The following is a 230,686-nucleotide window of genomic DNA, read 5'->3' on the forward strand; positions in this document are numbered from 1 at the left end:
GTGAAAAAGACCGCCGCGAAGAAAACTGCAGCCAAAAAGACGGCGGCGAAGAAGAGTGCGGTGAAGAAGAAGAAATAGTTTGGTTACCAGTTGCCGGTTTCCGGCTGACCGGTTTTGTGAGTTTTAAATTTGACTGACAGACCTTCGAAGGAGTGTCTGATTATCAAAACTACCCCGAACCGGTAACAGGCAACTGGCAACTTTTTCACTTTAAATTCCTAACTTCACTTCATGAGCATGGATGTGAAGAAAAAGCTTGTAGTCCTCAGCGGTGCCGGCATCAGTGCGGAGAGTGGTGTGCCCACCTTCCGCGATTCGGATGGTCTTTGGGAAGGTTATAATGTGATGGAAGTGGCCACTCCTGAAGGCTGGCAAAAAGATCCTGCGTTGGTGCTGGAATTCTATAATCAGCGACGGAAAAGAGCCCGCGAAGTGAAACCCAACCGCGGTCATGAGGTGCTGGCCGAGCTCGAAGATCATTTCAATGTTACCGTTGTAACCCAGAATATCGATGACCTGCATGAGCGCGCAGGTTCTACCAACGTCATTCACCTTCATGGAAGCCTGTTCGAATCGCGCAGCTGCGCCGATGAATCATTGGTATATGCTATTGATGGATGGGAGCTGAAGCTTGGAGACCTGTGTGAGAAGGGCTCACAGCTGCGTCCCAACATTGTATGGTTTGGTGAGATGGTTCCGCTGATGGAGGTTGCTGCCATGCATGCGGCGCAAGCCGATATCTTCATCGTGGTGGGTACTTCCCTGGTTGTTTATCCCGCAGCAGGCCTCATTCATTATGTGCCGCACGATACACTAAAATACGTTGTAGATCCCAAGCTGCCCGACATCGGCAACATGCCCTTTTTGAAAATGTTCGCGGAGAAAGCGAGCACGGGAATGGAGAAGGTGAAAGCGGAGCTTTTAAGTTTAAGGTTTAAAGTTTAAGGTTTAAAGTTCCGGTCTCTGAAAAACTTTAAACTTTAAATTTGAAACTTGAAACTTGAAACTTCAAACTGCTGCCTCACTTTGTTAAGTTGTTCAGAAACTCCCTGATCTCCTTCGTGTCGTAGTTCGCCGCACCGACCTCCTTGCTTTTAATCCTGCCTTCTTTGTCTATGATAAACGTTGTTGGAATGGAAGGAACTCTTAGCTGCCGGGGGAGGGATTTGTGTGGCGTATAGACGGGAAACGTATGCTGCTCGTCTTCGATGTAGCGGGTCACTTTCTTGTGGTGTTCTTCCGCGTCGAGCGAGAGCATGATGAACACGATCTTGTCGTGATCTACGGCATCATAGAGGCGCTGGATGGAAGGCATCTCCACGCGGCATGGTCCGCACCACGTTGCCCACAGGTTGATGAAGATGACTTTGCCCTTGAACTCATTCACATCCACCAGGTTGCCTTTCAGGTCTTTGATGGTGAAGTTGTAATCGAAGGCAGGCGCGGATCTCTCTGTCTGCACAGGATCAAAGTCCATGGCGCCTGTTTTCATCAGGGCCGACTGGGTGAGAAAAGAAATGCCTGCCAGCATCCCGGTATACCGTAAGATCAGCAGCAGGGCGATACCAGCCAGCCAGGGTTTGAGTGGCCCGAAAAAGGCCTTCAGCCGTTGAATTTTAATGGATTTGTTCATTTTGCGCTGGTTTCTTGTTTTCGTGCCGCTCAATTCACACGATTTTAACTAATTTCGGAGGATAATTTGTTCAAAAAACATGACAAAACTTAGCTTCCTGAAGATCACTATGCTGTTGCTGCTGGTGCAGACGGCATACGGCCAAAAAGTTAAGTATAAGGACATTTTCGCGTTGCTGAGCATCAAGCAATATGAACAAGCCGAACCTTTTCTGAAGCGGTATCTGAAGGAAAACGACGACAATCCCAATGCCTTCCTGTACATGGGCATCATCTTCCAGGAGAAGGCTTCCAAGAACGACATCCTCAAACAGACATCCCTGGCAGTGGCCAACATGGATTCTGCCAACCTGTTCTACGACAAAGCTTACAAGACGATAGACGACCGCGAGGTGCGGCGCAACAAGGAATATTATCAGGCCTACAACCGCCGTGACCTCCGCACAGGCGAGTTCGGTGTGAAGCTCTCCGACATCCAGTTCGACATCGAAAAAAGAATAGAAGGGCAGAAGGAGCGCATCGATAAAGTGAAGATGGTGAAATTCTATTTTTCACTGGCCGATACGTTGTACCAGAGGTCGAATGCCCTGTACCGGTCGATGCAACGCGCCTATCCTGGCGAACGTCAGCTTTACCTGAGAGCTGATGAGACCACGGTCAAAGGTTTGCAGGTGCTGGCAATGCGCTTCGACTCCAGCTTCAGGGCGTTTGAGCAATACAAAGCCAGCTCGGCCACCCTCGGCAAAACGGGTTACAATCAGACGGTATCGCTGGCGGAGATCGACGATTTTTCAAAAGACGGAACATCGCTTGCCGATCCCTACCAGGAGGAGGTAAAGCTGTGGGACTATAAAAAATTCGCCGACAAGGCGCGTGCCGTCATCGAGAAGGAAATACTGCCGATGCGCGAGCACCTCGTTTCGTACGACATCGAGATCAACAAGCTCCGGGACAAGCTGAACGCAGACTCCGTCTCAGTGCGGAGCGACCTCACCAAGCTCATCGACAGGCTACTCTATGATCAATTGAAGAAATACGATCCGGAGCCGTTGCCCATGGAAGTTTTCAGCCTGAAGACCGCCGACCTCGAGTACCGTTCGGCGCTGCTGGAGAACAAGGCATTGAAAGACACTTCCGATGTGCACCTGAAACTGCGGCTGATCAACAACGAGCTGCGTCTGCTGGGCAAGCTCGACAGCGTGGCCGGAAAACTTTCGCCGGAAGGCATCACACAGAAGGCGCCCGATTACCAGCACTTCATTACCAGCACGTTCAGCAGCACCGATGTGCTGAAGAGTTATGTGAGATCGTTGAAGGAATTTGCGGAACGTGAGAAACGTAAAAAAGATAATGAGCTGCAGGCGCGGATGAAAGCGCTCGACTGGATCGTTGACGGTGCTGACTCCATACCCTTGAAACAACAGGTGCTGGCCAAGGTGTACAAGCCGCTCTTCACGGCAGATGAAAAGTATACCCTGGGACTTCGCCTGAAAGATTCCACCAACGCCGATGGTTATTTCTATACCATCACGGCTGCGCGAAAACCCGAGGTGAAGGTGTTGTTCCCGGTTGACAAGTCATCGTTCAAAGAAAGAAAGCTGCCTGTAACGAAGGGGCTGACGTATTCCGATGCAACGGGCCAGATCTACTTTGTGCTGCTCTATTCTGAAAAGGTAAACAAAGACAAGTATCCCGCCACCCTGGCCAAGATCTACCGCTCAGACGGACTGGCCTGGAGCAACAACTACCAGCTGCCCTTCATTCCGAAAGAGATCCAGCTAAAACAGGAGACAGGAGAGGTGACGATCAAAAACGACACCCAGGTGACGGTGATCGATAAGAATGGGAAAGTGGTGAAGTAGTTTAAAGTTAAAAGTTTAAGGTTTAAAGTTGTGTGCGAATCACATTACTGTGGGAAACCTCAACTTGAAACTTCAAACTTTAAATTTTAAACTTTTCCAACTACTGGCCTACCAGTTTCTTCCAGTCCTGGAAGCGCATGTCGATGCGGCTCTTGATCTTTTCGTAGTTTTCCCAGCTATCGGTAACGTGATAGATAGAAGGCAGGGTTTTGACAAGGATCTCGTCGTAATCACCGCGGTATAACCCGCCGCCGTAATAGTAATACGTGAACATGTTGCCGCTCTTGCTGAAGAGTTCGTAACCCAGGTATCCGTCCCAGATCTCGCTGAGGATGGTACATGAAATTTCCCTGCGTCTGAACCTGAAGATCTGGTTGGAAGCTTCGTCTTCAAAGTATTCGGAATACAATCCGGCGTCGATGATCCACCCAAGGTACATGCCGATATGCACATAAGCTTGCTCTATGGGTAATGAATCGGGAAAGTTTCCAAGAAAGTGACTCTTGGCGTTGTCGTAAATGGTTTTCTGAATATCGGCTTTCTTTTCCATAGAACAAGTATAGTAGTTTAATCGAAAGTTTGAAACGTTTAAAGTCAAAAGTTTCGCGACTAAAGTTTGTAATTTCTGGTTAAAAGGTACAAGGCTGTTGGTTACCTGAATGCAGGTTCACGCGTAAATGCATTTCCCGCAAAGTCGCGGAGAAGCGCAAAGCACGCGAAGGTTTTCCTTTTTGAAACCCGTTATCCTGAGAGTGACGGATCCCCGGATCGTTAAGCCACCATTCGGGGATGGCGATGAAATAAAACACCGTTTTAACGCATTCGCATTCAACAATTCTTAGCGGCCTCTGCGCTCCTTTGCGCCCCTTTGCGTGAACGGTATTCTAGTAGAAGAAAAGATAACCTGCGAAGATGCCGCCGAGCACGCCGAAGAGATCGGCGATGAGGCCTCCGGTGACAGCGTACCGGGTCTTGCGGATGTTCACTGAGCCGAAGTAGAGGGCAAGCACATAGAAAGTTGTCTCCGCACATCCCCGGAAGATGCTGGCCATGTTGGCAACAAAAGAATCGGGGCCTCCGAAGGCAGGGTCTTGCGATACCGTGATCATCATCGCCCGCGCGCTTTGTCCACTCAGTGGTTTCAGAAAGGCCACGGGCAACGCATCCACAAAATCAGTATTGACCTGGAAGGCGGCGAGCAGTGAGCGGAAGCCGTCTGTAAGATAGGTCAGCGCACCCGAGCTCTGAAATACACCGATGCCCACGAGAATAGCTACCAGGAAAGGAATGATCTTGATCGACGTTGCAAATCCTTCTTTCGCACCTTCGATGAATGTTTCGAAGATGGGCACTTTGCGATAAAGCGCCATCGACAGGAAAGTGATGATCAGCGTGAGAATGAAAATGCTTGTGAACAGCAGCGACTGGACCTGCAGCTGCTCTTTGTTGAGCGATGAGAAATACCATACCACCAGGCCTATGAACCCGATGATGCCGCCGAGGTATGCCAGCACTACCGGATGAAGCAGGTTGATGCGCTGCCGGATGCTCACGTAGATCAGTCCCGCGAGGGTAGAGCAGAACGTGGCGATCAGGGTAGGAATGAAGATGCTGGTGGGATTCGCGGAGCCCATGGTAACGCGGTCTGCGATGATGGACAGTGGAATAATGGATAACCCCGAAGCATTCAGCACCAGGAACATGATCTGCGCATTGGAGGCCGTGTCTTTATCAGGGTTGATCTCCTGGAGATCGTTCATGGCTTTCAAGCCCAGCGGGGTGGCGGCGTTATCGAGGCCGATCATATTGGCGCTGAAGTTCATGATGATAGAGCCGGTAGCCGGGTGGTTACGCGGGATCTCGGGGAACAGCCTGCTGAAGAAAGGACCGACCAGCCGTGACAATACCGGAATGATGCCGCCGCGTTCTCCCACTTTCATCAACCCGAGCCACAAGGTCATGACACCGGTTAACCCGATGGAAATCTCGAATCCTACCTTGGCCTTTTCGAACGTAGCCTGGAGCATGGCGGGGAAAACACCCATGTCCTGAAAGAAGATCAGCTTGACCAATGAAACGACAAATGCAATGAAGAAGAATGCAACCCAGATATAGTTTAACGCCATGAGATTCGTTTCGGATTAGTGTGCAAGAAACATTTAAACGAAGCGCAGTACAAGATAAGGAATCGGGCGATTCTGCAACATGTAAGAAAGGACTTCTTTATCCTGTTTTCAAACCAGCAGTTTTAAGTACGATCCCGATAACTATCGGGAACGAAGGTACGAGGTACGATGCCGGGAACGGGGCTCTCCGTACCTCGTACATTTAGATGCAACAGAATAGCGAGAATGCGGCGCTGTTACAGGTTGATTAAGCTGAGCGTATGACACGCAACAACACCGGCTGTTTCGGTTCTTAAGCGGCTGTCGCCAAGGTTCACTTTCCGGTAGCCCAAGGCTAAGGCAGCTTCGAGCTCTTCTTTAGAGAAGTCTCCTTCGGGCCCGATAAGCACAAGATAGTGCTGGCCAGGCGTTGCTTCATCTTTCAGGTGCCGGGGATTGGAGGCATCCACGTAAGCGATGAAACGTTGTGTGGCCGGATGGTTGTTGATGAGATCGTGAAAAGCGACGATGCCACTTACTTCCGGCAGGGTGGCCTTGATGGACTGCTTCATGGCGCTGATGGCAACTTTTTTCAGGCGCTCGGTTTTGATGAAGCTTCTCTCAGAGTTTTGACAATCCATCAGGGTAATGTGATCGACGCCGATCTCCACTGACTTCTCTACGAACCACTCGATGCGGTCTGCATTCTTGGTAGGGGCAATGGCGATGTGCACCGAGAAGCCCTTCTCTTTTTCTTTCGATTGGTGTTTGATGGTGAAGGTACATTGCCGCGGGTCGTCTTTGACGATGATGGCATCGTAGAAGCTGCCTTTTCCGTCGGTGATGTGGATGAGCTCGCCCTGGCGTTTTCGCAGCACCTTGATGCAGTGCCTCGATTCTTCTTCGTCGAGGTGGTGAATATTTTCACCGATCAGGGGCTGGTAGAAGAGGTTCACACGTCAGGCGTCTTGCTGCAGTTTTGCCACCAGGCTGATGTATTCTTTCATGGCCTGCTCTTTGGTTTTGCCTTTCAGCTCAGCCCAGGCATCGTATTTGGCAATGGCCTTGAAGTCGAAGCCACCGGGCCTGTCGCCTGAAACATCGCCTTCGGTTCCCTGTTTGTACAGGCCATAGAGTTGAAGAAGCGTTTCATTGTCGGGGCGTTTTGGCAGCTCTTTAGAACGGGTAACAGCTTGCTCGAATTCCTGCTGAAGCATGTGGGTTGAAAGTTTCAGGTTTAAAGTTTAAAGTCAGGGGGGTGCTCCGAACTTTAAACTTTAAACTTTGAATTTAAACTTGGAACTTGGTTAACGTTTTTTGATCTCGGTATAAGGTCTCAGCTTGTGGCCAGTGTAGATCTGGCGCGGCCTTCCGATAGGTTCTTTGTTTTCGCGCATCTCTTTCCATTGTGCGATCCAGCCCGGCATACGGCCCATGGCGAACATCACCGTGAACATATCCACGGGAATTCCCAGCGCACGGTAAATGATGCCTGAATAGAAGTCTACGTTCGGGTAAAGTTTCCTTTCAATGAAGTAAGAGTCTTTCAGCGCGGCTTCCTCCAGCTTTTTGGCGATCTCCAGCACCGGGTCATTCACTCCCAGCTTGTTCAATACGTCGTCAGCTGCCTTCTTGATGATCTTGGCGCGCGGATCGAAATTCTTGTACACACGGTGACCGAAGCCCATCAGGCGGAAACCGCTGTTCTTGTCCTTTGCTTTGGCGATCCATTTGTCGGTATCTCCGCCGTCGTTCTTGATGTTCTCCAGCATAACGATCACTTCCTGGTTGGCGCCGCCGTGAAGGGGTCCCCACAGGGCGTTGATGCCCGCTGATATAGAAGAATAAATGCTTGCCTTAGATGATCCCACGATGCGCACGGTAGAGGTGGAGCAGTTCTGCTCATGGTCAGCGTGCAGGATGAGGAGCTTGTCCAATGCCTGCGCTACCACCGGGTCAACTTCATATTGCTCGGCAGGCAGGGCGAACATCATCTTGAGGAAACGTGAGCAGTAGTCGAGGGAGTTATCAGGATAGTTCACGGGATGTCCTACGGCGTTCTTGTAAGCCCATGCTGCAAACGTCGGCATCTTGGCCAGTGAGCGCACGATGCTCAGGTATACACCATCGGTAGACCTGTTGGGGTCCAGCGACTCAGGATAGAAAGCGGTCTGTGAGCAGAACATTGAAGCCAGCACGCCCATGGGGTGCGATGTTGACGGGAAACCGTCGAGGATCTTTTTGGTATCCTCGTGCACCAGCGTATGGGTTTTGATATCGTATGTGAACTTGTCGAGCTGCGGCTGTGTGGGAAGCTCACCGAAGATCAGCAGGTAAGCCACCTCCAGGAAAGTAGATTTTTCAGCCAGCTCCTCTATCGAATAACCTCTGTATCGTAAGATCCCGTTGTCTCCATCCAGGAATGTTATGGCGCTTTTGGTGGCTCCGGTATTTTTGTATCCCAGGTCAAGGGTGATTACCTTGGCTTTTTCCAGAAGGTCGCTGATATCAACGCCAATTTCACCCTCTGAGCCTACAACGACCGGGAGCGTGTAGGACTTGCCATCAATAATCAATTCTGCAGTTTTGGACATGTTTAAAGTGTTTATAGCAAAGGTTTTAAATATAGGGTAGAATTATGTTTTGGGAAAAGAATGCACTAAAAATTAATCTAAATTAAAGGTTGGCCACAAGCGCCGTCAGGGGCCTGTAACCGGATATCAGTCTTATTCTAATTATTTCCTAAGATCAGCGGCATTCCGTCCTTGCCCGAGCCCACCACAACAACCTTCGCGTTGGGGGATTTAGACAGCTCGAGGGTTGCTTCAATACCCCTCATTTTCAACAGCTTATCGCTTAAGCTGCTATTCACGATATTATTGGCCCTGGCTTCACCTTCTGCGGCTATACGTTTGCGCTCAGCTTCGCTCTTCTCTTTGTCGAGCCTGAACTGGTAAGCCAGCGCTTCCTGCTGTTGCTGAAGCTTGTTCTCGATGGCAATGCGGATCTGGTCTGGCAGGTGGATGGAACGGATCAGCAAAGCCACCATATCGACATTGTTCGCCAGCAGGATCTTTTCCGATTCAGATTTTATCGTGGCTTCCACCTCGGCGCGTTTTGTCGAGTAGATCTCTTCGGCGGTGTAACGGCCCATCACCTGGCGCACGGTTGAACGCACCTCGGGTACCACCAGCACATTGACGTAAGCCAGGTTGAACTTTTCATAGATGTATCCGATCTTATCAGCGATGGGTTTGAACCGCACGGTGACGTCAACCTTGATCGACAGACCACTTTTATCCAGCACATCCATGTTCTCGTCCTGCGATGTTTCCTGAACATCATAAACGAATACATCGTTCCAGGGTGACTTCATGTGAACACCTGGCTGGATCACATCGTCTTTGTCGAGACCTTGCCCGAACTTGTAAAAGACCACGGCGCGCTGCGTGGCGTTGATCGTGTAAAAAATGCTCGATGAAATGCCCATCAATACGAAAAGAGCGATCACGCCCAGGATAATGAAGGGTAACAGTCTTCGGTTGTTCATACGGGGTTATTTGTTAGTGGTATTTGATTCGTGTTCTGAGGGGGCGGCACCGGGGGTTCCAGGAATCAAAACTACAAATAAAAACTCCCCGTGCTACGACCGGAGCAACTAAGTTTAAGAGTCGACGGTCCACGGACCACAGCCCACCGCAGAGTCGGGTTGGTTTTACAGCGCCAGGTCATGGACAAGTAGCTCAGGAGAGGCGTAGCCAATCACTGATTTAGACTCTGCATGGCCGTGGACCGTCGACTGTGGACCGTGGACTCATCTCTTCAAACGATTCCAAATAAGCCGAATTATTTGGCCGTTCCGTTCAGAAACTGCAACTTATACCTTATTTTGAGATGCTTAATCCCGCACATGCTAAGGCTATTTTTTGTACTTGCACTTTTTTATGTTCAAGCCTTACCGGTTTTTGGGCAAGCGAATCCTGTTGACAGTTTATCGAAAGCACTGGAAGACACACGCAACAAACGAGAGCGTGTGGATATCCTGAACGAGCTGTCGTTTCGCACCAACAATACTGAGCCGGCGAAGAGTCTTGACTATGCTACCAGGGCCTACCAGGAGGCGTACGAGATCAAATATTCACGTGGTATACAGGCTGCGTTGTCTCTTCAGGGATATTACTATTACCAGAAGGGCGAGCACACCCAAGCGCTTGAGTACCTGAGGCGATCATCGGCGGTGACACCCGCGGACTACGAGTTCCAGGCTTATAACCTCATCATTACGGGTAACGTGTTCCGTGCCACGGCAACCTATGACTCCGCACGGCAATGTTACCAGCGCAGCATATCCCTGCTGAACGGCAAGAATGCCCCGCGGTACCTGGCCATCGGTTACAAGAACCTGGGCAAGCTCTGTGTGCTGGAGTGGAAGTTGTCAGAAGCGCGGGAAGCGCTTCAGCGGGCGCTGCAGGTCTACGAAAGTATGAACAACCGGTACGGCATCGCCGATACCTGGTTTGCGTTGTCCGACGTCAGCAAGAACGAAGCGAAGTTTGCCGAAGCACGGGAATATGTGAACAAGGGTTGCCAGTATGCCACGGAGCTGAACAACGATTACCTGAAGATCTATTGCCTCAGCAACGAAGCTGATGTTCATTACAAGTTGGGCGATTACACCCGGGCGCTCAAGATCTTTTTCGAGGCGCTGGAGCTGCTCAAAGCGCGGGATCTGCCCATGATGGAAGCCGACCTCTATTCGAGCGTTGGCGATGCGTACGAGGCCCTGGGGCAGAACGACATGGCGCTGAAGTACTTCCTCGAGGCCCTGAAGATCACAGAGCGTACCGGCATGCGGCACGAGACCGGCAAGCTCTACAGCAACATGGCCTGGATCTACAAGAACCAGATGAATTTTCGCCTGGCTCACGACTACATCCGCAGGTCGCTGGAGCTCAGGAAGGCGATCGGCGACGCGCATGGCATCTCCAACTGTTACAATGTGCTGGGCGTGATCTACATGCAGGAGAAGAAATACAAGGAGTCCACCGTTGCCCTGGAGCAGGCCCTCGAGATCAGGAAACGGATCGGGCACCGTGAAGGTGTGTCGGCCTCGCTGTTCAACATCGCCATTGTCTACGAAGAGCAGAAGCAATACCAGAAGGCGCTGGCCGTCCAGACAGAAGCGCTGACGTTAGACGAGGCCATCGGCAACAAGTTCAGCCTGGGCATCTCCTACAATGGCATGGGCAACCTGCTGATCAAGCTGCGCAATTTTCCGGCGGCAGCACAATCGCTGAAACAGGCCGGGAAGCTGGCGCTGGAGACCGGTTCCAGAACGCTGCTGATGAACAATAATTTTTACTGGTCGCAGTATTTCGAAGCCACGAAGGACCCTGCGCGTGCCCTGCAGTACTACAAAAAATTCGCTTCCCTCAACGACAGCATTTACAACGATATGAGTGCCCAGAAGCTCGCTGAGCTGCAGGCACTGTACCAGATCGAAAAGAAAGACCAGGAGATCAAATCGCTGAACCTTCAGCGGCAGCGGCATGAGAACGAGATCGAGCTTCAGCGCTCGCAACTCAATCAGCAGAGCATCATCATCATTTCAGCGATCTGCGGCATCGTTACCCTTTCGCTGCTGGCCATTGTGGTGTACCGTTACAACCGTCGCCTGACAAAGGCGCACCGTGAGATCACCGAGCAGAAAGAAGAGATCCAGTCGCAGTCTGAAGAGCTGATCGAGGCCAACCAGACCATTGCCGAGATCAACAGGAAACTGGAGGAAAAGATCGAAACGCGCACCGTGGAGCTCAGCCAGGCCTACAAAGAGCTGGATACGTTCTTCTACCGGTCTTCTCACGATTTTAGGAGACCCCTCACCACCTTCCTGGGGCTTTCTGAAGTGGCGAAGATCACCGTGAAAGACAGCAACGCCCTGGAGCTGTTCGACAAGGTGAAGGAGACGGCCACCAACCTGGACAAGATGCTGGTGAAGCTTCAGTCGATCAGTGACGTGGGATCCCAGCAGCTCGTTTACAAGGAAGTGATGATCAAAGAGATCTTCGATACGGTATGCGATGGATTCAGGAGTGAGCTGCAGCGCAAGAACATCCGGGTGAGCTCCGAGATCAGGCTGACGGATAAGTTCATCTCTTATCCGGCCATGATCAGGATCATCATCGAGAACCTCGTGGAGAACGCCATTCACTTCAGCGGTACCGACAGCCCCTTCATCAAGCTCAGGGCATCACAAACGCGCGATTACATTACCATCGATCTGCAGGATAACGGACAGGGTATTGCGAAAGAATACCAGGACCAGGTCTTCGATATGTATTACAGGGCCAATGAACGATCCAAAGGCAATGGCCTCGGATTGTATATCGTAAAGAAGGCGGTGGAAAAACTGGATGGTTCCATCTCGCTTTCCAGCATCCCGTTGATAGGGTCTACGTTCACGATTATGTTGCCCATGGCGTACGAAGCGAGGAAGTTCAAGGTTTAAAGTTTCAAGTTTAAGGTTTCAAGTTTCAAGTTTCAAGTTATGTGCCCGATGCATAATTGTTAACACCGAACCCAACTTTAAACTTTGAATTTTAAACTTTAAACTGAAATCACCTTCGCATTCTCCGGATCCCAGTGGATGATCTTTTTCTCAAAGACGCTTTTGTTGCTGGCCAGTGCCGGGCCTGCCGCGCGCATGCTGAACCAGGCATCTTCTTTAACGGGCACATTCTCGCGAATGCCTTTATAAAAATTGGCGTGGTGCGCGATATTGTCACTGTATCCTTGCGGGGCTTTGAACTCGGTTTCGGGCTGCAGCATTTCGGCAGTGATCGGCGGGTGATTGGCCTTGTACCACTTCTCGTACTCCTTCTGCTGCGCTTCGGTGAATGTTGTAAATGAATCCCATCCGCCGTAGCCAGGGTATTTGGGTGTCTTGCTGCGCTGCAGCTTTACGGCGCTTCCGCTCAGCGTGATCACACCATCGGAGCCTACCAGCCTCAGGCGTGAGTCGCCGCCACTTCCGCTGACAAAGTTCACGCGCATTTGCAGGTTGAACGCCGGGTGTTTGTCGGTAGCCGGGTAATCGTATAAGCCGCAGATGATGTCAGGAACATCACGACCATCTTTCCAATAGCGGAGGCCTCCTGTGGAATAGATCCGGTTGGGACCTTTGGAGCTGGTTACGGTGTGCAAGCCTGAGAACAGGTGCACGAAGAGGTCGCCGGCGATACCGGTGCCATAGTCCTGGTAGTTCCTCCAGCGGAAGAAGCGTACCGGGTCGTAGGCAACTTTGGGGGCATCTCCGAGAAAGGCCTCCCAGTCAACGGCCCCGGGTGTCTTTGCGTCTGTGGGAATGGAATATTGCCACGCGCCGTTGCCGCCCTGCCGGTCGTTCCAGGTTTCCACCAGGATGAGGTCGCCGATGGCACCCGATTCAAAGATCTCGCGCGCCTTGTCGGTCACGATGGAGCTCACCCGCTGGCTTCCGACCTGAAAAACCTTGCCGGTCTTTTTCTGGGTGGCGATCACATCGGCGCCTTCTTCGAGCTTGTGCACCATGGGTTTCTCACAGTACACATGTTTGCCCTTGTTCATGGCGTCAATGGAAATACGGTCGTGCCAGTGATCCGAGGTGGCAATGATCACGGCGTCTATGTCTTTGCGGTCGAGGATCTCCTTGTAGTTCCGGGTGGTGAAGATATCTTTGCCGTACAGCTCTTTTGTTCTCTCAAGCCTGCCGTTGTAAAGGTCGCAGGCGGCCACGAGCTTCACGCCGGGGATCTGTACGGAAGTTTCCAGGTTGTTGAACCCCATGATGCCCATGCCGATCACAGCGATGTTCACCTGGTCGTTGGGGCCGTATGTCTTGGTGCTGAGGGGTTCAGGCCGAAGGGTCACCGTGTTGCGGGGAGAGGCCAGCAGGGAAGGAGCGGCGCCGGTGATCACTGCAGTTCCTAATGCTTTCTTAATAAAGCTTCTCCGTGATTTTTCGTTGTGTTTAGACATAGGTGTAATTTCTGATTAACAATCGATCTTTTTTCATTGAAAAAGACCTTTGGAAGTTACGATATTTGATCAGAAAGCAAAACTTCATTTATTCCATCAGCATGTTCAGTTTTCAATTGTTAAAAAAGAAAAGCTTCGGCATCGACCTGGGCAATAACAATACGCAGGTCAGCGATCACGAGCGGATCCTGGTAGATCAGCCCTCGTACATTGTACTTGACAGATCGCGCAGTGCCGTGAAAGCTGTGGGGAATGAAGCGTACGATATGTTTGAAAAGACACATCAGCTGCTGAAGCCCGTCAGGCCGCTGAAGGGTGGTGTGATCGCCGATCACACTTCGGCTACCAAGATGATCTCCGCGCTGATGGAGCAGGCCTATGGCAGCAAGTCGCTCCTGAGCGGTTACGAGCACATCATTTCCGGTGTACCTTTTGCCACGACTAACGTCGAAAAGAGAGCGTTGCGCGCAGCGCTCGAGCAGTTCAACGCCAGCGCCATACACCTGCTTTACGAACCCCTGGCAGCCGCCATCGGCATGGGCCTCAACATCGAGGAGCCCAACGGCAAGATGGTGGTTGATATCGGTGGCGGCATCACGGAGATCGTGGTGGTGTCACTTTCCGGCATCGCGTCTTTTCAGTCGGTGAAGGTTGCCGGAGATACGATGGATGAAGAGATCCAGTTGTACTTCAGGAGAAACTACAACATGGCCATCGGGTTGAAGACCGCCGAACAGATCAAGATCCAGGTGGGTGCTGTGCAGGAGCAGATCCGCGAAGTTCCCGAGCCCATGATGGTACGGGGTAAGGATATGCTGCGTGGCATCCCGGTAACCCGGCAGATCACACACGCCGAGGTGGCCACCATCCTGGATAAGTCGATCAGCGCCATCGAGCTGAGCATCTTACAAACCCTGGAGAAGTGCCCGCCTGAGTTGGCTGGTGACATCTACGGGAACGGTGTTTACCTCACGGGTGGTAATGCCCTTTTAAGGGGATTGAAAGACCGCCTGGAGAAAAAGATCAGGTTAACAGTCCACATCGATAAAACACCGCTCCACGCCGTGAGCAAGGGCGTTGCTACAGCCCTTCGTGATATCAGGAAGTATAAGCCGGTGCTGATCGATTGAAATCGACCCGAACTTCTTCGGAGGATCAACCCTTCAAAAGTTCTTCAAGTGCCTCGCTATTCGATTAAGAGTGTACCACCTGAAAAGCTTTTGAAGGGGTTGTCCCAAAAAAAAAGCGATGTTCTCACATCGCTTTTTTTTATCTATCAAAGTAAAGCTGTTACATCATAGAACCGCTGCCGGAGTTTTCGTTGTTGGTATCGTTGTTGTTCCCGGAAGGCTCGCTGTTGCCGAACAGAGAGGGCTGAGCTGTAGGAGCTGCAGGAGCGGGAGCGGGTGCCGGAGCAGGTGCAGGCTTAGGCGTTGAAACTGCTTTCTTCTTAGGGGCTGACTTGCGGGGAGCAGCCTTCTTGGGAGCAGATTTTTTAGGAGCAGCCTTCTTAGCTACTTTCTTGGCAGACTTCTTAGCCGCCTTTTTAGGGGCTTTCTTCGCAGCCTTTTTCGCAGCTTTCTTAGCTGATTTTTTTGCAGCTTTCTTGGCTGCTTTTTTGGGTGCTTTCTTCGCAGCCTTCTTTGCTTTTTTTGCCATAGCTCAAAATGGTTTTAAGGTTAATCAGAATTGGTTTGGTGTACTTGGTTACTGAACTGGTTTAGTTTACGCATTAAATTTAAATAACTGGATGATTAGAGCAAACAGTTACACTACTTTATAGCATATAACTGATAGTAAGTTTAACCATTGACGACGGAGAAAGCAAGTTGCAGCAATACTTTTTCACTCTGGAGTCGATGAGCATGCACGTGATGTGAGTGGTGTTTGCACGTGAAGGTAGTCGTGAAAGAGGAGGAAGAAGTTGACAGTTAACAAGTGAACAGTTGACAACAGGCGGTGTTTGTCCGGTCATCATTTCAATTGAAACGATGCTGAAGTCATTGACACCACACGTTGTCAACTGCCCATTGACCCATTGTCAACTGCGCGCGGGCATGCGCGTCAGGCTATGCGTAGAGTGCCAGTTTTTGCTCCGCAACCTTCTCATTATCAATGTATTCATCGTAGCTCATCAACCGGTCGATAAACCCGTTGGGAGTGATCTCGATGATGCGGTTGGCCACGGTCTGGGTGAACTCATGATCGTGAGAAGTGAACAACACAGAGCCGGGAAAATCTTTCAAAGCGTTGTTGAAGGCCGTGATCGACTCCAGGTCAAGGTGGTTGGTAGGCTCGTCGAGGATCAGCAGGTTGGCACCCGCCAGCATCACCCGCGAGATCATGCAACGCACCTTCTCACCACCGGAGAGCACGTTGGCTTTTTTGAAAACCTCCTCGCCGGAGAACAACATCTTGCCGAGGAACCCCCGGACATATACTTCATCCTTGTTGCCTTCTTCCGCATATTGTCTCAGCCAGTCGATGAGGTTGTCGTCTGTTTGGAAATAAGCTTCGTTGTTGGAGGGCAGGTATGCAGGCGTAATGGTCTGTCCGAACCTGAACTCACCTTTAGTAGCCTTCAGCTCACCGGCCAGGACCCTGAACAGTGAAGTGATGGCCAGGCCGTCTTTGCTCAGGAAGGCGATCTTGTCGCCCTTGTTCACGAAGAAATCGAGGTTGCTGAACAGCGTGGATCCGCCCGTAGAATAGCTGAGGTTCTCCACCTGCAGGATCTGGTCTCCGGCAGTACGTTTCTGCTGGAAGATGATGGCGGGGTATCTTCTGTTGGAAGGCTGGATATCGTCGACGTTGATCTTCTCGAGCAGCTTTCTCCGGCTGGTAGCCTGACGTGATTTCGAGGCATTGGCGCTGAAGCGGGCAATGAACTCCTGCAGCTCTTTCTTCTTTTCCTCGGCCTTCTTATTGGCTGCCGAACGTTGTGAAAGCGCAAGCTGGCTCGACTGATACCAGAACGTATAGTTACCAGTGTAGAGCTTCACCGCCTTGAAGTCGATATCCACGATATGGGTACACACGGTGTCCAGGAAGTGCCTGTCGTGCGATACAACGATCACAGTGTTCTTGAACTCGAGCAGGAAGTCTTCGAGCCAGGTGATGGTCTGGAGGTCAAGGTCGTTGGTAGGTTCGTCGAGGATGAGGATGTCGGGGTTTCCATAGATGGCCTGCGCCAGCAGCACCCTTACCTTCTGGCTGCCGCTCAACTCTTTGGTGAGCTTGTAATGATCTTCTTCAGGAATGCCAAGGCCGCTCAGCAGGGCCGCGGCGTCTGACTGGGCGTTCCAGCCGTTCATCTCTGCAAACTCTGCTTCCAGCTCGGAGGCCCTGATGCCATCTTCTTCCGAGAAGTCGGGCTTTGCATAAATGGCATCTTTCTCCTGCATGAGGCTCCACAGCTTGTTGTGGCCCATGATCACAGCATCCAGCACGGGGATCTCATCAAAGGCATAGTGGTTCTGACGGAGCACCGCCATCCGCTTGCCGGGCTCTATCGTTACGTTACCGCCCGTAGGGTCTATATCGCCCGCCAGTATTTTCAAAAAAGTCGATTTCCCTGCCCCGTTAGCGCCAATGACGCCATAGCAGTTTCCCCCCGTGAACTTGATGTTCACCTGATCAAAAAGTACCCGTTTACCGAACTGGAGCGATAAGTTATTTGCTGCAATCATGATGTTGTGAAAAGATCAAGCCGCAAAGGTAAGGAAAAAATAGATATGAGACTTGAGATATGAGATATGAGAATCGGTTGCAAGCTATTTCCTGCTCTTAGGCTTTTGCTTGTTGTCCGTCAGCAGCGCCACTACCGCCTTATCTGGACCGAGGTTCAGCATCTGCTGCTGGATCCAGGGGGAGCGCCGGCGTACTGCTGCTGACAATGGTTTGATGGTGTACTTTTTAGGATTGGGCAGGCAGGCTGCGATCTGTGCGGCCTCCGTACGGTTGAGCTTTTTGGCCGACTTCTTAAAGTTCTGGCGTGCTGCCGCTTCAGCCCCGAATACACCTTTGCCCATCTCCGCCACATTGAGGTATACTTCGAGGATGCGTTTTTTGCCCCAGAGCTTTTCGATCATGAAGGTGAAGTACACTTCCAGGCCTTTTCTGAACCACGACCTGCCGTTCCAGAGAAATACGTTCTTGGCTACCTGCTGGCTGATGGTGGAGGCACCCCGCACACGTTTGGGTTTTCGCTGGTTGTGCTTGAGGGCCTTTTCAATGCTGTTCCAGTCGAAGCCGTTATGCTCGATGAACAACTGGTCTTCCGAAGCGATCACTGCCAGCTTCATATCGGGCGAGATCTCGTTCCAGTCCACGTAATCCCTTTTCAGGCCGTTGCCACTGACCCAGTTGCTGAGCTGTGTGAACGTGATAGGAGGGAACACCCATTTCAGCACGATGATATAAACCAGTTGGGCGATAAAGAGGATAATGAAGATCCTTTTGGCCTTCTTCCACACATTTTTCACGAAGCTCATAACCTTTAAATCTAATCAGAAATTTGAAATCTGGGATCCGCCATCGAAATTTCCGGTATGAAGTATCCTGTTCTTGTTCTCGTCATTTGCCTGTGGGCCTCCGGAGTGGTGGCCCAGTCCGGGGCGCTCGTATTCCAATCTGATTTTGGTCTCAAAGACGGCGCTGTGGGTGCCATGAAAGGTGTTGCCTATGGTGTATCCAAAGAGCTCGACATCTTCGACATCACCCACGAGATCCCAGCCTACAACATCTGGGAGGCCGCCTATCGCCTCAACCAGACCGCACCCTACTGGCCGCAGGGCACTGTGTTCGTTTCGGTGGTCGACCCTGGCGTGGGCTCGGAGCGGAAGTCGATCGTGCTCAAAACAAAAACAGGGCACTACTTCGTTACCCCTGACAACGGCACGCTTACCCTCATCAGCGAAACCCTGGGCATCGAAGCGGTGAGGGAGATCGATGAACGCAAGAACAGGCTGAAGAACTCACAGCAGTCGTACACCTTTCATGGCCGCGACGTTTATGCTTACACCGGCGCGCGACTGGCGGCAGGCGTCATTCGCTTCGATGAAGTAGGGGCGCCGCTGAACTCAGACATCATCCGGCTCGCCTATCAGAAACCGGTGTTCACCAACGGAACCATCGCCGGCAACATCGATATCCTCGATATTCAATACGGCAACGTATGGACCAACATCGACCAGCAAACTTTTGCCAGGCTCAACGCCAAACATGGTGACCAGCTTCACATCCGCATCACCGAGAACGGCCGACAGGTCTTCGAAGGCAATGTTATCTATGGCGCTACCTTCGCCGCCGTACCCGAAGGAGCACCCGTTGCGTATCTTAACAGTCTTCTGAACCTCGCGCTGGGTATTAACCAGGGAAGTTTCGCAGCGAAGCACGGCGTTGGAAGTGGGGAGGGGTGGAAAATAGAAGTAAAGCGGTGATCAGTGATCAGTAATCAGTAATCAGTAATCAGGTAATACCGATGACCAATTGCCGAATACTGTTTACCGATTACCGGCTATTTTCATCAGCCGATCCGGATAATCCGTAATGATCCCATCTACGCCGATGGAAATCAGACTCTGCATCTCTTCAGTGGTGTTCACCGTCCAGGGGATCAGTCTCATCTTGTGCTGCTTGCATTCCTGTTTCATCTGGGGGGTTACCAGCTTGTATTGCGGGCTGTAGATGTCAGGATAAAATCCCAGTTCGGTGATGTTTTGGGCCGGTGTTTTTTTGGCGTCTCCGGTTAAAAAGCCGATGGTCACGCCGGGATAATCCTGATGTACTACCTGCAAAGGTCTTACGTCGAACGACTGGATGTAAAAACGATTGCCGATGTTTTTCTGCTTCACGATGTCCATGACCGCATCGACCAGCACTTTGGGTTTGGCGTTGTAGATACTGTCGTATTTCACGGAGGTTTTCAGTTCGATGTTGTAGATGGTGCCAGGCAGCTTATGACTTTTGGTGTATTGCTCAACGGAGTCGATCAGCTCTGCGAACGTGGGGATGTAGGTGCGGATCTTCTTTTGCTGCGGATAGGCTGCGTAAGGTTTGGAGCCTACGTCGAACTTCCGGACCTCGGCATAATCCATATGGTGAACGATGTACTTGCGGGCGTCGGCCTCGGGGATCTCCTGGCCTTCAGCCGTGAGCGAGAACTCGCGGTTGATGTAGGGATCGTGGGTGACGATCACCTGGCCGTCGCGGGTGGTATAGATGTCTACTTCGATGATGTTGGCTCCTTCGGCGATGGCGCGGATCATGGATGGAATTGTATTCTCCGGCATCAGGCCCCGTGTGCCGCGATGACCTTCCCTGGCAAACTTCGGAAGCGGCGCGCCCTTCCAGCTTTTTTTCTTCTGTGCGGCACAATCCGCAAACACAAACAGCACTGCGCATAAGCTCACGGTAAGGAATGTCAAATGTTTTTTCATCTCTATCATAGTTGCAATATACTTCGTTAGTCTTCTCTAACGATTATGGTAATGTTATCAATGGCCGCGGTAGGCACGCTTTCAAGTGCAGGGTTTAAGTACGAGGTACGAAATACGAGGTACGGACTCCTGGCTCCTTACTCCTGGCTCCTGGCTTCTTTTTTATTTCAGTATCGAATACAACAACGCTGCCAGCACTGCCCCGATCACAGGACCGATCACGGGGATCCAGGCATAACCCCAGTTGCTGCTGCCCTTTCCGGGAATGGGGAGAAGGCTGTGAACGATGCGGGGACCGAGGTCGCGCGCCGGGTTGATGGCATAACCTGTGGTTCCGCCCAGCGACAAGCCGATGGCCCATACCAGGAACGTTACCGGTATCGCGCCGAGAGACCCCAGTCCTACAGGAGTTTTGTCTGATCCGAGCTCCGCGCCTGTAAAGTAAAAGATCACAAAGATGAGCACGAAGGTGCCGATGATCTCGCTGATCAGGTTGGAGGTGGTGTTCCGGATGGCAGGTGCCGTGCCGAAGGCGGCGAATTTCAGGTCGGGATCGGAAGAGGAGGCGAAATGGTCCTTGTAGATCCCCCACACCAGGAATGCACCGAGCATGGCGCCGATGAACTGCGCGAGGATGAAGAGAGGCACGTCAGCCCAGTTGAACTTGCCGGCCACCGCCAGACCCAACGTCACGGCCGGGTTGAGGTGTGCTCCGCTGTAAGGTGCTGCGATCACCACGCCGGTGAATACCGCCAGCGCCCAAGCCGTTGTGATCACGATCCATCCGCCACTGTTCCCCTTCGTTTTGGGAAGCACAACGTTGGCCACCACTCCATTGCCCAGTAGGATCAGGAACATCGTGCCGATGATTTCTGCTGTGAATGCATTCATGCTATTAAGGTTTAGTCTGGTTTCTTGATATCAAATTGACAATTGACAAAAGGCAATTGACAATATGTGAGGTAAAATGTCAAGCGTTTTTTTAAATCGATTGAAAAAGCCTAGTCTTATTTATCCGAACCGTTGTCAACTGTTTTATTGTCAATTGTCAACTATTCACACAAAGCCTGGCAGCACGCACCGCCCTGTTCCATCCGTCAAGTCTTTCGGTAGTATCGCCGATGGCAGCTGGCTCGAAGCTCCGGTTGATCTTCCATTGTACGCTGATCTCTTCAATGCTTCCCCAGAAACCTGTGGCGAGCCCGGCCAGGTACGCTGCACCGATGGCGGTGATCTCCGTCACTTCCGGGCGGATCACTTTTGTATTCAGGAGGTCCGACTGGAATTGCATGAGCAGGTCATTGGCAGTGGCGCCGCCGTCTACACGAAGCTCACGTACGGGCAACTTCGAGTCGGCTTCCATCGCTTTCAGCACGTCCATGGTCTGGAAGGCGATGCTCTCCAGCGCGGCGCGGGCAAGGTGGGCAGCGGTGGTGCCGCGGGTGATGCCGATGATGGTTCCCCGTGCATGCTGATCCCAATGCGGCGCACCAAGACCTGTAAAAGCGGGAACGAGGTACACGCCGTCAGTGCCCGACACCTTCCTGGCCAGCGGTTCTATCTCTGACGACGACCTGATGATGCCAAGCCCGTCTCTCAGCCATTGCACTACGGCCCCTGCAATGAAAATGCTGCCTTCCAGCGCATATTGTACCTTTCCGTTGATCTGCCACGCCACCGTTGTCACCAGGTTGTTGCCCGAGATGATCGGTTTATCGCCGATGTTCATCAGCATGAAGCAACCCGTGCCATAGGTGTTCTTGACCATGCCAGTAGTGGTGCACATCTGACCGAACAGCGCAGCCTGCTGATCTCCCGCGATGCCCGCGATCGGGATCCTGGCGGCCAGCACATTGCCGGAGGTGGTGCCATAAACTTCGCTCGATGATTTTACTTCGGGCAACATGCTGCGGGGGATGGTAAAGAGCTTCAGCAGCTCATCGTCCCACTGCAGGGTGTTGATGTTGAAGAGCATCGTGCGTGAAGCATTGGTGACGTCTGTAACATGCACAGCGCCGGAGGTCAGCTTCCACACCAGCCACGAATCGATGGTGCCAAAAGCGAGCCTGCCCGCATTGGCTTTCTCCCGGGCACCCGCCACGTTGTCGAGGATCCATTTGATCTTGGTGGCTGAGAAATAAGCATCGGTCATCAGCCCGGTCTTTTGCCGGATCATTTTTTCCAGCCCCTGCTGTTTCAGCTCATCGCAGTACGCGGAGGTACGCCTGTCCTGCCACACAATGGCGTGATGAACGGGTTCGCCAGTCTGCCTGTCCCACACCACGGTGGTCTCGCGTTGGTTGGTGATGCCAATGGCCTGGATGTCGGCAGAGGTAAGGCCGGCTTTCAGGATGGCCTCGGTGGCTACGGCGATCTGGGTAGACCATATTTCCCGGGCATCGTGCTCCACCCATCCCGGTTGCGGGTAATGCTGGGTAAACTCGCGCTGAGCCATGGAAACGATGCTGCCCTGTTTATTGAAAACGATTGCTCTCGAGCTCGTAGTGCCCTGATCGAGGGCCAGGATGTAACGGTTCATTTATATAGCGTTGGATAGATAGGAATGGTTCTGATTCTCTTCCCCGGTCCGTGACGACCTCTGTGACGTGAGGATGTACTGCGCGGCCAGCATGCCGAAGGCTTCCACCTGTGCCTGTTCCCAGGCTTCATTACGGCCGAGTTCCTGTGCGAGCAGCGATGCCGTTGCAGTGGCCATCTCCTGCGCGGCAGCGGCGTTGAGGAACAGGATGCGGAGCCTGCGGGCAAGCACATCTTCAACGGTGCGGGCCATCTCGTACCGGGCTGCCCAGATCACCTGCGCTTTGGTGTAAGGGAAGTCAGGATGCAGTTTTTCCGCATAGGCAGGTACTTCCTTCATCAGCTCGCGGAGCTGCGCTTCATCAGCGCCGTACACCCCCAGGCTGTTGTCTTTCGGTGTTGCCGTGTAGCCATGGATATGCAGGGTGCGTGTGACACAGGGGGCCAAGTGCAGGGTGCCGACACTGACCGCCTTGTTGATCACCTCTTCTGCCATCTTCCGGTAGGTGGTCCACTTTCCGCCAGTAATGGTGATCAATCCCGACTCAGAGACCATCAGCTTATGATCGCGCGAGATCTCTTTGGTGCTGCTGGTATTTTTTTCGGGATAGGCGAGGGGACGCAGCCCTGCGAACACACTGAGCACGTCTGACTTCCGGGGAATGCGGTCGAGGTATTTTCCGGCGGTGGATAGGATAAAATTGATCTCCGCATCGAGTGCCCGGGGTTCGGGAGAGTGTTCATCCAGTGGCGTATCCGTTGTTCCTACCAGCACGTGGTTGTGCCACGGTACGGCAAACAGCACACGTCCGTCTGAGGTTTGCGGGATCATGAGGGCATGGTCGCTGTTGAGGAACGACCTGTCGAGCACCACATGCACACCCTGGCTCGGGCGGACCAGTGGCTTTCGCGAAGGAGTGTCGAGGCGCAGGATGTCGTCTACAAACACGCCCGTGGCATTGATCACTGCTTTTGCTCTGATCCTGTATTCTTTGCCCTGCTCGAGCTCGGTGGCCACCACGCCGTTCACTTTTCCATTCGCATCTTTGGTCAGCCCCGTCACTTTCATGTAGTTCAGCAGGATGCCGTCATGCTCCAGGCTCGTGGTAGCCAGGTCTATCGCCAGGCGTGCATCGTCGAACTGTCCGTCAAAGTATTCGATACCGCCCTTCAATCCTTTTTCATTGATCTCGGGCATGGCTTTGATCACGTCTTCCGTTGAAAGATATTTTGACCTGCCGAAGCTGTAGCGCCCTGCCATCCAATCGTAAATAGTAAGGCCGATAAAATACTTCAGCAACGCAAACCAGCTATAGCAGGGAATGATGAAAGACTGTGCCTTCACCAGGTGCGGCGCATTCTCACGCAGCAGTCCACGTTCGCGCAAAGCATCGTAGACGAGGCTGATGTTTCCCTGTGCCAGGTATCGCACGCCACCGTGCACGAGCTTGGTGCTGCGGCTCGAGGTTCCCTTGGCAAAGTCGGCCTGCTCCAGCAACAGCGTTTTATAACCGCGCGAGGCGGCATCTACTGCTGCGCCCAGGCCCGTCGCGCCGCCACCCACAATCAACACATCCCACAGGGCTTCCTGCGCTACCTCGTGCAGCAGGCCGGCGCGTTTCACTGGCTTTTTATTATTGGAGAGCATCAGCTGTAATTATCGGTAAAATAGATATAAATCGAAGTTAAACGCAATTATATGAAATTATTCGAAAGTATTCGAAATTTTCAGCGACCTTTGAACGGTTTTAAAGGCCTTTTGCAGATAGGCGCTTTACACTTAAATTGACGGGTTTTCAACTATAAGCGACCAGCTCATGAGCAATGCTGAAAGGCATCAGTATATTCTGAACGCACTCCAGGGACAGGGCTACCTCAACGTGGTGGACCTTTGCAAGCAACTGAACGTTTCATCGGTGACCATCCGCAAAGACCTCAAGTTGCTGGAGGAGAAGAGCTTGTTGTTCCGGACCCACGGCGGTGCCACCATCAACAACCCTTATACGATCGACAGGCCCGTTAACGAGAAGGAGAAATTCCAATCGGCCGAAAAAATGAAGATCGGTGAGGCTGCGGCTGCGCTGGTAGAGAACAACGACTCGATCATCATCGCTTCAGGCACTACGGTGCTGGCCATGGCACGCAGCATTCAGCCCAAAGACAACCTGACGGTGATCACGTCGGCGCTCAACGTGGCGCTGGCGCTGATGCGGCCTCCGAATATCGAGATCCTGCAACTCGGTGGCATGCTGCGCAAAAGCTCGTCATCGGTGACCGGCGCCTATGCTGAAAATATCCTGGCTGATTTCTTTTGCAGTAAATTCTTCCTGGGTGTGGATGGCATCGACCTCGAGTTTGGGCTCACCACCACCAATGCAATGGAAGCCCACCTGAACCAGAAAATGATCAAGGTCTCGCAGAAGACCATCCTGCTGGTAGACTCCACCAAATTCGGCAAACGCGGCTTCGGCCGGATCTGCGGGTTGGATGAAATTGACCAGATCATTACCGATAGCGGGATATCGGATAATACGGTGAAGACTCTGGAGAGCCTTGGGGTTAAAGTTACGGTGGTTTAACTAGAAGCCAGGAGCCAGAAGTAAGAAGGCCTTCGAAATGAAAACACGTATTAATTGAATGCGTTTGTGTATTCTGAACTCCTGTTAGTCTATCTATAAATTAAAAACGATTGTAGCTTTTGTCTTAAAGTGGTAACTCAGTTACCGTAACCCCTCCTGACTCCTGGCTTCCTGACTTCTGACTCCTAGCCTTTACTCCTTGTCTATATAGTACTCAATATTTTCCTTCGTCACAATATCAAGCGGTAAGTACTTAACCGAGTCTACGGCCCGTTTCAGGGCGAGGTGGTGGGTGAGCTGGTAAATGCCCCAGTATCCCTGGCCTTTTGAATTCTGGTTGATGAGAAACCGGATGATTCCCTTGTTCACATAATCGATGTTTTCAGGCAGCAGGTCATAACCGATGAGGTTGATGCCGGTGATGTCTTTCTGCTCGAGGTAGGTGGCTACCGTATAGGCTTTTGATGACGTGATGTAGATGCTTTTCAGGTCAGGGTGAGAGGCCATGAGGCTATCGAGACCGTAGTGAAACCCTGAGAGGTCCGCACGGTTGAGCTCGGCGCGGATGATGTTGTATTGTGACAGCCCGTTCTGTTTGAAGTAGTCGTTGAAGCCCTGCTCTTTGCGGATGAGGTGGGCAGAGTTGCTGATGTCCTCGTCGATGTGGGCGAGCAGGATGGTGCCTGATGTGCCTTGCCCGTAATGTGCCAGCTTGCCAGCGAGCATACCGCTCTGGTAAGAATCCTGTCCGATATAGCTCAGCGGGTTATAATCCGATAATTGTGTGTTGAACAGTACAAAAGGAATGGATCTTGCGCTCCAGTCCTGGAAAAAGGGAAGGGCCTCGCGGTAGTAGATCGGCGCTACCAGGATGCCATCAGGATTGGCTTCGCTGACCTGGGAAGCTTTGTCGAGAAAGGAGTCTACATTATAAGGATCGAAGATATACTGCTCAACGGCAATACCGTATTGTTTCAGATCGCTTTCAGCTTTTTCCACACCCCGTCGCGGCGCATCCCAATAGAAGTCGACAGACGCATCAGGGATCAGCGCAGCCAGCCTGTAGAGGCGGTTCGTACCAAGTACCCTGGCGCTGAGATTCGGCTCATACTTCAGTTCCTTGACAATGCCCAGGATCTTGGTGCGTGCCTCATCCGAAACACGACCCCGGTTGTGAAGCACACGGTCTACGGTGCCGGGTGATACCCCAGCTTTTTCCGCAATGTCTTTGATGCGAACAATCTTGTTTTTCAAACGATATAGGTCTCAGGGGTACAAGATACTGGTTGTTAGGACAAAAAGGAATGCAAACGAAACATTTTGAAGATTTTTATTTTAAGCCAGAGTGTGCGCAAACACTTATTAAAATTTGAATAATTTGATATTATTGTTGAATTAATTTTTGCGTGTACGCCCACCTTTTATCAAATCTGCTTTGATTTTATAAATCCGTTTAACGAAGTTTGGTTTCATAATATTTCGATTTCGCTGCTTTTGACCCGAGTGAGCGTAATCAGTTGAAATAAATACAAACCGTTAAAAACCTTGCATTGGCAATCAAAGGCATCCGATATCACAAAACTGTTTCAGCAGCGCGCCTAATATGCGCCGCTTTTATGAAGCCATTTTTTAACCGTACGGTCCTGCTTCTTGCACTCACATTCTTCGGTTCCGGCCTCCTGGCTCAACATCGTTCTTCTATGGCCGATCGTACGCTGGCCATCATCCCCAGGCCACAAAGCGTGTCCATCTCAGAGGGTGCGTTCACGATCTCGTCCACTACAACGATCCAGGTAGACGCGTCGAATCCCGAAATGAAACGTCTTGGCAACCTGCTGGCCGCCCGCCTGCAGACCGTTACCGGATATCCCATCCGTGTTATCAATAAAGGAGCAGGCGAAACCACCAATACCATTATTCTCAGTACCACGCACGCGCCCGACTCGCTTGGAAAAGAAGGCTACTGGCTGAAAATCGATAAGCAACGTGCAACGCTTAATGCTACGCACACCTCGGGCATCTTTTACGGGCTGCAGACCATCGCGCAGCTGTTGCCATCCTCATCACAAAAGAAGGTTTCGCTGCCTGCTGTGGAGATCATCGACAAGCCGCGCCACACCTGGAGGGGTATGATGCTGGATGCGGGGCGTTACTTCTTTCCGGTGGAAGATGTGAAAAAGATGATCGATTACATGGTGATGTATAAGCTGAACACCTTTCAGTGGCACCTGACGGAAGACCAGGGATGGCGCATCGAGATCAAAAAGTACCCTGAGCTCACGAGCACCAGTGCCTGGCGTGATGCCAGCATTGTGGGACACCTGAATGATCAACCCCGCCAGTACGATGGAAAAAAACACGGCGGATATTACACGCAAGAGCAGGTGCGCGAGATCATCGCCTATGCGGCAGCGCGTTACATCACAGTTATTCCCGAGATCGAGATGCCTGGCCACTCCGTTGCAGCGCTCGCCGCCTACCCGGAGCTGTCGTGCACGGGCGGTCCTTTCAAAGTATCGCAGAACTGGGGTGTACACGAAGATGTTTACTGCGCCGGTAATGAGCAGACCTTCACTTTTTTACAGGATGTACTTTCAGAAGTTGCCGACCTGTTTCCCAGCGCGCTGATCCATATCGGTGGAGACGAGTGTCCTAAAGTACGTTGGAAATCCTGTGCGAAATGCCAGGCCCGCATCAGCCAGGAGAACCTGAAAGACGAGCATGGATTGCAGAGCTACTTCATCAAACGCATCGAGAACTTTCTGCTCACGAAGAATAAAAACATCATTGGCTGGGATGAGATCCTGGAAGGAGGCCTCGCCCCGAATGCCATGGTGATGTCGTGGCGTGGTATCATTGGCGGCATCACGGCAGCCAAGCAGCATCATGGTGTGGTGATGACGCCGCGCAATCCTGCATATACAGACTACTATCAGGGCGATCCCGCCAACGAGCCGCTCACCATCGGTGGCATGAATGCGCTGCGCGATGTTTATGCGTATGATCCGGTGCCGGCGGGACTTACGAAGGAAGAGTCGAAATACATACTTGGATCGCAGGCCAATGTGTGGACGGAATACATCGCCGATCTCAACCGCGCGGAATACATGATGATGCCCCGCCTGGCAGCCCTGGCCGAGGTGGTGTGGACGGAACCACGTAACAAGAGCTTCGATGACTTTGCAAAACGTATGCAGGTGGAGTATCAGCGTTACAAGGCCGCAGGGATCAACCATTCGCTGAGCGCTTACCAGGTGCGTTATAACATAGTGCCCGATGCTTCTTCTGTTACTGTTTCATTGTACAACGATGTGGCAGGAGCGGAGATCCGCTATACTACTGATGGCACTGAGCCTGGTTCCAGGTCAACACGCTATTCTGCGGCCCTTACTACACAGAAACCACTGATCCTGAAGGCAGCCTCTTTTGTGAACGGTAAACAGGTGGGAGCGACCACCACACGTTCGATCGTGCTCAACAAAGCTTCGGGTAAAAACATCACGTTCGATACCAACCCTGATCGTAGACCAGTGGCGGGCAACAAAGCGCTGGTGAACAACCTCACGGGAAGTGCGAATTTCCGCGACGGCGAATGGACGGGTTACTACGGTAAGGAGATGGTGGTCACCATCGATCTCGGCGAGCCAGTGAATGTAAAAGGGATCCGCGCCTCGTTCATGCATAATCCTGACGCGCTCGCATTTGTGCCCGCAATATTATCCTACATGGTATCCGCCGACGGGAAAAATTATACCACGGTAGAAACAAAAATATTGAAGACGCAGCCTTCAGAAAAAGGCTCGCAGGCGTTTCCTGTTTCCGTCGATGAAAAACAGGTGCGGTATATCCGGGTATCGGCACAGCCACAGGTAAACGCCGGTGGAAAAACATGGATGTATGCCGATGAGATCGTAATCGATAATTAAGTCAAATAAATGGATTCACTAAAACTAACTATGCTATGGAGTTAAATTTACTGTTCAATTGGAAAAAGCTGATGGCGGCGGGATGCTGTTGCCTTGCGCTGCTGCTGGTCTTTACCGACAGCGTTGCCCAGGAGAGGATCCTGTCGGGAAAGGTCTTGTCGTCTGACGACAACGCTACTGTTCCCGGGGTATCGGTGCTGGTAAAGGGAACTTCTTCCGGTACGGTGACCGATGCTGATGGTAATTTCAGCATCCGTGTTTCAGAAGGTGCCGTGCTGCAGTTCTCGTACATCGGATATGCAAAGAAAGAAGTAACGGTAACCGCCGAGACCCAGGTCACGGTGATGCTCGATCCGGATATCAGCATGCTCGACGAAGTGGTGGTGGTAGGTTATGGCGAGCAAAAAAGAGCCAACCTCACTGCGGCGGTGTCTACACTTGACATGAGCGTGAAGCAGAACACACCTACTACCAACGCCAGCCAGGCCCTGCATGGTGTTCCCGGTCTCTGGGTGAACCAGGCGGGTGGCAAACCCGGACAGGACAATGCTTCCATCCGCATCAGGGGCCTCGGTACCACGAACAGCAGCGCTCCCCTGGTGCTGGTGAACGGTATCGAGTACGATATGAATGAGATCAACCCTAACGACATCGAGACCATTACGGTGCTGAAAGACGCGTCGGCAGCCATCTACGGTTCACGTGCCGCGAACGGTGTGATCCTCGTGACCTTAAAATCAGGCAAGAAGGAATCGTCTGAAGTGACTTACAGCTTCTCACACGGCATTCAGCAAACTACTTTCCTGCCGGACGTGGTATGGGACCCGATCCAGTATATGGAATTGAGGAACCAGGCTCTGATCAACCAGGGCCAGGCCATCACTTATACACAGGCACAGATCGACGAGTATCGCGCTGGCATGGCTACCGATCCGATGATCTACCCGAACATCAACTGGTTCGACTACCTGCTGAAAGACGGATACCTGCAACAGCACAACCTGCGGTTCTCAGGTGGCAATGAGAAAACAACGTACAGCCTGTCGCTCGGGTACATGGACCAGGATGGTGTGTTCCTCGAGGCCAATCACGCTAACCGTTATTCCCTGAATCTCAACGTAAGCTCACAGGTCAGCGAAAAGCTGAAAGTAGGCGCGAACCTGGTTGGTAACTACCGCAAGTACACCGAGCCTTCGTATGGTACAAGCTATTACATGAACCGCTTCATGCGGGTGCTTCCGATCTTCACACCTTATCATCCTGACGGAAGGTACGGCAGCGTTGTATTTGCCACGCCTGGAAGGAACACCATCGAGAACCCGCTCATGCTGCTGAAGGAAGGAAGCAACGTGCATGCCGTTCAGCGCGTGTTCACCAAGATCTTCGCCGATTATCAGCTGCCCTTCAACCTGATGTACAGTGTGAACTTCGGTGTTGACAAGACCGACGGATCGGCCCGCCAGTTCATTCCGCTCATCTCGACCTTCAATCCTAAAACGGGTGTACAGAACGTTTACAACAATAACCCGTATTCGTACAACTACAACGACAACAACATGAACTATACGTTCTACCAGACCCTGACCTGGGATAAGTTGTTTGCGGATAAGCACAGCGTTACGGCCATGATCGGTCAGAGCTACCAGAACTATGACGACAGCTACTTCAGCGGCAAGATGGAAGGTTATTTCGATAACACGCTTACCGACCTGAACGCGGGTGCCACAAACCCTGCGGCTACAGGCGCGGTTACCAATGAAAAGATCGCCTCGTACTTCGGCCGCGTGAATTACGGCTTCAATGAAAAATACCTGTTGGAGGCCATGTTCCGTATCGACGGTTCTTCAAGGTTTGCACCTGGCAACCGCTGGGGTTTCTTCCCGGCAGTATCCGCCGCATGGCGTATGGACCAGGAGGCATTCCTGCAGGATGTATCGTTCATCAGTGCACTGAAGCTCCGCGCTTCATGGGGACAGCTTGGAAACCTTGACCGCGATGCCGCGTTGCACCGCTACCTGAACACGGTGAACCTTGGACAGGATTATACTTTTGGCAACACCGTTGTTCCCGGCGCTGCCGTGACTACCTACAATGACCCCAGCATTACCTGGGAGACCACCACCACCTACAATGCGGGTGTTGACTTCGAAGGTGCCAATGGCCTGATCGGCGTGACACTCGATGTGTTCAAGAAACGTACGGAAGATATCCTTCGTGGCGTGGCCATTCCTTCTCAGGTGGGTAACCTTGGCGCTCCCCAGCGCAATATCGGCACGGTAGATAATACCGGTTACGAGCTCACACTGTCGCACCGTCGCGATATCAACGACTTCCGTTATTCGGTTTCAGCATCCGTAGCGTATGTGAAGAACGAGATCGTAGACCTCAATGGCGAGCAGGTGATCAGCGGTCCGAGGATCCTGAAAGAAGGATACCCGATAGACGCTTATTACATATACCATGCTGAAGGGATCTACCAGACTGACGATGAAGTTGCCGGCAGTGTGAAGCTCAGCAACAATGTGAAACCCGGATACCTCAAGTACACAAACTACGACGGCGACAACACCATTGATGGCGACGACCGCATCGTTACCGGAAGCTCCATTCCCAAGTATAACTACAGCTTCAACATTAATGTTGGATACAAGCGGTTCAACCTCACCACTTTCTTCCAGGGCGTGCAGGGCATTAACATCCTGCCGACCGCCAACTTCATGATCCCGTTCAACAATGGCGCGGGTGTTACGAAAGAGTGGGCTACCGATTCATGGACACCCGAGAATACCGGTGCAAGGCTTCCGATCCTCACGACCAGCACAGCAACGGAAAACTTCGTGTCGTCTACTTTCTGGCTGCGCGATGCTTCTTACCTGCGTCTGAAGAACATTCAGCTGAAGTACGACTTCCCTGAGCAATGGATCTCCAAACTTTCGCTGCGCAAACTTTCGGTGTTTGCCAACGGCGAGAACCTGATCACGTTCACCAAGTTCGACCAGTTCGATCCTGAGAAGAGCATCAAGAACGACAACCTGTACGAGTATCCTTCCTTGAAGACCTACAGCTTCGGTATCAACGCAACATTCTAACACGAGATCACAATGAAAAAAACGATATATACATTCATGCTCGGTGCCCTGCTGATGGTGGGCTGCTCCGACGAATCACTGAATACAAGACCCAATGACCGTTATACGGAAGAGAGCTTCTGGACTTCCGAGAAGAACGCCACGGCCGGCCTTACGGGATGTTATGCCGTGCTGCGCAACGATGGGATCTACGGAGGTGAGGCCACGCCGCTGCTGGAAGAAACAGCGACACCCAACACTTACAACTATAACGACAGGATGGGCTTTGACGTGATCGCGAGCGGCACGCAAACCCCCAGCAATTCAACGATCATTACCAACCGTTGGAATCATGCTTATTCTGGCATCGGCCGCTGCAATGCGCTGCTGGCCAACATCGACAATGTGCCGATGGACAATGCGCTGAAAGAGCGTATGAAAGGCGAGGCAAAGTTTCTGCGCGCGTTGTACTACTCTTTGCTGGCTACTTATTATATGGATGCACCGCTGATCCTGAACGAACCGAACATCGATCAGGCTCTGCTGCCGAGAACACCGCATGCAGAGATCATGGCCCAGGTGGTGCAAGACCTGAATGAGGCGGCAGATGTACTTCCTGTCAAATACACCGCCACCACCGACATCGGAAGGGCAACAAAAGGTGCCGCCCTTGCCTTGAAAGCACGTGTGCTGTTATTTGAAGCGAGCCCGTTGGTCAACACCAGCGGCGACCTCGCCAAATGGCAGGCAGCAGCCAATGCAGCCAAGGCGGTGATGGATCTCACTGCAGCGGGTTACGGCCTGTTCAACAACTATCGTCAATTGTTCCTTCCCGCCAATGAAGGCAAGCAGGAAACGATTTTCGATGTGCAGTTCAAGATCCCCGAGCTCGGAAGCTCCTTTGATGTGGTGGGCAGCCAGTTCAATGACAATGCCCCCGTACAGGACCTGATCGAAGCTTATGAAATGAGCGACGGTCTTCCGCAATCAGTGTCACCGTTGTATAACCCTGCCACGCCTTACGCCAACCGTGATCCGAGGTTTTACCAGACCATCGTTTTTCCTGGTGATGTTTTCCAGGGGGCGACCGTTACAACATCACGTTTCCAGATCACCGGTTACGCTATCAAGAAATATACCGTGTACGATGCTGCTGCTGCAACACAGGTTGCCGGCGGTCGTTCAGAGACCAATTACATGGTGCTTCGTTATGCCGATGTGCTGCTGATGTATGCTGAAGCGCAGAACGAAGCTGTAGGTCCCGATGCTTCTGTGTACAGCGCCATCAACAGCGTGCGCCAGCGTGCAGGACTTAACCCGTACCAGGTGCCTGCCGGAAAAACGAAAGATGAGATGCGTGAGATCATCCGCCATGAAAGAAGGATAGAATTTGCAGGTGAAGGTTACTATTACAACGATATCAGAAGATGGAAGACTGCTGAAACGGTGATGAACACGAAGATCTACAATTCCGCTAACTCGGCAGTGGATACCCGTGTCTTCAACGCCGCGCGTGATTACTGGTGGCCCGTGCCGCAGGTGCAGCGCGACCGCAACCCGAACCTGAGCCAGAACGATCAGTACGGCGGGTAATGAATAGTCGTCAGACCACTGCCGGCGCGTGGGCCTGAGCGCAGTGGTCCGACGACTACGACTAAACGATAAAAAGATATGCTATTCGGATTTTTTATGCTGAAGAAATTATTGTACGCAACCATGCTGTCTGCATGTCTCGGGTGTGGCGATGATCCGGCGGCTGTGCCATCAACGAAGCCGGATACCGACAAAGATCCCGATCCACCGGCGTCGGTTGCCGAATGTAAAAAATGCATCGTGCTCGCGGAGCAAAGCGATAGCCGGATCGTCATCGCCGATGTGGACTCCAGGACCATTATCTGGGATTGGAAACCCGCCAACGGTGTCAAAGCCGATCACGTGAAGTGGTTCAGCAACATCAGCGACGCCAAACCGGTGTACAATGGTAAGTACATTCTTGCAACCGCATCGGGTGGTGGTGTGGCACTGGTACGCATTGCCGACAAAAAAACCATGTTCTACGCCTATGCGGGAGGGAACACCCATTCGGCCGAGATGCTGCCCGATGGCAACATTGTGAGCGCCAGCAGCACAGGCAATTTTATGACGCTCTTCAAGGTTGATACCGTGAGCTTTCCGGAGAATGTATTCAGCAGGAACATCACCATCGAGTTCGGGCACAACGTGGTGTGGGATCATCAGAACCAACGCCTGTGGACAGCGGCGATGGCCAGGATGAAAGTGTTTACCTACAATTTCAGCTGTGGAAGCCCTGACCTGACACTGGTGGAGACAATCGACCTGCCCGGCACCGAAGCGCATGACCTCTTCCCGGTTTACGACGAGCGCGCCTTGTGGTTCACCAACACCACGAACGTGTATAAGTTCGACGTGGCAACAAAGACTGTAAAACAGGCCAACGTGCTCCAGCCGAACATAAAAAGTGTTTCATCCGCTCCGGGCCTGCCCACCATCGTGATCAAGCCCAAAGAGCAATGGTGGACCGACGAGGTGATCGACGCCAACGGCAACTCGATATTTTATCAGAAAGGCCTGAAGATCTACAAAGCCCGGTGGCTGGTGGACAACCGTTTTAGTTATCCGGAGAATAATGTAATCAAACAGTGTAAATAGATGTGAGATTTGAGACATGAGATTTGAGACGAGGAACATGCGCCCCGACAGGTGCCGGGTCTCATGTCTCACATCTCATATCTAGATATTGGGTTAGGGAGCAAAGGGCGGCTGTGGAGGCTGCCCTCCCTTTTTTTAGGGTAGATATCACATTTGAGACATGCGATTTGAGATAAATACCGGTGGGTAGCGGGTCTCATATCTAACATCTCATGTCTCATTTCTATTTTTTTTAATAATTTAAGGCCAGACAGAGCCCATCTGGTAAATTATTAAAGGTGTACGGAAAGTTGAATGCGAATTCTGATGAGGAATTGGTCCGGCTATTACAGCAGCATGATGAGCGGGCTTTTAAACTGATCTTCGACCGTTATTACAGGCCGTTGACGTTGTTTGCCATGAAATATGTGGGCGAGGTGGAAGAAGCCAAGGAGATCACACAGGAGTTCTTTATCCGCCTCTGGTCCCGGCAATCGCTGCTGGAGATACAATTCTCACTGAAGACCTATCTGTACCGTGGTGTGCGCAACGCATGCCTGAATTACCTGGAAACAAATAAAGTAGCACAGCAGCGACTGCAAGATTACCGCAGCCCCGAGCGCACTGCCGATAACGCGCTGGAGCACATGATGGCAGCAGAACAGGAAGCGCTTCTAATGAACGCCATCGACAACCTCCCGGAAAAGTGCCGGCAGATCTTCTTTCTCAGCCGCACCGAAAAGCTCAGCAACCAGGCCATCGCCACCAAGCTCGGTGTATCGGTGAAGACCGTAGAAGCCCAGATCACCATAGCCCTGAAACGTTTGCGGGAGATATTGATCTCCGTACTCTGGTTTGTTGCTGCGAGCCTGTGATGGCTTCGAATGGAATCGTTACCAGTTGCCAGTTGCCAGTTCGGGTAGAATAATCTTTACTTTCGTGTTTCAATTCATTATCGATGACATATCTCGTCGAGTCAAGACCGCTCCAAACTGGCAACCGGTAACCGGCAACTGGCAACCCATTCTCCCGCCTGCAAAAAAAAACTGCGCTTCGTTTAAGGGTGCCCCCCCGGTTTCCTGTCTGGAAGATGTTTTAGTCAACAAGCCCAGGAATTTTCTATGCAGAAACTCTACTTTGCGCTGCGCCGTGGTTTTGAGCGGTGCCAATATTTCAGTCTTCAAAAGCCGCTCCGGTGGTGGATGTGGATCGTGCTGCCCCTGATAATCACCGCGGCGCTTCCCGTACGTGCACAGCAGGCAACTTTTTTTGAAGATTTCGAGAATGTTCCGAAAGGGGAGATGCCCGAAGGATGGACTTTTTACCAGCATGGCGGCACCGATCCCACCTCGCGTTGGAAAGCCATTCAGTATTTGGGATTCGGAACACGTTTCCTTTCCAGCCTCTCCGAATTTGGCACCGGAGAAAAAGACGAGGACTGGGCCATCACACCGCCCATCCCGATCGCTGACGGAGACCACCTGATCTTCGACGGCTCGCAGGATACCTGGACAAGCTTCGGCGACATGTACTATGTCTTCATCTCAACCACCACGGCTGATGCTCCCGACGCCTTCGAAGATACACTGGCCACGTACACCGAAGATGAATTTCCCAAGAACTGGCAGACGCTGAAGCTCGACCTTTCCGCTTATGCAGGACAAACCATTTACATCGCCTTCGTACACGTGACCACCCACGTATCGGAGAGTGAGTTCGATATCTCTGACTCGTTCGGGCTCGATAACCTCTGGGTCCGTCCGCTACAAGATGCCAAACTTCACGAAGCGCTGGTAGCCAACGAGTATCCAACGCCCATGGCGGTGAGCATGACCCCTGAGCTTCCTTTCATGTACATGAACGTGCGCGTGATCGGCGACCAGGGTACGGTGAACATCAGCTCGCTTGATTTTACATCGCAGGGTACCCTCGACCCGGCGCAGATAACGGAAGCCACCCTTTACTATACGTGGGACCGATCACTGATCGCGATCAGCGACCCCTCTGGTTACATTGTTTACGGAACAGCTGCAAACGTTGATGGAAAGTTTTCATTCGATGGAGATCTCGATCTGCCTGTGGGCAATAACTATTTCTGGCTCACCTTTACGGTGAATCCCAGCTACACGCCCACTTATCCATATCCCGAAGTTGACGTAACTTTTGATGGCGTGACCATCGACGGTACAAGGTCCGGGACTACAGTCAATGGTTTTGCAGCCACCCGCCGCGTGGTGCCTTCGATCCCGCAGAACGATAATTTTTCTGACGCTATCGAGATCACCACGTCTTCGGGACGTTATGGCGCTTCCAACGTACTGGCCATGCCACAACCCACCATTGAAACACTGGCGTATTGTGCACCCGGTGGTGTGGAAGACGGCTCGAACTCCATCTGGTGGCATTTCAAGGCACCGCGTGACGGATGGATCACCGCCGATCTTTCCGCCTGCGCTTTCAACACCATTCTCGTATTCTACAACAAGAAATATGATCAGGTGGCTTGCAACGATAACATCGACGAAACGGAGGGCATCCTCCAATCGAAGATCTCGGAATACCCGGTGGCCAAAGGTGAAGACATCTATATCCGCGTGACGGGTTATGGCGATCCGTTCGCAGGCCCGCAGAACGCCGCCAGTGGTGTGGTGATTCTCGATTTTACCTTTACGGTTCCCCTGGGCATTGAGAACAACGCCGGAGAAGACAACCTTTCCATTCCTTATCCCAATCCTGCCAAAGACAACGCTTCGTTTACGGTGACCCGTCGTGATGCCGGGGAAGTAACGTTGCAGGTGCGCGACCTCATGGGAAGGCTTGTGCTGACCGAACGTTTTGATGTTGCTTCGGGCGAAGCGCAGACCGTTACCCTCGATGTGGCTGCACTTCCTGCGGGCACCTATGTGGTGAGCTTCGAAGATAACGGAAGAACCAGCACGCAGAAGCTGATCATCGCACGATAAAGACCTTTAAGTTATACTATGGAAAAGCACAGTCCTGACGACCGCAAATGGCACCTCGCCGCAAAAGCACTCACCGACAGCCTTACGCCTGAAGAGCAGGCCGAATGGGAAGCGCTGAAAGACGACGGTTTGTTCCAGGAAGATTTTGCCCGGGTGAAGTTGTATTGGGAAAGGCTCCAGGCATTGCCTTACCGGCAGATCGATGTGGAGAACGACTGGAAGATCGTGATGGAGAAAGCGCGGCTGGACCAGGAAGAGCCTGTTTCACAAGGCAGGCCGTGGCTTCGTTACGCAGCGGCCATCAGCGTGTTTCTGATCGCGTCTGTGCTGCTCTGGAGAAGTATGCGGGGAAATTTTTCAAAGAATGACAAGCCATTTCTCACCACCATTGTTGCACCGACGGGTTCCAAAACACTGGTGACGTTGCCCGACAGCTCTACGGTGTGGCTGAATGCAGGCAGCAAAGTATCGTTCAACAACAGCTTCGGTACAGACAACCGTGACATCGCGCTGGAAGGAGAGGCCTTCTTCGATGTGATCAGGAACAAGGTGCCGTTCAACGTGCACACAGACCAGTTCGACATCGCCGTGCTGGGAACAGCCTTCAATATAAAAGCTTACAAAGACGATGACAAGGCTACGGCCACACTGGTTCGCGGATCGCTGAAAGTAAAACGCGCCAACCTCTCGGGAACCAAGGATGAGATCCTATTGGCACCCAATGACAGGCTCACCTTGTACAAAGGTGCGGCGGCGCCATCAAAGGCCAGCTTTACCGTGAAGGTAGATCAGAAGATCAACGCCGAACGCGAAACGTCCTGGAAAGACGGATGGCTCTCGATAGAGGGTGAATCGCTGAATGAATTTGCCGTGAAGCTGGAACGCCTTTACGATATTAAAATAGTGTTCAGTGAAGAGTCGCTGAAGGATTACCGTTTCACAGGACGCATCCGGCAGCTGAGCCTGGAGCAGGTGCTGAAAGCCCTTTCCCTGACCTCGCCCGTGCAGTTCAGCATCGACGAAAAAACAGTGACGCTCAGCGAGAACGAACAAATGAAATCGAAATACCGGTCCCTGCAAATGCCCTAACCTGAAACCTTAAACTTTAAAACTTTAAACCTGAAACTTTAAACTTTAACCCCGAACGGATGACCTGACACTACCACCACCCGGCATATAAATAAAAAGGATCAAAAGATGCTGCCACATCTCCTGATCCCGAGGACTTGAAAACAGTCTGCTCCCTGGCCGAAAGCGAGGGCTCACACTCTCTTTGTTCACAAATCCATCTTAAGTCTATGAAAAAAAACAGATACGGCCAAGCAATGACTCGGTCAGTATTGATTAAAACAGCACTGGTTATGAAAATCTGGCTTTTACTGATGATCCCGCTGGGTGTGGCGATGGCGGAAACGGCCCATTCACAGAACCTGAGCCTCGATCTGAAAGACGTTACGGTGCGGGAAGCCCTCCATTCCATTGAGAAGGAGAGCGCTTACTCCTTCTTTTATAACGATTCTTTCAGGGATCTCGATAAAAAGATCTCCATCTCCGTGAAGAACGAACCGGTGGGCCGTGTGCTGGATCTGTTGCTGGGATCGACGGGCCTCACTTATAAATTCCTTGAAGGGAACCTGATCGTGATCGCACCAAGGCATGCGAACGAGAATATCGTGGTCTCCGGCCGTGTGTTAACTTCCGATCAGCAGCCCCTGCCCGGTGTCAGTGTTTCTATCAAGGGGTCAACCACGGGCACTATCACCAATGCAGATGGCGTTTACACCCTCGAAGCGCCGGCGGATGGTATCCTCGTTTTTTCATACATCGGTTATAGATCTGTGGAGGTGCCGGTCAACAACCAGCTGAAGCTCGATGTGACCATGGAGGAAGACCTGACCAACCTAGACGCCGTGACCGTAGTGTCTACTGGCTACCAGGAAGTGGATCAAAGACTTTTCACAGGATCGGTGGTGAAGCTCTCGGCCGAGGAAGTGAAAACCGACGGCGCGATGGATGTGAGCCGCATGCTGCAGGGCAGGGCCGCGGGAGTATCTGTACAAAACGTATCCGGTACATTCGGTGCCGCACCTAAGATCCGGATCCGTGGCGCAACCTCCATCACCGGCGATAACAAGCCGCTCTGGGTGATCGACGGTGTGGTGCTGGAAGACGTGGTGAACGTGTCGGCGGAACAGCTTACCACCGGCGATCCGAACACACTCATCGGCTCTTCTGTGGCAGGACTCAATGCCGATGATATCGAAAGCATCACCGTGCTGAAAGATGCTTCCGCTACGTCGCTGTACGGCGCCCGTGCAAAAGATGGTGTTATCGTGATCAAGACAAAAAAGGGACGTGTAGGCAAACCGCTGATCACCTACACAGGAAACTTTTCAACCTACCTCAAGCCCTCCTACGATCATTACAATATTCTCAACTCTGCTGACCAGATGTCGGTGTATGCCGAAATGGAACGCAAAGGCCTGCTCAACCACTCCGATATTTCCAGGAGCCCGAACGGTGGTGTGTACAAAAAAATGTATGACATCATCAACGAGAAATACAATGTGAACGACGGCGGGTTCGATATTCCCAACATCGCCTCTGAAAAACGTGCGTTCCTGCAAAGGTATGCGCTGGCCAATACCGACTGGTTCAACGAGCTGTTCCGCAATTCGTTTGTGCAGGAACATGCGCTGGGCGTGTCGTCAGGAACGGAGAACTCGCAGCTATACTTTTCTACCAGCTATTACAATGACAATGGATGGACCATCGCTGACAATGTGAAACGATACACCGCCAATGCGCGCGGCACCTTCAACCTTTCTGACAAGGTAACCCTGGGCGTTATCACCACGGGCTCTGTACGCGATCAGCGCGTGCCTGGTACCATCTCACGGCAGACTGATGCCGTGACAGGAAGCTTCAACCGCGACTTTGATATCAACCCCTTCAGCTATGCGCTGAATACCAGCCGCGTGCTTACACCTTATGATGAGAACGGAAACCTCGAATACTTCACGCGCAACTATGCTCCCTTCAACATCATCAACGAAGTGGATAAGAACTACATTGACCTGAACATGCTCGACTTTAAGCTGCAGGGCGAGCTCGGATACAAGATCACACCCGAGCTTCGTTACGATTTTGTAGGTGCCGTACGTTATGTAAAAACTACTACGGAACATAATGTGCAGGAGGGCTCGAACATGGCTGAAGCCTACAGGGCCGCCAACTCGCAGGTAGTGCGCCAGGGCAACAAGTTCCTCTATTATAATCCTGATTATCCGAATGCCGACCCGGTGATCGTGCTGCCGCAGGGCGGGTTCTACAACCGGACTGATGATGAGATGAAGAGCTACTACTTCAAGAATCAGATCGGCTGGAATCATCTGTTCAACTCCATCCACAGCGTGAACCTCGTGGCAGGGCAGGAGATCAGGCAGGTAGACCGCCAGAACGCATTCAACAACGGCTTCGGCTACCAGTTCAGCAAAGGCGGTGTGGCGTATACCGACTACCGCATCATCAAACAATTGCTGGAAGGTAACTTCAACTACTTCGGCATGGGCAAAACGTTCGAGCGTTACGCCAGCTTCTTTGCGGGTGGTACATATTCGTTCAGGGGTAAGTACGTGTTCAATGGCACGCTTCGTATGGACGGCTCCAACCGCCTCGGCGAGTCGAATACGGCCCGCTGGCTTCCCACCTGGAACACAAGCGTTGCCTGGAATGTGGACACCGAAAGATTTATGGAAGGTATCACGGCGTTCGATTACCTGACCGTACGCGGCGGTTACGGTCTCACGGCAAACGCAGGTAACGCCACCAACTCGTCTGTGGTATACCGCAGCGGAACCACCCGCAGACCCTACCTCAACGAAAGCGAATCACAAATTGGCATAGAAAGCCTGGAGAACTCAGACCTCACCTGGGAGAAACAGTATGAAGCCAACGTAGGGGTTAACATGGGACTCTTCAGAATGCTTACCGTAACGGCTGATTTCTACCACCGCAATCACTTCGATCTCATCAGCATCATCAAAACCTCCGGCATAGGGGGGGAATCATACAAAGCGGTGAACTATGCCGACATGAGATCGCGTGGCGTTGACCTTTCCGTAAGCGCTCCGGTATTCGACCGCGGCCACTGGGGCTGGAACACCACATTCATCTTCAGTCACAACAAAAGCGAGATCACCAACCTGAAAAATCAGCCGCGCATCATTGACCTGGTGTTCCCTGACGGCGGTGCCCTGGAAGGTTATCCCGTGCGGGGATTGTTCTCGATCGACTACCAGGGACTTAATCCCAACACCGGCATTCCGGAGTTCATCAACCAGGATGGCGTGAAAAGCTCCAACGTTTTTCTCCAGAGCCTGTCCGTGGATCACCTGCGTTATGAAGGCTCCATCGACCCTACGATCACCGGTGGATTCTCGAACAACTTCAGGTACAAAAATATTTCGCTGAATGTTTTCCTCACCTACCAGACCGGTAACAAGATCAGGCTCAACCCTGCGTTCAGAAGCGCTTATACCGACCTGGATGCCATGCCGCGTGAGTTCCTCGACCGTTGGGTGCTTCCCGGAGACGAGCAGTACACCAATGTGCCTTCCATCGCCGATGCGCTTACGCTGGCAGGGCTTGGCGCGGTGTATCCGTACAACACTTATAACTATTCGTCAGCACGGGTGGCCGATGGTTCGTTCATCCGCCTGCGGACCATTGCGCTGGTCTACAACCTGCCGGCGCGTGTGTTGTCATCAACCGGTCTGAAGAACGCCTCCGTAAGTCTCACAGGCACCAACCTCTGGCTCCTGTATGCCGACAAACGGTTATACGGGCAGGACCCCGAGTTTATGACGTCCGGTGGTGTAGCCATGCCGGTAGCGCGGCAGATCACGGCATCGGTGAAGCTTGGTTTTTAGTTTGAAAATATATTTGTCATGAAAAAATATATAACCTTTTTACTGTCGGCTTTCCTCATGGTGGGATGTGACGATTTCCTGTCAGAAACGCCCGACAACAGGGCCTCGCTCGATACGAAGCAGAAAGTGGCCGAGCTCCTGGTAACGGCTTACCCGGAGGCCAACTACATTACCTTCTGCGAAGCCATGTCTGATAACGTGGAAGACAACCCCAGCGCCACCAAAGACGCCCGCAATGCGGATCCGTTTTTCTGGCGCGATGGCACCTCAACAGAACAGGATTCACCCGAGTTCTACTGGAATGGCTGCTATTCTGCCATTGCCGCCGCCAACCATGCGCTGGAGTTCATTGCATCGGCAAACGATCCTGAGTCGTATAACGATCAGAAAGGGGAGGCCCTCGTGGCACGCGCATATTCACACTTCATGCTGGTGAATCTCTTTGCGCATACTTACGATGCAAATACGGCAGATCTTTATCCCGGCATTCCGTACGTAACAGAACCCGAGACGGTGTCATTCAAAACCTATGAGCGGGGTACTGTAAAGTCAGTGTACGACAACATTGAAAACGACCTGACGGAAGGCCTTGCGCTGCTGAACGATCGCGCCTACGAGCATCCCACCGCTTCCGGCGTGGCGAGCTATCACTTTACGAAGGCAGCGGGTCATGCTTTCGCTACACGCTTTTATCTTTTCAAAAAGGATTATCAGAAGGTGCTGGAACATGCAGAACAGGCGCTTCCTTCAAATGATATCCTGAATTACATCCGCCCCTGGAATACCACGTACCGTACCTACTCGGCCACCGAGCTTGCCGTTGCGTACACCAACTCGTCAGAGGCATCGAACCTGCTGTTGTGCGAAACGTTGTCTGACTGGGCCACGTCATTCAATGGCGTACAGTACGCTACCGGCGCCGGCAAGTATCAGGAGATATTTCCCAATCCTACGGGTGGCCTATATGCCTTCTCCACGTTTTATACTTCGCGGGGTGTTTACTTCGTGAACAAGTTCCGCCCGCATTTTGTGCGCACGGGTGTTAATGCAAACACAGGCTTCAACTACACCATTATCCCGCTCTTTACGGCGGAAGAGGTGCTGCTGAGCCGTGCCGAAGCTTACGCCATGCTGAACGAGTTTCACAAAGCCATGGCCGATATCAACCTCTGGGCCAGCACCCGTATTACCGATTACAACCGCGATGCGCATGCCATTACCTACAATCGCCTGTATAATTTTTACAGGATCAACATCAACCAGCAGGCTATCGTGGCTGCGATCCTGGATTTCAGGCGCGTGGAGTTCCTGCACGAAGGCCTGCGGTGGTTCGACATTCTCCGGCACAAGCTGCCGGTGAAGCATACAACTTTCGGCGGCGAAGTGGTGGAGCTGAAACCCGACGATCCGCGCAGGGTGTTGCAGATCCCCCGGGAAGCCGTCTCCATGGGAGGCCTGCAACCCAATCCCCGCTAATGACACATTGAAAAACGTACCGTATGATGACGTATAAGAAATTCTTTTTATTCATGGCGGTGATGGCCCTTGCGCCCATGGCCTGTGAAGATCCTTACAACGACAATGTGGATGCTTCACAAACCGATTATGTGAACAACGATAACCAACGCCCGCCCTCGGCGCTGGATACCTGGCTGCAGAACAATTTCACAGCCCCCTACAACATCGAGGTGAAATACCGCTGGGATGCTTCGGAGCTCGATCTTTTCCGGGCCGTGGTGCCGCCGTCTGTCAGCAAAGTGCAGGGCGTGATGGAAGTGGTGAAGAAAGTGTGGATCGATACCTACACCAAACTTGCCGGCGAAGCTTTTATCAAACGTTATGCGCCGAAACAATTCGTGCTCGTAGGCAGCGCCAGTTACAATTTCGATGGCTCTGTGCTGCTGGGTACGGCGGAAGGCGGACGAAAGGTGGTGCTTTACGTGGTGAACGATTTCGATTCGTCAGAAGAGTATGCCGTAAAAGAGATGATGCACACCATCGAGCACGAGTTCGCGCACATCCTGCATCAGAACATATCCTATCCTTCCGATTTCAAGGAGATCACCCCCGGCGATTACACCGCCAACTGGAACATCACTTCGCTGAGCCAGGCCCGTGCACGGGGATTCATCACCAGCTATGCCATGGCGTCTCCTGACGAAGACTTTGTGGAGATGGTAGCGATGATGCTGGTGGAAGGAAAAGAAGGATATGAGGCCATTCTCACCTGCGAGACCAGCGCACAGTCGCTGGCGCTCATCCGCAAAAAGGAAAAGATGGTGGTGCAATACTTCAAGGATGCCTATAACATCGACTTCTACGCGTTGCAGGAGGAAGTGCAAAAAGCCATTCGCGCCATCGTGCCTGACGATGGGGGAGGAGAAGTGGTGCCGCCCCTGTTCGATGCGTGGGGCTTCGATAAAGAGAACACCACAGTACGTTTCGACCTCACCGTACTGAACGAGCCTGCCGATTTTGTGGCGCGTTACAATTACGATAACAGTGTGCTGCAACGTGAAGGCCTGTCGCTGGATCACAGCTTCAAACTGTTCTTCTCCGGCGAAGAGGAGATCACGCTGCGCCTTTACTATTATACAAACACTGGTGACCGTGAGAACTTTGAAGCCAACCTGTACATGCTTCCGCAGCGGAATGCCAACGGTACGGTTACGCTGCTGCCCATGGGTGCCGATGACAATGGCTACTACCTGTTAGACGGACTGCGGGCTACTGGCCTGGCGTCCTTCTTCGTCAACAGGCCGCTCACCATCAACTGGACCACGGCCTGCTCGGGTGAAAGGTATGTTGGATTCTATCCGGCGGCGGCCCCTGAGAAGTTCTGCTTTGGCATATTAGGTAACTAACCACAAAACATCACGACATGATCAAACGCATGTATATAAGATCACTGAACATCGTTGCCACCGCAGGGCTGTTGCTGCTGCTTTCATGCGACAACGGCTACGACCCGGTATTCGATGAGAGCGCCGACCGGAGGATCAGTGCCGCATTAAAAGAATACGATGCCCTGCTCACCAGCGCACCGTTTGGCTGGAAGGCAACGCTTCGCACGGGCGCCGGTCTCAATTTTTTCTATCACTTCACGTTCAACAATGATGGCACTGTTTCCATGATCTCGGACTTCAACGAGACCACGGCTGGTGGCGCGGGCTCCGGCACCTGGACCCTGAAAGCCTTGCAGCGCCCCACACTGAGCTTTGATACCTATTCGTATATCCATCTTCCGGCAGATCCTGATGGCGATGTCAACGGAGGCGCCAATGGCGAAGGACTGATCTCCGACTTCGAGTTTGCGTTTGCCAGAACTTCGGGCGATACGTTATACCTGGAAGGTGTGCAGAAGAATTCGCGCATCGCTTTCTTCAGGGCCACAGAACAGGATGCTGCCCTGCTGCGCGGTGGGGAGATGAAGAACATGCTTCACTATATCAGCACCAAAGAAGGCCTGCAGTTCACACTTCCCGACAACAGAACGGCAACCATTGCTTTCAGCGCTGACGCAAGGATCATGGGCGTACAATATCTTTCAGCGGATGGCACCCGCGTGGAAGCCTTCCGCTCCCCCTTTGTTTTTACAACGACGGGCATTTCGCTGACCACGCCTTTTACCGTGGCGGGCAACAGCATTCAGAGCTTTTTGTGGGATCGTGAAAACGGGATCTATACGGTGCAGCAGGGAAGCGCTGCAACGGAGATCCGCGAAGTTAACGAAGTGCACATCTTTGAACCCTCCGTTCCGCTGTGGCAGTCGATCGGTACAACCTATCCTGGTATCCAGGTTCCGGCAGGATCGAATACGTATTCTTTACCAGGGCAGTCGGATGACTTTCTCCAGGCATACCAGCAGACTGCGGACCTGCTGCTCAACGGCCAGTACAGGCTCAGGCTGAACGAGATCAACTATATCTTCGACAGGGATAAGAAGACCATGACCGTAGAAATGTATGTCACTCAGAATGCAACACGTTTCCTTTGCGGATACCGATACACCTATAAAATGAGCGACGATGGTGCCCTGACCTTCACCTACAACGGGGCAAACGAGAATGGATCGCGGGTGTTGCTTGACGTGTACAGCCTGCTGGGTTACTTTGATACGGACACCTTCCGGTTGAAATACATCGGGGGCGGTTTCGATCTTGTGGGAGGTTTCTTCAGCGATGAGAATCCCGGGTTCACGTTTTCAGGATACGTTATCAGAAAGAATTAAAAAAGCCAATTTAGTTAGGTTAATGAAGCCTGTCGGTGGCGAAAGCTGCCGGCAGGTGTTCATTCCATAAATAAAAATACTATGAAATCAAACATTGGAAAGATCACATCTTTTTTGGCGTTCGTTTCCATGGCGGCGCTCATTTTTAACTGCAGCGATGATGATCATGAAGAACCCGTGGCAGCGCAGCACGTGAAGAAGCTTGCGGGCGAGTGGAAGGCCGAAACCGTAACGTTTGACGGAGCGGTTCAGGAAGGATATGCTGATTTTACATTGCGCGTCACGGCATCGGGTGAAAAAGCGCTTTACGTTGTTACCGGAAGTCCCGAGCGCACACCCTGGCTGTTATCAGGAACCCTGACGCCAGATAAAGACAATCCCGAAGAGCAACTGGTGCGTGAGGATGAAGTGAATATCCCATATACCGTCTCGTCTACGGAGCTGATCATGGAGTTTGCTTACATCGATGTAACCACAGGCGGACGTTCAAAGTCCGTGGAAGGTGATTGGAAGTTTACCTTCAGGAAGAAATGATGGAGATAAGGGCGGGGTACCTTCAACTTTGCAGGAAAAAAGGATCTTCCCCCGGCCCTTCCCTTTCATACACTAAACAACTAACTAGCTATAGGCCAGATTAAGGCATGCGAATGCTTGACAAGCATAGGTTTAGGTTAATGAGTTACGCCTTTGCTCACAGCCTGTAGTCAGTGATTGTGGTTCAAATATAAAAGGTATTTTCTAAAACTCTATAGGATTTATAGAGTTTTATTTATGATTCTTTTTCTATCATAAGTCGTCTGACCACTGACGACCGCGCGTGGCAGAGCGCAGTGGTCTGACGACTAGACCATCGATCAGAATATTGGTTCAGTGGGCGCTGCTGTGGACTGTGGACTGTCGACCGTGGACTATCTGCTGACACAAATTACTTCCGCTACATCAGGATATACGCCTGCAATAACTGCAGCGGCCTGTGACTTTTCTTTTGCGGTTTGGTCGAGCGCTGCCTTAAGACCTTGCGCCAGTTTTTCCGCAGGACCTACGCCCCAGTAATGTAAGAAGAAGATCCTCGGTTCTTCATGTACCATGTGATTGTGGACTGCCACCACCTCGATACCATTCTCAATCAGCGCCTTGATCACGGGTCCGACCTCGTTTTCGAGCATGGCGAAATCGCCGGCCACGGCAGCCCTATCCGGTGTACCTTGCCAGGCTGCCCACGTATTGAAGCCCAGGAAAGAGCTCACTGCCGCATTGTGGTCTTTGAGGTCTACATCGGGCCGGCCGATGGTATGCTTGTAGACGCCCCGTGCCATTTCGCCTTTGCTTCCGAGAATATTGTCCAGGCGTTGTGTGTCCAATGTGTTCTGAACTTCGTCTTTGTTGCCGTCAGCGGGATTGCCGCCCCTTACTTCCTTCACTTTGTCGAGCACTGCTTTTACACCCTGGGCGAGTTGTTCGGCTGTTCCCATGCCACCGATGTGCATGTACATCACATGCGGTTTGTCGCGTACAAAGTGATTGTGGATGGCGGTCACGGTCAATCCCTGCCTGATCACTTCTTCCTGCACAGGTTTCAGATCCGTTTCGGTCACAATGATATCGCCCATCACCATGGCACCCTCAGGCGCGGCCGTGAACGCAGCCCAGCTTCCCAGACCCATCGGTGGAATGATCCTGAAACTATCTACCACCACGTTAAGATCATTCTGCGGAACGGTGACCTTGTATTCGCCGTTCTTCTCGGTGCCTTTCAGTCCCAGGGCAGCTTCGATCTTCGCGACATCCAGCGGCTCAGTTTTTTCCGTGGAAGAGGTTTTATCTGAAGGTGGCGTGGAGCATTGTGTGAGACTTACAACAAGGACGATGAAAATGCTGTTGAATTGGCGGAACATGGATCTCATAATTAAATGTTTGCTGATGGTTTATTGTTTAACGTCGGATTTGATCTTCTGAATGATCCTCTCGGTGTTGATCAATATGGAATCCCTGGCAACGGGATATCCTGCTTCGAAGGAAGGAACGTTCCAGGTCTCCAGGTATTTGGGCCGGCCCAGGGGCGCGGGTAATGCACAAAAGGCTACCACATAGTCGGCATACCTGATATCATCGGCGGACAACTTTTGAGGAGCATCCGTTTTTTTGGCAAAACCATCTTGCACAAGCAGCTGATTGATCTTTGCCGGGATGGCCTTATCGGGATTGGTGCCGCGTGAAATAACACGCACATTCAATCCCTGTTCTTTTGCAGCCCTGTTAAAATGAGAAGCCGCCATTACGCTTTTTGCCGACCCGTGCTCACAGACAAACAGCACGGTCTTTTGTTTTGGCTGTGCCCATACAAAACATGTGATGAACAGCAGACCGGTCATCGCGAAAGCAAATTTTAAAAAGAATGTTTTGATACCAGTATTCATGCGTATCGATGTTTAAGTGATACTAATCTATGCAATTTATCATTGAGGATTCCAGGTGTGCTTTTCTTCGCTGACATATTTCGCCCAGCTGTATAATGCGTCGTAGATCTTCATGCCGATGGCGAGCATCTCATGATCGTTCTTGTAGTTATAAGACAGACCGGCAGAAATAGCCCAGAGGCCCGCTGCCTGCGGTGCCAGGTTGAACGAAGCGGTATCAGCGCCCCGAACGATCTCGGCGATCTGTAAAACGGCCGGGTCCTTGATGTGGTGCTGTTTAACGATGTGGTCAAAGGTGCAATGATCTCCTTCGTGCGTATACGTGGCACCGGGCAGATCATATGGAATGGCGTTCAGCTCTTTTGCTTTCTCGAATACCTTGTCTTTCGGTACATAAATAAACTCGGCTTCGTCGTCAACGAAGTTTTTGATCAACCACGGACAAGCGATCCGGTCGATCTTCGGACGTTCACGGGTTATCCATTTCATGGTAGTTGTATTTGTGTGTTTAAATCATGGGTTTGGCTGAGTCCATAGTCCATGGTCGATAGTCCACGGCAGAACGGTGTTATGTTCATGTTGAGAATTACACCTCATGCTATGGACCATGGACCATCGACTATGGACTCTTCTATACCGATGCATCATAGAACAACCTTCAAAATAATGCCGACCAGCGCAGCGATGAGGATCACGTACGGCTCCTGCAGCTTTTTAAATCGGAACAGGATCGCAGCGGTGGCGAGGGCGATCACCAGCGTTGGAATATCGGTGAGTGTACGTTTGCCAAGCACCACCACGGCTCCGGCAATGGCACCGATGGCAGCCGCCGTAATGCCATCGACAAATGCTTTGATAGCGGGATGTTTTCCATACCGTTTGAAGTATGGAGCAGGAATGACGGTAAACAGGTAGCAGGGCAGGAAGGTAGCCAGTGCCGCCACCACAGCACCCCAGAAGCCCGCCACGAGGTAGCCGATGAAACCTACCGTGATCACTACGGGGCCGGGTGTGATCATGGCCACCGCCACAGCGTCAACAAACTCCTGCTCATTCAGCCAGGCGTATTCCTTCACCACGCCGCCATACAGGAACGGGACGATGGCCAATCCGCTGCCGAATACAAAAGCGCCCGCCTTGGCAAAAAACCAGGCGATCTGCCAGAGCCTTCCCTCCAATGATGTTTGTACCTGCAGCAGTATCACCGGAAACCAGCTGTTGGTGGAAAACCTCAGCCACGAAGGTGATGCTTTTACAAACCACACCACCACACCACCCAATAGGATCAGCCAGATGATCTCTTCTTCAAACCAAAATGTTGTAATCGCCAGCACGGCAAAGATGATCCACAACAGCAGGTCTTTGCCGATGCTTTTTGTAGTGAGCTTGTAGCTGCTGATGGTAATGATCCCGATCACTGCCGCGCCAACGCCATAAAATACGGCTTGCATCCAGGGCAGTCCGCCGTATTCAACATAGGCCCACCCGATGGCGAGCACCATGAAGAAAGATGGCAGCACGAAGGCTGTGCCGGCAAGAGTAGCGCCCAGTATGCCATAGTGAACGTAGCCCAGGTAGATGCCGAGCTGTGCCGCCAGCGGGCCGGGTGCGAGCTGGCTGAGGGCAAGTCCTTCGCGGTAGTCGTCTTCCGTGATCCACTGGCGGGTTTCCACGAGGTCGCGGTGCATGTAGCCCACCAGCGCCACGGGGCCTCCGAAGCCCAAAGCGCCAAGTTTGAGAAAATACAGGCAGAGATCTTTTAAAGTGTATGCAGGTTTCATTTGTGTTTGCATTGGCCTTTGTGGCCCGTTCCGTCGATAAACACACCCAAGGTATCAGATCCACAAACCCTTGTCTAGAATGAAATTTACTATTGGGATAGTTTTTACTTTTTAAGCACAGATTTTCGATAAGCAGCGGGACTCTTTCCGGTATGAAGCTTGAAGATACGGCTGAAATGACTCTGATCCGAAAAGCCGGTGAGGTAGGCGATCTCAGAAAGCTGATACTTCGCATCTTTCAACAGCTCGATCGACTTCTCGATGCGCAGCTTGCGGATATAATCACCGAAAGAAAGGTTGTCGAAATATTTGGCGAACTCTCGCGAGAGGTAGGCGGGATGAACGTTCAGGCTTTCTGAGATCTCCTTCAGGTTCAGCGTCAGGTTGGTGTCGATCTGATCCTGGATGATCTCCTTCAGCTCCCGGGCCCAGCCGGGTATTTTTCCCTGTTTTTTCTCTTTCAGGAATTTGTTGTAAACGTCCAGCAGCATGTGCTCGAACGGATTTTGCGTGTGTTTTTCATGCTGCAGCAGTTTTGCCCAGGTATACAACGAATCGTAGATCATCATTCCTTTCTCCAGCAGCTCGTGATCGTCTTTGATGTTGTGCGCGAGGCCCGCGGAGATGGCCCACAAGCCGGAAGACTGGCTCGCAAGATCGTGCCGGTCGGTGTCGGCGCCCCTGACGATCGCTGACAACGTTTTGATGGCGGGATCCTTGATCTTGTGTTTCCGCACAATGTAATCGAACGTGCACTCATCGCCATAGTGTGTATATTCAACTTCCGGGATATCGAAGGGAATGGCATCGAGCTCCTTCGCTTTTTTCTTCACTTCCTCGAACGGCACATAAAAGAACTGGGCTTCGTTGTCAACAAACCTCCTGATCAGCCACGGGCAGGCGATCCGGTCGATCTTAGGACGTTCGCGGGTTATCCATTTCATAGCGTTGTGTATAATGCAAGTTAAGATAAAGAGTCCACAGTCCACGGACCACAGACCACGGTTACTGATCCGTCACTTACGCTCACGCCGCGCTATCATCGTCCAGGACGACGGTCTTCGAGGGGCACTGCCGTGGACTGTGGACTGTCGACCGTGGACGATTCGCCGTTCACTAATTTCCCGATGAGCCTGACAACTTTCCAAAAAATCTCCTACCTTTTCGGCAATGGAACAGGAAGTGCTGGCCATACTGAAAGATATCCGTGAGTTTGCCAAGGTGCCAGCGCATCAGCTGCAGTGGCTTGTGGACCACGGGAACATTACGACTTACTCCGATGGCGAAAAAGTGTTTCGCAAGGGAGATGCCATCGATAACCTGAGGATCGTGCTGCACGGGGAGGTCGGTTTTTACATGGAACAGGCAGGAAGCCTGCGTTATGTAGACGTGATCATTCCCGGGGAGATCACCGGCCTGCTCCCGTATTCCCGCCTCAAAAATTCCCCCGCTGAAGGCATCGCCAGGGGTGAAGTCACCATTTTTAACCTGCATCGCGAGCATTTTAAGGAGATGATCAGCAGCCATTACGAGCTGACGGAGTCACTGGTGCATTGTATGACCGACCGGGTGCGGGACTTCACCAAGCAGCAACAGCAGAACGACAAGATGATGGCACTGGGAAAATTGTCAGCAGGCCTGGCCCATGAGCTGAACAATCCGTCGGCGGCAGTGATCCGCGGCGCCCATGAGCTGAAGAAGCACCTGGCCAACCTGCCGGAGCGTTTCAAAGGTGTGATCCGCATCCGTACTACCGAGGAGATCGTGGACTGGGTCAATGACCTGGTATTCGGAAAGATCGCCGCGGCAGGACAACAAACGTTTTCAATGAGCGAACGGATGGATCAGGAAGATGCGCTGCTCGACTGGCTTGAGCAGAACAACATTCCCGATGCCGATGAGCTTATCGAAAGTTTTGCCGATTTTAATGTGACCACTGCAGACCTGGAGGATCTTAAGAAAAGGCTGAGGCCTGATGATTGTCCCGCCGTGATCCACTGGCTGAACCAGGTGATGATCACCGAGCGCCTGGTGAACGAGATCGCAGAAGCCTCCAAACGTATCAATACGCTGGTGACTTCCGTAAAAAGTTATACGCACATGGACCAGAACCCGGAAAAGGTCCGGGCGGACATCCATGAAGGCATCCGCACCACGCTCACCATGCTGAACCACAAGATCAAACGCAATAACGTGACGCTGATGCAGAAATTTCAGCAGGACCTTCCCAAACCGATGATCCTGGTGAGTGCGATGAACCAGGTGTGGACCAACCTGATCGACAATGCTATCGATGCCATGGAAGGAAGGGAGGGCAGTGTGCTGGAGATCAGAACGGAGAAAGACCGGGAGTTCATTCTTGTTTATATTACTGACAACGGACCGGGAATTCCCGCGGCCCTCCAGGATAAAATATTCGATCCCTTCTTTACGACCAAACCGATAGGGAAGGGCACCGGCCTTGGCCTCGAAGTTGTGCGCCAGATCATCCGCCAGCACAACGGGGAGGTTACTGTGGCTTCGGAACCGGGGAAGACGACGTTTAGAGTGTGTTTCCCGGAAGTGAGTTAGGTTAAAGTTTTCAGGTTTAAAGTTTAAGGTTTAAAGTTAAAAGTTGGGCGGTAGCTTTGTGCTTCGATTAGCTTAACACTATTGAGATCGTAGCACCATAACTTTAAACTTGAAACTTTGAACTTGAAATTTGCCCCGCGATCGCTAATGGAGACTGAATTAAACATACCTTCGAACGAAGATGAAAAAACCCATCCTACTGGCCATTGATGACGATGCACAAGTGTTGAGAGCTGTGGTGCGCGATCTGAGGAGTGTTTATGGAAAGGATTACAGGATCCTGAGCTCGGCTTCTGCGAAGGAGGCGCTGGATACCCTGAAAGACCTGAAGAATAAAAATGAAACGGTGGCGCTGTTCCTGTCTGACCAGCGGATGCCCGAGATGCTGGGGGTGGAATTTCTCAAGCAGGCCCGAACACTTTACCCTGAAGCGAAGCGTGTGCTGCTCACTGCGTATTCTGATACCGAGGCTGCCATCCGGGCCATCAACGATGTGCAGCTCGACTATTACCTGATGAAACCGTGGGACCCGCCCGAAGAGAAACTTTACCCCGTGCTCAACGATCAGCTCGACGAATGGCAGAACTATCACAAGCCTGTGTTCCAGGGCATCCGGGTGCTGGGCTTTCAGTGGTCGCCCAAGTCGCACGTGATCAAGGATTTCCTGTCGGGCAACATGATCCCTTACCAGTGGCTCGACATCGAGGCTTCGAAAGAGGCCCGGGAGCTGGCAACGCTGAACAGCATCGCGCATAAAGATCTGCCGGCGGTGTTCTTTGAAGACGGGTCGTTCATGCTCAACCCCGGGCTGAAACCTTTGGGCGAACGTACCGGCATGAGGGCTACGGCGTCAAAGACCATGTACGATGTGGCCATCATCGGCGCAGGTCCCTCAGGACTGGCGGCGGCGGTTTATGGTGCGTCTGAAGGATTGAACACGGCGCTGATCGAAAAGCGTGCGCCGGGTGGTCAGGCTGGCACCAGCTCACGCATCGAAAATTACCTGGGCTTCCCCAATGGCCTGAGCGGGGCCGAGCTTTCGCGCAGGGCTATCTCACAGGCTACACGTTTTGGCGTTGAGTTCCTGTCGCCGTTGGAAGTGGTAGACATCACGTTACAGGATAAATACAAGATCATCACGTTGAGCGATGGCAACACCATCAACGCGCGCAGTGTGATCATCACTACCGGTGTCGACTACCGTACGCTGGAAGCGGAAGATGTAGAACGTTTTACAGGCTCCGGCATCTATTACGGTGCCGCTACTACCGAGGCCCATGCGTGCCGCGAGAAGGATATTTATGTTGTGGGCGGCGGAAACTCGGCAGGCCAGGCGGCGATGTATCTCTCCGCGTTCGCCAACCATGTTTTTATGGTGATCCGCAAGAAGGATCTTTCGTCCACTATGTCGCAGTACCTCATCGATCAGATCAGGAGCACGCCCAACATCCACCTTATTCCCGAATCGTTCATCGGTAAAGTGTATGGCAATGAGCGGCTGGAGGAGATCTGCATCCAGGATATCAATTCAGGCACGCAACGCCAGGTGAAGGCCTCAGCGCTCTTTATCTTTATCGGCGCAAGGCCCGTGACGGATTGGATCAAGTCAGGCGTTATCAAGGATGAAAAATGTTTCATTGAAACAGGCCGCGACCTGGTGAAATACGAGGAGTTCAAAAAGAACTGGAAGTTGCATCGCGAACCCTTCCTGCTCGAAACCTCCAGCCCGGGGATCTTCGCTGCCGGCGATGTACGGTCAGGCGCCATGAACAGGGTGGCCTCCGCGGTAGGAGAAGGAGCGATGGCGATTAAATTCGTGCATGAATACTTAGCGGAGAATTGAAAGTTTAATGTTTCATGTTCAAAGTTTCAAGTTGAGAGTACTCCTCCCTTTGCCTAACTTTAAACCTTAAACTTTAAACTTTAAACTTCGAAGACCATGGAAGACCTTGCCTGCATTCACCTCCGCGAGTGGACGGAAGTAAAGAAACCGAAAGAGCATGTCTGCGCCGAATGTGTCAAGACCGGCTCGCGATGGGTGCACCTTCGCACCTGCCAGACCTGCGGTGTCACCCTGTGCTGCGATTCATCTCCGAACAAACACGCCACCAAACATGCCCATGAATCGGGCCACCCCGTAGCCATCTCCGCCCAGAAAGGCGAGCGTTGGGCGTGGTGTTATGTGGATGAGCAGATGCTGGAATACTAAAGTTTAAAGTTTCAGGTTTTAAGTTTCAAGTTTCAAGTTGAGTGTGCTCCTCACTTTGACTAACTTTAAACTTCGAATTTTAAACTTTAAACTTTAAACTAACCTCATGATCATCTACGAGCCCAATAAGAACTGGTTCCGTGATATATGGAACCTTACCACGAGCTGGACCATCCGGAAGATCATTAATGGTGTGCTGCTGGTAGGCGTGCTGGCCACGGTGATATGTTCGGTGTTCTATCATTTCGATATTGTTCCGTTGCTGAACTCCAGCATCTTCTCCCTGCTCGGCATTGTGCTTAGTATTCTGCTGGTCTTCCGTACCACCACGGCCTACGATCGCTGGTGGGAGGGACGCAAGCAATGGGGTGACCTGGTGAACAACACCCGCACGCTGGCGGTGATCCTGCATGCTTGTCTGCCAAAAACCGATGACGCCAGCCGGATGTATTTTGCGCGGCAGATCTCGAATTTCTGCATCGCGCTGCGCGATCACCTGCGGAAAGGTGTGAAACGCGAAGAGCTCATCGATGTGCCGGCGGAAGAAGGAGAGGCGCTCGGGCGTGTGCAGCATGTGCCCAATTACATCGCGTACCTCATCTATGACCGCATGCAGACCATTTACAAGGCAGGTGCCCTGACCGAGGCGGATATGATCAACCTGAAACCACATCACCAGTCACTTTTCGATGTGCTCGGCGCCTGCGAGCGGATCAAGAAGACCCCGATTCCCTTCAGCTACTCCGTGTATATCAAGGTGTTCATTTCGCTTTACGGTCTGATGCTCCCGTTCGGCCTTTATAAGGACTTCGGATTTTATACCATTCCGCTGACCATGTTCATTTTCTTTGCTATGATCGGCCTGGAGCTGATGGCGCAGGAGATCGAAGACCCGTTCGGCCTCGATTGTAACGACCTTCCGACCGGCGACATCGCCCTCACCATCCGCAAGAACGTGTTCGAGATCCTGGAAAACCGATCTGTAAAGGAGACTACCTCGGGTGGTATTTACAGTAAAGTGTTTTAAATGGTTGCCAGTTGCCAGTTACCGGATGGCCGGTTTAGTGGTGTAGTATCGAAGACTGGATTACTAATCGGAGACTATGCCGAGAAAGCTGAAACCTATCTCAACCGGAAACTGGCAACCGGTAACCGGCAACCAAACCGGCATTACTTTATTCCGTCACTAGTGAGGAAATACCATATTTCCTTTATACTTTACGCCACTTTTAAACGCAATCAAGCATACCTTATATTAATTTTTCCGGCGTTTCAGCCTTTCTTTTTCTGACAAACATATCATTGACACTCATTGGCACAACCAGTTACTAGTTTTCGGACGGAAACGCATGGAAGGCAATACATCAAATAAACACTCATAATTTAAAAATGGAAATCGAATCAGGAGCAGAATGTCTGCTCGATGGAAAGACAAAAGTTGTTGTGATCAGACCGCTCAACCGGTCGAAAACCGTTTTTAGCGTTCAGCTTCCCGAGAAGGGGATCGACACTGTAGACCGGAGCCGCCTCACACCTCTGGCGGCAGCAGAAGTTTCGGCAACGCCTCAAAGCGTGCCCGGACTGGCCCTTAAATAGGCATCACCATGGATCAGCGGCGCAGGTGTGCCGGGATCACGAGCTTCGCGAGCAGTTCAAATAGCAATTCCACGATCAGCGCGAGTGTTGCCGCCGGCAGCGCTCCCTGAAGGATGAGCCGTGTATTGTTCAGCGCCAGGCCTGTGACGATGAATTCTCCCAACCCGCCTGCCCCGATAAAAGCGGCAAGCGTGGCAGTGCCGATACTGATCACGGCGGCAACCCGGATCCCTGAAATGACCAGCGGGAGGGCGAGCGGAAACTCCACATACCTCAGCTTTTGCAGGCGGCTCATACCGAGACTGTCAGCAACCTTTTTAAGCACTGGGTCCACCGATTGAAGACCGGTTACCGTATTGCGGATAATAGGCAGCAGCGCATAAAGGAACAGCGCCACCACGGCCGGCAAGGTGCCGATACCCAACAGCGGGATCATTACGGCGAGCAGCGCGATCGATGGTATGGTTTGCAGCAGCCCCGTCAGGTACAGCGCCGCACCCGCCAGGCGCGGATTCCAGTAAATGATCACCCCCAGCGGTATCGACAAAAAGATCGCGGCGATAATAGCAATACAGGTAATGCCGATGTGCTCTGCCGTTTTCAGGATGATCTCTTTAGAGCTGCTTCTGGCTCCCGTGGCCTGGGTGATCAGGTGTTGCTGTTTCAGAAAATCGCTGGCTACGGTTGCAAAATCCTTTTCCCCATACAAGACGGCGGCATTCATCGCCTGCATCTTGGATTCATTCAATGTGGCTGTAAGCTGCGCGATCACCTGCCGCGCTTTTTCAGGAAGCCGGTCACTGTAAAGCGATACCGCTTCATATGCTGGAAAGAAATTGAGGTCGTCCTTGAGCAAGACCAGGTCATACTTCGTGATCTCTCCATCGGTGGAGTATGCATCGGTGACATCGATCCTTTTCTGTTCCAGCGCCTGGTAGGCAAGTCCATGCTCGAGCCCCGTAGGTTGCTGCAACAGGCCATACGCTTTTGAAAGGTTGCCCCACCCATCTTCACGTTTCAGGAACTCGTAGCTCAGCCCGATGTTCAGGTTGTTATTTTTGATAAGATCCGATATGGAGGATATCGACCGCGCTTCGGCGAGCTCCTTCGTGACCACAAGCGCATACGTATTATTAAAACCGTATGGATCCGATAAAGAGAGGCCGAAACGGGTGCGCATTTGTTCGCGGATAGCGTTCACCGTTATAGGCCCTTTCAGTTTGAGGATCTCAGAAGCGATGGTGCCCGTGTATTCCGGATAAATGTCGATCTCACCTTTTTCAAGCGCCGCGAAGCAGACCATCGTTCCGCCGAGGTTGTAGTGGCGATCAACCTCATAACCATTGGCTTCGAGCAGCTGCGCGATGATCTCGCTGAGGATATAACCTTCGTTAAAATGTTTGGCGCCAACGTGGATCTTCTGAGCAGCACAAGCAGAAGAGATCAGGAGCAGGAACAGGGTAATGAGTCTCATGCCAGGGAAGCTTCAAAGAGTTGTTTTACCACCGCTGTCGCGGGATGTTGTAGCACAGTTTCCGCCGCACCGTATTGTTCAATGCTGCCACGGTCGATCACCAGGATGCGGTCGGCCAGTTTTTTGGCTTCACGCATATCATGGGTCACAAACAGAATAGTGCGCGGTGCTTCACGCTGCAGCTTGATGATCTCCTGCTGGATCTCGAGCCGGGTCACCGAATCCAGTGCGCTTAGCGGTTCGTCCATGAGCAGCACGGGCGGATCGAGGAATAATGCCCTGCAAAGCCCCACCCGTTGTTGTTCGCCACCGGAAAGCTCGTAAGGATATTTGCCTTTGTACGACAGGGGAAGATCAACGAGCGTCATCAGCTTGTTTACCTGCGCTGCTGTTTTTGCCTTATTGTAACCGATGATCCTTGCGCTGATGCTGATGTTCTGCTCAACCGTAAGATGAGGAAAGAGTCCGTTGCCCTGGATCACATACCCGAGCTTTTGCCGCAGCACATTCGCCTTGTCTTCCTGGTAGGAGTCTCCAAAGAGGGTCACGCTTCCGGAGGCTGGCTTCACAAGCCCGTTGATCACCTGGAGCAGCGTTGATTTTCCGCTGCCACTTTTTCCAAGGATGGCCGTGCATTGATTCTCCGCGAACGACACCGAAAGATCGCGCAAAGCCTGCCGTCCATCGTAGAAATGATTGATGTTTTCCAGTACAATGGGGTTCATGGACCACGTTTGCTGCAATTTATGGAATATTTGGTTAGTCATGGTATAGTCGTCAGACCACTGCGCGCCAGCCCGCGCCTCGGTCAGTGGTCCGACGACTCCCCCGGAAAACCGCTGCCGTGGACCGTCGACTGTGGACCGTGGACTCTTCTTACAGGACACTGCATGGTAGTTATCATAACCGATTTTTATTTATTTTCCTGAAATTGATAAGGCATATGCGATACCCTGTGATCACACTAGTCCTCTTTCTTATCCTCACGCTCCCGGCATGCAGTATACAGTTTCCGCCGCAGACAACCGGTGCGCATGATCAGGATACCCTTGCATTTAATTTCCGCACACCCCCGCAGCAGTACGGCATCCGTTGCTGGTGGTGGTGGTTGAATGGCAATGTAACACGCGAGGCCATCACCAGAGACCTTGAAGAGATGAAGGCCAAGGGCTTCAGTGGTGCGTGCATCGTAGACGCGGGAGGGCAGAATCAGCAGGGCAATGGCGATGTGCCCGAGGGGCCGATGTTCGGCAGTGCCGCGTGGCGAGCGCTCTATCTGCACGCTGTAAAAGAGTCCGGCCGTCTCGGGCTTGTGCTGAGCCTGGGCATCCAGAGCGGATGGAATCTCGGTGGGCCTGACATCACACCCGAGGAAGCCACGAAACACCTTACCTGGTCGGAGATCACGGTGAAAGGCCCGTCTGATCTTAATCTTGGTCAGACGCTTCCCTTGCCACCCATTCGTGATAATTTTTATCGCGATATCGTCGCGGTGGCCTTTCCGAAGAAGAACATCGCACCAACGCGGCCACCCATCGCTGACCTTTCGCTGAAAGCAGCTTTCGTTGAAGGCAACCGCTCGGGCTACTTTACGGAGAAACTGCTCGAAGATGCTCCAGCGTCGGCTGGCGAAGAAGATGCGCTGCTGAAAGATGTTGTTGTGCTCAGCAAGAAGCCAGACAGCACGGGCCGCATTCGGTGGCAGGTTCCGGCAGGTGAATGGACCATCATGCGTTTCGGTTACACCACCAGTGATGCCCATGTCTCTACGTCAAGTGGCAAATGGCAGGGAAGGGTGATCGATTACATGAACCCGAAATATTTCAACCGTTATTGGGAGACCCATGTGGAGCCCTTGCTCAATGCTATCGGACCCATGGCCGGCAAAACACTTCGTTATCTGCAAACCGATAGCTGGGAGCTGGGGGGCATCAATTGGTCTGACCGCTTCTCCGAAGAGTTTCAGTCACGCAGAGGCTATGCGCCTCAGGCATACCTTCCGGTGATCGCCGGCCGGATCATCCAGAGTCGCGAGGTGAGCAATGCTTTTTTGGCCGACTTCCGCAAGACCATCGGCGACTGTATCGCGGAAAACCATTACAAGGTTTTTGCCGAACGTGCCCGTAAGTATGGCATGGGCATCCAGCCTGAGTCCGCCGGCCCTCACACAGCCCCGATCGATGGACTGAAGAATTACGGCTACAGCGAAATGATGATGAGTGAATTCTGGTCGCCTTCGCCACACCGCTCGAGGCAGGAAGACCGCTTCTTTGTGAAGCAGGCATCGAGCGCGGCGCAGATCTATAACAAACGGCTCGTGGGAGCGGAGGCGTTCACCACCATCGGCAGGCACTGGAACGATGTGCCCTGGGCTACCATGAAACCTCCGTTCGACCGTGAAGTATGCTCGGGACTGAACCTCGTATTCCTGCATACGTTCACCTGCTCTCCGAAAGAGATGGGCAAGCCTGGCCAGGAATATTTTGCGGGCACACACATCAACCCCAACATCACCTGGTGGAATGAATCAGGCGCCGTGTTCGATTATTTTAAACGATGCCAGTACCTGATGCAGCAAGGTAATATTGTCACCGATGTGCTTTATTATTACGGCGATCATGTTCCCAACATCGGGCATCTCAAGGCTGCGGACCCTGCCGGTGTTTTGCCTGGTTATGATTACGACCTGATCAATGAAGACAGGCTCATGACGCTCAGTGTTAGGAATGGCCAGGTCATGTTACCACACAGTATCGCTTACAAGGTGCTGGTGCTGCCCAACACGGGCACGCTTTCGCTGGCTGCGCTGAATAAGATCCGCGACCTGGTGAAAGACGGTGCCACCGTTGTGGGCACCAAACCGTCGCGGATGCTGAGCCTCTCCGGGCTTCCGAACAGTGCAGAGACATTTTCGACTCTGACAAATGAGCTGTGGGGTCAGACACCCGGCGCAGCAGGAGAGAAACAAATTGGTAAAGGGCGTGTGATCTGGGGACGTGGCGTAAGAGAGGTGCTGCTGCAGCAAGGCGTACAACCCGACCTGGAGGCACAAGGCATTTCAAAGGAGGTGTACGACTACATTCACCGCAGGTTGAACGGAACGGAGGTATACTTCATCAGCAACCAGGATCAGGCTGCTATGTCAGGTGATTTTTCTTTCCGCATCACCGGTAAGCAGCCTGAATTGTGGAACGCCGTTACCGGTGAAGTGAAAGATGCAAAAGCGTTTCACCAGGAGGGAGGAAGGACCATCGTTCCGTTGCAGCTCGAACCGTACGGCTCTGTGTTCGTTGTTTTCCGGAAGACGATTACTATGAATAGCAAAGGACCGGAGAAGGACAATAACATAAATTACCAGATGATGAAGCAGATTTTCGGTCCGTGGAAGGTTACGTTTGATACCACCCAGGGAGTTCCCGCTGCACTGGAGTTTCCGGCACTGGTAAGCTGGACCACGCGTACGGAAAAGGATCTGCGTTATTATTCGGGGAAAGCGGGCTACGCAACCACGTTCGATTTTCCGGACCTCGCCAAAGGAGAACGTTACGTTATCACACTCGGCAATGTTCAGGATGTTGGCATCGCCCGCGTTACATTGAACGGCCAGGCGTTGGGCATCACCTGGACACCACTGTTCAGGATCGAGGTCACCACTGCGCTCAGAGAAAAAGGTAACAAGCTTGTGGTTGAGGTAATCAACTCATGGCGTAACCGATTGGTAGGTGATCGCGAGCTCCCCGCAGAAAAACGTTTCACAAAGACGAACATCACCATCAAACCCGAATGGCAGCTTCTCGATGCCGGATTATTAGGACCGGTGGAGGTTAGCAAGATCGTGCCTTGATCGGGAGCGTGTCTTACGTGCCAGAAATTGCATCACTCTCGATCTGGATTACCTGCGGCACGTGAAATACCCGCACGGTCCACGGACCACGGTAGAGCGGTCAAAGCTAATCGTAGAATGGTCTTGTCATTTACACTGCACGGCTGTGGACGGTCGACTGTCGACTGTGGACCGGCGCCGCGCACACTATTCGTGCCCGGTCTTCACGTCAAAGGCAGAGGAGATCACAAACTGCCCTACACGTTTTCCTTGTGCAGCGCCCTGCTCACAGGCATCGCGAAAATGGATGCCTCCGTACAGGCGAGAGACGGCCGCCTCGTTTGCTGCCTGGTAGAAGGATTTGAATTTCCTTTCCGGGATGCCGAAGTAAACTTCAGAGGTGTCTGTGAAACCGAAATTATCGCCGAGCAGGTAAGTCAACACCACTGATACAGCGGACGATACAACGCTGTGACCACTGGTATACTCAGGGAAAGGAGGCGTTTGTAGCAAAGGGCGCCATGAAGAGTCTATCAGCTTGTTGATGGCCGTCTCCGGGCGGATCCGGTGGCTGTTGTACTTCTCCTGCCAGCAGCTGATGAAAGCATCGTGCAGCGTAAGGGCTACCAGCGTGTGCACCAGGATGGCCGAGTCAAGGGCGAGGTTCGCCTGCTTGCACGCGATACCGGTGATGCCCATCCAGTGGCCACCGGGTGAGATCTTTTTAAGACCAATGGCCATGTGGCCCGAATAGGTCACGGCAAATGGATTGCAGTCCCAGAAGCTGGCGATGGCCCTTTGTTCCGGGGTAATGTTCTTAACCGTTGTGTATACTTCCTTCATCTGCCGGTAAAATGCGCTCGTGGAATCTTTGCTATAGGGCATAGGAGCAAGGGGCGCGAACTGTGCTGCCGAGTCGAGGAAGAAAGCCCTTACCGTGCTCCACCGCGGCTCTACCGCACCCATATATTCGGGTGGTGTGGGGTACCAATGGCCTTCATCCTTCATGGGCCTGTACCGCGCGTAGGCGCTGAGCTTGTTGTAGTCGTCTGCGCGGGCATATTGCACTACCTGCCTGGCAATCTCCTGCGCATAGGCAATGTGTTGCGGCATGTTTTTGGCCGTGATCTTGCGCCCATCCCTGAAATGTTTTATTAACGCCTGCTGTTTTTCTTCCAGCATCGGTCCCGAAGGCATCAGCATGCGGCCCACTTCCAGCATGGCGTAATTGGCGCAGAAAGAAAGGTTGAGGTTGCTGCCGGCCGGAGGTGTGTTGATGGCCGGGTTCACATTCAGCTTTGTGTTCAGATCGGCAAGCCTGCCTCCCGAAGAGAGTGACAGCGCCGTTTCATAAGCCCCCAACATCGCGTAAGCATAGAACCTGCTTGCGGCCGGAGGGTTTGCCACATCGTGCAGCATCACCTCTGACAAATGAAAAACGTTATCGGCCAGCAGCTGAAGCTCCTGCTTCCGGTCTTCTTTCTGTGAATATCCCAGGACTGGTGCAAGCAGAATAAACGTGAAGACAATATTTTTGACCGATCTCATTTTCCGTTCAGTTTATAAGTTTGAATACCTACGTTGTTGATGCCCGTCAGCAGGTAGGCTTCCCCGTTGACACTGATCATTTCCATGGACTTCATATCGCCTGTGGTGCTTAAACCGGACCTCGGTTGTGGTACGTAGGTGAAATTCCCTTTTCCGTCGCCTTCCAGCAACTGGCCGAAGTTGGCGTCGATCACGCCCATCCTGATCCGTATCGAGCTCTGGTTTCCACCCAGCAGCAGGTCCATGTTGCCATCCTTGTTGTAGTCAACCAGGGTCATGGCATACAGCGGAGCGAACTGTGCCGGTGATGGGAGCGGACGTGGTACAAACTTACCCTGCTTGTTTTCAAGGTAAACACTTTCGAGCATGGTGGCTGTCAGCGTCTGCGCGGTTTTCAGATCGGCAGCAGAAAAGACGTTGTTGAGCTGGGCGTCGGCATAGGAAGCGTAGCTGGTGAACTTGCTTCTCATGCTGTAGATCTGGTCGAGCAGCTCATCGCGGCTGGCAAACGGGTACGACTTTCCCTGAATGTAATGACACAGCATCGGATCGATGGAACCATTGTTATCGAAATCTTTATACACGAGCGTGATGGGTTCTGTTGTGCTGGCGCGAAGCTGGGTATTCAATCCAAGGTTACCGGCTACCAGGTCCATATCACCATCGTGGTCGAAGTCATGGGCCATGAGCTTGGTCCACATTCCCGCGAGCGGCGCTTCGAAAAATTGATCGCTGGCCCGCTCGAGCTTTTTTCCTTTCTGGTTCAGGAACACCTCGATCGCCATAAATTCTCCGGCAACGACCAGGTCATCCCAGCCATCTGCGTTCAGGTCTGTCCACAGGGCGTCGGTCACCATTCCGGGACGCACCAGGTCACCAGCCATGGCAGCGGTGATGTTCTCAAAACGACCGCCGTTGTTTCGCAGCAGAAAACTTTCGGGTGTAACAGGATATTTGCCGGGGATCACACGCCCGCCCACGAACAGATCGAGATCGCCATCATGGTCAAAGTCACTTGCGCTCACGCACGACTTGCTGACGGGCATCGGTGGCAGCGCATCCGCCGTAAGGGTAAATTTTCCCGTACCATCGTTGAGGTAGAGCCTGTCCAGAAGCGCCTTGTCGTTTTCTTTGTAGTCATTGTATCCACCGCTGGCCACGTACAGGTCGGAGTCGCGGTCTCCATCCGCATCAAAGAAAATTGCATCGGCGTCGGTATGCTGTTTATTAAAAGGGGGAGATGCTGATTCGTCGAAGTGGCCGGTGTTGTTCTGGATAAAGACCTTCCCGGGGTTGTCCTGCGTTCCCCCAGCAAAAACATCCGTTCTTCCGTCGCCGTTGACATCGCCGGTAGCCATCACGGGTCCGCAGGGTGTGAGCATCATCGTGAGCAGGGGTTGTCTTTTAAAATCGTTGAAACCTGCTTCCGCATGAGCGTAATTCACCAGGGTTTCCGTTTTTGTGAATACCGTTTTCCTCGGCGCTGAATTTTCTGCTATCGCATTACTTTTTGTAGCAGTACCCTCGCTGACCTTCAGCACCTGATCTGCTTTGATATCCTTCATCACTGTTTCTGTTCCCGAAGGCCAGGTGATGCGAAGCGAATCAACCTTGCCGGCTTCGCCCAGGCCCACGTGCAGGCGATCGCCCACCGACGACTGAAATCCACGCGCGGGAATGTGTTCGAGGTACTGAACTTTTCCTTTGCTGTAAAGCGTTACCCTGGCACCGATGGCCCGCGTATTCTTTCCCGAACCGGTCAGCATCAGCTGGAGATAATGCTGCGAAGGGTTGCGCTCACGACTCTGGTTCCTGAAGACATCAGCGTTTGTATTCTGATTGCTGACGACAAGGTCGAGATCTCCGTCGTTGTCCAGGTCGGCGTACGTTGCGCCGTTTGAAAAATTAGGCGTTGCAAATCCCCACTCCGTGCTTTTGTCGGTGAACGTCAGATCGCCATTGTTCCTGTACATGTAGTCATGCACGGGTGTGGACGTCATGGTGCTCACGAGGTGAAATGTATCGGCTTTCTCTCTCGCTTTGGCTTTCTGAAAGTAGTAATCGCCTTTGTATTTGAGGAAGTCGCGGTTGGTATAATCGCGATAGTAGCCGTTGGTGACGAACAGGTCTTTCCATCCGTCGTTGTCGTAGTCTGCAAACAAGGGTGCCCAGCTCCAGTCGGTTTTTGAGATACCGGCGTACTGGCCGATCTCGCTGTAGGTTCCGTCGCCATTGTTCAGGTGCAGCATGTTGCGCATGTTCTGAAAATAGAAACCGTTGAGCACCATCACGGCGTTGTACTCATAGTTGTCAGGACCGTACAAAAGCTTTTGCCGTTTGTTGTCTTCCGGCAGCATGTCTACGGTGAAGATGTCGGGCCATCCGTCGTTGTTGATGTCACTTACATCGCAGCCCATGGAAAAGTAGGAGATGTGCTGCATGTATTCCGTCATGCGGTCGGTGAAGGTGCCGTCGCGGTTGTTGATGTACACGTAGTCAGGCTCCACGTAGTCATTGCATACATACATGTCGAGCCATCCGTCTTTGTTGATGTCGGCTACGGTGATGCCGAGCCCGAACCCGAGCGGGTTGCCTTTAATGCCCGCCGCGGCGCTGATGTCGGTGAAGTGGCCGTTGTCGTTCCTGAACAATTTGTGGCCGGCGTACGGGTGCCTGGTGTTCTTCACCTGGGCGAATTCAAATTCACGGATCACGGTCACGTTGTGGTTGAGCAGGTACATATCGAGATCGCCGTCGCGGTCGAAATCGAAGAACGACGCGTGTGTCGTGTGTCCGGGATCGTCCAATCCATAAGCTGCGCCTTGTTCTGTGAAGGTCAGATCACCATTGTTGATGAAGAGCTTGTTCTTTCTTTTTTCTGGATCGCCCTTACCGGAATAGCATACATAGATGTCCAGAAATCCGTCAGCATTGACATCGGCCATGGTCACGCCGGTCTTCCATCCGGAAGCACAGCTGACACCTGCCGGGGTGGCGATCTCCCTGAACTTGAAATTGCCCAGGTTGAGATACAGCGCATTGGGTTTCATGTTGCCTGTGAAGTACAGGTCTTCGAGGCCATCGTTGTTGATGTCACCGGAGGCAACACCGCCGCCATTATAAAAATATTCATAGGTAAGCACATTCGACGTGGGGCTTTCGTCGAGCTTGTTCTTAAAGGTCACACCTGTTTTCTGCGGCGCCAGCTTTTCAAAAAGGGGCTGGGCAATTACGCTGCAAAAGAAAAGCAGTGTGGCCAAACATGTGAGTAATGTTCTTTTCATGAAAAGAGATAATGGTGGAGTCTCGAGGGCTGTTACAAACTGCAAGATAAAAGATAAAAGAAAAAGCCCCTGAATATCTCAAGGGCTTTTTATTTTTCACTGGCTCACATGACACGGAGCACACGGCTGCATTTCGCAACTCATAGCTCACGCCTCACGGCTATGTCCATCAGTTTCCGCCATCCCACCATACTTTTGTGGTAGGAAGATCGGGCATGGTAGCACCGGTAAGATAGTTAGGGTTGCCCGCTACTTCGTGGCTCGGCAATCTCAACTTAACCGGTATGGTTCCTCCGGTAACATTGCCCGGGTAATTGGTTGGGGTCAATGCCGGGAATCCCGTTCTTCTCCAATCTGACCACGCATCCCACCAGTTCATGAACTTGCTCAGCCAAAGCTGCGTGCCGATGGCGTCAAGCTTAGCAGTGAGCGTACCGGCAACAGGATAGGGACGTGCGGCCAGGTAAGCGGTTACAGCAGCATCGCTTACCGCCAGCGTAGCATCGAAAGGTGTATACATCTGCATGGCAGCTTTTACGCCAGCTGCATAATGTGCTGCTGCCGTAGCTGCAGACACGCCGCCGATACCTCGTTCACCAGCTTCCGCCAGGAGGAATTCTACTTCGGCGTAGTTCATCAGCATATAGGGATCAGCGTCATCCAGCAGCTTGTCATTCATCTGAGAGAATGTTTCGGCCACTACAACACCGGTCTTGCCTTCCATGGCATCGATCATGGTTTGGTCCAGACCATTGGGCAAGCCGCGTTGCGCGAGGGGATCGGTATTGCCATTGAAGCCTTCACTGAAGATGAACAGCCTCGGATCGTCGTCAACGGTGCTGCCTGCGTTGGGTCCCTTGAGGGCATCGATCAGCGATTTGCTCAGCGTGGTGGGCTGTCCGCCGTCACCTGCAGAAAATGCTCTCGATATGCCGTTCTGGTTGGTCCACTCGTTCGGACCATCGTTCATCGGGATCCAGACGTTGTCGTCATTGGTGGTGAATACACCGCCGGCCACTGCTTTGGCAACGTACGTGTTGGCCATCGGCAGTGCCACATTGGAAACGCGCATCGCCAGCCGCAGCATCAGCGAGTAGCCGAACTTCTTCCACTTGGCGATATCGCCGTCATAGATAAGGTCTGCTTCTGCAAAAGCCACATCATCGCGGTTGGTGCTCACCAGCGGTTGCATGGCCGCGGTGGCTTCGTCGAGCTCCTTCAGCAGGTCGGTGTAGATCTCCTGTTGCGTGTTGTAGGTAGGGAAGAACACCTTCTCTATTCCTTTCAGGGCTTCGTTGTACGGAATGTTACCGTAGTAGTCGGTAAGCCTGTGAAAGTTGAACACACGCAGAATGCGGGCAGCCTGCCGGATGTTATTGTTGCCTTCGTCATATCCGCCGGGACCAGTTTGTTTGATGATCTCCGCGAGGTTCTTCAGCTGATCGCCGTAGATGAACTCCCAGGGAGCGGCATATGATTCCACATTGTCAAAATATTTATCACCGGGCGAAATGCCACCGGTAGCTGTTGACAATTGTTGTATCGCATAACCGGCGAAACCGATGTTGGTACGCCAGTCAATATACCGGTTGTCACCCGATGAACCTCCCGAAGCAGAACCCAGCTCTGCCGTGGTGAAGAGGATCGGCATCGGAATGGTGTTCAATGCCTGCGGGTTTACGTTGAGATCATGCAGTGCATCCGTGTCACAGCCTGTCAGCGGAGAAGCTGCGATCAATGCTGCGAGGATAGTTTTATTGATCAATTTCATCTTATGCATATTTAGTAGTTAGAACCCAAGACCCAGGTTAAATCCATAGCTCCGCGTAGACGGGAAACCGAAGTATTCCAGGCCTTGCGCTCCGGCGTTGGCCGAGTAATTCGATTCAGGGTCAACATTGTCGATGTTCTTGTGCAGGATGGCAAGGTTCCGTCCCACGAAAGAGATCGTTATTTTCTGGAACGGTGTTTTGCTCAGCAACGTGCGCGGCAGGCTGTAGCCCAGGGTAAGCTGTCTCAGCTTGACGTAAGAAGCATCATAGAGGAACATGGTGGAAATAGCGGTGCTCTCACCACCGACCGAATTCCAGTACAGACGGGCTTCGTCGGGTGTCAGATCCCTGTCGATCGGGGTCTCGTTGTTGTCGGTCACGCCCTTCACATGCAGCGGTGTTTCTCCCGGACGTCCGATGATGGATTGCTTGTGCAGACCCCACTGGGTGAGGCGGTCGTTGCTGCCGGAGAAAATGTCGCCGCCGAACTTGAAGTCGATCAGGAAGCTCAGGTTGATTCCCTTATACGTGAGCGAGTTTGTCAAACCACCTGTTAAGTCGGGAACCCCATTGCCGATCGGAACATAATCAGCCGAAGCCAAAGGTCTTCCATCTGTCAGGTACATCGGCTGGCCGGCAGGAGATTTTTGCTGAACACGGCCGGTGATCATACCGAAAGGCTCGCCGACAATGTGTTTGATGAACACGTTCCTGGTCCGGGGCTCTTCAAGGATGAGCTCTTTCACACCGGGTAAAAGTGTGACTACTTTGTTCTTGTTCCTGGCCAGGTTCAGGGAGATATCCCAGGTCAGAGCCCCTCTTACAGGTGTGCCGGTGAGCAGCACTTCTATACCCTTGTTCTGAAGCTCGCCTACGTTCACGTCAGTGGTCCCGAATCCCGACGCTCTCGAAATGGTCGCGCGCAGGATGTCGTCCGAGGTCTTCTGAGAGTAGAACGTGAGGTCTATGCCGATCCTGTTGTCCAGGAACCGCGCATCGATCCCGAATTCGATCTCCGTTGACAGGGTGGGCTTAAGGTCAGGGTTAGGAATGTTGGCGTTGTTCTGCGATATCGCAGTGAATGATCCCATGGTACGGGGTATGCCATCGAAACCTGCGTGTGGATTGCCATTCAGGGAGTAGGTCAGGTTGGTATTGTAAGGAAGGATGGTAGCGATACCCACTTGTGCCCACGATGCCCTCACTTTGCCGAAGCTCAGCCACGAAGGCATCGAGCTAAAGGCATCCGAGAAAACAAAGCTGGCGCCAACAGATGGATAGGTCACGTTGTTGGTTGCCGGGTTCAGTACCGAGAACCAGTCTTCCCTTGCCGTAGCCGTTAAGAACAGGTAGCTGTTGTAGCTGATCTCTGCTGATGCGAACAGGGAGTTGATGCCCTGGCCTCTATAATCATAGGTGTAATTCCGCTGCTTGGCATTGTTGATGAAGGGCTGGAACGGAACGTTGAACCCGTTGCCGTTAACCTGGAGCCGTTCATTGCTGCGGGTCATTTTGTTTCCGCCGACAAAGGCATTGACACCGATCTTGTTGAAGGTCTTGTTGAAGCCCAGCGTCCATTCCTGGTTGATCTCGCGCACGCGGTCTTCACCTTCGTTCAAAGCGCCGCCGAGCTGATAGCCTACACCCTCAGGGGTCAGCTGTGTGCTTCTGCGTACGAACCAGTCCATACCGATGCGGCCCTGAGCGTAGAGCCAGCTTGTGAAGTCGTACCGGATCTGACCCGACGTGATGATGCGGTCTCTTTCGTCGTCATTGACATGCTGATAGGCAGCCCACCAGGGATTTTGTCCCCAGTTGTTGGCGGCAGGCAGCAATTCCTGTCCTTCAAATTTGGGATCTTCTCCCTGACCGTAGACCTGCAGGATGGCGGGATCAACACCGGCCGGAATGGCACCGGGTTTGTTCGGGTCGCCGATGAGGTCATCGACATTGATGTTTGCCGGCCGTCTCCAGATGGCCTGAATGGCGTTGCCCGGAGAGTCGGATACTGTGGGACGGTTGTGTGTCTCCTCATTGGAGTAGATCACCTTGGCCACTACAGTCACTTTGTTTCCAAGCTTCGCGCTGGTGTTGAGACTCACGTTGAGCCTGTCGTAACCTGAGTTGGGAACCACTGCATCGCTCCGCAGATCAGAAACGCCGAAGCGGAAAGTTTGCTTGTCGCTACCACCGGTTACGGCCAGGCTATTGGTCCAGGCGGTACCCGTTTTGTAGAAGCGGTCCCAGTTGTCGCCGGCATTGACATAAGGTCGCATCACGCCGTCGATACCCATGTAGTTGAGGCTGGGATCGAATTTAGGTCCCCAGGCATTTTCACTCCAGTTGAACGCATCCTGAACGGTAGTAGGCCTTAAGGGCACACCACCCTGGTAAGCGCCTGTGCCATATGAGGTCTGCAGGTCGCTGAGGTTGTTCACGGTTTCAGCAACGAAGTTGGAGTTCAGCTCGATGCCGAGTCCTTTTCTATTAGTACCTTTTTTTGTAGTGATGCTGATCACACCGTTTCCACCCCTGGAACCGTAGAGGGCGGCAGCGTTGGCGCCTTTCAGTACGGTGATGGATTCGATGTCATCGGGGTTGATGCTGGAGAGGCCGTCGCCCTGGTCCTGACCGCCCCATAGGCCAGCCTGACCGTTGTTATCGCCGAAGCTGGAGTTGTCCATGGGGATACCATCCACCACATACAACGGCTGGCTCTGGCCGCCCAGTGATTTGTTTCCGCGGATGATCACCCGCGAAGATCCGGCAGGTCCTGAAGCCATTTTGCTCACGTTAACGCCGGCCACCCTTCCTGAGAGTGATGCGCCGAGGTTGTTCTCGCGGGCTTGTGTAAAGTTGTCGCCATTTACCTGCGTGGCTGAATACTGCAACGCCCTGGTACTTCTTTCGATACCGAGCGCGGTAACTACCACTTCGTTCAATTCGGTAACGTCTTCTGATAGGGTAACATCGATCGAGGTGCGTGTTCCTATTTCAACTTCTTGTGTGGAGAAGCCGATAAAGGAGAATACCAGCGTGGTGGCACCCTCGTTCAGGTTGATGTTGTAACGGCCTTCTGTGTCGGATGTAGTACCTGTAGATGTGCCTTTGACGATCACATTGACACCCGGGAGTGGAGATCCTTGCGTGTCTTTGATTGTACCTGATAATGTTCGCTGCTGCGCAAAGGCTGTGGAGCTGCCAAGCGCCAGGAACAATACCAATAGTAAAATCGGGTATTGTTGTTTCATAAAAAAGAATGGGTTAGGGGTAAAATAACATAGGTTAATTCGCTGTGTGCGAAAATCCACAACCGGCAGCCTGGTGCCCGCGGGATCAGGTGGAGTCAGTAGTTTTCTTTATGCATATAAGGTTTTTTCAGTTTAGGGTTAACGCGTCATTAAAAGCGTATTATCGAATGTACCGAATTTACTGCGAGATTAGAAATGGATCGTGTGATTTTTTCTTCGAAATTGCTGTGTGTGTTCGATAACACACCTGTTATTAACCGTGAATTCCGTGCGCATTTTTGCACATCACGTGGCCTTCTGGGAGTGTAACATCAGGCATTCCGGAACAGGATCGGCGCATACATTTTTTAGAAGGCGGAATAACATTTCCGGCGGGTGTACAGGGCAGGTGCGCACCATGCGTATATCCCCACGTTGTGAGGTTGAGTCCACGGTCCACTGTGCGACAGTCCACGGCCGTACCGTGCTGTATTTACTTTTCACAGTCTTTAATAGAAATAAATAACTGTAAACTCTGTAGGATTAAAACCTAACGGCGCTGACAGTGGACTGTGGACCGTCGACTGTGGACTCGTAACCAACTTTAACCCTCAAACTTTAAACTTCAAATTTTGAACTTTAAACTTCCACGCGTATCTATGAGGTCCCGATAAACATTACGCGATGAAATTCCACCTTATTAGAAAGACATTAAGATTGGCACTGGTAACATGCCTTTTGATTTCCACAGCGTCGCTTTACGCGCAGCAGGCCCGGTTGCACACCACCAACCACCACGCGTGGCTGATGTACTTTGGCAACCATAAATTCTCTGAACGCTTCGGGCTCCATGCAGAAGTGCAGTGGAGAAGACACGACCTGTTTGCCGAAAGCCAGCAGCTTCTGCTTCGCACCGGACTCGATTATTATTTAAAGAACGGCGCAAGACTCACCGTGGGTTACGCATTTGTAGAGACTTATCCCTATGGCGACTTTGCCGTGGCCAATGCCTTTCCCGAGCACCGCATCTGGCAACAGCTGGCTACTACTCAGACGTTGGGGAAAGTAAGGCTGGCACATCGTTACAGGATCGAGCAGCGGATGATCGGCAATTCCGCTACCGGCGAGTTCGAGAATGGCAGGTTTGAGCACCGCTTCCGGTACATGGCCAAAGCCTCTGTGAACCTTACGGGAGGTGAGCACCCCGTATTTGCGGCGGTGTACGATGAGATCTTTATCAACGCGGGGAAAGATGTGGCATACAATATCTTCGATCAGAACCGCGCTTATGCGGCCCTCGGCTATACATTCTCACCCACCTGGAAATTGGAAGTAGGATATCTGTATCAGCTGGTGCAGCTCCGCAGCCTCGATACAACTGCCGGAACCCGGAACAGGATCGAAGATAATCACACGTTTCAGGTGGGAGTGTATTCTACTATTGGCTTTGTGAAATAGTTGACAGTTGACAACAGGACAGTTGACAAAGAGTAGTGTGCGTTTTGCAGGATGTGCTCTGAGCCGGTAGCCTGACTCATGATGCAGACTCAAAATGTTGTCAATTGCTCTTTTGTCAATTGTCAACTTCTCACTCCAGTTTCAAAACACCAAACGAAGACGCGATGTGAAAATCCGGTGTTTCCGATTGTGGCTTGATCCAGCTGATCCACTTGAACGTTGCTTCTTCTCCTGCCAGAGCAACGCAGTCTGCTCTGTACAGTCCCGCCTGCAGTGTGTTGTTCTTTAATAACCCGAGCGATGTCAACGACTGTTTGCTGATGGCCAGCTCGATGCTATAACCCTGTCTGGTAAGATGTGTCTTCACGATCAGCCCTCCCGCCGGCCAGCTCCACTGGAAGTCGAACTTCCGGTAATGCTCTCCTATATAATCCAGGACTCTGCCTGAAGGATCTATCTCGAGGCAGTAATACGGCGTGAGCTGGTCGTCGATCTTGAAAAATATTTCGGCGCGGTCAGACGATATCACCTCTTTTTTTTCGTGCTTGTTTGTGTAGATGTTTACGTTGTTGTCCTGCACTTCAAATAAGCAATACAACCAGTGCTCGTTGTGCAGCGCTTTGAAAGACGTGGGAGAGGGTTGTTGCCCGTCTTCCCATGGATAGCTGAAGTCAGACAGCACACTGGCGCCAGCCCACTGCGGCGCATCACCTTTTCCAGTGATGGCAATATCTTTCGAAGTTCTTTTTACGTGGTAGGTCCTGGTATTTTCCTTTGGATAGAAGACTCCTGCTGTCATGAATAAGATAAAAACTGAAAGATAATTCATAAGTACCGGTTATTTATGAACAGCTGCTTGGTTTTTCTCAAAATACAAAATGCGGTTCACGCAAAGATCCGCAAAGAAGACGCAAAGTGCGCGAAGGAGCGTCTCGTTTCGCCGTCATCCTGAATGGAGGCTTGAGCGTAGGAAGGTGCGAATGAAGGATCCCCATTTGATGGGCTTCAGAACACGTGAACCTGCATTTATTTCTTGACCGCAGCACTTAGGACCTCCTTCAATCTTTTGGCAACGATACGCTCTTCTCCGGGGATCATCATCCAGGTGGTCATGTCGACCGACTCAGCACCGCCCACTGTCTCGATGGAAGGATGACCGTTGCGCAGCTGGTTCCTCACCTCGTCAGGTGTAGCCTGGATCTTGCCGGCATCCCATCTGATCCGGATAGAAGGTACGTGGTTGGCGATCTCGGGAACATGCATTTCCGTTTTCACGCCAGGCACGGAAACGGCTGCATCGTTGATCAATTTAACCTGCTTTTCCCACAAGGCCCAATCCTGCTGATGGTCTTTGGCAAGATAGATCTCCAGCGCCACCAGCATGCCCAGCACTTCTTCCTTGTTCACCTTCATTCCCCGGCCGATCGAATTGCCATTGGGTGGCGCATTTTTCCGGGCGGCGCTGATGAGATCCTTTTTACCCAGCAGCAGTCCCGCGCTCTGAGGTCCGCGAAGGCCCTTTCCACCGGAGAAGCAAACCAGGTCGAATCCCATCTTCGTGTACTTCCAGAGGTTCTCCACCGGAGGTACATCGGCAGCACAGTCGTTGAACGTAGGAACGCCGTATCGCCGGCCGATGGCAACAAACTCTTCGTCCCTGATTTTTCCTACGGGATTGTTGTTGTTATAGAACCACATCATGGCGGTTTGTGCATTGATGGCAGCTTCCATCTCGCCCTTCGTTTCCACCTCGATCAGCTTGATGCCGCAGTTGCGGATGGCATGATCGTAGCCCACGCGGTGTGACTTCTGGATGATGACCTCAGACTTCATTCCTGTAAGATCGTTGGGGATCCGCTCCACTTTCTGTGGGTCTCCACCGGTAAGCACTGCAGCGGTGCCGAGTGTGATGGCGGAAGCAGCGCCTGATGTGACCATGGCGGCCTCGCATTTCAACAGTTCGGCTATACGCTCGCCAACCCTGTCTTGCAGCTCTTCCAGCTTGACGAACTGCAGCGCTGCATAGTTGATGGCCTTGATCACTTCCGGGTGAGGCAGCGACGCCGTCAGGGCTGTGTAGGTGCCCGCAGCATTGATAAATGTGCGGACACCCAGCTCCTTGAAGTAGTCGCGTTCAAAATCACGGGCCTGCTCCGGCATGGCAAGCGCGTGGCCTGCAATGCCTCCCGCCAGCGGCAGTGTGACCAGGCCTTTCAGCAAGTCTCTTCTTCTGGCCATAGGTGATCTATTTTAATACGGCGATGCAGTCGATCTCCACCAGCGAGTCACCCGGAATTCCGCCGGCAGCAGCGATGGTTGTGCGCACAGGAGGTTTCTTTCCGAACCTGCCGCGGAACACTTCGTTCATGGCCTTGTAGTCCTTCAGGTCGTTCAGGTATACATTCGCCTTCACCACGTGCTCCATGGACGATCCAGCCTTCTCCAGTTCTTTCTGCAATTCATCCAGCACGTGTTTGGTGTGGGCCTTGATATCACCTTCAAAGTGTGCGCCCTTGCCCGCAATGAACACAAAACCATTGTGCACAATAGCGCTGGAGAAAAGCGGGATCTCCTGGTCCATCACAACCGTTCCCGTTACTTCCTTTTCAGCGCTCGTTCCGGCTTTCGCAACCCCGGCCCCGAATAATCCGGCAAGCCCGAGACTGATCTTTTTGAATAGTGATCTTCTGTTTGTTTTCATTGGTTGAGTATTTAGTTTAATAGATTCATGCTTGAAAAGTCCATGGTCCATAGTCGATAGTCCATGGTTAGAGCAGTGCCCGGTAGCCAGGCGGAGCTTCGTGCAGCGCCCCCGGAAACCCAAAGCCGTACCGGCTATGGACTATGGACCATGGTCTATGGACTCCCTCTCCAAACGTACTTCGTCAGCCGTAATCGCACCAGCCTTGTTTCCGAAGCTCGTACGAATATACGTCAACACATTCGCGATCTCGCTGTCGCTGAGAAAGCTGTGCTGTGGCATCGTGTTGTCGAAAGGTTCGCCGTTCACCTCGATGCGTCCGGTGAGGCCTTGCAGCACGATGTTGATCAACCGTTTTTTGTCACCGGTCACCCACTGGGTATGCGCAAGGGGAGGGAACCGCCCCGACGCGCCCAGGCCGTTGTTCTGGTGACAGCTTCCGCAGTAGACGTTATAGATCTTTTCTCCACCTGCTACTACACCTTTGTCGAGGTTGTCGTCTGAAATATGGGGCCTTCTAATATGAGCGGCTGATTTACGCTGTTCCATCTTTGCCAGTTGCGTCTGCCCAAAGTCATCTTTTTTGCCTGTATACAGGATCCGCCAGATCTTTCCTTTTTCGGTATCAGCAATGTATAGAGATCCATCCGGTCCCATGGCGATGCCCATTGGCCTGTAGACGGCATCGCTGACGTTCACTACGGGATCCGCGCCGGCAAAACCATCGGCAAAAACTTCCCACGGACCGGAGGGAACACCATTGGCAAACGGAACAAAGGCCACGAAGTATCCGGCCTGCGGGTAGGGCGCGCGGTTGGTAGAGCCGTGAAACGCGATGAAGGCACCGCCCTTATAACGGTCGGGGTACTGACTGCCGTGATAAAAGAGCAGGTCATTTGGAGCCCAGTGCCCGGGAAACCCGATCAGGGGTTTTTCGAACCCTTCGCATCGTGTAGTAATGTTTCCATCGCCACCGTATTCGGGGGCCAGCACTTTTTTCTCCTGGATCTGGTCATAGTAGCAATAGGGCCATCCCGCATCAGTACCTTCCCTGATCCGCAGAAATTCTTCGGAAGGAAGCTCCGCGCTTTGCCAGGGCGAAAACCGGTTCGCCCAGAGCCGCAGCAGGTCGTCGCGGCCGTGCATCACAGCATACAGGTTTCCGTCATCCGTGTTCCAGTCCATGGCCACAATGCTGCGCAGGCCCGTGGCGAATTTAAAACCATCTTTCTGAGTCTGGCCCGTCTTGCCGGCATCGAAGCGCCAGATGCCGCCGTGGTCTTCCAGCATGGGGCAGGGATCTATTCCCGGGGAGTTAGGTGTTCTGTTCAGCTCCTGGCATGCATTGGAAGGCGCACCGAAGGGCACGTACATGTTGCCCTTGTCATCGAATGAAAGCGGTTTGGCAATGTGCTCATGGCGACCGTGCGCGTGATCGTCTGTGAGGATCACCTCAATGGGAGAGTCGGGGATCAGCTGGCCGGGGGTGAGCTTGTACCGGTATACCACCAGTTGTGAGCTGAAGTAAAGGTAGCCATTGTAGATCCGCATCGCCGTGCCATACGTGCCGTCATCGGGATAATCGCCGAAAGGCTGAATGATGTCTGCTTTGCCATCGCCCGTGGTATCGCGTAAAGCAACGTTGCCGCCCTCTTTGGCGAAACGTGATTTTACATAGATGTCGCCGTTGTCACTGACAGCAATATGCCTGGCCCGGCTTTTCAGGCTATCCACCACGACCAGCGCCACAAACTGATCGGGCAACAGCAATCCACCGTTGTCAGCATCTCCCGCCGGAAGATCGCTCTCAACCTTGCACCCGATGAGGGCATACAGGATGAGCACCGGCAACACATGCCTGCAGTGGGAAAAGTACAGCCATGACGTTGCCATCAGCCTGCGAGGGGTTTCCGCTTCATGGCGTGTTAGCGCTTTATGGTCTGGCATGCTCATTATTGTAACGGGTGATCTACCCGGAAATACTTTCACTTAAGGCTCTTGCCCGACAACCCGTTCAGGTCCCACACCACCTCGCCGTTCAGCACCGTCATCTGGCAGGTGAGCTTTTGATCGCCACTGATCCTGAAGCCCTGCGAGTCAAGGTAACCGAAGTTGCCTTTGTCGAGGCTCAGCAAGGCAATGTCTGCGGGCGATCCTACACTGAGATTTCCCAGCTCCTTGTGATTGATGACCTGCGCGGGTGTCCACGTTGATGCCCTGACCACTTCATCCAGCGAAAGCCCGATGTTCAGCAGCTTCGACATCACGTTGAGCATGTCTTTCATACCTGCGTTCATACTTCCTACGTGCAGGTCGGTGCTGATGGAGTTGGGTTTCAGTCCCTGTTTGATGGCCGGTATCGCCTGGTCGAACAGGAAGCTTGTAGCACCATGGCCAACATCGAGGATCACGCCACGTTTCTGCGCCTGGAAAGCGAAAGGCTGCACCTTCCCGTTCTCCACCAATGGCATTCTTCCTTTCACTTGTGCATAGCAATGGGTGAGGATATCGCCGGGCCGGAGCTTGTGATTCAGCAGGGTGTCCATGGAAAGGGGAGGGTCACCTCCACCGAAGTCGATCATCACGGGGATGCCTGCAAGCTCGCCGGCCTTCACCGCGCGTTCCGTGGGCGCCCATTCATGACCTGAGTAGTGGGCAAGCTTGATGCCGATAATATATTGAGCGTTCTGTTTGGCAACCATCGCTGTGAGCTTGGCATCCATGTCTGCAAGATTCTGCTCATAGGCGCCGCCGCGCATGCCCGAGCCCACAATGTTCAGGAAAGCGAATACCCTTGTTTTGGAGTGATCGATCGTCTGGGTTTTGAACTGTGTAAAATTGCGCCACCCCGACCCTCCCGCATCGGCCACCGTGGTAACGCCTGCCCTGAACGTAAATCCGTCAGGAGGCAGCGCTGTAAAGCTGTTGCTCAGGTATGCGTTCTCGGTACCGAAAAAGTAATGACCATGAATATCGATGATGCCCGGTGTGGCATAGAGACCCGTGGCATCGATCGTTCGTTTAGCCTCTTTGTTAATAGCAGGAGCAACTTCAGCGATCTTGCCTTCACGGATCGCAATATCCATCACGGCATTGATATTATTCTTTGGATCGATCACACGGGCTCCCTTGATCAGCAAATCCATTGGCTGACTGTATGTGACCAGGATTGACTGGATGAACAGGATGAACAGGATTTTAACCATGATTGACCAGGATTAATATGATTAGCAGGATTGACAGGATTTGAAGGGTGATACTTGGATCAGGTCATCGAAATCTTGCACTATCTTATAAGCCTGTAAATCCTTAAATCCTGTAAATCATAGTGACGATACGATAAATTGCGGACAAGATCAAGGGGAAATATGTGTGTGTTAGCGCACACAGGAGGTTGCCAGTTACCGGTTGCCAGTTGCCAGTTACCGGCTCTCGCGTTGATTTACGTTGCTCCTCGTGCGGACCTCCCCTGCGCGGAAATTTTCTTCACGTTCACACTCCCCGCGCGGAACCCAAACCTCGCGCGGAAGTTTCTTCCGTGCGCTTTAAACCTTAGATCGTAGCCATCCCTCGCCGGGGAACTTAGTTCCCCCAACCAACACCCTGAACGGCAGCCAAAAAAAGGAGAACATTTTCATTCCTTACTGCAACTCTTATCGCATTTCACCGTTTCAAAAATTAATCAAATGATTAAAAATATTGTTTAAATCAGTTTATTGTAGTTAGTTTACTACTGGAATAAAAAACAAACATGGCAAAAGCTAAAAAGGGTAAGGAAGCGGCGCTGGATTTGACAACCGAGGAAAAGATCAAAAACGCGGCCCTCAAGGTCTTTACGAAAAAAGGTTTTGCAGCGGCCCGTACCCGCGATATCAGTGAAGAAGCTGGTATCAACCTGGCATTGCTCAATTATTACTTCCGCAGCAAAGAGAAGTTGTTCGAGCTGGTGATGACGGAGACGCTCCGCGGCTTTATCAAAGGAATGCTGGAGATACTGAATGATACTGAGACCTCCATCGAAGAGAAAGTAGAGATCTTTGTTACCCGGTATAGCGAATTGCTCATGCAGCAGCCCGACCTTCCTTTGTTCATATTTCATGAGCTGAAAATGAATCCCGAGCAGCTGGCGTCCAAGTTGGGTGGCGAGGGGTTGTTCAAGTCTTATTTCATCAAGCAGGTGAAGGAGGCAATGGACAATGGAAAGCTGCCACGCATGCATCCACTTCATTTTATCATGAATATGGTTGGCCTTACGGTGTTTCCGTTCATCGGCGCGCCATTGCTCCGGCACCTTTCAGGCGTGGATGCCAAAACATTCAACGGACTGGTAGAAGAACGCAAAACGTTGATCCCGAAATGGATCAAGATGATGATGAAAGGAAAATAGTCCACGGTCCATAGTCTATGGTCCATGGCCGGGTAGAGTAGGGATCGAAGCTTCGGCATCGGTCGAGCGGTTATTCGACCCGTATCATTTACTCGGTCCTGCTATGGACTATGGACCATCGACTATGGACTTTATTAAGTCTAATTTTTTTACACTACATTTAATCAAATGATTAAAACACAATTTTAAATAATACGATAATCTGTAAACCATGAAGCGTATAGTGTTTCTTTTCTTTCACGTGCTGATCGTCCCGTATGCCTTTGCGCAGGAGCGGCTTACGATCGGGGAATGTTACGAGCGTGCCGAAAGCAATTATCCCCTGATCAGGCAAAGGGAGCTGATAGCGAAAAGCAAGGCGTATTCCATCGAGAACGCATCCAAGGGTGCGCTGCCCCAGATCATGATCGGAGGGCAGGCAACCTATCAATCGGATGTAACACAGGTGCCCCTGTCGATGCCGGGTATGGAGATCGAAACGCTGAGCAAAGACCAGTACAAGTTGTTCGGCGAGATCTCACAGACCTTGTACAACGGTGGTGTTGTGAGGCAGCAAAAGCAGCTGGAAGAAGTCAACGGCAGGGTAGAGGAGCAGAAGCTCGAAGTGGAGCTGTATCAGCTGAAGAACCGCATCAATGAATTGTTCTTCGGCACCTTGCTGATCCGTGAGCAGATCATACAAAGCGAGCTGGTGAAACAGGATATCGCCTCAGGACTAAAGAAGATCGAGGCATCCATCGCCAACGGCACAGCGCTGAAGAGCGCCGGTGATGTGCTCAGGGCGGAGCTGCTGAAAACAGACCAGCGCATCATCGAGCTGCAGGCTGCCGGCGAAGCGTACCGTGAGATGCTCGGCTTGTTCATCAATCAGCAGGTAAGCGAAGATGCGATCCTTGAAAAACCTCAGTCCGAAACACCTTCACAGGAGATCAACCGTCCCGAGCTGACCCTGTATACACTGCAACAGCAAAACATCGATGTGAGCCGGGCACTGTTGTCGGCCAGGAAGCGACCTAAAATAGAATTGTTCGTGCAGGGTGGATACGGAAGGCCCGCGCTCAACATGCTGAGGAACGACTTCGACACGTATTACATCGGCGGTGTCAGGTTCAGCTGGATGTTGTCGGGTTTCTACACTTTTGAAAAAGAGAAACAGATCCTCGACCTGCGCCGGCAATCGCTGGACGCACAAAAGGAAACGTTCCTGTTCAACACGCGGCTCACGCTCGGCCAGCAGGATACGGAGGTCACCAAGCTCCAGCGCCTCATCGCCGTAGACCGTGACATCATTACGCTCAGAACGCAGGTGAAGCAAACCGCTTCCGTACAGCTCGAGCAGGGCACGATCACTTCCACCGACTATGTCAGAGAAGTGAATGCAGAAGACCAGGCCCGGCAGAACCTGGTGCTTCACGAAACGCAGCTGCTCGTGGCCAGCGCCAAACATCAGTTCACTTCAGGCAATTAAATCTTATAATCATTCATACAATGAAAAATATCGTCAGATCTCTAAGCATGGCCCTGGTGTTGCTGGCCTGCAGTGATAACGAAAACACTTATGACGCGTCGGGCACATTTGAAGCGGAGGAGGTGATCGTATCTTCCGAGGTTTCGGGCGCCATTCGTCAGCTCGATGCCGAGGAGGGCACGAATGTGCGGGCAGGAGATCAGCTGGGATGGATCGACAGCACACAGCTCTACCTGAAAAAGAAACAGCTGGAAGCGCAGATCAGGGCGGTGTTGTCCAAACGTCCCCACATCGCTACGCAGCTCGCCTCCTTACAAGAGCAGCTGAGGGCGGCGGAACGGGAGCAGCAGCGCGTACAGAACCTCTTCAAGGCGGAAGCCGCCACCCAAAAACAGCTTGACGATGTGAACGCGCAGGTGGACGTGATCCGCAGGCAGATCGATGCCCAACGTTCTTCCCTCGACATCTCGTCGCAAGGACTGGTGAGCGAAACCGGGCCCCTGTATGTTCAGGTGGAGCAACTGGAGGATCAGCTGCAAAAATCGAAGATCATCAATCCTCTCACGGGAACGGTACTGACACGGTACGCGGAAGCACACGAGGTGGTCTCTCCCGGCAAGCCGTTGTACAAAGTGGCCGACATCAGCTACCTCGACCTGCGTGCCTATGTTACGGGAAATCAGCTGGCCACGCTGAAGCTGAACCAGAAGGTTAAAGTGCTGGTGGACGATGGGCAAGGAGGATACAGGACCTATGAAGGTTCGATCACGTGGATCAGCAGCAAGGCGGAGTTCACCCCCAAGACCATCCAGACGAAAGAGGAGCGTGCCGACCTCGTGTATGCTATCAAGGCGCGAGTGAAGAACGACGGCTACCTGAAGATCGGCATGTACGGTGAAGTAAAATTCTGATGGCCATGGTATTGTTGCAAGACCTTTCCAAATCGTACGACAAGGGAAACGTGAAAGCGGTGGAAGCGGTGTCGCTGGAGGTGCCACAGGGTGAGCTGTTCGGGCTGATCGGACCTGATGGCGCGGGTAAGACCACCTTGTTCCGCATGCTCACCACGCTGCTGCTACCGGACGGAGGCCGCGCTACTGTTAACAACCTCGACATCGTAAAAGATTACAAGGCCATCAGGAGCCAGGTGGGATACATGCCGGGCAAGTTCTCGCTGTACCAGGACCTCACCGTGGAAGAGAACCTGAATTTCTTCGCCACGCTCTTCGGCACAACCATAGAAGAGAACTATCACCTGATCAAAGATATTTACCAGCAGATCGAGCCGTTCAAGAACAGGCGGGCAGGGAAGCTCTCCGGCGGCATGAAGCAGAAGCTTGCCTTGAGCTGTGCGCTGATCCACAAGCCGACGGTGCTTTTCCTGGACGAGCCTACAACGGGCGTGGACCCGGTTTCCCGGAAGGAATTTTGGGAAATGCTGAAGCGGTTGAAGGCGCAGGGGATCACCATCCTGGTATCGACGCCCTACATGGATGAAGCCACGTTGTGCGACAGGATCGCGTTGATGCAAGGCGGAAAGATCCTGGCCATCGATACACCCGATGCCATTGTACAGCAATATCCCGAGAAGCTTTACGGTGTACGTGCGGCAGCGATGCAGAAGCTCCTGCTCGACCTGCGGGCTTACCCGAATACGCTGAGCTGTTTTACGTTCGGTGAATATTTTCACCTTTCGTTCAAAGACGATCATGCGGGCGCTGCAGAGGACCTTGAGCGTTACCTGGAATCGAAAGGCCATGAACGCATCGGCATCGGCGAGGTGACACCTACCATCGAAGATTGTTTCATACGATTATTAAAGCAGTGATATGGAGGCGGTCATTAAAACAGATAAGCTCACCAAACGCTTCGGCGATTTTATTGCCACGAACAACATTACGTTCGAGGTGTATGCCGGAGAGATCTTCGGTTTTCTCGGGGCCAACGGGGCGGGTAAGACCACAGCCATGCGCATGCTTACCGGGTTGTCAACACCGTCGTCCGGAAGTGCGACCGTTGCAGGTTTCGATGTGTACCGGGAAACGGAACGCATCAAGAAGAACATCGGGTACATGAGTCAGAAGTTCTCCCTGTATGAAGACCTTACGGTAATGGAGAACATCCGGTTCTTCGGCGGCATCTATGGATTATCAGACAAGGCCATCAAAGAAAAGAGCGACATGCTGGTGGAGCAGCTGGGGCTCGCCTCCGAGAAGAAAAAGCTGGTGGGCGCTCTGCCCCTGGGCTGGAAACAGAAGTTGTCATTCTCCGTTGCCGTGCTGCACGACCCGAAGATCGTTTTCCTCGACGAGCCTACCGGTGGCGTTGATCCGCTCACCCGCAGGCAGTTCTGGGACCTGATCTATGCGGCTACATCGCGGGGTGTTACTGTGTTTGTAACAACGCACTACATGGACGAAGCCGAATATTGCAACCGGATCTCCATCATGGTGGATGGCAGCATCAAAGCGCTGGACACACCCTATAACCTGAAAAGGGAGTTTGGCGTGGGATCGATGGATGAAGTGTTTTACAAGCTTGCGAGAGAAGCAAGGCGTAGCGCTGATTAGTAGTAGGCGATAGGCAATTGGCAATAGGCAATCGTACCTCGTACCTGAAACCAACTGTTAACAAAAAAATAAAAATGAGACAGTTTCTCACATTCATAAAAAAAGAGTTCTCCCACGTTCTCCGCGACCGGAAGACGCTGCTGATCTTGTTTGGTCTGCCGGTGGTACAGATCATTATCTTTGGGTTTGCGCTCTCTAACGAAGTTAAGAATGCGAAGATCGTGGTGGTGGATTATGCGAAAGACGATGTCTCGCGCCAGATCATGAACAAGATCGAAGCCAGCAGGTACTTCGAGCTTGAAAAGAGATCGCTCGCGCACCATGAGGTCGAAGCAGGTTTTAAAGAAGGGCAGATCAAGCTGGCGGTGGTATTCCCCGCGAACTTTGGCGCGGACCTGCTGCACTTCAACCGGGCGCAGCTGCAGGTGATCGCCGACGCCTCCGACCCGAACCTCGCCAACACGCTGACGAATTACCTTTCCACCATTGTGATGGATTACCAGCTTGCGCTGAATGAGAATCAGGCGGTGCCCCTGCAGATCGGTACAGAGGTGAGGATGCTGTATAACCCACAGCTGAAGGGCGCTCATAATTTTGTGCCCGGTGTGATGGCGCTGGTGCTGATGCTCGTGTGTGTGATGATGACCTCCATCTCCATTGTGCGAGAAAAAGAATTGGGAACCATGGAGATCCTCCTGGTTTCTCCTTTCAAGCCCGTGCTGGTGATCTTGTCCAAGGCCGTTCCTTACCTGATCCTTTCGCTGGTGAATGTCGCGTCCATCCTGCTGCTGAGTGTTTTTGTGCTGGACCTTCCCGTAAAGGGCAGTGTGCTGCTGCTGTTTGCCGAGAGCACACTTTTTATCATCACATCACTTTCGCTCGGGCTGCTCATCTCCGTACGGGCACAGACACAACAGACGGCCATGCTCATCTCTATGATGGGTATGCTGCTGCCGACGTTGCTGTTCAGCGGTTTTATGTTCCCCATCGAGAACATGCCCAAGGTGTTGCAGTATATTTCAAATGCAGTGCCGGCCAAGTGGTACTACATCATCGTGAAGTCTATTATGATCAAGGGCTTGAGCCTTTCGGCGATCTGGAAAGAAACCCTGATCCTCTTCGGCATCACCATGTTCTTTTTAATGGTTAGTCTTAAGAACTTCAAAATCAGGCTCGCATGAGAACGATCAGATTTTTACTGGAAAAAGAATTCCGCCAGATCTTCCGTAACAAGACACTGGTGGCCATGATCATGGTGGTGCCGGTGGTGCAGCTGCTGATCCTTCCGCTGGCAGCCAATTACGAGGTGAAGAACATCAACATCTCCATCGTCAATCACGATAATTCCGATTATGCGCGCCACCTGATCACCCGCATCACTGCCTCAGGCTACTTCAGGCTCACCAGTCTGAACACAACTTTTGACGAAGCGCTTGCGCACATTGAATCAGACGAAGCTGACCTGATCCTGAAGATCCCGCGCAACTTCGAGAAGAACCTGGTGCGTGAGAACAAACAAAAGCTCTTTGTTGCCGTCAATGCCATCAACGGTGTGAAAGCGAACCTCGGCGGCGCATACCTGGCTACGATCATCCGCGACTTTAACCAGGATCTTATGCTGGAGTGGTTTCAGCCTTCGCGCACCAGTCAGCAACCGGTGATCGCTGTAACGCCCACCAACTGGTATAACCCGTACCTGAACTATCGCCTGTTCATGGTGCCTGGCATCCTGGCCATCCTCGTAACGATGATCGGTGGATACCTGTCGGCATTGAACATCGTAAAAGAAAAGGAGGTAGGCACGATCGAGCAGATCAACGTAACGCCCATCCGCAAACACCATTTCATCGTCGGCAAGCTGATCCCGTTCTGGGTGCTGGGCATGGTGGTGTTCACGCTGGGGCTGCTGGTAGGCTGGCTCGCCTATGGCATCACACCGGAAGGAAACCTGGGATTGCTCTACGGATTTCTGGCGCTGTACCTGCTGGCGGTGCTGGGCCTTGGCCTGCTGATCTCCACATACACAGACACTCAGCAGCAGGCGATGTTCATCGCGTTCTTCTTCATGATGATCTTCATCCTCATGAGTGGCCTCTTCACGTCCATCGACAGCATGCCATCCTGGGCCAAAGTGATCAGCCGTCTCAACCCCGTCAGCTATTTTATCGACGTAATGCGCATGGTTGTGTTGAAAGGTAGTGGATTGGCTGACATCATTCCACACATGGGTGCAGTATTCGTATTCGCTATTGTGTTTAATACGTGGGCGATTGTGAACTATCGGAAAACATCGTAAAGAGTCACCGTTGGATCGAAAGCCCCAAGGGGGCGCAATATCAATAGCCCACGGTGAAGCCGTTGGTTATTGAAAGTAGCGAGAGAAATGGGCCACGTTCGATCGTTGATTCGTGAGGTATTCGATCATGGCACATAGCGGCAACACCATGATCAAAAAGCGTGCATTACGTGCCAAAGCTTGCATCGCCTGATCCAGATTTCCTGTGGCACTTGAAATCCCAAATGCACAATAGCCAGGGGTTTCAACCCCTGGCTATTGATATTAAGGCCCTTCAGGCCTTTAGTCGATTTGTATTCTTAACGCCTATTAGTTCTCGGTTGCTATTGAAAGGAAGTACGATCCGCTGAAGTTCAAGCTGTACGTCCGTGACTGTCGACGGTGGACCGTGGACCATCTACCATCTACCCGAACAAAAACTCCACATCTTCCCTTGAAAGACTCTTCACAAACCCCGCATCTTCCTGGATCAGGTCGTCGGCGAGCATTTTCTTTCTTTCCTGGAGCTGGAGGATCTTTTCTTCTACGGTGTCTTTGCAGATCATCTTGTAGGCAAACACCTTGCGGGTCTGGCCAATGCGGTGGGCACGGTCGATGGCCTGTTGTTCCGCAGCAGGGTTCCACCACGGATCGACAAGGTAAACATAATCCGCCACCGTGAGGTTGAGCCCCACACCACCTGCTTTCAGCGAGATGAGGAAAGCTTTTATACTTTCATCTTCCTGGAACCGGGTAACTTCTTCTTTCCGGTTGGGGAGTGATGTGCTTCCGTCGAGGTAGCAGTGACTGATGCCCGCTTCTTCGAACTCTGCTTTGATCAGCTGAAGCATTTCCGTGAACTGGGAGAATATGAGCAGCTTGTGGTTGCCCGCGTTCTCCTGCACTTCACGGACAAGCTCTTCGATCTTCACCGAGCTCTTCATTTCATTGGCAGTGTCTTTCAGCAGCGCCGGGTGGTCGCAGATCTGTCGCAACCGAAGCAGACCTTCCAGTACGTATACGCCTGATTTGCCGATACCCTGTTCGTCGATCTTTTTGAGCAGTGAATTCCGGTAGCCATCGCGGTAGTGGTTGTACAGCTTGCGTTGTTCCGCATCCATGGTACACCACAATACCGTCACGGTCTTGTCAGGCAGGTCTTTGGCCACCTGTTCTTTCGTTCGCCGGAGGGTGAAGGGATGGATGAGCTTTTTCAGATGCAGTGTTTTTTCCTTGCTGCCGAATTTATCGATGGGCTGAGCAAACTCGCGATTGAAGAACTCACGCGAGCCAAGCAGCCCGGGGTTCAGGAAGTTGAACTGCGCGAACAGGTCAGAAGTATTGTTCTGCACCGGCGTACCGCTGAGGATCACCCTATTCACGGCGCGCAGCTGCTGAACAGCTTTTGTTACGCGGGCGTCAGGGTTCTTGATGGCCTGGCTTTCGTCGAGAATAATGTATTGCCAGAGAAAATTATTAAGTTCTTCAAGATCGTTGCGCACCACGCCGTAAGTAGTGAGCACCACATCATAATCGTTAAAGTGGGCTTCACTGAACTGGCGCTGTAATCCGTAATGGATGTAGAATTTCAGCGTAGGACAGAACTTCTGGATCTCGTTCTCCCAGTTGAAGATCAGCGACGTAGGGCACACCACCAGCTGTGTGCTTCCCGGGTACTTCTCTTTCAGGTATTGAAGGAAGGAGATCGTTTGAAGTGTTTTGCCAAGGCCCATGTCATCGGCAAGGCACCCGCCCCAGCCGAGCTCGTCGAGTGCCTGCAGCCAATGGAATCCCGATTGCTGGTAAGGCCTGAGCGATGCCTTGATCTCGGAAGAGAGCGGCACTTTTTCGATCGAGTCGAACTGCAGCAGCTTGTGCTTGCGCGCTTCAATGTCCTGCTGTACGGTGTTGCCGTCGATCTTATCGAGGATGTCTTCCAGCAGTGTATAGTGCAGCTTGCTTACCCGCAGCGTTCCGTTCTCTTCCGTACCGGTTCTCAGCAACAGGCTGTACTGGCTGATCCATTCTTCGGGGATGTGCCCGAGTGTGCCATCTTCCAGCATGATGGTGTCCTGCTTGTTCAGGATGGCGTGGCGTATTTCCTTCAGAGAGACGGTGTGCTCTCCCCATTGGATGGTCACCTTCAGATCGAACCAGTCAACGTTGTTGCTGGCCGTGATCGTAAAGCGGGGGACGTGCGTGGTGTAGCGGAATTTTTTCAGCTCGTGCAATCCATGTACGGCATATCCCTGGTCAGCCACTTTACGCATCATGGTGATGAACCAGCCCTTCTTCATCACGTCGGCAAACGGAAGGTAATAATACTGGTTGTTGCGTTGTGTGTTGAACGACGAATGCAGGGTGCGCAGGTATTCGTACAGTTTCTGCTCGTGATCCTTGTTACGCCGGATGATGCTCACCTTATCTTTTGTCTCCATCACGTGGTTGCGCTCTTCACTGTAATCGAGCACAACATCATCGCTATAGGCAAACTGCGGGCGTAACATCAGGTTGCTTTCGTTGAGCTCAGTAAGGAACACCCTCGGCTGTGCTTCGGGGCTTACCAGCTCGATGTTGAGCTTGTCGCTGATGGAGATCTCGTATTTGTCGAGCCACGGCGTCACGTATTTGTTGATCACCTCTTTCTTCACTGTGAGCGGGAAGGTGAGGGGGCCGTTCTTGAAGAGGTCGATCAGTGTCAGCGCTTCCTTATCGGGTGGCAGGTATAAGGTGCCGTCTTTTTCAAACATGAATCCGCCCCAGAGGTTCAGGTCTGATTCCTGCCCGTCGAGCTTCAGGATCATTTTGATGCTGATGAGCTGCCCGCTGCGTTCAACTTTGAAGCTGAAGTTGGCGGGTTGCTGTCCCAGCTTCACGGTTTGTTGCTGGTAGTTGTTGAAGCGGCCTGCCTTGAGCACAAACAGGTCGGGCCACTGGCTCAGCGCTGGCCATAACTTGTGCAGCAGCTCGATGTAGTGCCGGCGCAGGTTCACCAGCTCTCTTGCGGATACGTGCGCCCAGGTGCCTGAATGATTCCGGATGAAGCGGTTGCCGGTGCGGGTCATCCATTGCAGCAGCTGGTTGTCAGAGAACTCCATGAGATCGTCATAGAGTTGATTGTCCAGCGAGTGGAGCAGCGCGAGGCCTTTTTCCACCTGCAGCGAGATGCGCTTGTATTCCGTTTTGCCGTTCACGGGGTAGATGAGCACGGGCTCGAGGTCAAACCGTGTCGACTTGCCTGAAACGAAGTTGAATAAAAATCCTATTCTGTAATTGAGGTCGAATCCGGCGGGTAAAGCCGGCCGCTCAGCTTTTTTGGGCTCTGGTTTTGGTTCGTCGAATAACATTAGATGAATGTTCGTAGTGGTATGACGATCAGTTAATTGCGGGCGCAGACTTCAATAAAGGCCTGACGCATAATGTGTTCATAGAACGATATGATCGTTGTTAAGGAGTGAGTTTTACCATTCATTCGCCGCAAATATAACTGTGCACGGCTTGCTGCCGCGGACTGCAAATAAATAAAAAAATGCTGATCTTGAATTGCCAGGGATGACATCCTTTTAAAGGATATCATCCCTAATTTTAACTCCAGCACCAGTAGCATAACTGCTTTGGTATAAAAGACTTATGACGAAATTAGTGCGTTTTTCTTTGCTCCTGGCATGCCTTGGTTCGTGCGATGCGCCGCCCGAAAAATCGACAGAAACCTTCCCGCTTCAGGCTGACTTTACCGAACAAGGATGGATCGTATATGAGGGCCGCATTCCCCTGGATGAAAAGCGGAACCTGTACATGGAAATTTTTATGCGGCCTGGAAACGAAGCCGGCGAGGGCGACTACCGCTTAACGGAGACCATCGAGGAGGAAACCTCGGTTTACAAGCTGCCGCCTTTCGCTGGACAATATTCTACCTTCCATGGCGCCCGTCCGGAAGACCTGATCGTACGCTTTCACAATTCGGCACAGCTGGAAGAAGTGAAACGGGTTTACTACGATCCGCTGGTGAAAAAGATCAAGGAGCGAAGCCTGCGCAAAACCGACCTCACGTTTCAACGCCAGGGCGATGATGCGCTGATCATGCTCTACCAGAATTCGGAGCCTGTGAGCCTGGAGGCCCGGTATGTTTTGGCGAAGCGCACATCGCGGCTTTTTACGGTGGAAGGTTATTTTGAACATGCCGGCGACAGCTCACTGTTCCTTGAAATGAATACCGAAGAACGCTGGCCTGTCTCTAAGCTCGGAGCTTACGATCTGGCCATCCGTCAGTATCACCTGCTGGCCAGGGAAAAATCGGAAGGCATCTATTTGAAAGGTATCGCTTATTCTATACATCAGGCAGACCGGGAAGGAAAGCCGGTGGATGCGCTGGTATTGAAGAAGGTTATCCAGATGACATCGGCGCCGTTAGAGGAAGTTAATTGAATAGGACAACGACAATTTGCGACGGAGCAGATCATGCAGGATGAACAAACGGCATCCTGCGCAATGAGACATCTACTATAGGGGATGGAACAGCGCTTATACGCAATGAGGTATTTGCTGTAAGCGAAGCCGTAAAAACAATAGACTACACGATAAAGAAAAAAAGATCTGTAGCATTTCCTTAAGGAAATGGAGTAAAGTCAATAGAAAATGGCTTTTCTTCTTAAGAACATGATATTTTTCGTTAAGGGAATGTGGTATTTCCTTAAGAAAAAAACGTATTGCTTACGGGGAATGAAACAAAGTCAATAGGATCTGTGGCATTTCCTTAAGAAAAAAAGATAAATCCAATAGGAAATGAAGTAAAGTCTTAAGGAAACTTCCCGCCTTCTTAAGGAGATGCCTCGCCAATTTAAAACCCTTTGAGGGGTTTTAAACCCTCAAAGGGATGTTACTGACCGCCCTAACAATGGAAATGCTCAGTTGAACCAAATGACCGGATTTCGGATCGGGAGATTACGAACGACCTCAACCACCTCGGGTTTATGATCCAGATTCTTCCAGGTCGAATACCAGTCATCTTTGCCGAAAGCCTGCGCACCGAATAATAAAAATGGTTGTGCTACAGGCCAGTTCTCCCAATACATCACATCTTTCCCATAAGGCCATGATGATTTATCACGAATAAAGGGATATAAAAAGTCCAGGCCCTTGCGGATCGATCTTCCATCGGCTGTTTGAAAATTCCACAAATCGTTTTTGGCGTCTGATAAAATGTGGCACACCATGGCCATCGCATCCAGGTTGAAGATAGAATAGCCATAGGGCTTAGTTCTGTTGATCTCGAGTGGAAAGCTCCCGTCTTCTTTCATCTGATTGGGAAGCAATACGGTCTTATAACGATCGCGGCAAAAGGTGAGCAATTCCTGGTTGCCTGTTAGTGTTGCATAGCTCGCTACCTGCATAACCCAGCACGTGCTGTGATTATTCTTCGTGTTCATTTCATCTTTGCCATACTGATGAGATGTCAGCCAGGTAAGATAATCTGTAAACCATTTTTTAGTTCCTTCAATGACAGCAGCATCTGTGCTTTTTGCATGTTCCAGTTTCTTAACACCCTGTGCCACTTCCATGAGGTGAATGGTATCAATAATTCCATAACCCCTGCCGGTAACCCGTCCCTTGATCGCCTGCGCAAACTCCATGCTTGGATTCATACGGGTGTCTGCGTTGATAAACCACGCTTTCAAATGAAGCATCGCATGCTTTACATACTTCTCTTTCCCCGTAAGAATGTATGCCGATGCAAGCGATCCGATAATCCTGCTAAAACGGATCATGGCAAACCTATGATCAGTAAAGATGCCCGGGTTCGTCACACCATCGCGGTTCACATAAGGGCCGTCAGGATTCAGCGAATCGGGCCAGAAATAATCGGCTTCAGAAAAGAAATCATGTTTCGTACCCGCACTTCTCGGTGAAGTACTTGCCGTAACCGTAACCGGTTTCTGTTTCAAGGCCCAATCTGCTTCACTCAGAACTTGCTTGCGCAAAACTTCAGCAACCTTGCTTCGATAGTCCTGTGCTACCAGTTCCTGAGCGTTGATAATTACGGCAATAACGATGAGCAGGTATTTAATTCGCATAGTGGTCACGATTAATGGAGTGTCGGCTTCGAAAGTTTCCCGCAGATTACGCTGATTTTCGCAGAGTCATCTATGGAAAAAATCTGCGTTCATCTGCGAAATCTGCGGGAATTGCATTTGATGAAAAAAGGCGACCAGCTCACCAAACCAGTCGCCTAACCTTAATTAAAACTCTACCCCTCATTTCTTCTTCTTCATGCGGTCATACCGGAGCAACGCTTCGATATAATAGTAATCCGCATAAATGATTGGCACATCTATTTCAGATTTGGCAGGTTTATGCCCTACACTGTGTTTCAGAATAAAATTATTATTGCTTCCCACCTCAGCCAGGTACGCCGGACTACTTAAGCTTGTCAGCATCTCTTCCGCAGCTTTCACATACTTGCTTCCATTCTTTACATATCCACTCAGTTCCAGCAGACCCGAAGCAGCGATGGCGGCCGCGGATGCATCACGTTCTTCATTCGGAATATTAGGAGCATTGAAATCCCAGTAGGGAACTTTGTCTTTCGGAAGATTGGGATGATTCCAAAAGAACTCGGCGATCTTTACGGCCTGGTCGAGGTATCGTTTGTCTTTTGTTTCACGGTACATCACCGTATATCCATAAAGGCCCCAAGCTTGTCCGCGCGCCCAGGCCGATTCGTCAGCATAACCCTGGGCCGTTACTTTCTCGATCACTTTTCCCGTCGTTGTGTCGTAGTCGACAACGTGATAGCTGCTGTTGTCGGCACGGAAATGATTTTTCATGGTAGTGTTGGCGTGCGTTACCGCGATCTTATAGAAGCTGGAGTCACCCGTTACCTTCGTTGCCCAGAATAAAAATTCAAGGTTCATCATGTTGTCAATGATCACGGGGAATTTCCACTTGCCATGATTCCACGATCTTATGACACCCGCTTTTTTGTTGAAGCGCGTGCTCAGAGACTTTGCACCCTGGATCAAAATTTCTTTATAGGCAGGATCGTTCGTTAATCGGAAACCATTCCCAAACGAGCAATAGAGCATGAAACCCAGGTCATGGGTGCGTGTGTTGTATTTTTCCTTTTCAAGGCCATTCGTCCAGCGCCTGGCTTCCTGTTCCCATTTTTTATCTTTTGTAAGATCGTACATGTACCAAAGGTTTCCGGCATAGAAGGCGCTCGTCCAGTCATTGGAAGCCACGGTCTTCAGTTTTCCATCCGGTGCCGTAGTGCGCGGAAACCGTAAAGTATCCGTAAGGGAAGACGTGCTATTGCGCAAATGGCTTTCGATCACCTTGAAGTTTTTTGCAATGTCCAGTTTAGCCTTGGCGGCGAAAGCAAGAAGCGCGATGGAGCAAACTGCGATTATAAGTAATTTACGATTCATGATTAAACCAGGATTAACAGGATTATAGGATTAACAGGATTAATTACAAAGGGCCGCAATAGATCGAACAACTGATTAAATTCATTTCCATCGGTCTAAAGACCTGATCTTTGTTTTTATTTTTTTAACCTCAGGTATCAGCCTCACGGTAAATGTCTCGGCGTGATTGGCAGGCACAGTAACCTCAAAACCTACGAACGTTGTTCCCGGGTTGGGCGCATCGTATGTTGTTGTGGGTTGTGAGCTCCAGGTTTTCAGTTCAACTTTTGCCCGGCTGTCGACATGCAGGGTGAGCTGCTTTCCGTCTTTCTTCAAAAAGACAGTGTTCTTATTTACGATCTCAACATCCGCGGCGGTGAGCATCGTCCAGCGTATTGTAGTGGGCTTGTCCAGCGTTGTCAGCTCGTCACGTATCACAACATAGCCATCGTCTACAATACCAACGCCCCTGGTTATACGCTTTAACTGATCTTCATAGACTGTAGACAGATCGGAGATCGCGTATCTGAATCGGGGATTATCGGAATAACGGTCGATCTTTGCATACCCCTTCACGAGCTGCAGTTTGCCATCCACCGTTAATGTATTGTGTGCAAAATTATTCATCCGGAAAATGGACCAACGCTGAGCATCCTGTGTACGGCCGAAGACCTGGATACCTTTTGATTCGAGCGATTCATACTCCTGCGAACCAAGATCAGAGGCCCATCGCACGCCGCCCCATTCCATAATAAAGGAACCGATGTCCATGTGCGCGTGATTCACGGAAGGTGATCCTGCCTTGAATCCAAGATAGATGGCATTGGGATCGGTCCACGATGTACGCATCAGTGCAACAGGACTTGGTCCCTGGCCCACCCAAACGTTTGACGCCGGGGCGTTTATTTTGTTCAATGGAATATCTTTTCCCCAGATGATGGCACCGGGAAGCAGTCTTTCCCAGGCAAGTGACCGGTAGTCTGATCTGTCAAGGAATTTCTTCTCGACCCACAAAAGTGAAGGATCCTGATTTCGTTGTGCGAACCAGAACATGGCGGGGCTCAGGTTGGTGCCCGTGCCACAATCGCCCCAGTTATAACTGGCACCGGTAGGACCCGTCATGTTTTCCAGGAAGGAACCTGTTTTCAAAAAACCAGGACTTTGCAACAATCCAAAATCGGAACCGAATGCTTTTTCGATGGCACTCAGGAACATGACGTTGAACGAGGTGCCATAATTCCAATAGCTGTAACCTTCCGGGTAGGCGCCGTCCGGTTTGTAATCGCCCATGGGCAATGAAATGGTGTTCAGTGCACGCTCGATGATCAGTTTCGAAGTGTCGGGATGATCTTCCGCCACGGCCAACGCTCCGTAGGTCATACCTGCGTTGCACACCTGGTTCCAGTTGTGGGTTGCTGTCAGAAACCAATTGTATCTCGAATCGAAGGACGGCTCCAATCCTTTTTGGAGGATCGCTTCACGAATAATCTTTTTTGCCCCGGGAGAAAGCTTGTCGAACAACCAATCGTACCCGATGGACATGCCCATGGTCATTTCAGCAACATCAAGGAAGTGAGACGGATTCCAGTCACTGAACTGGCTTACAGCAAGCATTTCTTTTTCGGCCCGAAGCAAATATTTTTCTGCGCCCGTCATCCGGTAAGCATAAGAGAGGTAAAACAGTCTTCTAACACATTCTCTGCCCTTGCTGAGCAACCGCCTTCCGATGAGCTTACGCTCCAGCGTGGGTAATCCGATGATGGTGTCACTTGCACGAAGGATCGCTTCATGCATTTTTCGCCAGACCGGATTATCAGCAACGGATCTTTCAATGGCCTGTTCTTCTCCTTTCACCAAAAGGATGCGCGGATGTGCCGGCCATTTTTCCAGCGGGGGTACCGTTATTGGCTGCGCGTTGCCGGTGACCGAGATCACGCCCGCAAAAAACAACAAGAGAACTAGAGCCTTTCTCATGAAAAAAGGGATTAGGGATCGAATACATTTTACCATAGTCTTCAGCACTTTTCGTCAATAATAATAAACTGTCAATCCCTAATCCTTACCACTCTTAAAACATCTTCAGCCTTTTAATGCTGATCCGCATATTTTTTGAGCCATCGTTCACAGCGTTGATATAGACATAAGCCCTGTACTGGCGATCTGCCGTCTCAACCCACACACCGGCCTCACCCTTCAGGTTGATGGCAAAATTGGTGGCGGTAGAAGTATCGAGCTTCTCAAAATCGAGGTCGTCGATAAAGATACCGTATTGTAACCTTGCCAGCTGCTGATCACGGAGGTTAAGCGTCTTGATGATCTTCGTATCCTTGTTTACACCTGCAGGAAGCGTCACACCCGGAAGGTAGACCGGATCAGCCGCAGGCGCTACCAACGCGTGTTTAAAGGTCAGGGCAGGGGCAGGAGCGGGTTGCTGAACCAACGCACGATACAGGTACACGAGATCAATTTTGTCGGGAATCGCGGCTGCCTGTGCGGCTGTGTAGGTGGCCATATCAGCAATGGAAATGTACATTTCCGTATTGTCTGTCACGGTACTGTCGAGCACCATGTCCATAGCCGAAATGGTGTAGGGGCCCATCTTCATTGACACGGTTCTTCCATTGCTGTCAGTGGCTGAAAATGTAAAGGTCACTTTCTGGCCTTTTGCCTCTTGCGGAATTTTATAAAAATAACGCAGCGTTACAGCGAAGGTATCGCGTGTCAGGGTGACCTTGGTCAGGTTACCTTCTGTTGAAGACGGATCTGCAACCTGAACGGCCTTGTCATTTCCACCACCATCGGTTGAGTAGGCGCGGTGTTCAAGGAACGTGCCGTTTGTGATCACAGGTTCAACCACGCCGGGGATAGAAGCCTCCACCTGGGCGGATACGATCTTTCCCATGTCTTTCGGAAGTGCCATGGCATAGGCGAACTCCAGCCGGTTGTTTACAAGGTTCGGCCCCAACGATCGTTTGATGCAGTCGTTTTGAAATTCACGCTTTGCCTGAGGAACCTCATAGGCATCATCCTCGCAGGCAACTGCAAAGATCAAGAGCAGGAGAAATCCTGGTAACTGATATATATGTTTTAATTTCATGATTAAGTCCGGTTAGTGATTATTGTTGAACAGTCACGTAGATGGTATACTCCTTGCGCACCCTTCGATTGCCCGATATAACGGCATACGTTTTAGGATTTGACAGATCAGAGAAGTCAACCTTGCCCGTGATCTTGGGATCGAGTTTTGCGTCGGTCACCAGCGTAAACTGGGGATACAGGTTTTTCAGGTCTGTGCCCAAAGCAACCTCTACATTAATGGTCAGCGCGGTAGTGTCAATAACTACATTCCTTGTCGAAGGGATTGCGGGTGTTGTTGACGTTGCCGGAATGGCCGTGGTTGAGGTCACCACACTTACAAAGTCAGTTCCCAGCAGCTCAAAATTGCTGACGTAGCACGAGCCTCTGCCCGTGATCAGCAATCCATCTTCGTCGATGGGATAATCATGCGAGCAGCGAACCATGCTCACCAGGGTAAGCAGGCCCAGGAGGGAAGCGACAATTTTATTATTGATATATTTTTTCATAGCGCTATTCATTTGAAAGATCATCTTATAACCAGGGGGTATTTTGTGTCAGGTTCGGATTTTTGTCACGCTCGCCCGGAGGAATTCTGAAGATGTAACACTGCTGATAGGTAAGGGGCGTTGCATTTCTGAAGTACACCATGGAGTTGGCATTTTTGGTGTCCCTGGTGTCTGTTCCTACGTTCGTACCGGTAGGATCCCATGCGCGCTCGATGGCTCTCCACCTGCGCAGGTCAAATGAACGTTGACCTTCAGCCACCAGCTCTACGATGCGCTCCTGCTCGATGGCAGCAAAGAAAGAAGCATAATCCGCAGTCTTGGCGCCAGCCAGGGGAGGAAGGTTTCCGCGGAAACGAACTTTGTTGACGAGGGCAATAGCGTCACCCTGCGGACCGCTCACTTCATTGGTTGCTTCTGCATACATGAGGTATACATCGGCGAGACGAATTACTGGCCAGCTGAAATCACCATCGGATCTGTCTTGTCCGGCATAGTTGCGGATGAACTTACGGAAAAGGTACCCGGTCTGGTTGTTATCCGCATTCACGGTAACATAGTTGGCGGTGGCCGAGTTGATCTTGATCGTCTGCCCGTTGTTTCCATAAATGAAAGGTGACATGCCGGTGGATTTAAGACTGGCAGATCCCAGGATCATTTCGAAGTTCCACATCATGGTAGCTTTCATCCGGTAATCGCGGTTAGCGTAGCTCTGCGGATTCAGCGCATGATTGGGCGTTGACGGAGGAAGGATGGTGTTATTGGCATCCGATCCGGGTGCTGGGTTACCTTTGATCAGGGGTGTAGCGAAATCACCCGTAGTGACTGACTGATACCTGTCTGCAAGCGCAAAGCGTGGCTTGGTGCCTCCCTGTGCGAACTGGTTTGTACGCGTACCGAAGTCGCGCATCAATTCTTCGCCCTGACCGGTTCCTGTAGTTCCGTGATTGAAGGACATGATAAACTCTGTGTTGCTCACGTCATTGCTCGCGGCAGGTTGGAACAGGTAGAAGTAGTTGGGCAGAATATCAGCTTTACCCAGCGCATCAATTTGTCCGGGGTCGCCACCACGATACAAGGTTAATCCGAAGTCATTGATAACTTTCCTGAAATCGTCCGCCGCCGCGGTATAGGCTGCTGTTGCCTCGCTTGAAGAAGGTGTAAAGGTGCTGAGCTCGGGCCAGCCGAATTTATTCCAGCTGCCCCAGAACAATTGTACTTTACCTCTTAAGGCAAGCGCAGCGGGTTTTGAGCCACGGCCCGCAGCTGGTTTCTTCTCAGGCAGCTTATCGTATGCATACGTCAGATCCTCCAGTATTTTACCTTTTATGGTAGCGATGGGCGTGCGGGACATGAGCGCAAAAACTGCGTTGTTCTCACCGATCCCGGTAGGTACGTTCTCAAAATAAGGAACATCGCCCCACATGGAAATAAGACGGAAGTACACCAGGGCACGCAACAGGCGCGCTTCTCCTATGATCGATTCGAGATTTGCCACCGAGCTTGCGGGTACGGTCGGCAGCATCTTTTCAACATTCACAACAACATAGTTGGTGCGGATCACGGCGCCGTACAGATACCTGAAATAGGTGTCAAAGTTGGAGCCATAGCCAGATGGGTTATAGCTGCCACCGTTGTATGGGTTGGTACTCGCGGTAGCATTAAAATTGTGATAGACGAATTCACCCTGACCATCGAAATAATAATCTCTGTCAAAGCATTGACGAACGGCTGAATAGGCACCCATCAGTGCAGTAGTAGCATCGCCTTCTGAACGCCAGAACTGATCTGCGCTCAAAGCGTTTGCTGACGGCTGATCTAGCAGATCGCTACAGGCGGTAGGCAACAATGTCAGCGCCATGAACGCCAGCGCGGCCATTATCTGTGAAATCTTGGTAGTATTATTTTTAGTAATCATAAATAGCCGAGTTTAAATACCGAGGTTGATACCGATGTTGTACGATTTGACGAGGGGATAAGCATCACGACCGGCGCTGGTTTTTTCAGGATCGAGTCCGCGATACTTGGTGATCGTGAACAAGTTCTCTGCTGAAGCGTAAATGCGGAGTGAACTTGCCTTGATCCGCTCGAGAATGCTGGCCGGTATTTTATATCCGATCTGGATATTCTTAAAGCGCAGGTAGTTCATATTGTCCAGCCAGAACGTTGTCTGTTGGGTATTGTTACTGCCACCCAGGCGCGGCCAGGCACCATCACGATTTTCAACTGTCCATGGATTGCTCCAGTGCTCCGGTGTGAAAGCATAACGTTTATTGTTCGGGTTAACGGTGTTGTAGATCGTCAGCCAGAAATCTTTCCGTCCGCGGGCACCTTGTAACAATACGTTCACATCAAATCCTTTCCACGAAACACTGGCGTTGATACCGTAATTGGTTGTAGGCCTGTCGCGGGCAATGCGGGGATAAGCTTTTCTGTCGTTGTCGTCAATGCGGCCATCTCCGTTCAGGTCTTTGCGCAGGATGTCGCCAGGAGAGGCCCCTTGCGGTGTGGCGTTATAAACATCCTGCCAGGTCTGTGCAACGCCAGCGTCCACGTAAGAGTATACATAGTTGTAAGGCATATTCAGGAACACAGTGTTTCCGTTGTTGGTCGCACCACGCCCCAGGTATCCGCTCCACTGCTCAATGTAGTTCGCATTGTACGACCCGTTAGCGGTGATGGAATAAGAGATATTGTCACCGAAATTATCTCTCCAACCGAGGGTCAATTCAACACCACGGTTGCGCAGATCTCCGATATTTTGCTTGGGTGCCTCGTACGCGCCGCTCAGGAGCATAGACAACGATGTATTCAAAAGCATTCCGGTTGTGAGACGATCGTAATAATCGAATTCGGCTGTCAACCGGTTGTCAATAAAACCTAATTCAAGACCAATGTCCATTACCCGTGTAGCCTCCCACGTAAGATCCAGGTTGAGCAGTTTTGCGTCAACAAGACCTTTTGCGATCGCTGCCGGGTCACTCATATAATGTCCGGCTGACAGGGTCTGCTGCTGTTGCGTGCGGCCCACACCACTGATGTTACCCAACGAGCCGTAAGACGCTCTCAGCTTTCCATTTGAAAGCCAGGGGAGACCTGACATGAAGCTCTCTTCGTTGAAACGCCATCCCGCAGAGATCGCAGGGAAGAATCCATATTGGTTGCCGGGACGGAACTTGGACGACCCGTCATAGCGGGCGCTTATTTCCAAAAGGTATTTGTCAAAGGCAGAATAGTTGATACGGCCAATGAACGAGCGAAGGCCTTCTGTGCTGGAGTTACCACCTACAGTCATGGTGCCCAGTGCGGCATCGAGCTCGTGAAGAGAAGGATGAAGCCTGTCGAGCCTTGAGCTGAATTGTGAGCGATCATACCAGTATTCCTCACTGTAAACAAACATGGCGCCGAGCTTATGACTCACGCCCAGATCAGTGGTATAGTTGAGGCGACCGTTCAGCTGGGTTTTAAAACCGGTGTTGGTAGTGTTGGAAATGCCGGCATTGTCACCAACATAGATCCTTGTACCAAAAGCCTGCGTCTGAAAATTGTAAGCCTTGTTCGGAATGTCCGCGCTGTAGCTGAACTGGTTATAATAGTTCATGTTGTAATCAACGCGGGCGGTGAGTCCTTTCACGGGAGTCCAGTCAATATAAATGTTGGGGTTTACCTCCTGGCGCTTCCGGTGATTCTGACGGTTTACGTATTGCGTGTACGGGTTGTATGCCGAAGCATCTTCACCATATGCCATGGCTCCTCCAAAGTATCCTGTAACGGGATCATAGGGCGTAATACCAGCGATGGCATATTGCAGATCCTCTCCGGCGGTGTTATCACTCGTTGATTCAGAGAAACCCTCCGGAAGTGCGAAAACGTTATCAGACCAGTTACCACTCAGCTTGATCCCGGTGTTCATATTGCTATGCAGCTTGTAATCATAGCTGAAGCGCATATTGTAGCGGTTGTAATCGTTGTAGATCTGCAGACCTTTCTCATTCATGATACCACCTGAAATGTAGAAGCTCGATCTGTCGTTTCCGCCTGTTGCCGAAATGGTGTGGTTGGCGACACTTCCATTGCGCAGGATCACATCCCACCAGTCCGTATTGGGGTACGCAAGGGGATCTACCATACCTTTAGCCATCCATTCGTCGATCGTACCATTCTTGAAGATGAATGCTGATGGTGCCGTATTGGTTGACGCAGCGAGGTTCTGAAGGGTCATCGCTCTCGGATAATCCGCCAGGAATTCGTAAGAGCTGGTGGGTTGAGAAATAGCATAAGAGCCGTTGTAGTTGATGACGGTCTTCTTCAGCCCTTTACCGGACTTGGTCGTAATGAGGATCACGCCATTGGCGCCGCGCGATCCATAGACCGAAGCGGATGCGGCATCTTTCAACACAGAGATGCTTTCAATGTCGTTGAAGTTTATCAGGTTGATATCGATATCGGGTACGTTATCCACAACAACCAGCGGCCCGCTGTTATTCACGGAACCTAAACCCCGTATCAACAGGGTAGCACTGTTGTTACCAGCCATACCGCGTGCCTGAGTAGCTGTGAGGCCGGGAACGAGCCCTGCCAATCCTGATGAAACGTTCGACAGCGAGCGGCTGGAGATCTTCTCGTCGAACTTGACGGCACCAACCGATCCCGTCATGTTTACTTTCTCCTGCGTACCATAACCGACTACCACCACTTCGCCGAGTGTTGTAATGTCTGCAGACATCACCACATCAAGCGTGGTTTGCTGACCAACAGTCACATCCTGGCTCAGGTAGCCGATAAATGAAAAAGACAGTACAGATTCAGGTCCCGGCACTTCAAGCGAATACTTTCCATCCGCGTCAGTTACAGTACCGGTAGTTGTTCCTTTGATCACGATGTTAACACCGGGAAGTCCGCCACCATTGTCATCTCTCACCACGCCGCTGACAACAAGGCTTTGTGCGTGAAGATGATGGGTGCATAACAGGCATAGCAAAGCAAGCACGTAGCGCGCCCGCTTCAAACTGCTAAGTAGAGTTTGCGTCATAGATATTGGGTTTGGGTAAATTAAATTTTACGGTTACAGGCGCCGACAATGGATCCGGCATCAATGGCAAAGGCGCTGCCGGCATCTGTGGTACTGCCGGTGCCCTGAATGAGAGCGTTCACATCCGGGATGGACTCCCTGGAGGTCAGGAGGAAGCACGATCGCTTCCAGATCTGTAAAGATTCCTTCATACAATCAGTTTTTAGTTGGGTAAATTGATCTTTGGAATCGTTTGGGCTCACGATCGAAAACGATTCCGTCCAAATGTATAGGAAGGGCTTTCCGACCAATAAAAAACCATTACGGCATCGTTACTACACGGTTAAAAATCACTACGTCTGCACTACGTCAGTTGGTGGGGGATTCTGATAATCAGTGAGTTGCGTTTGAAAAAAGGAGTAAGAAGTAAGGAGCAAGTAGTAAGAATTTGGAAGCCTTAAAAACAAGTGTGAGCATTGGGATCGAGCCCGAAAATGGAGTGTAACCATTGGGCGAAGCGGGGGCCAGGCGAGGCGTCAGCCCTCCTTACTCCTTGATTCTTACTCCTTACTCCTTTTCCTCCTGACTCCCCATCAATTCCTGAGAGCCATAAAGCTTCTCCAAAAACTCAGCCATATCCTCTTCATGACTGATTCCCAGGCGTTTGCGCAGCCTGTAGCGGGCGGTTTCGATACCGCGTACGGAGAGGTTGAGAATGGAGGCTATCTCTTTGTTGGTAAGGTTCATTTTTACAAAGGCGCACAGCTGAAGCTCCTTTTGGGTGAGATCGGGGAAGCTGGACCTTAATTGAGAGAAGAATTCGCTGTGCACCCTCTCAAAGTTGGCTTCGAATACTTTCAGGTGCTCTTCGCTTTGCAAATTCTGGTTGATCTTGCGCTGCAGCTCACGCACAGCCTGTCGCGCGCGGTCGTTGCTCACCGCGTCTTTCAGGTTTTTCAGGTCTTCAGACATTTCGTTGAGCAGCTCGCGTTTCCGCACCAGCAGCATGGTGTAGTTGGCCAGCTCCTTGCTTTTGAAGATCACGTCCTCTTCCAGGATCTCTTTGTGTTTGATGATCTCTTCTTTTTCACGTTCAAGCTTGATGCGCTCGATCTCCAGCTGAAGCACCTTCCGCTTTTTCTCTTCTTCGGCGATGGTCTTCTGCTTCACGTGCTCGATGCGTTGCTGGATCTGCCGCGCTGCGAAAATGATCAGCAGAAGCGAGCCCAACGCATAGCACAGGTAGGCCAGGTTGGTCTTGTACCAGATAGGGGTGAGCTGAAAGTGATATGCCGCCTCGTCTGCGCTTTCGCCCAGCAGGCTTCGCGCCTTCACACGAAAAACATACCGGCCGGGCCGCAGCCCTGTATATTCCTGGAACGGCACATCCTGCCAGGCAGACCATTCTTCATTGATGCCTTCCAGCAGGTAGCTGTACTGAATGTTCATTTTGTCGTCGAAGCCAGGCGCTGAAAAACCGAACCGTACGCTGGTGGTCTGGTAGGCCAGGTGCTGCGGCGAGCGCTCGGAGGTTTGTATCGCCAGTGGCATCTCGTCAGATGCTTTTTTATAGCTCACACTGGTGATCACAGTTTGTGTTTCATTGCCGGAGGGGTTGTAGGCAAGGTCGAATGAAAAGAGGCCTTCGCGCGTGCCGATCAGCACATTGTTGTCGTTGACCGGAAGCAGGCACTCCATGCTTTCATTGAGCATACCTTTCAGCTGAAGGAACAGGCCCTTTGTCAATACAGGGTTCTCGCTTTTGGTCGTAAAGTATCCTACTTCATCGTTTTGTATGAACCAGGTCTTGTCCCTGAACTCCAGCAGTTTTCTGATGTTCATCTGGGTGCCCAGTGTGCGGTTGAGAAAAGCATGAGGCTCAAACCTGTCGGCAGAGGCGTTGTAGGTAAAAATGCCCTGGTTGGTGGTGAAGACGATTTCGCCATTCCACCTGAAAACGTTGATATTGAAAGGCGAGGGGAGTCCGTTCTTGTCCCGGAAGTGTTCGAGGCCCAGCACCCGCTTGAATGCGTTGTCGATCTTGATCCTGAACACGCCCTTGTAGCCGTGGCAAACCCAGAACACGCCGGGCTCGTTGCCCTGAAGAATGTCGCGGCTCGATTCATTGAACCCTTCGATCTGGTTTAATATTTTGAAGCCGCCAGCCTGGTCGTATTGCATGACGTACAATCCTTCATATGTACACACCATGTAGTATCCGGGTTTCCCCTGGATGGCGATCGTTTTCCAGACACCCTTCACGCCGGGAATTTTCTGGTAGCCACCAGATTCCGGGAACACCACGAGGCCGTCGTTATTGCCGCAGAGAATGTGGCCTTCAAACTGCTGGAGCGACCACGCGGGTACTTCCAGTCCCGGCACACTTTTAAAATTGGTTTTGAAAAACTTGTTGTTGCCGGCGTCCAGCGGTGAAACGATCACACCTTGACTCGTGGCCAGGTAGAGCTTGCCCTGTCCGACGCGGGCGTCGAAAATAGAAGCGTTGTCGTACAGCCTGGAGACAGGAGAGGAGATGTCGATGCAGTCGATGCCGTTGTTGAGCAATACCCAGATGTTGCCTTCGTGACTTTCGAACAGGTTGTGTACCGTGTTGTCGAGCTTGTCAAAGACCTCGTTCGCGGCAGCTTTTACGCCGAGGCCGTTGAGAGCGATCACCTTCGATTTCAGGGTGCCGAAGTAATAGCTGCCGTTAGATGATTTAATGGCGCTGGTGATGCGGTTGTTGGAATTGACCTCGAGCAGGCGTTGCAGAAAAGAGGCTCCCCCCCTGGCAAGGTCTACTTCAAAAAGACCGCCCTGCTTGGTGATGACCAGTATCTGATGACCGTTATCGCCCGGCAGCAATGAAAAGAATTCTTCACCGGCAAGGTGCTCTGGGCCCAGCACCGGCGTGAATTCGAGCGATCGAAGATCGGCACGTTTCACCTGGTCGCCATCTTTGATGAAAAACTCGCCATGCAGCACGCCGGAGAACCGGAAAGCTGACAATGCCGGAAACGTAGTGGCCTTGTTGTTGGCGATGGCGATCAGAAACCTGTAGCTGCGAAACACGATGTGACCCTGCACCTCATGAATGGCCCAAATGTTTTCGATGTTCCGGTCTTCAGCACGCAGCAGGTGCATCCATGATTCATAATGATATTTGCCGAAGACATCTTTTTTGATGGTGCCGAACTCGTTAAACCCGCCCACATACACAACACCGTCTTTGCTCACGGCAAGTGCCCGGACGGACGACTGATTGGGAAGTTTTACGTTTTGCCAGATCTCGCCATCATAGATGAGCGCTCCGTTGTTACTGCCAAAGTACAGGATGCCGTCATTGTCCTGGCACATGGTCCAGATTTGCGGATCCGAATTGAAATCCTTCCTTGTATAGTGGATCACACGTGGGGTCCCTTTGATGGAAAGATGGTCCCTGGCGGGAGCCTGTGCATGGGCTGCGGGGCCTCCCGATAACACACACAGGGTACACATTATCCAGCTGAGCAGATGCGCCAGATTTTTTTTAAATGCCTGATTCACAACAACTACCATGCGCTTGAAGTACCCGTGAAGTAGTGATTTCCACCTGCGAAGTAGCGTAGATGTACTTTCAGACCTCAATTTACATTATTCTAAAAAATATACTTGGATCACCGAAAACGGTTGCTGTTTCCGGTGAGTTAACAACAACACAACCCGTCACAATTCAAAAAATGAAGAAAATAAATTTACGAAAACATTTCAATACCTCTTTTGGACGAAAGACCGTGACCGTGATCATGGCTATGCTGGTATGGCTGGGCGCTGGTGACCGGTGCTTCGGGCAATATCTCCATACGCAGGGAAAACAGATCGTTGATGGCCAGGGGCGTGAGGTGATCCTTCGCGGGATGGGGCTTGGCGGCTGGATGCTCCAGGAAGGTTATATGCTCGAGACGAGCAGCTTCGCCAACTCACAGTACCAGATCAGGGCAAAGATCGAAGACCTGATCGGCGAGTCGAACACGAACGCCTTCTACGACGCATGGCTCGCCAACCACTGCACGAAACGAGATATCGATTCACTGGCAGCCTGGGGTTTCAACTCGGTGCGCCTGCCCATGCATTACAACCTGTTCACCCTTCCGGTGGAAAAAGAACCCGTGGCCGGCCAGAACACGTGGCTCGACAAAGGATTCACCATGGTTGACAACCTGCTGAAGTGGTGCGCGGCCAACAAGATATATCTCATTCTCGACCTGCATGCCGCGCCGGGAGGCCAGGGCAATGATGCCGCGATCTCCGACTACGATAAAACCAAACCTTCCCTCTGGCAAAATGAAGAGAACCAGCAGAAGACCGTTGCCCTCTGGCGAAAGCTTGCCGAGCGTTATGCCAATGAACCGTGGATGGGCGGGTACGACCTCATCAACGAGACCAACTGGAATTTCACTCCCGATGGCCACAAGAACGGGTGCGGCGAAACGAACAACGCCCCGCTGCGCAAGCTGTTCACAGACATTACAACGGCCATCCGGCAGGTAGACAAGCATCACATCATCTACATTGAAGGCAACTGCTGGGCTAACAATCACACCGGTCTGTGGCCCGCCTCGGATAATAACCTCGTGCTGAGCTTTCACAAGTACTGGAACAACAACGACCAGGCTTCGCTGCAGGGAATGCTGAGCCTGCGCGATCAGTACAATGTACCATTGTGGCTGGGCGAGTCCGGCGAGAACTCCAACGTCTGGTTCAGGAATGCCATTGGTCTTATGGAAGAAAATAAGATCGGGTGGGCGTGGTGGCCGATGAAAAAAATAGCATCGGTAGTGAACCCGCTCACCGTAGTAAAGAACGATGGCTACGCACAACTGCTGAACTACTGGAAGAATGGCGGCACGAGGCCAACGGCTGAATTTGCCCAAAAGGCCCTGATGCAGCTCGCGGAGAACCTGAAGATCGAGAACAACATTTATCGCAAAGATGTGATCGACGCCATGTTCAGGCAGGTGCGCGATGCAAGCACAACCCTTCCGTTTAAAAAACATGTGGTGCCAGGCATTGTGCAGGCGGCGGATTACGATCTCGGCAGGGTGAACAAAGCCTACTTCGACACCGATACAGCCAACTACCGGGTCACAACAGGGAACTTCGCCGCATGGAACAACGGATGGAATTACCGGAACGATGGTGTAGACATCCAGGCTTCTTCAGACACAGACACCAATGGCAACGGTTACAATATTGGCTGGACCGCCGACGGGGAGTGGCTTCAATATACCGTGAACGTGGAATCCAGCGCAACGTACGAGATCACGGTACGCTACGCAGCCGTTGCCGACGGTGCAAAAATAAAACTTGTCGTTGATGGTGCAGATGCGTCAGCCGTGACAGCGCTGCCCGCCTCCGGAGGCAATCAGACCTGGACAAGCAAGACCATACCCGACGTTGCACTGCGCAAAGGTGTCAGGAAGATCAGGCTTGTCTTCGAAAAAGGCGGCGCCAATATCGGTTATCTGAAGTTTGCGTTGAGTAAGAGGCGCACACCCTGAAAGCGTTCCGTCGAGGGTGGCCGGCATGCGGGGAGCGAAGAATCCCCTTATAACGAAGTGCACACGGTAAGGGCGGTGCCCGAATGAAGCACGCGGTAACGTATGGGGATCCTTCGCTCGCGCCACCCATCGCCTCAATCGCCACGCTGAACGACGGTCGTCAGGGAGAACTGCCGTGGACCGTGGACAGTCGACTGTGGACCATTAACTAAGACCCATTGAACATTTAATACATTTCAAACCCTATGAATAAAACGTTTTTGATTTTTCTTTTTCTGATGACGATGTATAGCGCCCACGCACAACAACAGCGGCACATTGTTGACGGGAAGAAGGTGGTGGTTTATACAACGGCGCAGAATACAACGCATCGTCTTTCGAAAACAGAGACCCTGGCCTTTGCAAATTTCGGTCAGCCGAAAGAGACACAGCCTTGTGTTTTTGTCGATCCTTCGCACACCTTTCAAACCATGCTGGGCATCGGCGGCGCGCTGACCGATGCTTCAGCCGAAACGTTTGCCAGGCTGCCGAAAGAAAAACAAGCAGAGGTGCTCAAAGCATATTACGATGCGAAGGATGGTATCGGTTACACCCTTGGAAGAACGAATATCAACAGCTGCGACTTTTCGAGCGGCAGCTATACCTATGTAAAAGACAACGATGCTTCATTGAAGAGCTTCACCATCGAGCACGACAGGCAGTTCAAAGTGCCGTTGATCAGGCAGGCCATCGCGGCAGCGGGAGGTAAGCTGACGATGTACGTGAGCCCGTGGAGTCCACCCGCGTGGATGAAAGACAACAACAGCATGCTGAAGGGTGGAAAGCTGCTGCCCGCATTTCGCCAGGCATGGGTGGATTATTATGTGAAGTTCATCAGGGCGTATGAGCAGGAAGGTATTCCCGTCTGGGGCCTGACGGTGCAGAACGAGCCCATGGCCACGCAACGTTGGGAGTCATGCATTTACACCGGAGAAGAAGAACGCGATTTTATCAAGGAATATCTGGGGCCTACGCTGCAGAAGGAGGGAATGAGCGCGAAGAAACTGATTGCGTGGGATCACAATCGCGACCTCCTTTACCAGCGTGCCAGCGCCGTGCTCAACGATCCCGCGGCAGCGAAATACGTGTGGGGCATTGGCTTTCACTGGTACGAGACCTGGACCGGCAGCGCCATGCAGTTCGAGAACCTGAAACGTGTAGCGGAGACGTTCCCCGACAAGAACCTTATCTTCACGGAAGGCTGCGTGGAGAAATTCAACTTCTCACGCCTCAACGACTGGGCGCTGGGCGAACGTTACGGCATGTCTATGATCGGTGATTTTAACAACGGCACCGTTGGCTGGACCGATTGGAACATCCTGCTGGACGAGACCGGTGGCCCCAACCATGTGGGCAACTTCTGTTACGCACCCATCATCGGCGATACCAAAACAGGGCAGATACATTATACCAACAGCTATTATTATATCGGTCACTTCTCCCGCTTCATCCGCCCGGGCGCGAAACGCATCGTCAGCTCGTCTAACCGGGACAAGCTGCAAACCACATCTTTCATCAACGAAGACGGAAAGATCGCCGTGGTAGTGATGAACACCAGTGACGAGAGTATTCCATATACATTGTGGATCGATGGAAAAGGCGCGCAGACCACCAGCCTGCCGCATTCTATTGTGACGATGGTGGTGGAGTAGAATAGTCCACAGTCCACGGTCGACGGTCCACAGACGGAAACCGCCTCTTGAAACCGGTATCCTGAGCGATGAATGAGGGCGGAACGTGCAAGCGAAGGATCCCGTAATGGCAGCGTGCTTACAATGTGAACAGGTTCATGAAGTAAATACGCAGTAAACATCAGGAGCCCTCGCTCACCCGCAGCCCCTCGCTCTAATCACTGCTCTGGACAGTCTTCGAAGGATGGATGCTGTGGACTGTGGACCGTCGACAGTGGACTATTGACTGGACTATTGACCGGCGCTCACAGCCATCCCATCCCTGATCTCTTCACTGGCGACTTTGACCACCTGGTCTCCGGGCTGAAGCTTGCCATAAATTTCTGTTTTCCCATCAACCGTGCGGCCTGTTTGCACCGTGATCCATATCGCTTTGTTGTCCCTCACACTGATCACGAACACTTTCTCGGGTGAATTGACGATCGCTGTTTTGGGTACGATGAGCGTGCTGTCGCGGTTCAGCAGCGGAATGGTAACCTGGGCCACCATACCCGGAAGCAGGTTCCGGTTGTTATTGATCACGTCCATCTCCACACGCTGGGAGCGGAGCCGGGTATCCAATGCGCCGGCCATACGTTTCACTTTCGCTTCGAAGCTTTCGTTGGGCAGAGCTTTGATCTGAAAGTTTACCTTGTCGTCTTCCCGCAGGTAGGCCGTATAGGCTTCAGGCACCGACACCACGAGGCGCAGGCGGTTTTGCTCCTGTAAAGTGAACAGCGGATTTTCAGAGCCTTTTCCGGAAGGGCCTACATAAGCACCAGGGTTCACGTTGCGGGCGCTGATCACACCGCTGAAAGGAGCTTTGATCGTGAGGTAGTTCAACGTGTTGCTTACTTCTTTATACGCTGCCTTGGTTGCCTCCAGCTGCGAGAAGTCGGAGTTCATCCTGGCCAGTGCCTGTTCGAGCTCGTTGGGAGAGATCGTGCCGGGCGTCTTACTGGTTTCCAGCAGGCGTTCGTAGCTGGCCTTGCTGGCGGTGTAAACAGCCTCCTGTGATTTCCAGCGCGACTCGGCGCCGGCAAGTCTTGACGAGAGCTCAGGTGCTTCGAGCGTAGCCAGCACCTGGCCCTCGCGCACTTCGGATCCCACATCAACATAGATCTTTTTCACGAAGCTTGTCTCCCGGGCATACAGGTCTACCTGTTGAAAAGAGATCAGCTCGCCCGGCATGGCCAGCGACGAGGTGAGCATACCTTTTTCCACAGCAGCCACTTCAACAGCGCGTGGAAGCGCAGCATCGCTTTTCTTATCGTTGTTATTTCCTTCTGAAGTCATGCAGCTGCTCAGCCATCCTGCCAGTAACAGCAGCGTTGTGGAGAACAGTATGGACTGAATATGATCTCTGGTCTGGTTCATTATTTTGACGGTATGTAGTATTTACTTTCTTGGTCTTCAGGATCGAGCGACACGGAGGTTGTCGTTGTATGCTTCTGCACCCACGTGAAGATGAGGGGCAGGATGAACAGCGCTGCAAAGGTGGATGCGAACAAACCTCCGATTACAGCCCGTGCAAGTGGTGCCACCTGGTCGCCCCCCTCGCCATGGCCGATCGCCATCGGGATCATTCCCGCGATCATGGCAATGCTGGTCATCAGGATGGGACGCAGGCGTAACGAGGCAGCCTCCTTCGCCGATTCCCAGGCATTCCCCGTTCCCTTGCGAAGCTGTTCAGCGTTGGTGATCAGCAGCACCGCATTGGCGATGGAAACGCCCACCGACATGATAATGCCCATGTACGATTGCAGGTTCAGTGTCGATCCCGTAATGATCAGCATCACCAGCGCACCCAGGAGCACCGCGGGAACAGTAGCCAGCACAACGAACGACACTTTGAACGACTGGAAATTGGCCGCCAGCATCAGGAAGATCACCACAATGGCTACCAGCAGCCCTGATTGCAGGCTGTCGAGTGTCTCCGTAAGCACCTGGCTCAGGCCGATCGTCTCGATGCTGAGCCCGCGTGGCAGTTCTCCCAGCGATGCGATGGCAGCCTGCACATCGGTAGTCGCCGAGCCCAGGTCTTTGTTGTTCAGGTTGGCCGTTACAGATAACATCGGCATGGCACCTAAGTTATCATTTTCGCCATAGGTCGTTCCTTCTTCAATCGTGGCCACATCGTTCAGCACGGGGCGCGAAGTATTTCGGAGCACCGGGATCTGGCCGATGTCCTCTACGCTGGTCATCTTGTTCTCCGGTACCTGCACCTGCACACTGTAGCTGAGCCCGGCCTTTTCATCGAGCCACACATTCTTTTCAGTGTAACGTGAAGACGAGGTGGACGTAACCAGCGATCGTGTAATGTCGGTCATATCCACACCCAGCTGGGCGGCGCGGATCCTGTCGATGTTGATGTTCAGCGCAGGGTAGTGAAGCGATTGTGCGATCTGGATATCACGGAGGTAATCGATCTCCCTGAGCTTGTCCATCACCTTGTGTGCATATTCTTCATTCAGGAGCTTGTTGCGGCCCGCGATCCGGACCTCCACCGGTGTTGGAGAGCCCTGGCTCAGGATCTTGTCCGTCAGCTCGATGGGCTCGAACGATACCTTGACGTCCGGAAGGTTTTCTTTCATTTTACGCCTGAACGTCTCCTTGAGGTCTTCCATGTTGCCATGATATTCGTCACTGAGGCTCACCTGCAGCACGGCTTCATGCGGACCATTGGTGAAAAGATAGATCGGGCTGATGGAGAACAACGCCGGGTGCTGACCAATGTACGCCGAGCTGATGGCAATGTTCTCACGGCCCACCATCTGCTCAAGAATGCCGATGGATTGTATCAGCTTCTGTTCCGTGCGCTCTATCCTTGTTCCGTCAGGCGCGCGCATGCGTACCTGGAACTGGCCTGAGTTCACTTTTGGCAACACGTCCTTGCCAATGCTCATCATCAGCAATACCACTAGGCCGATCGTCACAATGGCGTATGTGAGCACAACAGGCTTGTGATAAGGCATGGCGCGTTGCAGGTATTTTGTAAAGTTGCCCCTGAATCTCTCAAAACGGCTGAGCTTGCCATTGTTGTTGAGATCGGCTCTGTGGGCCAGCGCCTTCTTTTGCTCCCAGCTATCACCATGTTGTTGCGCTGCATCATTGGCGTGACTGCCTTTGGTATGACCCTTCATCAGCCAGTTGGCCATCACGGGCACAAAGGTCTGCGAGAGCAAATAGGAAGTGATCATCGAGAAGCCGATGGCCAGGGCGAGCGGTAAGAACAACGATCCCGGTATTCCCTGCATGGAAAACGCGGGCGCGAAAACCGCCAGGATACAGAACAGGATCAGCAGTTTGGGGAACGCGATCTCTTTACAGGCGTCCCAGATGGCCAGCGCTTTTGGCTTGCCCATATCCAGGTGCTGGTGAATGTTCTCGATGGTTACCGTGGACTCGTCCACCAATATCCCGATGGCCAGCGACAGCCCGCTCAGCGTCATGATATTGATGGTCTGCCCGAAAAGTTGCAGGAACAGTACGCCTGCGATAATACTGGTAGGAATGGTGAGGATTACAATGAGCGCGCCCCGCACATCGCCGAGAAAGATCAGCACCATGATGCCCGTGAGCACTGCGCCAATGATACCTTCGGTCATGAGGCTTTTCACCGCATTGATCACATAGGTCGACTGGTCGAACTCGTACGACAACGTAACATCTTCCGGCAGCTGGCTTTGAAAACGTGGCAGGTTCTTTTTCAGTGCCTGAACAACCTCCCAGGTAGACGCATCCGCGGATTTGGCAATGTTGAGGTATACAGATCGTTTGCCATTCACCTGCGCATAGCCCATGGTGATATCGGCGCCGTCTTCCACCGTTGCCACATCGCCGAGGTACAGGTTCTGCACGCCGCCCTTGAAGAGTGGTATCTTTTCAAAATCCTTGAGTGACCGGATCGTGTTGTTGGCAGGGGTCAGGTAGTTGTAATCTCCGATGCGCACGTTGCCGGAGGGCGCAGACTGGTTGTTCAGCCGCAGCGCTTCCACCAGCTGATCGGGTGTGAGGTTATGCGTTGCCATGAGGTCGGGGTCAGCCTTGATCACGATGGTGCGGATGTTACCACCGAAGGGAGGCGGAGCCACGAGTCCCGGAATGGAGGTGAACGAAGAACGCACGTAGACGTTGGCGAGGTCCATCAGCTCGTTGTTAGACCGCGTGGGACTGCTCAATACCAGTTGGCCCACGGGTAGGGTAGAGGCATCGAAGCGGATGATGAACGGTGGTTGTGAGCCTGGTGGAAAGATCGCCTGGATCCTGTTGGCAAAAGCGCTGAGCTCCGCTGCTGCCTGCGCCATATTAGTGTGCGGGTAGAACGTGATCTTCATCAGCGTGAGTCCCTGGATGTTCCGGGTCTCGATGCTCTTGACACCGTTGACGAACAGCAGGATATTGACGTACTGCTTACCGAAGTAAGCCTCCATCTGCGAAGGTGTAAATCCTCCGTAAGGGTGTGAGAGATAGATCACCGGCAGGTTCATGGCCGGGAAGATGTCTATCTTGATGTTTCGTACCGCGTTGATGCCGAAGAAAAGAAGGCCGGCAACGAGCACGAGAATGGATATGGGCCTGCGAAGGGCTGAGCGTATTAAATTCATTTTTTTTACTGGGCCTGGTTAATGAACAGATCGAAATCTCCTGACGCCGCGGCTTTGAGCAACAGCGCCTGCCAAACATTGACACTGGCAACACTCCTGTCGGTCTCTGCGCGGTTCAATGCGTACATGGCCTGCTGCAGGTCTACGATGGTGGTGAGCCCGTTCTTATACAACACACTTTTTTGAAGATAGGCGTCCGATGCCGCTTTATACTGCACGGGCGCTTCCTGCGCGCTGAGCAGAGCGTTCCCGATCCGCCGGTCGGCAAGAATGAGCTGGTTTCGCAGCTTCGCGTCGAGCTGGTCATACTCATCGCGATAGCCGTCAGCGATGAACCGCTGCGCATGCACCTGCTGCCTGTTCTTCAGCAGGCTCATCACGTTCCAGGTAAGACTTACACCCGTCACATAGTTGTAGCGTGAAGGATTGATGCCATCGCCGTAACGGGTGGAGTAGCTGCCGGGATCTTCCGGCGAATAGGCATTGGTAAAACCCGATGCCCTCGCCTGGTACACACCGAAGAGGGTCACGCCTGGCATCACACTTTTTTTGATCACGTCTGCGAGCCGGGTGGCCTGATCCAAACGTGCCTGGTAATATCGGAGCTGTGGGTTCTGGCTGATGTCACGTTCTGTGTTCAGCAGCGCCGGCATCCTTGTGAAGAATGAGGTATCCGGAATGATGTCTTCACCTGTGGAAATATTGAGCAGCTCCGTGAGCTGTTGCTGCACGGTTTGAGAGGTGTTCACGGATTCGATCAGCGAAAGCCGGGCACGTGACACCTCGGCATTGGCCAGCGAAGAGTCCACACCGGGATTCAGTCCCGACAGCGTTCTTGCCCTCACCGTGTTTTGGATGGCTTGCGCCCGTGCCAGGTTGGATTCTCCATTTCTCACCAGCTGCCGCGCGATCAGCAGGTTGAGATACGCGCCTGCGATCTTAACACTGTGTACGAATTTCTCCTGCTCGAGGTCGGCGGAGTCGCGTGTTGCCTGTGCTTCGCTGAGTTGGATCCTGGAGCGTACGCGTCCGAAAGTGAAAGCTTCCCAGTTGGCGTTGATGAGGTAGAGCGCGCCGAAAGCAGCGTTCCAGCTTTGCCTGCTGGCGGCGGGACCGGCAGAAGCAACACCCAGCGCACCCACTGCTGCGAGTGGACCAAACTGACCGTTGATGGTGCCGTAGTCCTGCTGAACCGCAGCGATCACATTGGGGAGGTACTCGTTCCTGGCCTGGCGTGTCAGCGCTTCCGCTGCATTCACATAATTACGTTTGGCCCGGAGCCCCGGATAGTTCTTGACGCCTGTGCTGATGGCATCCGTCAAAGACATAGAAGTGGATTCCTGTGCGTGCGAAGTGCCGGTGAAGATCAGTATTACACCGGCAACGACTGCCCATGCAATGAGCGTTGGCCACGCTGTTTTTTTTCGAGACATGAAATTGGTGGATTGACTTGACGCGCGAAAAACAATAGAGGTGAAGATCACCGCGAAAGTTTGCAATCGTTTTTTTGTCGGGCCGGGGATCGCATCAGAAATTACTGATGTGGGTCGCCGGTCATTGGGTTGGTGGTTCATAATATACCAGACAGCACTACCCCGGAAGAATCGCTTTTAGTTTCCGGGATTTTCATGCTACAAAATTATCTTCACGCGTTCACTTCCGGATTAAGAATTTCAAACAATAAATTATAAAATTCACACAATCGCTTTCCGTATCGAATTCGGGGTAAGGTCGGTCTGTTTTTTAAAGAAGTTATTGAAGTAGGGAGGGTTTTCGAATCCTAACGAATAAGCGATCTCAGCCACGCTCCAGTCGGTGTGCAGCAGAAGGGCCCTGGCTTCTTTGACCACACGTTCACTGATGTGTTCGGTGATGGTTTTGCCCGTGATCTCTTTTACAGCGCGGTTCAGGTGATTGGGGTGGATCGACAGCTGTTCCGCGTAATCGTTTGCTGTTCTCAGTTTCAATGAATGCGCCAGGGAATCAACCGGGAACTGTCTTTCGAGAAGTTCGATGAAAAGGGTGGTGATGCGTGCCGAAGCGCTGGTATGATTCGCGGGCTCTCCCGGCTGAAGCTTCAGCGCCTCGTGTACGATCAGGTTCACGTAATTCCGCAGCAGATCGCACTTGTGTACATAGGAGGAATCACGTTCCTCGAGCATTTTTTTAAAGATGCCGCTGATGCCGGCTTCCTGTTTTTTATTGACAAAGAAAACGGGATTGACACCCGTCTGTGTGAGCGGTGATTCACGGATGGTGGCGTTCTTCCGTACATCGATAAAATCTTCCGTAAAAAGGCAGAAATAACCCGATTGCACTTCAGAGGTCGCTTCCCATGAATAGGGTACCTTGGGATTGAAGAAAACAAGCGCGTTCCGGTCTATGACAATGGTCTTGTCGGCAAAATGCAGGTTGCCCCGGCCGATGATCAGCGATATTTTATAATAGTCCCGCCTGTTGTACGGAGCCTGTTTCTGGCAGAATTCCCGGTAGTTGACATTGAAATTCCCGAGCGCCTTTGCCGGACCGGAAAAGGTGGGATATCTGCTGTAAAAGTCCGCGATCGTCTCGGTTTTCTGCATGCTGGCAAAATTATAAAATTCAAGCAATCCGTCAAACGACTTACATGAACGGAAGGCCTTTGTTACCGGATAACATTTTTACCATGCCCAACTGCCATTGCGGGCAGATGGATATCCCGTGCTGAAACGATTGTTCGGTCGGGAACGAACCTTTAAACGGCGGTTCCCCTTCGAATACACGAAGCAGGAATATGATTTTTTTTCTTATTTTGAATGGCGGGGCAGGCATGTGAAAAAGTTTACCTGTACTTTAAACGTATGACCAGACAATTTGATTCGAAACTTTTTGTTCTCATTACTTTAATAGTTGTATCAGCTTCATGCGGCAAGAAGAACACCGATGATTACGCCCGCTGGGATCTTGTCGGCGGCAACCGCGATGGAAACAAATACTCTTCCCTGGAGCAGATCGACACAACGAACGTTCAACAGCTCCGGGTGGCGTGGGAGTATCACACCGGTGATGTTGACACCGCGGCGCACTCGCAGATCCAATGCAACCCCATTATTGTCAATGGCATTCTTTACGGTACTTCACCCAAGTTGAAGCTGTTCGCGCTCGATGCGGCCACGGGTGTGGAGAAGTGGTCTTTTTTACCATTCGATAGCATCAAGGGAAACAAGGCTGCACATTTTAACCTGAACAATAACCGCGGCGTGGCCTACTGGAGTGACTCCAAAAACGATCACCGGATCTTTTACACCGCCGGCCCATACATTCATGCCGTGAATGCTGAAACAGGAAAGCTGATCGAGACCTTCGGGTCCGGCGGCAAAGTAGACCTTCACACCGGCCTGGGCGACGCGTTCGCTAACCTGTTCGTTACCCATACCTCCGCGCCCTCCATATACAAAGACCTGCTCATCACCGGAACAAGAGTGTCTGAGGGCATGGATGCAGCGCCGGGTCACATCCGAGCCTTCGATGTGCGCACCGGCGAGCTGAAATGGATCTTCCACACCATACCACAGGCAGGAGAACCGGGCCATGAGACGTGGGAGAACCCCGATGCGTGGAAGCTGACCGGCGGCGCCAACAACTGGATGGGAATGACGATAGACCATGAGCGGGGCATCGCCTTCGTGCCCACAGGCTCTGCTTCCATGGACTTCTACGGTGGAAAAAGACGCGGCGCCAACCTCTATGCAGACTGCCTGCTGGCCCTCGATGCCAACACCGGCAAACGCATCTGGCATTTTCAATACATTCATCACAACACGTGGGATTGGGACCCTTCTTCCTATCCTGTGCTCGTTACCCTGAACCACGACGGAAAGAAAGTAGACGCCGTAGCGCAGACCACCAAGACCGGATTTGTTTTTGTATTTGAAAGAGAAACGGGAAAGCCGGTGTTTCCCATTGTTGAAACGCCTGTCGATACCGTTACGCGCCTTGTCAATGAGAAGCTTTGGCCCACACAACCCATTCCGCAGAGGCCCGCGCCTTTTGTCCGTCAGTCGTTCACAGAGAAAGATGTAAACCCCTATCTGCCGGAAGCTTCCCGCAAGGAAGTGATAGAACAGTTGAAAGGTTTTAATACAGGCCGGATGTTTACACCTCAGTCAAAAGAAGGCACCATCATCTTTCCAGGTTTTGATGGCGGCGCCGAGTGGGGTGGTCCTGCCGTTGACCCGGCCACAGGTATGCTGTATGTGAACGCCAATGAAATGCCCTGGATCCTGAAGATGCTGGACGTGAACGAATCGGCGCAGATCGAGAACTATGGACAGGCCGGGCTTCGACTTTACAGGCAGCATTGTATGTCGTGTCACGGCGCCAACAGGATGGGAGGAGGCACTTATCCGTCGTTGCTGGAGGTGAGCAAAAAATATACACCCGAAAGTTTTGTTGAGTTTGTCAACGCCGGCAGAAGAATGATGCCCGGGTTCCAGCACCTGGACACCGAAGAAAAAAATGCCATCACAGCTTTCCTGCTCGAACGGAAAAAAGATATGGATCGCAAATACGAGCGCAAGCCATCAGCGGAAGAGGTCTTCAGAAAGTTGCCTTACAATATTTCAGGGTACAATAAATTCCTGGCCAAAGATGGCCTTCCGGCCATCGCACCGCCGTGGGGAACATTGACCGCCATCGATCTGAATACCGGTGAGCACGTCTGGAAAAAAGTGCTGGGTGAAGATGAGCGCATGAAAGGGTTGGGAGCAAGCGTCACGGGAACAGAGAACTACGGAGGGCCGGTTGTAACGAAAGGTGGCGTGTTGTTCATCGCGGCCACCAAAGACTCGAAATTCAGAGCCTTCAACAAACGCACGGGTGACGTGTTGTGGGAAACCACGCTGCCGGCTCCCGGTTTTGCAACACCAGCCACCTATGAGATCAACGGAAAACAGTTCGTTGTCATCGCCTGTGGTGGAGGGAAGCTCGGAACCAGGTCGGGCGACTCGTATGTAGCCTTCGCGTTGGAATGAGCGGTTGCCAGTTGCCAGTTACCGGATAGCCAGTTTCGAGTACGGAGGACCATCACGCCTGTGTTTCAAATCCAGGTGATGCGAAGCACAGTTTAAAATGTTTAAAACACGCAGGAACCGGCAACTGGTAACCGGCAACTGGCAACTAGTACCTAGTGACAACACCTTGTGTGATCCCCACAGTAGTGAATTGATCAGATCATTACCCAGACCCGGGCATTTTTACGAGCTATACATAGCTAAAAAGGAGTACTGCAACTCAAGGCATAAAATTAGTCGGTCATCGGTTTTAAAACAGACCCGTCTATGAAAAAGACTCTACGCACGGTTGTGCTTATAGGGCTGACGTTGGCTGCAAGTGCCAGTGTATGCTTTTCTGAAGATCGCGCTCAAGGCAGTACCCCTGCCGGTTCAGGTTCGCCTGATTTCACAGCTCCCACTTTCACGTATGAGGTTCAGGAGCCCAGTGTTCTGCTGAAGTTCACAGACAACAGCAATGAAGACGACTACTATCGCATCTACCGGGTCGATGAAAATGGTGCAACAACCCTCATCGATAATATTCCCGGAAACCAACCCGGGGTAGAGCAGTTGTTCGACGATTCGGGCGCCCAGGGCGGAACCTATTACACTTATTACGCAGACGCTGTGCTGCAGAATGGCAACACGCTTTCCCGGGTAGCAGAAGTATATTTTCTGCAACCGCTCGAAGCCCCGATCATCCATATGGGCTACCCCAACCTGGAAACCTGTGGCTCCGAGGTGCTTCTTGAATATGAGCATATCTATGATTCGCCCCACATCTACACTGAGATCTTCAGGTCATCATCGCCCACCAGTGGATTCGTCAAGGTGGCTACAACTACGTCCACATTGTACCTGGATGACGTGGCTCCTCGCAAAACATACTATTACAAAGTACGTGACGGCAGGGATGGTCACGTCTCTGGTTTTTCTGAGGTGAAAACAGTTACCGTGGAATCAGACTACTATGATCCGGAGCTCTCTGTGCGGATTGTCGACAGTGGCATTGAGATCACTTTGCGTGATAGATCTTACGTAGACGAGCATTACAGTCTCTATCAGGAAAGCACCGACGGCATCATTGTATTGAAGGAGATCGTACTTGCCGATTCAGGCAGCACCTACACCATGGTGGATACTACCGTGCAGCCCAACACCGATTACACCTACGTGATCAATGCAAAAGTAAAAACGTACTGCGGCAAATATTCATGGCCCTGGTATGAGGATGTAGCGTCGGCAACGATCAACGCAGGGCCTGGCCGTTCATGCGCTGGTGCAGGCAGCATCACCCGGGACCTGTGGACGAACGTGCCCGGACTCAACCTCACGGATATCCCTTCAGGTCCTCCCACATCGACGGCTGAAATAACTACGTTTGAAACACCAAACTACGCCGGCAACAACTATGCAGCGCGTATTTATGGCTATGTGTGTGTACCCCAGACCGGTTACTACACCTTCTGGATTGCCAGTGACGACCAAAGCGCACTGTACCTAAGTACCGATGAACAGCCTGAGAACAAGTACAAGATAGCCTACGTGAATAAGGCCGTGAAATTCCGCGAGTACACCAAATATGCCTATCAGCAATCGGCGCCAACCCACCTGATCCAGGGAAGGAAATATTATATCGAGGCGCTGCACAAGGAAGGAAACGGTGCCGATCATATTTCTGTGGGATGGCAGATGCCGGATGGCACCTTGCAGCGGCCTATCCAGGGGCAGCACCTCATTCCTTATGAATATGAACCTAACATACCGCCAACAGTGACCATCATCGATCCGCCAGATAATTTTGAAGAGAACTTTGCAAACGGCGTGTATATCCATGCTACGGCCTCAGATGCAGATGGCACCATTGCAAAGGTGGAGTTCATCATCAATGGAGCTAAAATGGCGGAGGATATGAGCGCGCCATACGAATACCACTGGACTTACTTCCCCGAAGGCACCCACGAGATCATTGTAAAGGCGTACGACAACGGGAATGCTGTCGCCAGCGATACCGTCACGTACATTGTAAATTATCCTGACTGCCCTAACGCCGGGCTGGTCAACTGGGAGATCTGGGATAACATTGGCGGCACGGACATTTCTTCCATTCCGGTAAATACCGAACCGTCTTTGGTGAATACACAGCTCGATTTCGAGACGGATCAATACCAGGGTAACAATTATGGCAGCCGCATCCGGGCCTACCTGTGCGTGCCGTCTACCGGTTATTACACGTTCTGGGTTGCGGCGGATGATAAAGCGCAGCTCTGGCTCAGCACCGATGATGATCCGGCCAACAAAAGACTGATCGCCTCGGTGAACAGTGCCACGCGTTACCGCCAGTATGACCGTTATGCATCGCAGAAGTCGTCGAGCATTTATCTCGAGAAGGGAATAAACTACTATATCGAGGCACTGCATAAAGAAGCCAATGGCAACGATCACTTGTCTGTGGGATGGCAATTGCCCGATGGTACCCTGGAACGCCCGATCAGGGGGATCAGGATGATCGAGTTCGCTCCGCAATATACTTTCGCCGCCGCCAGCACACCTGCAGAAAGGGTGCAGATCGATGATGCCGAAGTGGAGCGTATTTCCGTTTATCCCAATCCGGCCCCTGGCAGGCGCGTTTCCCTCACAGGACTCGGCGCTGATGAAGGCCCCGTTCGCATCCAGGTGATCTCTGCCGCCGGCGCTGTTATTGTTGACCAGATATTTACATGCAGTGGTGACTGCGCGCAGATCGATCTCGATCTTGGCAAAAGTCCTTCAGGCCTCTATGCTGTTCAGATCATGCGTGGCAGAAAAAGAAATGTGCTTAAATTAGTGCTGGAGTAAGTTACCGGTTGCCAGTTGCCAGATAGCCAGTTTCGAGTACGGAGGACCATCACGCCTGCGTTTCAATCCAAGAACAGTTTAAAATGTTGAAACACGCAGGAACCGGCAACTGGTAACCGGCAACTGGCAACTAAACTTTATACCATGACCAACACTTCCACAGCCTTCCTCATCGCGTTTCTCACACTCACACTTCCGCTCTTCGTCGCCGCACAGAAGAAAGAGCCCGTAGCGGTGATCTTTGATACGGACATGGGACCGGACTATGATGACGTTGGCGCCATTACATTGCTGCATGCTTTCGCCGATAAGGGTGAGGCGAAGATCCTCGCTACCATGGCCAGCACAAAGTATGAAGGTGTGGCCGCAGTGCTGAGTGTGCTGAATACGTATTTCCGCAGACCTGATCTCCCGATCGGGGTTGCCGGTGGCAGGGCCCTCGAGCTGAAGGACTTTCAGCACTGGACCGATACACTGATTGCAAAATATCCTCATCAGATAAAGTACAATCGTGAAGTTCCGGACGCTGTAAGCCTCTATCGTAAGGTGTTGTCGCAGCAGCCCGATAACAGCGTCACCATTATTACTGTAGGATTTTTAACCAACATCTCGGAGCTCCTTCGATCAAAAGCAGATCGATACTCACCCCTCAGTGGCCAGGAGCTTGTTCAGCGAAAAGTAAAAAAACTGGTGACTATGGCCGGAGGATTTCCTTCTTTCAGAGAATTCAACATTAAGGAAGATGCAGCCGCGGCGAAGTATACCTTTGAGCAATTTCCCGGAACTGTAGTGTTCAGCGGTTTTGAGATCGGCGCCAGGATCAAGTCCGGGCTTCCGCTGATCAACAACAAGTCTATTCAGAAGAGCCCTGTGAAAGATGTTTTCAGGATCGGCATCGCCAGCGCGGCAGAAGACAAGGAGGGAAGAAAGAGCTGGGATCAGACAGCCGTGTTGGTCGCCATCCGTGGTCACAAACCCTGGTACACACTGAAGGAAGGGAAGATCATTGTTGATGACAAAGGCAACAACCAATGGAACGACCAGGCAAAAGGTCAATTTTACCTGGCAGAAGAAGCGCCGCCCTCAGAAGTTACAGCGCTTATCAATGAGTTGATGATGCACCAACCTTGAATGGTTGCCAGTTGCCGGTTACCGGATGGCCGGTTTCGGGTGGTCTGACCATCACGCTTGTGTTTCAAAGGCTAACGATACGAAGCACAATTTAAATGGTTAACACTGCACGAACCGGCAACTGGCGACCGGCAACCGGCAACTAAGTCGTTCACGACTTAATCAACCTCGACACAACACCCTGCACCTTCGGTCCCAGGAACAGGATGGCGGGGATCACCACCACATAAGCTGTACCCCATGACCTCAACCAGATTCCCAGAAACTTTTCTGAGAATCCGATATTGATGCTGATCAGTGTGAACGAGATAATACCGGTGGTGATAATGCCCATCATCAGGGCGAAAGCGATCCGTTGTTTAACTTCAGTTTTCATAATCTTTATTTTTCCATGATCATTGTAATGCCTTGTCCGCCGGCTGCACACACCGAGATGAAGCCACGTCCTGAGCCTTTTGTGTTCAGGAGCTTGGCCATCGTAGCAATGATGCGTCCGCCGGTGGCAGCGAAGGGGTGTGCGGCGGCAAGGCTGCTGCCTTTTACATTCAATTTGCTGCGGTCAATGCTTCCCAGGGCCTGGTCAAATCCGAACGGCTTCATCAGCTCGGCACTCTCCCAGATCTTGAGCGTGGCAAGTACCTGCGCCGCGAAAGCTTCGTGGATCTCATAGAAGTCGAAATCCTGGAAGCGCAGCTCTGCTCTCCTGAGCATTCGTGTTGCTGCATACACAGGTGACAGCAGCAGGTTTTGTCTTTGTGTTACATATTCAATGGCGGCAACTTCCGCGTGGGTGATGTAAGCCAGCACCGGCAGCCCATGGTCCCGCGCCCATGCTTCGCTCGCCAGCAGCACACACGAAGCGCCGTCGGTGAAAGGAGTGGAGTTGCCTGCGGTAAGCGTACCGTTCACTTTGTCGAAGGCGGGTTTCAGCTTGGCCAGCTTCTCCATGCTTGTATCTTTCCGCACGTTGTTGTCGCGGTCCAGCCCGAGGTAAGGCGTGAGCATGTCTTTGAAGAACCCTTCTTCATAGGCCTTCACCATTTTCTGATGACTTTCCAGCGCAAACAGGTCCTGCGCCTCGCGGGTGATACCGTAATATTTTGCTGTGATCTCGGTGTGGCCGCCCATTGATAATCCGGAGCGCGGCTCGTCGATGCCCGGTGCTACCGGCGCAAGGTCCTTGAGCCTGATCTTCATAAATTTCCCGAGCCTTCCTCCGAAGCTCTTCTCTCGCCGTGCTTCCAGCAGGATCTTCCGAAGGCGTTCACCCAGCACCACGGGCACGTTGCTGGTGGAATCAACACCACCGGCAATGCCCACTTCGATCTGCCCGAGCGCGATCTTGTTCCCGATGTAGACCGCCGACTCTATCCCGGTATCGCACGCCTGCTGAATGTCACACGCAGGGGTGGAATGATCGAGCGTTGTACCCAGCACACACTCGCGCATCAGGTTGAATTCGCGTGTGTGCTTGATCACTGCGCCACCTGCCACTTCGCCCAGCCGCAATCCCTGCAGACGGTAACGGTCTATCAGTCCATTAAGCGCCGCCACCATCATGTCCTGGTTGCTGGCATTGGCGTAAGCGGTATTGTGACGTGCGAAAGGGATCCGGTTGTATCCGACGACTGCTACTTTGCGGGGTTGGTTCATATTATCTGGTTGTTGTTGTTTTTATCGCCTGGTTGTTAAAGTTGACAGTTGACAAAAGAGCAGTTGACAAAGTTCAGTGATACAGTTCACTTGACCATTTATTATTCCGGGTAAGTTCACTCCGCACATTGTCAATTGCCCATTTGTCCATTGTCAACTATTTATTCATCGTTGCCAGTGCCTCTGCCGGAGACGTTCTGCTCAACTCATAAATATAGGCAGTATTGCCAACATGTATCTCGTATTCGTCTTTTTCAAATGCCTGGATGAGCGCCTCTGCAACCGTTACCGGAGGAATGCCATTGGCGCCGCCGATATCCTGCGAAAAATCTGTGTTCACAAGTGGTGGCATCAGCTCGAAAACTTTAATAGTAGTGTTCTTGGCCAGGTCAAGGCGCAGTGATAAGGTATAGGAGTGCAGCGCAGCCTTGCTGGCCGAGTAGGTTGCGATCACATGGTTAGGTGCAAAAGACACGATAGACGATACATTAACGATGGCGGCTTGTTTCTGTTGACGGAGCAGGGGCAGGAGCTTTTCGTTCAGCCGGATGATGGAGAGATAGTTTGTGAGGATCTCTTCGCCGGCTTTTTCGTAAGATGTACCACCGTTCGAAAGCTGGTGCACGAACGCACGGCCCGCATTGTTGATCACCACGTTTAGCGCAGGGAAATCGGCTTCGAGGCGTGACACGAGCAGGTCCACATCGGCGGCGTTGGTTACATCACTTACAATGGCGGTGACACCCGGTACCAGCGATGCGGCCCGTTTCAGCCTGGCTTCATTCCTTCCGGTGATGATAACGTTGTTGCCCCGGGCAATAAACTGCCTGGCGATCTCCAGTCCGATGCCTGCGCTTCCTCCGGTGATCAGTACGGTGTTTTGTGTTGTTTTCATGGTTTTATGTTTATAGATCAATGTTAAAACCATACCGATCGGTATGGTATTGGGTAAATAAAAACTTATTCGAGGTCATGGATCATTTTTTCAACCGACTTCATGATCGTTTTCAGGTGATTGAGCTTACCGGTTGCCCGGGAGATCATGATCGCGCCTTCGATGGTGGCGATCATGGTCAGCGCTGTTGTTTCGGCATCCACCGACGGCCGGAATGCCTTTTCTTTAATACCCTTCTGAATGAGGCTTACGATCTTGTTTCTCCAGGCCATCAGCGCGGCACCCGCCCTCTTTTTGAGCTCGGGATGTGTATCGTCCGATTCAATGGCCGTATTCAGAATAGGACATCCGCCCAAAGGAAAAGGCTTTCTCAGGATATCGTTGGTGTATACCTTCACATAGCTGAGCAGCTGGTCTTTCGCGGAAGCATATTTGCCCATTTCCGCATCGATCACCGCATTGACCATTTTAAGGTGATGGTCAAAAACAGCCAGCGCCACCGCATTCTTGTCTGTAAAGTTGTTGTAGATGCTGCCCTTGGTAAGCCCCGTTGCCTTCTCCATATCCGAGAGCGTGGTACCGGCAAAACCCTTCATATTGAATAAAGGAGCGGTTTTTTCAACAATGAGCGCTTTTGTCTGTTCGGCCTTGGGCATATTATTCTGCTTTTGGTTCCGTAAAAATATACCGATCGGTATGCTTTTACAACCGGGGCATGTGAATTTTAGTTTCATACAATTGAGATTAATTTAAAAGTCTACGGTCGACAGTCCACCGCCGACTCGGGTTCCGTCATTCAGCGCGGCGAATGTGGCGGGCATTGAGGGACGAGGAATCACCTTATCGCGAAGTGAAGGCCTTTGGAACAGTTGCTCGAATTAAGTGCGCAGTGACGTTCGGGGGATCCTTCGCTCGCACAGGCCATCGCTCCACTCGTCGCTCTGGATGACGGTCTTTGAAGGGATGCCGTGGTCTGTGGACCGTCGACTGTGGACTAAAAAATCGTTAATTTCCCTTATGAAGAAAAAGATCACTCTCATTCTCAATGGCAAGGAAAAACACATCTCTGACGAAGATGTTGTTATACAGTCGTTGCCGACCGCTGAATTCAGGTTTGCAAACCCATTTATAGTAGTACACCACATGGGACCGAAGGTGTTGCCTCCCGAGACATCGGCCGGATCGTATCCTCATCCACACCGGGGTTTTGCACCTGTAACCTTTATTGTTCAGGGTGAGCTCAGTCATAAGGACAATGCAGGCCACTCGGGCAATGTAAAAGCCGGCGACGCACAGTGGATGTTTTCGGGCAAGGGCCTGCTTCATGACGAGGTGCCACCAGAACAATTCATGAAACGGGGAGGCACCCAGGAGTTTTTGCAGCTGTGGATCAATGTGCCGAAAGCGAATAAATGGGATACGCCCGCTTATCAGCTGGTAAAAAAAGAACAGCAGCCGGAAGTATTGAAAAGTGACGGCGTGGCCTTGCGACTGGTCAGCGGCATTTATGATGGAAAGACCGGTCCAATGAAAACACATACACCGGTGATCTTTGTAATTGGAAGCATTGCCAAAGACAAAGCGGTGAACCTGAAAGCGACACCCGGCTACTGGACCCTGCTCTATATTATAAAAGGAGAGGTCACCGTCAACGACCGGGATGCCGCCATCCACAACCTGATCGTTTTTGAAAAAGAGAATGATGAGATCGGTGTGGTAGCCAAAACCGATACGCAGGTACTCTTTATGTCTGCGGAGCCCATCAACGAGCCCGTGGCGGCGAAGGGCAATTTTGTGATGAACACCCCGGAGGAGGTGAAGCAGGGCCATGGATGACTTTGAAAAGGGATAATTCGGCGCGTGGTAAAAAAGATTTGAACTTCAATAGGGGTATGCGGATAAGTGATTGTCATAAAGCAAACAAAAACAAAACAAGGCTTCATGAAATCACAAATCATCAACTTGCTCGCGGCCTTCACGTTGCTGCTGGCAATACCAGTAACGGCCCAGCAGATCACCCAGAACATACGCGGCACCATCGTTGACCAGGACAGTCAGATGCCACTGGCTGGTGCCACCGTGATGGTGGTAGGTACCAGTCCGATCATCGGCACCATGACCGATGGCGACGGAAACTTCCGGCTTACCGGTGTGCCTATTGGTCGCGTCACGTTGAAAGTGACGTTCATGGGATACGAAGAGAGAACCATCCCCAACCTGCTGATCGGATCGGCCAAGGAAGAGATCCTGAACGTCACCCTGGCGGAATCCGTGAATACACTCGAAGCGGTCACCATCACCGGCGACCAGAACAAAGGTGAAGTGCTCAACGAGATGGCCATGATCAGCGCACACACTTTTTCCGTGGAAGAAACATCACGCTACGCAGGTTCTTTTGACGACCCTGCCAGAATGGTGGTGGCCTTTGCCGGTGTGAACGGCGACGCGGAAGGCAACAACGACATCATCGTGCGGGGTAACTCTCCCAAAGGTATCCTCTGGAGACTTGAAGGTGTGGCCATCCCCAACCCCAACCACTTTGCAGGTGAAGGTTCCACCGGTGGCCCGATCAACGCGCTGAGCAGCAAGATGCTGAGCAACTCGGATTTCTTCACAGGAGCGTTCGCAGCCGAGTATGGCGACGCTACTTCCGGTGTGTTCGATATGAGACTCAAACGTGGCAACAACGAGCAACGCGAATATACAGCGTCGATCAGTACCCTTGGTCTCGACATGACAGCCGAAGGTCCTTTCAAGGCCGGTGGCCGCGGATCATACATCGCCAACTACCGTTATTCAGCCCTCGATCTCCTCGACAAAGCAGGTGTGGTCGACTTCGGTGGTGTGCCCCGTTACCAGGATATGTCGTTCAAGATCCAGCTGCCCGTCAATGGCAAGCACAGCCTTTCGATCTTCGGCCTCGGTGGCATGAGCGGCATCGATACGGAAGAGAAGGACGAAAAAGATGAAGACATCATCACCGGTAAATTCAACGGCAGAAATAAAATGGGTGTGCTCGGGTTATCACACACGTACCAGATCAATGACGATATGTACCTGAAGAGCTCGCTTGCAGCCACCGGTTCGGATAACAATTACAAGTTCGCGACGCCCAATGATGACGATCAGTTCCATGTCATCGAGCAAGGCAACATCAGCAAGTCGTCGATGATCGCAACAACCACTTTCAACTACAAGCTTAACGCTAAGCACAAGCTGGAGTCAGGTATCATCCTGACAAGGTTGAACTTCAACATGAAAGCCGATGAGTGGGATTTCGACAAGGATGTGCTGGCGAATGAGCTCTCAGAAGAGGGCAGCTCCGCCACATTCCAGGCATTTGCCAGCTGGAAGTACCGGATCAGCGAGAACCTCACCATGATCAACGGTCTGCACTACCTGCAGTTTGCCCTGAACAACAACAACTCCATAGAGCCGAGGATGGGCCTCAAGTGGCAGGTTGACGACAAACAATCGTTCAATGTGGGAGCAGGTCTGCACAGCAAGCTCGAAGGTGTGTCTACTTACCTGGCCAAACGTTATGCCGATGATGGTACCTTCACACAACCTAACAAGGACCTGGAGATCACCAAAGCCGCACACTTTGTATTGGGATACGACCGCCGGCTGGGAGAGAACACGCACCTGAAAGTGGAAACCTACTATCAGCACCTTTATGACGTACCGGTTGAAGACTCCAACACCAGTGCATACTCGTTGCTGAACGTCAGCGAAGGTTATACCACACGTCAGCTGGTGAACGACGGCAAAGGCAAGAACTACGGTGTGGAGCTGACCCTTGAACGGTATTTACACAATGGCCTTTACTACATGAGCACGCTCTCGTTGTTCCGCTCGTTGTATACAGCCAAAGATGGCATCGAACGCAAGTCGGCCTTCGACAATAACTACGTGGCCAACCTGATCGGCGGCAAGGAATTCAAAGTAGGGAACCCTTCGAAGAACAAGGTGCTGTTCGTGAATACGAAAGTGGCGCTGATCGGTGGCAAACGTTATTCACCCATCAACCTGGAAGCCTCCATCGCCCGCGGCGAAGAAGTTACGGATGAGCTGAATCCGTTCTCTGCAAAAGGCGACGATATCTTCCGCACCGATTTCTCTATCGGCCTGAGAAGGAACAGGAAACGCACGACTACCGAGTTCAAGTTCGACGTTCAGAACATCCTGAACAACCAGACCGTGGTAGGAGAGGATTATATCAACGCCACCGAATCAATATACAAGAGCAAGCAGCTGGGCATGTTGCCAACCATCAGCTACAAAGTGAGTTTTTAAGGTTCACGCTGATGCGTGTGGCAAGGGGGGAGCCGGGGGGTTCCCCCTTCTTATTTACATTCAAGCCCTTCAGGCTTGGTTCGCCGCCTGGCCTGCCTATTTTTGTCAGTAGACCATTTGTCGCGTTAATCTTGTCCATGCAATTGAAGCCCCAACGGGGCTTAATATGAATAACCCACGGTGAAGCCGTGGGTTATTGACTGTGATGGGAGACTTGCGACACGTTCGATCGTGATCACAGGCGATGCATGCTCATGGCGCATCACCGGGTGAATCATGATCGGGCGGCAGTGATCGTACGCGTAACCGTCTCTCCATTCTCGTATCCCACAATCACCTCGCTCACCATCGTGTTCAGAAACAAGCCCGTCTCCACCACGCCGGGAATTTTTTTGATGGCAGTATCAAGCGAAGCAGGATCTTCAATACGCGCAAACCTGCAATCGATGATCAGGTTTCCATTGTCCGTCACAAATTCCTTTCCTTCTTTTTTGCGGATGGAGGGCTCGCATCCCAACGCCCGCAGTTGCTTCAGCGCGAGGGCCGGCGCAAAAGGCACGATCTCTACCGGAAGTGGAAAACTTCCTAACGTGTCCGTGAGCTTGGATTGATCTACTACAACGATGAACCGCCTGCTGGCAAAGGCCACGATCTTTTCGCGCAGCAATGCCCCGCCACCACCTTTGATCAGGTTTCCCCGGGCGTCCACCTCGTCGGCACCATCGATGGCGATATCAACCGACTCGATCGCGGCAAGCGGCAACAATGGAATGTTCACTTCTAGCGCAAGTTTTTCAGACGCCACTGATGTAGCCACGGCTTTGATGACGAGCCCTTGTTTGATCCGTTCGCCGATCTTGTTGATAGCGTGCGATGCCGTAGAGCCGGTGCCCAGGCCAACGACCATGTGATCCTCTATTTTTTCAACAGCCTTTTCTGCTGCAAGCTTCTTCGCATTCATAATGTGTTTCTAATCCAAGGATTATAAATCGATTAAAAGGTTTCTCCCCCTCAGATAAATTGACAGAGGTTGGCTAACTTTCAACAAACAGGAAATATCGGTTTATGGATCATCACTTGCAACCGTCAGAGAAAGTGGCCGAAGCGCTGAAGACCAGCAGGTCCGGCCTCGACCCGCAAACAGCGCAGCAGCGGATCACAGAACATGGAAAAAATGTGCTGGAGGTCAAAAAGAAGAAAACCCTCCTCGGAATGCTGCTGACCCAGCTGACGGATTTTATGATCCTTATTCTCATGGCCGCCGCAGTGATCTCAGGTATCATCGGCGACCTTACCGACACCATCGTCATCCTAGCCATCGTCGTGATCAATGCCATCATCGGGTTGATCCAGGAGTGGCGGGCGGAGAAGGCAATGGAAGCTTTGGAAAGTATGGCCGCCAGCCACGCCCGGGTGCTGCGCAACAACCAGATCCTCGACATACCGGCGGCAGACCTCGTGCCGGGTGACGTGGTGCAGCTCGAGGCCGGCAACATCATTCCTGCCGATATCAGGTTTATTGAAACGTACACACTCAAGGTGGACGAATCTTCCCTTACAGGTGAGTCGATGAATATCGAGAAGTCGGTTGATCCCTTGCCGCCCAAAACATATCCACTGGGCGACCGGGTGAATATGGGATACAAAGGCACCTTCGTCACCAATGGACGTGGTGTCGGCTACGTGGTGGCTACCGGCATGAAGACCGAGCTCGGAAGGATCGCTAAAATGATCCAGGTAGCGGAGATCAAAACACCACTGCAGAAACGACTGGAGGTTTTTGGCAAACGCCTTACACTGATCATTCTGATACTCTGCGCTGTGTTCTTCCTGGTAGGATGGTGGCGGGGAGAAGCCTGGTCTACCATGCTGCTCACATCCATCTCGCTGGCCGTGGCTGCCATTCCCGAAGCGCTCCCTGCGCTTGTAACCATCGCGCTTGCGTTGGGAGCCAGGCGCCTGGTAAAAAGCAACGCCCTCATCCGCAAGCTTCCGGCAGTAGAGACACTGGGTTCTGTCACCTACATCTGCTCCGATAAGACGGGGACACTTACACTGAACAAGATGACCGTTCAGGAGATCTTTGAACCGCAGGAGGTCACTTCAACCCTTTCTGTTTTTAAGGGAAAGGATATACTGCTTCACGCCCTCGCGCTGAACAACGATGTCACTAAAGATAAGGATGGCGTGTGGGTAGGAGAGTCCACCGAAGTGGCGCTCGTGCAGTATGCGCAGGACCATGGCTACGATCGGTTTGCGTTGGAATCTGAATACGCGCGTGTGGCAGAGCTGCCGTTCGACTCCAAGCGAAAATCGATGACCACTTTTCACCGGAACGGTTCGGGTGTAATAGCCATTGTGAAAGGAGCCGTTGATGTATTGGTGCGAAAGCTCGAGCCCACACAGCAAGCACTGATCCCATCCCTCGAGCGCCGCGCAGACGAGATGGCCGGGAAAGGTTTCCGCACGCTGGGTTATGCCATCCGGATGTTCGATACCATGCCTGCTACACAAAATACTGGAGAGATCGAATCATCCCTGACGTTCATTGGTCTCGCCGGCATGATGGACCCACCCCGTGATGAAGCGCGGCAGGCCGTAACGGAATGTAAAACAGCGGGCATCCATCCCGTCATGATCACGGGCGATCACAAGCTCACCGCACAGGCCATCGCGCGTAACCTGGGCATCCTCTCTGCTGAAAGCGACCTGGTGCTCTCAGGCCCGGAGCTTCAGAAGCTGAGCGACGATGAGTTCGACGCCGAAGTAGAACGGGTGCGGGTGTATGCGCGGGTAGATCCTGAACAGAAGCTCCGCATCATCGGTGCGTTGCAGCGACGCCATCACTTCGTAGCCATGACCGGTGACGGCGTGAACGATGCACCCGCACTGAAGAATGCTGACATCGGTATCGCCATGGGCATCAACGGCACCGAAGTATCCAAGGAAGCATCACACATGATCCTGCTCGACGACAATTTCGCCACCATCGTCAAGGCGGTGAAACATGGCCGCAGGATCTTCGATAACATTCTCAAGTTCATCAAGTATATCATGACCGGTAACTCGGGCGAGATCTGGGCCCTTTTCCTGGCGCCGTTCTTCAATTTGCCCATCCCGCTGCTGGCCATCCACATCCTCTGGGTCAACCTGATCACGGACGGGCTACCGGGACTGGCGCTCGCCTCCGAGCCAGCCGAAGCAGACATCATGAAAAGACCCCCGAGAGATCCGAAGCAGAGCATCTTCTCCGGTGGCATGGGCTGGCATATCCTCTGGGTAGGACTGCTCATGGGCCTCGTCACCCTCGGTATGCAGGCCTGGGCCATTCATTATGCCGGCGCCCACTGGCAGACCATGGCCTTCACGGTACTCTGCTTCGCGCAGCTCGGCCACGTGATGGCCATACGCTCCGAGCACAGGTCTTTTTTCAGAACGAGCCTGCTCTCCAACAAACCCTTGCTGGGAGCGCTGCTGTTTACTTCCGGGCTACAGCTGATGGTGATCTACACACCGTTCTTCAACGAGATCTTCAAAACACAACCCCTGACCCTCGGTGAGCTTGCCATATCCATCGCTGTTGCCAGCATCGTCTTCTGGGCAGTAGAGCTGGAGAAGTTCCTGAAGAACAGGCGGATCAATGTTCCTATGTACTAGCGGAGTCTCCGGTCTCCGGGACTCTGCGCTGTTGCGTGTTCAGCAAAGGACTAACGTACTTCGTTTCGCCGTCATCCTGAGAATTTATACAGCAGAGCGCCGTAGTGACAATAAGAATGACGTGTGCGTTTGTTTTCATTGCTGGCATTTCAAATTACGAATTCAGGAGGCTCCTACGGAGCCCAAGCGGATAAAATTGATCTATTCCTATAGACAGAACACTCCTATCGGAGTGAAATGCATTTTAGCTCCGGATGGAGCTCCCTGTTTATAGAATGGAAGATTGGTTTATATTGGCTCCATAGGAGCCTCCTGTGGACACGTCATCGGGAATGGCGGTTTGAGCGCACGAAGGTGCGAATGAAGGATCCCATTTGACAGCGTGCTTGCGAAGTACAATGCGCTCGAAATAAGTACGCAGTAACGACCGGGGGATCCTTCGCTCCCGCGTGCTATCACACCTGCATCGCTCTGGATGACGGGCCTCAAAAAAAAGAACTGTGTATCGGAAGCATGCAGAATCTTGTATCATTTTCGATACATGTTTTTTTGATTGATTCCTGGCTGATTTAATGTAATCTGTTGATAATAAGTTGATTGTATCTTGTGGCACGGGGATTGGCTACAGGGACGGTAATTCCATGTAAATTGACGACATGATGCTGCGAAACTACCTCCGCATTGCCTTCCGGAACATGACCCGGAGCATGCGGTTTTCCATCCTTCATATTTCAGGTCTCGCTGTGGGCCTTGCGTCCGTGATCCTGATCGCCTGGTATGTGTACGATGAGATCAGCTTTGATAACCTGCCCGGAGCAGCGCAGGTGTACCGCATCAATACCTACTGGGGCGATGACCCGGAGACGAATATGTACGCCACCACGCCACCGCCACTCGCAGCAGTGATCCAGGCAGAGATCCCCGAAGTGGAAAAAGTGGCACGCGCCTTTACCTGGAATCACTCCACGATGCGGCTACCGGCGGAAGAGCACGCAGGAAAGGACGAGGTGGTGTTCCGTGAGACGCGCATTTTTATCGTGGACCCGCAATTCCTGGACATCATGCAATATCCTGTGATCTCGGGTGAGCGGAAGTCTGCCTTCACACGGCCTGAATCGATCGTTATCACCAAAGAAACTGCTTTGCGTTATTTCGGTCAGGACGCCCTTGACCGCGGCGCTGTCATTGGCAAATCGATCCTCTTCGGCGGTGACCGCACAGCACGCATCGTATCCGCAGTGATCGATCCCCCGGCCAACACGCATTTTCACTTTGACATGCTGGTGCACATGGGATTCGGTTACGATGAGTTGGGCACGTTAAAAGTATGGACCTGGAACATCATGCACACCTATGTAAAAGTGAACGAGGCTGTGGCCAATGACCCGGACCGACTCAAGGCGTTGCAGGCCAAGCTTTCGTCGATCAGCACCCGGTACATCAAACCTGCTGCCGGCGACCACGATGATGTTTCCGCGGCCGATTTCAGGCTGCAGCCATTGCGTGATATTCACCTGCATTCGCATTTACTGCGCGAGCATGAGCCCAACGGAGACCATACAACCGTGCAGGTGCTCGTGACCATTGCCGTGCTCATCCTGGTGCTGGCCTGTGCCAATTTCGTGAACCTTTTTACGGTGCAGTCGGCACGCCGCGCCAAAGAAGTGGGCGTACGCAAAACGCTCGGGTCAGGCAAAGGTGGTCTTGCTTTCCAGTTCTTCGTGGAGGCTTCGTTGTATACCTTCATTGCGGCGCTGCTCGCCCTGGGGCTTGCCGAGCTGCTGCTTATTCCGTTCAATGCGCTCAGTGGAAAACAGCTCTCGTTCGACTGGGGAACGCACCCCGTGTTGTTCGCGGGTATGGCTGCGGTGTTCCTGCTGGTAGTATTCTTTTCAGGAAGTTATCCTTCCATCTATCTGTCATCCTTCAGTCCTGTACGTGCGCTCAAGGGGAACCTTCTGCAGCAAACTGGAAAAAATAACTTCCGCAACGCGCTGGTCGTGCTGCAGTTCAGCATCTCCATCGGCCTCATGATCTGCAGTGTGCTGGTGCTTCAGCAGTTGTTGTTCCTGCAAAACAGGGCGCCGGGTTATCAGCGTGAAAATGTGATCATCGTCAAGAACGACCGCGAGATCCAGGATCAATGGCGCGCATTCCGTGACGAGCTTCAGGTGCATGCTTCCATCACCAGCGTCAGTTTCACCACAGGCCTTCCTGCGCAACCCCTGAATGTGATGCGCGACTTCCGCCTCCGGGGCGATGCCGCCAACACAGGCATGCACTGGTTTCTGGCAGATGAAAATTATCTCGCTGCACTCGGACTCGAATTGCAGCAGGGCTCCTGGTTTTCTCCCGATGAAACAGCCAACACACAAAAGGTGGTGATCAACGAGACCGCTGCCCGCATCCTGGCATTGGATGAGCCTGTAGGCCGGCAACTGGTGATGAACTACGGTGCGCCCGACGAAGAGCACCTGGAGATCATTGGCGTGGTAAAAGATTTCAATGTTGAATCGTTTCACAGCGAGGTCAAGCCCGTTGTGCTCCGCTACTATACACCTGACTATGCTATGGACTATGTTGCCGTTCGCATCCATCCCGGCAATCCCTCTGAGGCACTCTCTGTGGTCGAAAAAGCCTGGAAGAAGTTCGAACCAGAGAACCCTTTCGTTTATTCTTTCCTCGACAAGGACCTGGAGCGCCAATACCTTTCGGAGCAACGCCTGAGCAAGCTCTTCGGAGGGTTCACGCTGCTGGCCCTGATCATTGCTGTGCTCGGGTTAACGGGCCTTGCTTCTTTTATGGCCGAGCTTCGCACCAAGGAGATCGGTATCCGCAAAGTGCTCGGCGCTACGGCGGCAGGGATCATCGTACTTTTCTCGCGCGACTTCACACGGCTTGTGCTGCTGGCCACTGCCATTGCCATCCCCGTGTCATACTGGTTCATGAAACAATGGCTCGGCGATTTTGCCTACCGTATCGAGATGAGCGCGGGCGTCTTCATCCTGTGCAGCCTCGCAGCCCTGGTGCTGATGTGGGTCACGGTGTCGTTGCTTTCATTCCGGGTAGCAAGGCTTAATCCAGCGGAGACGCTGAAGACGGAATAGGCTGGTTGCCGGTTGCCAGTTGCCTGATGGCCGGTTAGGGTAGTCTCTGCCGTTGTTGGTGTTCTTCACCGACAACCTCACCAACTATCACACTATACGAAGCAGAGTAAGTTTGCCTACACCACCCCAACTGGTAACCGGTAACCGGCAACTGGCAACCATTTCACAACGCAGTTACTACCACATCCTTGCTGCGCTTCGTATCAGGCCATGGTGCCGGTATCTGACAAAACCCATCCGACTCAATATCAAAAGCGCGGTTCATCAGGTTATAGATATGTTCACGCGTTACCGCCCAGGCGATCTCAACAAGCTCACGTTCTGAGAAATGCTTCTGTGCTTCGGCAAAAGTTTCGTCGGAGATCTTCTTGTAGAGGGTAAGCTCTTCGGCAAACAGGAGCGCGGCCTTTTCGCCTGCCGTGAACAGGGGGGAAGTCTTAAAAGTTGATACATTGAAGAATTTCTCCTGTTGATCGGGGTAATGTGTAATGGCCTGCATTTTGCCGATGTCGATACAGAATCCGCAGACGTTCAATTGTGCTACATGGGTGCGCACCAGCACCGCAAGGTATTGGGGGAGCTGGTATTTTTTCTCGAGCTTTTCAAGCTTTTGAACAAACAGCCCGAAGCTCAGGGGAAGTCTTGCGGAGATCACTTTTAAGGGCGTCATCACTTTGCCATACTTTTTCCGGGTCATCCAATAGACAAATTTCATCATCAAACCGGAAGGTTTTTCAATAGGTGCAAGTTTCGTTTTCATATATAAGCGATTTTGTTTCTTTTCGCCCATATGACGGAGACTACGCAACTTGTGACAGTTTTTTAAAAAGATTTTTTTGAATGATGCAGGCTAACGGACGCTAAAACGGCATATGACGGGTCAGACCCTGTTTTGTGACATTTTTTATGAAAAATTTTGATGAGCCGGGCTCATGGGCGTCACCCTCTCTCTTTCCTAAGAGAGGGTCGGGGAGAGTTTGTCAGGGTTTCGCACAAAGTAGAGGCCTATAATGCTTTGCCCGTCTGTTTCCAGGGTACAGATCGTATCGACCAGGCCCGTAGCCTTGTTCAGTATAATTGCACCCGCAGAACCGTTGACCACTGCCGGTTTCACCTCAAAGTTGTTGGCTGTATCTTTCAGGATGTTGAGCATGAAGGTGATGATCTTCTGAGGCCCTACCAGGGGCACTACCGACGCACTCATCTTGCCGCCACCATCGGCGTACAGGATCACATCCTGATGCAGGATCTCCTTCAAGGTGCTGGCATCGAGCTTTGCGCAAGCGTCGAGGAAGGCGTTCATCAGCCGTTGCCTTTCTTCTTGCGAGGCCTCATACCGGGTTCGTGGCTTCTGTAATTTTTCCTGGGCGCGGTGCACGAGCTGCCGGGCGTTTTCTTCGGGCAGATTGCATATTTCGGAGATCTCGCTGTAAGGAAAATCGAATGCATGACGAAGGATGAACGCTGCCCTTTCCACCGGGTTGAGCTTCTCGAGCGTGCTGAGCAATGCGTAGGGCAACGGATCGCCCGATTGCCTGTCGTCCGCAGCAGCGGTTTCTGAAACTATCGGCACCGGGAGCCAGGGACCTTTGTAGACTTCACGGGTTTTCTTCAGCGCCTCGAGCCGATCAATACACTTGTTTACAACGGCACGGCTCAGGTATGCTTTGGGAAACTGAACTTCCGGTTGTTTCGAAAACCAGCTTTCAAACACATCCTGAACGATGTCTTCCGCCTCCTGCACTTCTCCAAGCATATCATAAGCGAGCGAGAACAAAAGTGGCCGGTGTTGATGAATGTCTTCCATGATGACCAAAAATAATACGCACCGGGGAAAATAAAAATGGTTGCCGGTTGCCAGTTGCCAGGTGGCCGGTTAAAGCGGTCAATACTTACACTATACTCCTTTCAAATTAAATTGAGGACAGAGCGCACCCGCCGTTGTAGTGTCGCCGTTGTTGGTGTTCTTCACCAACAACCTCACCGACTAAGCACGAGTAAGTTTGCCCACAACCGCCAGAACTGGCAACCGGTAACCGGCAACTGGCAACCCTTTCAGAACATAAACCTCCTCACTCTCAGCCCCTCCGTTATCATCTCGCTCGTGGCCAGGTGACAACAATACCCTTCCGAGATGTTGATTTCGGTTAAGAACCAGGAACGGTTTTCAATAATAACTGGTTGTTGGTGTCGCCGTTGTTGGTGTTCTTCACCAACAACGCCAACAACTCCACCAGCCCCTATAACAGAAACCTGTTTCAACGGAATGCTCAATCCTTTTCCATCCGCTTTGATCAGCGCTTCTTTTTTGGTCCAAAGGTTATAGAAGTTCACAAAACTGCCATCGTCTGATTGTATCAACCTCATTTCATCATCCGAAAACTGTTCCTTGAAGTCAGTTACAGCCACAGGTTTGATCTGTTCAATGTCGATGCCCAGGCGTATGTTGTTAGCTGCGGCACAGACCACGAACTTGCCCGAATGCGAGATGTTGAAGTCGATGGCAGCATCGTTGAAGTACGGCCTTTGATGGCTGGTATAGCGGAGGTCTTCAAGACGGAGATGACCGATGCCGAGCTCTTCGAGGCAACGCAGCAACAACAGCTTGCCATAAAGACAAGCTTGCGCATCTTCCCGAAATTTGTATCTCAGCACCTGCTCCCGGTGTTCATTCGGCAGCCGGCACAAATATCCATCCCATACGTTGGGTGGGAAGGGTGCGCTATTTTCAGCATAGGCAATGAGCATACAAAATGAATTACCTGACACTAATATAGATATTGTAATAATTATTCGAAGCATGCCGTAGAATCCAACAATGTCCGGCAGTGGACTGTCGACTGTGGACTGTGGACTCTTCCCGATAAATAGTATTATTGTGCTGGCAACTGCACTTTAAAAGTTTATGAAACCCTACCTGAAAGACAAACACTTCGATCACACTGATTTCACTGAAAAAGGATTTGAGGCAGGAGAGTATGACCATTGCACTTTTCGCAATTGCAATTTCTCCGGTATCGACTTGTCTGAGTGCATGTTCATGGATTGCCGGTTTGAAAGCTGCGACCTCAGCATGGCAAAGCTGAGAAACACCACTTTCCAGGATGTGACGTTCGCGCACTGCAAACAGCTGGGATTACGTTTCGACGATTGCAGCAAAACGTTGTTGACATTTTCTTTCGATACGTGCTCGTTGAATTTCTCGTCGTTTGCCAGGCTGAAGCTGAAAGGAATTGTCTTCAGGGAATGCAGGCTACAGGAAGTTGAGTTTGCCGGGGCTGACCTCACCAACGCAAGCTTTGACAATTGCGACCTCGACAGGGCCGTTTTTCAAGGTACTGTGCTCGAAAGCTCGGACTTCAGAACAGCCTACAATTTCTCCATCGATCCCGAAATAAACCGCATGAAAAAAGCCCGGTTCTCGATCAACGGACTCCCCGGCTTACTGGAGAAGCACGCCATCATCATAGCGTAGAGATCTTCTCGCCACGAAGGCACTAAGGTCACAAAGCATCCGCAAAGCAGTAGTGTTTTCCTCGTGTTCTTTGTGCTTTAGTGGCAAAAAAAAGCGGAGCTCCCGGCATCTCCGGAAAACTCCGCTTGGCACAGTCTTAATCCTGTCGCAGCCTTCACAAACAGACTCCACTCAGCTGTGGACTGTCGACCGTGGACTGTGGACTCTTCAAATCAATCCACTTCACTAACCCCCATTAATTTTCTCAATTGGATTCGTGCTGATAAATAATCATAAGCAGCCTCCAGGTAGTTGGATTGCGCCGTGGCAAGTGAAAGCTCGGCATCAGTCAATTCCAGTCTTGGCGAAATACCATTCTTATACCTGTAGAGAATAATGTTGTAGCTCAGCTGGGCGGTCTCTTGTACGATGGCCGTGTTCTCCAGGCGCAGCAATGCTTCTTTATTGCTGGCGATCGCCTCGTGCACCAATGCCCTGAGTCTTTCCTGTGTGTGAGCCACACGAAGCTCGGATTGTTCTTTGGTCAGGTCTGCCTGTTTCACCCTTGCATAAGTGCTGAGCCCGGTGAAGAGCGGCACGGACAGCTGCAGGCCCACAAATGACGACGAAGGATAGTGAGCATTCTGGTATTCAAGATTGTTGGTTTGCGTCTGCACCTGGTATTGCGCCAGCAGCGACAGCACAGGCTTCCGGTAGGCCGATGCCGTGCGCACCTGTTGTTTGTCGAGCTGGGTTTGCAGGTTCAGCACCTGGAAGTCGGGATTGTTCTGTTTCACCTCTTCGTAGACCGTTGCTTCGTCGGGAATCACTTCCGCCACGGGAATGGTCAGCGAATCCGTCAGCACCAGGTCATTCAACGAATCGATGCCAATCAAAGTCCTGAGCTGAAGCTTCTCTGTTTCGGCGGCGAACGTAAGCTTCACAAGCTCGGGTTCGAGATTTTTCACGGCGGTGTAGGCGCGCAGGGTGTCTACCCGCAGACCTTTGCCCTGGATGAACAACGACCGTGAGTCCTGCAGCACCCTTTTGTTCCGGTGGATGCTTTCCTGTTTCAGGCGAATGCGCTCGTTCAGCACCAGCACTTTAAGATAGGTCTCCTTGATCGATGACAGCACCTCGATCTCTTTTGCCCTGGCGGCTACCGTGCTTTGACGCTGGCGAAGCTGCGCAAGCTGGAGCGACGGGAATGCCAACGGGTTGTATACGGGCTGAACCGCGGAGACAACAGCCGTGAGCTGGTCTTTTCCGCCAAACCTGCCGTACGGGATCTTGCCGCCCTCATTGTTCTCACCGAAGCCGAAGAACGCGGGAAGCTGAAAGTAGTGGTTGGCTTGTGCGCCGGCGGAAACTGTGGGTAAAAAGAGACTCCTGGCAATGACCCTTTGCCGTTCCGCTTTCTCTACCTCGAGGGCGCTGGATCTGAGCTCCGGGTTGGAAGCCCGTCCGAGGGACAGGGCTTCCTGGAGCGAAAGTTTTTGCTGTGCATGTACCTGTATTGCCAGGGCCAGGGCAAACGACCATGCAACTGTATGTTTGATGAATTTCATGTGTTGTAACGGATTAAACTGTGAGTGGCTGCGCTTTAAGATCGGGTGTTCCTTCGGCGTGTTCACCAGCTTTGCGCGCATAAGGCCGCGAGATGTATGAATAAACCGAAGGGATCACGTAGAGGGTGAGAATACCGGCGAAGATAAGCCCGCCCACCACGGCGATACCCAGCGATGTTCTGCTGCCCGACGATGTACCCAGCGAAAGCGCAATGGGCAGAGAACCGAAGATCATGGCGAGCGTGGTCATCAGGATCGGACGAAAGCGTGAGCTGGCAGCGGAGAGCACCGCTTCACTTACGGAGAGGCCTTCTTCCTTACGTTGATTGGCAAACTCCACGATGAGGATCCCGTTTTTCGTGATGAGACCAATGAGCATGATGATGCCGATCTCGCTGAACACGTTGATGGATTGCCCCGTGATCCAGAGGCTCAGCACCGCACCTGTGAGCGCCATAGGCACCGTGAGCAGGATGATGAACGGATCGATGAGGCTTTCGAACTGTGCGGCAAGTACCAGGTAGATGAGCAAGATGGCGAAGATGAACGCAAAGATCAGACTCGAGCTGCTTTCAGCGTAGTCGCGGCTTTGACCGGCCAGCGCTGTGGTGAATCCCGGAGGCAGCACTTTTTTGGTGATCTGGTCCATGTCGCTGATGGCTTCACCCAGGCTGACGCCTGGCGCGGGCGTTGCAGAGATGGTTACGCTGTAGGACTGGTTGTAGCGGTAGATGGCGGGAGGGCTAACTGTTTCTTGCAAACTCACCAGGTTATCGAGCGACACCATGTCGCCATTCTCGGCGCGCAGGAACAACGACTGCAGATCTTCCGGTGCGGAGCGTTCTTCACGGTCGAGCTGGCCGATCACTTCATATTGCCTGTCGTTATAGATGAAATACCCGTAACGTCTTCCGCTGAGCGCCAACTGCAACGTGCGGCCGATCTCTTGCGTGGAGATGCCCAGCTGTGCGGCGCGCTGGCGGTCTATGGTGATGCCGATCTCGGGTCTGTTGATCTTGAAGTCAGGGTCCTGGAAGCTCAGCTTCTTGCTCTGATATACTTCGTTCATGATCTTGGGCGTAACTTCAATGAGGCTCTTCAGGTCAGGCGCCTGCACCACGTATTGCAGGGGCTGTGAGCTGGAGAATCCGCCGATGGTCGGGATCTGGATCGGTATAACGATCACATTACGGAACCGCGACGACGCCGCTATCAGCTTCTCGTACACTTGTTGTTGCGTCATGCCGCTTTTGCGCTCATGCGGATCTTTGAGGAAGATCCACTGAAAGGCGCCGTTCACGGGCTGCACCAGTGTTCCAACCGAGGCTGCAATACCGGCATACGTACGGTTCTCGTTCAGATCAGGAATGGAGTCAGAAACATAGTTGTTGATCTCCTTCATGGTCTCTTCCATACTTTCATAGGAGGTTCCCTCGGGAGCGATCACTGCCAGGCCCACCATGGAGCGGTCTTCCAGCGGCGCAAGCTCAGAGGGCAGGGTAGGCAGCAGGTACCAGGCTATGGCGAATGAAAGCACCAGCAGCACAAACCCCATCCACCTTACTTTAAAGAAAGCCCTGAGGGAACGTTCATAGGCGTTGTTCAATCCCTGGAACCAGGGCTCCGTTTTCCGGTACAGCCACCCGTGCGACGCGTTTGACTTGAGCAGGTAGGCGCTCATCATCGGCGACAACGTAAGCGCGACAAAGGCAGAGATCAGCACCGAGCCGGCCACCACAATGGCGAACTCCTTGAACAGCTTACCCGTGATCCCGCCAAGGAAAAGAATGGGCAGGAAAACGGCCGCCAGCGTCACCGTGGTGGAGATCACGGCAAAGTAGATCTCGTCAGAACCTTTTCTCGCCGCCGCCAGGGGATTCATGCCCTGCTCGATCTTGCTGTAGATGTTCTCCAGCACCACAATGGCATCGTCTACCACAAGCCCGATGGCCAGCACAAGTCCCAGCAGCGTAAGCACGTTGATGGTAAAACCACCGATGTACATGATAAAGAATGCCGAGATGATGGATACAGGGATCGCCACGAGGGGAATGAGGGTGCTTCGCCAGTCGCGCAGGAAGATGAAGATGATGAGCGCCACCAGTACGAATGCCAGGATCAGCGTCTCTTCCACTTCAGACAGTGAGTTACGCACCGGTACTGTGAAGTCTTTTCCCAGGGAGATGATATATTCTTTTGGAGCAGTTTTTACGATCTCGTCGAAGCGGTCCTTGAACTCGTCTACGATGGCCAGTGAATTGGCGCCACGCTGGGGTTGTACGCCCGTGCCCACACCGTACCTGGCTGTTTTACCTTCACCCACGATCATGGCCGTGCGCTCATTTTGCGACGACATGATGGCCGTGCCGATATCCTTGAACCGTACAATGGCACCGTTCTTCTGCACTACGATCATGTTGTTGAAATCGTCTTCCGTCACCAGCCTGCCTTGTGTGCGCAGCGTTACTTCGGTGTTCTCACCTTCGATACGTCCACTCGGAAGGTCTACGTTCTCCCGTTGCAGGGCTGCCTGCACATCGGAAGGAGTGAGGCCGTACGAGGCGAGCTTCAGCGGATCCATTCGTAACCTCATGGCGCGCTTACGTCCTGCATAAGTATCCACCAGCCTTACGCCGGGGATGGACTGCAGCTTTTCCTTGATGTTGATGTTGACGAAGTCCGTTACGTCTTCCAGTGTACGGGTATCGCTCTGCACCGTGAGGAACACGAGGAAATCCGGCGGGCCAGCCTTTTCAACGATGGTAGGCTCGATATCGGAAGGCAGCTGCTGGCGCGACTTCGATACTTTATCGCGCACATCGTTGGCCGCGGCTTCGAGGTCTGCATCCAGGTTGAACTCTACGGTGATGATGCTCACCTGCTCCCGTGAAACGGAAGATAACGCGCGGATCCCATTAGCTTCGGCGATGGCTTCTTCCAGTGGTTTGGTCACCTGCGAGGCGATGATGTCGGCACTGGCGCCTGGATACACCGTGGTGACCATTACGATAGGAGAATCGGTTACAGGGTACTCGCGGGTTCCCAGAAAGGTGTAGCCCACGATCCCGAACAAGATCAGCAGCACCGACATCACGCCGGCCAGCACTGGTCTTGATATACTTACTTGTGAAATTGCACTCATAAACTTGTTTAAAACGGTCTTATAGTATTAGTTAAAAGATCACTTGATAGTGACCAGTGTTAAAGGCGCACCGGGTGAAAGTCTCAGCAGGTTGCTGGTGATCACGGTGTCGCCAGGAGTGAGGCCCTGCAGGATCTCCACCTGACCTGTGCTCCGTTGTCCGATCTGCACGGGACGCGCTTCGGCTTTATTGTTTTTAGCAACGAACAGCACATAACCGCGCGGAGAGGGGATCAATGCCTGTGACGATACAGAGAGGGCGTTGGCCGAGGTGTTGAGCGAGAGGTTGATCCTGGCACTTTGGCCTGGCAGCAGCTTGCCTTGCGGATTGGCTGTCACGCCCCTCACCAACAAGGTGCGGGTGTCCGTGCTCAGGCTCGCTGCCTTGGCTACGACCGTTGTCTTGTACTCGGTCTGGTCTGACGGCGTTGTGAACGTTTGCTGACTGCCGGCGTGGATCACGTTGGTGTATTTCTCAGGAACGGAGAATTCTATCTTCACCACGCTGTTGTCCTGGATGTCTGTCAGCACGGTGCTCACAGAGACGATGGCACCCACGTGTGTGTTGATCATGCCGATCTGTCCGTCGAAGGGCGCGGTGATCCTGGTTTTGTCGATGGTTGCCTGCAGCTCGGTGATCTGGGCTTGCAGCACTTTGAGGTTGGTGGCTACTTCGTCGTAATCCTGCTGGGCAACGGCTTCATGATCGATGAGGTCTTTCAGGCGTTTCTCGTTCAGGATGGCGAGCTTTTCCTGCTGGTGAAGGCGCTCCAGCTGCGCGAGCAGGTCGGCCTGATCGAGCAGGAACAGCAGCGTACCTTTCTTTACTTTGCTGCCTTCCTTCACATTCACTTTCACCACTTTGCGGGTAAGCTCGCTGACGATGTCAACTTCCTGGTTGGCGAGCACTGTTCCGGTCACTTCGAGACGATCCTGCAGCTCGCTGGGGTGGATCACGGTTGCATCTACAGGTATTCCGGCGGGAACGGCAGCGGCTTCAGCGGTGGCTGGCAATTCTTCAGCTTTGATAGCACAGGCCACCACCACGGCGGCGAGTGCGGCAGAACCTGCTACGTATTGCAGGTTTCTGAATAACGGGTGTTTGAAGAGTCTGTTCATATGTATTGATTTATTTAAATAATTCGATATGTTGTTCAAAAGGGGGGCAAATGTAATCGGGTGTCGTGTCATGTCATAATGTTTAATAGAAATATTTAAATATTTCGATAAATAAGATACAAGAGATCAGGTCGTTTTCAGTGAATGCAGGAAATCGATGTACTCCTCGATCAGGCTGTTGTTGAGCGCATACTTGACGTACCGGCCTTCCTTTTCCGGGATCAGGATCTCCGTATCGGTCAGCTGCTTCAGGTGGTGGCAGATCGAAGGCTGGGAGAGGTCGATGATCGCATCGATGTCGCAACAATAAAGCGCATCGTTTTGCTTTTTCACCTCTTTGATGATCATGATCCTGTTCGGATCGGCCAGTGCTTTCGAGATCTTTTCTGCTTTCTTGTGCTCCATTACCCTATCGCCTGTTAGCCTACTTATCTATTTATCGAAATATTTCGATGTTTCATATTACGTCGATCCCGCCCGAAAAGTTCTGATGATCGAAAAATCTTTCTAATAAAGTTTCAGCGCTATGGCCTTGCTTCCTTTAGACTTCCCATTCTTCTGTTCCCCCGCCCAATGTCTCATTTATGAAACACGCCTCCGAATCCACACACCTACCCACGAACGACAGGCTCCTTACTCCTTACTACTGGCTCCTTACTCCTTTTTTACCCGCATAGTTTGCTGAGCACCACCGCGATAAGCAAAGACGGGTCTTTTTTAAGTAGCGACCCCGGTATTCAGTAGAACTACTGGTTTTTTAAAATACGGTATTCCCTGATCCCCGGTACCCTACTTAATAATAAGTTTGTCCGTCCGCTATTGTAAAAGCAATTCGGGCAACGGACCCCAAAACTCAAAATGTATGCATAGAACCAACAAAAAGGCCCCATTGATAATCCTATTGATGGCCGCAGTACTCGTATTCTCCTGCGAACGCGAGGGCGAAGTAGATCAAAAGAGGGTGATCATTAACAACTCCTCGTTTGAGGACCGTATTAACTATAACGTAGACAGTACCATCACCGTTGGAACGCTCACTGGCGGAAGGACCAAAGCAGCCCTGAGCCTGAAGCTGAGGGCAGAGGTGCTGCCACCGGTATACAATGGCATCACGTTGCGGGCCTCCCATATTTATGTTGATAAAGACTATGCTTATGTTGTTTATAACCTTGAAGGTGAATCATACCTGGGCGGCGTCGAGATCTTTAACATCAGCGACATCAGGCATCCTTTTATTGATTCGCAGGCAATTTTCATCAACACGGATGTAAGCTCTGTCTGTTATGACGATAATGTGGTCTACCTGGCCGAGGCGACCGGTGACGCAGGGTTTGACGCGCCGGCAGTGCTGGAAGCGCTCCAGATCGAGAACGGCAGGCTCACAACGAAGTCCAGAAGGGTTGGTCTGACCAGTTACGCCGCTACGGATGTCAGTGTGTCTAAAGATTATATCGCCGTGACTTCCGGTTCTGCTGGCGGACTATCTGTTTTAAACAGGAAGACGTTGGAGAGGACTGCCTTTGTCGGACTCGACGATGCGCGGGCCGTTGCTTTCGAAAACTCCGGCGGGATGATCACATTACAAGGGACTCCCGCCAGGGTCAGTATGTTCGATGCGGCTGGATCGCTCCAAAACAGTTTTGAGTTCAAGGGCGCCAACATTCCTGAATCCAAATCGATGCTGGCTTTGCATGGCAACGCTGTGTTTGTGGCCGCCGGAGATGGAGGAGCCTATTGTATCAACAAAAGCACCGGCGTGGTAAACTTTAACATCCCCGTGCCGCAGGATGAAGACCTCGATCCGCACGAGTCTGTCTGCAACAGCGTGGCAGTGTTTGGTGATGTGCTTTATATGGCCTATGGCGAGGCGGGGTTATATGCCGCCAAAATTGATGGCGAGAGCGAAAAATTCAGTGACCTGAGTCCGATCAGGTTCAGTGGCAACTCATCTGTCAACCACGTTGCCGCCAGGAACAAAACCATTTTCCTGGCCACAGGAACCGGAGGGCTTAAGATCGTGGAGCTTGAATAATTAAACCGCAGCGGACGCCGGATGGTTGCATCACTCAGGATTAACGGGTTTCAAAAAGAAGCGCTACCCTTAAAGGCGACTACCTTATGGGCTCAACCTCGTTCGGAGTCTCCACAAGGCTGGCTTTCGTTAGCTGTTTCTGTTTTACCATTTTGTCGATGAGATATAACATAGCGATGGTAACAACGGTAGCACCTGCAACCACATACCCCAGGATGTCATAGTTCCTGATGCGCCCATCTTCGGACTGAAAAACGATGGCGCCGGCGATCAGCGAAGCGATACCACCCGATATCATGTTCACGGCGGAGTTGATGCTCATGAAAGCACCACGGTCGAGGGCCTCCGGAACAGCGGTGATCAAAGCGGAGGAGGAGACCATACGCCCGGCGTAGCTGGTGAACATGAACGCGCTGAAAACGGTCACTACCGCTACGGGTGTGATGCCAAGGTTACAATAGATCACCGTGGAAACGATCAGCACAACGGAGCAGATACAGAACACAACGTACTTTCCCACGATGTCTGACAGCACACCGATGAGCGGCGCGGCACACATGGAGCAGACACCCGTAATGAAATACAGTTGAGGAAGATCACTCATCGAAATACCGTTATTCTGTACGGCGAATACGCTGCCAAAGGGCATCAGCATAAAACCTCCGGTGGCCAGTAGCAGGGTGGTGGCGAAAGCCTTGGCATACGAAGGGTTGGAGATGGTTCGGGCGAGATGTTCTGCCGGATTCCGTAGGGTACTGTTTGCCAGGTGCGCGTTCACCGGCTTCATGAAAACAATGATGAGAAGCAGCACAAAGACACACAATCCTGCGATCAGGAGGAAGGGAATGTGCCATCCAAAGAAGGAAGCCAGGTAAAGTCCCGCGGGCAGCCCCAGCACCGATGCGCCGGCGAACGCCATCTGCAGAAAACCCATCACGCTGCCGCGAATTTGAATGACAAACAGGTCGGTAACAATGGCATAGATCACGGACCCGATCACGCCACCAAAGATGCCCGTAATAATGCGTGCGGCGAGCAGAAATGTGTAATCGGTGGCAATGCCGCAAAGGGCCGTTCCGATAATGAATCCCGTGTAGAAGAAAAGCAACAGTTTCTTACGGTCGAACTTATCCGCAAAGCCGGCGGAAAACAGTCCTGAGATGCCCGCGCTCCAGGCATAGGCAGAGACCAGGATGCCAAATTGAGCTGCGGTAATGTCGAACTCCTCTAAAAGCATGGCGCCCAGAGGCGACAATACCATAAAATCGAGAATGACCGTAAACTGAAGGAATATGAGTACGACAACAATAAAGATCCCGTACGGGGTGATGAGGGGCTTATTCATGGGCACTTGAGCAATTGTGTACTGCCAAAATTAGAATAATCCCGTTTGCTTCAGCACGGCGCCGGCATTTATTGTTGCCAGGGATGGGCCTTTGCCGGGAGAATCTTTGGCGAAAGTCTGTAACTTTTTTATCGCGGCGAAGTACTATATTAGTATAATCACATCCCTATGAACCAATTTAGCCGCATTTCATCCGTTTTGTTGATCGTTTGCCTGACGTCAACACTGGCGTTCCCACAGCAAAGCGATCCCAAGCCCGCACCCAAAGGAAAGAATCAGCCGGAACCGGCAAAAGAAGAAGCCAAATCAGAAGAGGAGTCTGATAAAGAGGCCTGGTTGGCCAAATGGAGGCGTGCCACCGGCGAGGATCGTGATTGGGATTCTGACGTGCGCGTGGATATCGACCCCGATCTGGAAATAGTTGTTGAAGAAACAATGCAATCGCTCTCGAGGACACTTGGAAACCTGGAGATTGACATGGAAGCCCTGCAGATGGACCTCGCGGACATAGACGTTGATATCGATCCCATCGAGATAGAGATCCCTGACATAGACATCGATATCGACCCGATTGACATCGAGATCCCCGAGATAGATATCGACATAGATCCCATTGAGATAGAGATTGACGATATCGAGATTGATGACATAGACGTTGATGTAGACGTCGACGTGGATGACGACGATGACGTATCATTCAGACATCGCTGGAACAGGGACGACGATAACGACTCCGACCATCGCGACGATAAGGACGAATGGAAGGAGAAGGATAAGATCAAGAACAAGGATAAAGAAGAAAAAGAGAAGGACAAATCAGACAAGGCTGACGACAAGTCCAAAGGTCTTAAGAAGCTGAATTGAATTAGTCCACACTGTTTTTTTGATCTGTCATTCATCAGAGCGGCACATGGTGTGCAGGCATGTGGGAGCGAGGAATCTCCTTGAAGCAAAGTGCACTTCACAAGGCGCTCATTCGAAATAAGTTGGCAGTAATCATCAAGCGATCCTTCGCTCACACATTCCCCGCTTATGCATCGCTCAGGATACCGGTTTTCGAGGCCGCTGTGGACTATCGACCGTGACTATTAAATCTTTCTCATCACATTATTCACCAGCGCATCGCACCGGGCGCTGCCAAATTCAAAAATTTCCGGATCGGAAGAAAGCCGCAGCAAGGTCTCCTTCATGAGATTTTTAGCGCGGTGCAACCGTACTTTGACGTTGCTCTCCTGGATGCCGATGCATTCACAGAGCTCGTGCGTCTCCATGCCCTGGATCTCCTTTAACACATAGATCACACGATACTTTTCCGGAAGCTCGTCAATGGCGCGTTCGATCAGGTTTTTCACTTCTTTTCCGATCGTGATCTTTTCGGGGTTTACGTTCCTGGAGTCGGGTAGTTGAATCAGCTCTTTGTTCATGGGATCAGCGTCTCCTTCGTGTAGCCTTTTTATCCTCGTATCCTTTTTGATCCGTTGCAGCGCTTCGTTGATGCCGATCCTGATCAGCCATGTAGAGAAGCTCGAATCACCCCGGAATTGGTCCAGCCGGTTGTAAGCTTTCAGGTAAGTATCCTGCATAGCATCTTCAATATCGTCGGGGTTACGGAGATAACTTCTGATCACCCGGTACAATTTCTGGTTGTAGCGTCTGAGCAGCAATTCAAAAAGCTCTTTTTCACCCGCAATGATCCGCGCCACGACAACAGGGTCGTGCAGCTTCTGGATCGCCGGTTCATTCAGTTTAATGGCGTACATAATGGATTAGATGACAGGTGCCTGATTTAGTTACAAAAGAACGCCTTAAAAAATTCAAAATGCAGAACGCAAAGACCCGCGGAGGTACGTTCTTCTTTTGAAACCCGTTTTCCTGAGTGATGCTCGTGCGCTGGCCTGTGTGAGCGAAGGATCCCCAGGTCGCTTACTGCGTACTTAATTCGAGCGCATGGCAATTTTGAAGGCGCGTTGCCAAACGGGGATCCTTCATTCGCGCATGCAACGCTCAAGCCCCCATTCAGGATGACGGCGAAAACGAAACACCTCGCGCTCTTTGCGTGAACCTGCATTTCTGCATTTTGCATTTTTTTTTGTAACCCAACTGACGTTTTGTAATCCAACCCCAAACATTAAACAAAATTACCATGATCACATCAGCTATTTCAGCGGGGGCAAAACATTCTGAGATCTCCCGGTTGCACTTGATCTTAAAACTTACTTATGGCCTGGTGCCGGTGGTTGCGGGGTTGGACAAGTTCACCAATTTATTGACCGATTGGAGCAAGTACCTGAATCCGGATCTGCTCCAGGTACTGCCTTTTGACGCTTCAACTTTTATGATGATCGTCGGCGTGATCGAAATCGCCGCTGGCATCCTGGTGCTATGGAAAACGGAGCTAGGCGCTTATGTAGTGGCTGCCTGGCTGATCTGTATCGCCCTCACCCTGATCCTTTCATTCAATTACCTCGACGTTGCCGTAAGAGATATCGTGATGGCCATCGGTGCCTTTATACTGGCACGCCTTTCACACGCAACGCAGGAAGGTGTGTAAAGAATACCCGTAGGGGTGACATGTTTGACGGTGCGCCGAAACTTCATAACGCGTAATATGTCATCCCTACGGACTTTGGTTATACAATTTCTCCTGGCTACTGGCTTCTTTTCATCTCCCCATCTCCTGCAGTAACAACTGCGCAGGCTCGTGTGCCGGATCGAGCGCCAGCGTCTTTTGAAGGTACTGCCATGCGCGGTCATCTTCTCTCAATTGATAATGACAGGCCGCAAGATTAAAGAAGAGCGGCGCTGCCACATCCGGATAGTTTTTCATGGACTTACCAAAGTAAAAGATGGCGTCTTTGTAATAACTGATCTCATAACATATGATGCCAAGGTCGAAAGCAAGATCCTGCGATTCGCCAATGAAGTAATATCCCTTCCAGATCTGCGCTGCCATGGCGCGGACTGCTGCCTTTTCATCTTCACTGGCTTGAGGAAGCAGTGTGATCAGATGAGCGGTGCACTGTTTGAAAAAGCGCGCATCGTAGTGACTCAGACGGAAGTGCGCCAGCAGGTGTGCAATGCTCATGGTGTCGATGAATTTTTCGAAGTGTTTCTTCAGCGTGAAAAAATCATCAGGACCAAGATCCGATACGGAACGCTGGTAGGCTGACCGTGTTTCGGAATATTTTTCCGCATCCTCCAGAGAGAGCAGGCATGCCACATTGATGCCCGTATAGCCGTGTGGAGGAAAGAGCGACAGCGCGCCCTGCTGCTCGTAAAAGAACCGAATGGCGTGGTAGTTCACATTGAGCGAAAAGCTTCCATGGTTCACCGGTTGTGGTGCCGGCATGTTATCAAGGCCTTCAAGCCTGTGCTGTCCTTTATCGCACGAGAGCAACATGAACCCTTTTGACGAAAACGACCTGAGGCGCTCGAGGCAACGCAAACCGGTGTGCGGGAAAAGCACGTGGCTGGCCTCGAACTGTTCCTTGTAGCGCGAGAGTATTTTGTTGAATTCCTTTTCCGTGAAATACCCGCTCCGGCATTTTTTGTAAACGTACCGCAGCTGGAGATCAGGAAGGGTGAAGCTCGTTGTATCTTTCATATTCCCTTCCGCGCACAGGGCAACCTTACAGGAATAGAGCTCGTGGTCTTCCACATAGAACAGCTCCTGGGGAATAGAATCAAAAAAATAATTGCCGATCAGGATGAGGGGCTGATGGCACGTGCCTGCTTGCAGTGAGACACCTGCGTACAGCAGATGAATTGTATCATCTGCTGTAGCATCGAACCGTGCAACATCGAGCCATTGTCTTTCAACGAAGGGCTTCAGCCGGTCATGCTGCATCCAGAAGTCTACATTCTTTTGCGCCAGGTCTGTGAGCACATACCGGAAGTGTGGTACGGTAAAGCCGGCTTCATCACAGCATGTTTCCAGGCAGGTAAGAAAGTGGTAAGCGAAACGGCCTGAGCCGCCACCCAGCTCTAGAATGTAGAGGGGCTCATCAGATGTTACCTGCTGGCGCGCCACATCCCTTAAAAATGCAAACACAATTTCCGCATAAGCCCGGGCCGTAAAACGATTGCTGGTGATATAATGCGGCACAACGCCGTCTTTCCAGGCATCAATCCCGGCTTCTTCAAAATAAAGGCGCTGGTATTCCCACAGTCGCGACCGGGAAAAGGGTTTGTATGGATCAACGATTCGGAGCATGCCGGAGAGTTAATGGAATAAATTAACATGCCCGGGAAGCAGGTCATAATGATCTGTTTGAAAGGTGCGGCCCGTTGAGTGAATGCAGGCGGTTTATGAGTTACCTGTCAACGCTTTGCTGCATCTGCTGCGGGTAACGTGCGCCCTGAACCTCGATGCCGGAGAATGCGTTTTCGATCTCGTTCAGGTCTGCCTTTGTCAGGATCAGCTGCTCCGCTTTCAGGTTCTCTTCAAGCCTTTGAATTTTTGTTGTGCCCGGAATGGGAACGATCCATGGTTTCTGCGCAAGCACCCACGCGAGGGCTACCTGTGCCGGCGTTACATTTTTTACTGTTGCGAACGCACGGATCTTTTCTACTACCACCTGGTTGGCCTTTCGGTTCTCTTCTGCAAAACGGGGAAGCTGGTTCCTGAAATCTGTCTTGTCGAATTTGGTATTCTCGTTGACCGCGCCGGTGAGAAATCCCCGGCCGAGTGGACTGAACGGTACAAAGCCTATCCCCAGCGCCTCGAGGGTAGGGAAGATCTGCTGCTCCTGTTCCCGCCACCAGAGTGAATATTCGCTTTGGAGCGCCGATACAGGTTGCTCGGCATGGGCACGCCTGATGGTTTGTGCTCCCGCCTCTGACATGCCGAAATATTTCACCTTGCCTTCGCGGATCAGGTCTTTGACAGTGCCAGCAACGTCTTCGATGGGAACCTTGGGATCAACACGATGCTGATAGTACAGATCGATCCGGTCGGTTCTCAGGCGTTGCAATGCTGCGTCGGCCACCTTTCGGATATTGTCAGGTCTGCTGTTCAGGCCCATGTCTGTCTTGCCTTGTTCAAAACCGAACTTGGTAGCGATCACCACCTGGTCGCGGATAGGAGCGAGGGCTTCTCCCAGGAGCTCCTCATTTTTGAAAGGACCGTACGCTTCGGCGGTGTCGAAGAAAGTGACACCGAGCTCAAACGCTTTGCGGAGCAGATTGATCGCATCTTCCTTGCTGGGTGCCGGCCCGTAGGCGAAGCTAAGTCCCATGCAGCCAAGGCCCAGTGCGGATACCTCAAGGCCGCTGTTTCCCAGTTTTCTCGTTTTCATTCCTTTGTTGGTTTAATACCCGTTGTGTTGATTTCGATTTTCATGCCTGAACGAAGATACGAAACTTTATTCCAGGCGGGATTGACATACGCCATTTCAGATCCGCTCCTGGCTTGTCAATGCATCCTGGAATTGTTTCTTTTTATGGTACAAAAGAAGGGCAGCTGCCGGCAATCTTATTATGAGATTCAAAGGGATCATTACGATATTCAAACAATTCGGGAAGGTGTGCATCCGGTGCCCGCAGATGCAAGGAATGAGCGTGAAATCAACCAGTCGTACTTTGGATCTTCATATCCATTCCATGGTGATTAGCATGCGGAAGACAAGCGGAACCTGGTGCCGATGTCTGATTTTTTCAATGCCTCTGCCGGGCTGTGGCGTACTAAAAAATACGCGCTGGTAAAAATGTTCCGCCTTGGCACAGCCCCACGCTGGGGTTGTTTTGTCCGCAATTTCGCAGACGCGCCTGTAAAATATTGTGCCATGGTTTTTTTGTGTAAATTTGGCGGTTATCTGCCGGCCTACGGGTCATTGTAACACTTCCATCAGCGCATCGCTTCAGCGTTAAATAAGCCAATTTTCTTTCAGTACCCAGGGCGTTGTTTAGTCCTTTCGAACTATGATTTAGGGCGTAATATTTTCGTCCAGGGTGAATAGCTATTCTGCTAAAAAAAGGTAAAACTTATCGTATTAAAAGTCCCGCTCATGAAACTCTCTCCTATACCGATATGGCTACACGCCATCTTCGTAAAACTTGTGCCCGTCCTTTATAAGGAGCAGGGCCGCTCCATTGTCTCTCCAACCAACTTAATTCCATATAACCTAAAGCAGATACTTATGCGTAGATTAATCCTCGGCATCGGTATGATCATGGCCGTATGCCAGAGTCATGTAAGCTTGTACGCGCAGGGCAGTCAAGCCTCGGATGGCGGTACATTTTCGTTGAACACCCGCAACATCAGCGCGCTACAGAACAGTGTGAACCTGGTGAGCGGGCAGGTAGCGTTTCCCCTTACCGTTGCATCCCTTACGGGGAAGAACGGGCCTGATGTAACCGTAACGTTTCAGTACAATTCGGCGCCGGTGGGCCAGCAGGCGAAGCTTAAGAACCTGTTTGCGCCCACTGGGATCCTCGGAATGGGCTGGACGATCAGCCAACCCCGCATTGTTTCTGATCACAAACAAACCGGCACCCGGCACGATGACACTTTTTACCTGATCGAAGGGGAGGTCTCCAATCCGCTGATCTGTATCTCGCACACCGCCTCCCTTAGCAAGTATGTGCTGAAGAACTTTTCACCGTGGACCATCGAATATTACCCCGCTGATGAGAAGTGGTTGGTAAAACATGAAGACGGTTCTGTTTATGCTTACGGCGATAAGAACACAACACAGAACGCCGTACAATGGGCGGTGAAATGGGGGAACTGGGTCGGCAATAGCACGCAGCCCCAGAACCAGGAGCAAATGGCATTTGTATGGAACCTGTCGTCCATTACCAATATGTATGGCGACCAGGTGCTGTTCCAATACGAACACGTAGATGAATATGTGGCTAACGGAACGCCATCAAGCACCGAGAAGCAGCATACCAAAGCTTCGTACATGAAGAAGATCACCAACGCCACGGGACAATTCGTGGAGTTTGAATATGCGGAAAAGACCTCCCAGGAATTCAAAGACCCGCATACGGAGCGGTCGGAGCCCGATGGCTACCAGGAGAAGTTTGAAACCCGATACCTCACCAAGCTCAACACTAAAACGAAGGACGGCGCGCTGATCTATTCCGTGGAATGCACTTATGATTTCGTGGGGGAAGATGACGCCGTAAAACGTGTGCTTACGAAAGTGCAGAAGCGATTTCCCGGAAATGACACCCAGCCTGCTACCGTGTTCGACTATTTTGTGGATGGCGCCTCAAAAGGTTATCTGAAGAGTGTGCACAACTCGTTGGGTGCCCACATCGACTACTATTATGAGACGATCACCATCGCGGATTCAGACCGGTCGCTGGGCATCGTTGCCCCTTCAGGATTCGGACAACCCAAAATATATGCAGATAACGACTACGTTGTGATCACCTGGCGAAAATTGAAAGCTGATGGTTCCGTAGACAGCGGCAGACAACCCGTGAAGATCTTCGCCTATTACTGGGATGGCCGGTGGATGGGCGAGGAGCTCTGGCAAACTCCCGCTGTAGCCAACTCGGACTATGATCGTTGCGCGATCTTGCTTTCGCCGCGGCATTTCATTTACCGCATCTATGAATCGCAGTTCAGTACACAGCAGATGTACATTGCCCGGAAGAAAACGCTCTACACGGGTGCTGGCCAGTGGGCAACGCTTCATTGGCCGCATGGCGCAGGAGGGGGTGATCCGAACCTGACGGGAAATATCATGTCAGGCGATAATTATGTGGCGTATTCCATGAGAACCCTCGCGGAGATCCGCACAGCGGTGTGGAAGGACGAGCAGTGGGTGGAGCACAGGCTCCCGATCTCGGATGGCGGTTCCACGGAGCTGTATGTGGCAGGCGGACTGAATTACATGCTCATCCATAACGACAAAGGTGGTGCCTTCGATGTGATCCACATGTTTTATCTCGATGAAGAGCGCCAGTGGCGGCAGACCACGCTTCCATCGTCGGTTTCTTTCAGCTCGGATGGCGACAACAATTACAGGAACTTCTGGTACGCCTCCAATTCATTCCTGGTTGCTTTGCCCCAATACAACCACGAATATCTTTATAACTGGGATGAGAATTATAGCAACTTCACAAAAGTAGATGTCCTGGGTTACTGGCAGGACGACGCCTATGTGTATATAACCAATAACAGCCAGATGGCGATCGCTGAGTCCGGAGGCGGAGGCATCAGCGCGCGATTTGATGGGGCGAACTGGCTGGTGAAAGGACCGTACAGCAATTACTATTTCCGCCATATCGGAGTCGGCGAAGATTTCTTTGTGCGCGACCGCGACGCCCGAAGCAATCCCCGGGAAGTTTACCTCTCCACCTTCAATGTAAACACACGGAGCTGGAACGCCGATATTCAGTACATCGATAATCGCAATGGATCCCTTAACGGCAATAACGGCATTCTTCTCAAATCCGGTGGAAACCTGATCGGTATGAAAGACGGCTGGATCTACCAGCGCGACACTGATGGAAGCTGGGATTATCTCGACAAGATCTACCTGCAGGGTGTCCCTTTTGCGGAGATCGAGTGGGTGTCAGGTTACAGCACCCAGATCACCCCGAACTTCATCGTTTATGAATACACGACAACACAATACGGCGGCGCCAGTGGCATCTACATCGCTTACCTGGAGAACAAGCAGATCGTGGGACAGACAAAATACCCTAGCCACACCGTTAAAAGTTTTCAGGGCAACATCAGTGCTACCACCGTGGGCGCCTTCCTGGGAACCAATGCTGTTGTACTCAAAAGGGTAGTGGACGGAGCGTCTTCCGGAAACCTGGATACCCACATTGTGCGCCACGTAACATGGACCGACGGAAACCAGTTGCTTGAGACCTTTTACAACTATGAAAAAGGAAAAGCCCAGCCGGGAGGCAACATCGCGCATTACAACAAGGTGACCGTTGTTCCGGGAAGCAATAGCCTCACTGTTACACCTTATGGAAAAACGGTTCACTACTTTTACAACGGCCTTCCGGAAGACCAGCTCCTGGTATCACCATCCTACCACAACCCCGCGCGGGTGCAGCTGCTGACAGGGGCGCCTTACAGGATCGAGACGGTGAACGCTACCGGCGTCGTTGTAGCCTCCACGTTAGAAGCTCAGAAGGTCTTTTCAAAAGCAGTCCGGAATTCCAGCAACCAGTTGATCGATTCAAGTTATTTTGTAAGAAGCGTGCAGTCAAACGAGGTGGCAGACGGGTTGCAGACTTCGCGGCAAAGTGTATTTGATGCCGAGACCGGCCTGCTGAAACAAAGTATTCAGAACAATTCAAAAGGAGAGGGTGTTGTCGCGGAGTCGATCATTACATACCTGAAGTACTGGTGGGAAGCATATGATATCAACCGCGCGAAGAATATACTATCGCCGGTAATCCAGTCGAAGGTGGTTCGGAATGGCTCAGCGGTGAGCAGTTCGGCGGTGCGCTGGAAATACCATGCTGCCGAACAGCGATACTTCCCCGAAGAAAGTTATGTGTGGCTGAAAAATGGAAGCCCCGATTTCATCGCGTGGAATAACAATGATATACCATCTGGTGACTGGTCACTCAACGGCCTGATCACCAGGCTCGATGTAACGGATGGAACAGTGCTGGAGATGCGCTCCGCCGCACAGGTGGTGAGCAGCTCGATCTTCGACGAATCGAAATTGAATGTGCTCGCCAGCGCCTCGTATGCCTCGTACGATCAGATCGCCTATACCGGATTTGATGATCCCTCGGAAGGCAACTGGCAATACAATGAAGCGTTGTTTACAACGGCGTCGCCATTTGCCGGGGCGCGCTCTTTTGCGTCTACGGTGGTGAGTGATCCTAACTTCAACTACATCTCCAGGACGGTACCGGCCGGAAAATACGAAGTAAGCTACTGGATGAAGACGGCTTCGGTTACTATCGAGGTCACCAATGGCACGGTGCTCTCGTCGCAGCAGATCGAGCAGCGCAACGGCTGGACCCTGGTGCGTGGCGTTGTAGACGCTTCCGCCGGCGCCACCGTGACCGTCAAGGTGCCGGTCTCCGGACTGCTGGACGAGCTGCGGCTCAAACCCCTGGATGCCCAGATGACCACCTACGTATACGATGCAGTGGGCAACCTGCTCCGCCAAACGGACACCAACCTGCGCACATCGCATTACGAGTATGATGGTCAGTACAGGCAGGTAACGGTCCGCGATCACGAGGGCCGCATCACCAGGACCATGGCATATCATTTCAGAAATCAATAGAACCAACCAAGACCCAGTTCTACTATGAAATTTAACATCCTCACCTTCATCCTGGCAGCGGGCTTTGCGTTTTCAGCAAGGGCACAGATGACACTTTTGGAAAATCCCGACCCGGCAGTAACACCTGCAGAAGTTGTTGAACCCGTCAAAAAAGGAAAGACTGCAGCAACATCCGGGCTTGTAACAACGCTGGCGCTGACACCACCGGCGCCAGGCACGTACAACTTATACTCTGATTCACTTGCGCTGGTTGATTTGTACAATGCAGCGAATGGACCGGGGTGGCTGCGCAAAACCAACTGGATGGTTGGTAAAGTGAATACCTGGCAAGGTGTTACCGTTTCGGGAAGCCGTGTAACGCAACTGCTGCTGCATGCCAACCAGTTGCAAGGCACTATCCCGAGCTCTATCGGTGATCTTACGGCACTTACCCGGCTTCACCTGCAAACGAACCAGCTCTCCGGCGGCATACCGTACAGCGTAGGGAATCTCACCGGGCTCACGCAGCTTTTTCTCTTTGACAATCCATTGGGGGGAGAGATCCCCGCAAGTCTCGGCAATCTCATCAACCTTACACACCTGTACATTTACAGGAACAACCTCTCAGGAAGCATACCCTCTACGTTGGGCAATCTCACCAAGCTGCAGATCCTGGCTTTCCACCAGAACGACCTGACGGGGAACTTCGACTGGCTGGGCCAGCTTAATCAGATAGTGGAATTCTACTTCTACAGTAACCCCAATCTTACCTGCACCATTCCTGAAAACATAGGTAACCTCACCAAGATGACCAAACTGCTCGGTGGGGGATGGTTAGGTGACCGCGTCTACGAAAAACAAAAGATATATGGTCCGATCCCTGCATCCATCGGAAGCTGCATCAAGCTTCAATATATTTTCCTGGACAACAGCGATCTGGATGGTACGGCGCCCAACACCATCGCGAGCCTCACCAACCTTGTAGAACTGGCGATCTTCAACAACGCAAATCTTACGGGAAATATCAGCACGATGGTAGCGGGGTTGACCAAGCTGCAATACGTTTATACTTTCGGAACGCAGATCGGTGGTGCACCGCCAACCCTTCCCGCCCTTCCCCTCGTTGGATGGGATCTGGGAAAATGCAATGTTCGCGGAGCGTTACCCAATCTTTCCGGTGCCACCAACATACAATGGATCGGCGCTGATGGAATGGACATCGGAACGCTGCCGGCCTGGACGACGAGCCTGACGAAATTGTGGTATATCAACGCTTCCAACAACAAGCTCACCGAGATGCCGGGCTATTCGGCCCACGTGAACAAGGCGAACCTGGAGATCTATGTGCAGAACAACCAGCTCGACTTCGGCGACCTCGAACCGAACTACACCGGCCCCGGCACACATCCCTTCAAGGTATTTTCAGCCACAGGCCAGGCGGAGATCGGCACAGAGCAGCAGCTCTACTGGACTACGGGCAGCACCGAGTCGCTCACCATTGCAACCAACGGAGCGCACAACCTGTATCAGTGGCAGAAGAAGAATGGTACTGCCTGGGAAGACCTGACGGGTGAAACGTCGAATACACTGACGTTCGACCCGGTGGGCGCTTCGGCTAACGGTCAATACCGTCTCAAGGTCACCAACCAGTGGGTGACAGGGCTTGAGATCTATTCAAAAATAACTACCATCACAGCAACGGGACCGGTGCTGCCGCCCGATGCTGAAAACGTGACCATATGCTCGGGGCAAACGGCTACCCTGACCGCTACAGGCACAGGAACGATCTACTGGTACGAAGTAGAGACTGGTGGCGATCCGCTGTCGCCGCAAAGCGAATACACAACGGTGGCACTGACAGCTGATAAAACGTACTATGTTCTGCAGGATGTCGGTGGCACGCTCAGCGACCGCCGCCCTGTTACGGTGACCGTGAATCCGTTACCCACTGTCACTGCCAGTGAAGATGTCGAGGTCTGCGCGGGAGAACCCGCCGCGATCAGTGTGCTGGGTGATGCCGTGCAATACGACTGGGATTTTGGAATGGGCTCGTCACAGGTGCAGGTAGTGACCCCCAACGCTACCACTACTTACGCCGTCACGGGTACGGGCGCCAACGGCTGCCAGCAGACAGACGAGGTTACGGTGGTGGTCCATGCGTTGCCCAATGCTTCGATCGCCCCTTCATCTGTAACGATCTGTGCCGGATCAAGTGCGTCGCTGACAGCTTCCGGTGGCATTATCTACCAATGGTCGCATGGTGCGTCAGGCAGGGTTGTCAAGGTTACACCCTCCGCTAACACCACGTATACCGTTACCGTTACAAACAGTGCCGGCTGCCATAATACAGCCCAGTCTACGGTGACAGTAAACGTTACCTGCCCGGCCACACCTGAAGAGTTCAGGGCTGCGGCGATCAGCACCACGGAGATCCGGTTGGCCTGGAGAAATGTTGCCACCAATTATACCGGGGTCCGCATCGAGCGGAAACTGCCCGCGGGCACATTCCAGGTGATCCAATCGCTGGGTATGGACATTGCTTCATTCACAGACAGCAACCTGCAGCCGAACACGCTCTATATCTATCGCATCAAAGCTTTCAACAGCTCGGGAGAGTCAGACCCTTCGCCTGAAGAAGAGGAAAGGACCTTCAGCGTCGACCAGCATTACATCAAGGAAACGGTGGTGCTGAAAGATGAAGTGACGAACCCGGCCGTGGTGCCTACGCTGCCGGTAGGCGAAAGGATCCACACCTGGAACTACCTTGACGGAGAAACCCGCACCTTGCAGGAGGTGGTGCAGCAGGCGTCACCCGGCGAGAAAGATGAGATCCACCCGCGTATATATGACGCGTTGGGACGAACTCCGAAGCAGTATTTGCCGTACACCATCAGCGCCACAGCTCCTGGCAGTTTGCGGACAAATGTAGTGGGAGAGCAGGCATCCTTTTACAACGGTACCACCACACCACCCGGGGTGCCGGTTGAAACCACCACTCCGTTCAGCGAGATCGTTTATGAGAACTCACCGCTCGGCAGGATCAAAGAGTCGGGCTCACCCGGCCAGGAATGGAAGCTGAGCAACGGCAAAACGATAAAGTCTACGTACGCTGTGAACGGTGCCAGTGAAGTTCTTCTATGGACGGTCAATGGAAACACACTGGAAGCCCACCGCTATTACGAGCAGGGTGAGCTGACCAAAAACACGAAGACCAACGAAGAAGGTGTGGAGTCGGTGACCTATACCGACAAAACAGGCAAAACGGTGCTGCAGAAAAATACGGACACCGGTGGAAACTGGGTGTCGTCATACGTCATTTACGACGGGCAGGGAAATATCCTGTTCCAGATCTCGCCCCTGGCTGCCAGCATTGCCGAGCAGCAAGGCGGATTCCCGAAGGTGCTGAGCGAAACCGTGATCAATAACCTGTGTCACCGGTTCGCTTACGACAAGCTCAACAGGCTGGTGGAGAAGAAGGTGCCTGGCGTGGAGCCCGTGTACCAGGTATATGACCGGTGGGATCGCCTGGTGCTGACGCAGACTGGCAACCAGCGCCCTTCGCAGCAGTGGACCTTCACCAAGTATGATTCATGGAACCGTGTGATCATAACCGGGCTCACAACCGATAGCCGGTCGCGTGCCGATATCCAGGCAGCGCTCGAGGGCGAGACCCAGCGTTTTGAGTTCACTACCAGCGCAGGCGGTAATGTGGAAGGATATTCTAACCAGACCTACCCGACCACTATTAACGAAGTGTTGTCAGTCATCTATTACGACAACTATGACTTTGCGACTACCCAGCTGAACGATGGCCGTTATAATTACGACGACGGTGCGCTCGAGGGCTTGCCTGCGTCTGCACGTACGCTGGTGCAAGGATTGGCCACCGGTGGCAAGCTCAAAGTATTGGGCACTGCCAACTGGCTCTGGACGGTGACCTACTATGACGAACGGTACAACATTATTCAAAACGTGACCGGCAATCACCTTTCCGGTATCGACCGTTCATCGCAGCGCTATGATTTTCCCAACCGGATCACCCATTCCAATTTCATCCATTTTGAAAATGACGCCAGGGAGCATATCATCGCCAAACGTTTCCTCTATGATCATGCTGGCCGTTTGTTGCAGACGTTCCACCAGATCGATGGCCAACCGGAAGTGCTGCTTTCGGAGCTGAGCTATAATGAGTTGGGGCAACTGGTTCAGAAACGTTTCCACACCACAGACGACGGACCCTTGCAGGTGATCGACTTCGAATACAATATCCGCGGCTGGCTCACGGGTATCAACACCACCACGCCGCAGACGGATGATCCTGCTGACTATTTCAGCGCGTCGCTGGGCTATGAAAGCTCCCTTGGCTCCGGTAACACAACACGTGCGGATGGTCTTCTCTCAGCGATCCACTGGAAAAGCGACCTGGATCCCAAAAAAGAGTCTTACAACTTCCAATATGACAAGCTGGGGCGACTGACGCAAGCCAATTATAAGGCGCAGAACGATGTGGGCAACTGGAACGAGAAGATCGACCTCTACTCGGAGAACAACATTTCGTACGACAAGAACGGCAACATCCAGACCCTTGACAGGTTTGGCGTGGCGGCTGTTGTGGATGGGTACGAGATTGCGGACCGGATCGATGCGCTGAGCTATACTTACCCTACCAACAGCAACCAGTTGGGATCTGTGACAGACAATGCCACTAACAATGCCGACGATGGTTTCGGAGACGGAAATACCGGCACCGCGGATTATGAATACGATGCCAATGGAAATCTTACCAAGGACCTGAACAAAGAGATCGAATCGATCACTTATAACTTGCTGAACCTGCCTGCACAGGTGAACTTTGCCGATGGATCGTATATCACCTACCTCTACGATGCCTCCGGTCTCAGGCTGCGGCAGACGCATTACGATGCGGACGATGAACAGGTACTGAAAATCGACTGGAGCGACTGGTTTAATTACGTCAATGACACGCTTTCATTCATCAACCACGATGAAGGTCGTTATGCCCTTGACGAAGGCGTGGTTGCCGGCGGAAATTACCAGTACTACCTGGTGGATCAAACCGGTAGTCCGCGCGTGGTGCTGCAGACGTCCACACCGGTTCATACCAGCGTTGCTACCCTGGAGACATCCAATGCCGGCAGTGAGCAAAACAAATTCCTTTATTACAATGAAGCGGTGCGTGTGAATTACCCATTGTTTGACCATACAGCACAGGGCGGTACATTCTATTCAACACGGCTGAACGGAACTTCGAATGAACGGACGGGTCTGGCAAAATCGCTCAGCGTGATGCCGGGTGATACCGTACGCATGGAAGTGTTCGCCAAGTATCTGGATCCGGACCCTGAAACATGGTCGCCACCGCTGGCAGACTTCCTGGATGCCATCTCGCAGGGCACTGCGCCGGTGGGATCACTCGTTGACGGTGGTGCCGTCGGAAGTACGGGAGGTGTGCCCAACTTTTACGCTACGTTCCTGCTGAAGGAAGAAGACCAGGGCAACGTATCACCGAAAGCATATCTGAATTACATCTTGTTTGACCGCAACTTCAATGTGGTGGATGGTGGCTTTGTGCGGATGACCGACATCGCCCGTGAAGACGGAACCGGTGTAGACCATGAACGCCTCTTCAGCGAGGTGGTGGTGCAACAGCCCGGATACATGTACGTGTACCTTTCCAACGAGAACGATACGCCCGTTGAAGTGTATTTTGACGACTTCACCATTGAGCATGCAGAGGGCCCTGTGGTACAGATCAACAACTTCTATCCATATGGATTGCTCGCAAGCTCGCATATCCGCGAAGGCGAAGAGTTTTGCAATGAGCTGTTCCAGGGCAAGCAGTTTGACAGCCTTACGCAGTGGCACGATTTCCAGGCGCGCCAATATGATGCGGCCCTGGGAAGATGGTTTGCTGCCGACCCTGCCAACCAGTTTGCCAATCCTTACCTGGCCATGGGCAATAACCCGATCCTCGCTGTTGACCCGAACGGTGAGTGGATCCAGATCGTGATCGGTGCCATTGTGGGCGGTATTACTGGCTACATCTCAGGGCGTTCGATGGGCATGCGCGGCTGGGAGCTGTTCGGATTCACATTTATGAGCGCGGGCATCGGGGCGATCTCCGGTGGCGTAGGTGCGGCGGTGCAAACGTCGATAGGCACGGCAACCTTTGGCAGTTACCTGCTCTCGTATACGGCAGCGGGTATTGTCAGCGGTGCCATCACGGGTGGCTTCACCAGTGCCATGATGGGTGGCGACTTCTTGCAGGGCGCGGGCAGGGGAGCCATCGTTGGCGGTATCACGGGATTGGTCTCCGGCGCGATCTTCGGAGGCATCAACTATGGCCAGCAGATCGCAGCTGCAAGACGTGCGCTGATCGCAGCAGGTTATGATCCGAAGGGTGCAGTTGCCATGACCGATCAGGAGCTTCTCAGGTTTGTGCAGGCACATCCAGAGCTCAATCAGCTTTACGCCGATGCAGGTAACCCTACGTTGGTAGCAGGCAGAACACCCCAGGACTCACCTTACAATGTGAATCCCAACAGCGGGCTCTTTGAAGCGCCCAGGCCACAGCTTGTGAACGGCCAGGTCGTGCCCGGCACGCAAAAAGTGGCAGCGCTCACGGTGCAGGGAAATGAAGTGATAGCAGGTTCCGGCCGTTATACCTCAACCATTTATGTGGCACCTGACCGGTTCACCCGTGCCATCAAGCTGTACATGACCGTTGGCCACGAGATGCATCACGCCATGCACTATTACAACGGTGTCTTTGACGTCTGGCTGTCGATGGGTGGTCCGGCTTTTGCGAAACACATGACCGAGACGGCTGCGCACCAGTGGGGCTACCAGTTAGGAAAAAGCATTGGCAGTGAAGCTGGCCGCAACGCCACCCAATTCAGGTTGCATAATAATGCGTTACCGAAAATCCACCGGCTGCAGTTGAGATTCCGGTAAGCCATCGTTACCTTCGTTGAATGAGAATACGAACGTTTTTGTCGATAGCTTTGATTGTGATATCAGGAACCGGCTTTTCGCAGGTTCCTGATTCCCTTTCTGCTGTTTACAGCGTCATCAATGCAGTTTTTCCCGCAGCATCCAAAACAAAACTTCTGGATACACCGCTGGCGTTCTCGCGGCTCAATGAAGACCTGCTCCAGGAACTGGTAAAACTTAACAAGATCTCAGGCGAGGAGAAAGCATTTATCCTCCGGCAAACACAACAAACCCCTTTCAAAAAATGGGATGAGGCCCGTTTACCAGGCGTAAAAACATTCCGGCTTTCGCCTTCAGGCAGTTATTCAACGGGTAGCTATGGCGTTGCCGTGCCCGTCTTCTCCAGGAACGGAAAGCTTGCTATCATCTATGTTCACTACCTGGCATCTGACATGGTGCACACCCAGATCCTTGTTTATGAGCTCGTGAACGGGAAATGGCAATACACCCAATCCTTGCTGTCTGAGATGAGCTGACCGTGTGCAGTGAAAGTGCGTGGGGCGGCACTTTCATTTAATGCAGTGTATTATAACGGACAGCACGGTGCAACGATGGCATAGGGATGGCAGGATGTGCCTGCTTTCAGCCATGCCGTTGATGTAACAAAATTTCCTATGAGCTTATCCAATTCGAAAACGATCTTGTAGGATGAGGCGCTGGGTAGGTTGTCGAACTTCACAAAGTTGGTGGTGACAGACTGGATGTCGCAGCCGTTTCTTCCGTTGGAGCTTTCCAGTGTCGCTGGCTTACCATTCACGGTTGCCCATACGATATTGTTGATGGTGGAGCTGTTCAGTCCGCAGTTCTGTAAGTTGATCGAGAAGTTGCTGAGATCTTTGGCACCTTCACATTTCGTGATGCAATAGGTCCAGATCTTTCCATTTACCGTAACAGTTATTTTGTAGTCACCGGGATAGCTCGCCGATTTGGCATTGGGGTTGTCGGCTTCAAGGCTACGGCCGCTTGCAGTAAACGGCTGTTCAGGTGAAACCTCGTCCTGATGGATACATCCGGTAACCCATAAGAATACCAGCACAAGAACAGGAAGCGCACGATGTGGGGTCGCGATGTTTAAAAATAATCTCATAACGTGTTTGTTTTATTATGGTGTGAATTTCACGGTAAACGCCACGCTGATCAATTATTTCGGTAAGACTGTTCTACGGTATTTTAAAAACATCCATCATCGATTTCTGTCATTGACGCCTTGATCCATACAGCATCAGAAAAATAATGCAGGCATGACTGGCGCTGATCGGCTTGATATGCACACTTCAGGTCTTCCGCTTCAGGGATAATATCACTTCGTAAACAAAAAGCGGAACGGACCATCCCATCCAGAACAGCGAAGGGGAGATATCAGCAAAGTTGCCAAGCTGTTGAACAAAGGGCAGCTTAATAGCAGAGCCTGAAATGATGAAGGCCACTGTTACAATGTAGCTTCTGGTCATCCATTCCCTGTGCAGGTTAAATTTTCTTTTCAACGCGGCGCGGTACGCAATGAAGGTGGAGAGTATCCACACGCTTACCCAAACCTGGAGAGAAAATGCATAGGGCCAGTTGATCACATAGGCTGTGGTAAAGGCCAGGATAACGGCGCAGGTGGCACTGGTAAGGATGGCGAGCAGGTACAATATGCCCATGACGCGGTGTACTTTCCAACTGCTTTGTTGTAGCCGCTTCCAGAACTGCATGGGGCCAAGCACCAGCGCTCCTCCGCCGGCAGTGATATGGGCGATCAGGACCCATCTTACTTCAAAGTACTTTCCCAGTGCCTCGGGCGTCAGCGCCAGGAAGTGATCGGCGCCACGCATAAAGTTCCAGGTCAGGGCCACAATGCAAAACCAGAAGACCAACGTAACGATATCGGTGGCGCCCCAGTTTCTCAGGGCAAGCTTCGTTTCAAATTTCATATAACAGCATTTTTTTGAATGCAAATTTTCGACGGGCAGCCTTGTGAAAGAATAACCGAAAAATTAATCGGATACCGAAAAATTATTCGGTATGGATGGATGTGAGATTCAAGGGTAAATGCCTTACCTTTCCATGAAAAAAACATGTACAAGAGAAAGATAAAGGAGGACCTCGACTGCGGGATCGTGGTGGCGATGAAGGTGTTTGGCGGAAAGTGGAAACCCTGTATCATTGACGCCATCAGCCGTGGCGCAAAACGCCCCAGCGAGCTTCATCGTGAGATCGCTTTCACCAGTCCCCGCGTGATCGATATGCAGCTAAGTGAGCTGATGGATTTTGGTGTGGTCACCAAACAAACTGCGCCGGGTTTTCCGTTATACGTGGAGTACTCGCTTACCCCTCTGGGCAAAAGCATCGTGCCCATCCTGAAACAGCTGGGTGAATGGGGCACGAAGAATAAGGACTTCGTAAAAGAAAGAGCTGAATGGCAATCCACAGAGTCAGACCAGCAGCCCAGGCGTAATATGCATCAACTACTGGCAGACCCAATCTGTCAATAGCAATAACAGCGCCTTGCATAGATACCGTTACTTCCAATTGCGGCTCAGTGCCTTTGTAAGTTCCAACTCCTTGCTACTTACTACTTGATTCTTACTGCTTTTCAAGATGCAAACGCTCTGACAACTTCCATATCGATCCGGTCTGTGAGCCCCTGCGCATAATGAACTTTCTTGAGGATCAGGTCTTTGTCTACCAGGAATTCTGCCGGAATGGTGCTGATGGATTCGCCATCGGCCATCATGTGAATGGGCAGGCCTTGTGAGCGCGCCTTGAATGCCGTCTGAACGAACGATGTCAGGTGACTTACGGCAGACTTCAGCCCGGAGGTTTCAAGACCATATGCGCTGTACCATATTTTCTGTGGATCGGAGATCAACGGGATAGGAGAGACCTCCTTATGGAAAATGCTCTTCAGCAGGATGTGCTCCTTCGATTCAAAAAAGAAGATCATCTCCAGTCCTTTCTCTTTCAGCTCAGGATATGCCTTCGTCAGCGCATGCACCCTCAGGTTGCAGAATGGACAACCGGCATGCCTGAAAAAGCCGATGAATAACCGCTTATCGCGATAGCTTTCCAGGTCGATCATTCTCCCATAAATATCTTTCAGCTTAAAGACCGGAGCGGTGAGGTTCGTTTCGAGTTTCATGGAAACAGGTATTGGTTTCCAAAATATACGGAGTATTGAGGTAAAACGGATTTCGGAAATGCAGAACGCAACGACCGCAAAGAAAAGCACGCAAAGACCGCAGAGGAGCGTCTCGTTTTTGCCGTCATCCTGAATGGTGGTTTGAGCGTAAGGATGCGCGAATGAAGGATCCCCATTTGACAAAGCGCCTACGAAAGTGCCATGCGCTCGAATTAAGTACGCAGTAAGCGACTTGGGATCCTTCGCTCCTGCGTGCGATCACACCTGCATCGCTCAGGATGACGGGCTTCGATATAGAGTCTCTGCGCCCTTTGCGTGAACCTGCATTTTGCGTGAACCTGCATTAGTGTTTCGCCAGTGCCTTCAGTTTTTCAGGATCCAGCACCGTGTTGATGCGCTGGATCTTGCCGTCAGGGGAGAGCTCCAGTACCTGGCAGCTTTTGATGACGTCTCCATCGTAATACAGCAACGCCAGCTGATGGTTGATGCTGGCCGGAACAACCCGGTAATATTGCTGGAACCGTTGATGGATGACCATGAGCAGCTCCACCACCTCGTGCAGGCCGGTGCATATTTTCTTGATGACTTTTACGGTGTCGCCACCATCGGCGTAGAAGGCAATGTCGTTCGAGAGCAGGCTTTCCAGCGCGCGGGTATCGCGGTCACGGATAGCCTGAACGTAATTTTCCAGGAACTCCAGCGACAACGTTTCCTCTGCAGGCTTGTGCGACTGATCGAGCTTCTCTCTGGCGCGGCTCAGCAGCTTCCGGGAGTTTTCAACATTGCTGGAAAGCACTTCTGCGATCTCCTCGTGCGAATAACCGAAGCCCTCTTTCAGAATGAACACGGCGCGCTCTTTGGGATTCAGTTGTTCCAGCAGCACCAGCAATGAGTATGACACGATGTCGCGAAGATTGAGATCCGTATCTGCCTCTTCCGTGGCCAGCGGCTCCGGTAGCCACACCTCTCCATGCCGGAGCTTCTTCTGCCTGTTCTTAACGTTGATGGAATGATTGATAACACTTTTGATCAGGTACCCTTTTTCGTTCGCAATGCCTTCCCGTGGCGAAGCGATAAAATTGGATAACACTTCCTGCACGGCATCCTTGGCATCGTCTGACGACCCGAGGATGTTATAAGCATAGGGAAACAGCAGGTTATGATAGTCTTTCATTGGTGGTCAAATTTAGGACCAGGATTGATATGATTAAGAGGATTGACAGGATTAATGTGGCAGGATTTCACGCAATCAATTGTTCAACCATTGCTGAAACAGCTTTTGCAAGGCGGGTATGATGGAGAATACCATCAGGGGCACCACCAGCACTGTAGTGGCCAGCGTGCGAAGCGGCATTGGTGTGATCAGCTCGAAGTAACTGCCCATCAGCGCGTAGAGGATCGTGATGGTAGGGTAGATGGCCAGCCAGACGATGACGGCCATCTTCCATTTTTTTGGTGGTTTTGTCATGACCTGTTAAACCTCCTGGAACTGGTTGTACGATGCGGCTACTGTTTCGATGGTCTCGATGCGGGGAGCCACTTCCAGCCCGCTGTCGTCGCGCTGCTGCTGAAATGACCTGAACGACTCCAGTCCAAAGAGCACCTTCTGTCCTTCGTCACTTTCATACGAAGCGATGTGTGTGAACGTTTTGCCATCCTCGCCCAGGTATGCGATGTAGCGGATAGCCGGGTGGTTGATCTTTTCAAGGTCTTTGATAAATGCCCGCACGTTTTCCTGATTCTTCTGCGCAAAGGCCTGTTTTACCGTGTATGTTACTTTAATGGTTTTCATATTCTTAGTTGTTAAGTTTTAGATTTGAGATTTGAGACTTGAGATATGAGACTTGAGACCGAACCCGCCATCCTCATATCTCATATCTATTACCCATGCATCCCCACGGCGTAATTTCCGGGGATCCGTTTGAATGCACAGTTGATCCGGTTCCAGCTATTGGTCTGGGAAATGGCCAGCGTCAGGTCTGCTATTTCAGCCTTCGGGAACAATGTCGACAAGCGCTCAAAGGTGCTGTCGATGGCGTGATGGTCTGAGGCAGTCAATGCTTCGGCGAAAGCCAGTGCCGCGCGCTCTTTGTCATCGTAGTAGGCACACTCCGTCCACGCCGCAAGGGTATGAAGCCGCAGCTCTGTTTCACCCGCCGCGATCGCTTCTTTGTGGTGCATGTCGAGGCAATAAGCACAACCGTTGATCTGCGACACCCTGTACTTCAGCAGCTCCAGCAGCTTGTGGTCCACCCCCGAACCTTTGAGATAAGATTCTGTCTTTACCATACCATCCAGTAACCCTTTCCGGGTATCCTGAAATGAAATTCTTTCTGTCATCTTTTCCGTATTTAGTGAATGATCGATTTTTCACCCACAAGACAAACACCCCCGGAAAAACGTGACCAACTTTTAAAGATTTTCTAGGATTCTTCGTATCTGCCTGAGATTCAATTCAAAAGTCCATGGTTCATAGTCGATGGTCCATGGTTTAGGGCGCATAAAAAAAGGCTGTCACCTCACGGCGACAACCTTGCGAACCTACTATTTATCTACCTCGTGCTATTTAATGCGGGCACCAGTCCTCACCTGGATCCTTCGCTCGCACTCCCATAGCTATCCGGACCGTCACATAAAACACCGCTCAGGAAAACGGTCTTTAATATGGTACGAAGCTCCACTTCGCCATCCGTGGGAGTTTCCCTCCTTATTCCTTACTCCTTAATTCTTACTCCTCCTTCTGACTCCTGGCTCCTGACTTCTGGCTCCTGACTTCTGGCTTCTTTTTTATCTCTTCACTAACTCAAACACGTGCTCCCCACTCACTGATCGTGCCCTTCCTCCCGCATAAGTGGTCCTGGACCAGTGCAGGGAGAGGGTCAGGGTGCTGGCGTCGAGGTGTTCGATCTTTACGATGGTGCCGTTGTCACGGTCGATGGTAGTGGCATCGGTCAGCTTCCAGGTGCCGGATGCCGGCCACACCGGTTCACCGTTTTGCACTGTGTACGTGCTGGCCGTGATCGAGAGAACCATGTCCTGAAAGAGGCTGGTCTGGTCGGTACCATCAACCGTGAGCTTGTTCAACGTCCAGGTTGCTGATCGCAGCAGGCGGCTTGTTCTTTCTGTGGCGCTCTCGTCGTCTTTTCCGCAGCCCTGCAGCAGGAGTACGGTGCAGAGGCAGAGGAGTGCGTAGGGGAATCTGAATATTTTATTCATAAAGGTTTAAACTTTGTGATTTTACTTTTTTACAAATCGCACAACCTCGTTGCCACGGGCCGAGCTGACCGAAACCAGGTAAACACCGGCGGCATAATCTGCAACGCTGATGATCACAGCCTGCCCGGATGTTTCCTGTTCATGCACCACCTTGCCGTCATGACTGGTGATGCTGAGGCGTTTGTTCCCTTTTCCGGGCAGTGTGACGCTGATCTTTTCCGCGGCAGGGTTCGGGTACACCGTCAACAGGGTTGTGGCCTCGGCTGGTAGGGTTGCCGTGATCACAATGGGCATGGCCGCTGACAACTCGCTCGCGCAATCATCGGCAGTAACCTTAACCGTATAGATGCCTTGCGCCGATACAGTATGCGAAGCTTGTGTGGCCCCTGCGATGGCAGTACCGTTCAGGAACCACTGGTTGCCTGAAGCTGCGTTTGATGTGAGCATGGGCGTTTCAGGATTGTCGAGGTTCAGGCTCACTGCAGGCCGGGCAGGTACAATGCAAAAAGTGTGTGTTACAGATGTTGCGGCTGTGTACCTGTCATCCCCCGGCTGATTGGCAGTGATGCTTGCCCTTCCTGGCTTCAATAGCGTGACTGTGTTGTTCGTGATGCCGATCAGCTCCGTGGTGGTGCTGCTGAAGTTTACTGACAGCCCTGACGTAGACGCTGCTGTCAGTGTGAAGGCGTTATCACCGATCTTCTTGTCGGCAAGTGGCAGGAACGCAATGGTCTGGGTTCCCTTCGATACAACAAGCGCTCGCGGAACATCAGTAGCGGCGAAGTGTGTTTCACTCTGTGGCTGACTGGCAGTGATGGTGGTAGTACCTGCACCCGTCAGATGGATCTTTCCATCCACGATGGTGGCCACAGCTGCATTGCTGCTGGCATAAAGAACAGGCGTAGCAGTGTTGGTGCTGGTGGCGCCGGGCGCGAAGTCTGCAACACCGTAAGCAACCGCGGCCAGTGCCGGGAACGTGATCGTTGCATTCACACGGATGGCAGCGCGGGCATCTGCGGTCTTCTCACTTTCATAACCGAAGGTCTTCACCGCTGAAATGCGATAATAATATAACGTTCCATGTTCAACGCCGGCGTGTGTGTAGGTAGTTGCCGGAGCATCGATGGTAGTGAGCAGGGTAGTGGGCTCCGGCGTTGTGCCGCCGTAAACTTTGTACGATGCCAGGTTGATATCTGTGTTCGCATCCCAGGTGAGCACGATGTCGTTCACTCCGGCAGTAGCGACCAGATCTACAGGAGTCGCGGGAGCCGCAAGATCCATCGCATTGTGGAAGATCTGGATCTCGTAGTCAGTACCATTTGGAACGATCATGTCAGACTTTCCATCACCATCCAGGTCACCAAGCAGCATGACGTAAGAATCTTGAACGTTCCCCATGGAGAAATCGATCTTGGCCCCGAAGGATTCTGATGTGATACTTCCCGGTGAAGACAGGTTGCGGAACACGGTGATGTCACCATGGGAAGGATGGATGGAGGTAATATCCGGTCTTCCGTCGCCATCGAGATCATCAACGGCAAGTGTAAAGACAGTATTGGTAGAAGTGATATCGACTTTCGGGGTAAATGAGCTTTCATCGATCGCTCCCGCAGCCCATGTATTACGAAATATCGAAATAATGGTCTCTCCCAAGGCTCCCACCAGGACGTCTGTCTTTCCATCGCGGTCTATATCAGCAAGGGCCACAGGGGCAGGTGCGGCTCCCGTACCGAACGCCACGGGTACAAAATCCTCTCGTGAAATATTTCCCATGCTGCTGAGGTTCTGATACACTATTACTGTGCTGGCGTAATAATCCGTTCCAACGATCTCCGGCTTGCCGTCGCCATTGAGGTCGCCTACCGCTAATCCACGGTATGTGATATGATCACCCACGCGGACATAGCTTCCCAAATCTTCGGCATTGATATTTCCCGGAGTAGAACGGTTGCGGTGAACAAAGATCCCATCTAGTGTTGAGCGGATAATATCCAGCTTTCCATCAAGGTCGATGTCGGCGATGCTCAGTCCATTGGTCCATTCAGTATTCAAAACTTCAGGTTCTGCGAAAGAGTCAGCATCGATGCCACCTGCAGATGATGTATTGTGGTAAATGTACAGCGTGCTTTCATCGGTTGTTACCACCAGGTCTTTCTTGCCGTCGTTGTCGAGGTCGGCCAGGGCCACATATTGAGGGCCCCATCCGGTACCGATGGTTACCGGTTCAGCGAATGAGCTTGCGGTAATACTTCCAGAAGAAGATATGTTTCGGTAGAGGGATACAACAGGCGGGTCAGTGTCATAGGTAGCGGCAACAAGATCTGGCTTTCCGTCGCCATCGATATCGCCCATCGTCATGCCCATGGCCCAGGGAGTGTTCGTGATCTTCACGGCCGGATCGAAGGAATTTTCTGTAAAATCTTGTCCCATGCCCGCGCCTACCTTGCCGGCAAATGGTATGGGTGACGTTGCTGAACGCCCTGTTTCAATGTTCGTGACAGAGACGGGGCCGTATGTTGCGCTCACCGATACCGTTACCTTCAGCTGTGTTGCGCTGGCCTGTGTCACTTCAGCCTTGGTGACGCCGAAATGAACAAGGTTATTGGCAGGTGTTGTATTGAAATTCTCACCTGTAATGGTGACTGATGTTCCCGCCACGGCCGAGCCAGGTGCTACTGCTGTGATGACAGTGCCGGGAAGCACATTAGGTGTCACTGCTATTTCCGGACTGAAAGGGCTTTTGTTTCCGTAAGTGTCTACGGCAACCACCTTGATATAGTATGTAGTGCCATTCAAAAACAATCCTTCTCCCGGACCTGTCATTGTAAAGCTGTCTCCTGTGGCTTCATATGCCGCCATCAATTGCTCGTCTCCGGGTGTTGTGCCGCCATAGACGACGTAGGAGTAAAGGTCTTCTTCTGTGTTCGGGGTTAACCGGATCGTGACGATCGCATCACCACCGGTAGCCGTTACGTTTTGCGGCGTAGCGGGCGCTGTGAAATCAACGGTGTTACGGAATCCGGATACGTTGTGTCCATACTGGCTTACCCACAGCAGGTCTGGCTGTCCGTCGTTATCCACATCACTGAGGGCAATTGCCGAGGGGCCGTTATTACCTGTTTCGAAATCCACGTAACGGAAAGAATTATTGTTTATCGTTCCCGGCTGAGAGGTATTCCGGAAGGCTCTCATCAAATAATAGTTAACATTGAAGCTCACAACGAGATCCTGCCTGCCATCGCCATCAATATCGCCAATGCCGATGTCGCTGGGATAGTCGTCTACTGGCAAATCTATGCCGGCTGCGAAAGAGTTTGTGGTAAGACTTCCCTGCGAGGCGGTGTTGCGGAATACCACCGCTCTTCGATTGTTGTAGCTGATCACGGCAACATCCTGCTTCCCGTCACGGTCGAGGTCACCGGCAACGAGTCCTGACGCCCGGGGTACATTGAAGCTGGTCCGTGCTGCAAAAGATGTGTTGCCAATGCTTCCTGGTGTAGCAGTATTGCGGTACACAGAGAACGAATTGCCATGGGCCACCGCCAGGTCAAGGGCACCGTCGCCATCCAGGTCGGTAAGCGTGGCATCCAGGGGCTCGCCTCCGGGAACAAGGCTTACACCATATTCGAAATCACCTGCTGTCATGCTGCCTGGTGAGGTCATATTTCTGAATACAGCAACATCAAAATTTCCCAACCGGTGCACCACGACGATATCACGTTTTCCATCGCCGTCTACGTCGCCAACAGCAAGCGCCGTGGCAGGTGATCCGGTATCAATGGTTACAGGTGCTGCGAAAGAAGCAGCGGTAAGCTCTCCTGCTGTGGCTGTGTTGCGGTAGAGGTACATCAGGTGGATGGCATCCAGGTGTACTACAATGAGATCCTGCTTTCCGTCATTGTCAAGGTCTGCGAGCGCTGCCGCCACCGGGTGGTCGCCTGTGCTCATCTCCACCGGAGCAGCAAATGAATCATCTGAGACGGTGCCCGTAACCGCCGTGTTGCGATACAGCGAAACTGAGTTCCCATCATAATTCACCACTGCCATATCGGATTTCCCATCACCATCGATATCACCGGTCACGACAGCAACGGGCGCTGATCCTACATTAAGATCGGCCATGGGACCGAAAGTATGGCTGTTAAAATTCGCATTCTGGTCGCCTCCGAAAGTTGGCGCGAAAGACGTGGGAGAGCTTCCTGTCAGTCCTGTGGTTGTATTCAATACTGAGATGGACGCATAGGTTGCTCCCGCCGGAACAGTGACGGTGAGCTGCGTAGCGCTCGCTGATGTCACGGTTGCCCTGGTGGCGCCGAAGTTTACCACGTTATTGCCGGGCGTCGCTCCGAAATGTGCGCCGGTAATGGTTACCGCGGTTCCGATATTGCCTGTAGAAGGCGTTACCTGTGTGATGGAAGGTACCTCGATGTTGACCGGTATTGACGTGATCTCTGAAGAAGGATCACTTACGTTGCCAAGGTTGTCCGTAGCGGTTACCCGGTAATAATAGGTTGTTCCGTTGACAAGCCCTGTATGGGCATAAAGCGTTTGAGGATACTCGATGGTGGCCAGCAGTGTACTGGCGCCGGATGATGTCCCGCCGTACACATTGTAAGATGCTATATCACTCTCCGGACCAGGTTGCCATGACACGGTGTTTTTGGCATTGCCGGGCACAGCCCTCACCGCAGCGATCGTGGGAGGGGTGAAATCCATGTCGTTCCTGTAAATGACAAAGTCATTGGAGCTCCATTGCGATATGGCAATATCGGGAGCTCCGTCTCCGTTCAGATCACCGATGTCCATCACACCTGATTTTGAGGTGGCGGCAACATCCTGGCGTTCCTGGAACGAACCTGCGGAGATGCTTCCGGCAACTGACTTGTTCCTGTAAATGGACAGGGTGTAAGTGTGGCTGGTATTGTCGCCGGTCGTAACCACCATATCGGGCTTTCCATCGCCGTCGAGGTCGGCCACGCCAACTTTATCAGGCGCTAATGGTGCGGTGCTGAAATCCGTAGCGGCAAAAGAGGCTGCTACGATACTCCCTGCTGAAGACGTATTGCGGAAAATGGTAACCTTTTTACCTTGTTCGCTGGCCGTGACAAGGTCCGTTTTGCCATCGCCATCCACGTCTGCGGTCACCAGTCCACGGACCGCCACAGGCGAGGTGATACTCACATTGACCTTGGCGTCAAAGGATGCAGCGGTAACACTTCCGGGAGAAGATATATTACGGAATACAGAATAGAAATTCTCGGTGTTGCTGGCGGCGATCAGGTCTGGCTTTCCGTCGCCATCGAGATCGCCGAGTGCCAGGCTGGTTATTTCGGCGCCGAAGCCACCGATCGATGCAAAATCGAACGTCATTGAACCTGGCAACGATGTATTTCTGCAAACGGTGATCCTGTCGGAATAATAGCCGTCGCTGATCACCACATCTTTGAGGCCGTCACCATCGATATCGGCTACGGCCATCGCTGAGATAGGCCAGGTATTGACATCAAAGTAGCTCAAGGTAAATGAATTGATGCTGATGCTATTGCCTGTATTGCGAAGCACCAGGAATCCATCATACCATCCTCCTACAGCGATCACAATGTCCTGCCTGCCATCGCCATCGATGTCGTCGATCACGATCTGGTTGGACGATACACCGTCCTGCGCGTAGTCAAACACAACGGGGGCGCTGAATGCCGAAGCGGTCAGGTCACCACTTGCGGACGTGTTACGGTACAGGAGGATCTTGCCGTGTAATCCTACAACCAGGTCCGGTTTGCCATCGTCATCAAGATCGCCGATGGCGGTCGATTGCGCAAAATTACTCGGATAGTTCATACGCAGGCTTGCATTATAGCTTTCTGGCGCAAAATCCCTTCCTGTGCCGGCCATGATCCTGACCGCAAAGGGATAAGGCGATCTGGCTGACAACCCGTTGGCGAGGTTCGTCACCGTTACAGGCTGATAGGAGGCGCCTGAGGGAACCGTCACCGTAAGCTGCGTGGCACTGGCAGCCGTTACAGCAGCGCGCGTGGCACCAAAGTAAACGTTGTTCTGTGAGGCTGTGGTATTGAAGTTCATTCCGGTAATGGTAACCGCGCTCCCGACGCGGGCCCAAGCCGGCGAGATGGAGGCAACGGCGGGCAGCGCAGGCGCAACGACGGGTGTAACGGTAACATCTGCTGTAGGTGAGCTTTCATTTCCCGATGCATCGACAGCCGTGAGCCGGTAGTAGTACACAACGTTGTTAGACAGTCCTGTATGCCGGTAGCTGTTGCCCGGCGCATTGACCGTTGCCAGCAATGCGGTAGGATTGGGTGTGGTACCTCCGTAGATTTTATATGAAGCAATGTCACTTTCTGCATTGGCATTCCACACCACGGCGCTCTGTTGGTTTCCAGCGGACGCGCGCAATCCGGAAGGAACTGCCGGTGCGACAAAATCAAGCACATTGCGGAAAAGTGTTACGCGATTTATGTCCAGCGCAGCGATGTCGGGCTGGCCGTCATTGTCGATATTGGCAACCGCCACGGAATAATTGGCATTCCTTGCGGGAAGCGTTACAGCACTTGAAAAAGAACCTGTGCTAAGGCTTCCGGAAGAAGATTTGTTCTGAAACAGCGAGACGGTGCCAGTATTATCATTAGGATTTGTGTTCGCCGTCACGATATCCGGTTTACCATCTCCGTTGAGGTCGCTGATGGCGATATAGCGTGGCTCAGTGGCCACCGGCAGATCTGTACGGGTATCAAAGACAATATTTCCAAGGGTGGAGGCATTGTGCAGGATCGACACAGCCTCTCCGCTTTGTCCGACGATCACGTCAGTCTTGCCATCTCCATCGAGATCAGCGGTCTTTACGTCGTACGCGTCACCGGGAATGGATGTGTCGCTCGCGTTGTCGAATGAAATATTGCCGGGAGAAGATGTGTTGATCCGGTAGGCAACGTCGTTGGTGCCATAGTTGGCAACGATCATATCAGGCTTGCCATCGCCGTTCATATCATCAAGCGCCAACGCATTAGCGCCGCCCATACCGAAGTCCACGGGAGCTGCCAGCGAGTTTACATCAATGACGTTCATAGTAGTAGCGGTGTTCCTGTAAACCGAGACAGAAGCGGCCCAGGAATTGACGACGACCACATCGAGCCTTCCGTCACGGTCCACATCCTGAACATCAACATCACTCGGATGGGAACCGGTAGTAAAGTCAGTGCGCTCAAATTTTTGCGGCCACCATTCGGAGCTTCCAATAGTGATCTTGTTGGTAAAAATGGATAAAGAATTCGCCAGGTAATTGGCGACAAGTATATCCAGGTCTCCATCATTATCGATGTCCGCTAAGGTTACGGCGCGGGGGCCATCGCTGGAAGAAAGCTCGATGGGCGTCGCGAACGTGTTTGTTCCTGTGGTCGACGTGTTCTTGTAAAGATAAAGCTTGCCGTTGTACGCGTCTGAGACAACCATATCTGTTTTCAGGTCCTGGCTGAGATCGCCGAATGCTACGCTGTAGCTTTGTGCGTTCAGCGAGATTGGTGTCGCCGCAACATAGGTGTTGTTATCCAAAGCTCTTGTGCTTCCGCTGCCAAACGTTACATTGAACGGCTGAGGAGACAACGCACATTGACCTGTATACCACCTGAGAACAGAGATCGGTGCATAGGTAGCTCCGGCAGGCACCTTGACTGTGATGTGCGTGGTGGACACGGAAACAACTTGTTCTGCGCGTACGGCGCCAAAGTAAATGATCTGATCGGTTAGCTGTGTCCCGAAGCCGCTACCGTTGATGGTCACGGTAGAGCCAACAGCACCCTGCGATGGCGTGACGCTTGTGACTACCAGGGGCTGCGCCATACCTCCGGTGGCCAGCAACACAAGCATCAGAAAGACAATTGATAGTTTGTTCATAAGAATTGGGGGTTAGCTTATTGCTGGTTCAAAAGTATCGTGCGCGTGATCGCTGCATCAATACCTGAGGGCAGGTATTTTGAACCTGAGCGGTGATGGAGTGGTGGAAGTGTGGGAGCGAAGGATCCCCCTATTAGAAGGTACATAAGGTACGAGGTACGAAATACGAGGTACGATGAATGCAGATCGAGCTGCCGTACCTCGTTCCCGATAGCTATCGGGATCGTACCTCGTACCTTGTTTATAACGACTTGGGTATACGCAAATAGAAAAAGGCCCTCGTTCTGGAAGAAGGGCCTTTCTCTGTAACTCCATTGGAAAACTAAACTAACTAACTACTTCCAGAACTTCAAGGTTAGTACCGGTGGCAGGGCCATAAAGACGCCCCCGTCTCGTTGCCTGTATGGTTCCTGCCAAAAACCACAAGTTACTCCGGTACAAGATCGCCTGACCGACGTCAGGTACTCAGGCGAGCACCCGCGTCAGCACCGCCAGCAATGCCAGGAACATCATGATGACCAAGGCACTGTAAATTTCTCTCTTTAAATGATTGGATATACTTTTCATGGAGTGGTTTGGATTTCGATTCTCAACGATCAAAAGTAGGATGGGAACGTGACAGGGATCAATACCTGATGGCAGGTATTTTGGAGGTGAGGAATTTAGCGTTGTTTTGAGCTTTTAAAAAGGAGTAAGAAGTAAGAATTAAGGAGTAAGTAGAGGGCGTACCGTGCAGCGAAGGGGCTTCTCCTTTACACCCTAAACCGTCATCCTGAGCGGTGGTAGTGTGGTGGGAATGTGGGAGCGAAGGATCCCCTGTTCGAAGATGCAGATGCCGAAGATAATGTTAAATTTGAAAAGCTATAACGATGTAAAATCCACGGGTTCATGAAGAAAGTACAGGGCGTTCTTATTTTTTGCGCGATACTGTTGTGCCGTCATGTGACGTGGGCACAGGCACCGGTGGTAGTAGGGGAGGGCGATGATGATGTGGTGCTGAATCCGCATGCGTGGTTGTACAAAGATCACCGGGCAGGGCTCGAAGCCATCGACAGGCTGGTGACGTTGCCCGCTTCGGCGTTTGAACGGAATATTTATGAGCAGGAAGTCACGTATGGGTTTCTTCAGCCGCGGGGATGGTGCAAGTTCCTGATCAAAAATACGTCCAGCCAGCCCGACTGGATCCTCCGGATACACCAGACACGGCTGGATTCCGTGCAGCTCTTTGTGGTGAGGAAAAACGGGGCGCTGGAACGATACCCGCTCACGGGACACTTCCATACCATCAGGCAACGTCCGGTGTACGCCATGCACTTTGTTTACCGGATCCCCATTGAAAAAGATGAGACCGTTACCTGCTACCTTTATACTCAGCGTAAGCATGGGCGCCATGCCACCATCCTCAACCTGCAGCGCGAGGGTTACTTCCAAAACTATGAGCACGTGTTCAGCGTTGGCATCGCTTTCATCAGCGGCATGATCCTGCTGGCGGGCCTCATCGGCCTGGTGCTGTATTTCTTTGTGAGGCAAAAGGTGTACCTCTACTACAGCGTTTATTGCCTGAGCTTTTTTGTGCTGATCATGGTAGACACGGGCTTTGCGCACAGCGTGATCTCACACCCGCAGTACCAGGAGGTGATCAACACGTTCACCACCATCTTTTATTACTGGATCTGCGGCTGGCATATCCTGTTCACCATCGAGCTGCTGCGCATCAAAGATTACCGTTTCAAATCCGTTTACTGGCTTGGATTCACCAGCGGTTGGTTGTTCTGCATCATCTCCATACTGCTGATGATCCCGGCACTGCCCGACGAGCTTCGCTGGTGGATCTTGCTCTTTTCCTATTACATCGTATTCTTCATGAACGTCTACATCCTGTATGCCATCAGCATCAGCATCGTGAAAGGCGAGCCCGTGGTCTACTTTTACCTGGCCGGGTTCATGGTAACGCTGATCGTGGCTACCATCCTGGTGCTGGCCGACCTGCAGATCCTCGATGGTGTGAACCAGAATACGGACATCTACTACTTCACACCTTTGGTGGAGATCCTCTTCATGGTGGTGGGATTGGGCATCCATTTCTCCCGCAATGTCAAGGAACGCTTCAGGGTGCAGCTCGCCCTCAACCAGACGCAGAACCAGATCATCACCATCCAGGAAGATGAGCGCCGCCGCATTGCCCAGGACCTTCATGACGACGTGGGCAACTCCCTGGCCGCTGTCAAGAACATGGTGATCCAGAAGCGCGAGTCCGTGGCCGTGGAAAAAGAGATCGACAACCTCATCGGTACCATCCGCAACATCAGCCACAATCTGATGCCGGTAGATTTCAACGAATTCAACCTGCACGACATCATCGGCCATACGGTGAACAAGTTCAAAGACCATCCGTCGGTAAATCTCGAGTTCGATTATACGGGAGAGCCCGTCAAGATCACACCGCTTACCGAACTCGTTATCTTTCGCATCATCAACGAGGTCATCAACAACATCCTGAAACATTCGCGCGCCACCACAGCGTTCATCCAGCTCATCTACCAGAAAGAGACCCTGGTGGTGACGGCTGAAGACAACGGCATCGGCATGGAAAAATTAAAGGCTGGCGAAGGCATCGGCATGAGAAGCATCCGGCTGCGGGCAGCGTACATCAATGCTCAGCTGAATATAGAAAGCGACGACAAAGGCACACTCATCATTCTTGAAGTTCCCTATGAGACCATCTGACGATACCATCAAAGTGATCATTGTTGACGATCACCGCCTCTTCAACGACGGCCTGAACGCCATGTTACGATCGGAACCTGAAATAGAGGTGCTGGCCCAGGTGTACGACAGCCGCGAAGCCGAGCACAAGATAGCCGAGCTCAAACCCGACGTGGTGCTCGTGGACTTCAACATGCCCCACATCAACGGCATCGACCTCACCAAACAGCTTACGGCAAAGCGGGGAGATACAAAGGTGCTCATCCTGAGCATGTACAACGAGGAGATGTACATCGAGAGCTTCAGGAAAGCCGGCAGCAGGGGATATCTTTTTAAAACCGCCTCGGTAGGTGAAGTGGTGTCGGCCATCCGCAAGGTCCATGATGGCGACCTGCATTTTCCGGCCACGTATACCAAAAGCAACCACGCCGATGACCTTTTCCTCAAAAAGCTGAAGCTCTCCTCCCGCGAGATCGAAGTGATCAAGCTGGTCAAGGCCGGCCTCAAAACAAAGGAGATTGCCGAAAAACTCAACATCTCATTCTACACTGCCGAAACCCACCGCAAGAACATCAAGCTGAAGATCGGCGTAGAAGGTGAAGCTGCGTTTCTCAGGTTTATCTATAGTAGTGAGCTTGAATAGGTTGCCGGTTCAGTCGGGTATTAAAAATCTGTTCGGACTTTGCCTCAATGTGAATTGAAACAATCATGTGACGACCGTGCTCTTCCCTCAACTGGTCATCCGGCAACCGGCAACTGGTAACTGGCAACTAGTTTTCCGGTGGAAATCCTGGCTTCCCTCTGCCTTCCGTGATCAGGGGCAACAAACTGTATTGCAGATACTGATCCCATGATGTTGAGCATACATCGTAGCACTCGACCTTAGGCATTAGCCCAACGTGTGTTAAACGAAGCTCGGTTTTGTCTCCGTTCCTGGCGATCTCGAAGCTGATCTTGGTTCCGGTCCATTCCGTTTTATCGGTGAGGAAGCTCAGTTGGCTGTCGGTAACAAGCCACACCATTTTTTTGCCGGGGATCACCTCGACCAGTTTCTGCTTGGAGTAATGTACATTGGCGAAATAGGTCTCGAACTCGTCGCCCAGTTTTTCAGAAGCGCCTATCGCCATGTTATTCCACCATCCGCGAACATTGCTGAGGGCCCGGAATACTTCTTCCGGTGTCCGGTCTACAGAGATTGTTGTTGTGAAATCTTGTGTTTTCATTTTTTTTGGATTGTTTAATTTTTAGGTTGCCGGTTGCCAGTTACCGGTTGCCGGTTCAGTCCGGTATTAAAAACTCTGTTCGGACTTTCTCAACGTGAATTGAAACAGTCATGCGACAACCGGGCACGCTTTCAACGGGCCACCTGGAAACCGGCAACTGGCAACTATTTCCGACAAAGCTAGCGTCTGAAATATCTCCACGTGGGGGGTAATATGGACTTTATAGCGGGTTGATTCAGACGGGGGTGACTGTCTATCATTGTCTAAAAAATTGCTATGAAACACCTTACCATCGTGGTGCCGGAAGGCGACAACAACCTGAGCAGCATCGCAGGCGCCTATGAGATCTTTACACAGGCCAACGACTACGCGAAGAGAACGGGAGGAAAGGCACTGTTCAGGATCGAGCTGGCGGGAGCTTCCGAGAAGGTTGAGTTCTACAACGGACTGTTTACCAGCCGGCCGCAGGTAAACATCGCTGAGATCGACAGGACCGACCTCATCATCATTCCATCACTCAACCACGACTTTGAAAAGACGATCCGGGAGAATCAGCCGCTCATCGCATGGATCAGGGAGCAGTATAAGACGGGTGCTGAAGTGGCCAGTATCTGCACCGGTGTTTTTATGCTGGCCGTGTCAGGCTTGCTGGATGGAAGAACGTGCTCCACCCACTGGCTGGCGGCCGATGTTTTCAGAACACGGTTTCCTAAAGTGAACCTGCAGGTCGATAAGCTGATCACAGATGAGAACGGCATCTACACCAACGGTGGCGCCTTTTCTTTCCTGAACCTGTTGATCTACCTCATCGAAAAATATTATGGCAGGGAGACCGCCATCTTCTGCGCTAAGATATTTCAGATCGAGATGGACAGGCAAAGTCAATCCGCATTTGCCATCTTTTCTCCTCAGAAGATGCACGGCGATGAGATGGTGAAAAAAGCGCAGGCTTACATTGAAAGCAAGCTCCATGAAAAGATCTCTGTCGAGGATATGTCTTCCCGGTTCAACATCGCCAGGCGTAATTTTGACAGGCGCTTCATCAAAGCTACCGGGAATACCCCGATTGAATATTCGCAGCGGGTAAAGGTCGAATGGGCAAAGAAGGCACTGGAGACCACGCGTAAAACGGTTGGCGAAGTCATGTACGATGTGGGCTACTCTGATGTGAAAGCTTTCCGTGAGGTGTTCAGGAAGATCACCGGCATGTCACCCATCACCTACAGAAGCAAGTACAACAAGGAAGCGCTGGCGTAACCGGCTCAAAAATTCAGTCCAATAACATCCCTATGGACGAATTTGACCGGGAAAATCCGCTTTCTTTGTCTTAAAATCTTAGTTTGCCAGTACTTGAACAGCTTTCCCTGGTGGTGATCTACGCAGGCATCGTGCAGGGGCTTTTTGTCGCTTTTTTGCTGAACAGCCGGGTTGTGCGAAGGAGCCGGGCCAACGTGTTCCTGTCGGTGCTGCTCATTGCGCTTTCATTCAGCATTGCCCACACCGTGTTTGCAGGCCGGGTGGTCACGCACCTGTCGGTCAGGGTGTATTCCATCGGCGACCCCACCTTCCTGCTAATCGCACCATTGATCTGGTTCTATGTTTTAGAGCTTACCGGAAAAAGGGTAAGGCCGGGCTGGCGTACACTGCTTCACTTTCTTCCGTTCCTGCTGGTGATCGCTTTCTCGTTGACGTTCGGAGCGCTGAAACTTGCCCCGTTTCCAAACAGAGGGCATTGGCGGCCTAACGTAGTGTTCTGGACGATGGTGCTTCTTCAATTTTCGTGTTACCAGTTCTTCATTCACAAACGCTGGATCCGGTCACGCGAGATCATGCAGCATGAGGTGTCTAACATGGAGGACGTGAACATCTCATGGGTACGCTTCTTTATGGGCGTTTTCCTCCTGGTCAACGCCTTTTTCCTGTTCAGTCTTTTTGCCACCATCCACCTGCAAGGCGGGGAGTGGCTATGGCGGTCAGTAGCCCTCACGTTCTCGTTGTCGATCTTCGCGCTGGGATACAAAGGCATTTTACAGAAAGAGATCTTTGACACACGTCATCAGGAAGAGCAGGAACCACCGGAGCTCAAGGTATCGCCAACGCCCAAAGATGAATCGCTGATCCGGCAGGTAACCGGCTTCATGGAAGAACGAAAACCTTATCTCGATCCTGAGCTCACCCTCAGCATGCTTGCCCGGGAGCTGAACATGAGCCGGAGCCAGCTTTCGCAGCTGATCAATGACGGTATCGGTGACAACTTTTACGATTTTGTGAACAAGTATCGCGTGGAAGAGGTGAAAAAGCTGATGGCTGATCCTAAGTTCAGTAACTACAACGTATTGGGCCTGGCGCTGGAGGCCGGATTTAAATCGAAGTCTACTTTTAATTTGATCTTTAAACGGTTTACGGGACTCACCCCAACGGAGTACCGCAAAAACCGGAACCAGGATTAGGACCGGGATTAATGGATTTACAGGATGACGGTATTAATCCTGCTAATCCTGTAAATCATATTAATCCTGCTCGTCTATACAGATCCCAGGGGACGTCCAGATGCGTTGGAGGACGAATTCCAAAACGCGCCGTCATAATGTTGTATCAAAAAACATTATGAATGAGCATCACAAAATTTTAATCCGGTTGACGGGAGTCACCAAATCTTTTATGGTTGGATCTGGCAGGTTCAGCGCTTTAAAGAACGTTGACCTTGAGATCCGGAAGGGGCAGATGGTGTCGATCACGGGTAAGTCTGGTAGTGGCAAGTCCACGTTGCTGAACATCATTACCGGAATAGACAAGACCACCGAAGGCAGTGTCAGCGTCAATGGTGTCAGGATCGATAAGTTATCGGAAAGCGACCTTGCATCGTGGCGGGGTAAGAACATTGGCGTGGTATTTCAGTTCTTCCAGCTGATCCCCACGCTCACCATCGCGGAGAACGTTATGCTGCCGATGGATTTTTGCAACACTTACCCCAGAAGCGATCGAAGGAAGCGGGCACTTTCAATCCTGCAGTCGGTTGATATCATCGAGCAGGCCGACAAATTTCCGTCTTCATTGTCAGGAGGACAGCAGCAGCGTGCCGCCATCGCGCGGGCCCTGGCCAACGACCCCTCTATCATCATTGCCGATGAGCCTACAGGCAATCTTGATTCGAATACGGCTACTTCTATTTTCGAGCTGTTTGCTTCTTTGGCCAGGTCAGGCAAGACCGTGATCGTGGTCACCCATGAGCGGGAGTTCTCGTCTTATTTTGAGCAGTGCATCTCCATTGCCGATGGCGTGATCGCAGCCGGTACTTCTGTTAACGTTTAACATTTCATGCGATGAATATCAGACTATTGAAAGTGATACGAGATATCACGTCAGACTATGCAAAGAACCTGATGCTGGTGCTGGCCATTGCGATCGGCGTTTTTGGGATCGGTTCGATATTGGGCGCTTACAGTGTGCTGACAAGGGAGATGTCGTCAAACTACCTGGGCACCAATCCAGCGTCAGCTACGCTTGAAACGGAATCGGAAATCAGTAGGGGGTTGCTGGATAGTGTCCGGCAGTTTCCCGGCATTCAGGAAGCCGAGCGACATGCCACGGTCTCTGCCCGCATGAAGGTGGGTGATAAATGGTATCCGATGCTGCTCTTTGTGATCGATGACTTTGCGTCGAAGAAGACCAACCAGGTATCGCACCTCACGGGAAGCACAACACCTGCTACTGGTGAAATGCTTGTGGAAAGAACGGCGCTTGTAGTGATGCAGGCTAATGAAGGTGATGAGATCGGTGTAAAAACATCTAATGGCGAGCCTGCTCCGCTGAAGATCTCCGGAACGGTGCACGATGCAGGGCTGGCCCCCGCGTGGCAAGAGCAGGCGGGATACGGTTACATTACACTTTCCACGTTGCATTACCTCGGAGAATCACAGGGATTTGATCAGCTTCGAATAGTGGTATCGGAAAATGCGCTTTCGCGGGAAGCGATCACGGCAAAAGCAGGGGAGCTTTCAGACTGGCTGGAAGCACGCGGCATCAAAGTTCACGAGATCCAGGTTCCGCCGCCGGGAAAACATCCCCATCAAAGCCAGATGAGGGCTGTGCTCACCATTTTTACGACATTCAGTTTTCTGATCCTCGTGCTGGGCTCCATACTGGTGGCAACATCGGTGGCCACGTTGATGGTGAAGCAGGTGCGGCAGATCGGTGTCATGAAAACGATCGGTGCTACGTCGCTGCAAATTACAATGATGTACGTGCTGATGATCGTGATGATCTGTGTTGTGGCGCTCGCGCTGGCCATCCCCCTCAGCCGTGTTGCCGCGGCCGCTTTTTATCAACAAATCGCTGTATTGCTGAACCTTGAGCTGGCAGACCGATCCGTGCCTTTGTGGGTGCCGTTGCTCCAGATAGGCTCGGGCATCGTTATTCCGCTGCTAGCCGCTGCGTTGCCGGTGCTTCGTGGAAGTTTTATCAGTGTGAGAAGCGCGCTCGACAACTACGGTGTAAAAGCTGCCCAGACCAGGCAGGGCGCGCTTAACTTTATATCGCGGTTATCTTTTATCAGCGAGTCGTTCAAACTTTCTGTCAGGAACGTGTTCAGGCTGCATTCACGTTTGATGATGACTGTCGGTTTGCTTGCCACTGGCGGAGCCATGTTCATGACTGCCCTGAATGTTGCCGACGCCTGGGACGATAACCTGAAACGGATCTACCAGCAGCGCCTTTATGACCTCGATGTAAAACTGAATGAACGGATCAAGCCCGACACCATTCTGGAAACGCTGCGGTCTATGCCAGGTGTAACCGCTGCTGAGGGGTGGGACTACAGCGCCACTTCTGTTGTAAGAGAGACGTCACGCCAGGTAAGCCACACCTATCCTGATAAGGCTCACGGGAGCTTTACACTCCTCGCGTTGCCTCCCGGATCGAAGCTGTTAGATCCCACGTTGGTGGAAGGCATGTGGCTATCGGGTAAAGCGAAAAATGAAATTGTACTGAACCAGCTGGCACGATCGGGTGTAAAAATTGGCGACAGCGTGAAGCTCGCCGTAGAAGGAAAGATCACCGCATGGAAGGTGACCGGGTTTTGTGAAGACGTGGGGTCCGGAGCCGCGGCTTACGTTTCCATTGATGATTTCTCCAGGGTCAATCACTCGATTGGTATGGTGAAAATGTTACGGGTTGCTTATTCGGATCGTTCGCGGGATTTCGCTTACGCGAAGAATCGTGAGATCGAAGTGCTCCTGGAAAGCAAAAAAGTATCAGTGAGCTCATCCCTTCCGGTGTGGCTGCTTCACAATGCCGTGGCGGCGCACATGAAGGTGCTGGTGAATTCCCTGATGGCAATGGCCCTGCTGATGGCCGTGGTGGGCACGCTCGGTCTGACTTCAACTATGAGCATGAGCATCATGGAAAGGACCCGGGAGATAGGCGTGATGCGTGCGATAGGAGGTACGCCGGGTAAGATCAGGAGCATCGTTGTCTATGAAGGGCTGCTTATCGGCATGATTAGCATTGTGATCGCGTTCATACTGGCGTTGATCTTATCGTCGTGGATGGGTGAGTTCATTGGTAACATGGCCTTCAGAACACCGCTCTCGCTCACCATCTCGGTAACAGCGTTCGTCTTGTGGATCCTGATCATTCTCGTCGGATCATTTGCCGCAGCTTATTTCCCGGCAAGGAGAGCGAGCAGGTTGACAACGAGGGAGGCGCTGGCGTATGAATAGTTGCCAGTTGCCGGATAGCCGGTTCAGGGCAGTGCCTGGAATCACGCCACATTTCACTCACGTTGAGCGAAACTCCGGAGAGATTCTTAAACCAACCAACTGGCAACCGGCAACCGGTAACCGGCAACTGGTAACTGCTCTGCAACCGGCAACTAAAAGCTGTTATTGTCAACAGCCTTGATAAACTTAACGACCCCCGGAAAGAAGTGCTGCTGATCATCCCACATACTCATGTGGCTTCCCTCGGGGCACAGTAAAAAATGTCCTTTTTTCACTTGTGTCGACATCCACTCCATGTGCTTGGGATCCATCGTGTCGTGTGTTGCGCCTACGGTGAGCGTTGGTACGGTGATCTCCGGCAGGCGGGCTTTGATATCCCATTTTTCAAGGCGTCCTGAAATGCCGAACTCACTCGGTCCCTGCATCAGCGTGTAGATGGTTGGGTTCAGGTGTTTGAAGGTGCGGTTCACAGGGTCTGGCATTTCTGACGCCGGAAAGCGGCAGAGGTGTTTCTCGTAAAAGTTTGGCATCAGCAGCTCCATGTACCGCGGATTCGAGAAATCTTTCTTTGCTTCAATGGCCCGGATCTCCTGCAGCACCGAAGGTTCAAATTGTTTGGCCAGCACCTCGTCGGCGTATTTACCGTAGTCGGGGCAGCTGGCCATCATGTTGCAGATGATCAGCCCCTTCAGGTTCTGTTGGTACTTCAACGCATATTCCATGGCAAGAATGCCACCCCAGGAATTGCCCAGCAGATAAAAGTTGCTGTTGTCGAGCTGCAGCGCTTTTCTCACTTCTTCAACCTCTTCAACAAACCGCGCGGTAGTCCAGAGGCTGCTGTCCGTGGGCTGGTCACTATAATAAGAACCCAGCTGGTCATAATAATAGAACTCGATGCCTTCCTGCGGGAAGAAACTTTCGAATGACTCAAAATATTCGTGGGTTGCAGCGGGACCACCATGCAACAGCAGCACCTTCATGCGTGGATTGTTGCCAATACGTTTTGTCCACACCTTGTAAGCACCGTTGTGAACAGGGATCATTTTGATGCCTGCACTTTTTACACCGGTTTCCCGGAGATCAAGATACGAGGTCTTCTCATCCTTCAGGTCGTTTTTGGCCTGGCAGGAGAGGAGCAGGAGGATGGTTGCTGAAATGATGAGGTTTTTCATAACCGAAGGTACGACTTTGTTCCCACAGATTGCGCTGATGAACGCAGATAAAGGCAACATCTCATCTGCGTTTATCTGCGGGATCAGCGGGAAGAGGCATTCTGTTGACGACCACTTTTCCTTCCTTCATCACAAACCTGACCTGTTTCAGTGTATTGATATCGTCCAGCGGATTTCCCGCTACGGCAATGAAATCGGCAAACATTCCCTTTTCTATTTTTCCGCGTTGTGCCTCCATGCCCAGGAGTCGTGCGGCATGGATCGTCAATGCTTTGAGTATGTCGATGGGAGGGATGCCCGCCTCGGAGAAGCTGTCGATGTAATTGATGGCGAGCTGACCGCGTGTCTTATTTTCGACATCGATCATGATGTCCGTTCCAAAGGCAATGGTCACGCCAGCCTTGTAAACCCTTTTTAACCGCTCAACACGCCGGCCATGAATGGACCTGGCACGTTCTTCCGGATGTCCGAATTCCTTGAGTGTTTCTTCCGTAAAATCGGTGCTTACAAGAACGATGTTTTTTTCTTTCATGATCGTGGCAACACTATCCGGGATGGTCCATCCGTGTTCTATCGATGCGACCCCTGCTTTGGCGGCAGCGTATTCACCTTTCGGCGACTGGCAGTGCGCCATCACTTTTACGCCCGCCTTCTTCGCCTCGTCAACGAACAATTTTATATCCTCATAGCCATAGGAATAACGCTGGCCATCGACTACGATCTTGATCACATCAGCGCCGTAGTAAATGTTTTCCCGGATACCTTTGATGATCTCGTCTCTGGTATCAGCAAAAAGATATTCATCATTGATAAGAAATTGTTGATCTGCCCGGGTGCGGAACTGGCCGCCGAACGGGGCGATGATCTTTCCGGCAACAATCATGGTAGGTCCGGGAACGAGGCCTTCATTGATCGCACGTTTTACATCCACATCGGCATATTTTCCGGAGTTACCGGCATCCCTGATGGTGGTAAATCCCGATTCGAGCATTTCCCTTGCATGAACAGCTCCCTGAATGGCACGGTAGCCGTTCGGGTTGAGCAACACCATATCGAAGTAATCAACGCCAAGCCAGTCGGCAAACTTGCTTACCGTAGAACACACATGGGTATGGGCATCAAAGAGGCCGGGCATCAGGGTTGCTTTTCCAAGATCAATAACCTGACCGTTGGCTGGTATGGGGATGTTTGCGCCTATGTCAACGATCTTTTTGTTTTCGACTACAAGGACCTGATTCAATAATACGGCGCCGGATGCAGGGTCAATAACTCTCCCCGCGCGAATGAATGTTTTCTGGCTGTAACCCTGCAGGAAGATGGTCAGGCAATTAACAATGAGGATGAAACGGATGCAATATTTGAGAGACTTCATGCTTGGATACCAGGATTATACAAGATTATTAAGGATTAACAGGATTAATGTAGTTCATCCAACGAGTTCTGTTGTTCATTTTTAATGTATCAATCCTGGCCATGATTGCAAGATAGGAATAGTAAGATAACAAGATCAATACAATAGTTCGATCCCACTGATTTTGCTGTATCAATCTTGTCTATCCTGTTACTCACATCAATCCTGGTCCCTGGTCCAGGGAGCGGCGGAGATAATTCACCTGACCAAGATGGTAATTCAGATGGGCCAATAACTGCACAAGAACGTAGCTGTGAGAAGTTTTCGGTTTATCAAAAAAGATTGGGTACTCGGCCTCCATATCTTCCGGTGTGAGCGCATTCAAGGTTTGCGTGATCATCGGGATGAGCGCTTCCAGCTTCTCAACAAGTTCTTTTCTTGGCACGCCCTTCACGGTAAACTCCTGGTCGCGGTTGCGTACATATCCGGTTTTAGCGAGTGTAGCGCCGATAAGATAATTCAGGCCTCCAACGATATGCAACGCGAGGTTACCGCTTGAGTTCTTCACAGACCCCACGGTTCTCCAGAGATCCTCTTCATTTTTAAACAGGTTGATCTCTTCAATAAGCTTGCGGATATCGCGCTCATAAAACTCAGCCAATGTACGGTTCATCATATAATCTGGGTTTTAATCCTGGGCCACCTTTGCAAAGGCTGCGTTTGCCCGGACGAGTAAACGGGGCTCTCCCATTTTTTCGGTAAGCTCGGCAAAAGCTGGCGTGGGCCCGCGCCATCGAAGTTCCTCGACATTGCAGAACAGCGGTGCGTTGGTCCGCAGGGTAGCGAGATTTTTGAAAAGCAATGCCTCTTCACGGCGGTCCTTCAATACCTTTTCAGGGAAAGCTTCTATCGGTCCATAGTCGTTCAGGAGGCGGGCCGCGCCAGTTTTTCCGATGCCGGCAATCCCGGGGTAGCCGTCTGCGCTGTCGCCGACGAGGGCCAGGAAATCAGGAATAAGCGCGGGACTGACTCCAAATTTTTTAAATACACCGTTCGCATCCCGGATCGCTCCCGCCTTGCGATCGATCTGCACTACGCGGTCTTCGCGTACACATTGCGCGAGATCTTTGTCGGGTGTCCAGATGCACACTTTCAATACCTGCGGATCGGCAGATGCCAGGTGCGCTGCAGAGGCAAGGGCGTCATCGGCTTCCAACTCGACCATGGGCCACACCATAACACCCATCGATGCGAGCGCGTTTTCCAGCGGATGGAACTGCGCACGCAGCGCCCACTCGATGCCCGCCCCGGTCTTGTATCCCGGCCAAAGCTCATTACGAAACGACTCGATCACGTGGTCGGTGGCAACGCCTACATGGGTGGCACCTTCTTCGATCATCTGCAATACGCCATTCAGGACGCCCACCACCGCGCCGAATGGTTTGTCTTGGCCCTTGTTGAACCTGCGCTGCCCATAAAAGTGGCGGAAGAGCTCATACGTACCGTCGATAAGATGCACGATCATGGAACAGGATTAATATGATTAACTGGATAAACAGGATTAAAGGTATGAACTGTCGGCGATATGACTGCATTTAATCCCGTAAATCCTGCGTAATCAAGGTTATGGTTTATAGAGGGTAGCAATCCTCAACAACTTGGAGCTCACCTCCAATCCTGATCCGGCGGTGGCTTCCTGGTTGATCTCGATCCGAAGCTTGCCGCCCTCGATGTAGAATCTTAAGATACCGGCCTGTTTTGTAAAATGCTCGTGGTCGCTGACGGTCAGCACAGGTTTGCCATGCGTGCTTTGGATCACCTGCTTCATGGCCGGAAAAGATTTGTCGATGAAGAGGATCTCACATTCACCAACCTCGGGTGTAATGCTGCTGAAGTATTTGATGGTGATGGGACGATCGTTGACCTTCTCATTTTCTACCACCTCGCTCAGGTAAGTGCCGAAAGTATTTTGTCCAAGCACGCCGATCACAAAGGGCGATTGGGCGTCATCAAACGACGACGAAGGCCAGCCAATAAATTGGGTGAAGTTATAAAGAAAGACTGCCTTTACCTGCGTTGCCCGGCTTTCGGGGCTCTGAAGCGGCGGACGCATTCCCGTGACCACCAAAACCATAGCGGCAGACAGCATGAACCTTCCGGCGATGGAAGTACCCGCTATCCGCGATATGGAAAATATTTTCATCAGAACCTGCATACTATTTTTCCGTAAACGCTTCGCTCGATGTCTTTGGGTGCCGGTGACGAGGGAATGAATTCCGTATGGTGATCTTGCAGCAGGTTTTGACCGGTGATGTTCAGCTCGATCATTTTGGCCAGGCGTATTCCCAGGCTCACATCGAGGCCCGCATATTCTGACACATAGGGATCAGGTAATCTGCCGATATAACGCATCACGATCCCTAAACGCAAGATCTCGAACAATTGTGTGGTGGACTGGATCAGGGCCTGATGTTCGGGATCGTTGCTTTCTGCCGAGGCGTTGTTCAAGTCGGTGTTACCGGGCTTCACGTTGAGATCTTTGTTAAGATACGTGTAGCCGAACCGCAGCTTCCACTTTTCTGTGACCTGCTGTGTTGCCGAGAGCTCCACGCCATGACTGTTGCCTTCAACACCGTTGGCGAAGGTAACGGGAATGCCAAACGGCGCAGGGCCAGGTTGCACGCTGCGGATCCCGTCGTACCGGTTGTAAAATGCCGACACGGCCATCGACGTATTGCTGGGCAGTTGTGTTCGCCAGCCCAGCTCATAAGCAATAAGCTCTTCCGACTTGAAATCGCTGCCAGCTATAAAGGGAATGCCGGGTGCGAGGTACAGGTTAAACTCGCGATCGATCCTGGCCGGGTTTCGTACCGCCCTGGAAACCGCTGCCCACACGGTCTGGTTGGGGCGTGGCGTCCAGGTTAGCCGTGCGTTGGGCTGATACTGGTAATTCGTGTAGGTGTTATGCTCCGCTTTGATGCCCAGTGTCGCCTGAAGCTTGTCTTTTACCAGCGAGATCTGATCTTGTACAAAAACGTTGTAGAGGTAGAGCGATTTTTTCGCGGGTTTGAAAGCGAACAGCTCCAGGTTCTCTACATCATGCTCCATCATGCGGAATCCGAGACCGTAAATGAGCGTATGGTTTCTTCCGAGCTGCAGCCGGTGAAGTCCTTCAACGTCGTAGGTGGAAAGTTTTTCGGTAAAGTCATTCCTGAAGTCGCGCCAGGTTCTGTCGTAAAATACCTGTACCTGGAAGTCAGACTTTTCAGACTGCGATTGGTTCCACCGGGCCACCACATTATTGCCACGCGCCACCACGGGTTTGTTTCCATCGGGATCGGGCCTGCCGTCATAAAAATTAGCCTGGGCCATTACGGTACTTTTTTCTGAGCGCACCCAATCCATTCTTAATCCTCCCTGTGCCATCTGCCAGTCGTCGTAAGCGTCAACGCTATCCTGAAAGATCGTGTTGTCACGTTTGAAGGCGGTGGCATAAGCGCGGTAGGTGAGCTTGTCAGAAAGTTTTCCGCCGTAGCGCAGGCTGCCGAGGCCCCGGAGCTCTGTGCCGGCAGCAGCTTCTGCATAAAGGCCCTGGGTCTGGCTTGTGTTTTTGGTAATAATGTTGATCACACCATTCACAGCGTTGGCGCCCCAAAGTGTGCCCCCCGGTCCGCTGATCACTTCAATACGTTCGATGTCTTCAAGCACAAGGTTCTGCACATCCCAGAAAACGCCGGCATACATCGGTGTATACACCACACGGCCATCGATGAGCACCAGCAGCTTGTTGGCCAGCACATTGTTGAAGCCGCGGGCGCTGATGGCCCATTGACTGGCATTGACCTGGGCAACCTGGAGGTTAGACGCCAGCTTCAACGCTTCTGGCACACTGGTTGCGCCCGAGCTGCGGATATCTTCATATGTGATCACCTGCACGGCGGAGGCAGCCTGAACGATCTTTTCCTTTTGTTTGGAGACAGAGATCACCTCGATGTCCATCAATTCTTCCATGCTCAGTGCCTTCAGCTTGGTTAGCTCCAGGTCCTGCGTTTTGCCAACGCGTGCGCATAGGCATAAAGTGAGCGCAAGGACAAGTAAGCGGTACATGGTCTTGGCGGGGTGTGTCATGCTGGCGTGGCGTTATTTGGGTGACTGGTTCACGAGCAGCCAGAACATACCGAGCTCGGCAACGGCTTTCGAAAAGTTATCGAAGCCTACGGGTTTTACCACATAGGCATTCACACCGGAGGCGTACGTGGCCACAATGTCTTTTTCTTCTCCGGAAGAGGTCATGATCACCACGGGAATCGCCCTCGTACGCTCGTCTTCACGGATCGCCTTCAGCACCTGCAGACCGTCTACTTTCGGCATCTTCAGGTCCAGCAGAATTACCTTGGGTTTGTCTTCCACTTTTCGGTCTGAGAATGGCCCTTTGCCAAAAATGAAGTTCAGGGCCTGCTCGCCGTCTGACAGGTGAATGAGGTTATTACCGAGGTTGCATTTCTTCAAGGCGCGCATCACGAGGGTTGCATCATCGGGATTGTCCTCGACCAGTAATATGTCTACATCATGAATTGAGCTATTCATAAAGCATGGTTTCGTTTTTGGTGGAAGGGATCGAGAAATAAAATGTTGCACCCTCATTTTCCTTCGCCTCGGCCCATATTCTGCCGTTGTGTTTTGTGATGATGCGGTGAACGAGCGCCAGTCCCACACCGGTACCCTCGAACTCTCCGCCGTTATGAAGGCGCTGGAACACACCGAACAGTTTGTTGTAATACTCCATATTGAAGCCGGCGCCGTTGTCTTTCACATAGAACACATGTTCGCCATGTTCTTTAAATGAGCCGATCTCAACCACGGGCCGTTCTTTTTTCATGGAATACTTCAGCGCGTTGGAGACAAGGTTCTGCATCACCTGTCGTAACATGCTGCTATCGCCCTGGATCTGGGGCATCTGTTTGATGATGACTTCCGTTTTGTTCCCGTATTGTCCTTTGAGCTCTTCTGTTACAGTTTTAGCGATCGAGGTCATATCGAGGTTGAGCCGGGTCACGCTTTGTTTACCCAGCCTCGAAAATGCCAGGAGGTCGTCGATCAGCTGGCCCATGCGCAGGCCATTTCTCATGATGGTGTTCAGGGTCTGCACGCCTTCTTCGCCGAGAACGTGTCCATGGTCTTCCAGCAGGATCCGGGAGAATCCGTTGATGGATCTTAAAGGCGCGCGGAGGTCATGGGAGACCGAATAGGAGAATGCTTCCAGCTCTTTGTTGACCGCTTCGAGGTCATGGGTACGCTTTTCGATCGTCAGCTCCAGCTCCTGGTTGAACGACTGGATCCTTTCGTTCTGTGCCTGGATCTCCGCGAGCATCTGGTTGAAGGCGTCGGTCAGGTACCCGATCTCGTCGTTGCCTGACTTCAATGCCCTCACTGAATAGTCTTTTTGCTCCGAGACCACCTTGGCTGTGCGGGTAAGCGCGTGCACGGGCCTGGAGATACTGCGCTGCAACCTGTTGGAAAGAACATAAGCTACCACGAAGGAGAGGGCTATCACAACACTGCCGATGGTTGCGTACAGCCGCAGCCTGTCGTACATGGCATCCATATCCGATTTCAGGTAGAGCATGCCCAGTGCGTTGTTGTTTTGAGTGACCGGCTCCAGCACCACCAGGTTGGAGTCTTCGAAGTGATGGCTTCCCTGTTTTTGTGGCAGATGCCGGGGCAGTGACGGCGCCGCATCGCTCTGTGAATAGTGGGTAAACAAATTGCCATGCTTGTCATAAAGGGCTGCCGCCAGGATGTGTTTCTCGGCCTTCAGGGCCAGGAGGATTTCATTGGCATCTTCCTCGATATTGAAAGCCAGGGCAGCCGTAGAGTTATTGGCAACGATCTTTGCCAGCACGGAAAGCTGGCGTGCATACGTCTGCCGGAAGGTAACGACCTCGTAAACGAAATATGCTGAAAAGGTGAAAAGAAGCACCGCGGCACTTGTGAGCAGAATGACCCATCGGATTTTTCGTTTGATAGGAGAGTGCCTCAGTAACATGCCTACTAGCTTGGTAAGGTTTAAAGTGGGGATAAAAAAACAAGCCCAACGGGCAGCGTAGGCAACGCTATTCTTGGGCTTGTCGCTAAGATACTGTTTTGGCGGGTTATTACAAATCGTTGGGCTCCGGAACGGTTTCCCGCAGATTACGCAGATCAGCGCAGAGGGGTTATGGATTTTATCAGCGTGAATCAGCGGGATCTGCGGGAACTGGATGCGCGACGCGGCCGGGGCTCCGAACGGTTTCCCGCGGATTACGCGGATCAGCGCAGAGGGTATGGATTTTATCAGCGTGAATCAGCGGGATCTGCGGGAACGAACGGTGCCGCTGCGGGACTTCGAAGCCTTTTTCTTCTTCGAAGCCTTGGCATTTTCATTGAAGCTCAGGCACAACTTCAACCAGTACTCAAAATCTCTTTTGGACTTATATCCTTCTTCGCTCACGTAACAATAACCTTTGAACTCACGACCTCTCATGATCATTGTCTGAAAGCCGTTCCGCTCTGCTACTTCTTCCTGAAGCGTCGGGTCGAAACGGCACATGAGGTTGTCGCCGCTTACATTCACACACATCTTTCCGTTCACTAAAAATGCGAGTCCGCGGAACATTTTCTTTTCTTCGATTTCAAGTTCCGGAATCGTTTGAAGAAATTCTCTGACCCTGTCGGCGAGTGCGATGCTGTAAGCCATTGTAAACTACTTTTGGTTTTGCTGTGTTGACATCTCAGGGTATCAAAACAGGAATGAGGCCTCCCATTTTGCAATCTGAAACACTGGCGGTCTCCTGTAAGAAGCCAGCAGCACAAATCAGATTAATAATCTTGTAAATGCCAAAACAGCCAGAGTAATACGTTATTAAAATGCTGATTATTAGATTGTTACAGGTGTATCTCCCGGAAGAGGATGGAGTGCGTTCACGTGTAAGATCTACCTGTGTTTACGGCAAATACGTAAGTAGAATTTCGTAACACTCGTTAGGTCTGGTAAAAAAATTGCCATACTTTTTTTGAGCGGCGCTATCCTTATACTGTTGAGCACGTATACAGGATAGTCGCACAGCAAGATCCCGTAAGGGCCTTATTTTAAGAACGGTGGTTACTATTTTTTTTTAAATGGGATTCTAAAGTGTACATTTGCGACTTCGAAATGAAAGGAAGCAACGACTATTCAAGCACACAACATCGGCAAAGGTCCTGGTCGGACCTGGCGCTGAACTGCTGCTTTGTAGTCTTCGCGGCACTTTTCCTCGTTGTTCAGCATGGTGTTGCGCTGGCCGATGTGCCATCACAGCAATGCGAGGTTCGCGACCATGCTTCTCATCTTCCCTTCGACGGTTTCATTTTCAGCGCCCATCATTCAGCGCATCATCCTTTCGGGGCCGAACCGGCGCCGGTAGAACGCAGGATGTTCGAGAGCGAGTCGGAAAACGACTCGGATGATGAGACCGGCAAACTAAGCCACATCCTTCCCGCGGAGATCACGTTAAGTCTCCACTCGGAAAAGTCTTTATTCCTGCACCTGAAGCTCTGTAACGAGAGCCGTGCAAGGATCGATCTTTTTGTCCTCCATCATTCCTGGAAAAGCTACTTATCGTAAGTCGATTGTCCATTCTTCTTAATGCGAGTCATTAAGACGTCTGTTTTCGTGTACCGCCATCGTTAGCCGGCATTTGTCTTCTTACTTTTCAGGTACACGGTCCCCCATTATTAGACACATTTAATTAATTACAATGACAACGATAAGAATTTCAATTCTCCTGTGCGTGGCGGCGCTCTGTTTTACTGGCTGCCGGCACGGTGAGCATGAAAAACACGAGGATACGAAATTTGTAGTGACCAGCCCGGTCAAAAAAGATACGTTAGTTTATAATGAATACGTCTGTCAGATCCGCTCGATCCAGCATATTGAGGTCAGGGCCCTTGAAAAAGGATATTTGCAGCACATCTATGTAGATGAAGGGCAAGTGGTGAAGAAAGGCACACTCATGTTCCAGATCATGCCGATGGTTTATCAGGCTGAAATGGAGAAGGCAGAGGCAGAGGTAAAGTTTGCTGAAATAGAATATCTTAATACAAAGAGTCTTGCGGACAGCAACATCGTTTCGAAAAACGAGCTTGCCCTGTCGCAGGCAAGATTGAACAAAGCAAAGGCTGAGCTGTCACTGTCACAGGCGCACCTTGGCTTTACGAAAATACGCGCTCCCTTTGATGGGATCATGGACCGTTTCCATGTGCGGCAGGGAAGCCTTGTTGACGAGGGCGAGCTGCTGACCACGCTTTCGGATAACAGCAAGATGTGGGTGTATTTCAACGTGCCTGAAGCCGAATACCTGGATTATGCAACACGCGCCAAGTCGGGCAAGCCACTCGAGGTGAGGTTGCAAATGGCCAACAGCCAGTTGTTCGAACATACCGGTGTGGTTGAGACCATCGAAGCTGATTTCAACAATGAAACCGGTAACATCGCTTTCCGTGCAACGTTCCCCAATCCTAAAGGAATCCTGAGGCACGGTGAGACAGGTAACATCATGATGCCTGTTGTACTGAAAGATGCCGTGTTGATCCCGCAGAAAGCGACCTTTGAAATTCTTGATAAGAAGTATGTGTTCGTCGTTGACGATAAGAACGTTGTCAAGTCAAGGGAAATCACCATCGGAACAGAGGTACCTCACTTATACGTTGTCACCAAAGGCCTGAGCGAGAATGACAAGATCCTCGTGGAAGGTTTACGCAAGGTGAAGAACAACGATGAGATCCACTACGATTTCCAGGGCCAGAAAGAGATCATCGCGCAATTGAAGCAGTTGCACGCCGAGTAAGTTATAGCCTAAAAGAAATCCAACATGTTTAGCAAATTTATTCAGCGGCCGGTATTGGCTATTGCCATATCGCTTGCAATCATATTTCTGGGTATCCTGGCGATCAACACCCGGCCGATATCACAATTTCCCGATATCGCGCCTCCAAGGGTGAACATTTTCATCGCATACCCTGGCTCAAGCGCTGATGTACTTGTGAACTCCACGCTCATTCCATTGGAAAGGGCGATCAACGGTGTTCAGGGTATGCAGTACATTATCTCTGACGCAACCAGCGCAGGGGAAGCTACCATCCAGATCATATTCGAACCTGGTACCGATGCCAACGCAGCGGTGGTGAACGTAAAAACAAGGGTTGACCAGGTGATGAACAACCTGCCGCCACTGGTGCAGCGCGAAGGTGTGATCATTACGCCGATCCAGCCCAGCATGCTCATGTATGTGAACCTGTACAGCACTGACAAGAATGCAGACGAAAAGTTCCTGTACAACTATGCCAGCGTTCACATCCTGCCCGAGCTTCAGCGGATCAGTGGTATGGGCCGTGCCCAGATCCTGGGAAGCCGCCAGTTCGCCATGCGTATCTGGCTGAAACCCGACCGGATGCGCGCCTATAATGTATCGACAGATGAAGTGATGGAAGCCGTGCAGGAACAGAGCGTTATCGGAAGGCCCGGCAGGTTAGGCCAGGCATCCGGAAAAACGCCGCAGTCACTGGAGTTTGTGTTGACCTACAAAGGTCGTTTCAATAAACCGGAAGAGTATGGCGATATTATCATCAAGGCGAACCCTGATGGCGAGATCCTCAAATTGAGGGATGTTGCCGAGATCGAGCTCGGTAGCGAATTCTTCGATATCTACTCGAATAAAGATGGGTACCCGTCGGCTTCCATCGTGTTGAAGCAGAACTTCGGAAGTAATGCGAGCAAGGTGATCGGAGGGGTGAAAGAAAAACTGAAGGAGCTCGAAAAAGATTTTCCTCCGGGCATGCAGTATGAGATCAACTATGACGTTTCCCGCTTCGTAAATGCATCTATCGATAAAGTAATGCACACCCTGGTGGAAGCGTTCGTGCTGGTGGCCCTCGTGGTGTTCGTGTTCCTCGGAGACTGGCGCTCTACGCTCATCCCCACCATTGCCGTTCCTGTCTCGCTCATCGGTGCGTTTGTGTTCATGCAGATGTTCGGGCTCACGATCAACCTGATCACGCTGTTTGCCCTTGTGCTCGCGATCGGTATCGTGGTTGACGACGCGATCGTGGTGGTGGAAGCGGTGCACGCAAAAATGGAGGAGGAGCATCTCTCTCCGTACAAAGCGGTGAAGAAAGTGCTCGGTGAGATCAGCGGTGCCATCATCGCCATCACCCTGATCATGACAGCGGTGTTTGTGCCGGTGGCGTTCATGACCGGTCCCGTAGGTATCTTCTACAGGCAGTTCTCCATCACCATGGCGAGTGCGATCGTGCTCTCGGGTGTGGTTGCCTTGACGCTGACACCCGTGCTCTGTGCCATGATCCTGAAGAATACCCATGGAAAGCCGAAACGGAAAACGCCGGTGAGCATGTTCATCGACTGGTTCAACCGCAAGTTTGAAAAGGTCACCGGCAAGTACACAGGGCTGCTCACGAAGATCGTTGACAGAAGGGCGATCACCTTTGGCATGCTCATCCTGTTTGCCTTTGGTATCTTCTCAGTAGATAAAACACTTCCCGCGGGCTTCATTCCTAACGAAGACCAGGGTATGATCTACGCCATCATTCAGACACCTCCCGGCAGTACGCTGGAGCGGACCAACGATGTGGCGCGTCACCTGCAGAAGATCGCGGAAGAGGTAGATGGAATTCAGTCGGTGTCTTCACTGGCCGGATATGAGGTGTTGACAGAAGGCCGCGGATCGAACGCAGGTACCTGTATCATCAACTTAAAAGACTGGTCGGAGAGACATCATTCGGTGAACCAGATCGTAGAGGAACTGGAAGAAAAAACCAAAGACCTCGGCGCCGTGATAGAATTCTTCGAACCACCCGCTGTTCCCGGTTACGGATCGTCTGACGGTTTTTCGTTGCGTCTGCTGGATAAAGGCAGCGAGATCAATTACCAGGACTTCGACAAGGTGAACTCCGAGTTTATGGCAGCGCTGGGAAAACGAAAGGAGCTGACCGGCCTCTTCACCTTCTTCGCCGCCAACTATCCTCAGTACGAGCTCATCATCGACAACGAGCTGGCGATGCAGAAAGGCGTGTCCATCGGCAAGGCCATGGAAAACCTGGACATTCTCATCGGTAGTACGTATGAGCAGGGCTTCGTGCGGTTCCGTACTTTCTACAAGGTTTATACGCAGGCGGCGCCCCAGTACCGGAAGCTGCCCACCGATATCCTGAACCTGTTCATTAAAAATGATCATGGGGATATGGTGCCGTATTCATCGTTCATGAAAATGCGGAAGACCCAGGGACCTAACGAGATCACACGATTCAACCTTTACACGTCGTCGTCTATCAGGGGTATTCCGGCGCCGGGTTACACCAGTGGTGATGCCATCAAGGCCATCCAGGAGGTAGCGTCGCAGACCCTTCCTCACGGATACGATATTGCGTGGGAAGGTCTTTCATACGACGAAGCCCGCAGGGGTAATGAGGCGCTTTACATCTTTATTGTGGTGTTGATCTTCGTTTACCTGGTGCTCGCGGCGCAATACGAGAGCTTTATCATTCCGCTGGCGGTGGTGCTTTCACTTCCCGCGGGTGTGTTCGGTTCGTTCCTGTTGCTCAAGGGCATGGGGCTCGCCAACGACATTTACGCGCAGATCGGTTTGATCATGCTGGTGGGTCTGCTCGGTAAGAACGCGGTGTTGATCGTGGAGTTTGCCGTACAGAAGCATCAGCAGGGGGCTACCGTTTTGGAGGCCGCCATCGAAGGAGCGAAGGTGCGCTTCCGCCCGATCCTCATGACGTCATTCGCGTTCATTGCAGGTCTGATCCCCCTCGTGGTCGCTACAGGACCCGGTGCTATCGGTAACCGTACCATCGGTTCTTCAGCACTCGGAGGTATGTTGTTCGGTACCATCTTTGGCGTTATTATCGTGCCAGGGCTGTACTACATTTTTGGAACAATGGCCGACGGCAGAACGCTCATTCGCGACGAAGATGTCAATCCTTTGAGCGAAGAGTTTGTAGAGAGCAGCTCACGGGCCTCCCTGTTAAAAAAGTTCATGAAAAAACTCCGAGTGAAAAATGAGAAAGAAGATAGTTTTTAAGACCCTGGCCTTCATTCTGCTGACCGTCTCCATCATGGGGTGTGTGCCCCAGCAACAAGTGGTACGACGTGAAAGCAATGCAGTGCCCGAAAGCTTCAGAAGCTCGACGGATTCAACAAGTATTGCCAGGGTCAACTGGAAGCAATATTTCGCAGACCAGAACCTGGTGGCGCTGATAGACTCGGCGTTGAAAAAGAACCAGGAGCTGAACATCACGCTGCAGGAGATCGAGATCAGCAGCAACGAGATCAGGGCAAGAAAAGGTGAATACCTTCCGTTTGTAGGATTGCGCGCTGGTGCCGGTGTTGAAAAAGTTGGGCAGTATACAAGGGATGGCGCCGTGGAAGAGAACCTGGAGATCAGGCCTGAAACAAGATTCCCCGAGCCCCTTCCTGATTTTATGGCCGGCGCTTTTGCGTCGTGGGAGCTGGACGTCTGGAAGAAACTGCGGAACGCTAAAAAGTCCGCAACGCTTCGGTACCTGGCATCCGTGGAAGGCAGGAACTTTATGGTGACCAACCTGATCGCAGAGATCGCCAGCTCTTATTATGAGCTGATGGCGCTGGATAACCTGCTGGGGATCATTCAGCAGAACATCGCCATCCAGACCGATGCGCTTCAGATCGTGAAGCAGCAGAAAGATGCAGCCAAGCTGACGCAGCTCGCGGTGAACAGGTTCGAGGCACAGTTGCTCAATACGCGCAACCTGCAATACCAGATCAGGCAGGACATCATTGAAACAGAGAACAGGATCGCTTTCCTGACCGGTGGTTTCCCGAAGAACATTCAAAGGAACTCTGCCGCCTTCAATGACATTGCAGTGGATTCCGTTTTTTCGGGCATTCCTTCGCAGTTGTTGAAGAACAGGCCCGACATCCGTCAGGCAGAGCTGCAGCTCGCGGCTGCCAGGCTGGATGTGGTTGTGGCGCGTGCGAATTTTTATCCTTCCTTCAGGATCACGGCCGGTGCAGGATTTCAGGCCTTTAAGACGGCATACCTGACCTCTCCTGAATCCATGTTGTATAACCTGGCAGGTGACCTCATGGCTCCCCTGATCAACAGAAATGCTATCAAGGCTGAGTACAGAAATGCCAATGCCAGACAATTGCAGGAAGTGTATAACTATGAACGCACCATTTTGAATGCGTATGTCGATGTGGTGAATCAGCTGTCGCGAGTCCAGAACTTTTCAAAGAGCTACGAGACGAAGAAGCAGCAGGTTGACATTCTTGTGCAATCCGTTGACATCTCCAATAACCTCTTCCGGTCGGCCAGAGCCGATTACGTGGAAGTGTTGTTGACACAGCGCGAGGCATTGGAAGCGAAGATGGACCTGATCGAGATCAAGACCAAGCAGATGAACGCGAAGGTGAATATTTATAAGGCACTTGGCGGCGGCTGGAATTAGGCCCCGCCGGTATAGTTAGGGTTTAAATCCCTGCCGTTCTCAAGATGGCAGGGATTTTTTTTAGATACCGGTTCACGCAAAGAGAGCGGTGTTTCGTTTCGCCGTCATCCTGAATGGAGGTTTGAGCGTTGCTACGCGCGAATGAAGGATCCCCGTTTGACAACGTGCACTCGAAAGAGCCATGCGCTCGAATTAAGTACGCAGTAAGCGATCGGGGGATCCTTCGTTCCCACAGGCTACCGCACGGGCTTCCACTCAGGATGACGGGCTTCAAACGAAGAGCTTCTTCGGTCTTTGCGTTTTGCATTAGGATATCAACGCCTTCAGCACCGCATCGTTATAGTTGCTGATGGTGGCAATCACATTATCATTCTCCAGTTCCTTTGCCGTGTGAAAAGAAGTGACCGCTACCGCATCGATGCCGGCTCTTTTTGCAGCCTCAATTCCTTTGGGAGCATCTTCGAACACAAGGCACTCTTCCGGTGGCAGGTTCATCAGCGCCGCTGCTTTTGAGAACACTTCGGGATGTGGTTTGCTTGTTTTTACATCCGTCTGGCCAACGATCACGGGAAAGTAGTGTCTGATCTTCAGGTTGTCGAGCACAAAGTCAACGTTCTCGGGTGGGGCAGCAGTACCGATGGATAAAGCAATGCCTCTGCTTTTTGCCTGGGCGAGAAATGAGTCAAGGCCGTCGATCAGTTTCAGGTTGGGCAGGAACTCGTCTCTGTACCGTTGCTCTTTCTGAAAGCTGATCGCGTCGATCTCGGCGCGTGTGAACCGCGTCTCGCCGAAGATGCGATAGAACATCTCATCGTGTTTTCCATACAACTCCCGCCTTACCTGCTCTCGTGTTAACGGCGCCTTGAGCTGGTTGACAAGCACATCGTGCCACGCCAGTTCATGATAGGCCATATCGTCTATCATGGTGCCATTCATATCAAAAATAAATCCCTTGTATCGTTTCATAGTGAATACCTTTCACGCAAAGGCGCGAAGGTGTCTCGTTTTGCCGTCATCCTGAATGGGGGTTTGAGCGTTGGTATGCGCGAATGAAGGATCCCCATTTAAACAGCGTGCTTACGAAAGTGCCATGCACTCGAATTAAGTACGCAGTGAGCGACCTGGGGATCCTTCGCTCCCACATGCCTGCACACGAGGGCATACGCTCAGGATGACGTGGTTCAAATAAGAGTCCTTTACGTTCTGCATTTTAAAACAAAATTACACATTGTTCCAAAATTCATTGCATTTTTGCTCGATGGTGAAACATTCCAGCGATACGCATGCGTGAATTTTATCTTGTCAGGAAAACAGGCTCCCTGCGAAACCTGAAACTGGACCGGTCAGAGATCCCGACCCTGCAGAAGGGTAAGGTGCTGGTGGCCGTGAAGAGTGTAGGCCTGAACTATGCCGACATCTTTGCCATCATGGGCCTCTACAGCGCTACACCGGAAGGTCCTTTTATTCCAGGACTGGAGTTCAGCGGCGAAGTGCTCGCCTCGGATTCCGGTAGTTTTGTGCCAGGACAAAAAGTAATGGGTGTGACCCGCTTTGGTGGCTACGACAGCCACATCGTTGCGGACCCTGATTACCTGTTTCCATTGCCGGCAGGATGGTCGTTCGAAGAAGGTGCTGCATTTCCCGTGCAGACGCTGACAGCATATTACGCGCTCCGTAGCCTGGGCGATCTGAGGTCCGGACAGACCGTGCTCATCCACAGCGCGGCAGGAGGGGTGGGGTTGCAGGCTAACCGCATCGCGAAGCAATACAATGCCTTTACCATTGGTGTGGTAGGCCATGAAGCGAAGGTAGACCTGCTCAAACGTGAAGGCTTCGATGAAACCATCGTCAGGGGAAAACACTTCAGCGATGATCTTCGCCGTGCCCTGGGAGGAAGGCCGCTCAACCTCGTGCTGGAGACCACCGGTGGCAAATATTTCTATGATAGCTACAACATGATGGCACCCATGGGCAGGCTGGTGGCATATGGCTCTGCCCAGTTCACACCTTCGTCGCACAGGCCGAACTATATCAGCCTGCTGTTCAGGTACCTGTTCCGCCCACGGGTAGACCCGCTCACCATGATCAAGTCCAACAAGTCAGTGATGGCTTTTAACCTTATCTGGATCTACGATCAGAAAGAGATCATGAAGGAGATGCTCACAGAGATCGAAGCGCTGAAGCTGCCGGCACCGATCGTGGGTCACCGTTTCAATTTTTCACAAATGCACGAAGCGCTTACCCTGTTTCAAAGTGGTAGAACGACAGGCAAAATTGTTTTGAATATTGAGACATGAGACTGTAGAGCCGTTTACCGATTACCGATCATCATCGCCTGGCGCAAGTGTTGTGTGCATGGCAGCGCGCAAGGTCACTTGTGCCTATAACCCGCGCAGTCTTCAGACTGCTCACCAACTACCGATTACTGATCACCGACCACCTCTCACTTCAGACTCCGGATCACCTTGCACGGATTGCCGGCAGCAAACACATCAGAAGGGATATCTTTCGTTACAACGCTTCCTGCACCAATCACCGTACGGTCCCCGATAGTGATGCCGGGGCAGATCACAGCGCTTCCGCCAACCCACACATCTTCACCAATGGTGATGGGTTTTGCATACTCCAGTCCCGATGCCCTTTCCACATGATTGATAGGATGTGTTGCCGTATAGATCTGCGCGTTCGGACCAAACAACGTGCGGCTGCCGATCTTTACATACGTAACATCGAGCACCACACAATTGAAGTTGAAGAATACATTTTCTCCCAGCATCATATTATAACCATAGTCGCAATAAAAGGGCGGTTGCAGCCACAGCCCCTTCAAAGCATTGGGGATGAGCTGCCTTAAGATGTTGGAACGAAGCTCGATCTGATCTTCTGCGCTGTCGTTCAACTCTTTCAATAAGAGCCTGGTCCTCATACGGTCACCGACCAGCACCGGGTCCAGCGCATTGTACAACTCTCCATCGAGCATTTTCTGCTTTTCACTTTTCATAGACCAGCATCCCGGAAAATCTAATGCCAGGCTGGTCGGTAATCGGGTAATCAGTAACCGGTGATCAGTAACGCGCCTACAATACAAACTTCCCAAAAACTGAATACCAGTTACCGATTACTATTTACCGGTCACTATTTCTGTGCGGTAGTGATCTCAGGTCTGTAGCTGTATTCAGGTAACAGCCATGCCCTATCTATGCTAAACTTCTTAGTGATCAGCATGGTCTTGGCCTCGAGCTTGGCACCTTCGTCACCAAGCATCGTTCTCTTTTTGGCCATGTTGGCGGCAAAATCCGCTTCATCTTTTCCCCACGAAACAATGACGTAGCAGGGTTCCTGCCCGAAGTCCATCTTGTAGGTTGCATACCCCTGGGGGATCTTTTTACTTTCATACAGTTTTTTCCATTCCATGGCTATCTGCTGCGCTTCCATTTCCTTTTCAGGCAGCACATACCAATACATGATCTCCCTGTAATTGTCGCCTGGCGGCGGCTCCATATAAGAAAGGTCTTTCTGCAGAGAAACAACAAAGGAGCGTTGGCCGTCGACGCATTTGCTCATATTGGCGAAGATCGAACCTACTGCTTCTTTGCCCATTTTATCTTCAAGATCGGCCATCATGTTTTTGTCCAGGTCTCCCATACCGGTGATCGGCACAAGATGGCGGTAGGTGTTGTCATCATGCTGCACCGTTCTCCACGACACAGTACCGACCTTGTTCTCTTCACACGCAGTCTTCAGCTTCTTCAGGGATTGTTTGTACTGAACATCCATTGATGGTTTGACATTGTCCTCGAAGACCACAAATCGCACGGGCGCTTCCTGTGCCACAACATACGTGGCAAACAACAGGACGCAACAGCTGGTGTTGATTAGCTTTTTCATAGAACGAAAAATTTTGATAAGGGTAAAGGAAGATAATTTTTTACACCTCTTCTTCCAATCAAACTACGTTCAAGTGACAATAGCTCCGTCAGCCCAATGCCTGTACTCCACTACTTTCTGCCCGGTCAGTGCTTTTATCTTGTGGTAGACCGGAAGCAGCTACGCGGCTGATGACTTCTGCCGATCGCAGCAAGATCATAGCCTTTGCCCCTTTGAGGGTTAAAACCTTTAATGGTTAAAAAACATCGTCGAATTTCCTTAAGGAAACGCTCAATTTTCTTAAAACGCTGCTGTATTTCCTTAAGAGGTTGATAGATCTTTTTTAGGCTCAGGTCCATCTTCTTAAGAAGATGCTCAACAGTCTCAAGGAAATGAGTAATCTTCTTAAGGCTTTGATCCCATTTTCTTAAGAAAGTACTCGTCTTCTTAAGAAAACGCTCCAACTTCTTAAGGAAAGGCACCGTCCTCTTAGGTAAATGCTTCGCCTTCTTAAGAAGATTCGGACGTCTTCTAAAAGAATCCATCAAGTCCTTAAGCCTTTGCCGCGTTTCCTTAAGCGGTTGTCCCGTCTGTTTAAAATTTCAGATCACACTTTTTAAAATATAAACCACTTCATACTTACATCGGAGACCAAAAAAGATGCATCACACGCCTTGCTTCGAAGGCCTTCTGACTCCTGGCTCCTGACTCCTGGCTTCTTTTTTTTATTTGACCACTTTTTCAATATTTTGCGCAAAATTTTGATTCATGCTAATTAACCAGGAACCATTAATTGAACGGGTATTATCTGCGGAAGAGCAAAAGAAACTGTCGCCTGACGACGTTTTGAAGAGCCTGATAGAAGGTAACAAGCGATTTGTGGCTGGCACACTGACACTGCGCGACCACTCCAAACAGATCCGTGATGCCGTGAACGGCCAGTTTCCCAAAGCGATCATCCTTTCGTGCATCGATTCACGCGTGCCGGTAGAAGATGTTTTTGATAAAGGCATCGGTGACCTGTTCGTGGCAAGGGTTGCCGGTAACATTGTGAACGAAGATATTCTTGGTTCCATGGAGTTCAGCTGCAAGCTCGCAGGAGCGAAGCTCGTGCTGGTGATCGGTCACGAGTACTGCGGCGCGATCAAAGGCGCCATTGACAATGTGAAGCTGGGAAATCTTTCCACACTGTTGAACAAGATCAAACCAGCCATCGATAAGTGCTGCGACTTCAAAGGAGAAAAAACTTCCAAGAGTCCCGAGTTCGTAGACCTCGTCATCCGCGAAAACGTAAAAGTAACCGTCGATGCCATCCGCGCGCAAAGTGAAGTACTCCGCGAGATGGAGAAAAGCGGTGAGATCAAGATCGCCGGAGCCTACTACGATATGGATACCGGTCTTGTAACGATACTGTAATAAAACCGGGTCGGAAGTTTCGTAACCCACTGGGGAGGAAGTTTCTTCCGACCCATTTCCAAGAATCTTCTTCGAAGGAAACCCTGACAACGGAAGTTACTTCCGTAACCAGGACTTGTAAGGAACTCATGGCGTGCCCCGCCTCAAAACATCACGAGTCATTTAGCTCCCCGCGCCGGCCGCGCCCGCCGAAGCCCGCGCCAGGCCAGCGCGCCGGGGCGTAGGCGGGTCGGGCTATCCGCTGCAAGTCCTCGCCCCACCCACATGCCACTACCGCTCCGGGCTTTCCGCTACTATCCCTCACGCAGGGCAGTGAATCTTTCTTGCTTTTGCTTCGCTTCGAGGAAATGCGCCGCGTGAGCGATTGAGCGGCATGTTTGAGCCCGAAATGGCATGTGCGCAGACTGGCGAGTAGCGAAAGCGCGACCCGCCTCGGCCACAGCCTGCTGACTCAATGCCAGTTTGCTTTGCAAGGACCGCCGTATACACAGATTGTCTGAAGGCGGGGCACGCCCTCAAAGTTGCCAGCCTCACTGGAAGTTTCTTCTGGCCTCGTTTCAAAGAAATCCTGTTCGAAGAAAAACCCTCACCACGGAAGTTACTTCCGTAACCCTTCATCTTTCTCGTTCACACTATCCAACCCCCTGATCTCCTTCTTATACTTCTTCGGTAATATCAACTCCTTCAGCACCCAATCAAGTTTCAGACTCCTGCTCACCTTGTAGATTGCAATGATCGGATTCATCAACGAAATCCTCCGGAACCCCAGCATCTCCCGCACCTTCGATGGCACAACCAGTATCTGTGTTTCTATCAGTATCCGGTATCGTATCGCACCTAAGTGCTTGCGATATTGCATGAACAGGTCATCGGTGTAGTTGCTGTGCTGCATGTTTTGTTGCAGGTGCTCTTGCCGCATTTTTTCCCAGGCTTCGAAGGTTTCAGGTAAACCCTTCAATCCCATCCGGATCCCCATTCGTGTGAAGACCAGGAATACTTCATTCTTTTCAGCGATGCTCATCTGGCGGTCCAGCACTTCAAACGATCTGATGGAATAATCGATGAGCATGAAGAGCACATCGCGGTAAGCCCAGTCAGGAATGTTTACAGAGCGCTTCGCTTCTACGCCGGCGTGGATCTTTGCCATGGAATCAATGGCGCGAAGGGCAGCTTGTTTTTCAGAGAAGACGATCGCCTGCGCATACGATACGGTGGAGAACAACCTTCCCAGCGGATCGACAGGCAGGCGGCCCGTAAAGTAGAGCCAGTCTACAGCCTTGTTGAGCGCAAACTCCGCCGCAGCACCCGCGAATATGAAAAGAATGGTATCACTCTTCCCCCAGATCTGCCGCACCACCGAGTGCTTGTCCACAAAGTATTCCATATCCATACAACAACCAATTTTATTAAAATGTGCTGTCATGCATTTGATCAGTAAGTCACCCCGGTATTTCTTCTCAGGGCATATTTTTCAACAACGAGCACGAGCACAAAACCGGCGACATAGGCAAGCAGGTCCTTCCAGGCGAAAGAGGTTCCGATCACGGTTCTCGCAATGGCGGATCCCTGCAATCCCAGCTTTTCAACAATGTTAAGGTATTGAAGAAATTCAACGGTGAAGGCGAAAGCCAATACGGCAACAGCCATCGTCAAAACCGGCACGTTGAGAAAAGACCTTGCGAAACAGTAGATCAGGATTACCACCAGCACATCACCCAGGTAGGGGCGAACAAAAGTGTCTCTGACAAAGAGGGCGATCAGCACTTCAATGGTAAAGATCAAAACGGCCAGGCCGAAGTATTTTTTGTTGAATGTGAGCATAGTGTAAAATCTTCAGTCACGTGCTTCGGTCATTCCTGCTTTGCGTTTAACGCATCCACCTTTCTGGTATTGTTATCCGTCTCCAGGTCTATCAGCAACTGCCTCGGATCAATGCCGGCACGCTCTGGCTTTTCCGGCATATGGAGAACTAATGTCTGCTTCCCGGAACGGATGTGATGCTTCTGAAGATAGAGCGGCTTCTTTTGTGCGTCGCCACTCGCGGAAGCGAAGACGCCGATCTCGATCCAGTCATCCATGGCGACCTCAGTTTCCATACCTGCGCTATCAACCACCACCTTGCGTGCCTGCAGGTGGAGCGTCAGCTGCCAGTTGCCTGTTTGCGTCTGCTTTGCTGTTGCGCCAGTGGCCTCCAGCTCCCAATAGGTATTTACCTCGGACAGGTCGTGCAGCAGGTAGTGCAGGGAGTCAGGTGTTACCGCCTTCAACTCGCTGTACAGGTCAAGCGTAGTGGCCAGGGGAGCGTTTTGTGGCCGGTGTTTCTTCAGCATGGTTCGCAACGCTGTGTTCACACGCGCCTCGCCGATGTACTCGCTCACTGCGTACAACGCAAAGGGACCTCTGCGGTACGACAGGTATGGATCCAGCCCTCGCAGCAATGGCTCACCCCGGCGGATCGGCGGATATGGGTACGGTTGACGCATGAAGCTCAGCAGGCGTTTGAGCTGGTCGACACCTCTCGCGTGCTCCACCACCTTCATGCCGTAATACCAGGCCACGCTTTCAGACATCACCGGTGCTCCTTCAACAGTGGCGTAGGGCACAGTCCATTGATGGGCTATCTCATGCGCCACCACCGCATAGGGAAGGTCGAGGCTGTTCGGATCATCGTTCGGCTTCCAGTGCGAAAATCCTTCGGCATGAGTGATCATACTAGGGTCGGCATGCATGCCCGTGCCGTTACCCGGACGTTCAACAACGTTGATCTGGTGATATTGGTACGGACCAAAATGCTCCGTGTAATAGTCCAGCGAAGCCCGGATACTCCGCATCATGCGATCGAGATGTGCTGTGTGGCGTGGGTCGTGGAAGATCCGGATCGCGACCTGCTGTGTGCTGTCAACGGGAGATTTTTCACCTTGCTCAGGACTCCACCGGGCTTCATGCACGGCGTAGTTGGCAGAGAAGATCGTCCATTCGGTGCCGATCGGTCCATCGGTGGTGTAATGGAAATAGCGTCGATCTTGTTGGTCGTGAGGTGAAGCCGGAGGAGATGAAGCTGTGTTTTGGGCTGCGCCTGCCACAACGTTTTTCGCAGGTTCGGAAGGTCCGGTCCACGTTCGCAGCAGTGCTCCCGGCGCCACGGCCACCTGATCATCATCGGTGCCGATCACAGCATCGAAGACAATTCCCGCGCTCCGGTCTTTCGGGGCTTCAGCGTCGTAGAGCGAGGCTATCAGCGGTCGCGCAGGCAGACCGTACTTCCGCCGGTCTGTGGCACGGATGAGCTCACGATCGCGCTGATAGCCAATAGCAGGGAGCCAGTCCTGAACATTGAAGAACGTGCCGTTGGCAACCACTGCGGCGTCTACTCCGTTTTCGCGAAAGCCATGAGGCTCAACGTTCACTTCGAAGGCGAGCTGCAGCGAGTCTCCTGGTTGCAGTGCGTGCTCCAGGGCATAGATACGATGGTTGAGATCCTGGTCAGCCACTGCCAGCGAAACCTTCCTGTTGAAGGTGATGGTTCCCGTCTCCACACCCGGTACAGTAGCCACATGGATGGAGTCGATGGTCATGGCGCTGTGATTCACCAGGTGATATGAACCGCGGATCTCCACCGCCCGGCGCCGGGGGTAGATCTCCACGCGCAGGTTGGTGCCCGTCAGTTGGGGCTGAGGGATCTGCGCATATCGTCCGTAACGGAGCTCGTATGCTGCGCTGCGCTCTTCTATGTCGGCTTCAGTGAGATATTCGTTCAGTACATTCGTGTTATAGAAAATGTAGCCACCCAACGTTAGGATGAGCATTGTCGCCACCGTGGCAGTCAGGGCCGTAGCACGTGTGAAACGACTGCGCGCCACCCGGAGCCGGACTTTGAAGCCTTTCTGCCTGCCGCGTGCCCACAGCAGCTTCGCCACAACCGCGAGAAGCAGTGTCCAGGCAACCCAATAAAGTTTGAACCACAACCACGGACCGAGCGAAGCACCGAAACCCTGCATCTCGGTATAAGACCATGCCGGCCCCGCGCCATAAATGAGCAGGTTATGCTCGATGCCGAACATGGGCGCGAGCGCTATGATCACATAAACGATGATCGTCACCAGGTGGCCGATGTATTTCTGGTCCACCACCACATGGATCGCCAGGGCAAGCAATGTGAAGAGCAGATATTCCGGAAGCTGAAGCCCGAACAGGATCTTCAGGTATAAACCAATTTCAAACGCGTGGTAGTCAAGCATTGTCTGAGCCAGTATCCCGGCGGTTGTGAGCAGCGCCATGAACACCGTAAGTACCAGACCAAGTCCCAGGAACTTGCCAACGAAAGGAGCCCATTCCGACCCCGGCATGGCGTCAGTGATCTCGCCCAGTCCGGCTTCCCGTTCGCGCCACACCAGCTCGCCGGCAAAAAAAACGACGAGCAGTGGCACGATCACCCACCGGCTCTGCTCGGCGGATAGGGTAGTGGTGAGCTCGCTCACAACGCGCAGGGTGGTGGGCAACAGTGGCACACCATTGGCCTCCATTTGGTCGATGATAACAAGCACGGTGAGCATCGGGATGGCTACCAGCATGGCAAGCCCGGCCCAGCTTGTGGCGATCGTTCTGAACGATGCCCATGCGATGGCGAGTGTTTGCCGCACATGCATAATAAACCCGAACGTCCGCCTGTCTTGTGAGCGCAGCGTTTGTGAGATTGATGTGTCTGCCGGGGCGCTGAAGCTGTCAGTCCTTGTTGTGTACTGATCACGGCGGCGGATCCAGCGCTTCCACCAGCTACTTTCCGTACGATGCGCAAAACGGAAGCGCAGGTAGGTGAGGGCCATGGTTGCCAGTGCAACACCCAGCCATAGCAGGCGGTTTGTGAGCACCGTTCCCTCGAGCGCGATCAGGCGCCAGCTTTTTTCGGTGGGAGTCCATAAATGCGAGAGCTCCGATAAGATGAAGTGTACACCGATCGGGTCCAGCAGGTTGGCGAGGTCCTGCCGCCCCTGTAAAAAAAGAAAGAGGCCTACAATGTAAGACATGAAGAAGATGAGCACACTTCCGAGGTAGGCCGCCATGGGCCGCCCCGCGCGTGTAGCCAGGCCGAATTGTACGGCGGTAGCAACCAGGGCATTTGGAAGTGCGAGAAAGCCATAGGCTGTAAGGTATGCCGCCGGCCTGAACGGACCGATGAGTGCGGCCTCCACACCGGGTAAATAGACGCCGAGCAAAACACCTGCCTGTACGGCCAGCAGGATCAATGCGTTGAGAACGAAAGCTGCGAAGAATCTTCCCCCGAGGTATGCGGCTTTGCTGATAGGCGCTGTATAGAAGAGGGAGTGCATGCCTGTCGCTACGTCCCGGCCCGCTGCATCACCCGCCAGCACGGCAGTCACCAGGAGCCAGATGAGGCTGCCGGCAACCGTGGTTTTGGCGATGGCGAAGGGCGAGTTGAGAAAGAAGTCGTCGTAAAGCGCCTCGGAAAGCGCGTTGTCTCTTGTCATCAGGAAAGAGAACCCAAGCAGGGCGGCGAAGAAGAGCCAGGTCCAGACCCGCTGTACTTGATAGGAAAGCTCGAAGCGGAAGATCTCCAGGAACTTCATAGTACGGGCTCCGGTTTACGGTTGCCAATGTGGCCTGCCATGGCGCTGAAGTAAACATCTTCCAGGTCGGCCTCCACAGGTTCGAAATCATTGCCAGGCTTGTCATCGCTGAAAACATGCACCACGGTTTGGCCGGCAAACAATTTGGTGGAGATCACGCAATGATCCTTCGCGATCTCCGCCAGCCTTTCCTTGCCGATCATCTGTCGCCAGATCTTTCCCTGCAGCGACTTCATAACACCCATCGGTTGTGCCTCCAGCAGGATCTCGCCGCGATCGATGATTGCCATGCGCGTGCAGAGCTCACTGACATCTTCTACAATATGGGTGGAAAGGATCACCACGCTGTTCTCACCGAGCTCGCTCAGCAGGTTCAGAAAACGTACCCGTTCGGCGGGATCCAGCCCTGCAGTAGGCTCGTCTACGATCAACAGCTTCGGATCGCCCAGGAGTGCCACAGCAACACCGAAGCGCTGACGCATGCCTCCCGAATATCCGCCCAGCTTTTGTTTACGAACATCCCAGAGATTGGTCTTTCGCAGCAGCGCCTCTACAACCTCTTTGCGCGACTTGCGTTCGGAGAACCCTTTGAGGATCGCAAAATGCTCCAGCAGGTCCTGTGCTTTTGCTTTCGGATAAACGCCGAACTCCTGTGGCAGGTACCCGAGTGTTTTGCGCACTTCGTCTTTTTCGTTCACCACGTCGATGATGCGCCCGGGTTTCAAGGGCGCGATCTGCGGGGGCTCGATCAGGTGAATGCTTCCTTCATCCGGCTCCTGTAACGTGGCCAGTATGCGCATCAGTGTCGACTTACCTGCACCGTTAGGCCCCAGCAGTCCATACATCCCGTTAGGAATGGAGAGCGTTACATTTTTCAGCGCCTGAACGCCGTTGGGATAAGCTTTTGAGATATTGGTGATCTTTAACGTCATGGTTTCGATGGCTCGTATTTCGAACTGGCAGATGCCCGGAATTAAAAGAGGTTTTGGTTCCCGGTAAGGCAAAGATATTTAAAAGCACTTTGTATTTCAAAGAACTTTTTAATGTTTGTCATTTCCTGCTGCCCAGGCTTCCTGGTCTGTCCGGATCAGCCCCGCTAAAAGTCCGTTTTACCCCCTGTGAACGAGATAGTTAAGTGATAATTTGCAGCGCCTGGGAATACTAAAACACTGAAACAATGGGAAGGATAATGAGTTTGATCAATACAACGCCGGATGGATTTGTCGATGCGCAGTACACCATTGCCGATAGCGAATTTTACGAGTTTACGCTTGGCCTGTTCTCGTACAGCAGGGCAATTGCCTTTGGCCGCAATAGGTTCGAGCTGTTCCAGAACCGTTGGCCGCTCATCCTGGAAAAAGAAGGTGTACCGGAATCACAAGCTAAGATGGCGAAGACCATGAACGATATCCACAAGGTGGTTTTTTCATCGACCTTAAAATCGACTGCGTGGAACAACTCGACCATTGTACGGGAAATTGATCTGAAAGATATCAATTCCTATAAGCAGGAGGGAAGTGGCGGATTACTGACGGTAGGAAGTCCGGGCCTTGTGGCAGCGCTGGCAGGCATGAACCTGATAGACGACTATTATTTCTTTATTCATCCCTTCATTGCCGGCGCGGGTAAAGATGGTATGCGCCTGTTTGGCAACTTGAACCTGCCGGAAAAGCGCCTGCTTTCTTATGTGAACAGCAACCACCTGAAGTCAGGCGTTCACATTATTCATTACAGGAGTGATACACCAGCTCAGGTATAAATCTAGACCCTGAGCGAGCCCCGGAATCCCCTGGCGGCATAGTAAGATTCGGCCCCGTTGTGATACACGAAGACCTGGTCGAAGCGGCGGTCACAAAAGAGCGCTCCGCCGAGTTTTCTGACCTTGGCCGGTGTTTGTACCCAGCTGGATGTTTTCAGGTCGAATTCTCCAAGCTCCTGCAATGCCCGGTATTGTTCTTCAGTCAGCATTTCGATGCCCATCTCGGCTGCCATATTCATGGCGCTGTTTTTCGGTTTGTGCTCTTTTCTTGACTCCAGCGCTTCATCGTCGAAACAAATACTTCTGCGGCCTTTGGGACTCTCCGCTGAACAGTCGAAAAAAATATATTCGCCGGTCTTCTTATCGTACCCAACCACATCGGGTTCGCCCTCCGTTAATTCCATTTCATCCAGCGACCGCAGCTTTTCAGGATTGGCCTCCAGCTTCGCTTCCACATCGGCCCATTTGATGCCTTTGTGGCGATTCATGTTTTTCTCAAAACGGTTTTTTAATACCTTGAGCAGCCCTGTGTAGTCTTCTGAGGATACCTTCTTTTTAGTGCTTTTCATACTTTATGTTATTTCGGATTAACTACTGCCTATTCATCATCCAATCCCATTCCATCAAGGATCTTCTGCGTATACTTTTCAACCCTTGCCTCCCGAGTTTTGGACTGTTTGGCCGACGAGAAATAAAAAATGTACGCTCGTTGCCGCCCGGGTGTCAATGCGTTGAAGGCAGTTTTCAGGGCGCGGTTCTTATTCAGCCTGACTTGTAATTCTTCGGGCATCTTAAAATCCGAAGTCTTTTTCAACGTCACTTTTACACCAGATTCCTCCACGGCAATGGCCTCGTAAACGTACTTCTTCAAGGTTGATTTCATCTTTACGATCTCCGCGAGACTGGTGAACCGGATCTGGCGTGCCACCTGTACATTTTCCGTTTGCTGGATCAGGATCTTTTTGGGATCCTTCATCAAGGCCCCTTTGAAAAATAGGAGCGCACAATATTCTTTGAACCCGTGGATCAGCACGATGTTCTTTTTCTCGAACGTATAACAAGGCTGGCCCCACTTCAATTCTTCCACCAGGTCGCAGTCGAGAATGATATCTCTCAGCTGCTGAAATTCCTTCTGCCACGGTGTAGCCTTATTAAAAAACCAATCGATCTTTGGGTTCATGCGCTTTTTTTTTATTTGTTCATTATGATTATTCCTGTACCAGGTATACCACGTTGCCGTCCGGATCTTTCAGGGTAAACCACTTTACCTTCGAGCCCGGGCCGTACAGATCATCTTTAACTTCGTTGACTTCAACACCTTGTTCACTGAGTGTTTTGTGGGCAGCGGCAACGTCGGGCGTTGCAAAGTATACCACCATGTTACCGGGCTTCAGGTGCTCGTGGTAGGTGGTGAGTGTGATGGAAACCTTGCCATCGGGAAGGGTGAGGGATACCCACCAGCGGTTGTCATCCTGCCGGTAGTCAGACGCGGCCTTCAGACCCAGCCTGTCTGCATAAAACGTTTTTGCTTTGGGCATGTCGTTGACAGGCACCGTGAACATGATAAGCTTGCTGATCATTTGCATACGATATTAGCTATTATTGATGAATTATTATTGAGCAACGGCAACGATCTTTCTATTGGCCGGCCTGAAATACCATGATATGACTGTGAGGGTGAGCAATAACGCGGGACCGAAAAACTCGCTGGCGGCGCTTCCGGAAGCCGTATGAGAAAAGAGCGCGCCCAGCATTGTAAAAATGAAGCCCGCGTAAGCCCATTCCTTCAGTAACGGAAACCTGGGAACAAGCAATGCCACAACACCCAGGATCTTCGAAATGCCGAGGATCGTCAGAAAATAGACAGGATAGCCGAGCTTTATAATAAAGGCCGTTTCCTCTTTTATGTTGAGCAACTGAACGAACCCTGTGGATAACATTCCTAACGAAAGCCAAATGGTGGCAACCCAATAGATGATCTTGTTTCTCTTAGTCATAGTTGTAGTTATTTTAGTTTGCTGAGTACGTTTTGGAGTCGGTTGTGTGCCATGTTCAGTCCTGCGGCAAAAGGTTGCTTCAGCAGCTGATCTCTGAGCTCGGGTGTTCTGTAAATGGAGTGCATCCTGAGCCTGCTGGTGTCGTCGGTGAGCTTTTCAAATTCCAGGAACTCGAGCTGTACCTCCAACGGCGAACCTTCCATCTCAAAGGTCCGGATGATCTTCTGGTTGGGGATAACCTCATGGAATACACCATTGGCGCGGAACACCACGTTCCCATTCGGGTCGGCGTTTTGAAATTGCCAGCCGCCGTGTTTTTTATTTTCGAACTTCAGCACTTTCACGGTGCCATAGTCGTGGGTCATCCACTGCTCGAAGATCTCGGGCTCCATGTGCGCCTTGAAAAGTAATTCCACCGGCAGGTCGAATTCCCGGGTGATCACCACGTCGTGTTTTCCTTCTTCAGCATGGACTTTTGTTTTCCGTTCCATAGTCTATTTTTTTGATTTGTATTTTTTCATGATGGTTTCCAGTTTATTAAAACGGTCATCCCACATGTTCCGGAATGGCTCAATAAAGTCCGCGATCTCTTTCATCTTTTTGGGATTAAAATGATAATAAATTTCCCTTCCGTTTTGCTCCTGCGTGAGCAATTCACACTCGGTAAGGATCTGTATATGTTTGGAAATGGTTTGCCGCGAAGAAGAAAAATTCTCCGCGATGGCCGTAGGGGTCATGGCCTGGAGGGCCAGTAACGTAATGATCGCCCTCCGGGTAGGGTCGGCAATTGCCTGAAATACATCTCTTCGCAGATCCATTTTATGCAGTTATTTGACTGCAAATATATGTGCAGTCAAGTAGCTGCGCAAGTGTTTTCAGGATTTTTTTTATGAAACCTGTGCAGGAAGGAAAAAAAGGCATCAAAATGAACCAGCATTAAGCAAAATGGAATGCGAACCTTCACCGGAAAGCCGTCGTGCGGAGGCCAATCCGGCGTATAGGGGTATAGATAATTTGTACAATTTGTTTCTTTTTTTCGCCGGTTCGTTTACCTTTATATCGCTCCGTTGGCTTTTATTCCAAAAGCGAAAGCACTTCCCACCCAGCCATTTCGCAATTGTCACTACGTAACCTAAACCGTTTTACTATGGATAAACGCCTACGTACCCGTTATTTGATTTTGTTGATGTCGCTATTGCTGGCTTCCTGTATGCAGGATCACTCCGACTATCAACCCATTGAATCTCCTTTTAAAGGAATGCTGCTTTCCTCCCTGGACTCGAGGAAAGTAAAGAGCTCTTCCGAGCTCTATGAAAAAATGCAAGAGGTGATCAACAAGCTTGATTTTTACGACGTCAGAAAATACACGCTCGCGGGAGGGCAGGAGTTATTCACCGTGAGATTAGGTGAGTTGTCTGGCGTGAAAGGTGGAACCCGAAGGGCCGTTTTTCAAATGAACAATGGTGCGCTAACGGATTTCCGGATCGTTGCATTTGAAGGGGAGACGAACATTGAACCGGATGAGTTGATCATCAAGTTTATCGGAAACGAAGTTCATGATTTTACAGGCAGGGCTTCCGTTTATTCTCTTTATCAGGATATTTTGTTCTTTAATGAATACGAAGACGGCCAGGTAAAAATCAATGGCAGGGTCACGATTGGCGATACGGAAAAAGGAGGGAGGACGGCGCTCTGCACGGCCTGGTATCTTGTGACCACTACTTATTATTCTGACGGAACAACCTCTGAGACGTGGGAATTCCTGTATACTACGTGTGATTGTCAGGAGACGCGTATAGGCCGGAGCTTGTGTGGAGGTGGCGGTGGTGGTGGCGGAAGTGCTCCTCCTCCCAACACGGGAATTCCCACCAATCCGCAACCCGGCGAACAAACTACGGTGACACTTGCTGATGGCACCGTCAAAGTGCTCCAATATAACTGTTACGACTGGGGTTGTGCATGGCAGACCATAATGGTAACCCTTCCGGCCGTTGTTGTCACAGCACAACGCAACACCTACTACTTTCTGCCACCGGCTCCCTTTCCCAACTATTTTGTGATCGGGCCTGACGGGTTGCTCTATACGTATAACGCCAACTGGAACCAATGGATGGGAACCATTTCTCCGGTAGATCCTTGCGTTATTGCAAGAGCGCTCGAGCAAAACCAGGCGCTGAGGGGCAAGATGTCGGAACTGGATTCCAAGACAAATCTTAACTATGAGACAGGTCATACCTTCAAAAACAATGCGGATGGAACCTCGACGTATACGCCGGTGAACGGTGTCGCAGGCGAGGCATCGATCAATATCAATATCAATTCGCCCATCGATGGATTTATTCACACGCATTATGCCGGCCTCCTGTCGATCTTTTCGCCGGATGATATTCGCTCCATTGCCCAGGTCCTTAACGGTGGCAACATGGTTAACCCTTCATCTTTTATGGCGGGTGTTGTTACAGCGAGTGGTACCAGCTATGCTTTGGTCATCGATGATGTAGACCAGTTCCGGGCGTTCGCGAATAATTTCCTGAATGATGACGTCAATTTTAACTTGTTCGCAAGTGTTTATGGTTCTGTATATAAAATTACTGAAACAAACAGCGTCGCACAAAATGAAAAATCATTCTTACAGATGTTGAATACCCTTCACTCGGGATTGAAGCTCCTGAAAGCTGATGGCACCTGGGGCGACTGGGATGTGCTGGAACTGGATGCAAACAACAATGTATCCGCCGCTGAATGTTTCTAAAAAATTATTAAAGCATATAACGTATGAAATATATTCTGGTATTAGTCCTGTTTATATCGCTAGTTGATTCGTGGGCACAGGAGCCGAAAAAAGGCGACTACGTCACGGACACTGCGCTTGATAAGTTTGCCGGAACCTGGCAGGGCACGCAGGGTGGTCAATCGTTGAAGCTGGTGCTGAAGAAGGAAAAAGTCTATTTCAAAGGCTTCGATTACTCGCGCGATCTGCTGATCGGCTGGCATGAGCTTACCATCAACGGGCAAGTTGTGGAAAGTACCCTGAGCTTTGCCGGAGGCCCGTATGACAAGAACGTCACCATTCTTGGATCGTCAGAAGGCCAGGTGCAGGTTAACCTGACAACCTTTCGTGACCTCTCGCGCGAAAGAAATCACGCCGGCACATTGCTTCTGCAGGACCCGAATGTGATCAGGCTTACGCTTCGGTTAACGGAGCACGTGATCCTTAATAAAAAGAAACAAGACCCTGTGAACGCGCTTACGGTGCCCGGAGAATGGATCCTGAAAAAGGTTGACTGATATAGGGTGTAGCTGGTAATCGAAAAGTATAAAGAGCCCCCTGGCGGTACAGCGACTGGCTGCCCGAGGGCTCCTTTTTTTTGAGCTTGTGCCGTCTCTACGAGACCCTGATCCTGATCGTTTAAGATGCTACCGGTATGTCATACCTCGACGGACTTTATGAACCCTGCAAATCAGAAGACCGCGCGATGGATCAGGAAAATAAGTTCTATTAAAGTTGTATTTTCGAAGCAGTAAGCCCGCGACAGGAGCGGGCGATCATGGCTGTTAAGAAATGGAGCTTGTTATTCTTTGCGTTGCTGCGCTGGTCACGTCGCTGCTGACATTTTTCACCGGCTTCGGACTGGGCACGATCCTGACGCCCGTGTTTGCGATCTTTTTTCCGATTGAAATTTCTATTGCCCTGACCGGCGTGGTACACTTCCTGAACAACATTTTTAAGTTTACGCTCGTGGGTCACCATGCCGACAAACGTATTGTTTTAAGGTTCGGCATTCCGGCGTTCGTTTTTGCGTTCTTTGGCGCTTTTGTCTTGCTGAAGATCACCGGCCTCGGGCCACTGTATGCCTATACGCTGATGGGCAAGGAGTTTGTGATAACACCCGTGAAGGCTGTGGTTTCCGTGCTGCTGATCATCTTCGCGCTGATGGAATCCATTCCGGTGCTGAAGAACATTCAATTCGGAAATAACCTGGTATTGGGAGGTATCTTAAGCGGCTTTTTCGGAGGGCTGTCCGGCAACCAGGGTGCGCTGCGGAGCGCGTTCCTGGTCAAAACCGGGTTAAGCAAAGAGTCTTTCATCGCCACAGGAATAGTCATTGCCTGCCTTGTGGATTTTTCAAGACTGGGTGTTTACCTTTCACGATTTTCGGCGTCGGGTTTACAGGAGAATCTCACGCTGGTGATCGCGGCCACTTTATCAGCCTTCGTCGGTGCATTCGCCGGAAGCAGGTTGCTGAAGAAGATCACCCTGGAAACTGTACAGGTTGTGGTCACCGTGATGCTCATCATCCTCTCTATCGCCATTGGGCTGGGGTTGGTTTAACAGACGGAGGGCTTTCATTTGGCAATACGACGAAAACGCACCAGGCCTATTAAACCGACTACCATGCTTGCAAGGCCCAACAGTATGGCCACGATTGCGCCGGCAAGCCCATTACCGGTTCCAAAACCACCGGCGGCGTTGGCAGCATGCAGCACACCGATAAACAAGCTTGTTAATCCTAAAACACCGGCAACGATGGCCCTTGCTTGACTGCTGCCGTTGCGGGCGCGCCACCCAATGATCATACCGGTCAGACCTGCTAACGCCGCTAAGCCCGGTAAGAGTCGCCCTGCTCCCAAACCACCCGCTCCTGATGCGGCGTGAGCGGCCAATGGCATTGCAATGATGATATATAACAAGCAAAGACGAAGCAACTTTTTAATACCCATAATTTTACCTTTTGTTTCTGTTTTGATTGAGATCTGTCATGGATGTTTGCCAGGACACCACAAACTAAATTGCAGTAGCGATACCTTTTTTAATGAATAGACAACCATCAGGGGCACGGCGATAATGTTGTAAAGTCTGGCGACTTTATTTGACGCTGATAAATGAGTAAGTGCTTGAAGGCGAGAGCCTGCGGAACCCAGCTGTTGCAAGTAAAAAAAATGTTCATCTTCTTGCGACATAAACATCCGGAAAGATCCCCGAAGGCCGGGCACTAGTGGTCGGGATGAGGCGATGAACATAACCAGATACAAATATTTGAATTGGATACTCCATGCTTTTGCGTGGAGCCTGGTGCTCTTTCTCCCTTATCTGGTTTCTGATGCCGCCAACCAGTATAAAATTGGTCCGCTTCCAGGGGGCTACTTTACTTTGTCGGGTCTCGTCCACATGGTGATATTTTATGGGAATGCCCAGGTTCTCTATCCGAAGCTTCTTAACAGGTCTTACTGGCTGTTATACATGGTCTCGGTTGTTTCACTCGTTCTCTTATCCGTCATGGTAAAGTTCTACATACTCGAACAATGGTTCCCTGACGCAACACCCGACGCGCGAGCGCACGTGCTGTTCCCTTCCATGCTGGTATTTATTGTCAGCGTTTTTTATAACATCACAATTGATAAGATCCGCGCTGAAAAACTCCAGAAAGAAAACGAAGCCCTGCAGCTGGCGATGGAAGTGAAGTTCCTGCGTTCGCAGATCAGCCCGCATTTTTTGTTCAATATTTTGACAAACCTGGTTTCGCTCGCAAGAAAGAAGTCTGACCAGATGGAGAATTCACTGCTGATGCTTTCCCGGTTAATGCGTTATATGTTTTCTGAGGGCAGTAAAAAAATATCGCTGCAAGAGGAGGTGGAGTATCTTCAAAGCTACGTTGCCTTACAGGAATTAAGGTTCGGACGCGATGTGAAAATTATATTCCATGTGAATGTGTCGGATGAAGTGAAAACCCATAACATCGAGCCGATGCTGTTGATCCCATTTATCGAGAATGCTTTTAAACATGGAACGGGGTATGTGGATGAGCCCGTTATAAACATCAGCTTAACTTTCAGAAAAGAAGTGCTGAGCTTTCAGCTGACGAACAAGTTTTCGCCGCAGCCGGATACCAGCAAGGATGAAAGCTCCGGGGTCGGTTTGAGCAACGTGCGTTCGCGGCTGGCATTACTGTATCCGGGCAGGCACAACCTGGTGATCGATACCGGTAACAACTTGTTCAGTATTAATTTAACCCTGAGTCTTTTATGAGGATGCGTTGTGTTGTTGTGGATGATGAGCCTTTGGTTCGGGAATTGATCGAGGATCACATAAGCCAGGTACCTTTCCTGGAGCTCGTACGCTCTTGCAAAAACGCGCTGGAGGCAATGGAAACGTTGCAGAAAGCGCCGGTCGATCTGGTTTTTCTTGACATCCAGATGCCCCGGTTAAACGGCCTGCAGTTTCTGCAATCACTGGGCAACCCGCCCCTGGTGATCATGGTCACGGCTTATGAGCAATACGCTGTGGAGGGGTTCAACCTCCAGGTTGTTGATTATATCCTGAAGCCCTTTGGTTTTGAGCGGTTCCTGAAAGCGTGCAATCGTGCCGCTGACTTGTTCCGCATGAAGCATGCAGTCGCGGGGTTGCAACCGGAGAAGCGCGGCGATTTTTTTGTGAACGTGGAGTATTCACTCGTTAAGATCGTTGTTGCCGATATCAACTACATTGAAGGCCTCAAGGATTATATCAAGATCTATCTTTCTTCAAGCGTTAAACCTGTTCTCACCCGTATGTCGCTTAAGGCAATGGAAGCAAAACTTCCCGCCGGCACTTTTGTACGTACGCACAAATCCTTCCTGGTGGCAATATCCAGGATCACAACCATTAAACGCGACTTTGTTTACATCGGTACAACTGAAATTCCTGTCAGCGCGACGTTCCGGGAAAATATCGACAAAATTGTAGGACCTCACAGATAACTGCGTACATCACTTACTACTTGTGAGCGTCTGAGTCAGCAAGCTCCACGTTGAGGAACATGGCTTTACGCTGCATGGCGGGTGTGGTTGTTATTTTAATTGATAACCTGTAAATTTGGTTCGGCCCGTAATGTTGATACAATGGTTGAAAGCAGTCCCGTAACTGTATTAAAAGCACTCAAGGAATTTATTGTGCCTCTATCGAAAGAGGAGTTCAGCACGCTGGAGCAGAATATCCTGAGTCAAGGATGCAGAGATCCGCTGGTGGTATGGCAAAGACCTGACGGTTCCAACGTTCTGGTAGATGGTCACAACCGATTGAAGATCTGCCAGAAACATGATTTGCCATACAAGATCAAAAAAGTCCATTTCGCAGACATGGGCGAAGTGAAAGACTGGATGGTGGATAACCAGTTGGGGAGGAGGAATCTGAACCCGGATCAGATGAGCTACTACAGGGGCGTGAAGTACCTGGCTTTAAAAAATTCAAAGGGCGGATATAAAAATGTGCTGTCGAAAGGACAAAATGAGCTTTCGACCTCGGAGATGCTGGCTGAACAATTTAAGGTCAGCGAAAGCACGATCAAGCGAGACGCCAAGTTTGCGGAAGGGGTGGATATCATTGGTAAAAGTAATGCCAAGCTGAAGTTCCAGATCCTTTCAGGTCAGTCAAAGGTCAAGAAGTCCGACATCCAGGTCTTAACGGAGCATAAGGATCCAGACAGGCTGACCTTTAAAAATGAGGCTGACCTTTTTAACAAGGCAAAGGTGATCAGGGACGAGATCCTGGATGATGTGGAGAGCAAGATCAAAGATGTTCAGAAAAAGAAAATTGAAACAGCCCGTGCTGTGCTGGCCGAAAAAGAGCCTGCGTTCCTGGACCGCGATGACAGGCTGAAAAAAATAAAAGGAATGATCGTATCGGCCATCAATAAAGCTATCAATGAAAAAGATACGGGGGCGATCAAGGAATTGAAAAAGCTCATCGACAGGTTGGAGAAGGAATTATTTTAACCTGCTCCTTCAACCTTTGGGATGCTGTGGAAACGCAACACCCGTGATCTCCTCGCACAGTTTCAGCAGTTTTTCCTGCGCAGCCACATCGTTAGCGGCGGCATTGTAAGATCTTTCTTTTTGATGAAAGAAATAGCGGCCGCTTACTTTGGCGCGTTCATCGTTGCTTACCGCGAGCCAGGTTTGTGTTTCATATCCCTTCTGAAGATCGTCAGGTGCATTTTTTCCACCCATCTTTGTTGGAACCCATCCGGGATCCACGGCATTGGAATATACCTCCGGCCACTTTCGCGCAACAGCCAAAGCGAGCATCATCACATGCAATTTGGAATCAGAATAGCTTATGCGATCAATGCCCTGTTTAAAATACTCAAGATTGGGCCGCCCGTGCAAATGCATTCCGGAGCTCAGGTAGATCAGCCGTTTCGGTTTTTGGATCAGGCTCGTGAGAATATAAGGCGCCAGTGTGTTCACCGCGAAGATAAGCTTTGCGGAAGTCTGGTAAACACCGGCATTATGGAT

Annotated in this window: 165 protein-coding genes (1 of these 165 cut by a window edge); 69 read left to right on the top strand and 96 right to left on the bottom strand. The window is 51.8% G+C overall.

Going from position 1 to position 230,686, the window contains the following annotated elements:
* The first annotated feature begins 237 nt into the window (after positions 1-237).
* Positions 238-945 (top strand): SIR2 family NAD-dependent protein deacylase, encoded by a 708-nt coding sequence (locus KK083_RS00005; protein WP_254160006.1) that lies wholly within the window; start codon positions 238-240, stop codon positions 943-945.
* A gap of 76 nt (positions 946-1,021) precedes the next feature.
* On the opposite strand, the gene KK083_RS00010 is transcribed toward KK083_RS00005, so the two are convergent.
* Positions 1,022-1,633, bottom strand: coding sequence for a TlpA family protein disulfide reductase (locus tag KK083_RS00010; protein WP_254158672.1), 612 nt, complete (start codon positions 1,631-1,633; stop codon positions 1,022-1,024).
* 79 nt (positions 1,634-1,712) lie between these two features.
* On the opposite strand from KK083_RS00010, the gene KK083_RS00015 reads away from it, so the two are divergent.
* On the top strand, positions 1,713-3,494 hold the full coding sequence (locus KK083_RS00015) for a hypothetical protein (RefSeq protein ID WP_254158674.1): 1,782 nt from the start codon (positions 1,713-1,715) through the stop codon (positions 3,492-3,494).
* Positions 3,495-3,594: 100 nt separating this feature from the next.
* Here KK083_RS00015 and KK083_RS00020 read toward each other — a convergent pair whose 3' ends face one another.
* From KK083_RS00020 to KK083_RS00045, 6 genes are all read right to left on the bottom strand, one after another.
* Positions 3,595-4,044: a DUF7832 domain-containing protein gene (locus KK083_RS00020; protein ID WP_254158676.1), complete on the bottom strand. Its 450-nt coding sequence runs from the start codon at positions 4,042-4,044 to the stop codon at positions 3,595-3,597.
* A gap of 334 nt (positions 4,045-4,378) precedes the next feature.
* Complete coding sequence (locus tag KK083_RS00025; protein WP_254158678.1) at positions 4,379-5,620, bottom strand: nucleoside recognition domain-containing protein; 1,242 nt, start codon at positions 5,618-5,620, stop codon at positions 4,379-4,381.
* Positions 5,621-5,856: 236 nt separating this feature from the next.
* The gene (locus tag KK083_RS00030; RefSeq protein WP_254158680.1) at positions 5,857-6,555 is read right to left on the bottom strand and encodes a 16S rRNA (uracil(1498)-N(3))-methyltransferase; all 699 of its coding nucleotides are present in this window, start codon (positions 6,553-6,555) and stop codon (positions 5,857-5,859) included.
* A 3-nt stretch (positions 6,556-6,558) separates the two neighbouring features.
* A complete protein-coding gene (locus KK083_RS00035) occupies positions 6,559-6,816 on the bottom strand; it encodes an acyl-CoA-binding protein (RefSeq protein ID WP_254158682.1) in 258 nt (85 codons plus the stop codon).
* Positions 6,817-6,906: 90 nt separating this feature from the next.
* Positions 6,907-8,193 carry a citrate synthase gene (locus KK083_RS00040; protein ID WP_254158684.1) on the bottom strand — a complete coding sequence of 429 codons (1,287 nt, stop codon included), beginning with the start codon at positions 8,191-8,193 and terminating at the stop codon, positions 6,907-6,909.
* A gap of 137 nt (positions 8,194-8,330) precedes the next feature.
* A complete protein-coding gene (locus tag KK083_RS00045; protein ID WP_254158686.1) occupies positions 8,331-9,149 on the bottom strand; it encodes a prohibitin family protein in 819 nt (272 codons plus the stop codon).
* Positions 9,150-9,509: 360 nt separating this feature from the next.
* On the opposite strand from KK083_RS00045, the gene KK083_RS00050 reads away from it, so the two are divergent.
* Complete coding sequence (locus KK083_RS00050) at positions 9,510-12,107, top strand: ATP-binding protein (protein WP_254158688.1); 2,598 nt, start codon at positions 9,510-9,512, stop codon at positions 12,105-12,107.
* A gap of 98 nt (positions 12,108-12,205) precedes the next feature.
* On the opposite strand, the gene KK083_RS00055 is transcribed toward KK083_RS00050, so the two are convergent.
* On the bottom strand, positions 12,206-13,615 hold the full coding sequence (locus tag KK083_RS00055) for a Gfo/Idh/MocA family protein (RefSeq protein WP_254158690.1): 1,410 nt from the start codon (positions 13,613-13,615) through the stop codon (positions 12,206-12,208).
* A 65-nt stretch (positions 13,616-13,680) separates the two neighbouring features.
* Between KK083_RS00055 and KK083_RS00060 the strand changes: the two genes are divergently transcribed.
* Complete coding sequence (locus KK083_RS00060; protein ID WP_254158692.1) at positions 13,681-14,745, top strand: rod shape-determining protein; 1,065 nt, start codon at positions 13,681-13,683, stop codon at positions 14,743-14,745.
* Positions 14,746-14,905: 160 nt separating this feature from the next.
* On the opposite strand, the gene KK083_RS00065 is transcribed toward KK083_RS00060, so the two are convergent.
* From KK083_RS00065 to mtgA, 3 genes are all read right to left on the bottom strand, one after another.
* Entirely contained in the window at positions 14,906-15,274 is a 369-nt protein-coding gene (locus KK083_RS00065; protein ID WP_254158694.1) for a hypothetical protein, read from the bottom strand.
* Between the two features lie 410 nt (positions 15,275-15,684).
* The gene (locus KK083_RS00070) at positions 15,685-17,304 is read right to left on the bottom strand and encodes an ABC-F family ATP-binding cassette domain-containing protein (protein WP_254158696.1); all 1,620 of its coding nucleotides are present in this window, start codon (positions 17,302-17,304) and stop codon (positions 15,685-15,687) included.
* 84 nt (positions 17,305-17,388) lie between these two features.
* Complete coding sequence (mtgA, locus tag KK083_RS00075) at positions 17,389-18,108, bottom strand: monofunctional biosynthetic peptidoglycan transglycosylase (protein WP_254158698.1); 720 nt, start codon at positions 18,106-18,108, stop codon at positions 17,389-17,391.
* Between the two features lie 57 nt (positions 18,109-18,165).
* Between mtgA and KK083_RS00080 the strand changes: the two genes are divergently transcribed.
* The gene (locus KK083_RS00080) at positions 18,166-19,056 is read left to right on the top strand and encodes an SAM hydrolase/SAM-dependent halogenase family protein (protein WP_254158700.1); all 891 of its coding nucleotides are present in this window, start codon (positions 18,166-18,168) and stop codon (positions 19,054-19,056) included.
* A 63-nt stretch (positions 19,057-19,119) separates the two neighbouring features.
* Here the strand turns inward: KK083_RS00080 and KK083_RS00085 are convergent, their stop codons facing one another.
* The 4 genes from KK083_RS00085 to KK083_RS00100 all read right to left on the bottom strand — a co-directional run bounded on the left by KK083_RS00085 (position 19,120) and on the right by KK083_RS00100 (position 24,241).
* Positions 19,120-20,055 carry a glycerophosphodiester phosphodiesterase family protein gene (locus KK083_RS00085; protein WP_254158702.1) on the bottom strand — a complete coding sequence of 312 codons (936 nt, stop codon included), beginning with the start codon at positions 20,053-20,055 and terminating at the stop codon, positions 19,120-19,122.
* A 162-nt stretch (positions 20,056-20,217) separates the two neighbouring features.
* Entirely contained in the window at positions 20,218-20,946 is a 729-nt protein-coding gene (locus KK083_RS00090) for an MIP/aquaporin family protein (RefSeq protein ID WP_254158704.1), read from the bottom strand.
* A 157-nt stretch (positions 20,947-21,103) separates the two neighbouring features.
* Positions 21,104-22,594 carry a glycerol kinase GlpK gene (glpK, locus tag KK083_RS00095; protein WP_254158706.1) on the bottom strand — a complete coding sequence of 497 codons (1,491 nt, stop codon included), beginning with the start codon at positions 22,592-22,594 and terminating at the stop codon, positions 21,104-21,106.
* On the bottom strand, positions 22,595-24,241 hold the full coding sequence (locus KK083_RS00100) for a glycerol-3-phosphate dehydrogenase/oxidase (RefSeq protein WP_254158708.1): 1,647 nt from the start codon (positions 24,239-24,241) through the stop codon (positions 22,595-22,597).
* A gap of 169 nt (positions 24,242-24,410) precedes the next feature.
* Between KK083_RS00100 and KK083_RS00105 the strand changes: the two genes are divergently transcribed.
* A complete protein-coding gene (locus KK083_RS00105) occupies positions 24,411-25,172 on the top strand; it encodes a DeoR/GlpR family DNA-binding transcription regulator (protein WP_254158709.1) in 762 nt (253 codons plus the stop codon).
* 192 nt (positions 25,173-25,364) lie between these two features.
* On the opposite strand, the gene KK083_RS00110 is transcribed toward KK083_RS00105, so the two are convergent.
* Positions 25,365-26,426 (bottom strand): substrate-binding domain-containing protein, encoded by a 1,062-nt coding sequence (locus KK083_RS00110; protein WP_254158711.1) that lies wholly within the window; start codon positions 26,424-26,426, stop codon positions 25,365-25,367.
* Positions 26,427-26,872: 446 nt separating this feature from the next.
* On the opposite strand from KK083_RS00110, the gene KK083_RS00115 reads away from it, so the two are divergent.
* The 12 genes from KK083_RS00115 to KK083_RS00170 all read left to right on the top strand — a co-directional run bounded on the left by KK083_RS00115 (position 26,873) and on the right by KK083_RS00170 (position 47,474).
* Entirely contained in the window at positions 26,873-29,098 is a 2,226-nt protein-coding gene (locus KK083_RS00115) for a glycoside hydrolase family 20 protein (RefSeq protein ID WP_254158713.1), read from the top strand.
* A gap of 35 nt (positions 29,099-29,133) precedes the next feature.
* Entirely contained in the window at positions 29,134-32,187 is a 3,054-nt protein-coding gene (locus KK083_RS00120) for a SusC/RagA family TonB-linked outer membrane protein (RefSeq protein WP_254158715.1), read from the top strand.
* A 12-nt stretch (positions 32,188-32,199) separates the two neighbouring features.
* Positions 32,200-33,759: a RagB/SusD family nutrient uptake outer membrane protein gene (locus KK083_RS00125; RefSeq protein WP_254158717.1), complete on the top strand. Its 1,560-nt coding sequence runs from the start codon at positions 32,200-32,202 to the stop codon at positions 33,757-33,759.
* Positions 33,760-33,837: 78 nt separating this feature from the next.
* Entirely contained in the window at positions 33,838-34,836 is a 999-nt protein-coding gene (locus KK083_RS00130) for a DUF6528 family protein (RefSeq protein WP_254158719.1), read from the top strand.
* Between the two features lie 290 nt (positions 34,837-35,126).
* Positions 35,127-35,690 (top strand): RNA polymerase sigma-70 factor, encoded by a 564-nt coding sequence (locus KK083_RS00135; protein WP_254158721.1) that lies wholly within the window; start codon positions 35,127-35,129, stop codon positions 35,688-35,690.
* A 246-nt stretch (positions 35,691-35,936) separates the two neighbouring features.
* Positions 35,937-37,778: a T9SS-dependent choice-of-anchor J family protein gene (locus tag KK083_RS00140; protein ID WP_254158723.1), complete on the top strand. Its 1,842-nt coding sequence runs from the start codon at positions 35,937-35,939 to the stop codon at positions 37,776-37,778.
* An 18-nt stretch (positions 37,779-37,796) separates the two neighbouring features.
* Positions 37,797-38,867, top strand: a complete 1,071-nt coding sequence (locus KK083_RS00145; RefSeq protein WP_254158725.1) for a FecR family protein — start codon at positions 37,797-37,799, stop codon at positions 38,865-38,867.
* Positions 38,868-39,139: 272 nt separating this feature from the next.
* Entirely contained in the window at positions 39,140-42,709 is a 3,570-nt protein-coding gene (locus KK083_RS00150) for a SusC/RagA family TonB-linked outer membrane protein (RefSeq protein ID WP_254158727.1), read from the top strand.
* 18 nt (positions 42,710-42,727) lie between these two features.
* The gene (locus KK083_RS00155; protein ID WP_254158729.1) at positions 42,728-44,185 is read left to right on the top strand and encodes a RagB/SusD family nutrient uptake outer membrane protein; all 1,458 of its coding nucleotides are present in this window, start codon (positions 42,728-42,730) and stop codon (positions 44,183-44,185) included.
* Between the two features lie 23 nt (positions 44,186-44,208).
* Positions 44,209-45,573: a zinc-binding metallopeptidase gene (locus tag KK083_RS00160; RefSeq protein WP_254158731.1), complete on the top strand. Its 1,365-nt coding sequence runs from the start codon at positions 44,209-44,211 to the stop codon at positions 45,571-45,573.
* Positions 45,574-45,590: 17 nt separating this feature from the next.
* Positions 45,591-46,940 (top strand): DUF4302 domain-containing protein, encoded by a 1,350-nt coding sequence (locus tag KK083_RS00165; protein ID WP_254158733.1) that lies wholly within the window; start codon positions 45,591-45,593, stop codon positions 46,938-46,940.
* Between the two features lie 81 nt (positions 46,941-47,021).
* Positions 47,022-47,474: a hypothetical protein gene (locus tag KK083_RS00170; RefSeq protein WP_254158735.1), complete on the top strand. Its 453-nt coding sequence runs from the start codon at positions 47,022-47,024 to the stop codon at positions 47,472-47,474.
* 374 nt (positions 47,475-47,848) lie between these two features.
* Here the strand turns inward: KK083_RS00170 and KK083_RS00175 are convergent, their stop codons facing one another.
* The 5 genes from KK083_RS00175 to KK083_RS00195 form a co-directional block, all read right to left on the bottom strand.
* The gene (locus KK083_RS00175; RefSeq protein ID WP_254158737.1) at positions 47,849-48,844 is read right to left on the bottom strand and encodes a DUF1259 domain-containing protein; all 996 of its coding nucleotides are present in this window, start codon (positions 48,842-48,844) and stop codon (positions 47,849-47,851) included.
* A 21-nt stretch (positions 48,845-48,865) separates the two neighbouring features.
* Positions 48,866-49,357 (bottom strand): arsenate-mycothiol transferase ArsC, encoded by a 492-nt coding sequence (locus KK083_RS00180; protein ID WP_254158739.1) that lies wholly within the window; start codon positions 49,355-49,357, stop codon positions 48,866-48,868.
* 39 nt (positions 49,358-49,396) lie between these two features.
* Positions 49,397-49,846, bottom strand: a complete 450-nt coding sequence (locus KK083_RS00185; RefSeq protein ID WP_254158741.1) for a chromate resistance protein ChrB domain-containing protein — start codon at positions 49,844-49,846, stop codon at positions 49,397-49,399.
* A gap of 155 nt (positions 49,847-50,001) precedes the next feature.
* On the bottom strand, positions 50,002-51,138 hold the full coding sequence (locus tag KK083_RS00190) for a chromate transporter (protein ID WP_254158743.1): 1,137 nt from the start codon (positions 51,136-51,138) through the stop codon (positions 50,002-50,004).
* Between the two features lie 104 nt (positions 51,139-51,242).
* Positions 51,243-52,082: a chromate resistance protein ChrB domain-containing protein gene (locus tag KK083_RS00195; protein ID WP_254158745.1), complete on the bottom strand. Its 840-nt coding sequence runs from the start codon at positions 52,080-52,082 to the stop codon at positions 51,243-51,245.
* Between the two features lie 226 nt (positions 52,083-52,308).
* Here KK083_RS00195 and KK083_RS00200 point away from each other — a divergent pair, with 226 nt between their 5' ends.
* The 5 genes from KK083_RS00200 (at position 52,309) to KK083_RS00220 (ending at position 57,514) form a co-directional block, all read left to right on the top strand.
* Positions 52,309-53,709, top strand: a complete 1,401-nt coding sequence (locus KK083_RS00200; RefSeq protein ID WP_254158747.1) for an ATP-binding protein — start codon at positions 52,309-52,311, stop codon at positions 53,707-53,709.
* Positions 53,710-53,890: 181 nt separating this feature from the next.
* A complete protein-coding gene (locus KK083_RS00205) occupies positions 53,891-55,552 on the top strand; it encodes a response regulator (RefSeq protein WP_254158750.1) in 1,662 nt (553 codons plus the stop codon).
* Positions 55,553-55,648: 96 nt separating this feature from the next.
* Entirely contained in the window at positions 55,649-55,918 is a 270-nt protein-coding gene (locus tag KK083_RS00210; RefSeq protein WP_254158752.1) for a UBP-type zinc finger domain-containing protein, read from the top strand.
* A gap of 106 nt (positions 55,919-56,024) precedes the next feature.
* Positions 56,025-56,945 (top strand): bestrophin family protein, encoded by a 921-nt coding sequence (locus tag KK083_RS00215; RefSeq protein WP_254158754.1) that lies wholly within the window; start codon positions 56,025-56,027, stop codon positions 56,943-56,945.
* A gap of 362 nt (positions 56,946-57,307) precedes the next feature.
* On the top strand, positions 57,308-57,514 hold the full coding sequence (locus tag KK083_RS00220) for a hypothetical protein (protein ID WP_254158756.1): 207 nt from the start codon (positions 57,308-57,310) through the stop codon (positions 57,512-57,514).
* A gap of 13 nt (positions 57,515-57,527) precedes the next feature.
* Here KK083_RS00220 and KK083_RS00225 read toward each other — a convergent pair whose 3' ends face one another.
* Together KK083_RS00225 and KK083_RS00230 are read right to left on the bottom strand one after the other, a co-directional pair.
* Positions 57,528-58,988 (bottom strand): glycine betaine ABC transporter substrate-binding protein, encoded by a 1,461-nt coding sequence (locus KK083_RS00225; RefSeq protein WP_254158758.1) that lies wholly within the window; start codon positions 58,986-58,988, stop codon positions 57,528-57,530.
* Positions 58,985-59,755, bottom strand: coding sequence for an ATP-binding cassette domain-containing protein (locus KK083_RS00230; RefSeq protein WP_254158760.1), 771 nt, complete (start codon positions 59,753-59,755; stop codon positions 58,985-58,987). The genes KK083_RS00225 and KK083_RS00230 overlap by 4 nt, the downstream gene beginning before the upstream one ends.
* 188 nt (positions 59,756-59,943) lie before the next feature.
* Here KK083_RS00230 and KK083_RS00235 point away from each other — a divergent pair, with 188 nt between their 5' ends.
* Positions 59,944-62,832: a glycosyl hydrolase gene (locus KK083_RS00235; protein WP_254158762.1), complete on the top strand. Its 2,889-nt coding sequence runs from the start codon at positions 59,944-59,946 to the stop codon at positions 62,830-62,832.
* Positions 62,833-63,018: 186 nt separating this feature from the next.
* Here KK083_RS00235 and KK083_RS00240 read toward each other — a convergent pair whose 3' ends face one another.
* The 4 genes from KK083_RS00240 to KK083_RS00255 all read right to left on the bottom strand — a co-directional run bounded on the left by KK083_RS00240 (position 63,019) and on the right by KK083_RS00255 (position 72,666).
* Positions 63,019-64,359, bottom strand: a complete 1,341-nt coding sequence (locus KK083_RS00240; RefSeq protein WP_254158765.1) for a vanadium-dependent haloperoxidase — start codon at positions 64,357-64,359, stop codon at positions 63,019-63,021.
* On the bottom strand, positions 64,356-67,643 hold the full coding sequence (locus tag KK083_RS00245) for a VCBS repeat-containing protein (RefSeq protein ID WP_254158767.1): 3,288 nt from the start codon (positions 67,641-67,643) through the stop codon (positions 64,356-64,358). Before KK083_RS00245 ends, KK083_RS00240 begins: the two co-directional genes overlap by 4 nt.
* 169 nt (positions 67,644-67,812) lie before the next feature.
* Positions 67,813-69,414 carry a SusD/RagB family nutrient-binding outer membrane lipoprotein gene (locus KK083_RS00250; protein ID WP_254158769.1) on the bottom strand — a complete coding sequence of 534 codons (1,602 nt, stop codon included), beginning with the start codon at positions 69,412-69,414 and terminating at the stop codon, positions 67,813-67,815.
* 18 nt (positions 69,415-69,432) lie between these two features.
* Entirely contained in the window at positions 69,433-72,666 is a 3,234-nt protein-coding gene (locus KK083_RS00255; protein WP_254158772.1) for a SusC/RagA family TonB-linked outer membrane protein, read from the bottom strand.
* A gap of 663 nt (positions 72,667-73,329) precedes the next feature.
* Between KK083_RS00255 and KK083_RS00260 the strand changes: the two genes are divergently transcribed.
* The gene (locus KK083_RS00260) at positions 73,330-74,103 is read left to right on the top strand and encodes a DUF2490 domain-containing protein (RefSeq protein ID WP_254158774.1); all 774 of its coding nucleotides are present in this window, start codon (positions 73,330-73,332) and stop codon (positions 74,101-74,103) included.
* Between the two features lie 130 nt (positions 74,104-74,233).
* Here KK083_RS00260 and KK083_RS00265 read toward each other — a convergent pair whose 3' ends face one another.
* The 5 genes from KK083_RS00265 to KK083_RS00285 all read right to left on the bottom strand — a co-directional run bounded on the left by KK083_RS00265 (position 74,234) and on the right by KK083_RS00285 (position 80,010).
* Entirely contained in the window at positions 74,234-74,932 is a 699-nt protein-coding gene (locus KK083_RS00265; protein WP_254158776.1) for a carbohydrate-binding family 9-like protein, read from the bottom strand.
* Positions 74,933-75,129: 197 nt separating this feature from the next.
* Complete coding sequence (locus tag KK083_RS00270; RefSeq protein ID WP_254158778.1) at positions 75,130-76,341, bottom strand: aminotransferase class V-fold PLP-dependent enzyme; 1,212 nt, start codon at positions 76,339-76,341, stop codon at positions 75,130-75,132.
* Between the two features lie 7 nt (positions 76,342-76,348).
* Positions 76,349-76,804, bottom strand: coding sequence for a RidA family protein (locus KK083_RS00275; RefSeq protein WP_254158780.1), 456 nt, complete (start codon positions 76,802-76,804; stop codon positions 76,349-76,351).
* A 141-nt stretch (positions 76,805-76,945) separates the two neighbouring features.
* A complete protein-coding gene (locus KK083_RS00280) occupies positions 76,946-78,751 on the bottom strand; it encodes a PQQ-dependent sugar dehydrogenase (RefSeq protein WP_254158782.1) in 1,806 nt (601 codons plus the stop codon).
* Positions 78,752-78,789: 38 nt separating this feature from the next.
* Positions 78,790-80,010: an amidohydrolase/deacetylase family metallohydrolase gene (locus KK083_RS00285; RefSeq protein ID WP_254158784.1), complete on the bottom strand. Its 1,221-nt coding sequence runs from the start codon at positions 80,008-80,010 to the stop codon at positions 78,790-78,792.
* Positions 80,011-80,555: 545 nt separating this feature from the next.
* On the opposite strand from KK083_RS00285, the gene KK083_RS00290 reads away from it, so the two are divergent.
* The 7 genes from KK083_RS00290 (at position 80,556) to KK083_RS00320 (ending at position 87,525) form a co-directional block, all read left to right on the top strand.
* Entirely contained in the window at positions 80,556-81,191 is a 636-nt protein-coding gene (locus KK083_RS00290; RefSeq protein WP_254158786.1) for a TetR/AcrR family transcriptional regulator, read from the top strand.
* Between the two features lie 211 nt (positions 81,192-81,402).
* Positions 81,403-82,659 carry a TolC family protein gene (locus KK083_RS00295; protein WP_254158788.1) on the top strand — a complete coding sequence of 419 codons (1,257 nt, stop codon included), beginning with the start codon at positions 81,403-81,405 and terminating at the stop codon, positions 82,657-82,659.
* A 20-nt stretch (positions 82,660-82,679) separates the two neighbouring features.
* Positions 82,680-83,570 carry an HlyD family secretion protein gene (locus KK083_RS00300; protein WP_254158790.1) on the top strand — a complete coding sequence of 297 codons (891 nt, stop codon included), beginning with the start codon at positions 82,680-82,682 and terminating at the stop codon, positions 83,568-83,570.
* 5 nt (positions 83,571-83,575) lie between these two features.
* Complete coding sequence (locus tag KK083_RS00305) at positions 83,576-84,487, top strand: ABC transporter ATP-binding protein (RefSeq protein ID WP_438834713.1); 912 nt, start codon at positions 83,576-83,578, stop codon at positions 84,485-84,487.
* A gap of 1 nt (position 84,488) precedes the next feature.
* Positions 84,489-85,229, top strand: a complete 741-nt coding sequence (locus tag KK083_RS00310) for an ABC transporter ATP-binding protein (RefSeq protein WP_254158794.1) — start codon at positions 84,489-84,491, stop codon at positions 85,227-85,229.
* A 74-nt stretch (positions 85,230-85,303) separates the two neighbouring features.
* Positions 85,304-86,410 (top strand): ABC transporter permease, encoded by a 1,107-nt coding sequence (locus KK083_RS00315; protein WP_254158796.1) that lies wholly within the window; start codon positions 85,304-85,306, stop codon positions 86,408-86,410.
* Positions 86,407-87,525 carry an ABC transporter permease gene (locus KK083_RS00320; RefSeq protein ID WP_254158798.1) on the top strand — a complete coding sequence of 373 codons (1,119 nt, stop codon included), beginning with the start codon at positions 86,407-86,409 and terminating at the stop codon, positions 87,523-87,525. Before KK083_RS00315 ends, KK083_RS00320 begins: the two co-directional genes overlap by 4 nt.
* A 404-nt stretch (positions 87,526-87,929) precedes the next feature.
* Here KK083_RS00320 and KK083_RS00325 read toward each other — a convergent pair whose 3' ends face one another.
* Positions 87,930-90,851 carry a DEAD/DEAH box helicase gene (locus KK083_RS00325; protein ID WP_254158800.1) on the bottom strand — a complete coding sequence of 974 codons (2,922 nt, stop codon included), beginning with the start codon at positions 90,849-90,851 and terminating at the stop codon, positions 87,930-87,932.
* Positions 90,852-91,134: 283 nt separating this feature from the next.
* Here KK083_RS00325 and KK083_RS00330 point away from each other — a divergent pair, with 283 nt between their 5' ends.
* Positions 91,135-91,929: a hypothetical protein gene (locus KK083_RS00330; protein ID WP_254158802.1), complete on the top strand. Its 795-nt coding sequence runs from the start codon at positions 91,135-91,137 to the stop codon at positions 91,927-91,929.
* Between the two features lie 479 nt (positions 91,930-92,408).
* Here the strand turns inward: KK083_RS00330 and KK083_RS00335 are convergent, their stop codons facing one another.
* From KK083_RS00335 to KK083_RS00375, 9 genes are all read right to left on the bottom strand, one after another.
* Positions 92,409-93,575, bottom strand: coding sequence for an alginate lyase family protein (locus tag KK083_RS00335; protein WP_254158804.1), 1,167 nt, complete (start codon positions 93,573-93,575; stop codon positions 92,409-92,411).
* Positions 93,576-93,755: 180 nt separating this feature from the next.
* Positions 93,756-94,928 (bottom strand): glycoside hydrolase family 88 protein, encoded by a 1,173-nt coding sequence (locus KK083_RS00340; RefSeq protein WP_254158806.1) that lies wholly within the window; start codon positions 94,926-94,928, stop codon positions 93,756-93,758.
* Between the two features lie 81 nt (positions 94,929-95,009).
* Positions 95,010-96,881 (bottom strand): heparinase II/III domain-containing protein, encoded by a 1,872-nt coding sequence (locus KK083_RS00345; RefSeq protein ID WP_254158808.1) that lies wholly within the window; start codon positions 96,879-96,881, stop codon positions 95,010-95,012.
* Positions 96,882-96,975: 94 nt separating this feature from the next.
* Positions 96,976-98,004 carry a DUF4466 family protein gene (locus KK083_RS00350; RefSeq protein WP_254158810.1) on the bottom strand — a complete coding sequence of 343 codons (1,029 nt, stop codon included), beginning with the start codon at positions 98,002-98,004 and terminating at the stop codon, positions 96,976-96,978.
* A gap of 19 nt (positions 98,005-98,023) precedes the next feature.
* Complete coding sequence (locus KK083_RS00355) at positions 98,024-98,491, bottom strand: SGBP N-terminal domain-containing protein (RefSeq protein ID WP_254158812.1); 468 nt, start codon at positions 98,489-98,491, stop codon at positions 98,024-98,026.
* Positions 98,492-98,516: 25 nt separating this feature from the next.
* Entirely contained in the window at positions 98,517-100,406 is a 1,890-nt protein-coding gene (locus KK083_RS00360; protein ID WP_254158814.1) for a RagB/SusD family nutrient uptake outer membrane protein, read from the bottom strand.
* Positions 100,407-100,418: 12 nt separating this feature from the next.
* Positions 100,419-103,520: a SusC/RagA family TonB-linked outer membrane protein gene (locus tag KK083_RS00365; RefSeq protein WP_254158816.1), complete on the bottom strand. Its 3,102-nt coding sequence runs from the start codon at positions 103,518-103,520 to the stop codon at positions 100,419-100,421.
* Positions 103,521-103,540: 20 nt separating this feature from the next.
* Positions 103,541-103,711, bottom strand: a complete 171-nt coding sequence (locus KK083_RS00370) for a hypothetical protein (protein ID WP_254158818.1) — start codon at positions 103,709-103,711, stop codon at positions 103,541-103,543.
* A 355-nt stretch (positions 103,712-104,066) separates the two neighbouring features.
* Positions 104,067-106,997, bottom strand: coding sequence for a two-component regulator propeller domain-containing protein (locus KK083_RS00375; RefSeq protein WP_254158820.1), 2,931 nt, complete (start codon positions 106,995-106,997; stop codon positions 104,067-104,069).
* Positions 106,998-107,218: 221 nt separating this feature from the next.
* On the opposite strand from KK083_RS00375, the gene KK083_RS00380 reads away from it, so the two are divergent.
* Both KK083_RS00380 and KK083_RS00385 read left to right on the top strand, forming a co-directional pair.
* Positions 107,219-109,039, top strand: a complete 1,821-nt coding sequence (locus tag KK083_RS00380) for a cellulase family glycosylhydrolase (RefSeq protein ID WP_254158822.1) — start codon at positions 107,219-107,221, stop codon at positions 109,037-109,039.
* A gap of 245 nt (positions 109,040-109,284) precedes the next feature.
* Positions 109,285-110,730 carry a glycoside hydrolase family 30 protein gene (locus KK083_RS00385; protein ID WP_254158824.1) on the top strand — a complete coding sequence of 482 codons (1,446 nt, stop codon included), beginning with the start codon at positions 109,285-109,287 and terminating at the stop codon, positions 110,728-110,730.
* Between the two features lie 270 nt (positions 110,731-111,000).
* Here KK083_RS00385 and KK083_RS00390 read toward each other — a convergent pair whose 3' ends face one another.
* The 4 genes from KK083_RS00390 to KK083_RS00405 all read right to left on the bottom strand — a co-directional run bounded on the left by KK083_RS00390 (position 111,001) and on the right by KK083_RS00405 (position 117,937).
* On the bottom strand, positions 111,001-112,125 hold the full coding sequence (locus tag KK083_RS00390) for an efflux RND transporter periplasmic adaptor subunit (protein WP_254158826.1): 1,125 nt from the start codon (positions 112,123-112,125) through the stop codon (positions 111,001-111,003).
* Positions 112,125-115,355: an efflux RND transporter permease subunit gene (locus tag KK083_RS00395; RefSeq protein ID WP_254158828.1), complete on the bottom strand. Its 3,231-nt coding sequence runs from the start codon at positions 115,353-115,355 to the stop codon at positions 112,125-112,127. Before KK083_RS00395 ends, KK083_RS00390 begins: the two co-directional genes overlap by 1 nt.
* A gap of 5 nt (positions 115,356-115,360) precedes the next feature.
* Positions 115,361-116,788: a TolC family protein gene (locus KK083_RS00400; protein ID WP_254158830.1), complete on the bottom strand. Its 1,428-nt coding sequence runs from the start codon at positions 116,786-116,788 to the stop codon at positions 115,361-115,363.
* A gap of 261 nt (positions 116,789-117,049) precedes the next feature.
* The gene (locus tag KK083_RS00405; RefSeq protein ID WP_254158832.1) at positions 117,050-117,937 is read right to left on the bottom strand and encodes a helix-turn-helix domain-containing protein; all 888 of its coding nucleotides are present in this window, start codon (positions 117,935-117,937) and stop codon (positions 117,050-117,052) included.
* Between the two features lie 258 nt (positions 117,938-118,195).
* On the opposite strand from KK083_RS00405, the gene KK083_RS00410 reads away from it, so the two are divergent.
* From KK083_RS00410 to KK083_RS00420, 3 genes are all read left to right on the top strand, one after another.
* Positions 118,196-120,367 (top strand): outer membrane protein assembly factor BamB family protein, encoded by a 2,172-nt coding sequence (locus KK083_RS00410; protein WP_254158834.1) that lies wholly within the window; start codon positions 118,196-118,198, stop codon positions 120,365-120,367.
* Positions 120,368-120,673: 306 nt separating this feature from the next.
* Positions 120,674-123,226 carry a PA14 domain-containing protein gene (locus KK083_RS00415; protein WP_254158836.1) on the top strand — a complete coding sequence of 851 codons (2,553 nt, stop codon included), beginning with the start codon at positions 120,674-120,676 and terminating at the stop codon, positions 123,224-123,226.
* A 144-nt stretch (positions 123,227-123,370) separates the two neighbouring features.
* Positions 123,371-124,357 carry a nucleoside hydrolase gene (locus tag KK083_RS00420; RefSeq protein ID WP_254158838.1) on the top strand — a complete coding sequence of 329 codons (987 nt, stop codon included), beginning with the start codon at positions 123,371-123,373 and terminating at the stop codon, positions 124,355-124,357.
* Positions 124,358-124,508: 151 nt separating this feature from the next.
* On the opposite strand, the gene KK083_RS00425 is transcribed toward KK083_RS00420, so the two are convergent.
* The 4 genes from KK083_RS00425 to KK083_RS00440 all read right to left on the bottom strand — a co-directional run bounded on the left by KK083_RS00425 (position 124,509) and on the right by KK083_RS00440 (position 127,561).
* Positions 124,509-124,733: a DUF2798 domain-containing protein gene (locus KK083_RS00425; protein WP_254158840.1), complete on the bottom strand. Its 225-nt coding sequence runs from the start codon at positions 124,731-124,733 to the stop codon at positions 124,509-124,511.
* A gap of 5 nt (positions 124,734-124,738) precedes the next feature.
* The gene (locus tag KK083_RS00430; RefSeq protein WP_254158842.1) at positions 124,739-126,010 is read right to left on the bottom strand and encodes an acetyl-CoA C-acetyltransferase; all 1,272 of its coding nucleotides are present in this window, start codon (positions 126,008-126,010) and stop codon (positions 124,739-124,741) included.
* A gap of 157 nt (positions 126,011-126,167) precedes the next feature.
* Entirely contained in the window at positions 126,168-126,905 is a 738-nt protein-coding gene (locus KK083_RS00435) for an SDR family oxidoreductase (RefSeq protein ID WP_254158844.1), read from the bottom strand.
* A gap of 65 nt (positions 126,906-126,970) precedes the next feature.
* Positions 126,971-127,561, bottom strand: coding sequence for a TetR/AcrR family transcriptional regulator (locus KK083_RS00440; protein ID WP_254158846.1), 591 nt, complete (start codon positions 127,559-127,561; stop codon positions 126,971-126,973).
* Positions 127,562-127,922: 361 nt separating this feature from the next.
* Between KK083_RS00440 and KK083_RS00445 the strand changes: the two genes are divergently transcribed.
* Together KK083_RS00445 and KK083_RS00450 are read left to right on the top strand one after the other, a co-directional pair.
* A complete protein-coding gene (locus KK083_RS00445; protein ID WP_254158848.1) occupies positions 127,923-128,741 on the top strand; it encodes a pirin family protein in 819 nt (272 codons plus the stop codon).
* Positions 128,742-128,846: 105 nt separating this feature from the next.
* Positions 128,847-131,201 (top strand): TonB-dependent receptor, encoded by a 2,355-nt coding sequence (locus tag KK083_RS00450; protein ID WP_254158850.1) that lies wholly within the window; start codon positions 128,847-128,849, stop codon positions 131,199-131,201.
* A 274-nt stretch (positions 131,202-131,475) separates the two neighbouring features.
* Here KK083_RS00450 and rpiA read toward each other — a convergent pair whose 3' ends face one another.
* A complete protein-coding gene (rpiA, locus tag KK083_RS00455) occupies positions 131,476-132,162 on the bottom strand; it encodes a ribose-5-phosphate isomerase RpiA (RefSeq protein ID WP_254158852.1) in 687 nt (228 codons plus the stop codon).
* 104 nt (positions 132,163-132,266) lie between these two features.
* On the opposite strand from rpiA, the gene KK083_RS00460 reads away from it, so the two are divergent.
* A complete protein-coding gene (locus KK083_RS00460) occupies positions 132,267-134,858 on the top strand; it encodes a calcium-translocating P-type ATPase, PMCA-type (RefSeq protein WP_254158854.1) in 2,592 nt (863 codons plus the stop codon).
* A gap of 656 nt (positions 134,859-135,514) precedes the next feature.
* Positions 135,515-137,965, top strand: a complete 2,451-nt coding sequence (locus tag KK083_RS00465) for an ABC transporter permease (RefSeq protein ID WP_254158856.1) — start codon at positions 135,515-135,517, stop codon at positions 137,963-137,965.
* A 163-nt stretch (positions 137,966-138,128) separates the two neighbouring features.
* Here KK083_RS00465 and KK083_RS00470 read toward each other — a convergent pair whose 3' ends face one another.
* From KK083_RS00470 to KK083_RS00480, 3 genes are all read right to left on the bottom strand, one after another.
* A complete protein-coding gene (locus tag KK083_RS00470; protein ID WP_254158858.1) occupies positions 138,129-138,725 on the bottom strand; it encodes a carboxymuconolactone decarboxylase family protein in 597 nt (198 codons plus the stop codon).
* Positions 138,726-138,920: 195 nt separating this feature from the next.
* Complete coding sequence (locus tag KK083_RS00475) at positions 138,921-139,772, bottom strand: sigma-70 family RNA polymerase sigma factor (protein WP_254158860.1); 852 nt, start codon at positions 139,770-139,772, stop codon at positions 138,921-138,923.
* A 248-nt stretch (positions 139,773-140,020) separates the two neighbouring features.
* On the bottom strand, positions 140,021-140,713 hold the full coding sequence (locus tag KK083_RS00480; RefSeq protein WP_254158862.1) for a 4'-phosphopantetheinyl transferase family protein: 693 nt from the start codon (positions 140,711-140,713) through the stop codon (positions 140,021-140,023).
* A 157-nt stretch (positions 140,714-140,870) separates the two neighbouring features.
* Here KK083_RS00480 and KK083_RS00485 point away from each other — a divergent pair, with 157 nt between their 5' ends.
* The gene (locus KK083_RS00485; protein ID WP_254158864.1) at positions 140,871-141,440 is read left to right on the top strand and encodes a pentapeptide repeat-containing protein; all 570 of its coding nucleotides are present in this window, start codon (positions 140,871-140,873) and stop codon (positions 141,438-141,440) included.
* A gap of 212 nt (positions 141,441-141,652) precedes the next feature.
* On the opposite strand, the gene KK083_RS00490 is transcribed toward KK083_RS00485, so the two are convergent.
* From KK083_RS00490 to KK083_RS00505, 4 genes are all read right to left on the bottom strand, one after another.
* Complete coding sequence (locus KK083_RS00490) at positions 141,653-142,987, bottom strand: TolC family protein (protein WP_254158867.1); 1,335 nt, start codon at positions 142,985-142,987, stop codon at positions 141,653-141,655.
* Between the two features lie 13 nt (positions 142,988-143,000).
* A complete protein-coding gene (locus tag KK083_RS00495; protein ID WP_254158869.1) occupies positions 143,001-146,129 on the bottom strand; it encodes an efflux RND transporter permease subunit in 3,129 nt (1,042 codons plus the stop codon).
* 39 nt (positions 146,130-146,168) lie between these two features.
* Complete coding sequence (locus KK083_RS00500; protein ID WP_254158871.1) at positions 146,169-147,248, bottom strand: efflux RND transporter periplasmic adaptor subunit; 1,080 nt, start codon at positions 147,246-147,248, stop codon at positions 146,169-146,171.
* Between the two features lie 126 nt (positions 147,249-147,374).
* Positions 147,375-147,653 carry an ArsR/SmtB family transcription factor gene (locus KK083_RS00505; protein WP_254158873.1) on the bottom strand — a complete coding sequence of 93 codons (279 nt, stop codon included), beginning with the start codon at positions 147,651-147,653 and terminating at the stop codon, positions 147,375-147,377.
* 499 nt (positions 147,654-148,152) lie between these two features.
* Between KK083_RS00505 and KK083_RS00510 the strand changes: the two genes are divergently transcribed.
* Entirely contained in the window at positions 148,153-149,280 is a 1,128-nt protein-coding gene (locus KK083_RS00510; RefSeq protein WP_254158875.1) for an LVIVD repeat-containing protein, read from the top strand.
* A 79-nt stretch (positions 149,281-149,359) separates the two neighbouring features.
* Here the strand turns inward: KK083_RS00510 and KK083_RS00515 are convergent, their stop codons facing one another.
* Positions 149,360-150,625 carry an MFS transporter gene (locus tag KK083_RS00515; RefSeq protein ID WP_254158877.1) on the bottom strand — a complete coding sequence of 422 codons (1,266 nt, stop codon included), beginning with the start codon at positions 150,623-150,625 and terminating at the stop codon, positions 149,360-149,362.
* Positions 150,626-150,793: 168 nt separating this feature from the next.
* Between KK083_RS00515 and KK083_RS00520 the strand changes: the two genes are divergently transcribed.
* Complete coding sequence (locus KK083_RS00520) at positions 150,794-151,489, top strand: hypothetical protein (RefSeq protein ID WP_254158879.1); 696 nt, start codon at positions 150,794-150,796, stop codon at positions 151,487-151,489.
* 224 nt (positions 151,490-151,713) lie between these two features.
* On the opposite strand, the gene KK083_RS00525 is transcribed toward KK083_RS00520, so the two are convergent.
* The gene (locus KK083_RS00525) at positions 151,714-152,385 is read right to left on the bottom strand and encodes an RNA polymerase sigma factor (protein ID WP_254158881.1); all 672 of its coding nucleotides are present in this window, start codon (positions 152,383-152,385) and stop codon (positions 151,714-151,716) included.
* 383 nt (positions 152,386-152,768) lie between these two features.
* On the opposite strand from KK083_RS00525, the gene KK083_RS00530 reads away from it, so the two are divergent.
* A complete protein-coding gene (locus tag KK083_RS00530) occupies positions 152,769-153,176 on the top strand; it encodes a hypothetical protein (RefSeq protein WP_254158883.1) in 408 nt (135 codons plus the stop codon).
* A 111-nt stretch (positions 153,177-153,287) separates the two neighbouring features.
* On the opposite strand, the gene KK083_RS00535 is transcribed toward KK083_RS00530, so the two are convergent.
* A complete protein-coding gene (locus KK083_RS00535; protein ID WP_254158885.1) occupies positions 153,288-154,838 on the bottom strand; it encodes an SAM-dependent methyltransferase in 1,551 nt (516 codons plus the stop codon).
* A 100-nt stretch (positions 154,839-154,938) separates the two neighbouring features.
* On the bottom strand, positions 154,939-155,922 hold the full coding sequence (locus KK083_RS00540; protein ID WP_254158887.1) for an aldo/keto reductase: 984 nt from the start codon (positions 155,920-155,922) through the stop codon (positions 154,939-154,941).
* An 840-nt stretch (positions 155,923-156,762) separates the two neighbouring features.
* Here KK083_RS00540 and KK083_RS00545 point away from each other — a divergent pair.
* The 3 genes from KK083_RS00545 to KK083_RS00555 are packed head-to-tail and all read left to right on the top strand — an operon-like array spanning position 156,763 to position 168,320.
* A complete protein-coding gene (locus tag KK083_RS00545) occupies positions 156,763-160,851 on the top strand; it encodes an RHS repeat protein (RefSeq protein WP_254158889.1) in 4,089 nt (1,362 codons plus the stop codon).
* A 24-nt stretch (positions 160,852-160,875) separates the two neighbouring features.
* Complete coding sequence (locus tag KK083_RS00550; protein ID WP_254158891.1) at positions 160,876-167,805, top strand: DUF6443 domain-containing protein; 6,930 nt, start codon at positions 160,876-160,878, stop codon at positions 167,803-167,805.
* A gap of 20 nt (positions 167,806-167,825) precedes the next feature.
* Positions 167,826-168,320 carry a hypothetical protein gene (locus KK083_RS00555; RefSeq protein WP_254158893.1) on the top strand — a complete coding sequence of 165 codons (495 nt, stop codon included), beginning with the start codon at positions 167,826-167,828 and terminating at the stop codon, positions 168,318-168,320.
* 50 nt (positions 168,321-168,370) lie between these two features.
* Here the strand turns inward: KK083_RS00555 and KK083_RS00560 are convergent, their stop codons facing one another.
* Both KK083_RS00560 and KK083_RS00565 read right to left on the bottom strand, forming a co-directional pair.
* On the bottom strand, positions 168,371-168,931 hold the full coding sequence (locus KK083_RS00560; RefSeq protein ID WP_254158895.1) for a hypothetical protein: 561 nt from the start codon (positions 168,929-168,931) through the stop codon (positions 168,371-168,373).
* Between the two features lie 187 nt (positions 168,932-169,118).
* The gene (locus tag KK083_RS00565; RefSeq protein WP_254158897.1) at positions 169,119-169,757 is read right to left on the bottom strand and encodes a DUF2306 domain-containing protein; all 639 of its coding nucleotides are present in this window, start codon (positions 169,755-169,757) and stop codon (positions 169,119-169,121) included.
* 144 nt (positions 169,758-169,901) lie between these two features.
* On the opposite strand from KK083_RS00565, the gene KK083_RS00570 reads away from it, so the two are divergent.
* Positions 169,902-170,318 (top strand): winged helix-turn-helix transcriptional regulator, encoded by a 417-nt coding sequence (locus KK083_RS00570; protein ID WP_254158899.1) that lies wholly within the window; start codon positions 169,902-169,904, stop codon positions 170,316-170,318.
* Positions 170,319-170,419: 101 nt separating this feature from the next.
* Here KK083_RS00570 and KK083_RS00575 read toward each other — a convergent pair whose 3' ends face one another.
* The 7 genes from KK083_RS00575 to KK083_RS00605 form a co-directional block, all read right to left on the bottom strand.
* Positions 170,420-170,965: a peroxiredoxin-like family protein gene (locus KK083_RS00575; RefSeq protein WP_254158901.1), complete on the bottom strand. Its 546-nt coding sequence runs from the start codon at positions 170,963-170,965 to the stop codon at positions 170,420-170,422.
* Positions 170,966-171,308: 343 nt separating this feature from the next.
* On the bottom strand, positions 171,309-172,139 hold the full coding sequence (locus KK083_RS00580) for a sigma-70 family RNA polymerase sigma factor (protein WP_254158903.1): 831 nt from the start codon (positions 172,137-172,139) through the stop codon (positions 171,309-171,311).
* Positions 172,140-172,214: 75 nt separating this feature from the next.
* Positions 172,215-172,433, bottom strand: coding sequence for a putative antibiotic biosynthesis monooxygenase (locus KK083_RS00585; RefSeq protein WP_254158905.1), 219 nt, complete (start codon positions 172,431-172,433; stop codon positions 172,215-172,217).
* Positions 172,434-172,439: 6 nt separating this feature from the next.
* Positions 172,440-172,757: a hypothetical protein gene (locus KK083_RS00590; protein WP_254158907.1), complete on the bottom strand. Its 318-nt coding sequence runs from the start codon at positions 172,755-172,757 to the stop codon at positions 172,440-172,442.
* Positions 172,758-172,846: 89 nt separating this feature from the next.
* Entirely contained in the window at positions 172,847-173,305 is a 459-nt protein-coding gene (locus tag KK083_RS00595) for a carboxymuconolactone decarboxylase family protein (RefSeq protein WP_254158909.1), read from the bottom strand.
* 447 nt (positions 173,306-173,752) lie between these two features.
* The gene (locus KK083_RS00600; protein ID WP_254158911.1) at positions 173,753-174,181 is read right to left on the bottom strand and encodes a hypothetical protein; all 429 of its coding nucleotides are present in this window, start codon (positions 174,179-174,181) and stop codon (positions 173,753-173,755) included.
* Positions 174,182-174,202: 21 nt separating this feature from the next.
* The gene (locus KK083_RS00605) at positions 174,203-182,089 is read right to left on the bottom strand and encodes an FG-GAP-like repeat-containing protein (RefSeq protein WP_254158913.1); all 7,887 of its coding nucleotides are present in this window, start codon (positions 182,087-182,089) and stop codon (positions 174,203-174,205) included.
* A gap of 888 nt (positions 182,090-182,977) precedes the next feature.
* Between KK083_RS00605 and KK083_RS00610 the strand changes: the two genes are divergently transcribed.
* Together KK083_RS00610 and KK083_RS00615 are read left to right on the top strand one after the other, a co-directional pair.
* Positions 182,978-184,816 (top strand): sensor histidine kinase, encoded by a 1,839-nt coding sequence (locus KK083_RS00610; RefSeq protein ID WP_254158914.1) that lies wholly within the window; start codon positions 182,978-182,980, stop codon positions 184,814-184,816.
* Positions 184,803-185,438: a response regulator transcription factor gene (locus KK083_RS00615; RefSeq protein ID WP_254158916.1), complete on the top strand. Its 636-nt coding sequence runs from the start codon at positions 184,803-184,805 to the stop codon at positions 185,436-185,438. The genes KK083_RS00610 and KK083_RS00615 overlap by 14 nt, the downstream gene beginning before the upstream one ends.
* Before the next feature lie 127 nt (positions 185,439-185,565).
* Here the strand turns inward: KK083_RS00615 and KK083_RS00620 are convergent, their stop codons facing one another.
* Complete coding sequence (locus KK083_RS00620) at positions 185,566-186,018, bottom strand: SRPBCC family protein (protein ID WP_254158918.1); 453 nt, start codon at positions 186,016-186,018, stop codon at positions 185,566-185,568.
* A gap of 276 nt (positions 186,019-186,294) precedes the next feature.
* Here KK083_RS00620 and KK083_RS00625 point away from each other — a divergent pair, with 276 nt between their 5' ends.
* From KK083_RS00625 to KK083_RS00640, 4 genes are all read left to right on the top strand, one after another.
* A complete protein-coding gene (locus tag KK083_RS00625; protein ID WP_254158925.1) occupies positions 186,295-187,275 on the top strand; it encodes a GlxA family transcriptional regulator in 981 nt (326 codons plus the stop codon).
* A gap of 83 nt (positions 187,276-187,358) precedes the next feature.
* On the top strand, positions 187,359-188,468 hold the full coding sequence (locus KK083_RS00630) for a helix-turn-helix domain-containing protein (protein WP_254158927.1): 1,110 nt from the start codon (positions 187,359-187,361) through the stop codon (positions 188,466-188,468).
* 211 nt (positions 188,469-188,679) lie between these two features.
* Entirely contained in the window at positions 188,680-189,330 is a 651-nt protein-coding gene (locus tag KK083_RS00635; protein ID WP_254158930.1) for an ABC transporter ATP-binding protein, read from the top strand.
* 11 nt (positions 189,331-189,341) lie between these two features.
* Positions 189,342-191,738 carry an ABC transporter permease gene (locus KK083_RS00640; protein WP_254158943.1) on the top strand — a complete coding sequence of 799 codons (2,397 nt, stop codon included), beginning with the start codon at positions 189,342-189,344 and terminating at the stop codon, positions 191,736-191,738.
* 152 nt (positions 191,739-191,890) lie between these two features.
* Here KK083_RS00640 and KK083_RS00645 read toward each other — a convergent pair whose 3' ends face one another.
* The 9 genes from KK083_RS00645 to KK083_RS00685 form a co-directional block, all read right to left on the bottom strand.
* On the bottom strand, positions 191,891-192,910 hold the full coding sequence (locus KK083_RS00645; protein WP_254158945.1) for a proline iminopeptidase-family hydrolase: 1,020 nt from the start codon (positions 192,908-192,910) through the stop codon (positions 191,891-191,893).
* Positions 192,911-192,971: 61 nt separating this feature from the next.
* A complete protein-coding gene (locus tag KK083_RS00650) occupies positions 192,972-194,282 on the bottom strand; it encodes an amidohydrolase family protein (RefSeq protein ID WP_254158946.1) in 1,311 nt (436 codons plus the stop codon).
* Between the two features lie 193 nt (positions 194,283-194,475).
* Positions 194,476-194,937 (bottom strand): DinB family protein, encoded by a 462-nt coding sequence (locus KK083_RS00655; protein ID WP_254158948.1) that lies wholly within the window; start codon positions 194,935-194,937, stop codon positions 194,476-194,478.
* A 12-nt stretch (positions 194,938-194,949) separates the two neighbouring features.
* Positions 194,950-195,786, bottom strand: a complete 837-nt coding sequence (locus KK083_RS00660) for a 5'-3' exonuclease (RefSeq protein WP_254158950.1) — start codon at positions 195,784-195,786, stop codon at positions 194,950-194,952.
* Positions 195,787-195,885: 99 nt separating this feature from the next.
* The gene (locus KK083_RS00665) at positions 195,886-196,464 is read right to left on the bottom strand and encodes a TOL_0243 family YfiR-like periplasmic protein (protein ID WP_254158952.1); all 579 of its coding nucleotides are present in this window, start codon (positions 196,462-196,464) and stop codon (positions 195,886-195,888) included.
* Entirely contained in the window at positions 196,464-198,389 is a 1,926-nt protein-coding gene (locus KK083_RS00670) for a TOL_0244 family TonB-dependent receptor (RefSeq protein ID WP_254158954.1), read from the bottom strand. The genes KK083_RS00665 and KK083_RS00670 overlap by 1 nt, the downstream gene beginning before the upstream one ends.
* A 12-nt stretch (positions 198,390-198,401) precedes the next feature.
* Complete coding sequence (locus tag KK083_RS00675; protein ID WP_254158963.1) at positions 198,402-198,848, bottom strand: response regulator; 447 nt, start codon at positions 198,846-198,848, stop codon at positions 198,402-198,404.
* Entirely contained in the window at positions 198,841-200,307 is a 1,467-nt protein-coding gene (locus KK083_RS00680; RefSeq protein WP_254158972.1) for a sensor histidine kinase, YfiR-like protein-associated, read from the bottom strand. The genes KK083_RS00675 and KK083_RS00680 overlap by 8 nt, the downstream gene beginning before the upstream one ends.
* A gap of 297 nt (positions 200,308-200,604) precedes the next feature.
* Positions 200,605-200,997 carry a TfoX/Sxy family protein gene (locus KK083_RS00685; RefSeq protein WP_254158982.1) on the bottom strand — a complete coding sequence of 131 codons (393 nt, stop codon included), beginning with the start codon at positions 200,995-200,997 and terminating at the stop codon, positions 200,605-200,607.
* Between the two features lie 456 nt (positions 200,998-201,453).
* Between KK083_RS00685 and KK083_RS00690 the strand changes: the two genes are divergently transcribed.
* The 4 genes from KK083_RS00690 (at position 201,454) to KK083_RS00705 (ending at position 207,788) form a co-directional block, all read left to right on the top strand.
* A complete protein-coding gene (locus KK083_RS00690) occupies positions 201,454-201,903 on the top strand; it encodes a hypothetical protein (protein ID WP_254158984.1) in 450 nt (149 codons plus the stop codon).
* Positions 201,904-202,036: 133 nt separating this feature from the next.
* Entirely contained in the window at positions 202,037-203,125 is a 1,089-nt protein-coding gene (locus KK083_RS00695; protein WP_254158986.1) for an efflux RND transporter periplasmic adaptor subunit, read from the top strand.
* A 24-nt stretch (positions 203,126-203,149) separates the two neighbouring features.
* Complete coding sequence (locus KK083_RS00700; protein WP_254158988.1) at positions 203,150-206,380, top strand: efflux RND transporter permease subunit; 3,231 nt, start codon at positions 203,150-203,152, stop codon at positions 206,378-206,380.
* On the top strand, positions 206,358-207,788 hold the full coding sequence (locus tag KK083_RS00705; protein WP_254158996.1) for a TolC family protein: 1,431 nt from the start codon (positions 206,358-206,360) through the stop codon (positions 207,786-207,788). The genes KK083_RS00700 and KK083_RS00705 overlap by 23 nt, the downstream gene beginning before the upstream one ends.
* Positions 207,789-208,094: 306 nt before the next feature.
* On the opposite strand, the gene KK083_RS00710 is transcribed toward KK083_RS00705, so the two are convergent.
* Positions 208,095-208,754 (bottom strand): HAD family hydrolase, encoded by a 660-nt coding sequence (locus KK083_RS00710; RefSeq protein ID WP_254158998.1) that lies wholly within the window; start codon positions 208,752-208,754, stop codon positions 208,095-208,097.
* 317 nt (positions 208,755-209,071) lie between these two features.
* Between KK083_RS00710 and KK083_RS00715 the strand changes: the two genes are divergently transcribed.
* Positions 209,072-210,085, top strand: coding sequence for a zinc-binding dehydrogenase (locus KK083_RS00715; protein WP_254159000.1), 1,014 nt, complete (start codon positions 209,072-209,074; stop codon positions 210,083-210,085).
* Positions 210,086-210,231: 146 nt separating this feature from the next.
* On the opposite strand, the gene KK083_RS00720 is transcribed toward KK083_RS00715, so the two are convergent.
* A complete protein-coding gene (locus KK083_RS00720; protein ID WP_254159009.1) occupies positions 210,232-210,789 on the bottom strand; it encodes a sugar O-acetyltransferase in 558 nt (185 codons plus the stop codon).
* Positions 210,790-210,923: 134 nt separating this feature from the next.
* The gene (locus KK083_RS00725; RefSeq protein ID WP_254159011.1) at positions 210,924-211,676 is read right to left on the bottom strand and encodes a hypothetical protein; all 753 of its coding nucleotides are present in this window, start codon (positions 211,674-211,676) and stop codon (positions 210,924-210,926) included.
* Positions 211,677-212,423: 747 nt separating this feature from the next.
* Between KK083_RS00725 and KK083_RS00730 the strand changes: the two genes are divergently transcribed.
* The gene (locus KK083_RS00730; RefSeq protein ID WP_254159013.1) at positions 212,424-213,071 is read left to right on the top strand and encodes a carbonic anhydrase family protein; all 648 of its coding nucleotides are present in this window, start codon (positions 212,424-212,426) and stop codon (positions 213,069-213,071) included.
* Between the two features lie 598 nt (positions 213,072-213,669).
* Here KK083_RS00730 and KK083_RS00735 read toward each other — a convergent pair.
* The 4 genes from KK083_RS00735 to KK083_RS00750 are packed head-to-tail and all read right to left on the bottom strand — an operon-like array spanning position 213,670 to position 219,588.
* Positions 213,670-214,461 (bottom strand): oxygenase MpaB family protein, encoded by a 792-nt coding sequence (locus KK083_RS00735; protein ID WP_438834714.1) that lies wholly within the window; start codon positions 214,459-214,461, stop codon positions 213,670-213,672.
* A gap of 41 nt (positions 214,462-214,502) precedes the next feature.
* Positions 214,503-214,892, bottom strand: coding sequence for a ribosomal maturation YjgA family protein (locus tag KK083_RS00740; protein WP_254159015.1), 390 nt, complete (start codon positions 214,890-214,892; stop codon positions 214,503-214,505).
* A gap of 29 nt (positions 214,893-214,921) precedes the next feature.
* Positions 214,922-218,656 carry an ABC transporter permease/M1 family aminopeptidase gene (locus KK083_RS00745; protein WP_254159023.1) on the bottom strand — a complete coding sequence of 1,245 codons (3,735 nt, stop codon included), beginning with the start codon at positions 218,654-218,656 and terminating at the stop codon, positions 214,922-214,924.
* Positions 218,653-219,588 (bottom strand): ABC transporter ATP-binding protein, encoded by a 936-nt coding sequence (locus KK083_RS00750; RefSeq protein WP_254159025.1) that lies wholly within the window; start codon positions 219,586-219,588, stop codon positions 218,653-218,655. The genes KK083_RS00745 and KK083_RS00750 overlap by 4 nt, the downstream gene beginning before the upstream one ends.
* A gap of 245 nt (positions 219,589-219,833) precedes the next feature.
* On the opposite strand from KK083_RS00750, the gene KK083_RS00755 reads away from it, so the two are divergent.
* Positions 219,834-220,415, top strand: a complete 582-nt coding sequence (locus KK083_RS00755) for a dihydrofolate reductase family protein (protein ID WP_254159027.1) — start codon at positions 219,834-219,836, stop codon at positions 220,413-220,415.
* Positions 220,416-220,417: 2 nt separating this feature from the next.
* On the opposite strand, the gene KK083_RS00760 is transcribed toward KK083_RS00755, so the two are convergent.
* The 6 genes from KK083_RS00760 to KK083_RS00785 are packed head-to-tail and all read right to left on the bottom strand — an operon-like array spanning position 220,418 to position 223,230.
* On the bottom strand, positions 220,418-220,984 hold the full coding sequence (locus KK083_RS00760; protein ID WP_254159029.1) for a DUF4256 domain-containing protein: 567 nt from the start codon (positions 220,982-220,984) through the stop codon (positions 220,418-220,420).
* A gap of 29 nt (positions 220,985-221,013) precedes the next feature.
* Positions 221,014-221,595 carry a YdeI/OmpD-associated family protein gene (locus KK083_RS00765; protein WP_254159031.1) on the bottom strand — a complete coding sequence of 194 codons (582 nt, stop codon included), beginning with the start codon at positions 221,593-221,595 and terminating at the stop codon, positions 221,014-221,016.
* A 28-nt stretch (positions 221,596-221,623) separates the two neighbouring features.
* On the bottom strand, positions 221,624-221,995 hold the full coding sequence (locus KK083_RS00770) for a VOC family protein (protein WP_254159040.1): 372 nt from the start codon (positions 221,993-221,995) through the stop codon (positions 221,624-221,626).
* 33 nt (positions 221,996-222,028) lie between these two features.
* A complete protein-coding gene (locus KK083_RS00775) occupies positions 222,029-222,412 on the bottom strand; it encodes a DoxX family protein (RefSeq protein WP_254159042.1) in 384 nt (127 codons plus the stop codon).
* 8 nt (positions 222,413-222,420) lie between these two features.
* On the bottom strand, positions 222,421-222,903 hold the full coding sequence (locus KK083_RS00780) for an SRPBCC domain-containing protein (protein ID WP_254159070.1): 483 nt from the start codon (positions 222,901-222,903) through the stop codon (positions 222,421-222,423).
* A 3-nt stretch (positions 222,904-222,906) separates the two neighbouring features.
* Complete coding sequence (locus KK083_RS00785) at positions 222,907-223,230, bottom strand: ArsR/SmtB family transcription factor (protein ID WP_254159072.1); 324 nt, start codon at positions 223,228-223,230, stop codon at positions 222,907-222,909.
* A 329-nt stretch (positions 223,231-223,559) separates the two neighbouring features.
* Between KK083_RS00785 and KK083_RS00790 the strand changes: the two genes are divergently transcribed.
* The 3 genes from KK083_RS00790 to KK083_RS00800 all read left to right on the top strand — a co-directional run bounded on the left by KK083_RS00790 (position 223,560) and on the right by KK083_RS00800 (position 226,745).
* On the top strand, positions 223,560-225,164 hold the full coding sequence (locus KK083_RS00790) for a hypothetical protein (protein WP_254159074.1): 1,605 nt from the start codon (positions 223,560-223,562) through the stop codon (positions 225,162-225,164).
* 23 nt (positions 225,165-225,187) lie between these two features.
* On the top strand, positions 225,188-225,700 hold the full coding sequence (locus KK083_RS00795; RefSeq protein WP_254159082.1) for a DUF6705 family protein: 513 nt from the start codon (positions 225,188-225,190) through the stop codon (positions 225,698-225,700).
* Between the two features lie 274 nt (positions 225,701-225,974).
* Positions 225,975-226,745 (top strand): TSUP family transporter, encoded by a 771-nt coding sequence (locus KK083_RS00800; RefSeq protein ID WP_254159098.1) that lies wholly within the window; start codon positions 225,975-225,977, stop codon positions 226,743-226,745.
* 14 nt (positions 226,746-226,759) lie between these two features.
* Here the strand turns inward: KK083_RS00800 and KK083_RS00805 are convergent, their stop codons facing one another.
* Positions 226,760-227,134 carry a DUF6223 family protein gene (locus KK083_RS00805; RefSeq protein ID WP_254159100.1) on the bottom strand — a complete coding sequence of 125 codons (375 nt, stop codon included), beginning with the start codon at positions 227,132-227,134 and terminating at the stop codon, positions 226,760-226,762.
* 316 nt (positions 227,135-227,450) lie between these two features.
* Here KK083_RS00805 and KK083_RS00810 point away from each other — a divergent pair, with 316 nt between their 5' ends.
* The 3 genes from KK083_RS00810 to KK083_RS00820 all read left to right on the top strand — a co-directional run bounded on the left by KK083_RS00810 (position 227,451) and on the right by KK083_RS00820 (position 230,164).
* Entirely contained in the window at positions 227,451-228,440 is a 990-nt protein-coding gene (locus tag KK083_RS00810) for a sensor histidine kinase (protein ID WP_254159108.1), read from the top strand.
* A complete protein-coding gene (locus tag KK083_RS00815; RefSeq protein WP_254159117.1) occupies positions 228,437-229,150 on the top strand; it encodes a LytR/AlgR family response regulator transcription factor in 714 nt (237 codons plus the stop codon). Before KK083_RS00810 ends, KK083_RS00815 begins: the two co-directional genes overlap by 4 nt.
* A gap of 141 nt (positions 229,151-229,291) precedes the next feature.
* Positions 229,292-230,164 (top strand): ParB N-terminal domain-containing protein, encoded by an 873-nt coding sequence (locus KK083_RS00820; protein WP_254159126.1) that lies wholly within the window; start codon positions 229,292-229,294, stop codon positions 230,162-230,164.
* 9 nt (positions 230,165-230,173) lie between these two features.
* On the opposite strand, the gene KK083_RS00825 is transcribed toward KK083_RS00820, so the two are convergent.
* Positions 230,174-230,686, bottom strand: the 3' portion of a protein-coding gene (locus KK083_RS00825) for an SDR family NAD(P)-dependent oxidoreductase (protein WP_254159136.1). Its footprint extends 231 nt past the window's final position; the window shows 513 of its 744 coding nt (coding positions 232-744); its start codon lies beyond the right edge, outside the window — the gene reads right to left on this strand; its stop codon occupies positions 230,174-230,176.

Source organism: Chryseosolibacter histidinae (assembly GCF_018598225.1).
GTDB classification, from domain to species: domain Bacteria; phylum Bacteroidota; class Bacteroidia; order Cytophagales; family Cyclobacteriaceae; genus Chryseosolibacter; species Chryseosolibacter histidini.

Bases quoted from the DNA above. Each gene is read 5' to 3' on its own strand.
- KK083_RS00200 (WP_254158747.1), top strand. From the start codon at position 52,309: ATGGAACAGGAAGTGCTGGCCATACTGAAAGATATCCGTGAGTTTGCC.
- KK083_RS00190 (WP_254158743.1), bottom strand. From the start codon at position 51,138: ATGAAACCTGCATACACTTTAAAAGATCTCTGCCTGTATTTTCTCAAA.
- KK083_RS00375 (WP_254158820.1), bottom strand. From the start codon at position 106,997: ATGTGTACCCTGTGTGTGTTATCGGGAGGCCCCGCAGCCCATGCACAG.
- KK083_RS00100 (WP_254158708.1), bottom strand. From the start codon at position 24,241: ATGCTCTCCAATAATAAAAAGCCAGTGAAACGCGCCGGCCTGCTGCAC.
- KK083_RS00035 (WP_254158682.1), bottom strand. From the start codon at position 6,816: ATGCTTCAGCAGGAATTCGAGCAAGCTGTTACCCGTTCTAAAGAGCTG.
- KK083_RS00800 (WP_254159098.1), top strand. From the start codon at position 225,975: ATGGAGCTTGTTATTCTTTGCGTTGCTGCGCTGGTCACGTCGCTGCTG.
- KK083_RS00775 (WP_254159042.1), bottom strand. From the start codon at position 222,412: ATGACTAAGAGAAACAAGATCATCTATTGGGTTGCCACCATTTGGCTT.
- KK083_RS00715 (WP_254159000.1), top strand. From the start codon at position 209,072: ATGCGTGAATTTTATCTTGTCAGGAAAACAGGCTCCCTGCGAAACCTG.
- KK083_RS00320 (WP_254158798.1), top strand. From the start codon at position 86,407: ATGAGAACGATCAGATTTTTACTGGAAAAAGAATTCCGCCAGATCTTC.
- KK083_RS00755 (WP_254159027.1), top strand. From the start codon at position 219,834: ATGGGAAGGATAATGAGTTTGATCAATACAACGCCGGATGGATTTGTC.
- KK083_RS00330 (WP_254158802.1), top strand. From the start codon at position 91,135: ATGACGAAATTAGTGCGTTTTTCTTTGCTCCTGGCATGCCTTGGTTCG.
- KK083_RS00270 (WP_254158778.1), bottom strand. From the start codon at position 76,341: ATGGCCAGAAGAAGAGACTTGCTGAAAGGCCTGGTCACACTGCCGCTG.
- KK083_RS00765 (WP_254159031.1), bottom strand. From the start codon at position 221,595: ATGAACCCAAAGATCGATTGGTTTTTTAATAAGGCTACACCGTGGCAG.
- KK083_RS00165 (WP_254158733.1), top strand. From the start codon at position 45,591: ATGATCAAACGCATGTATATAAGATCACTGAACATCGTTGCCACCGCA.
- KK083_RS00385 (WP_254158824.1), top strand. From the start codon at position 109,285: ATGAATAAAACGTTTTTGATTTTTCTTTTTCTGATGACGATGTATAGC.
- KK083_RS00655 (WP_254158948.1), bottom strand. From the start codon at position 194,937: ATGATGAACCGTACATTGGCTGAGTTTTATGAGCGCGATATCCGCAAG.
- KK083_RS00115 (WP_254158713.1), top strand. From the start codon at position 26,873: ATGGCCGATCGTACGCTGGCCATCATCCCCAGGCCACAAAGCGTGTCC.
- KK083_RS00460 (WP_254158854.1), top strand. From the start codon at position 132,267: ATGGATCATCACTTGCAACCGTCAGAGAAAGTGGCCGAAGCGCTGAAG.
- KK083_RS00795 (WP_254159082.1), top strand. From the start codon at position 225,188: ATGAAATATATTCTGGTATTAGTCCTGTTTATATCGCTAGTTGATTCG.
- KK083_RS00185 (WP_254158741.1), bottom strand. From the start codon at position 49,846: ATGAAATGGATAACCCGTGAACGTCCGAAGATCGACCGGATCGCTTGT.
- KK083_RS00055 (WP_254158690.1), bottom strand. From the start codon at position 13,615: ATGTCTAAACACAACGAAAAATCACGGAGAAGCTTTATTAAGAAAGCA.
- KK083_RS00740 (WP_254159015.1), bottom strand. From the start codon at position 214,892: ATGCTCACATTCAACAAAAAATACTTCGGCCTGGCCGTTTTGATCTTT.
- KK083_RS00275 (WP_254158780.1), bottom strand. From the start codon at position 76,804: ATGAAAACAAACAGAAGATCACTATTCAAAAAGATCAGTCTCGGGCTT.
- KK083_RS00395 (WP_254158828.1), bottom strand. From the start codon at position 115,355: ATGAATTTAATACGCTCAGCCCTTCGCAGGCCCATATCCATTCTCGTG.
- KK083_RS00510 (WP_254158875.1), top strand. From the start codon at position 148,153: ATGGCCGCAGTACTCGTATTCTCCTGCGAACGCGAGGGCGAAGTAGAT.
- KK083_RS00680 (WP_254158972.1), bottom strand. From the start codon at position 200,307: ATGTTACTGAGGCACTCTCCTATCAAACGAAAAATCCGATGGGTCATT.
- KK083_RS00435 (WP_254158844.1), bottom strand. From the start codon at position 126,905: ATGAAAACAACACAAAACACCGTACTGATCACCGGAGGAAGCGCAGGC.
- KK083_RS00735 (WP_438834714.1), bottom strand. From the start codon at position 214,461: ATGGATATGGAATACTTTGTGGACAAGCACTCGGTGGTGCGGCAGATC.
- KK083_RS00415 (WP_254158836.1), top strand. From the start codon at position 120,674: ATGAAAAAGACTCTACGCACGGTTGTGCTTATAGGGCTGACGTTGGCT.
- KK083_RS00220 (WP_254158756.1), top strand. From the start codon at position 57,308: ATGGAAATCGAATCAGGAGCAGAATGTCTGCTCGATGGAAAGACAAAA.
- KK083_RS00170 (WP_254158735.1), top strand. From the start codon at position 47,022: ATGAAATCAAACATTGGAAAGATCACATCTTTTTTGGCGTTCGTTTCC.
- KK083_RS00445 (WP_254158848.1), top strand. From the start codon at position 127,923: ATGAAGAAAAAGATCACTCTCATTCTCAATGGCAAGGAAAAACACATC.
- KK083_RS00500 (WP_254158871.1), bottom strand. From the start codon at position 147,248: ATGAACAGACTCTTCAAACACCCGTTATTCAGAAACCTGCAATACGTA.
- KK083_RS00250 (WP_254158769.1), bottom strand. From the start codon at position 69,414: ATGAAATTGATCAATAAAACTATCCTCGCAGCATTGATCGCAGCTTCT.
- KK083_RS00705 (WP_254158996.1), top strand. From the start codon at position 206,358: ATGAGAAAGAAGATAGTTTTTAAGACCCTGGCCTTCATTCTGCTGACC.
- KK083_RS00150 (WP_254158727.1), top strand. From the start codon at position 39,140: ATGAAAATCTGGCTTTTACTGATGATCCCGCTGGGTGTGGCGATGGCG.
- KK083_RS00525 (WP_254158881.1), bottom strand. From the start codon at position 152,385: ATGTACGCCATTAAACTGAATGAACCGGCGATCCAGAAGCTGCACGAC.
- KK083_RS00005 (WP_254160006.1), top strand. From the start codon at position 238: ATGGATGTGAAGAAAAAGCTTGTAGTCCTCAGCGGTGCCGGCATCAGT.
- KK083_RS00515 (WP_254158877.1), bottom strand. From the start codon at position 150,625: ATGAATAAGCCCCTCATCACCCCGTACGGGATCTTTATTGTTGTCGTA.
- KK083_RS00215 (WP_254158754.1), top strand. From the start codon at position 56,025: ATGATCATCTACGAGCCCAATAAGAACTGGTTCCGTGATATATGGAAC.
- KK083_RS00350 (WP_254158810.1), bottom strand. From the start codon at position 98,004: ATGAAATTAAAACATATATATCAGTTACCAGGATTTCTCCTGCTCTTG.
- KK083_RS00245 (WP_254158767.1), bottom strand. From the start codon at position 67,643: ATGAAAAGAACATTACTCACATGTTTGGCCACACTGCTTTTCTTTTGC.
- KK083_RS00590 (WP_254158907.1), bottom strand. From the start codon at position 172,757: ATGAAAACCATTAAAGTAACATACACGGTAAAACAGGCCTTTGCGCAG.
- KK083_RS00640 (WP_254158943.1), top strand. From the start codon at position 189,342: ATGAATATCAGACTATTGAAAGTGATACGAGATATCACGTCAGACTAT.
- KK083_RS00295 (WP_254158788.1), top strand. From the start codon at position 81,403: ATGAAGCGTATAGTGTTTCTTTTCTTTCACGTGCTGATCGTCCCGTAT.
- KK083_RS00050 (WP_254158688.1), top strand. From the start codon at position 9,510: ATGCTAAGGCTATTTTTTGTACTTGCACTTTTTTATGTTCAAGCCTTA.
- KK083_RS00045 (WP_254158686.1), bottom strand. From the start codon at position 9,149: ATGAACAACCGAAGACTGTTACCCTTCATTATCCTGGGCGTGATCGCT.
- KK083_RS00485 (WP_254158864.1), top strand. From the start codon at position 140,871: ATGAAACCCTACCTGAAAGACAAACACTTCGATCACACTGATTTCACT.
- KK083_RS00570 (WP_254158899.1), top strand. From the start codon at position 169,902: ATGTACAAGAGAAAGATAAAGGAGGACCTCGACTGCGGGATCGTGGTG.
- KK083_RS00325 (WP_254158800.1), bottom strand. From the start codon at position 90,851: ATGTTATTCGACGAACCAAAACCAGAGCCCAAAAAAGCTGAGCGGCCG.
- KK083_RS00340 (WP_254158806.1), bottom strand. From the start codon at position 94,928: ATGAATCGTAAATTACTTATAATCGCAGTTTGCTCCATCGCGCTTCTT.
- KK083_RS00365 (WP_254158816.1), bottom strand. From the start codon at position 103,520: ATGACGCAAACTCTACTTAGCAGTTTGAAGCGGGCGCGCTACGTGCTT.
- KK083_RS00490 (WP_254158867.1), bottom strand. From the start codon at position 142,987: ATGAAATTCATCAAACATACAGTTGCATGGTCGTTTGCCCTGGCCCTG.
- KK083_RS00745 (WP_254159023.1), bottom strand. From the start codon at position 218,656: ATGAAGTTCCTGGAGATCTTCCGCTTCGAGCTTTCCTATCAAGTACAG.
- KK083_RS00370 (WP_254158818.1), bottom strand. From the start codon at position 103,711: ATGAAGGAATCTTTACAGATCTGGAAGCGATCGTGCTTCCTCCTGACC.
- KK083_RS00230 (WP_254158760.1), bottom strand. From the start codon at position 59,755: ATGACTAACCAAATATTCCATAAATTGCAGCAAACGTGGTCCATGAAC.
- KK083_RS00465 (WP_254158856.1), top strand. From the start codon at position 135,515: ATGATGCTGCGAAACTACCTCCGCATTGCCTTCCGGAACATGACCCGG.
- KK083_RS00120 (WP_254158715.1), top strand. From the start codon at position 29,134: ATGGAGTTAAATTTACTGTTCAATTGGAAAAAGCTGATGGCGGCGGGA.
- KK083_RS00280 (WP_254158782.1), bottom strand. From the start codon at position 78,751: ATGCCAGACCATAAAGCGCTAACACGCCATGAAGCGGAAACCCCTCGC.
- KK083_RS00660 (WP_254158950.1), bottom strand. From the start codon at position 195,786: ATGATCGTGCATCTTATCGACGGTACGTATGAGCTCTTCCGCCACTTT.
- KK083_RS00530 (WP_254158883.1), top strand. From the start codon at position 152,769: ATGATCACATCAGCTATTTCAGCGGGGGCAAAACATTCTGAGATCTCC.
- KK083_RS00405 (WP_254158832.1), bottom strand. From the start codon at position 117,937: ATGCAGAAAACCGAGACGATCGCGGACTTTTACAGCAGATATCCCACC.
- KK083_RS00805 (WP_254159100.1), bottom strand. From the start codon at position 227,134: ATGGGTATTAAAAAGTTGCTTCGTCTTTGCTTGTTATATATCATCATT.
- KK083_RS00710 (WP_254158998.1), bottom strand. From the start codon at position 208,754: ATGAAACGATACAAGGGATTTATTTTTGATATGAATGGCACCATGATA.
- KK083_RS00180 (WP_254158739.1), bottom strand. From the start codon at position 49,357: ATGAATACTGGTATCAAAACATTCTTTTTAAAATTTGCTTTCGCGATG.
- KK083_RS00620 (WP_254158918.1), bottom strand. From the start codon at position 186,018: ATGAAAACACAAGATTTCACAACAACAATCTCTGTAGACCGGACACCG.
- KK083_RS00535 (WP_254158885.1), bottom strand. From the start codon at position 154,838: ATGCTCCGAATCGTTGATCCATACAAACCCTTTTCCCGGTCGCGACTG.
- KK083_RS00260 (WP_254158774.1), top strand. From the start codon at position 73,330: ATGAAATTCCACCTTATTAGAAAGACATTAAGATTGGCACTGGTAACA.
- KK083_RS00210 (WP_254158752.1), top strand. From the start codon at position 55,649: ATGGAAGACCTTGCCTGCATTCACCTCCGCGAGTGGACGGAAGTAAAG.
- KK083_RS00780 (WP_254159070.1), bottom strand. From the start codon at position 222,903: ATGGAACGGAAAACAAAAGTCCATGCTGAAGAAGGAAAACACGACGTG.
- KK083_RS00010 (WP_254158672.1), bottom strand. From the start codon at position 1,633: ATGAACAAATCCATTAAAATTCAACGGCTGAAGGCCTTTTTCGGGCCA.
- KK083_RS00130 (WP_254158719.1), top strand. From the start codon at position 33,838: ATGCTATTCGGATTTTTTATGCTGAAGAAATTATTGTACGCAACCATG.
- KK083_RS00025 (WP_254158678.1), bottom strand. From the start codon at position 5,620: ATGGCGTTAAACTATATCTGGGTTGCATTCTTCTTCATTGCATTTGTC.
- KK083_RS00155 (WP_254158729.1), top strand. From the start codon at position 42,728: ATGAAAAAATATATAACCTTTTTACTGTCGGCTTTCCTCATGGTGGGA.
- KK083_RS00175 (WP_254158737.1), bottom strand. From the start codon at position 48,844: ATGAGATCCATGTTCCGCCAATTCAACAGCATTTTCATCGTCCTTGTT.
- KK083_RS00600 (WP_254158911.1), bottom strand. From the start codon at position 174,181: ATGAATAAAATATTCAGATTCCCCTACGCACTCCTCTGCCTCTGCACC.
- KK083_RS00720 (WP_254159009.1), bottom strand. From the start codon at position 210,789: ATGAAAAGTGAAAAGCAGAAAATGCTCGATGGAGAGTTGTACAATGCG.
- KK083_RS00700 (WP_254158988.1), top strand. From the start codon at position 203,150: ATGTTTAGCAAATTTATTCAGCGGCCGGTATTGGCTATTGCCATATCG.
- KK083_RS00315 (WP_254158796.1), top strand. From the start codon at position 85,304: ATGAGACAGTTTCTCACATTCATAAAAAAAGAGTTCTCCCACGTTCTC.
- KK083_RS00480 (WP_254158862.1), bottom strand. From the start codon at position 140,713: ATGCTCATTGCCTATGCTGAAAATAGCGCACCCTTCCCACCCAACGTA.
- KK083_RS00690 (WP_254158984.1), top strand. From the start codon at position 201,454: ATGAAAGGAAGCAACGACTATTCAAGCACACAACATCGGCAAAGGTCC.
- KK083_RS00020 (WP_254158676.1), bottom strand. From the start codon at position 4,044: ATGGAAAAGAAAGCCGATATTCAGAAAACCATTTACGACAACGCCAAG.
- KK083_RS00725 (WP_254159011.1), bottom strand. From the start codon at position 211,676: ATGAAAAAGCTAATCAACACCAGCTGTTGCGTCCTGTTGTTTGCCACG.
- KK083_RS00665 (WP_254158952.1), bottom strand. From the start codon at position 196,464: ATGAAAATATTTTCCATATCGCGGATAGCGGGTACTTCCATCGCCGGA.
- KK083_RS00695 (WP_254158986.1), top strand. From the start codon at position 202,037: ATGACAACGATAAGAATTTCAATTCTCCTGTGCGTGGCGGCGCTCTGT.
- KK083_RS00160 (WP_254158731.1), top strand. From the start codon at position 44,209: ATGATGACGTATAAGAAATTCTTTTTATTCATGGCGGTGATGGCCCTT.
- KK083_RS00545 (WP_254158889.1), top strand. From the start codon at position 156,763: ATGCGTAGATTAATCCTCGGCATCGGTATGATCATGGCCGTATGCCAG.
- KK083_RS00645 (WP_254158945.1), bottom strand. From the start codon at position 192,910: ATGAAAAACCTCATCATTTCAGCAACCATCCTCCTGCTCCTCTCCTGC.
- KK083_RS00345 (WP_254158808.1), bottom strand. From the start codon at position 96,881: ATGAGAAAGGCTCTAGTTCTCTTGTTGTTTTTTGCGGGCGTGATCTCG.
- KK083_RS00610 (WP_254158914.1), top strand. From the start codon at position 182,978: ATGAAGAAAGTACAGGGCGTTCTTATTTTTTGCGCGATACTGTTGTGC.
- KK083_RS00240 (WP_254158765.1), bottom strand. From the start codon at position 64,359: ATGAGATCGGTCAAAAATATTGTCTTCACGTTTATTCTGCTTGCACCA.
- KK083_RS00285 (WP_254158784.1), bottom strand. From the start codon at position 80,010: ATGGTTAAAATCCTGTTCATCCTGTTCATCCAGTCAATCCTGGTCACA.
- KK083_RS00090 (WP_254158704.1), bottom strand. From the start codon at position 20,946: ATGAATGCATTCACAGCAGAAATCATCGGCACGATGTTCCTGATCCTA.
- KK083_RS00425 (WP_254158840.1), bottom strand. From the start codon at position 124,733: ATGAAAACTGAAGTTAAACAACGGATCGCTTTCGCCCTGATGATGGGC.
- KK083_RS00390 (WP_254158826.1), bottom strand. From the start codon at position 112,125: ATGAACCAGACCAGAGATCATATTCAGTCCATACTGTTCTCCACAACG.
- KK083_RS00470 (WP_254158858.1), bottom strand. From the start codon at position 138,725: ATGAAAACGAAACTTGCACCTATTGAAAAACCTTCCGGTTTGATGATG.
- KK083_RS00125 (WP_254158717.1), top strand. From the start codon at position 32,200: ATGAAAAAAACGATATATACATTCATGCTCGGTGCCCTGCTGATGGTG.
- KK083_RS00565 (WP_254158897.1), bottom strand. From the start codon at position 169,757: ATGAAATTTGAAACGAAGCTTGCCCTGAGAAACTGGGGCGCCACCGAT.
- KK083_RS00555 (WP_254158893.1), top strand. From the start codon at position 167,826: ATGAGAATACGAACGTTTTTGTCGATAGCTTTGATTGTGATATCAGGA.
- KK083_RS00290 (WP_254158786.1), top strand. From the start codon at position 80,556: ATGGCAAAAGCTAAAAAGGGTAAGGAAGCGGCGCTGGATTTGACAACC.
- KK083_RS00420 (WP_254158838.1), top strand. From the start codon at position 123,371: ATGACCAACACTTCCACAGCCTTCCTCATCGCGTTTCTCACACTCACA.
- KK083_RS00635 (WP_254158930.1), top strand. From the start codon at position 188,680: ATGGTTGGATCTGGCAGGTTCAGCGCTTTAAAGAACGTTGACCTTGAG.
- KK083_RS00575 (WP_254158901.1), bottom strand. From the start codon at position 170,965: ATGAAACTCGAAACGAACCTCACCGCTCCGGTCTTTAAGCTGAAAGAT.
- KK083_RS00300 (WP_254158790.1), top strand. From the start codon at position 82,680: ATGAAAAATATCGTCAGATCTCTAAGCATGGCCCTGGTGTTGCTGGCC.
- KK083_RS00305 (WP_438834713.1), top strand. From the start codon at position 83,576: ATGGTATTGTTGCAAGACCTTTCCAAATCGTACGACAAGGGAAACGTG.
- KK083_RS00685 (WP_254158982.1), bottom strand. From the start codon at position 200,997: ATGGCTTACAGCATCGCACTCGCCGACAGGGTCAGAGAATTTCTTCAA.
- KK083_RS00550 (WP_254158891.1), top strand. From the start codon at position 160,876: ATGAAATTTAACATCCTCACCTTCATCCTGGCAGCGGGCTTTGCGTTT.
- KK083_RS00750 (WP_254159025.1), bottom strand. From the start codon at position 219,588: ATGACGTTAAAGATCACCAATATCTCAAAAGCTTATCCCAACGGCGTT.
- KK083_RS00760 (WP_254159029.1), bottom strand. From the start codon at position 220,984: ATGAAAAGCACTAAAAAGAAGGTATCCTCAGAAGACTACACAGGGCTG.
- KK083_RS00615 (WP_254158916.1), top strand. From the start codon at position 184,803: ATGAGACCATCTGACGATACCATCAAAGTGATCATTGTTGACGATCAC.
- KK083_RS00625 (WP_254158925.1), top strand. From the start codon at position 186,295: ATGAAACACCTTACCATCGTGGTGCCGGAAGGCGACAACAACCTGAGC.
- KK083_RS00070 (WP_254158696.1), bottom strand. From the start codon at position 17,304: ATGATTGCAGCAAATAACTTATCGCTCCAGTTCGGTAAACGGGTACTT.
- KK083_RS00670 (WP_254158954.1), bottom strand. From the start codon at position 198,389: ATGACACACCCCGCCAAGACCATGTACCGCTTACTTGTCCTTGCGCTC.
- KK083_RS00520 (WP_254158879.1), top strand. From the start codon at position 150,794: ATGAACCAATTTAGCCGCATTTCATCCGTTTTGTTGATCGTTTGCCTG.
- KK083_RS00145 (WP_254158725.1), top strand. From the start codon at position 37,797: ATGGAAAAGCACAGTCCTGACGACCGCAAATGGCACCTCGCCGCAAAA.
- KK083_RS00585 (WP_254158905.1), bottom strand. From the start codon at position 172,433: ATGACAAAACCACCAAAAAAATGGAAGATGGCCGTCATCGTCTGGCTG.
- KK083_RS00650 (WP_254158946.1), bottom strand. From the start codon at position 194,282: ATGAAGTCTCTCAAATATTGCATCCGTTTCATCCTCATTGTTAATTGC.
- KK083_RS00225 (WP_254158758.1), bottom strand. From the start codon at position 58,988: ATGAGACTCATTACCCTGTTCCTGCTCCTGATCTCTTCTGCTTGTGCT.
- glpK (WP_254158706.1), bottom strand. From the start codon at position 22,594: ATGAACCGTTACATCCTGGCCCTCGATCAGGGCACTACGAGCTCGAGA.
- KK083_RS00040 (WP_254158684.1), bottom strand. From the start codon at position 8,193: ATGTCCAAAACTGCAGAATTGATTATTGATGGCAAGTCCTACACGCTC.
- KK083_RS00815 (WP_254159117.1), top strand. From the start codon at position 228,437: ATGAGGATGCGTTGTGTTGTTGTGGATGATGAGCCTTTGGTTCGGGAA.
- KK083_RS00675 (WP_254158963.1), bottom strand. From the start codon at position 198,848: ATGAATAGCTCAATTCATGATGTAGACATATTACTGGTCGAGGACAAT.
- KK083_RS00140 (WP_254158723.1), top strand. From the start codon at position 35,937: ATGCAGAAACTCTACTTTGCGCTGCGCCGTGGTTTTGAGCGGTGCCAA.
- KK083_RS00475 (WP_254158860.1), bottom strand. From the start codon at position 139,772: ATGGAAGACATTCATCAACACCGGCCACTTTTGTTCTCGCTCGCTTAT.
- rpiA (WP_254158852.1), bottom strand. From the start codon at position 132,162: ATGAATGCGAAGAAGCTTGCAGCAGAAAAGGCTGTTGAAAAAATAGAG.
- KK083_RS00580 (WP_254158903.1), bottom strand. From the start codon at position 172,139: ATGAAAGACTATCATAACCTGCTGTTTCCCTATGCTTATAACATCCTC.
- KK083_RS00255 (WP_254158772.1), bottom strand. From the start codon at position 72,666: ATGAAACAACAATACCCGATTTTACTATTGGTATTGTTCCTGGCGCTT.
- KK083_RS00790 (WP_254159074.1), top strand. From the start codon at position 223,560: ATGGATAAACGCCTACGTACCCGTTATTTGATTTTGTTGATGTCGCTA.
- KK083_RS00595 (WP_254158909.1), bottom strand. From the start codon at position 173,305: ATGACAGAAAGAATTTCATTTCAGGATACCCGGAAAGGGTTACTGGAT.
- KK083_RS00310 (WP_254158794.1), top strand. From the start codon at position 84,489: ATGGAGGCGGTCATTAAAACAGATAAGCTCACCAAACGCTTCGGCGAT.
- KK083_RS00785 (WP_254159072.1), bottom strand. From the start codon at position 223,230: ATGGATCTGCGAAGAGATGTATTTCAGGCAATTGCCGACCCTACCCGG.
- KK083_RS00360 (WP_254158814.1), bottom strand. From the start codon at position 100,406: ATGATTACTAAAAATAATACTACCAAGATTTCACAGATAATGGCCGCG.
- KK083_RS00560 (WP_254158895.1), bottom strand. From the start codon at position 168,931: ATGAGATTATTTTTAAACATCGCGACCCCACATCGTGCGCTTCCTGTT.
- KK083_RS00430 (WP_254158842.1), bottom strand. From the start codon at position 126,010: ATGAACCAACCCCGCAAAGTAGCAGTCGTCGGATACAACCGGATCCCT.
- KK083_RS00080 (WP_254158700.1), top strand. From the start codon at position 18,166: ATGAAGTATCCTGTTCTTGTTCTCGTCATTTGCCTGTGGGCCTCCGGA.
- KK083_RS00495 (WP_254158869.1), bottom strand. From the start codon at position 146,129: ATGAGTGCAATTTCACAAGTAAGTATATCAAGACCAGTGCTGGCCGGC.
- KK083_RS00505 (WP_254158873.1), bottom strand. From the start codon at position 147,653: ATGGAGCACAAGAAAGCAGAAAAGATCTCGAAAGCACTGGCCGATCCG.
- KK083_RS00335 (WP_254158804.1), bottom strand. From the start codon at position 93,575: ATGCGAATTAAATACCTGCTCATCGTTATTGCCGTAATTATCAACGCT.
- KK083_RS00380 (WP_254158822.1), top strand. From the start codon at position 107,219: ATGAAGAAAATAAATTTACGAAAACATTTCAATACCTCTTTTGGACGA.
- KK083_RS00820 (WP_254159126.1), top strand. From the start codon at position 229,292: ATGGTTGAAAGCAGTCCCGTAACTGTATTAAAAGCACTCAAGGAATTT.
- KK083_RS00205 (WP_254158750.1), top strand. From the start codon at position 53,891: ATGAAAAAACCCATCCTACTGGCCATTGATGACGATGCACAAGTGTTG.
- KK083_RS00540 (WP_254158887.1), bottom strand. From the start codon at position 155,922: ATGAAAACGAGAAAACTGGGAAACAGCGGCCTTGAGGTATCCGCACTG.
- KK083_RS00770 (WP_254159040.1), bottom strand. From the start codon at position 221,995: ATGATCAGCAAGCTTATCATGTTCACGGTGCCTGTCAACGACATGCCC.
- KK083_RS00355 (WP_254158812.1), bottom strand. From the start codon at position 98,491: ATGAAAAAATATATCAATAATAAAATTGTCGCTTCCCTCCTGGGCCTG.
- KK083_RS00605 (WP_254158913.1), bottom strand. From the start codon at position 182,089: ATGAACAAACTATCAATTGTCTTTCTGATGCTTGTGTTGCTGGCCACC.
- KK083_RS00410 (WP_254158834.1), top strand. From the start codon at position 118,196: ATGACCAGACAATTTGATTCGAAACTTTTTGTTCTCATTACTTTAATA.
- KK083_RS00400 (WP_254158830.1), bottom strand. From the start codon at position 116,788: ATGTCTCGAAAAAAAACAGCGTGGCCAACGCTCATTGCATGGGCAGTC.
- KK083_RS00195 (WP_254158745.1), bottom strand. From the start codon at position 52,082: ATGAAATGGATAACCCGCGAACGTCCTAAGATCGACCGGATCGCCTGC.
- KK083_RS00450 (WP_254158850.1), top strand. From the start codon at position 128,847: ATGAAATCACAAATCATCAACTTGCTCGCGGCCTTCACGTTGCTGCTG.
- KK083_RS00105 (WP_254158709.1), top strand. From the start codon at position 24,411: ATGAGCAATGCTGAAAGGCATCAGTATATTCTGAACGCACTCCAGGGA.
- KK083_RS00085 (WP_254158702.1), bottom strand. From the start codon at position 20,055: ATGAAAAAACATTTGACATTCCTTACCGTGAGCTTATGCGCAGTGCTG.
- KK083_RS00440 (WP_254158846.1), bottom strand. From the start codon at position 127,561: ATGCCCAAGGCCGAACAGACAAAAGCGCTCATTGTTGAAAAAACCGCT.
- KK083_RS00065 (WP_254158694.1), bottom strand. From the start codon at position 15,274: ATGGCAAAAAAAGCAAAGAAGGCTGCGAAGAAAGCACCCAAAAAAGCA.
- KK083_RS00265 (WP_254158776.1), bottom strand. From the start codon at position 74,932: ATGAATTATCTTTCAGTTTTTATCTTATTCATGACAGCAGGAGTCTTC.
- KK083_RS00015 (WP_254158674.1), top strand. From the start codon at position 1,713: ATGACAAAACTTAGCTTCCTGAAGATCACTATGCTGTTGCTGCTGGTG.
- KK083_RS00730 (WP_254159013.1), top strand. From the start codon at position 212,424: ATGCTAATTAACCAGGAACCATTAATTGAACGGGTATTATCTGCGGAA.
- mtgA (WP_254158698.1), bottom strand. From the start codon at position 18,108: ATGAGCTTCGTGAAAAATGTGTGGAAGAAGGCCAAAAGGATCTTCATT.